Raw genomic sequence first — 230,686 nt, 5'->3', positions numbered from 1 at the left:
CCTTCAGGGGACAAATCACATATCATACCATCTACTCTATCGTTTACTTGACTGGGAGCGGTCGGGTAATTCGTAATAAGAACAGGTTTACCTAATAGCTGTGCCTCTCCTACGGTAACTGCTTTCCCTTCGTACCTTGAAGGTTGAACGTATAATTCAGCCGCTTCCATAAAAGGATACGGGTTAATTTTTTTTCCTAATAAATGAAAATTTTCTTCCAATCCATATTCTTTAATGAGTGTTCTGATCAGACCTTCATCTCCTCCGTATCCCACTACATACCAGGCAATGTCTTTATACCCGCGTTCAATTAATAATTTCATTGCCTGAACAGCTTGATCAATACCTTTAGCATGAGAGAGTCGAGCTACTGTTATGATTTTGAACCTTTCATCATGATTCATAGGGTTCTTTACGTTTTCTTTTGCCTGCTCTCTTACTAATTCAGGAGAAGTTATATTTTCGATAACAGTTACTCTATCATTTAAAGATGGATATTTTCTTATAAAAGCCTGCTTACATTGTTCGGAGACTGCAATAATATGATTAAAATCTTTCCATAAGGCAATATCCATCTCTACGTCTGTATCAACCATCGAATAATCTGTATGGATCCAGGCGATTTTAGTTTTAGCCTTCACTTTTTCTGCAACGAGGTAATGGGGCCAGAGGTAACTGATTGCGACATCATACGTTTTTTCAACTTTCGGTAAGAAAGGTAAAGCATATTTCCACATGTATTGCATTTGCTTATACCCTTTTTCTGTTGATTCTCCATTCCTTGCCCGATATTTAGCATATAATCGGGAGAATCCTATAGGAATTTTCCCTTGTTTTAATACTTGGGAGATCGGCATTCTAAACGTTTTATAGGACATGTTTTCTTTTAGAAGACTTGGTTTTTTCGGAAGTAAACCCATAAATTCTCCCGTATGGCTGCAAAGCATCAAATCAACATCGTACCTAGTGTAATCAAAATGTGTCAGCATACTGATCAGGCTCCGCTCCACTCCGCCTACTTCCATGTCAAAGGAGGTGATTAAAAGTTTTTTCATAATGGCCTCCTTGTTTTCCTCTATAAATGGTTAATAACTTCGTAATTCCTTTATTGATGCTGTAATGATGAAGTTCAAAACTGTTAATAATTTTATTAATATTCTTTTCTTTATATCCCGCTCTCTCTAGAATCTTATCAGCCCAAGCTTCTGGACTCTCGGATAAAGACAGCTTAGTGAACAAATTCATATTCAAGTCGGCTTCCGGCTGAATAGCTTCTGAAACGATACATGGCAGACCGCTTGCCTGAGCTTCCAGTAAGACAAGTCCTAATCCCTCATAAGTAGAAGGGAATACGAAAATATCCATTGAATGAAACATCGTAGCCATATCCTCTCTTACTCCAGCGAAGATTACATTTTCTTTAATGCCTAATTGGGTCGACATGTCTTCCATTTGTTTTTTTGAATCTCCATCGCCTACTAACAGGAGTTTAGCTGCAGGATCTTTTTCGACGATAGCTTTCATAACACTCAGCAGAAACGGATGGTTTTTAGCTTCCATGAATCTTCCCACATGACCGATGACAAGACTGTTCCCTAATCCGTACTTCATTTTGAATTCATTGACTTGTTGGTGGGGCTTTACTAACAACTCAATATAGTCGATGACGTTAGGAAAATACGTATATCTTGTTCGTTTTAAATTAGGTTCTCCATACAAATATCCTCCAGCCTGTTCACTGCAGGATAATAAATCAGTAGAGGCTTTTAAAATCATTTTCCTCATACATGCGATGTAAACCTTTTTGACCCATTGATCACTATCATCCTGTGTAGTATGAGCGTGAGCGATACGCACTTTGACGCCGGCAAGGAAGCCTGCGATATTGGCTATACCGCAATGGAATAATGTATGGGAGTGAATGGCTTGATAAGGTCCGTATTTCTTAATTGCGTTGTAAATTTCTATTATTGAGTTTGTCTTGTTCAATTGAATGATCCTGCCACCCAGTTTTTTAATTTCTCGATCGTAGTGGGATTCCTCTTTGTTGTAGGAAATGAAATCGAACTGGACTTTTTCATGGTCTACGTTGCGATAAATATTCATTAGCATCGTTTCTGTTCCAGCTCGGTTCATTCCTCCAGTAACATGAAGAATTCTAATAGGTGAGGAGCCAATCATCATTCTTCCCTCGATTCTGTATAGTTTCACTTTTTATCCTGTCGATTCTGCCAGTGAATGAACTCAATCAAACGCTTATATTCAGGTAAATCTTCTTTTTTTATCCCTGAATCCTTTAAGTCCTGAATAAATTCGACCCACTCATCTTCGAATAATGGTGCAGGTTCAATTATAGGCTTGTTCGGCTGTATAATTTCATACAGCTCTACGTCCAGTGACTCAGCTATTCTCTCTATTAAATTTATGGATGGATTTATATTTATGTTTCGTTCAATATTACTTAAGTTTGATTTTGACATACCAGCCTTTTTAGCAAGCTCAGATAACGTAATACCTTTACCACGCCGTATTTTATATATATTAGTTCCGATCATTCATGGTACCTCATATCCCTTTTTTATATAATTCCTTCTTTGTTCACCGATTTCTCAAATACATCTTGCACACATGCAATAACTCTATTTTGTTCGAGATCTGTGAGGTTTGAACCAGACGGTAAACATATACCCGTTAAGAAAAGTTTCTTAGATATATCTTCATGCGGCCGATGAGAAAAATACTGGCAGTCTCTAAATAGAGGCTGTAAGTGGAGAGGTTTCCATACAGGGCGTGCCTCTATATTTTGGGAGCTCATTTTCATAATCAGCTGTTCCGGTAAAACGTTTGAGTGTTCTGAATCCAGCGTAAAAACGGTAAGCCATCTATTCGTTGTTGTATCTTGCAATTCGGGCATGAACTGTATGCCTTCTAACATGGTAAGCTTTCTCTTGTACCGTTCATATAATCTTCGCCTCGCCTCTACCCGTTGATCAATTACCTCCAATTGAGCTCTTCCCACACCAGCCAGGATATTGCTCATCCGGTAATTGAATCCGGTTGTGCTATGTTGGTAGTGTAATGCTTTATCGCGGGCTTGCGCAGCTAAGAACTTAGCTCGTTCAAGTGCCTTTAGATTGTCGGAAACGAGCATTCCGCCCCCGGAGGTTGTAATGATTTTGTTTCCATTAAAAGAATAGATTCCAAATTCTCCAAAGGTCCCTGTGTGCTGCCCTTTGTATAATGATCCTAGTGATTCAGCCGCATCTTCTATCAGAGGGACTTTGTAAAGGTCGCAAAGCGCCTGAATTTGATCGATTTTAGCGCTTTGTCCATATAAATGAACAAGGATGACAGCTTTAGGTAATTGAAGTTTTCGATAAGCTTCGGAGAGCGCTTTTTCTAAAGCGATGGGCGACATATTCCAGCTTTCCGGTTCCGAATCAATAAAGACGGGCTCTGCTCCCTGATACACGATTGGATTGGCAGTAGCAACAAATGTCAGGCTGGAACAGAATACTCGATCGCCCCTTTTGACATTCAATAAAGAAAGAGCCAAATGAATCGCTGCAGTCCCTGAACTGACGGCTACGGCTCCTTTGGCTCCTACGTATTCTGCTATTTCTTTTTCAAAGGCATCAATGTTCGGTCCAACGGGTGCGATCCAGTTACTTTTGAACGCCTCTTCTATATAATGCTGTTCATTTCCTGTCATGTGTGGCGGGGAGAGAAAAATTCTTGAGTTTTTCATATGAATCACCCCCTGATCGTTGTAAAAACTTGATTGGCATCGATTTTCTTATGCTTTTCGCTGGCGATCCAGCAACTTTACTATGAGCCGAAACATTGCGGATGACGGTTGATCCAGCCCCTACTATGGACCAGCTGCCTATACTTTTACCAGGTATGACGGCAGACGCAGCGCCCATCTCAACGCCTTCGCCAAGTAATACGTCTCCGGTTAATGTAACGTTAGGGCAGATATGGCAAAAATCACCGATTGTATTATCATGCTCTACAATGGCAGAAGAATTAATAATACAATGATTCCCTACACGTGCTGAAGCGTTAATGACCGCGTAAGGCATAATCACTGTTCCTCTTCCAATTTCAGCAGTCGAACTGACAAAGGCTGTTGGATGAATTAATGTTGAGTATTGTTCCAGGTTGATATTTAACCTTTCCATTATCCTTTTTCTAATTAGATTATTGCCGATAGCTATGACTACTTTAGAATCCTCATTCATGATTTCATGAAGGTGAGCGACTGGTCCGTAATATTTCCCTGCCTTTTCAGTACCTCTCGTATACTTATCATCTAAAACAGCGTAAACTTCATCACCTTTTGCTAAAATAATATCCCGAATAACCCTGCTGTGTCCCCCATCACCAATTAATATAATTTTCATCCTACATCACTTTTCGAGAGCCTGTAAATTTTTCCATTGCTCCACGCCCTTCAGGTGTTATTCCTTCTTTCTTCATCACCTTTCGTATCGTTCTCCATAAGATTTTCGTATCTAACATCAGGCTATGATTTCTGACATACCATGTGTCATACTTAAACTTCTCTTCCCACGAGATACTATTTCTTCCGTTTACCTGGGCCCAGCCTGTAATACCAGGTCTTACTTCATGCCTCATAGCTTGTTCTTTTGTATAAAGCGGCAAATATTCCGTGAGCAGAGGTCTTGGCCCTACTAAACTCATGTCCCCCTTAACGACATTGATCAGCTGCGGGAATTCATCCAGGCTGTACTTTCTTAAAAATTTTCCGGCTTTTGTTACTCTCATCTCATCGGGCACATTCTCTCCATCTTTCATCGTTCTCAGTTTATAAAGATGAAATGGCTTTTCATGTAATCCAGGACGTTCCTGCTTAAACAGTATCGGTGACCCCATTGTCATTTTCACTAACATCCCTGCACAGAATATGAGAGGAGAGCAGATTAATAAAAGAAGTAGTGAAATCGTTATGTCTATAGTCCTTTTCATAGGTTCCATCTCCTGTACCTATCATTCATTTACTAACAGGTATAAAAAAATCCTTTGCCTGTTTCAGCAAAGGTTCTTTTGGTTTCATCAAAGCGTTCAAATTATCATAACCATTCGGATTATTCACTTGCCATCTCCATGTATCCTGGCACATCTTGTCAATCCCATGAACGGCCTCCCATCCTAACTCTTCAAAAGCCTTAGTGGCATTTGCATAACAGACAGCAACATCTCCTGGCCTCCTTTTTAAAATGGTATATGGAATGAGTTTATCTGAGGCCATTTCAAATGCATCGATCATTTCAAACACGCTATAGCCTCTGCCTGTTCCGAGATTGTAAGCTTCCACTCCAGTAGATGACTGCACCTTTTCTATAGCTCTGCAATGTCCTGCTGCCAGATCTACTACATGGATATAATCACGTATGCCTGTACCGTCTTTCGTTGGGTAATTGTCTCCAAATATGTTCAAACGATCTAATTTACCTACAGCTACTTGAGATATATAAGGAAGCAGGTTATTAGGAACTCCATTCGGAGCTTCTCCAATTCTTCCACTTTCATGAGCCCCGATAGGGTTGAAATACCTTAGCAGAGCAATGCTCCACTTTGGATCAGATAAGTAGAGATCTCTTAGGATCTCTTCAATCATCAGCTTTGTCCTTCCATAAGGATTAGTTGCTGATAAGAGAGCATCTTCTTTGATCGGTACTTCATCACTATTACCATAAACCGTTGCAGAGGAGCTGAACACGAGTTTTTTTACATTATGCTTTTTCATGACCTCGCAGAGAATAACCGTGCCAATTACGTTATTTGCATAATACCAGAGCGGTTCATTCACCGATTCTCCAACTGCCTTTAACCCGGCAAAATGAACGACGGCTTCAATATCATTTTCTTCAAATATGTTCTCAAGTTCTTCCTTATCCATAAGATCGAACTCATAGATTTTAAAAGTTTTACCCGTAATTTCAGTTACTCTTCTTAATGATTCATGATGACTGTTTGAAAAGTTATCTACCACTACTATCTCATATCCTTCAATTAGCAGTTCGACACATGTATGACTCCCGATGTATCCCGCTCCGCCCGTTACTAAGATCGCCATTTTTTCTCCCCCTTACCACAATAAATAATGGCTTTCATAAGAAATATTTAATGTTATGACATTTTCATAAAAATAATAAAATAAATAACAAACAAGTATCCCGTAATATACCAGCTTTTCATCCCGATCCCTGAAGAGAAGAACGAGCCATGAAATGAGAATTAATTGATAAAGTCCAAAATAAATAGAAAATCGTGCAAAGATCCAATTTTGAGTGGAAACCACCATGAAAACAAATCCGATTAAGCACATATTGATAATAACGTCGCTGTTTGGCATAACTTCTCTTAATCGATCTCTTCCGAGGTAAGCTACAAACAGTGGTGCCCCTTCGACTGCTACCCTTAAGAAATTTGCTCCGCCTTCCGCAAAATCTTTGTATTCTCCATACTGAGTATCTTCTATTGCTGAAAACAGTATTGAAGAAAATTGATCAAATCCAGCTACTAGAAGAACAGCAAATGCTAACAATGCTAAAGTTGCTTTTGAGAATGCTTTTACTTGAACCATAAAATACACCGGCAGTAAAATAAGCGCGCTCTGATGGAAAAGTGAGGCGATCAAAATGACTGCTGCATATCTTTTAAAGCCGCCTTCCACCAAGAACTTAATTGCTGTAAAGGCAATGGCTGCTGCTAACGTCTGTCGAATACCGTTCATCGTAATTAAAAACAAGCCACCCGTTATATATACGAAAAGACTAAGTTCGAGCATCCTTGAATATTTGTACAATACGATTACAATGAGTGCATTTGTAATAAGAGCAGTGGTCAAAATCAATAATTGCGGATCAGATGATATCGATTGGAGAAGCATTTGCAAAACTCCAAAGCCGATATCCTTTTGCTCTTTGATTAACTCCCATGTAAAAGTATTCACTTCATAAGCGTGCATGTAGAAAAAAGTATCTCCAATATTAGAACGCAACCCCGCTACTGCTACTAACGAGATTAAAGCTACGAAAACAAATAGTTTATTCGGCTTAAATAAAACGGCGGTATTCGTGTGTACTTCAACCGCGAGCACTCTAGCTAGTAATACTAAACAAAAAACGAGGAATAGATTCATCCATAGTAATGTCATATTGATTTCCTTTCCAAGCAGCCCCGCAGCTGCTTAGCTAAGAACGTCCCTTGTTCTACTTGTTACATATAAGAAAAGAAGAAAACCAAAAGGAATGGCAAAAGTCGTTATCCCTTTATTAGGAGATTCCTTCAGGAAGTTTGTATTCTTATTCATCAAGCTGCTCGAAACATAATGGATGGCTTGTCTAAATTTAAAAGAGACACTGGCAAATTGCAGTGTCATCAGCTCCTTCCTATAAAAAGCAAACCCTTTTGGGTTCCTGCGGTATTGCTTCAGCATATTACGAGAAGACCCATCTTCTAAATATTCTACCCGGCACAGCACTTGATTGAGCAGCAGCATTTCGTACTTTTCATCCAGCTTGTAGTATTTATAAGCGAGTCCAACATATTTCTCATTTTCAAAAAGGGGATAAGGAAATTCCTTCGTCAGCTCTGTTCGATAAACAAGCTTTTTGTCTCCTTTGACGCCATGCTTATTATATAAATCAAATAACGTGGACTTTTTTATTCCTTGAGGCAGCAGTGTCCCTATAATCTCCCCGTCAGTGTAAGAGTCGAGTCCAATCAGGCCGCTTACATTGTCGTCACCATGCTCCTTCCAGCATGTTTCGATTTGCTCTACTGCATCTTCTGGCATATAGTCATCTGAATCAATACAAACGTTAAGTTCTGTCTGCATTATTTTATAAGCAGTATTATGAGCTCCGTGCATCCCTTGATTATCCTGATAGATATATGTGATAGAAATTAAAGCTTCTGAAATCCATTGCTCTACTAATTTCTCAGTTTCATCAGTAGAGCCATCATCTACGAGCAGCCATATAAAATTTTGGTTGGTTTGATTTACGAGACTGTGATATAGTTTTTCCAAACAAAATGCTCGATTATAGGTAGGTGTAAAAATCGTTAGCAGCTTCAGCTGACCTCCCTCCCTAATTGAATATAATCGTTTTGAGTTTTCATAGCTGTTTGTTGGATATCATAGCCTTTTTGTGAAAGCCTGTCCGGGTCAATCAACCTGGAGCTTCGTTGAATGGATAAAGCTTTGATCGCTTCCACCCATTCATGATGATGAGTAAGAGGGTATTGCTGGACTAGCCCCAGCCCCATATCGACTTCTTCAGTTATAGTATTTGTAATAAAGCAGGGCAGCCCTGCATTTTGGGCTTCTATTAAGGTAACAGGCAGTCCTTCATGATAAGAAGGAAAAAGGAACATATCAAAAGCTTGGAGCAGCTTATCTACATCTTCCCGGACCCCAAGAAAATTCACATATTCATGAATGCCTAATTCCCTGGATTTCATCTCCATTCTCTTTTTCAGAACCCCATCTCCAGCCAATAACAGGATCGTATTGCCATGTACCATAGAAAATTGCTGAAAGACTTCAAGTAAAAACTCATGATTTTTTTGATGATTGAACCTTCCAACGTGACCGATGACAAATGTATCATCACGTATATTCAACTGGGCTCTGACGTCCCGGCGGTCTTTACTGGAATAAAGAAACTTTCGGTTATCAATACCATTTTTCAATACATACGTTTGATTGGATTGTCTTCCAAACAACCATTCTGCAGCTGACTGAGAACACGCAAATCTATGAGTAGCATCTTTTTTTATATGACTTCCCGCAAAGGATTTGTATAGTTTACTAACAATTCCGCCTTCACTGCGAGTATTGTGGCTGTGAGCAATCCTTACAGGAACCTCCGACCTTTTCGCACACTGCAGCACAATCCCACTCATTTTATCCATGTGAGCATGAACGATCTTATAATCTTGTGACTCAAAAAACTTCACTAAGGCTTTCTTATAACCAAGGTGTCCTATATCAGTCACATAAGGAATGCGATGTATAATACCGCCCATATCTTCTATTTCTGAGTCAAAAACGCCGGGCTTACATGTTAAAAAGTCGAACTGGACTTTTGTTCGGTCAATATTGCGATATAAGTTCATCAATAAAGTTTCTGCTCCGCCCCGGTTCATATTAACAACAACGTGGAGCACTCTTAACGGACGGCCCACTCTCCCACCCCCTCTTCCTTCATATAGGATTGATAGATGACTTTCTTTTGATTTAAAACTTTTGGGACATTATATTTTCCAACGATTGTTCTTCTACCTTCTTTACCTAGCTGCTCTATTAATTCTCGATTATTTGCCAGAACCTGCATTTTCCTCGAAAATTCTATTACTTCGTCCTTCGAAATCAGCCAGCCGTTGACATCATGATCAATTAACTCACGGTGACCTCTGTTTTCAACAGCAATAATGGGTAACTCACAAGCCATCGCTTCCATAATGTTTACTGGAAGCCCTTCACGAAGGCTTGAACCTACACCAACATCACTTATGGATAGAAGCTGTTTCATATCTCTTCTAAATCCTAAAAAATCTACTTTACTTTGTATTTCCATCTGTTTAGCCATCTTTTTACAATTGTCTAATCCAGCACCCTCACCCGCTAGTAACAGCCTTGCATTTGGCATCTTGTTTTTTACTAGATTAAATGCGTGAATCAGAAATTGCTGGTTTTTATTTGCATTGAATTCTGCCGGGTAAATAAATAAAAAGTCATCTGGCCGATAGCCGTATGACTTTCTTAAAGCAATTTTCTCTTTATAGGGTACAGGCTTGAATTCTTCTGAATCTACGCCTACTCCATGTACTAGTTCTATGCTGGCAGCCTTTAATTTTCGTTGCGCGAGATGGTAATCTTCTTCATTGATCGTAATGAGACTATCAGTTAGATGAGCAAGCACCTTCTCAACTGGGTAGTACATCAGCCAATTCATGAGCGGAGCACCTTTGCAAAAATGAAACCCGTGAGCTGTATAAATGACTTTTGCCCCGTGCTTTCTCGCTTTAATTGCTGCTAATCTTGTAAGCGCCCCGCCCATCGGCGTGTGACAGTGGATGATGTTATATTGATTATCATCAATAATCTTTTTAAATTGCCGATAAGCTTGAATATTTTTCTTGTCTATTGGAGAGCGTTGAATAGGAATATTATATTTTTGATCCACATATGGAAGCTCGATTTCACCGCTGGCTGCTACATGAACATCCCACCCTTGTTCTTTAAACCACTTTAAATAGGGAAGATGAAATGCTTTAAAATGATAATCGACGGTGGCGCTGAATAGTATTTTCTGAACCATTGCCCTCACATCCTTACGATTATGTCGTTAGCTCCCTATCTTCTTCTTAATCTATTGGAGTTTAGACTTATCAGCTGCCAGATGCATTTTTTAAGCATTGCTCCTTAAGTCAGCTGATAATCGGCAGCACCGGCTTTTCCTGCTCAGCATGATTGGCCAGCTGTATAAGCCGCTCTCTTAATTCATCACGGCTCCACGTTTCATAGTTGGAAATAATTGCTTCAATCTCTTCGATGTATAACTGCGCTGTTTTCCCTATATAAATTTTTGGATAGACCTGATCCTTATGAATTTCATCTTCTTTAAGAAGCTCTTCAAATAATTTCTCACCAGGCCGGACCCCGCTATACTCAATTCCGATTTCATCAATGGTATGGCCGGAGAGCTTGATCAAATTTTTGGCGAGATCAACGATCTTCACAGGATCTCCCATATCGAGAACGAAAACTTCTCCACCTTCTGTTAAAGCTCCTGCCTGAATCACGAGTCGGGAAGCTTCAGGTATTGTCATAAAGTAACGGATCATTTCTGGATGAGTCACAGTGACGGGGCCGCCTTTTTCAATTTGTTTTCGAAACAGCGGGATTACACTGCCACGGCTTCCCAGCACATTGCCAAAGCGCACGGCTACAAACTTAGTGGAGCTTTGTTGATTCATGCTTTGAACGATCATTTCCGCTAACCGTTTGGACGCCCCCATGACACTCGTCGGATTGACTGCTTTATCGGTTGATACCATGACGAAGGTGCCAACATCGTACCAGCTGGCAGCTTTGGCTACATTCAACGTCCCGATTATATTGTTTTTTACAGCTTCTTCTGGATTTCGTTCCATAAGCGGTACGTGTTTATGGGCCGCGGCATGATAGATGACATCTGGCTGATGAGATTGCATGATCATCACCATTTTCTCCGCGTCCTGCACGTCTGCGATCTCTGTGACAAATTCAATATCAGCATCAGAAAAGTTTGATCTCATTTCCATATCAATTGTGTAAATACTGTTTTCACCATGACCGAGCAATACTATTTTTCTAGGGTTGAATCGAGCCGCCTGTCTTGTGATTTCAGACCCAATTGATCCTCCTGCCCCGGTAATGAGAACCACTTTCCCTTCTACATATTCCGAAATACTTTCTGTGTCCAACACTACAGGTTCTCGTCCTAATAAATCTTCCACTTTAACATCACGAAACTGTTTTACCGACACTTTTCCAGTTACCAGGTCCTCTAACATTGGTAAAATCTGCGTTTTCGCTTCCGTCTTTGCACACTCATTAAAGATCGTATTCAACTCCCTTTTGTTCAAGGAAGGAATGGCTATAACTATATGAGTGATTTCCAGCTCTTTGACCTTAGTCACAATATCATGGACACCCCCAACCACAGGCACACCTAATATATCCAGGTTGCGTTTCCTTATGTCATCATCTATGAAAGCGACCGGTTTGAGCTCTGAATCTTTTTGGAGTTGTCTTGTAACCATGGTACCTGCTGATCCTGCTCCGACAATCAAGGTCCTTATCTGATTTTGACGAACGAGAATAATCGAATCTCGATATACCCGCCATAAAAAACGGGAGCCCCCAATTAAAAGAATATGAATCATCCACGTAAGCACAAGCATTCTCACAAGTACCGTTTGAAAAATAAGGGCCTGCACAAGTGCTGTCAATACAATAGAGTAGGTTACCGTCTTGCCAATGACAATCAACTCGTTTACACTCGCATACTCCCAAGCTTTCCTATAAAGATGCAGGTTGAAGGAAAAATAAATATGACTGATGAATATTACTGCCATGGTCACGATTAATAGAATTCCGGAACCGTACAGCAGTGATTCAACTAACACCCTTATAATTAACAAAGAGGCAATTACAATACATAAATCAATGAGTATGAATAGAGATAGTCTTTGCCGGTAGGTCATCACTTCTCTCCTTTCCTAGTTTCTTAGATTAAAATTCACAGGTAAGCAATTCTTCAAGAATCGTTTACCTGTGAATTTTAATAAGGGCATTTAACCCATCCTCACACCATGCCAATGCAACTCGCGCTAAGGTCTTATTTCAACCCACGACATGGTCGAGTACCTCCGTTGATAACGGCCAGGAGATATCACCGCATTTTTTATAGAAGTTTTATTCGTAATAAAGAACGAAACGTTAAAAAATTTTCCTGCCTTTTTCATTCATGATCGCGCCCACTATATTAGCATGTACGATATCTAATACTTTCTTAGCCTCCATCACTTTGCGCAAGTCCGTATTTCCTCGATTGACTACTAGAACGACACCATCACACATATTAGCTAATACCCGTGCTTCATTTGACTGAAGAACGGATGGGGCATCTATAAGAACGATATCATAGTCCTGGCTTACTTTTGATAAAACTTGAACCATTATATCGCTTCCTAGCAATTCTGAAGGGTTAGCACTTGGTTTTCCAGTGGTTATTATATGTAGACTGCCAAACCCCGCAGGCTGCACTACATTTTTTAAAGTCGACCTTCCAGTCAGCACATCCGTTAAACCCTCATGGTTATCCGTTTTGAATAATTGATGTACGGTAGGGTTTCTCAAATTTGTATCAATAAGCAGAACCTTTTGTTTCTGCTGAGCCATGGATATGGCCAGATTAACGATTGTAGTGGATTTTCCTTCTTTTTTTCCTGGGGAAGTAATTAAAAACAGCCGCTTGTTAAGGTTCTCTGTAAGAAATTGAATATTGGTGCGTAACGTCCGGAATTGCTCCGAGATCAAGGATTCAGGATTGAAATGCGTCACGAGTTTACTTTTCTTATCCGTAGCTTCCTTTACCTTATTTAATTTCAATTGACTCACTCCTCACTTCTGCGTCTTCGGTTTTCTGCTTTTGACCTCTCGTAGTACTGTTCTTCTTATTCATGGGTGATATTGAGCCAATGACAGGAATACCAAGAAAATCTTCAAGTTCTTCCCTGGACTTTACTGTCCCATCCAATGTATCTAGTAAAAATATAATTCCGATTCCTAAAACCAGCCCGGCTATTGCGGCGATTACAATGTTTCTATCTTGGAATTCATTGGTAGGAAAGGGGTTAACCTTCGCTTGAGATAAAATTTGTACTTGCTTAAACTCCAGGATATTGACGATTTCACTTTTATAGACTGCAGCCGTTTTATCAGCGATATCTGCTGCTAATTGAGGATCGTTTGCTGTAACTGCCACTTGAACTACTTCTGAATCGTCAAGCTGACTTACTTCGATTTGATTAGCTAATCCTTCAGCGGATTGAGGAAGATTCAAGTCACCTCTCACTTTCTCCATAATGATAGGATCCTTAATCATTACCATTAACGTGTTCATATTTTCATCTTCCCCGCCAAGAATCATCCGGGTCGAGGATTCATAAACTGGCGTATTGTTCATGTAGCTGTAGCCATAAGCTGCCCCGCCGCCTAGAAACATCATAATAATAAGTATCCAGAAGCGTCCTTTGAAAACATCTAAATAATCCTTAAGATTAATTTCTTTTCCACGACGTTCATCACTGTATGTTACCCGTTTCAAATTACTCATAGCTACCACCTTTAATCATAAAATAGGTTGATTCTTTATAACGAACGTAGTGATTAAAAAAATATAAAAATACCTTTTTTCAACTTTTTATACTTTTCTTTTTAAGATATTAAGTATATTTTAGTTCTATATAAAGAACGTGTCAATGGTTTATTACAAAAAAGAACAAAAGTTGGAAGAAATTCTTGATTCTTCATTGACCGCTGACTGGGTTTCTATCACTAGTCTTATTGTTTGATATCATATCCATAATAAAACTTAATCCTTTTCAAGTATTTGTACCTGTCAACTTTACAAAAAAGTATATTGTCTTTCCACTGAGCTATTGAATAGATAAATCACAAGAAATTTTCTCTCCTAACATTTGAGACCATAAGTAATGCGCTATATTAAAGCGCAAGCTATTGCCTGCATAAGATTCATTCATCCTAATTAGCTTCTCCACAAAAATGCTTCCACGTTTTTCGAGGCCACCGAAAGACTTGATTATGTGATGAAATGTTTAAATACGGAAAGCAAAAAGGTAGAAGACACCTAAATATAGCAGGTGACCTTCTACCTTTTTGCTCTTAGAAGTTTTTTTCAGGAGCTTCACGTTTCTATCTATTCTTTATGTTGTTTACTTTGGTACAACCTCACTTATCTTTCGGAACACACCTATTCCTGCCCGCTCCATTTCCAGACAATATCATACCTAAGACTACAAGAAGAAAAATAAGAATAGCAATCGTCCATGACTGTACTTCGTCAAACAGAAATCCTATGGAAACCGGACCGACAGCAGCGAGAAAGTATCCGAAAGACTGAGCCATGCCAGAAAGGTTGGAAGCTTGCACAGCGGATGGTGCACGCAAACTTATCAAAGTAAGTGCCAAGCTGATCGCTCCTCCTTGCGCTATCCCCATTAACGCTACAGCTAGGACCAACGTTATAAAATCTTCACTGAACAATAGGATGAACAGACCGATGATATAGACACTGCCAATACCCCAAACAATTCCCTGCTGGTTTTTCATTCGTCCTGCTAGGACAGGAGTCAGAAAAGTAATGGGAAGTCCGACAAGTTGAAGCCATGAAAGCATCCATCCTGCCTCTGAAGGGGCCATACCTCTGCTTTGCAAAATTTCTGGAAGCCAGGTAATGAGACAATAAAACATAAATGACTGCAGTCCCATGAATAGAGTGACTTGCCAGGCGATTTTTGAACGGAATAGCGGGCTGTTTTTGATATCGATTTTTGGAATTCTTTCAGGTTTTCTTTTCAACCGTGCTTGCGGCAGCCAAACTATCAGACCTATCAGTGCAAGGACCGCCCAAATTCTAAGCGATCCCTGCCATCCAGCAGCCAATGAATCAGCTAAAGGATAACTCACTCCTGAACCTAGGGCAGCGAAAGCGCTCATGGATATAGAATATAGTCCTGTAAGAAGACCTACTTTAGCGGGGAAATGCTGCTTGACGATAGCAGGCAGTAACACATTGCAAATAGCAACTCCAATACCGATAAGTGCTGTACCCGCAAACAATGCAGTAATCCACTCGACTGATCGAAAAACAATGCCAGTGGTAAGCACCACCAATCCAAGCAAAATGGATCTGCCGTTCCCAATCCGCAGACTTAAGCGTGGGGCTACTGCGGAAAGAATCGCAAAAGCAACAAGGGGGAGTGTGGTAAGTACCCCTGCTGTCCCATTTGAAATCATGAACTCCTCACGTATCGATCCGACCAAAGGACCTACAGCAGTTAAGGAAGGACGCAAGTTGAAAGCTACGAGTATTATTCCTGCCATTAAAACCGCCTGTTTTCGAGAGATAATACATGCCTCCTTTTTACATCAACGCTTCAGACAAGGAGCGGTTAAATGTGTTTTCGTACATAGTTTTAAAAATGTCGATCCCCTCATAAAAGTTTTTGTTATATTGCCCGGATTGTTTATCCACAGTCCATGCTGTTGATAATACCGCATGGCAGAATCCCCATAATAGCAACCGTTCTTTATTCAGAGTCAGCATCTCAGTCAAAATATTTATTCTTTCTCGTATCTTTTCAAATTTTCCATGGTCATGCAATTTGTTCAATAAAAATTGAATCAGGTCGTATTCGGTCTCCCCTATGAGTCCTTTAGGATCGATAGCCACCCACGATTGATCCTCTTTTTTCAGCACATTATAATGGTGAAAATCCCCGTGCAAAATTTTATATTCCTTTATAGTGAGATTCATATAGGTGAAAATATCTAAAGCTTGAATTAGAATATCGCTCGATATAGGTCCCAGACCCTCAGGATTCTGCTCACAAATTTGTTTAAGGCTGTTCTGCCTGTTTTTCGTTGTTGGCAAAGCCGTCTGTTTAGCAGCGGGAACTATCAAACGATCGATAACTTCAGCTGCTACTTTGGTTGCCTGTTGATCATCTTCCAATTCAGCAAGCATTTGACCAGGCTCTACCTTTTCCAAAATCAAAATGCGGTGGACAGGATCCTCATCCACTAATTGGACAATACCTTGTTTACCTAAGGAACGAAGAGCAAGTCGTTCCTCTTGATGCCCCTCTTCAGGCAACCCTAATTTCACAACTACCTTTTCCCCGTTTGTTATGGTGGCTGGAGCTACATAATTGAACGAAAGCTTGTAAGGAGAATGCATCTTGAGATTCCAATTCGTTTCACAATATGTAATCAATTGAGGCAGGTCACTGAGCCATTCTTCACCTTTATCTGGACAGGCCAATATCACTTTTCGAACGAACTCACCTGGTAGTTCCATCTGTTTTTCACATCCTTGACTTACAATTGGGCTCCCCAAATATCTAATCCATGTTTTAATCCGTTACTCCCTTTATTCCTGCTTGTTTTCCACTGTTCAACGTTTTTCTTTGGTAGTTCGGAATCCTCTTTGCCCGCTTTTTCATTAAAAGACCCAACAAGCTTATTTCCGAATTCAGACGTTCGCACTGTTTCCGTTACAAAAATGGTGCTTGCTCCATCCAGTCTATACGCCGCTGAACGAAGCGCCTCCGCTTTTAAAAAAGAGTCGCGCCATTTCCAGGACCTTCTTGCGTTTGTGAGTTAACGGAAACATCTTATACGTTGCTTCTCATGAAAAAATAACTACTGGTAAGTGATAACCATCGAGACTTGAATGCGAGATTGCTTGAAACTACATTAAAGTCCAAGAAGTTTTTAAACTATGAATGCTATAACTAGAGCACTGTAGTTTAATGCGCCTATTATATTAAGAAAGTTCTTATTCAGGTGATTTCTAGAAGCTGGTATATGGTGAGGGCTGCGGGGAATGGGGAGACTCCAGTGGGAAGAGAGTGCTTGGTGAGATCCCACAGGACGGGACGTCCGAGGAAGCTCACCAAGCTCCCACGGAAAGCGAGTCATTCCCCGCAACCCTAATCCACTCTACAATGCCATATTGTTGAATCACAAAAATCACCTACGAAGTTTAACATAGCTATTAAAAAAGCCAGCTCTTATCGAAAGAGCTGACCGCAATATTAGCTGGTTTGCATCGGGTTTTCCCTGACGTCTACGCTCCCTGTTTCTGATAATTCTATCATACTTTGTAAGTGTTTTCGGTATAAATACATGACAAACAGGTGGACTCTAGCTTGAGTATATTTATAGATGAACCAAGGTAGAGAAGGCATGTAATCATGAATGGCCACAATACATTCCTGTGTACCTGGGATTTGTCTGAATTCTAGACGCCCCCGTTCGTTTTTATTCGAATCGAAAAATAATCCCCCTGTAATATAATAAAGAGTACGTTTAGAAGTACTGCGTTCATGTGAATAAGATAGCTTTAATAATGGCTTGTCCGGAAAAGCTAATTTGATTCTATAGTTCATTTTCTCGTCAGTTTCCGATTGGAGAAGAGGATTGAATTTATTTGAAAGCCATTCTACATAATGCTGGGCTGCCCATTCAGCGTCTTTACCTTCGGGAAGCTGTATTCGCTGAACGGAACGAACATCTTGCTGAACTTGTGGGGCCTTGAATTTATTATTGGAAGAGCTTGAGGATTCTTTCTCCTTTTCCAATGACCATTCCGCCGCTTGTTTAAATGTCATCTTCCCATGACTAATCTCCTCGTCCATATTTTCAGAAGAAGCCGTCATCGGATGAACGAGGCTTTCTATCAAGGGATAGACCATTTCTTTTGGAGATTGTGTCGTCAGACTTACCCAGAGGCGGGAAAGTTTCACAGTAATAAAAGGTACATCAAACAACTTCGGTTTTCTCCCCATCGCTTCCGCAGTTTGAACCATCATGTCTTTATAGGTCATAACCTCAGGTCCTCCGACATCAATGGCTTGTCCTTTTAGTCGATTGTTATCTATACTTTTATCCAGTGCTTCCAGCACATCTGGTAACGCGATCGGATGCGTTTTTATACGTGTCCATTTCGGCAATGCCATGACAGGAAGCCGTTTTACAAGTTTTGCAAGGATCGGAAAAGAAGACCCCTTAGGACCTACAATCAGGGCCGCTCTGATGGTCGTCACAGGTACACCATACGCCCCGAGGATGTTTTCAACTTCTAAGCGGCTTCGTAAATGACGGGACAGCTTTTCCGCTTTCGGAATGATACCGCTTAAGTAGACAATTTGTTTCACTCCTTGTTTTTTTGCTGCCTGGGCAAAATTGTCTGCCAGGATGACGTCCATATCCTCAAATGTCCCTTGTGTCAATTTAGCGGACGGAAGCATGGAATGGACAAGGTACACAGCGATATCTGCTCCTTCCAGACCCTTCTCAGCATCGACCATCGAATATAAATCGCAGGATCTCCATGTTACGTGCTCACTATCCTCTTTGTTATCACCATTTCTTGATAAAGCAATAACATCGGCGTATTGTGTCAATTTCTCTAACAAGTTGTTCCCAATATATCCACTCGCCCCTGTCAGTGCAACAACTGGACGTTTTCTCTCTTGTTCCATAAGAAAGCCTCCTTACCTTAGTTAGTGACCTCTTCCCTTTTTATACCAGCAGGTAACATCTGGATATGGTCATAAGAAAAGCTGCCTCTATAATCAAGGCAGCTTTCATGTTATCGTACCATCTTATCTTCACCCTTCCACAATTCTTTGCGTATGACGACCTTCTGAATTTTACCCGATGCTGTTTTAGGCAGTTCCTCAACGAAAGAGTAGCTTTTAGGCACTTTAAAATGAGCGAGTTTGGCGCGGCAATAGTTTTTCAGTTCCTCTTCTGATAAGGAATGATTTTCTCTCACTACGATAACGGCATGCGGCGCTTCTCCCCATTTCTCATGGGGTACAGCAACAACAGCCGCCTCGAGGATAGACGGATGGTCATATAGAGCACCTTCGACTTCTATGGAAGAGATGTTTTCACCTCCGCTGATGATTACATCTTTTTTTCGATCAACAATTTCAATGAATCCACGCTCATCTACAACCGCCATATCTCCTGTATAAAGCCACCCATCACGAATCGTCTCATTAGTTGCTTCCGGGTTTTTGTAGTATCCCTCCATAACATTATTCGATCGGGTAGCGATTTCTCCAATCGACTTCCCATCGGCCGGTACATCTTCACCTAATTCATCGACCACTTTGACCTTGGATCCTACCATGGCGTACCCTGTTTTAGCTTTTAATAAATACTGTTCTTCTTTAGGCAGGTTTTTTTCAGAACCTCTTAAAGCGGAAGTTGTAATGAGCGGACTAATTTCTGTCATGCCATAGACTTGGATAAATTCCCATCCGAGCTCTTCTTCCACTTTTCTTACGAATGCAGGCGGTGGAGCTGATCCGGCGATGACTATTCTCACTTTTTGATCGATATCAATATTCATAACTTCATATTGCTCGAGAATCATATTTAAGACGGTAGGCGCCATGTGCAGAACCGACACCTTATGTTTACTTATTTTATTTAAAATGGCTTCCGGCTCCACTTTACGCAGCATTACCTGGGTTGCTCCATTCATCGTGTAATAAAACGGCGATCCCCATCCATTTACATGAAACATCGGAAGGACGTGGAGCAGTGTGTCCTGGTCTGATACTCGTAAATGATGCATAGCTGACAAAGCATGCAGGTAATTGGAGCGATGGGAAAGGAGTACACCTTTCGGATTTCCAGTTGTGCCACTTGTGTACAATAAGCAGGCGATATCAGATTCATCAAGTTCTTCACGATCGAACGTCTCCGTTGAGAATTGATTTCTCCATTGGTCATACCCTTCGTGTCCTCCGGAAGGTGCACCATGGATGATCACCTTTTCTAATTGAGGTATATCTGAAAGTATAGGTTCAACTAAAGGGTAGAGCTCTTCATCGACGAATAATACTTTACTTTCACTATGAGTGAGTATGAACTTATAATCATCTGGTTTCAGTCTCGTATTCAAAGATGTCATAATGGCACCTACTTGAAAAACTCCATAAAAACCTTCCAGCATTTCAGTGGAATTCGGTGCCAGATATGCAACTTTGTCTCCTTTTTGAATTTGTAAGTCTTTCAATCCTCGGGACAGCTGGTTCACACGATTGTTTAACTGACTATAAGTAAGAATATGGTGGTCATCAATAATAGCGGGTTTCTCTCCATAAAGTTCAACAGCACGATCCAGGAAATCAGTAAGTACTAAAGGTACATGCATGCAGTCATCGCCCTCCTCAATTAAAGCGTTTACATTTTATTCTAATGAATCTCCTGTTATATATCAATAGATATAAAAAGAATAGATATATAACAAAGAAAAAGACACAGCCCTGTTACTGTGTCCTTAACTATATTATCCTCCCGTGATTCCAAGAGCCGTGAGCAATATATAAACCATCATTATAAAAGCGGAGCCGTTTATCAAAAACAACAACCATCTAGCCCACCCTGTTCCTTTAAAAGCGAAGAACGCTCCCGCTAAAGGCAGGAGAACCATGATGAAAAAAGCTATTCTTCCAATTCCCCAGTAAGAGAAACCGCTGACCATCAAAGAAAATAGGAGAAGAAAACTTCCTAATAATATGAGAGAAATGATATTGAATTTTTTCTTCTTGTCCTGTTCATATGAAGTATAGTAAAAACTATTAGCCACAATATCCCCCCTATCGACATAAACATGTTCGCTTTTCTATTATAATCTTCACTGCAATGTTTATTAAGGTCCATATTACTTATAAATGAAATACTCCTTATGTAGTCATACTTATTATGAAATGGAGCAGTATAACTACAATCACGGTCGCAACCAGCACCCTGCTCTACTCTCCAGAAAGCTTTTCTTTCCCTACACCAGTATACCGTCCTAAGAGTTGCCACCTGTTTCTGTACCAAACAAAAATGATGAACAGCAGGCCGATCCCGCCGGCCCAGTGAAAGTGATCTCCCACTCCAAATCCAGCATATAAAAAACTCATTAAAGCTCCACCTGATAGAAGTAAAATACCTTAAGTAGTTTGTAACGTATCCCCCCCTCATCCATAATTTCGTTAATAAACCCCCATTGAGTGAACTTTTACAATTATTGCAAAACCAAACAAGACACTAATCCTCTGAACAAGAAAGTAAGCACACCGCAAAATGGTTAATGCCATGGAGTTTCCTCTCTAACCTCTTACCATACCCTTTCGACCCTTTCACCTGAATATCCTCTTACACACTTTAAAAATTGTTCGCCTTACGAACAGTCGAGCGTCCGCTATTCTTCTCTTCAACTACCGTATTTCTATTACTCGTAAATTACTACAAATTCATACATTTCCCAGGAAATTATATCAACCTATGCATATCTAAATTCATAATCATTTAGATTTATAGATTACTCGTGGTAGGATGAAGATAACTTACATAAAAGGAGAAGATCATATGTTCAAACCACTAGCTACTGATCAAGCACCTGCAGCCATTGGACCATACTCTCAAGCTGCTGATGTTGGTAATCTTATTTTCATTTCAGGTCAAATCCCTCTTAATCCTGAGACTATGGAATTTGTTTCTGAAAAAGTAGAAGAACAGGCACATCAAGTGATGAAAAACCTTGGAGCTATTCTCGAAGAAGCAGGGCTGACTTATAAAAATATCGCAAAAGCAAACATTTATCTTGATTCTATGGATGATTTTGCGATAGTAAATGAAGTATACGCAAGTTATCTTAGCGAACCCTATCCAGCAAGAGCAGCGGTTGAAGTCAGCAAGCTGCCTAAAGGCGCTAAGGTAGAAATCGAAGCGATCGCGGTTAAGTAAAAGCTTTCGGATTTAATGACAGGAAAAAAAACTGTCTACTTCTCACGTTAATCAGCATGGCATATAACACAAAAAAATGCTCAGAGTCCCATTCTATATGGCTCTGAGCATTACTTCTGTATAAGAGTTATTCAATTAAAGCACGCTGGTCGTCTAAGATCGTTTCCTTTGTGTAGAAAAAATGGTAAGGGAATAATTCATTTCAGTGCATTATTAATCTTCATCTTTTATATCAGGATCTTTAGGAATAGGTTCGTTCAAGTATTCTTCGATCATGTCACGATATTTCTGAATCTGATCGAAATAGGAGGCGAATTGATTTTGATTAATTAAATATTGAGCCCCATCGTGGATCGTACGTACTTTTTGTTCTCGAATTAGATTTTCCACATACGCTTCAGGCACATCCAAATACTCAGCTGTTTCTTCCACAGTTAAAAACAAGGCTTTCACCGTCCTTATGAATCAGTTGATGTAACTATATCACAAATACCTATAGAAAAAGATGGATTTACCTCCATTTTACACGAAATTACATACTTTTAATCAACAAAAAAAGCTTTCCCGTATTTCAGGGAAAGCTTTTCGATCTTTGACGCGAATGTACCGACGACCACATTCGTCGTTTAGCCTGATGGCATATACTTCGTCTTACACAAACAGCTCATCGCTTCATTACTATACCACGTATGCTTACAATACACAACGTTATTTTCTTAGCAGCCCCCAGCTGTGCTATAATTAAAAAATTACTACGTTCCTATGGAGGTACCACATGTTAAGTTTTGAAGAAAAAATTGCGGTAATTGAAGAGTTTGAAGAGTTAGAGAAAAAAAACGTCTCACTCGGCAGAGTGAATTTTCATTTTGAAGAAAGTTTGTATGATAAAAAGAATGTTGTCTATCACCTGCACCCTAATGGGAATGGTTTTGTATATGCTGGTGAAATGGAAGGCTATCCCGTCGATGATCGAGGTATGGTCAACATCCGTGATTTTGATGCCAAGGAACTGCACGCCATTGTACGTGAAGCCATTGATTCTTTAGCATCTACTCCAGCTGAAAAGGACCCTGTTCTCGAGGAATGGATGAACGATTATGATCAATTACTCATTCTTATGCGTGAAGAAGACGGCTACAATGTGTATGCTGGTGAAAATTTAGAAGGGACATTCAATTCCTACGAAGAAGCGGCCGACTTTTTAGAACAAGAAGGCTTTAAACAAGACTAACAAGGCTTTTCTTAGAGTGAAAGTATTCACTTTAGGGAAAGTTTTTTTTAGACATTTTTCCCTTTAGAGTTTTGGAACACACTTCCAATTAATCAACAGGCAGGATAGTGTAAGACTTGAATTCGAGATGATCTGGGTTCGTTGCCCTATTAAGAGGCAGGGGTGGTTGGGAAGCCACTCGCTTTCCTGTGGGGGAAGTGGCGAGCTTCCTCGGGCTTGCAGCCCTGTGGGATCTCGCCTACATCCTTCTCCCACCTTTTACACTTAAATTAGTGTAGGGCGTGAATCAGCCCATAAACCATATGGGGCCTATCCAGCTCCAGCGCTTAGCGGCTACTGAGACTTCCTTCACTTCTGTACGATAAGTCAACATCGAATCACTCCGTTCTTCGTGTTTCCTTTATCTCCGCCAGCTCAGTCCAGTCCATACGCCGCTGACCAAAGCGCTTCCGCTTTTACAAAAGGAGTCTCGCAGCTTACCAACAACCCCATTCGAGGAAGGTGAGAAACGAACCCTCATTTTAATTAAGAGCGTCTTCCCTATTCCTGTCCAATGAAAATATTGTATTCTGCCTCTAATTTCTTAATAAAAACCTATGTTAAGACAATCAGTATGCTTTACTACCAATAGCTATGTTATAAGATTTTCCGTTCTTAAATGATTGAAAAAGAGCTCCGGGAAATTGCGAGACTCCTGTGTGAAGTGAGTGCTTGGGGAGACCCCGGAGAGCGAAGCTCGAGGAGGCTCCCTGCGCTCCCACGGAAAGGGAGTGATTTCACGGAGCTCTTCCCGCTGTTAAACATGACGGAAACAACTCTAACATCTTGAAACTGAGTCTTCAACAAAAGGAAGATTATATGAATATCAACACGGAACTTTAACAAAGCCTTTTAAAAAGCCGAGTGCAGCATGTTTGATTTTCGCACTCGGCTCACTTGATTAAAGTTTATCACTAGGCAATTGAATCGTCATCGTCGTCCCATGTCCGATTCGGCTTTCCGCCTTTATTTCGCCATCATGTTCTTCAATAATGCGTTTGGAAATAGGCAGACCGAGTCCGCTGCCTCCTTCTGAAAATTTCTTGGCTTCTTGAGATTGGTAAAACAGTTCAAAAATATGCGGCAGATCATGACTGAGAATCCCCGGTCCGTTATCCGTCACTTCAATTGAAATGACCCCTTTGTTTTCTGTTAAATAAACATCAACCATCTTCAAATCTTTTTCCATATGCTTCAGGCTGTTATTCAGAAGATGGATGATGACTCTTCTCAGCTGCTTTGGATCGGCCTTCGCTTCATATGGCTGGACTTTTTCCGCCTTGAATGTAAAGGCTATCTCTTCCCATTCCATTTGGAACTCCTCCATAATTTCCACAAGGAAAGAACGTAATTCAACTCTTTTGAAGTCAAAGGCGAGGCGGCCCATATCCAATTCAGAATGCTGGAACAGCTCTTCAATTAAGCGGTCTAATACAATAGATTTCACATGAATGGCTCTTATAGAAGTGAGGATGTCATCTTTATTGGCCTTTCCACTCAGAATCCATTCGATTTGTTCTTTAATAAAGGTCACGGGGATTTTTAACTCATTTGACATATTCAGCAACAGTTTTTCCCGGTTCTCCGCATATTTGTCCTGAACTTCATTCGATTCCACTAATTGAAGCCTCATACGTTCAAATGAATCGGCAAGCTTTCCCACTTCATCTTTTCTCATTTGTTCAAAAGGAGCATCTGTCTCTGTCTCCCCCGCACTGATTTCCTCAGCCGCTTTTGTCAATTGCTTCATCGGACGAATGAAGTTCTTCATGGCATAATACAAAAACAACCCGTTCGCTAGTAAAATAAGCAAGAGCATTCCACCTAAATGTATCGAAACGAACGTCAGCTGGTTATTTCCTTCTACGCTAAAATCGAACATATATAAAAGCAGATAAGCTTCAAAGGCTAAAAATAAAATGACAGGAATTAAAACGATGGTGATATTTGATCTTATGAAACGTTTACTAATAGACATGCATACTGCTCCTTTTCTATGTATTGCTTACTTTTAAGCATATACCATCATGAAGCAGAACGTCTACAAAAAGTGGTAATCCACTTTTACCACTTTTATTTTGAGCCCTTCCAATACTAAAAGACACAACCTTATTCTGATGATGAGGGTCTTTCTACAAATGATATGAAGATTAGCCAGCCCACTGCCTAAACTGAATGTTCTGCTTTCTCATGGAATAGATCTTTCTATTAACCGAATACCATCCTTAGGCATACGATGCTCTATATCTATACCGCCGCAGTCGGTCAGTTTAAGAAGGAGGATCCCATGAATCCTTATGATACACGTCCTGTGACTCAGCCCTCTGTCGTTGCATTTGCTCAAGGAGATGTTAATGGAAATGGTGTGTTGGACAACGTTTATTTAACTGGACTAAAACCGAATGGAACCGATAGTCCTTTCACCACAAATATCACTCTAGTCATTCAGACCGGAGGGAGCGAAGATTTTTACAGTATTCCTCTGGAATCAAATGCGGGTTACGACCCTGCTTTATTTTTAGGTGATTTCACCGGGGATCGAATTGATGACATTTTAGTGAGTATAAATTCGGGGGGAAGCGGTGGATTCTATTATTATTATATCTATTCTTTTTTGAATAACCGTCCTAAAGATCTATTTAATTATGAAACGTTCAATTCTCAATATTTGTATGATGTAATGTACCAAAACAACTATAAAGTACTCGTAACGAACCAGACGCTGAATCTCTCCTACATCCTCGACATTAGTAACCGCGGTTCAGAATATTTATCGGAAATTTATAATTCGGACGGCACTTTGAAACTTCCTGTCCAAGGTTGGGTCTCAAGCCTGAATACAGCTTACCCTGTCGATTTTGACGGAGATGGGGTTTATGAGCTGTTTGCTTTTCAAAGGATTGCCGGACGATATAACGCGGATGGAATTGGATTAATTCAATCTCCTCTTAAGTGGGATGGAGAGAAATTTGCGATCACCGACGATTGGCAGTATGCAGCGGTGCTTGGAACGAGTACAGAATGAAAAGAAACAGGTCAGCCCTGAAGGCTGACCTGTTATTTATTTAAGGGAATATGGTTCTCTAAAGCTGAAAATTTTTGTTGGACTTTTTTCACCAGCTGCTCTTTTCCTATATTATCCCATTCATAACTCAGAACTCGGTTTCGCCCCGCATTTTTCGCTTCATATAACGCTTTGTCTGCCGCATTAATTAAGTATTCCATTTCTACATTCAGAGAAGTGGCCACTCCAATTGATACCGTAACCTGAAGCTGCAGTCCGTTGACTAGAAACGTTTCCTCTTCAATAGCTGCTCTGATCCTCTCCATCGCCTTCTCTGCTGCACCATGATCACAATGAGGCAGAAGCACCACAAACTCCTCTCCCCCATAGCGAGCTATAATATCAATACTTCTCAAATTTTCTGTGAACAACTCGCTCATTCGCTGGAGAACCAGATCACCGGTTACATGTCCATGAGTATCGTTCACTTTTTTGAAAAAGTCGATATCAATGATAGAAACAGCCAGCGGTGAACATTTCTCCTTTTCCATTGCGTATTCTTCATAAAATCTCATGAATGCACGACGATTATAAAGTTTAGTCAGTGGATCTCTGCTCGCTTTTTCTAATAAATCTTTCTTCGAAGCTGACTCCTCTGCCAAATCCTTGACCATCCATGATAAAAATAAACTAAGTGTGATACTCATAGGCATCGCTACAGGAATGATCGAACGTAAATAATCTTGCAGAGGGAATACTCCTAGCATCGCGATTACGAAGGAATTCAATACATTCAACCCTATGGAGACGAATATTATTTTTTTTACGAATGACCATTGTGCCAAGTATTTGTTCATCAATAAACCTGCTAAAGAAAGGAGGAGCATATTAATGAAGCCAACTATTGCCGCTTCACTGATTCCAAAAGTGAAACGAAGTACCCCTATGCCTGTCCCGACAACGACTATATGCCAGGGCTTCTTTGCAAACAATGTCGCAATAATGATGGGAATGAAGCGAAGATCGAAAATTACAGCATCTCCTAAGTGAATTCCAAAGAACATCGACGACCATCCCGCTAAAATTGAGAACGTGATGAAAATAAGGACTTTCATCCGGTTATTCAAATTGACAAGAAACTGTTTATGCAAAAAAGCTGACAAATAAATGATTGTAATTAAAATACTGGCATTCAGTATGAATTCCTCAATATTCACCATCATGGATGATCCCTCTTTTCTATACAAAACCTATTTCTTAGAAAATGCATCACTAAGCTCTCACTCTATTATTGAAAAAGGGCATCTCATTGATCGAGGTTTATAGTAAGAGTATTTTCCTAAATGAATCTCTTTCAAACCCTTTAAACCGTTAATGACTGATACTATAGAACTATTGTACGTAACCTCTTACGAAAAAACAAAGGTGAATATGCTTCTTCCAAAAATTTTGCTTTAAAACATTTTAAGCTATTCAACTAAATCTCCTTATTGACTTGGTTGCGAGATATTTTGTAAGTTTCCGTTACTAAAAATAAAGATTGAAGGTCCTACCGAAAATCACTCTCTTTCCATGGGCGTACGGTGACCTTCCTCGAGCTAAGACCGTGTTTTCTCACCATGTACGATCCTTCCATAGCAATTCCCCGGTCCTTCTTGCCGAGTGTGAGAATAACGGAAACATCTAATGATCAAAAAGCTGTAAAAAATCTTTATACCAAAAAAAATGCCTGACAAATTGTTAGACAATTTATCAGGCATTTCAGACTGGATTTTAAGTTTTCGTTAGGATACAGAACCCCATTACAATTACTCTTCTTTTTCAGTTAAGGAAATTCAGTATATCAGATCTATGTCTGTGAAAGAGATTTTTACCTAATTGAACTAATTCATCCATACAGCTTACTTCATCAAACGAAATCTCATTCTCCAGTTCTTCATTGATGCGAAGATACTTCTCGCCTAGCAGCAGCTGAGTGTGATATGACACTGATTCGGAAGAAAGATTCAATGCCAAATCCAGTAGTTTAGGCTTCGCCTTCACAGACGGCAGCTGCAGCGGCATCCAATGCCGAAGTCCCCAATATTTCTCATGATGGGTAAATTGTATTTTTTGTTTGCCTGTTCCGAGCGAAAGAATTTCGATATCCGCTAAACTTTTATTAAAGAAATGTATAGCTTCCGTAACGCACACGAGCGATGGGTTGTTCGCCCATAACCCACCATCAACTGACAGATAGCGGCTGTTCACGTTATTTGGCGGAAAATAAACGGGTGCTGAACATGAAGACAAAACGGCATCCCAAAGTGGAATGCTTCGGTCGTCATGTTCTGATTCAATGTTATGACTACGATGTATATAGGGTTTTCCATGAGTAAGATCCACAGCGGGAATCAAAAGGGGTTTCTTTACATCGGATAAAACTAATTCACCGAAAGCTTCTTTAAGCAACATACGTAAATCTTCATCGCTGTATACACTCTTCATAAGTCCCACTTTAGCCTGCCGCTTAAAAATTTTTTCTCCATAAGTTTCGTAATACCCGAGGATGTCTTCCATGCTTTTATCCAATGCGATAGAAGCCCCGATAATTGAACCCGTACTCGTCCCCGCAATCAAGTCGAACTTCTCTCCGATCATACAACCCGTTTCTTTTTCTAATTCCCTGAGAACGGCAATCGGCAATACGCCTCTGATTCCGCCTCCATCAATACATAACATCCTCATACGCTACCACCTAAAATCACTGTTTACTTCCATTCTATCCATTACAATGCTCACTTAGACCTTGCGCAGATTATAGATGAGAAATACAGTAAATGTATGGTAAAATGAAAGTAGGAAAACTTAAATTATAACTCCAAGGAAGGTGTTTATAATGAAAGAAAACATTTTAGTCGCATATGATGGTTCAGAGTTGAGCAAGAAAGCGGTTCGAGAAGCACTGACGAAAGAATCTGCCAATAGTGAATCACAAGTACACGTTATCTCCGTCATCAAACCGACAGGTCCCTTCACAAACCAAAAGATATCTGAATCAATCGGTACGGAATTAGCTGAGAATTACAGATCCGAACTTGAAGCGATCAAGGAAGAGTTCAAAACCGTTCATCAGCCTATTATAACTGATGTTCTCGTCAGCAATCGCGAGGGTAACCTCGGTCATAAAATTTGTGAGTATGCTGAACAGCATGATATCGATTTGATCATCATTGGAAATCGGGGCTTAGGCAATGTGAAAAAATTCTTTCTTGGAAGCGTCAGTAACAATGTGGCGCAGCATGCTAAATGTCCTATATTAATCGTCAAATAAAAGATGAAGCCTGACCAGATGGGCATCCCCCTTCCTGGTCAGGCTTTTTTAATGACTCGCTGCACCAATTTCTTCTTCGTAGACAGTCAATGCCTCATCAAACATACGTAACCCTTCATCTATTTGTTCTTTAGATACAGTAAGCGGTGGAATCATACGGATGATTTCTGTTTGATTTCCTCCGAAGTAAAAGAGCACTCCATTTTCAAGAGCGGTGTCTAATACCCTGAAAAGCCCCTCACTATTAGGTGCTCCAGTTACCGGATCGATAATTTCTATTCCAATCATCAGCCCAACAGATCTTACTCGCCCGATGACCGGATGCTTCGTTTTCAATTTCTGCAGCTTGTCTGCTGCGTATGCTCCTATTTTTTTCGTATTCGAAAGCAGGTCTTCCTCTTCAATGACATCCAGCACAGCATTTGCTGCGCTGCAGGCGATCGGATTGCCTCCAAAAGTCGTAGCATGGCTTCCGAGAGGCCACTGCTTCATAAGTTCATTGGAAGCTACCGTAGCACTTAATGGCATACCGTTAGCTATCCCTTTAGCAATCGCCATAATGTCAGGTGTGACATCAAAAGTTTGGGAGGCGAACCACTCCCCAGTCCGGCCGAATCCTGTTTGTACTTCATCAAATATAAGCAGAATGTTGTGATCATCACAGAGTTCCCTTATTTTTTTCAACCACGCTTTTGGCGGAACAACATAGCCTCCTTCTCCAAGGACCGGTTCAACGAGAACAGCGGCTACCTCGTCAGGAGTCACCTGGTGAGCAAATAAGCGTTCGAAATCTTTCTCTAATTGCTCTACGACATATTTTTCAGGGTCCACTCCTTCTGGACTTTCGTCAACTTGGGCATAAGGAATCTGGTAAGACCCGCTCGGATTCAAAAATTTACGATATTTACTCTTCGAACTAGTCACGCTCAGTGCTCCCATTGATCGGCCATGAAATCCGCCGATGAATGAAACGATATACGGGCGTTCTGTTACATGCTTCGCGAGCTTGATCGCTCCTTCTATAGCTTCAGCTCCACTATTTCCAAAAAAGAAACAGTCCAGTTCTCCTGGCATGATTTCTGCTAATCGATCAGCCAATTTTAAAATCGACTCATAGATAATCACTCCGGAAGGTCCGTGGCCTAATTGGTCGGCTCCCTCTTTAATCGCCTCGACGACTTTAGGATGCCTGTGCCCAACGTTCGTAGTGGCTATTCCTGAAGTGAAATCCAAATATTGCTTGCCATCCACCCCATAATAGTAACAGCCTTCTTCTTTTACGACAGGTAAATTCGGATGGTCCTTCGCCATGCTGGGCGCTAAGCGGTTGGACATATTTTCTACTAAATGACTCCAATCTTTTCCCATAAAACAACAACCTCCTCCAACACTTCTCGTTCATATTATCATGCGGTTTAAAAGAATAGCAGATGAGCCATAAGTGCAGCGATAGGCAGGGTCACTACAGTACGCTGTAAAAAAATGATGAACAGTTCCAATAAGTTCAATGGAATTTTTGACTTGATCAGTAAAATCCCGATTTCCGACATATACACGAGCTGGGTAAGTGACATTACACCAATAACAAACCGCGTCAGCTCTGATTCAATACCAGCTCCTATAACTGCAGGCAGAAACATATCTGCGAAACCGACGATCATCGCCGGAGCGGCTTCTGCAGCTTCAGGAATCTGCAGCAGGTTCAAAAATGGTATGAATGGATACGATAAAAACGTAAATATAGGAGTAAATTCAGCTATAATCAAAGCGATCGTACCTAAAGCCATGACCAACGGAATCAAACCCAGCCATATATCCGCTACATTGAATATTCCACGACTAATCACATCACGTGCGCTCTTTACTTGATCCGCTTTTCTTACTGCCTGGTCCACTCCCCAGCGAAAAGTTGAAATACCTGCAGGAACGGCTTCATCAATCTGCTTACCTGCTGGTTCATAATAAGAGTTCTTTTTTCTAGAAAGCGGAGGAATCCGCGGGCAAATGACTGCCGCAATGATACCACAGACAGCTACAGTAAAATAGAACTGCACGAACATATCGTCTATTTCTAAGAATCTTGCAATGATAAGACTGAAAGCGATAGAAGCGATTGAAAAGTTAGTAGCGACAACGGCTGCTTCCCTTTTCGTATAATAGCCTCCTTCATACTGCTGGGTTGTAAGTAAAACCCCGACCGTACCGCTTCCCATCCAGGAAGCTAAAGCATCAACAGATGATCGTCCCGGAAGCTTGAATAAAGGCTGCATAATTTTACGGACCACTGAACCGATAAAATCCATCAACCCAAACTCTAAGAGTAAAGGCATGAATAAACTAGCGAATAAAAACCAAACCATCAGAACCGGAATCAAATCAAACAGGACAACTTGTCCAGTTAATTCCGAAGAAATCACTTCCGGTCCCGACCCTGTCAGAGTCAGTGTTGCAAATACGGCTCCGAGTAAACGAAGAACGATCCAAAATAACCCGATATCAAATAAACTAGATAAAAATTTATGATTGCGTATCGCCGGGCTGCTGATCGTTTTAATAAGGAAACTGCCTAAAACCGAAGTCCAAAGCACAATTGTCATGAATAGTGGAATATAATCAGATATAGCTGCTTGAAGCCCATCTGCCATTATTCCTAACCCAATAGTGACCGATCCATTAAAAGATACAGGTACTAAAAAGAGAAGTACCCCAATAATGGAAGGTATTAAAAACTTCATCAGCTGTTTCGATGTATAGCTCCCTGTTCCGTGGTCAGGATCTTGTTTTTCCAATTCCATAATAAACCCTCCGATAATGAATATTTTTTGCATATTTAATAGTTCATTGTGCTCAAAAATGTATGATTCAATTTGTTAATCATACATTTACTTGTATAAAAATTCAATAGTGATATTTAATTTAAGAATATTCAATCTTTTAAGCTTAGAAAGGCTTATATCAAGCTTTCAGAAAGTATAACAGAAAATATGCATAGATGATCTAATATTAAGAATATTCAATACATTATAATTAGAATATATAGAAAATAATAACATTACCTAAATCTATATACCTATCTATTTTGGAATGATTTGGTTCGAATGTATATTTTCTAAGATTATAAATTTAGAATAATACCAAAAATTATGAATATCTTTTTGATCACTTACATTATTTAGTGTGTTGTAAGTCGCAACACTCAATAAAATGATGCTTACTAAAATTTCATAGATTTCTTATCTCGAGAGGTGTAGGGACTGGCCCGTCAATATCTCAGTAACCACTGTTTTAAGCAGTATGGTGCTAAATCCAGCAAGTGTAAAAACTTGAAAGATAAGAAGAAGGATTGTATAACCAAAAGTCTTCTTAAGAAGGCTTTTTTGTTTTTGTGCAGGCACTAAAACACCGCACCATCAGATGATTGGAGGATAACCATGAATTTTAAAGATGCATTACAAGACCGAACTCTAATAGGAGAAGGCGCTTTAGGGACATTACTATATTCTTATGTGAAGTACTGAATCTGTCTCATGAAAGTGAAGTACGTAACGTCCACAAAGCATAAGTAGAGGCTGGAGCTGATGTTTTACAAACCAATACATATGGGGCAACGATAGGCGGCATACGTGCGATCAAAAAGCAGGCTGTAACCTTTGAAGAAATTAATCGGAGTTTCCGGGAGCAATTGTACTGCTTTATTCGAAGAAGTCGATGGTCTGTTATTCGAAACATTCTATTATTTAGAAGAGTTAAAGACCGTCTTACAAATCGTGCGAAAAGAAACGAATCTTCCTATCATAGCTCAAGTATCTATGCATGAACCTGGAGTCTTACAGGACGACACTCCACTCCCTAAGGCTTTGAACATACGTGAGAGATATGGTGCTGACGTCGTCGGAGTGAATTGCCTGCTTGGACCTTATCATATGACCCGGGCGCTGGAAGCTGTTCCTTTGCCAAAGAAAGCTGTGCTCTCCGCTTACCCGAACGCCAGCTTAATAGTATCCTTTCATAACTTTTTCTTTGTAATCACTCCTGCGGGAATGGATGGACTGGCTAGACCCCAAAGATCGTTAGATCAAGGAGGCTGGCCGTCATCCCCTCGGAAAGCGAGTCATTTCCAAGAACCTATTTGTCTAGACAAAAATAACGAACCTATCTTCCAGATAAGGGAGATAAGCGGAAATCATAAGATAAAAATCTGTATTGACGGCTAACTTCTTCTCCCTCACAATAAATCTAACGAAGGGAGCGCTTATTATGGCTGCAATTCCATTAATGCTCGATCTAAAAAATAAAAAAGCAGTCGTCGTTGGAGGCGGGAAGATTGCTGAACGAAGAGTTCGTACTCTTCTAAGCAGCGAAGCTGATATTAAGGTGATCAGTCCTGCGCTTACTTCTTCTCTCACAACCCTTTATCAAGATGGAAAGCTGGACTGGCATGAAAAATCCTTTTCTGCTGAGGATCTACAGAATGCTTTTCTTATCGTTGCTGCTACTAACGATTCGGAGGTAAACCGAGCCATAATCGAGTCAGCTCCTCAAAATGTGCTGCTGAACAGTGTCGAGGATGCAGCAGCAGGGAATATTCAATTTCCTACGCAATTCTCAAGAGGAAAGCTTTCGATCAGTGTGTCAACGAACGGCTCAAGCCCTATATTGGCTGCAAAAATCAAACGTGATTTAGCTGTGCAATATGATGAAAAGTATGAGGATTACTTAGATTTCTTATTTGAAGCGCGTCAGCTGATTAAAAGGTCCTCTCTATCTACTGAAAAGAAGAAACAGTGGCTTCGCCGCCTAGTTGATGAAGATCATTTTCACCCTGAAGACCAGGAATTTGTACTTGAACAACTTAATAACATACAATAAGCCCACCATCTTATAGAAGATGATGGGCTTTTTTTATACAAGAGTCTGCTCTTTATAGTGGTTTGTAAGGCCTACAATCATGGCGCCCATTTTGGGTGTGTCCGGTTCAATCAGATAGCTGACACCATTATGACGGAGTTCATCGGCGGTCACTTGACCTACGGCTACAGGCAGTACGTGGTGATGAAATGGTTCGATCAATTCTTTACCAGCGTATGCGAATAGGTTCTGGACTTGTGTTTTGCTTGTGAATAGTACTGCATCCAGTTTGTGACTCACGATCAATTTTCTCAGGTCTTCCAATACCTCATTGTCTGGGGAAATGTAATGGTAAGGTAAGGATTGATAAAGTTCGATAGGCAGGGCTCGAAGGTTATCAAGCAGCTCCTTTTCATCTTTGTTGTATTGCTGCAGGAAGATTCTATGGCCTTTGATTTCCTCATGTTTCAGTTGCTGAATAAGCTCGTCCATTGTTCCATCATCGGAAAGTAAGTCCGGTTCCAGCCCTTTTTCTTTCAGCCATTTCACGGTTTTGCTTCCGCGAATTGCTAATTTCGTTTGCTGCAGCTTATTAAGATACTGCTGTTGACGGCCAATTCTGATGGAGGCTTCTTCCAGAGCCCGAGCTCCGATGCCAGTCGTTAAAATCACCCATTCGAATGACGAATCGATTAACCGCTGCACATCTACTTCCGCTTCTTTCTCGTGAAGCCACTTTTCTCCCTGGATGGACCTTATAATTGGCGTTCCGTTCTGTTTACGAATAATTTCTTCCATCGCTTCTGAGTTCCGTTCCGCAGCAACTGCAATTTTCTTTCCTGCGAGCGGCTTCACTCCGGTAAATGGAGTGTCAAAAGCCTCATGTACCCGGTCAATCAATGCTTGCTTCATTATTTCATGATCATTCAAATGATGACATAGTGATGCTTGGCCGCCATTTTGATTATAGAACTGGACTTTTTCCTTCATGGACTGAATCAATAATCCGTCGAACCATAAATAAGGGACCACTACTACTGAGGTACTGTTATCCATTTTTTCGATAGCTTCGTTAAACGATGGTTTAGCTGCGGCCAGGTAAGCGATATCCACATCTTCTATTCCAAAGCGCTCCTTCAAACCATCCGCAACAGCTCCGATGTCTCTTTTGGTTGCGGAATCATAGCTGCCTCTGCCCACCAGCAATAGTTTCGTATGGGTGTCGATGGGTTTCTTAACTTCTCTGACCCGCTCTTCTACTGCATCAATGATGCGGTCCTGGACACCTAAGGGTTCACCGTAGGTCAGGGTGAGCTCCGGATATTTTTTTTGGACTTTCTCTAATTCGATAGGTATATCACTAAGGGCATGACCGGCTTTCAGTAGTAAAACCGGTATGACGGCCACAGACGTAGCCCCTTTATTGACGAGTTTGTGAATACCTTCTTCTATATTCGGGGAGATGATTTCCAAGAAACATATTTCTTGCAAGGGGGCTTTGACGCGAGGCTGAATCGATTGTAAAAAGTCCAGAGCCTCCTGTCTCCCTTTATCATACCTTGTTCCGTGACTGACATATAATACTGCCTGCATACCGAATCTCCTTTACTTTAAATAGCTGGTGATACTTCGGGGAGCTGAACCTTTTCAAACCATTGCAGCTGTTCTCTAAGGCGGACCACTTCCCCTATAACGATCATCGATGGATTGGCCACTTCATGTAATTGGTCATGAATTGTCGACAGCGTTCCCGTTATCGTTTTCTGTCCTTGAGTCGTGCCCCAGTGGATGATGGCGACGGGCATATCAGGATCCATTCCATGAGCCTTCAGTTGTTCACAAGTATGTGGGAACTTTTTCACTCCCATATAAATGCATATCGTGCCTTTACTGCGTGACAGACCTGTCCAATATTCAACTGTATCCTGCTTAGGGTTGAAGCCTGAAACAAAAGTAACAGAAGAGCTTAGTTCCCGGTGTGTCAAGGGAATACCAGCGTAAGCAGGTGCAGCTGCACCGGCCGTAATGCCAGGAACAATTTCAAAATCGATGCCATACTCATTCAGGACAGCAGCTTCTTCTCCTCCTCGTCCAAAGATGAATGGGTCCCCGCCTTTTAAGCGGGTCACGATCTTGTTCTGCCTGGCATACTTACACAATAACTCATTGATTTTATCCTGTCGTAACGTATGCTGGTCCGGCTTTTTCCCACAGTATATTAATTGTGTTCCTTTTGAGGCAAACTCAAGCAGTTCTTCATTGACTAATCTGTCGTACAAAATGACATCTGCTTTTTGTATAGCCTTCATTCCTTTTACTGTGATCAAGTCTGGATCCCCGGGACCTGCACCTACTAAATATACCTTTGTCATGGTCGTCTCCCTCCCCTCATTTTTATATCCATCGTTTATCTTTTAATAACTGTATGATGCGATCAGCAGACTCTTCTTCGGATTCCTGGTTCGTATATACTACGATCTCACTATTTGACGGCTCCTCGTACGGAGAATCGATACCTGTAAAGGATGGAATCACTCCATTTCTCACTTTTTTGTATATCCCTTTTGGATCACGATCCTCGCATTCCCCAAGCGGACAGCTTACGAATACTTCGATAAATTCCCCCTCATCTAAACTTTGACGAATTTGATCGCGATCCGATTGGAATGGCGAAATAAATGAGGCAAGAACAATTGTACCGCTGTCGGCAAACAGCTTAGCGACTTCTCCGACACGACGGATATTTTCCTGACGATCGCTGTCATTAAACCCCAAGTCATTGTTTAAACCATGGCGAACGTTATCTCCGTCAAGGACGTAAGATTGAAGACTTTTTTCGTAAAGCTTTTGATTTACAATATTTGCGATGGTCGACTTTCCAGAGCCGGACAGCCCTGTCAGCCAGATCACCCCGCTGGAATGTGCGTTTTTCTTGCGGTAATCCTCTTTTTTAATGGTGGTTTGATGCCATGTTAAATTCGAACTCACGTTTACCGTCTCCTTTACTGACTGACTTTTTGTAACCCTTGAATGAGAATACTCGCGACCTCAGGACGGCTGAACGTTTCTGGAGGATGCTCTCCATTGCGCAGCATCTCACGCACTTTCGTCCCTGATAGGATGACGTGTTGATCACTGTCATGCGGACACGTTTTACTCGAAACCATGGCTTTACAGGTGTGGCAATAGAAGCTGTGTTCAAAAAACAATGGCGTGATGCCGAGTTCATCCTCTGTGAAATTGGAGAAAATTTTCTGAGCATCATACGTTCCGTAATAATCACCCACACCGGCGTGATCTCTGCCTACGATAAAATGAGTGCAGCCGAAATTTTTGCGGACGAGCGCGTGGAATATTGCTTCACGAGGTCCGGCATAGCGCATTGCGGCGTTGAACACACCCAGAAACACGCGGTTTTTCGGGTAATAATTTTCGAGCAGCACGTGATAGCTTCTAAGTCTTACATCACTTGGTACATCATCACTTTTCGTTTCTCCGACTAGGGGATTTAAAAAGAGTCCGTCTACCGTTTCCAGTGCCGTTTTTTGAATATGCTCGTGGGCTCGGTGAACCGGGTTACGCGTTTGAAAGCCAACTACCTTCTTCCATCCCAGCTCAGCAAATTCTTCTCTCGTTTCTTCAGGGTCTAAGTAATACACTTCAGAATGTTTACGAGGTGGTCTTTTCACTAAATGAATAGGCCCCCCTACGTAATAATCAGGACGATCGAACAGTTTTTTGACGCCTGGATGTTCAATCTCAGTCGTCTGGTAAACTTTTTCCGCTTCTGTATCTTTATCAGAAAGATAGATTTCTTCTATTTCTATATAGCCATAGATTTCTCCGTCTTTTGATAGACTTGCCCAGCGGCCCGACTCAAGCTCTTTCGCTTTGACTTCATCAACGGGAAGCGTAATAGGAATACTCCAGGCTGTATCGTCAGACAGCCGCATATTATGTACGACTGACTCGTAGTCTTTTTGCTTTAAAAAGCCGGTAATCGGACTGTACGCTCCATTTGCAATGAGCTCCAGGTCACTTAAAGCGATATCATCCAGCTCAATATCAAAGGATACCTCTGTTTTTGTCCATTTAGATTCCTCAACGATTCGATTAACTAATACTCCTCCGTGCGGCTTGCTTATTGTCATTTTAAAACTCCTCCTTCAGTGTATGGTGTTTACTTTTATTAACAATGGCTCCCCTTCCAAAGTTCGTAAGGATCAAGGTGGCTACTATTCCACTTGCAATGATAACGACTGTATAGAAGTTCGATTGCAGAAGAACTTCTGTCAGACAGAAAGCGATAACCAGCGATATCATCGGAGAGGCTATCCAAACTTTCACGATTTGATGGATGACTTTATTTTCCCAAATGCCTTTCCAATCCTTCACCGCACCTGTACCTACAATGGCTGACGTCGTAACTTGGGTCATAGGAATAGGAATTCCGATGATCGAAGCTCCTAATACAAGTATGCCGGAAGTCCCTGAAATGACGACGCCATCCGAAAGCGATAAGTACGAAATTTTCTTTCCGTTCGTCTCAAGCACCCTGCCTCCCAAAAATACGCTTCCTAACGCCATGAATAATCCACCTGTCAGTAGTCCGGCATTCATGGACAAAACATCAGCGCCGACAAGTGGTCCAATTGCGTTGGCCACATTGTTCATCCCTGCAGCGAAAGCTTCGAGGAACCCAGTGAGCACAAGTAATATAGAAAGGATCTTCGTCATCCTCTTAGATGGAAGAAAACGATACTTGCTTTTGTAATGCTTCAGTAGGATCCCGAATATAAACGTCGTAATAAATGCGGCAGCAGGGATAATGATCCAAAAAGACAGGATCTCCAGTAAATTTCTCAAATAGAGCTGCTGCAGCGAGATGCTGACCCCTACAATTGCACCGACAGTTACTTCACTAGTAGATAGCGGAATACCGATGATATTCGTGAAACAGAGAGTTACGGCAGAAACGAATAGAATGATAGCTGCCGCCTGAATTGTGAGTAAATCGGAGGAAATCAATCCCTTTCCTATAGTCTCAACGACCTCTCCTCCCCATAAAGCCCCAAGCATACAGCCGGCTCCGCTCAGCAGCAGAGCGATTCTTTTCTTCTTCACCACTCCTGTGCCGTATGCAATGCCCATAGTTGCTGCTGACCCACTTGCTCCAACATTGAATGCAAAAAAATGAGCAACAAGCAGACATACAATAATTAACGTCATGTGGCAGACCCATGATCAGACGTGGTGTGCAATCCACACTCCGTCTTTCCGAACCCTTCCCATCTTCCCGAACGACCGTTAGGATCTTCTGATGGAGATGTGCACGGCATGCATCCGATACTCGCATATCCTTTATCATGAAGATCATTATATGGCAGATCATTTTCTTTAATATGATTCCAAACATCTTCCCATGTCCAGTGGATCAGCGGGCAAATTTTAATGGAATGAAACCGCTCATCTTTATTGACAAAATCGGTTTTACTGCGGCTCAGTGACTGCTCCCTGCGCAACCCGGAGACCCAGACTGTTGCTCCTTTCAACGCTTCTTCAAGAGGTTTAATTTTTCTAATATAGCAGCATTTGTCGGGGTTTGAATTCCAAAGCTTATCTCCGTGTTTTTCTGCCTGCTCCCATACCGTCAAATCTGGTTTCTTCATCGTAATATTCAAATCTGGGAACCTTTTTTTCATTCGGTCAATCAAGTCGTACGTTTCTTGAAAATGAACGCCTGTATCCAAAAACACGATGTGGGCATCCTTCTTGACTCTTGAGATCAAGTCGATAAGTACAATTCCTTCCGCCCCAAAGCTGCAAGCATAGACAATGTCATCGTACGTGCTGTAAGCCCACTCTAATATGTTCAAAGCCCCTTTCATCTGGTCGTCAAACTGCTGACCTGAAAAAGGATCGTTTACAAACGAATCATAAGTGATAAAGCTGCTCATCATACAAACCTCCTTTTGTTCTTTCAAAGATCGTTTGAACTTAAAAAACACATGTACTGTAGATTATCCATTAATTAAAAAATCCTCTTCTTATTTAGTCATAAGAAGAGGATGAGGGTACCGGACTCGGTCTCTTCTTATCTATCAAGCGATCAAGCTTGCTGGAAGTAGCACAGTACTTACTAAGTCTGTTGCCGAGGTTTCAAAGGGCCAGTCCCTCCACCTCTCTGGATAAGAATTTAATTTTATGTGATTAAATGGAAATATACAGTATCCTTTTCAAGCTGTCAAAGGGGTTAAATGCCTATCACTATGCGAAAAACTCTTTAAACCCTTTTATTCCTAGTGTTTTAGTCGGTTTTTAAAAAATAAAAAAAATTTTGAGAGGTCAGAAATTTGACCTCTCCTAGTTTATACAATTAGATAAGTTCTTGATACAGCCTTTTGTTTTCTTCGTCAAAACAAACAAAATATACCTCATCTATATGATCATTCTGCCGTAAAAATGCTTTTACCGTTTTAATAGCTGTTTCAGCTGCCCGCTCTTTGGGATAATTATAAATTCCTGTGCTTATATTAGGAAAGGCGATCGTCGTAAATCCTTCATTCACGGCCAGTTGCAATGAATTTTTATAACAAGAAGCCAGCTGCTCCTCTTCCTGCTGGTCTCCCCCATTCCACACAGGACCAACCGTGTGAATGACTTTTTTTGCAGGAAGTTGTCCTGCGGTTGTAATGACCGCTTCACCAGGTTCACATATTCCTATTTTCCGGCATTCTTCCATGATCTCTGGTCCACCTGCTTTATGAATGGCTCCATCCACTCCACCACCTCCCATAAGCTGGCGATTGGCAGCATTGACAATGGCATCTACTTGAAGTTGAGTGATATCTTTCTCTATAATATCGATTAATGAACTCATTTGAAAACCTCCTTCACCTGTCCTCCATTTTTTTATAAATAGGGATACAAATAATAACAAACAACAAAATTAAGCTTGTGGATGCAATTCCGATCCATTTAAAGGTTTCCCATAGGTTCCCGACTGCCGTACTTCCGACAGCGACCCCAATATAGTAGCTGATCAAATAAAAGCCTGAAGCCCCGCTGCGATGGTGGGAGGCTGATTTACTGACTAAAGCTGCAGCCATCGAATGAGCAACAAAAAAACCCATACAAATAAGTCCGAGACCGATCAGAATGAATATTACAGGCTCAACAACTGTTAACCAGACTCCTAAAAGCAACAGACTTAATCCAGCTAACATGACCTTTGGCAATCCGAGATTATTAGAAATTCTCCCGGCCAGCGGCGGGGCAAGAACTCCGAGACCATAGGCCAAATAAGTAAATGATATCCATTTAAGCGACCATTCATAAGGCGCTGACTGCAGGTAAAACGGTAAATAGGTCCATACAGCAGTGAATACAATTTGCAGCAATAACCCCATCAAAAACAATGCAAGCATATTTTTATTCGTTAAATGGATGAGCATTCCTCTTATATCTTCACTTAGAGGAGCGTATTGTTTTTCAAAAAATCGCTCTTTCGGGAGCAATAAAATAAATAGAATTGTAGTGATAATTCCAAATGCTGAAACTGAGAGCAGCATCATCTGCCAATCTAATATATCTGTCAAATAACCTGATACTACACGACCGCCCATTCCTCCTAAAGCGTTGCTCGAAATATACAATGTCATAGCAAGTCCTAAATCTCTTGAAGATACCTCTTCCCCCAAATACCCCATCGCTGCTGCAGGTACTCCCGCCAGAAAGAATCCTTGTAAAAGCCTAAATATCATTAACCATTCAAAAGATGCGGCAAACGGCATCGCTGCCAGCAGCAGAACTGTTCCTGTGAGAGAAAGACGCATCATCAGTATGCGCCCGTAACGATCAGCCAGAAAACCGAGAATAAACAGCCCTATGACCATTGAAAGAACCGAAGCCGACATGAGCACACTTGATTGCGTAGCCGTTACTTTGAATTCATCTACGAATACAGGAAGTAACGGCTGAAAAACATATAACGTAGAAAATACTAGCAAAGAAGCCAGCATCAGAGCGATGGTGACTCGCCAAAATGCCCACTCTTTCGGTGTGTAGGGCTTAGCCGCCTCTTGACTGATCACCATAACGTACACCCTTTATTAATTATTGAATTGTTCAGGGAAAGTGGTTAAATCTATTCCCCATACGAAAGGTAAATAATAGTAAATGGCCAGGGTCACTAATACGATAGCCATAATGTTAAGCAAAAAACCTGCTCTCGCCATATCAGGAATCCGCAGATACCCGGAGCCGAATACAACAGCGTTTGGCGGAGTGGCAACTGGAAGCATAAACGCACAACTTGCCGCTACCCCTGCACCAATCATCAGGCTGTATGGATGAACATTAATAGCTGCTGCTAATGATGCCATAATCGGGAACATCATCGTAGCCGTGGCCGTGTTGGACGTAATTTCTGTCAAAAAGATAACGAGAGCAATGACGATTGCGAGTATTAATATAAAGCTTACTCCTTCCAGGATTGTTAATTGGCTGCCGACCCACTCAGCCAGACCTGATTCCTGGAATCCGGCAGCTATTGCAAGACCTGCACCAAATAACAAGATAATTCCCCAGGGAAGACCTTTCGCCGTATCCCAATCCAAGAGAAATGAGCCTTTGTTATTTTTAGAAGGAATAAGGAAAAGCACAATGGCCGCAATCATCGCTATGATTGTATCATCTAAATTTTCATTAATATAAGGAGCGAGTAAAAAGGAACGAGTAATCCACGCAAAAGCAGTTAAGGAAAAAATAGCCAGTACGACTTTCTCTTCCCAGCTCATTACCCCTAGAGCCTCACGCTCTTCATAGATCACTTGCTTACCTCCTGGAAGCTCCTTCATTTCCATAGGATAAGCTACCTTCACTAAGTAAATCCAGGCAATGGCCATAAAGATAACTGACAACGGCACCCCAAAAGCCATCCACCCCGCAAAGGAAATCTCGATGCCGTACTGATTTTCCACTACACCTCTGAAAATAGTGTTAGGAGGCGTCCCTATCAACGTAGCCAATCCGCCTATAGAAGCGCTGTAGGCAATGCCAAGCATCGTCACTTTGCCAAAATTGAACGAAGAATGATCTACAGAACCATCTCCTTGCTTTTTCAACTGTTCTGAAGCTTGATAAATGACCGCTAAACCAATCGGTACCATCATCATGGCTGTCGCTGTATTAGAGATCCACATCGATAGACCACCAGTAGCGACCATGAACCCCAGCACAATACGTTCTGTGCTCGTCCCTACGTTTGAAATGATAAATAGCGCAATGCGCTTATGTAAATTCCACTTCTGCATGGCGAGCGCAATAAGGAAACCTCCCATAAACAAGAAAATCGTATTATCTCCATAAGAGGAAGCTGTATCGTCACCACCTAAACCACCCGTTAAAGGGAATAAAATCAGCGGGAGCAATGAAGTTGCAGGAATCGGCATGGCTTCTGTAATCCACCAAGTAGCAATCCATAACGTACTAGCTAATATAGCAACCCCGCTTTGAGATAATCCCTCTGCCTCAAAAAACAATAATGTAAGCGCAAACAAAAGAGGACCTAAAAAAAGACCGACTTTCTGTCTGTTGTCAAAAGATGGACCATCACCATTTGGCTTCTCTTCCGTCTTTTTATCATCAGAGTGTTCATCGGACATATCATCAGAATGACCGGTTACTGTAAATTTCATCAAATCCTTCGCCTGGTCATGCATGTCCCAAAGTCGAGCCCAATAACTTTTTAATAATGACAAATAATGCATATTTCTCCTCCCATCGAGTTTGTAAAGTCATATATGTAAGAATATTCAAATATATTATCAAATTTTAGCACACATAAATATTGGAATATATAGGACGATAGGGTGCAATTCTTGAACACAATCCCTGCATAGGCAAAGGGATTGCATTCAAGCGGGATCTGTTTCGAAAGGATTTGCTTTATTGTTGACCTTAAAATTTTCAGGCGCTGTCGAGCGGTACCAGTGAAGACAAAGGATGAACACAATGATCAAGTCTACCCCGTCACCCCCGTAGTACATTAGCATGCCTCCACTCTCAGCTTGACCGACCGGGACACCTGCCGGCGGATTTCCAAAAATATATTTTGATAAAATTCCATGTCCCGCAAGAGCAGCAATCAAAGTAACGGCTCTATACAAATAACTGTTTCTATGAGGAGTTGGGTCGATATAAATCATGGCAACAGTAAACAGATACCCGGCGATGAAAACATGAGCATGAATGAACACATGTAAATAACTGTTTTCATGCATCGTCTGATACAAAGGTGTCGTATAAAGAATCCATAAACCCCCGACGTTAAGTAAAGAAGCAGCGATAGGATCTGTTAATACCCGTGACGGCCATGATTTCAGCAATCGCGACAGCCGCTTTGCCTGCCCTTGAGGAAGTGCACGTAAAAACAGAGTCATTGGGGCAGCTAATGCCATTAGGAGAGGAGCGAGCATTCCTAACAGTAAATGCCCAAGCATGTGCATCGTAAAATCCATATGAGCCAATTGAGCAAGAGGACCAACAACTGCAGCAAGAGCACAAACGATCCCCAGTACCCATAAAACTATCCGGTAAAAGGGCCACGGCCTTTGAAGCTGCCTTGAGAAAAATACTGCTGCGCCATATATTATGAGAGCGAAAATAAAAGGCAGAGCTAAAATAATTTGCGCCCATTCCGAAAGCTCGGCACCTGTGGTGTGACCATGAATGTGAGAAGTACTAATCACGCTGCTCACCCTTATGTTTCTTCATTTTTTTCTTCGTCCGTACTAGAAGAAACGCGCCTGCAAGGATCATGACAACGGCTGTAATATTCCAAACGAGATCATATATAATCAGATTATCCACATAGCGAATCTGATGAATGCGCATGACCTTATGCTGGATTGTTCCATCGTATAATTGAAAAGCCCCCGCCCCAAGTAAAACACCGCTCCACCACCTGGTCAGCCATAATGCGTTCCTTCTCCTCAAATCTGCAAACAGAAATAAACTCCCAATAGTGGCAAACCAGCTGAACGCATGAAATAAACCATCAGATACCAGCCCGGCATCCGTGGTCGACTTATCATAAAAATGATGCCAGTGTAATAGTTGATGAAAAAGAGTTTCATCTAAGAAAGCTGCTAAACCGACACCGAATAGAACACCTGACCACAAATTACGTGTGGAATAAGAAATTTGATTGGAGTGAATAGAATTTTGATAAGTATTTGCCGTCATAGGAACCTCCTCAGATCGTTAAATAACGTACAAATAAAATTCCCCCAATATCTTCCTGTAAACTTCTATTTCCAATAATTCTCTTAAAAATTCTAAACCTCAAGATTTAATCAGTACATAATTTTCGACAATTCCAGATTTCTGGCATTATTTCATTTAAAATAGGGAAAGGGTTCAGGAAGGTCACTAATTGAATAGCTTTGAAACGGAGTATGATTCACAGCTGGCCGATACTTAAGTTTGAACGTCTGTAGATCTAAGACATAATTTTTATTGTTAAAAGGAGGCAATGTGATGGACAAATCAAAAAAGAAGTGGAAATTTATGAACAGGGTATTTTTAATCTCTTTTTCTATCATCTTCTTATTCGCTTTATGGGGTGGTCTGGCACCTGAGACCCTCGCTTCGCAGGCTGAAGGAATTTATGGATTTATCGCAAACACCTTTGGCTGGTTTTATTTAGTCTTTGTGCTATTTTTAATCATCTTTAATTTTTATTTAGCATTTAGTAAATACGGTAAAATTCGCTTAGGCGGGGATGACGTCCGTCCGAAATATCCGCTTTTCACATGGATCGCCATGTTGTTCAGCTGTGGATTCGGTGTAAGTATCGTATTCTGGGGTGTTGCTGAACCGATGACCCATTTCGGCTCCCCTCCTCCATTTGATGCCAGCATTGAAGCTGAAACGCCTGCCGCTGCGCGTGAAGCCATGTGGAACGCATTTTTCAACAACGGGATCCACCAATGGGCTTCCTTTACTTTCGTTGGATTGGCTCTTTCATACTTTATCTACCGTCAGGATGAGCGAAGCTTGATCAGTGATACGATGAATTCCGTCATCGGAAGCACAGGAAAAAAGCCACTGCGTAATACGATCGATATCATTGCTATCATAGCGACAGTTATGGGTGTAGCAACGACTTTAGGGTTAAGTGTATTACAAATAAACAGCGGACTTGGAAGTGTATTCAACGCACCAGGCGGAGCAGTCACTCAAATATCTATCGTTGCCGTCATGTTCATCTTCTTCATGCTTTCCACCCTTTCTGGACTTGACCGCGGTATTAAATACTTAAGTAATACCAACCTTGGGATTGCACTTGTCCTTATGGTTGTCGTCTTATTCATTGGACCGACAGGATTCATATTGGAAACTCTTACGATGGGTGTAGGAGATTATCTGCAGAACTTTTTCCAAGCCAGCCTAAGACTCGATTCTTATACAGATAGTACATGGGTACAGGATTGGCCTGTTTATTACTGGGCATGGACCATTGCATGGGCTCCATTCGTCGGAATGTTCGTAGCCCGCATATCCAAAGGACGTACTGTAAGAGAATTCGTACTTGGTGTCATGGTGGCCCCGCCTGCTATCGGAATTATCTGGATCGGTATATTCGGTGGAACGGCCATCCATCTCGATCTATTCCAGGGAACCGATATCGCAGCCGCAGTGGCAGAAAACGAAGCGACTGCCTTGTTCAGCATGTTGGAAAATCTTCCATTAGGAACGATATTATCTGTACTTTCCATCTGTCTGTTGTTCACTTTCCTTGTGACCTCTGCTGACTCCGCAACATTTGTACTAGGAATGATGAGTTCAAATGGCGATAATAACCCTTCTGTTGTGGTAAAAATAGTTTGGGGTACACTGATTGCTTCACTAGCTACCGTATTAATTATCAGTGCCGGCTTAGAAGGACTGCAGACTGCATCGCTGATTGGAGCACTGCCGTTTTCGATCGTCTTGTTCATCTCATGCGTCTCCCTGTTGAAATCAGTCAGGGAAGATTACAGAGAAGCTCGACTTGAAGAAGAGCGAAAAAGACACCGTCGCATCCAGCAGCAAATTGAAGATTATAATTCAGATGAGTAATAGAGAAATGCTTTTCTGTTCTTCTCGCTTTAAAGCAGACATTTTCAAAAGATAACGAAGCACGGGGCTGCCCATAAAAGTCTATGAAACAGACTTTTATGGGCAGCCCTTTTTTCTATACCATTCTCTGTTAAGCCTCAATCTTTCACATACGATCCCTTATTTTGAAAACTCCGTTTCGAGACTTTGATATGAGGAGACGGTGGCTTTACAAAACAGATCGCTTTTGAGTGGGCATGTGGTGAGCTTCCTCAGGCTTCGACCAATCATGTACATCCCACCTCTTACACCATAATAGGTATTAATATAAACAATTGCATAAACCATAAGGGGCTATATCCAGCTCCAGCGCTTAGCGGCTACTGAGACTTCCTTCACTTCTGTACGATAAGTCAACATCGAATCACTCTGTTCTTCGTGTTTCCTTTATCTCCTCCAGCTCAGTCCAGTCCATACGCCGCGGAACGAAGCGCTTCCGCTTTCAAAGCTAGGAGTCTCACCGTTTTCTAAAGCCACCATACAATTGGAAGGGAAAAATACTATAAACGCGGAACTGGAGTATGAAATATATTTAAAAAGGTTCTTATTCAAGTGATTTCGAGAAGCAGATATATAGTAAGGGGCAGCGGGGAATGGGGAGACTCCTGTGGGAAGAGAGTGTTAGGTGAGATCCCGCAGGACGGGACGTCCGAGGAAGCTCACCGCGCTCCCACGGAAAGCGAGCCATTCCCCGCCGCCCTCATCCACTCACCAAACGACTCGAAATCCAGTCTTCCGGATAACTGCCATTTTATAGTTCGTCCTCTAAAAAAACACACCTGCGATTTCATGTTACGAATATATAGAATTGTTATTTTAATCTCTGCATGATTACAAGATTCGTATGATAAAATAGAAGAATCTTTTACTAGATGATCACAAAAAGCTTAGGAGTGGACGATTGATGGACAAAAAAGACATAGCCGGCATCCGCCGACAGCTTAAAGTGGATAATGACTTACTGAAGATCACTGACATCTTTAACGTATATATCATGAAAGAAACGACCGACATTTACCATCACCAGAGTCAGCCATTTGAAATGCTGGACAAAGATCAGCAGGAGCTGTTCATGGCAAACTTCAAAAAAGTACTGACCGGACAGCTTGATGAAAAATTATTCGAGCTGAAATTCAAGCGTGAAGCAGAAGATCACAGTCAGCTCATCCTGCATAAAGGATTACTGAGCAGTGGAGTTGAAGAATGGAAAGAACAAATGCTGCAGATGACAGAAAAAATGATTAATGACCACCCTTATGAAAAAGATGTGGTCATCACTTTTATTCGCGCTGAATACTTAATGAAGACGAAACGAAGTAGTGAAGGATCCGACGAAAGTGAAAGAGATTCCGTTTACGCGAATCCCTTTATCCTTTGCAGTATCAACAAAACAGAGGAACCTAAGAAAGAGATCCAGTTCGACTATATCGAGAAAGAATTCAAGTATAAGATAGAGGTGGACCCGGTCATTGACCTGAAAAATCCAATGTCCGGGTTCCTCTTCCCTTCCATTACGGAGGGGGCTTCCGATGTGAACCACGTACTCTATTCCTCAGGCAAAGCCAATGAGCCGGACTATCGCTTTATCGAGGACGTACTAAATGGAGAAGAATTCATGACGGCTCAGGAAGACAAAGCAGTGTTTGAGGAAGTCATCAAGGATGTAGTGGGAAATCAACTCAACCCTTCCACCCTGTCCAGCGTTTACGGAGAAATCAATAGAGTCGTGGAAGAAAACGAAGACGACGAACCACCAAAGCTAGATTACAAAGACGTGGAACGCGTGCTGACCCAGAGTGGCGAACAAGTCGATTCTGAAAAGATTAAAACCGCTTTTAAAAGATTTACCGATGACGAAGGCTATGAGCTGAAAGCAAGCAGCATCGTGCCTAAATACAAATCAAAATCTATTAAAATCAACACCAAAATCGCCAACATCTCGATCAGCCCTCAGGACCTGGAGTATGTGAGGCAGGTCAATTATAAAGGGAAACGATGTATTATGATTGAAGTGGAAGAAGATGCGGAGATTGATGGATTTAAGATGCTTCCTGAAGCATTTGGTGAATGACAAAATAAACATAAGCTTTCGTTTTATGAAAACAGATAGAGGGGTTTTTCTCTATCTGTTTTTCTTATATAGGCGGCCTTTAGATTATTGATAGAAATGCCAGAAGTAAGCCCAACATTTTTTTATAAAAAACACCTTAAATTCAAGTGTATGCTGTACATTTCCCGAAGATCTCCTATGCCCCTTTCAGTGCGATAATATCTCTCAACTATTCTTTAAAAACACTAAAATCTACTTTATATTCAGTAAATTTGTTAAAATAGAAAATAAGAGGATTTTAACCCCCACAGTCAGCTTTTTACCCATTCTGCGCCACCCCTGTCATTACAAATTCTTTGCTGCCCAATTGAAAATTATTTTCGATAATCTATGTATCTCGCTTTCAATTTTGATTCTAATTTATTATAATTATAATCTAAGAGTGATTTTAATTGTTTAATTCTAACATAAAGAAAGGGAGTATAACTTATGGACAAGAACGAAATGCATGAAAGTCAAGCTGGTAAGTGCCCTGTATCACACGGTAAAACGGAGGAAGAAAGTGCCGTAACGACCTCAAAAGTTGGTACAACGAATAAAGACTGGTGGCCGAACCAGCTGAATCTCCACATCCTGCATCAGCATGATAAGAAAACGAATCCAATGGGTGAAGACTTTGATTATGCTGAAGAATTTAAAAAGCTGGACTATTACGAACTGAAACAGGACCTTCATCAGTTAATGACAACTAGCCAGGACTGGTGGCCTGCTGACTTTGGACACTATGGTCCACTTTTCATCCGTATGTCATGGCATGCAGCCGGTACGTATCGTACTGGTGACGGACGCGGCGGCGGTGCCACTGGTACACAACGCTTCGCACCTCTAAACAGCTGGCCGGATAACGCGAACCTTGATAAAGCCCGCCGTCTGCTTTGGCCGATCAAACAAAAGTATGGTAACAAAATCTCCTGGGCTGACTTACTCGTTCTGACTGGTAATGTTGCTCTTGAGGACATGGGCTTGAAGACATTTGGATTTGCTGGCGGACGTGAAGACGTTTGGCATCCTGAAGAAGATGTCTACTGGGGTACTGAGAAAGAATGGCTGGAGGACAACCGTTACTCAGGCAACCGCGAGCTTGAAAGTCCACTTGCTGCAGTACAGATGGGGCTCATCTATGTGAACCCTGAAGGACCAAACGGAAACCCGGATCCACTAGCAAGTGCTGTAGACATTCGTGAAACTTTTGGCCGAATGGGAATGAACGATGAAGAGACTGTGGCTTTGATTGCCGGCGGTCACACATTCGGTAAAGCTCACGGAGCTGGCGACCCTGAAAAAGTTGAAGCGGCACCAGAAGCCGCTGATATTGAAGAACAAGGCTTAGGATGGCACAGCACTCACGGAAGTGGTAAAGGCCGCGATACCATCACCAGTGGTGTTGATGGTGCATGGACCGCTAACCCGACAGTTTGGGATAACGGATTCTATGATCTATTATTTGGTTACGAATGGGAGCTTACAAAGAGCGCTGCAGGAGCCAATCAATGGGCACCTGTAAATCCTAAAAAAGAAGATATGGCACCAGATGCTGAAGATCCATCTGTACTCGTTCCTACGTTTATGACAACAGCCGATATGGCGTTACGCATGGATCCTGATTACGAAAAAATTTCACGCCGTTACCATGAAAATCCGGCTGAATTCGCAGATGCCTTCGCACGTGCATGGTTCAAGCTGCTTCACCGTGACATGGGGCCAAAATCAAGATACCTAGGACCTGAAGTTCCAAAAGAAGATTTGATTTGGCAGGATCCGATTCCGGCAGTCGATTATGAATTGTCAGACGCTGAAATAACTGAGCTGAAAGCGAAAATCCTTAATACTGGATTGACGATCAGCGAGCTTACTTCAACAGCATGGGCTTCCGCAAGTACGTACCGCGGATCCGATATGCGCGGTGGCGCGAATGGCGGCCGTATCCGTCTAGCCCCTCAGAAGAATTGGGAAGTAAACGAGCCTGAGAAACTGGAAAAAGTACTTTCCGTTTATGAAGACGTGCAAAGCAAGCTTGATAAAAAAGTCAGCATTGCTGATTTAATCGTTCTAGGAGGCAGTGCAGCCGTAGAAAAAGCTGCAAAAGATGCGGGCGTTAACATCACTGTTCCGTTCGCACCAGGACGCGGCGATGCAACCCAGGAACAAACGGATGTCGAAAGCTTTGAAGTATTAGAGCCGATGGCCGATGGCTTCCGAAACTACGAGAAGAAAGCCTACACACTGAGCCCAGAAGAATTATTAATTGACAAAGCTCAGCTTCTTGGCCTTTCCGCACCGGAAATGACTGCATTAATCGGCGGTATGCGAGTGCTTGGTACAAACTATAAAGGAACAGACCACGGCGTTTTCACAAACCGTGTCGGCACACTTACGAATGACTTCTTCGTGAATCTGCTTGATATGGGTATTGAATGGAAACCGTCAGACTACAACCTTTACGAAGGACGCGACCGTCAAACTGGCGAACTCGTCCGCACAGCTACACGTGTAGACCTCGTATTCGGTTCAAATTCTGTCCTGCGTGCCCTTGCAGAAGTATATGCACAGGATGACAATCACGAAAAATTCGTGCGTGACTTCGCAGCTGCATGGGTGAAGGTCATGAACGCTGACCGCTTCGACCTTACAACGAAGAGCGATTCTATGATGTATCATAATGCATAATTAAAAAGCACCTTACCTGGATGCCTGGAGCGGAATCTTTCGCTTCATGGTCATTCGGTAAGGTGCTTTTTTAGGTTTTACGACGAGGGTATATAAGTGGAGCGAGAAAAAAGGCAGCATCCTCTAAGAGTTAGCTGCCTTCTTTTTTAATAAATAGAGTCCCACACTCCGCATCACTAACGTATTTGCTTTTGTTATCGTTTGCTTTTTCCTTTATCAGGCCTTTCACATGGATCGTTTCCGTTTCCTTTCGCATCACATTTCACAACTACAGTCGTTAGTGGATCTATTGTAATTTCGTTCGCATTTTTACTAAATCCAGTCGGTTCACTTACTTTGTCTACTCCTGCTTCATCGTCATCTACAATCACTTTGCCAGGAGCTAAATTGTAATCTTCCATCGTAAACGTGCGCTCTTCTTCATCCGCATTTACGAACACAAAATATTTACCTGTATCATCTGTAGATTCGGCTTTATAAGCAAGAGCCAAATCATTTTCCTCAATCTCAGGAACCTCAAGCTTTGTCACATTCTCATCCACCTCGTCCATCGTACCTAACCGGAAGGCGTCTGTAGATCGGCGCAGCTCAATTAAACCAGTTGTATATTCACGAGTTAAATTATGGATTGGGTATTCATCAGAATTCGTTGCTTTTTCCCAATCAATCATATTAATAGCATCCGTCGAATCATAAGAATCATGGATGAAATAAGGATAGTTGAAAGGTTCACCCTCTTCGTCTTCCATGTATGTTGATTTGTAAGGCGCTTCATCTGTTTCTGCTCTAAATTGCTTCGTACGGCCAAATTCCTGGCCTGCATGAAGGAAGGCTGTACCTTGAGACATTAACACCATAGAGTTGCCAAGACGAATTCGTTCGTGGATTTCTTCTTCATGCTCGTCAGGGTCCTTTTTAATGGATTGGGCAATCACGTCATGAAGGGTCAAATTATCGTGAGCTGCGATATAAGGAACCACATCTCCAGGATCTGATGCTTCAAAGTTGTGAGGTTTTGCGGTGACGTTATCAAAAATCTGCTGCACGTTCCGTGGACCTCCAGTTAAGAAGCGCGCTTCGCCTTCACTTCCAAATCCAGACTTCAACTCATTACGAAAATCATCAGAGAAAACACCGACACTCTCGGTATCCTTCATCCAGTCCTGGTCAGCCGCCTGCACATTACCGCCATTTTCATCGCCAGCGTAAGTTCTCCAGCCTTCCCCGATCATTAAAATGTTCGGGTTCAATTCTTTTGCTTCATCATAAGCTGTTTGAATGCTTTCTGCATCGTGATCGCCCATCATATCAAATCGGAATCCGTCTACTTTAAATTCATCCACCCAATATTTAATGGAATCTACTAAAACTTTGCGAGACATCTCATGGGTCGTACCTAAGCGGCCGCCGCCAAAGCTTGTTCGTGGTGTGCCGTCTGCATCCATAAAGTGATAGTAGTTAGGAACTAAGTCTTCAAAAATACCAACATCAGCCGTATGGTTGTAGACTACGTCTAATACTACACCCATATCACGCTTGTGAATTTCATCAATTAAATGCTTAAGCTCTTGAATTCTAAGTTCCGCATCATCCGGATCCTCAGAATACATCCCTGTAGGGGAGAAATAGCTCTGAGGATCATAACCCCAGTTATAATTGTTGTCATCAGAATCGTAGTTCAGCATACGCTCTGCGCTAGCCCCTTCATCACCAAAGAAATAACTCATCACGGGAAGCAGTTGAATATGAGTAACTCCTAAATCTTCAATGTAATCAAGCTTATCAATAAAAGCTTCAAACGTTCCAAATTGCGAATCCAGTTCATCTTCAATGCTCGGATCAGAAGTAAAATCACGTACATGAACTTCATAAATAATAGCATCCTCGCGTTTTTCATACCCATCAATTTCAGCATAATCTAATGTTGGCCCAATGGAGGATGGATCGACAATCGCTGCTTTTCCAATAGAGTCATCGCCTTCATTATTCCATTTGGCCATGGATTTAGCGTAAGGGTCTAACCCTGTTTTCGTTTCGCCTTCACGTTCAATTTCTAAGTGATAATAATATCCCGTTAAGTCATCGACCCCGGTATTGCTCTGATCAAGCGTCACGTTCCATACACCGCGATCTTCCAGGTTCATGGCAACCTTCTCTACGACTTCATCTTGATTATCCTTGTTATAAAGTTTTACAGAGACGCGGTCAGCTCCAGGTGACCAAAATTTAAGGTTGGCACTGCCGTCTTCTTGAAGATCCATACCCAGGTCTCCATCATAGCCATATGTATCATCGATGTAGCGCCAGCTGACATTGGCTGTCGTCGATTTTTCGTTAAATGTAATTTTGTAAGGAGCGGCTTCCACATCAAACGTACCGCTGATTTCTACTTTTCCATCTTCCTGGATCGTCACTTTTTCAAATGCAACTTCCTCGCGATTCTGATCCTGGATGGTTAACCCTTCATGAAGTGCTTCCTTTGTTAATCCCTCTGTCGAAGAGAAAAGTACTTCTATGGTATTCTCGTTTATGAGTTCCGCTGAATTAAGACCGATTTCAGGTAAATATTCAGGGTTTGTATAGACCGTGTCATCTCCTTCACGAATATAAAGATCATCATACTCATCGACGCTGCCAGCGATTTTATCATTGCCGTCCTTGTTTTCGTTTTCTGTATTCACGACTACAAATCCAATATCTTCAGCATCCTCCGCTAGTTCTACGTCTATATAAGCTCCACTCTCCCCCATCTGCTCATCTGAAAAATTAGTGGCTCCACTGGGCCATGCACCCACTTGGTCAGAAGGCATAGCAACATCCTCAAACAGCCAAAGCCCCCAATCGTTGTAACTTTGATCCGACCGATCATAATGGATTCGTACTGTATCTTCTCCTTCTTCTGCTTTTAAATCTCCAGAAACAAAAGGAATGAAACTTAAACTGACGGCTGCTGCAATAGCTGAAATGTACTTAGATTTTCTTTTCACGTAATCATCCTTTATTAGTTTTTTATGAAACCGCTTGCATTAATTATATAATTATCGCTCGTAAAAAAACAACTCTATACCCATAATATTGAAAAAATAGATATATAGTTGTGCAACTATGTCTTAAGAAATTGTGCACTCGCTTGCATATAAGGTGTGCCAGGAAGATTAATAGGATTAAACTTCCTTTCACATATTCTTGATGTATTCAAGCTTTAAGGTTTGCATCTCATTCCTCCTAATTGCTGTTTTAGCCACTGTATAACCACATAATTCATTGCTTTTTTAGAAATGAGATTAACTTTAATTTCTTTTTTTAGAAATACTTGTTTTTTCTATTTTAGAAACGTGTTATTATTTTGTTGCAGGTTTAGAAAAGGGTGATTATATGTCCATACAGGACAGAGTTATTCAATGCAGAGAGAGAAAAGGTTGGAGTCAAAGGGAATTGGCCAATCGAGTAAGTATTAATTACAGTGTTTTGAATAGAATTGAGTTAGCCACTAGACCGATTAAAGACCAGGAATTAAACAATTTAGCAAACGTGCTAGATGTATCTGCGGATTACTTGCTAGGACGATCAGACACCCCTAATCTATCCGAGGAACAAAAATTCGAAGTATTTAAGAACAACCCTGAATTAGAACGATGGTATTATGAACTTCCTAGAAGTGACGAAGAAGATCTGGAGCAACTTAGGGAAATGTGGGAAATCATTAAGAGAAGAAAGAAATAAGAATATCATTTTTTTAAATTTTGTTTATCATCAATTTATGATAAAAATATATATTAATTACGGGGGTACATATTATGAAAGGTTTATTAAAAATCGCACTATTTTCAATGCTAATTTTTATCTTAGCAGCATGTGGGTCTGACGATGCTGGGCCTGACGGGGAATCTGAAAGCGAAGGTTCTAACACTGAAACAGAGGAAACAGAAGACGAGGGTTCTAATGAAGATACCGAGGCATCTGAGGGAGAAGAAGAAACTGGAGAGGAAATGTCTGCTGAAGAAAACGAATCAACGGATGCTTCAGTCGGAGATACAGTTTCTAGTGATGCCGGTGAAATGACATTAGTAAGTAGAACTGATGATGTAGGTACATTCGAAAGTGGTCCGATAACAATGGATATTACAAAAGTGAATGGTGTATCAGGGGAATTAAGTCAAGAAATGCAAGATTATATGGAAATGGAGCAGGTAGAATATATTCAGGTAGATATGGAAGTGAGTAATTCGTCTGAAGAAGATATAATTTTCTATGCTTCTCAAGCTACAATGATTACTGATACTGGAGAACAATTAGAATCAGATATGATGCTAAGCGACCACATTGACGGTGAATTTTTGGGTGAAGTTAATAAACAAGGTTCTTCTTTTTACATCCTAGAAAACTCAAAAGCGGAAGACGTCAACTCCGTGACTCTAAGATATGATCCTGCTAGTAATAGTGATTATGAGGATTTAGGTGAAGAACTAGAAATCGAAGTTGAGTTAGAAAGATAAATGAAGACAATATATATTACTCTACTTATACTAGGTGTGTTAGGTATAATGATAAGCATGATGATGTATGGGGACATCGCAATTGCTGGTTTAATTGGATCGCTAACTGCGATGTTATCCGGTGTAGGATTTATAATAATTGAAAAGAGATTAAAGAAAGCCTTACAATAAAGGCTTTTCTTTTTAAAACTAAACCAAACATATGTTCTGCATCAGGAGGGACATGTATAATACCACGCTACGAAACTTAATGTACCCATTGGGAATTGGGACCGGAAGTTTCAAGTAATTGAATGGATCGAAGAAAGATTCATCTTTCTAAATCATAAAACATCTGAACAAGAGAACTGAGAACAATTCGGGCATGAGCTTTGTCATCCCGAGCGCCATGCTGGTAAACAGCCAATGGACTTTATAAAGTATCAGGCAGAAAAAAACATATGAGTGGTCAAAATGTGACCACTCACGTCTTATCTTCTTATAAAACCCTATGATTTAGGGGTTAAATACGTCACACACTCCACATGACTAGTCTGCGGAAACATATCTACAGGCTGAACTTCTTTCGTCTCATAGCCTCCATCTTCAAGAACACGCAAATCACGTGCGAGAGTCGATGGATTACAGGATACATAAACAATACGCTCAGGCTCCATGTCGAGCATCGCCTGCAGCAGTGCTTCATCGCACCCTTTACGTGGGGGATCGACTACGATCACGTCCGGGCGCAGTCCCTGGTTACGCCACCAGGGCATGATTTCCTCGGCTTGTCCTACATAAAATTCTGCATTGTCCATGTTGTTCAGGCGGGCGTTTTTCTTCGCGTCGGTTACGGCTTCAGGAACAATCTCAACGCCATACACTTTCTCAGCTTTCTGGGCTAAAAACAGGGAGATGGTTCCAATGCCGCAATAGGCGTCGATCACTGTTTCTCCGCCGCGTAAGTCGGCATACTGGAGTGCTTGATCATACAGCTTTTTCGTCTGGGTGGGGTTCACTTGATAAAAGGACTTTGGTGAAATCATGAATTTCACGTCGCCGATGGTATCATAAATATACTCGTCGCCCCAGAGTACGTGCGTTTCTTTTCCAAGAATTACGTTCGTCCGTCCGCTGTTAATGTTATGCACTACGGATTTTACGTTTGGGAACGCATCGCGTATTTCATCTATCAGCTTTTCTTGATGTGGAAGCTTCTTCGTTCGTGTGACAAGCACGACCATGATATCTTTCGTTGTCTGGCCGGTCCGCACCATGATATGACGCAGCACTCCACGATGGTTTTCTTCGTCGTAAGCGTGAATGCCAAGCCTGCTTGCTATGCGCCGCACGGTTTCAACCATACGATCATTCATTTCGTCTTGAATGAGACACGTATCCATATCAATGATATTGTGACTCCGTTTTTGGTAAAAACCTGTCATCAGCTCGCCGTCTTCCTTTTGTCCGACAGGGATCTGGACTTTGTTCCGATAGCGCCACGGATCGGCCATACCTATTGTTTCATGGACGGGTACGTGGTCGAGGTGAGCCACTTTCTTCATCGCGTTTTTCACTTGATTGTGTTTCATCTCAAGCTGCATACTGTAACTCATATGCTGCAGCTGGCAGCCTCCACACTGGTAATATACATCACAGGGCGGCTCCACTCGTTCTTCGCTCGCTTCCTCTACGTCCAGCAACTTTCCAAACCCGAAGTTTTTCTTCACTTTGACGACTTTAACTTGTCCTTTTTCACCTGGAAGCCCATAAGGTACAAACAAAGGATATCCGTCTACTTTGCCCACTCCATTGCCTTCGTGTGTCAAATCCTCAAATGTTAGCTCAATCGTCTGATTTTTTTGTACGGGCGGCTTTGGTTTCGCCATATTACATCCGTCCTTTTCGTTTCTTAGCTGTTCACAGCTTATCACAAAAACGCCGCCGTCACTAGGACAGGCAGCGTTTGACTGTTATCATTTATTCGTTAGATCGGGTGAAAATTTATCTTTTGGTACGAAGAATTCGATATGACGATAAAGATTGACGAACTCTCCAGGGAGCATGCCGCCGAACTCTCCATCTATGTTCAACTGCATCTTCTCTTCTGTATGAACCTTCACTCGACTTGCTGTCGTATGAATGAATTTGGGATGGTTCAAGTGGTTCCCCTGGATTGCTAACGTAGCTAGACGCGCAAACTCCGCAATGTTCATTTTCTCAATGATCATCAGATTGAATAAACCATCATCCATTTTCGCTTCAGGCGCAAGCTTCTCAAGACCGCCGACTGAATTGGTATTAGAAACGAGAAACAGCATGACTTCACCTTTATAGATACGACCGTCATGTTCCATTTCAACATATGTCGGCCTTATGGATGGAATCATTTCGATCCCTTTTAAATAGTAAGCAAGTTGTCCAAGCATCGTTTTCAGTTTACTTGGAACTTCATAAGACACTTCGGTAATTTTCCCGCCGCCTGCGATATTCATGAAATAATGACCGTTCACTCTGCCAATATCAAGCGGCATTGAATAATCATCTAAAATGACATCGACAGCTTTATGGATATTACGTGGTACACGAAGTGCACGCGCAAAATCATTCGTCGTCCCTACGGGTATAATGCCGAACTTCGGTCTGAAGTCCTGCTCAGCGATTCCATTAATGACCTCATTAATGGTCCCGTCTCCGCCGGCTGCGACCACGACATCAAATTTCCGTTCCACAGCAATTTTAGCTGCTTTCGTCGCATCACCTTCACACGTCGTCGCGTGGGCAGATGCTTCGTAACCAGCTTGCTCAAAACGCTGTAAAATATCAGGAAGAACCTTTCTGACGATCTCTCTCCCTGAAGTCGGATTATAAATAATACGGGCACGCTGCATAGTATGACCCCCTCATCCATCATGCTCCAAATAACATCATAGCGTTTTTTTCATCATTTGAAAACATTAAAGTGTCTCATTTAAAAAACACACACGAGGAGTGCGTGCTTTTTAATATGGCCGGAGAAGGAGGGTGTCCCTCTCCGATTCATATTATCGCTTATCCATTTCCTCTAAAATGATCTTGTTAACCATTGGTGGATTAGCCTGACCTTTCGTCTGCTTCATGACTTGACCGACAAGGAAACCTAAAGCTTTATCCTTACCATTCCTGTAATCTTCAATCGACTGCTGATTGTTATCAAGAATACCGGAAATGATTTCACGAAGCTGTCCTTCGTCAGAAATCTGAACAAGTCCTTTATCTTTAACGATCTTCTCAGGATCTCCGCCTTTTTCTACTAAATCACCAAATACTTTCTTGGCGATTTTAGAAGATATCGTACCATCTTCAATCAACTTAATCATTTTCGCCAGTCCTTCAGGAGTCAGGGCAATATCGCTGAACTCTTTGTAATGCTTATTCAAATAAGCGGATACTTCGCCCATCAGCCAGTTCGAAGCTTGCTTAACATCCGCGCCCTGTGCAATCGTCTCTTCAAAGAAATCGGACATTTCCTTATTATTCGTTAAGACCATAGCATCATAAGCCGGCAACTGTAATTCTTCGATATAGCGCTTCTTACGGGCATCTGGAAGCTCAGGAATCTGGTTGAAAATACGATCCTTCCACGCTTCATCAATATGAAGTGGAACAAGATCCGGTTCCGGGAAATAACGATAGTCGTCAGATCCCTCTTTCACACGCATCAAGATTGTTTCTTTCGTCTGCTCATCATAACGACGCGTTTCCTGAAGGATTTCTCCACCGGAAAGCAGTACTTTTTCCTGACGAACCTCTTCGAATTCAAGACCCTTTTGTACAAATGAGAAGGAGTTCAAGTTCTTCAGCTCAGTCTTCGTTCCGAACTCTTCCTGTCCAATCGGACGCAGAGAAAGGTTCGCGTCACATCTTAAGGAACCTTCTTCCATCTTACAATCAGAAACACCAGTATATTGAATGATATTTTTCAAAGCTTCTAAATAAGCATACGCTTCTTTTGGTGAACGGATGTCCGGCTCGGACACGATTTCCACCAGTGGCGTACCTTGACGGTTATAGTCCACCAGCGAATACCCATCATCACTGTGCGTAAGCTTCCCAGCATCCTCTTCCATATGAAGACGAGTAATACCGATCCGCTTCTTCACGCCATCCACTTCAATATCAATATACCCATTCTCCCCGATCGGCTGATCGAACTGAGAAATTTGGTAAGCCTTCGGGTTGTCCGGGTAAAAGTAGTTCTTACGGTCAAACTTCGTATCCGTCGCAATCTCACAATTAAGCGCCATCGCTGCTTTCATTGCGAAATTCACAGCTTCCTCATTTAACACCGGAAGCACACCCGGGTACCCAAGGTCGATCGGGTTAACGTTCGTATTAGGAGAATCCCCGAACATATTCGGAGAAGGACTGAAAATTTTCGATTCTGTTTTTAATTCTACGTGGACTTCAAGTCCAATCACTGTTTCAAAATTCATGAGCTCGCACCTCCAAGGGACGGGCGTTGTTTATGGAAGTCTGTCGCCTGTTCAAAAGCATGAGCAGCACGGTAAACGCTATTCTCATCAAAGTGACGGCCGATGATTTGCAGGCCGATCGGTAATCCTTCAGATGAGAAGCCGCACGGAACAGAGATTCCTGGCACGCCAGCTAAGTTGACTGGAATCGTTAGAATGTCATTGGCGTACATCGTCAGTGGATCATCGATTTTCTCGCCGACTTTAAACGCTGGTGTCGGAGTTGTAGGTCCGACAATGACGTCATAGTCCTGCAGTACTTTTTCGAAATCATTTTTAATCAATGTACGGACTTGCTGCGCTTTTTTGTAATAGGCGTCGTAGTAACCAGAGCTAAGCGCAAAGGTACCCAGCATAATACGGCGCTTCACTTCGTCTCCAAAGCCTTCAGAACGAGAACGTTTGAACATATCAAGCATCGTTTCAGCGTTTTCCGTACGCTTTCCGTAACGGACACCGTCAAAACGGGCAAGGTTCGCGGACGCTTCTGAAGAAGAGAGCAAGTAGTACGTCGATACGGCGTACTTGGAGTGTGGCAGGGATACTTCGTCCCAAGTCGCTCCAAGCTCCTCATACTTTTTCAATGCGGCTTGAACGGCCTCTTTCACCTCAGGAGTGACACCTTCACCGAGATACTCTTTCGGCACGGCAATTTTCAACCCTTTTACATCACCTGTGAGGGCTTCTGTGTATTTAGGTACTTCTACGTTCGCAGAAGTAGAGTCCATATTGTCGTAACCGGCTATCGTCTCAAGCAAGTAGGCATTATCTTCAACGGAGCGAGTAATCGGACCAATTTGGTCTAGAGATGAAGCAAATGCGATTAATCCAAAACGTGATACACGGCCATACGTGGGCTTCAATCCAACCACACCACAGAAAGCAGCAGGCTGGCGGATAGAACCGCCTGTATCAGAGCCTAAGGAGAACGGAACTTCGCCAGCTGCCACAGACGCAGCCGATCCACCACTGGATCCCCCTGGTACGTAATCCGTATTCCAAGGATTGCGTGTCGCGTAGTAGCTGGAGTTCTCATTGGAAGAACCCATCGCAAACTCATCCATGTTCAATTTTCCGATGGTTACAGACTTCGCTTCATTCAGCTTGTTAACGACGGTCGCATCATACAATGGATCCTCGAAGTTATCTAAAATCTGGCTGGCCGCTGTTGTGCGCAAACCCTTGGTTACGATGTTATCTTTGACACCGATCGGCAAACCGAATAATTCAGCGGCGTCATTGCCGCGCTGCCCATCCAGTTCAGCTGCCTGTTTCAGTGCAGCTTCTTTATTTAATGTAAGGAAGGCTTGGACCTGGCCGTCGACTTCCTCAATACGGTTGTAGGATTCATTAACTAAATCAGTTACTGTAATCTCTTTACTATGTAGCTTATCTTTCAGCTCGCGTAAAGAATGTTCAAACAAAGACATGTAGGTCCCTCCCTATTCCAAAATAGATGGAACTTTAAATTGTCCATCTTTATGATCCGGTGCATTTTTCAGCACATCTTCTTTCTCAACCCATCGCTTCGGCTCGTCCTTACGCATCACATTGTGCAGATCAAGAACGTGCGTCGTCGGTTCTACACCTTCTGTATCAAGCTCATTTAACTGCTCGGCATACGTAATAATATCGTCCAGCTGTTTCGTGAAAAGATCAGCCTCTTCTTCCTTAATAGAAAGACGGGCCAAGTGCGCCACGTGTTTTACATCTTCTTTACTAATACGGGACATATGGTTTCCTCCATTCGATCTCACATAATATATGATCATACCAAATTTCTATTTTCATACGCAACGTTCAACTATACACCCTACCAATCATAACATAAAGTTCAAGTTCATTCATGGGCGGTCTTGCTATGAATGTTACTTGAACTTATCGGGCGTTTACAGGACGTTTTCCCCTAGTCTCATTTTACTTTTCCTGCCTCATAAAGTTTAGGGGAATTACGGACTGTTAACCTGCGGAAAAGCGAAACTTCATTCAGGGGGTTTTTCCTGAATGTTAGTTGAGCCAATCGGGCGTTTACGGACTGTTCCCCCATTTGCAGACTTCCGCAAGTTAATTGAATCTGATATGGGGGACTACAGACCGTTAACCTGCGATATAGTTCAAGTTCATTCATGGGCGACCTTGCTATGAATGTTACTTGAACTTATCGGGCGTTTACAGGACGTTTTCCCCTAGTCTCATTTTACTTTTCCTGCCTCATAAAGTTTAGGGGAATTACGGACTGTTAACCTGCGGAAAAGCGAAACTTCATTCAGGGGGTTTTTCTAACCACCCACCACAATATACGAATGGCTGTAGTTCTCTAAGATTAACATTATACTTTTGTAAAATATTCTCCTTGTGCGGCGCGTGGGAGATCTTTAGTTCAATTTCCAGGCTCAGTAATACATTTTCTCCTATAATTTGAGTGTCATACTTGCAATTCAGTTCATTGATTTTGAATGGAAGGTAAGCGCTCTGGATTACAGAATGGTTTATTGTGTCAATGAAGGTATATCCTTATGTACTTAAATTATAAGATATCAAAAAAAGATCTCCAGCGGAATGCTGGAGATCTTCTTAATAGTATTATTAACGGCGAGCCGCTTCTTCAAAGTTTGCAACAACTTCTTTAGATGGAGCTGGCCCCATCTTACTAACAATGATAGCAACAACAAAGTTCAAGATGAAACCTGGTACGATTTCATAAAGATCGAAAATACCGCCGCTTAATAGATCAGCCCATATTACAACGGTCACTGCACCAACGATGATACCAGCAAGTGCTCCGTTTCGTGTGATGCCTTTCCAGAATAGAGAAAGGATGATCGTTGGACCGAATGCAGCACCAAAACCTGCCCATGCATAGGATACTAGTCCAAGCACCGTGCTGTCTGGGTTACCAGCAAGCAGCAAGGCGATTAACGCGATGGCTGCAACAGCGAAACGTCCAACCCATACAAGTTCACGTTCAGAAGCATTTTTACGGAAAATCGCTTTATAGAAATCTTCCGCTAATGCTGAAGATGATACAAGCAATTGTGAGTCAATCGTACTCATAATAGCAGAAAGAATCGCTGCCAGCAGGATACCCGCAATCACTGGGTGGAATAAAATCTGTGAAAATACGATGAAGATTTTCTCCCCATCAGCCAGCTGTTGGAAGCCCGCTTCATTTGTCAGCTGTGCGCCTACTGAGCTTAAGCCGCTGACATCTTGTGTTGCGATAAATGCTAAGCCGAATAGACCCGTGAAAATCGCACCGTAAAGGCCAATGATCATCCAACCCATTCCAATTAGACGAGCTTTCGGCACATCTTTAGGAGATCTTAAGGCCATAAAACGCACCAGGATATGGGGCTGACCAAAGTAACCCAATCCCCATGCGAGAGAGGATATGATCGAGATGGCTCCGACACCCTGGACCATCGTTAAGTGATCAGGGTTGATTGAACCTACAGCATCAATGGCAGAGTTCCATCCTCCGAGCTCCTGGATTGCCACAATTGGTACAGCAATCAATGCTAAGAACATTAAGATCCCCTGGATGAAGTCTGTCCAGCTTACTGCCAGGAAACCACCGATAAAGGTATAAGAAATCGTTACAATAGCACCAATCCATAGTGCTTGTGTGTAGGTTACATCAAAGGAGGATTCAAATAATTTAGCTCCACCGACTAAACCTGAAGAAGTGTAAAATGTAAAGAAAACTAAAATAACTAACGCGGAAACAACACGTAAAATATGAGAGCTGTCTTGAAAACGATTTTCTAAATAGTCCGGTAATGTAATGGAATCATTAGCAACTTCTGTAAACACTCGTAAACGACGAGCAACAAATTGCCAGTTTAAGTATGCACCGATAGCAAGACCTACAGCCAGCCATGCCTCTCCTAATCCTGAGACATAAATAGCCCCCGGCAAGCCTAATAGCAGCCAACTACTCATATCGGATGCTCCGGCACTAAGTGCAGCTACTCCCGGCCCTAAACGACGACCACCTAATACATAATCTGATAAATTGCTTGTTAAACGGTATGAGGCAAAACCAATCCCCAGCATACCCACTAAATAAACTATAAACGTAATTAACGTAGCAGTACCCATTTTGTCTTATTCGCTCCTTCCGGTAAATAGTGTGATGATAGATAGTATAATTAATAACGGCATGGGTACAAAAAGCCAAAACCATGCTCCTCCTGAAAGTGAAAAATTGCCTGCAGCGGCTGCTAGTTCAAACACGTTGTCACCCCCATTTTGTAATATACACTTCTATGCATTTTTTTTATAATTCAGAATGCCTGAAACTTTTGCATAGAAGTCGAAAAAGCCAAACATTGGTACAACTATATCATAATATATTAGTTAGAACATTGCAAAAATTATAATATTGACGTTTTCGTGTATAATTATACAAATTAACTTCTGATATGCATGTTTTTTTCCTATATATATGATATCTATTCATAAAATTTTATAAATAAAAATTTAGACATACTGTAATTTTTATTCTCTGCAGGTTCTTTTTTCCTGAGTATAAGGACACGGTAAACCTGACCTTAGTAGTCTTACTCAATTAACGGCAGCCTATTCCTAGATTTACAAATTTCGACGTTTTTTTAATCTTATCAATGATTCATCAAAAAAACCACCTTCGAATGCGCTTCGAAGGCGGCTTTTAAACTTTTTACAGCATTTCTGAAGTGGTTTTCCCCTGCATGTGATGGATCAAGTAATCCGGTCCGCCGGCTTTTGAATCTGTACCGGACATATTGAAACCTCCAAATGGGTGATAACCTACAATCGCTGCCGTGCAGCCACGATTGAAGTACAGGTTTCCGACATGGAAGTCTTCACGTGCTTTTTCCTGATTTTGGCGATTATTAGTGATTACTGCGCCTGTTAAACCGTAGTCCGTGTTGTTGGCAATATCAATCGCTTCTTCAAACGATTTCGCTTTCGTAAAACCAACCACCGGTCCAAAAATTTCTTCCTGCATGATGCGGGAATCCGGTGCAAGGTCGGCAAATACAGTCGGCTCGATGAACCAGCCCTTACTGTCATCCCCTTTTCCTCCAGTGACCAGCTTCCCTTCTTTTTTCCCTATTTCAATATAGCTTAGTATCTTGTCGTATGCTGCTTGATCGATAACGGGACCCATATACGTATCGTGAGCCGCTGGATCACCATAAGATACAGATTCTCTCGTTCTCGCTGCCACCTTATCAAGTAATTTATCATAAATTTCTTCATGAGCAACGACACGGGAACAAGCCGAGCATTTTTGACCTGAAAATCCGAAAGCGGAATACGTAATGGCATCCGCCGCAAGTTCAAGGTCTGATTCTTTATCAACAACGATCGTATCTTTACCGCCCATTTCAATGATTGTGCGCTTCAGCCATTTTTGCCCAGGCTGTACTTTAGATGCACGTTCGAAAATGCGCGTACCTACTTCACGTGAGCCCGTAAAGCTTACAAAACGAGTGCGAGGGTGATCGACAAGATAGTCTCCTACCTCTTTTCCACTCCCAGGAATATAGTTGATGACGCCGGCTGGAAGGCCAGCTTCTTCAAGGACCTCCATCATTTTGTAAGCTATAATAGGGGTGGAACTCGCAGGTTTCAGTAAAACGGTATTCCCCGATACCATAGACGCTACTGTCGTGCCACACATGATGGCAAACAGGAAGTTCCACGGAGAAATGACGACCCCTACCCCAAGAGGAATGTAGTGGAACCTGTTGTTCTCGATTGGACGAGAGTTGATTTCCACTCCTTTATCAATTTCAAGGATTTGACGCCCATAATACTCTAGAAAATCTATCGCTTCCGCCGTATCAGCGTCCGCTTCTTTCCACGGTTTACCGCCTTCTTTTACAAGGTGCGCGGTAAACTCATGCTTCCGTCGTCGAATAATAGCGGCGGCTCGGAATAATATATCTGCACGGAACTGCGCTTTTGTTTTACGCCACCAATTGAATGTTTCATCTGCAATTTGATGAGCTTTTTCCGCCAACTCCTGATTAGCCTTTGATACATAACCTATGACTTCCTTTTTATTAGCTGGGTTGACGACTTTAATCTTCTCATCGGTCATGATTCTCTCCCCGCCGATAATTAAGGGATAGTCTTTTCCAAGGTCCGCTTCTATTTGTTTGATAGAGTCCTCAAGAGCCTTGCGATTCACGTCCAAACTGAAATCTGTAAATGGTTCATGTTTATATGGTACAACCACTATAAACCGCCTCCTCATTTTCGATAGGAATCGACGCTTTTATTAGCAAATTACCACGTTAAGCGTTTCCACTAAATATTTTATCCTAAGTTTCCAATTTCATCAATTTAATCTTTCAGCTATTTTGTAAAGTCGTTTTTAGTTTTTCATAAGAGAGTTATCCAATGATATGTCAGGATAGTAGAAGACTTGAATTCGTAACCTAGGTTTGTTACCGATTTAAGAGCCAGGGGTGAGAAACGAACCCTCACAAAGCTCTGTGTTGATATTCATATAAGCTTTAATGAAAGACTCTGTTTCGAGATGTTAGAGATGTTAGAGCTGTTTCCGTCACAATAATAGTGCTTGAACGTCCGGGAAATCACTCGCTTTCCATGGGCGTACGGTGAGCTTCCTCGGGCTAACGCCCTCCGGGATCTCACCATGTACTGTTCTCCCATAGGAGTCTCGCAATTTCCCGGACCTTCTTGCTTTTGTGAGAATAACGGAAACATCTTATGCGGCTTCACTTAAAAAATAATTGCTTTTAAGTGATAACTAGTGGAACTTCTGTATGGAAGAAGATGCTTGGAACTACCTTAAAGTGATGGACTGGACTGAGCTGCCGGAGATAAAGGAAACACGAAGAACGAAGTGATTCGATGTTGACTTATCGTACAGAAGTGAAGGAAGTCTCAGTAGCCGCTAAGCGCTGGAGCTGGATAGTCCCCACATGAGGTTATGAACGGATTCACGATTTAGACTAATATAAGTGTAAGAGGTGGGAGAAGGAGGTAGGCGAGATCCCACAGGGCTGCAAGCCCGAGGAAGCTCGCCACTTCCCCCACAGGAAAGCGAGTAGCTTCCCAACAAACCCTGGCTCTCAACCAGGCAACGAACCCAGGTTATCTCAAAATCAAGTCTTCCACTATCCTGCCATATTGTTGAATAACTCACTTATCAATATCAACAACCCCTATAACATAGCCATTAATTAAAGAGAGAAGCTGCTTCTTTTTGGTGATGACACAATCTCCAAGCATTCATTTAAAAACACGACCGCCTTTATCCAGGCTGCCGTGTTTTATCATTCGTAAATATGGATGAAAGGTTCATCTTGTCCAGGTTTCTTAACAATCAGACTCTCCTGCTGATCCATACTGTTAATTTTCACTTCTATCGAATAATGGTCTTCAAACATTTCATTAACAAGACTGTAAATATATTGGGTGAATCCGGTCACTTCTGTTTGAGAGTCAAATTGAATCGGAATGTCGATTTTAACATCTTGCAATTCATCATCTACGTAAAAACCATTCGCAATCATACCGACAAAGTTAGGAAAGTAATCCGAAACTTCTGTTCGGAAGTCAGAGAAAATCTCAGAATCGTCAAAATGCTCTTCTTCTGCTTCACTGGAAGGGAATAAAACGTAATCTTCGTTAATTTCATCCCAGCCTCCTACCGAGTTATCAGAGCCCTCAGCATAACCTTTGCTTAAGAAGTTTCCGGGAGTTTCTGAGTTGTCGTCTTCCTCTTCATATATTGCAAAAACTATTGGAATATCTTGTAGTTCTTCTCTCTCCCTGATTCTTTTTAAAATAGTGTCGGCATACTCCTGGCCTCGTGATAACGATTCACTGGTAGGGATATCCTCTGAATAATTTCGTCCTTCAGCTTCGAACTCATAGGCCGACCGCATAGATATTCCAATGGTCATTCCAGACACTTCTACGACATCATCATCTTTACGGACAAGATAATTCTGTTCCACGATATTAGAAATATAACGCGGGCTCTCTCTGAATTCTTCTTCTGAAGCGGACTCTTCATCTAAAGCCGGATTTAATCCTTCAGGATTGCCTGGATCTGTAGTTTCTTCGTCGGTAGTAGTGGGTTCCTCATAACGGCCAAGCCAGCTGTATAGTATACTATCATCGAGATACTGTCCGGGTTGGAAGTAATAGTCTTCCGTACTGAAAAACTCTTTAGAGTGGCGCTGCAGCCCGCCTTCAAACTCAGCAATATCGAGACGATTACCCATCTGGTTCGTTGTCACTCCCCGAGCCGCTGATATTTTCGAGCTTCCCTCTGTTAAAATCATCCGATAGTTATCATCGGTCACATTATAATTTGGAATTATAGCCGACTGTCCATTATCCTCTTCTGTAGTTTCACGGACGACTTCATCTGTATTATCGTATACAGGTGTACACGCGCTGACAATCAGGACCATCGCTAGTAAAAGTGCGTGCAGCTTGCTCATTCATTCCACTCCCCATTATGTTAAAGCATTCGCGAATTCTTCTTCGCTCCAAATCTCCACCCCAAGCTTTTCGGCCTTCGTATATTTTGAACCTGCGTCTTCTCCAGCAATCAATAAGTCTGTCTTTTTACTGACACTGCCTGTAACACTGCCCCCAAGCTCCTGGACTATATTCTTCGCCTCAGAGCGTGTGAAGTTTTCCATCTTACCCGTCAACACAACGGTTTTTCCTTTAAAAGGTGAGTCCTCAGGACCTTCATTCTTACTTGGTCCTTTGTATTCCATATTGATCCCGAGCTGCTTCAACTCTTCCATCAATTCAGCCACCTGAGGTTTTGCAAAATAACGGGCGATAGATTCAGCCATTTTCTCGCCGATTTCTGGAACTTCAATAAACGTTTCCATATCCGTACTTAAAAGATTGTCCATCGTTTCGAATTCCTGGGCGAGTGTGTTCGCTGCTTTCGTACCAACATAACGGATGCCAAGTCCGAACAATAAGCGCTCTAATGAATTTCCCTTAGAAGATTCAATGGCTTTTAACAGGTTGTCCACCGATTTTTCGCCCATTCGTTCTAATTTAAGCAGTTCTTCCCGATCCAGTTTATATAAGTCTGAGATATTGTCGATCAAATTTTCTTTAAAAAGCTGCGCGATCACCTTTTCACCTAGTCCTTCAATATCCATCGCGTTCCTTGACACGAAGTGAATTAATGCTTCACGGAGCTGGGCTTCACAATTGGGGTTGATGCATCTAAGAGCTACTTCTTCCTCTAAGCGGACGAGCTTACTATCACATGCCGGACATTTTTCAGGCATGAAATAGGCTTCTTCCTCACCAGTCCGTTCATCGGTCACAACTCGAACGACTTCAGGAATGATGTCTCCTGCTTTCTTTATGACGACTGTGTCCCCAATCCGGATATCGCGTTCCCGGATCAAATCCTCATTGTGAAGGGAAGCACGCTGGACGGTTGTTCCTGCTACCTTTACAGGTTCTAGAATTGCAGTCGGAGTGACCACTCCTGTTCGACCGACACTTAATTCAATATCCTTCAGCTTCGTTACCGCTTCCTCAGCCGGGAATTTATAAGCGGTAGCCCAGCGCGGACTTTTGGCGGTGAATCCTAAAGCGGTCTGTTGATCGAGTCGGTCGACTTTGATAACAATTCCATCAATTTCATAGTCCAAACCAGGACGCCGTTCCAGCCAGCTGTGAACATAGTCAATCACTTCTTCTATATTGTTACACTTTTTCCACTCCGGATTTGTTTTCAGTCCTAAGCTTTCCATCAGTTCGAGTCGTTGACTATGAGAGGTGGCTGATTCTTCCTGCCATTCTCCCACCCCGTATAGAAAAATATCAAGATTACGCTTCGCCGCTATTTTCGGATCAAGCTGACGCAATGAACCAGCTGCAGCGTTCCTTGGATTGGCGAAAGGTTCTTCTCCCTTTTCTTCACGCGCTTCGTTCATCCTCTGGAACGATCGCTTCGGCATAAATGCTTCCCCGCGAACCTCCAATGTTTCCGGCTTGTTTAATCGTAGTGGAATGCTTTTAATCGTACGGAGATTCGTCGTAATATCCTCACCGGTCGTTCCGTCTCCTCTCGTCGCACCTCGAACGAAGATTCCCTCTTCATATGTAAGGGAAACGGCCAGCCCATCAATTTTCAATTCACAAACGTACGATACTTCTTCCTCCGTACCTTCGCGAGCACGACGATCAAAATCTCTCAGTTCTTGATCATCAAACGAGTTTCCCAGGCTGAGCATAGCAACATTGTGTCTTACTTTCTGAAAAGCGCTAAGAGGCTCACCGCCCACTCGACGGGACGGTGAATCAGGTGTGACAAGACTTGGATGTTCTCCTTCTATATCGAGAAGCTCTTGCATTTTTTTGTCATATTCGTAATCTGAAACACTGGGCGCATCAAGCGTATGGTATTCATAGTTATAGCGGTTGATTTCTTCGCGGAGGGCTTTCAGCCGCTCTCTAGCTTCTGCTTCATTCATTTCATAACACTTCCTTAAGCTTTCGTAATGGGTGCAAACCTTGCCAGCAGGCGTTTAATGCCAGTCGGAGCTGGAAATGCAATATCCAGTTCCATCGCTTCTCCCTCTCCCTGCACTTTCACGACTGTACCTTCTCCCCATTTCTTATGCTTCGCTTTATCCCCAGGCTGCCAAGTGATTTTCTCTCCGCCAGTTGAAGGCTTTTCCTGTTTTTTTGCTGCACGTTTTTTGACTGGTGCAGCTGGAGATTGCCCAAGCGGGGTAGTTTCTCTTTTTTTATTGAAAAATGGCAGTGACTCTTTTTCTTCTTTTCCGTTTAAGAGTTCCTGAGGAATTTCATGGATGAACCGGCTGACTGGATTCATATTCGTCCGGCCATATAACGTACGCATCTTTGCATGGGTAAGGAACAGCTGACGTTCTGCTCTCGTAATTCCTACATAGGCGAGGCGCCGTTCTTCTTCCATTTCATCATCGTCCATCAAAGATCGCGTATGTGGAAAAACGTTCTCTTCCATTCCAATTAAAAATACGACCGGAAATTCCAGTCCTTTCGCTGAATGCAATGTCATTAAAGTAACCGTATCGTCGTTTGAAGGATCATCATTCATTGAATCAATATCTGCAATCAAAGCCAGATCTGTCAAAAAATTGATCAATGTTTTGTCTTCCGCCGTCTCTTCGAAGTTTTTTGTAACGGATTTAAATTCTTCAATGTTCTCAAGTCTGCTTTGGGATTCGAGACTTTTTTCATTCTTAAGCATCTCTTCATAGCCTGTAACTTCAATGACTTCGTTTACCATATCGGTTGCCGATAAAAACTCCTGCTGCTGAGTCCAATTTTTGATCATTTGATAAAAGCTCATAATTGATTTGGCTGCTTTTGCACTAACACCGACGAAGTCAATTTCAGCTGAAGCTTCATAAAGAGAAATGTCGTGAGCGGCAGCATATGCTTGTAGTTTATCCAGGCTCGTTTTTCCTACGCCCCTTTTAGGTTCATTGACGACACGCTGATAGCTGAGGTCATCATTCGGGTTCGCAATTAAGCGTAAATAAGCCAACAGGTCCTTGATCTCTTTTCGATCATAGAACTTCGTGCCTCCGATCATTTGATAAGGAACGCCTGCTTTTACAAACGTTTCCTCTATCGTTCTTGACTGAGCATTCGTACGATATAGTATAGCGGCATCTTTGTATTGAAAACGTCCTGATCTGACAAGATCCTCTATTTGGTCGGTGACATAAAGCGCTTCTTCCCGCTCAGTGCCAGCTTCTTTGTACTGGATCTTTTCGCCGCCGTTGTTATCGGTCCAAAGATTCTTCGCCTTTCTCCCGCTATTGTTGCCGATGACCTTGTTCGCTGCGTTCAGAATTAGTTCCGTTGATCGATAATTCTGTTCGAGAAGTATGGTACGCGCTTTTGGATAATCTTTTTCAAACGATAGAATATTGGTGATGTCAGCCCCTCGCCAGCGGTAAATCGACTGATCCGAATCACCCACAACACACAAGTTCTCAAAACGACTGGCTAAATACTTCACCAGCTGATATTGGGCGTGGTTCGTATCCTGATACTCGTCCACGTGGATATATTGAAAACGTCGCTGATAATATTCAAGAACTTCAGGAAGTCGTTCAAATAACGTAAGTGTCTGCATAATCAAATCGTCAAAATCGAGCGATTGGTTTTTACGCAGCTTCTTTTGATAGGCTTTGTAAATTTGAGCGATTTGTTCTTCATGGATATTGCCCGCATCACGTACGTGCTGCTCTGGAGTAATCAGCTCATTCTTTGCATTACTGATTGCACCGATCATGGCCCTCGGATCCCATTTCTTAGGGTCTAAGTTCAGTTCCTTTAATACTTGCTTGATCACAGACTGCTGATCGCTTGAGTCCAAAATGGAAAAATTACGATCATAGCCGATCCGGTCAATATCTCTTCTTAAAATTCGAACACACATCGAGTGAAAGGTGGACATCCATATCTTATCTGCGTCATTTCCGACCAATGACTCGACCCGCTCCTTCATTTCCCGCGCTGCTTTATTCGTAAAGGTAATCGCTAATACGTTTCTAGGAGAGACTCCTCTTTCCTGCAGTAAGTAAGCGATCCTGTGAGTCAAAACCCGGGTCTTTCCACTTCCGGCACCTGCCATAATGAGAAGAGGCCCTTCTGTATGGGTGACCGCATTTCTTTGCTGTTCGTTCAATCCTTTAACTAATGGGTGTAATGCTTGCGTCATCAAGGACACCTTCCTTTTTAAGTATTATTGCTTACACGCGTTCACCGTTTGTAACGCAGCTTGTACATCTTCATATATAATGTTACCGACGACGATAACGTCTGCATGTTTTTTCATAATCTTCGCCTGCTCAAGAGTTTCAATGCCTCCGCCGTAAAATAAGACCGTCTGTTCCAGCTCAGCGGCAACGTCACGCACTAATTCAGCATCTCCCCACGTACCGCTGTACTCTAAATAGAAAATAGGCAGGTTGAACATGTGCTCCGCCATTTTTGCATAGGCGAGGACATCCTCTTTAGAAGGAAGCTGACATTGTGCTGCTTCAAACACTTTGGCTTGTTCATTCATCACACAATAACCTTCGACCGCCATCTCTCTCCAGTCAATCCAGTCGCCGTACTCTTTGACCGCTTGATGCTGGATGTCCATGACATAGCGCTTTTCACGACTATTCAATACGAGAGGAATGAAATAGCCGTTAAAGCCAGGCATAATGGCTTCCATCGTAGAAACCTCAAGAATACATGTAATATCATATTTCTGAACTCTGTCCTGCAAATCGAACACATTATCAAATGTGATTCCGTCCGTTCCCCCTATGATAATGGCGTCTGTCCCTGATTCACAAAGGTCTTTTAAGTATCTTTCCTCTATTGATTTATTTGGATCCAGCTTGAACACATGGTTCCAATTTTTCACGTTCAACACGTCATATATTCCTCCAGAAGTTCCTTTAGTTCATTCATATATTATAGCAAACTTTAGCTATCTACATGAATCGATACGAGGGATTTTTGCAAAGAAAAAATGAAGGTTTTTGTTAGTAGTTTTTGATTGCGTGTCTCGTTTCATTTGAGGGGATAACGTTCTTCAGTGGTGAATTGTCGCGACTCCTCAGCCCAACCCTCCATCATCATTAAAAAACCGTCCTCACGGAAAGGACGGTTTCTCGTTCTATTCAGTTCTTTTTTCTTGGACACGATCCAATGCCAGAGTATATGCATCGTTCCCATAATTTAAGCACCGCTTAACTCTGGAAATTGTAGCTGTTGATGCTCCCGTTTCTGTTTCAATCTTATGATAAGTAAATCCTTCACGAAGCATCCTTGCGACTTCTAATCGCTGAGCGAGCGACTGGACCTCATTCATCGTCGCTAAATCGTCAAAAAACTCATAGCATTCCTCTACGTCCTTCAAAGATAAGATAGCTTCAAAAAGCTGATCCAATGTCTTTCCTCTTAATTTATCAATTTGCACTTGTTTGCCCTCCCCTTTTAATCCACTGTTACATGTCCTGTATTTTCCGGGATTACGTTCACCCAAATTCGGCCCGGCAGGAAATCAACAGGTTCGTCCTTTTTATACGGTAAAATCCTTCCGCCTACATTCTTCCATTCTACATTAATTTGTTCCCCATTTTGAAGTAAATATCCTTCCCCGCCAGAAGTAAGGTCGATTTCACGCCGACCTTTATCATCAACAACTTCATGGGACGTTTTTATAATAAAGACGTTCGAAAGTGAGATAGGTTCATCGTTTTCCGCGTCTATACTCGGAACCCCATTACTTGACCGCAAATACCGCCCGCGCTCTTCATCATAATCAAATGTCACGGTTTCTCCGGCATGGTAGGTAATGGTCACCTCTCCCGCAGGTTCTCCAGCTAAATGAATTCCTCCACTGAATGGTAAAGGCTCAATGTCTTTTTCACTATCATAGCCCTTATTTTCAAGAAACTGTTCAAAGCCGTCAGTTAATAAGTAAGAATTATGCGGAGCCTGCCGATCCGACGTCCGTCTGAAAAGAATACCATCATTATCGTACTTTGCCCCGTCAGCATAATCAATCCCGCTCGATTGAATGCCCTCATTAATGAAACCAGCAGCTCCGTGGTACGCGAATACAGCGTCGTATCCTCCGGCTATCTCAGCAAAATAGGGACGGGCACTGCGGATTGGGCCGACCTCTTCAGGCAACTCGCTTTGATACAGAGCAAGTAATCTTGTAATTTGACCTTCAGCCAGTATTTCGTAAACAATATCAGCCTTGCTTAAGCCTGATTGAGGACGCGCTTCTCTAGAGTTACTGACCATCACTGAAAACACTCGCTCGTCCACTTCATCCTCGGCAGGAATTCCCGTCAAAGGATAAACAGGGCCGGTCGTAATCCCTGAAGTTTTCTCTTTAGGATGCTCGTCCTCACTAGAACCATCACCGCTGCAAGCAGTCAACAACAAGAAAATCACTGCCGAGAAAATTACAATGAATTGTCTCATACCCCATACACCTTACTCTCTAAAGTTTTCTACTTTAGTCTATCGCATGATGGCGGGGTAGAGAACCTCATTCTTTTTCACATCGACAATACCGACTGGAGTGATCCTTATAAAAGGAAGGTGCATGGAAGATAAGAATAGTAAGGTATATACAGGATCACCATAAGTGTATCCGTATTTTTTAAGTATTTCTTTTAACTCTTTCTCCCTTTCCATAAGCTCTTCCATTGGAATATCTGTCATGACGCCTCCTAAAGATAGAGGAAGTTCATAAATGATTTCCCCATCATCTACCAGAACGATACCTCCGCCGATTTCCTTCAGTCGACGAAAGGCAAGCTTCATATCCGCCCTTGATTTACCAAGCAGAATTAAATCACCCGTGTTGGAATAGGAGCTGATCAACGCTCCCAGGGAATCGGTAAATCCTTTCAGCAGTGTATTGACTTTCCACTCCCCATCACGATCAATGAGCGTCAGAAATGCCTCATCGTTCTCAGCGGGAATCCGATCAACGGATGCATCAAGATCAAGCGCATAAGGTTTCATAATGACTTCATTGACCATTTCCATTCCAACAGGCATCGAGAATTGGAGATCATCATCCGTTATATCAAAAGAAAGAGACAGGGGCTCTAGACCATACGTTTCCCACGGGAAATCTTCATTTTTAGATACCAGCTTATCGTCTTTACGTACCCATTCACCTTTAGCTAAAACTGAGTGCGGATTAGGGTTGTCACGGCTTGATAAAAAGTTCAAGTGAGCGACACGACCTGGTGCCAGGCTCCCGAGGCGATCATCAATACCAAAGTGTCTCGCAGCTTGATAGGAACCCATCATATAAGCATCCACATCGTTGATTCCAGCTTCTAACGCGATTTTGATACACGGATTGATCACTCCTTCACGATAGAACCCAGGCGTAGATCCATCAGTCGTAAACATCACCCGATCATACTGCTGATGATTTTTCTCTATTAAACCTTTAAGGATATTTGGAAGATCTGGACGAATCGAAGAATGACGCAGTCCGGTTTGATATCCATGGGACAAACGCTCAATGACTTCATCAGCTGTCATGGATTCGTGCTCAGAATCTAAGCCGAGAAGCTTCATTTTCACTAAAGTTTTCCACGAGGCTCCGGGTAGATGACCTTCCATCGGTTTACGGGATCGCTTTGTTTCCTGCATCCAGTGAAGCATTTGATCATCACCGCCATAAAGCACATCAGGCCAGGCGGTCAATTCACCGCCTTGAATAACTGCGTCATGCTGCAGCCATGACAGCACCTGTTCCTCAAACTCTTCCTGTTCACCGTCATGAAGAGCAGACTGAGAATCGAAGCGGGCCCACCAGTACATAGAAGCGGACACATTCATAAATTCTTCTAATAAAGAAAAAGCTTTTTCTTTATCGGTTAACAATAACCACATCAAGTTATCGTTGATCAAAGTAGTCGTCCCGGTCCCAGCTGCATATTCAGCGAGACTACGGGGATTATATAACTGAAAAGGATGAGCGTGAGGCTCAATATAGCCTGGAACGATATAGCTCTCGCTGCCATCTATAATTTCTGTCCCTTCCGTTGAAGGCGGCCATTCTGGACCAGAGTAGATAATGCGATCGTTGTAGATCCATATATGACCTTGCATCCATTGCTTGAGATAGACATTTAAATAAGTAGTGTTTTTAATCAGTTTTGTTGGTGCTAGCTTCCCATCTACAACAGCCGTATGTTCCCTAAGCTGTCGATTACGCCAGCGAAAGCGTTGCTCGTTCATGAAGCTGCCTCCCTGATTCATTTTTTCTATCGTAACACACCATGATACCGTTCGCATAAAGAAAAGCGGAGGCGGTCGGTTAGACACGACATGCATAAGCAAAATCCCGTAATCGGGCGATCTTTCCCGGTGAAGGGAGATTGCTTATGTCAAGAGTGTCTGGCCACCGGAGCTGGACATTAGAAAAGCGGAGGCGAGGGGTCAGGACCGTACGCATAAGCAAAACAACGGAGTGAAGCGCTTTTCCTTCACGCAGAATTTACAACGTGATAAAAAAGCCAGAAAATAAAAAAAGGCGGGAAGCCCCGCCTGATCATGTAAAGGATGTTGTATGATATGGATTTTTTGGAATACTTGACTGACGTAGGCTTCGTCATTTCGGTAATTATCGGAACAGTAGCAGCTTTACTCTACGTTTTGATCCGCCGCAATAATAGCTGACTTCCCGATATCGTTCCTGTAAAAGAAGTCTTCCGTTTCGTCAAAAACTTTTAAAGCTTTATTGACACTTTGAAGGGCGCTGGCTAAATCGGGAGCTTTCGTGCCGAACAGTAGAACTCGGCCTCCGTCAGAGACATAACCGTCATTAACCTTTTTCGTACCGGCATGTACAGCAAATAGTCCGCTTTCTTCAGACCATTCAGGTAAAGCTATCCCTTTTTTATAGCTTCCCGGGTAACCGGCTGAAGCGACAACCACGCCTGCACAAGCTTGGTCTGCCCACTGGAGCTGTGGATTTTTACGGTCCAGTACGTCAAGGACGACTTGAACTAAATCATTTTCCAGCAGGGGCAGGACAACCTGTGTTTCCGGGTCTCCAAATCTTGCGTTGAATTCGATGACTTTTGGACCTTTGGCTGTCTGGATAAGTCCTGCATATAGAATACCTGTAAATGTACGCCCCTCCTCTACTAAAGCGGAGGCTGTTTTTTGTAAGATTGATTCTACGGCGAATTGATAGGATTGTTCAGGCAAGTCCGGTGCGGGAGCAAACGCCCCCATGCCTCCTGTATTTGGTCCTTGATCCCCTTCATAAGCACGCTTATGATCTTTGGCTGTCACCATAGGATAGACGTTCTCGCCATTAACGAATGCCATCAGGGAAAATTCGGCACCTTCTAAAAATTCTTCGACGACTATTTCCTGACTGGCTTCTCCGAATTGCCCATCTAACAGCATATCCTCGACGGCTTCTAATGCCTGGTCAATTGTCTCAGCTACCACTACACCTTTACCGGCGGCCAGTCCGTCTGCTTTCACAACAATCGGTGCGCCTTTTGCCCGAATATATTCTTTCGCTTGTTCAGCATCTGTAAACGCTTCGTAATCAGCGGTAGGAATGCTGTATTTTTTCATGATTTGTTTAGCAAAATGTTTGCTTCCTTCAATGAGAGCGGCGGCTTTTGAAGGACCGAATACGAGCAATCCCGCTTCTTGGAAACGATCGACAATCCCATCCAACAAAGGGTTCTCAGGGCCTACAAAGGTCAGGTCCACTTTATTTTCTTTAGCAAAAGTGATGAGCTCGTCATGATTTGTTTCTGGTATCGCTACACATTCCGCCTCTCGTTCCATACCTGCATTACCTGGAGCAGCGTATAGGTTGGTCACTTGAGGACTTTGGGAAAACTTTTGTATGAGGCTATGCTCGCGCCCGCCTCGTCCGATCACTAGAACTTTCATGTCGTTTCACTCCTTCACTTAGTGTTTGAAATGACGCATTTTCGTAAACACCATGGCTATGCCATGCTTGTTGCAAGCATCAATGGAATCCTGGTCACGCTTAGAGCCTCCCGGCTGGATAATGGCTGTGATTCCTGCTTCAGCAGCGGCTTCGACCGTATCCGGCATTGGGAAAAAGGCATCGGAAGCCATGATGGCGCCATTTGCTTGATCGCCTGCTTGTTCAAAAGCGATTTTAGCAGCACCGACTCGATTCATCTGGCCTGCGCCTACACCGACGGTCTGATCGGACTTCGCTGCAACAATTGCGTTCGATTTAACATGTTTCACTACTTTCCATCCAAGCTCTAAATCTTTGAGCTCCTGTTCAGTCGGCTGACGCTCAGTGGCTACTTCAAGTTCTACGTCTTCAAGAGTCCCTTCATCCGTATCTTGAACGAGCATGCCTCCGCTTACTGACGTCAATTTATGAGTCTGGCTTTCGGGCTTCTTCATATCCGCTTTCAGCACACGTAAGTTCTTCTTCTTAGTCAAAATATCGAGCGCTTCTTTGCTGTATGACGGAGCGATAACAATCTCCAGGAAAATTTCCTTGAGCTTGGCTGCGGTTTGTTCATCGACTTCACGATTAAGAGCTACTATTCCACCAAAAATAGATACAGGATCTCCTGCGTAGGCTTTGCCATACGCTTCAGAAATAGTCTCCCCTGTCCCTACTCCGCAAGGATTCATGTGCTTCACAGCTACGGCCGCTGGTTCACTGAACTCTAATACTACATCTAAAGCGGCGTTGGCATCCTGGATATTATTATAAGAAAGCTCTTTACCGTTCAACTGCTCAGCGTTAGCCAACGATGCACCATTGTAATTCGCTTTCTTATAGAAGGCAGCAGTTTGATGAGGGTTTTCTCCATAACGTAGGGATTGAACTTTTTCATATGTAACGGTGTAGGTTTCAGGGTACGCTTCCTCTGTTACGTCAGCGAAGTATTCTGCAATCATAGCGTCATAGTTTGCAGTATGGCGGAACACTTTGGCTGCCAGTTTTTTGCGGGATTCGAAGGATAGGTCACCAGCTTTAAGACTACTGACGACTTCAGGATAGTCTTCTGGATCGACGACAACGGCTACATCCTCAAAGCTTTTTGCTGCAGAGCGAAGCATCGTCGGGCCGCCGATATCAATGTTTTCGATCGCATCTGCTTCTGTCACATCCGGTTTTGCAATCGTTTCTTTAAAAGGGTATAGATTAACTGCGACTAGATCGATAGTTCCGATCTTCAGTTCATCCAGCTGACGCATATGCTCCTCGTTGCTGCGCTTAGCCAGTAATCCACCATGTACAGAGGGGTGAAGTGTTTTAACGCGTCCGTCCATAATTTCAGGAAACTCTGTTATTTCTGAAATAGAAAGTACGGGAAGCCCTGCTTCTTCAATCGCACGTTTGGTGCCTCCAGTAGAGATCAGCTCATAGCCAAGATCGATGAGCCCTTTCGCAAATTCACTTAATCCTTCTTTATTGGATACGCTCAGTAATGCACGTTTCATTTTGCTTCCTCCTTGATAAGTAGAGATTGGATAACTTGAGGATAGAGCTGATGCTCCACGGCTTGAATCTTGCGTCGGACCTCATCCTTTGTATCTTCTTCTGAAATCGATAGCGCTTCCTGCGCGATGATTGGGCCGGTGTCCATGCCGTCATCTACGAAGTGAACGGTTACGCCCGTCACTTTGACCTTTTTATCAATAGCTTGTCCGATCGCATCCTTGCCTGGAAATGCGGGCAGGAGGGATGGGTGGATGTTGATGATGCGCTTGGGGTAAGCTTCAAGCAAGGTAGAACCGATCAGCCTCATGTACCCTGCAAGGATGATCCATTCGACGTCTCTTGCCTGGCAGTCGGCCAGCAGGGCTTTCTCGAATTCTGCTTTGTTTTCGAATGATTTCGGGTTGAAAACGACGGTGTCTACGTTACGTTTCTGGGCTTTTTCGATTACTGCCGCATTAATTTTATCTGAAACGAGTAGTGTGACGTCCGCATTTAAAGTTCCTTTATCGCAGGCTTCCATTATAGCATCGAAATTCGAGCCTGTGCCTGAAGCGAATACGGCTATTTTGTTACTCATGACCATTGAATTCCTTCTTCGGCTGTGACATGTCCTATTCGGACGGCTTCTTCTCCTTGTTCTTTCAAGGATTGAAGGGCTGCTTCCACGTCTGCTTCAGGAACTGCCGCAACCATCCCTATTCCCATGTTGAAGACGCCAAACATATCTTCCGTCGATAATCCGCCTTGCTTCTGCAAAAAGCTGAAAATCTCTGGTGTCGTCCAGCTTTGAGTTTCGATGGCAGCACCTAACCCTTCAGGCAGTGCCCGGGGAATATTTTCGTAAAAGCCTCCGCCTGTAACGTGAGCGAGTCCTTTCACCTCGACAGCAGCTTTCAATGCTTGAATCGCCTTCGTATATATTTTCGTCGGTGTTAAAAGTACCTCTCCTAATGGCCGGGAAAAAGAGCCATACTTTTGGGTAAGATCCAGATGTTCTTCTTCAATTATACGGCGTACAAGGGAAAACCCATTGGAATGCACACCGGTGGAAGGTAAGCCGATTAAAACATCGCCCGGCTTAATTTGTTCTCCAGTGATCAATTTATCTTTATCGGCCATTCCTACGACAAAACCAGCCAGGTCATACTCTTCGGGGTCATACATGCCTGGCATTTCAGCTGTCTCTCCGCCGACAAGCGCACAGTTAGACTGTTCGCACCCATCCGCTATCCCTTTGACGATTTGTTCGATTTTCTCTGGTTCGTTTTTTCCACAAGCGATATAGTCGAGAAAAAGGAGCGGATCGGCGCCCTGAGCCACGATATCGTTCACACACATGGCGACCACGTCGATACCTATTGTATCGTGCTTGTCCATTTCAAAGGCAAGCTTAAGCTTCGTGCCGACTCCGTCCGTTCCTGTAACGAGCACGGGATGCTGATAAGTCATGGAGCTGATGTCAAATAGACCGGCAAAAGATCCTAGTCCGCCAATGACTTCAGGACGCATCGTGCGTGCTACGTGTTTTTTCATGAGATCGACAGCTTGATAACCAGCTTCTACATCGACACCGGCTTTTTTATATGATTGGCTCATTATGGCTCCTCCTTCTCCTACGCTTTTTCATAGGGTGGAATGGTATTCGGATAAATTTCTGTTGGGTAATTACCGGTAAAGCATGCGGCACAGCCTCCGTGATTCAAGGATTCCTCTCCTTGATAAATGGCATCATTTAAGCCATCGACCGTCAGATAGGCTAAGCTGTCCGCTCCTATTTGTTCTTCGATTTCTTCTACTGTATTGTTCGATGCGATCAGCTCGCCGCTGGTTGAAGTATCAATCCCGTAATAACATGGGTTTTGAATCGGGGGTGAAGCGATTCGCACGTGCACTTCAGTGGCGCCGGCTTCTTTTAGTAATTGAACTATTCTGCGGCTCGTCGTTCCACGGACAATCGAATCGTCGACCATGACGACACGCTTTCCTTCAACGATTCCCCTTACGGCGGATAGCTTCATTTTCACACCCTGCTCCCGCAATTCCTGAGAAGGCTGGATAAAGGTTCGACCGACATAACGGTTTTTAATCAATCCAAGCTCATAAGGGATGCCTGACGCTTCTGCATATCCGATGGCTGCAGAAATACTGGAATCAGGTACACCGGTTACAACATCAGCTTCAATTGGGGCTTCAGCTGCTAACGTTTTCCCCATACGCTTCCTTGAAGCATGAACGTTTTTGCCGTCCAGGTTACTGTCCGGACGTGAGAAATAAACATATTCCATTGAGCAAAGAGTACGTTGAATTGGTGCAGAAAACCGCTGGGACTGAATGCCGTTTTTATCAATAATCAGCAGTTCTCCAGGCATGACTTCACGTTCATACGTAGCACCAATCACGTCAAATGCACAGGTTTCTGAGGAGATGCACCAGGCGTCCCCTAAATATCCAATGCTGATTGGACGCAGTCCACGCGGATCATTCGCTACATATATTTTGTTTTCTGTCATCATTAAGAAGGCATAGGCACCTTTAATCATGGACAACGCCTGGCAAATCGCTTCGTCCATCGGCAGGTGACCCGCACGTTTAATTAAGTGAGCCACTACTTCTGTATCTGAGGTAGTCTGCATAATGGACCCTTGAGCCTCAAGCTGACTTTTCAAAGCCTGGGCATTTACAAGGTTTCCGTTATGAGCCAAAGCGAGTCCGCCGGTCTGGGAACGGAACATGAGCGGCTGGATGTTTTCGTAACTACCGTCTCCTGCTGTCGCGTATCGAACGTGCCCGATGGACGAATGGCCGCCTAATTCATTTAAACGATCTTGCGGGAAAACTTCAGAAATCAACCCGTGACCTTTGGCAACTTTCATATGCTCGCCATCACTCGTTACGATTCCAGCACCTTCTTGACCTCGGTGCTGCAGCGCATGAAGTCCATAATACGTAAGCTGGGCAGCATCCTGGTGTCCAAATACGCCGAATATTCCGCATTCTTCGTTTAGTCCTTTGATTTCACCAAGCATGGAATAGCTCCTTTCCATAGTTGTTCCAGAGTTTGTGTTTGCTCTTCCACGACGGTTTCCCCTTCGGACTGGACGTGATACACCCCGTCCCCTGTCACTTTCCCAAGCAGGGTTGCGTCTTCAATCTGTTGTTCGAACGCTTTTTGATTTTCCGGTTTAACTGAGACCAAAAAGCGGGACTGAGTTTCTGAAAATAAAGCTGATGTCCGGTCTCCCTGGATCGTCACTTCACATCCAAGTCCGTTGGCAAATAAGCTCTCAGCTAATGCAACGGCCAGACCGCCCTCGGCTAAATCATGGGCTGATTCAATGATCCCTTGTTGGATCGCTGTCAGTAATTGACTTTGACGAATACCTTCTACTTCCAAATCCAGTTGTGGCGCTTTTCCAAAATGACGATCTTCCAGCATGCCTTGCAGCTCACTGCCGCCGAATTCCGGTTTCGTTTCACCGATGACATAAATAAGGTCATCCGCATTTTTCATGTGAGATTGTGTAATGTGGTCTGTCTTTTCAATGAGACCGACCATTCCGACAACCGGTGTAGGATATATCGCCTGGCCGCCAAACGATTCGTTATAGAGAGAAACATTCCCGCTGATCACTGGAGCGCTCAGCTTACGACACGCTTCGCTCATACCTTCTACACTTTTCTCCATCTGCCAGAAAATTTCCGGATTTTCCGGCGAACCGAAGTTCAAGCCATCCGTAATTCCTAGTGGACGTCCGCCTGAACACACGATATTGCGCGCTGCTTCTGCGACGGCGATTTTACCGCCTGTTTCCGGATCCAAATAGATATATCGGGAATTGCAATCCGTTGTCATCGCAAGTGCTTTTTCGGTTCCGCGCACACGAATGACGGCAGCATCAGAGCCTGGAGTAACGACGGTATTCGTTTGAACCATCGAATCATACTGATCGTATACCCACTCTTTACTAGCTATTGTTGGCTGCTGCAATAGATTTTTCAGAGTCTCTTTATAGTCTGTAATTTCAGGAACGTAATTCTCCATTTCCTGATACTCCTGGAAATAATCCGGTATCTTTGATGGCTGATGATACACTGGCGCATCTTCAGCGAGGGAATCGACGGGAACATCTGCAACGATTTCTCCGTGATGTTCAAGACGGAAGCGCTGGTCATCTGTCACTTCTCCTACAGATACTGCTTCCAAATCATACTTACGGAAGACTTCAGCGATCTCCTCTTCTCTGCCTTTTTCTACGACGAGAAGCATACGTTCTTGCGATTCTGAAAGCATCATTTCGTAAGCTGTCATATTTTTTTCTCGTTGAGGAACTAAGTTCATGTTCATAAGCATGCCAGTACCTGCTTTACTTGCCATTTCACTGGCAGAAGAAGTTAGTCCGGCTGCCCCCATATCCTGGATGCCTACAAGTGCTTCATGATGAATGACTTCAAGACAAGCCTCGATAAGAAGCTTTTCCATAAATGGATCGCCGACTTGAACAGAAGGGCGTTTTTCTGCCGACTCCTCCGTCAGCTCTTCCGAAGCAAATGTAGCTCCGTGGATACCATCACGTCCGGTTTTAGCACCTACATACATGACGGTATTGCCGATTCCTGCTGCGATCCCTTTTTGAATATCCTTATGGTCGATCAATCCAACACACATGGCGTTTACGAGCGGGTTGCCGTTATAAGCATTATCGAATTGAACTTCCCCGCCAACGGTAGGAACGCCGACACAATTTCCATATCCTGCAATTCCATGAACAACCTCTTCAAATAAAAACTTCACCCGTGGCTGTTTCAAAGAGCCGAAACGGAGAGAGTTCAAAATGGCTACTGGACGAGCGCCCATTGAAAAGACGTCCCTCAGAATCCCTCCGACACCGGTAGCTGCACCTTGATACGGTTCCACGGCTGATGGATGGTTGTGACTCTCTACTTTAAAGACGACGGCTTGCTCGTCTCCGATATCTATTATTCCAGCGCCTTCACCGGGACCTTGCAGTACTTGAGGTCCTTCTGTAGGGAATTTTCTCAGTAGAGGTTTTGAATTTTTGTAGCTGCAGTGTTCAGACCACATAACAGAGAAAAGCCCAGTTTCCGTGTAGTTCGGGCGGCGGCCAAGAATTTCTGTAATCGAGCGGAATTCTTCGTCACTTAAGCCCATTTCTTTATATAATTGCTGCTGTTCAATTTGTTCAGGGCTGATCTCAAGCTTTGATGGCATGCTTATCCCTCCAATGAGTAAGAATCGACTGGAATAGACGAAGACCGTCTTTTGTTCCAACAAGTGAATCAACGGCACGTTCCGGGTGCGGCATCATCCCCAGTACATTTCCTTGTTCATTCGTAATGCCGGCAATATCGGCCACCGATCCATTCGGGTTATTTTTATAAGTGAAAGTGATCTGATTGTTAGCTTTCAATTTCTTGAAAGTTGCTTCATCGCAATAATAATTTCCGTCACCGTGGGCGATAGGAATGTCGATTTCTTCTTGATCACTGTAATGGTTTGTAAACATAGTGTCCGAATTTTCTACCGTCAAGGTTTCGTAATGGCACATGAATTTCAAGTGTTTGTTCGGAAGCATCGCTCCTGGCAGCAGCCCCATTTCAAGCAGCACCTGGAATCCGTTACAGACGCCAAGAATCGGCTTGCCTGCTTCAGCCGCTTCACGGATTTGGTCAATCACACCCGAAGTGGAGGCGATTGCGCCTGAACGCAAGTAGTCACCATAAGAGAATCCACCTGGCAGAAGGATGGCATCATAATCGGATAAATCAGCTTCCTGATACCAGACAAGATCTGCCTGTTCACCTAGACCTTCAGTGATTGCATAAAACATATCTCGGTCACAATTGGACCCTGGAAAAACTACAACAGCGAATTTCACTTAAACGGCCTCCTCGATCGTATACGAATAATCTTCAATTACTGGGTTAGCTAATAACTGATCACACATTTTGTCAACTTGCTGTTCGATATTGTCTGAATCCTCAAGCATAACTTCCATATACTTTCCAATACGCACGTCTGCTACGTTGTTATATTCGAGTGAATGTAACGAGTTCTGTACAGCCTTCCCTTGTGGATCGAGTACGCCTTCTTTGAGAGTGATGTAAATCTTTACTTTGCGCATGTGTTCTCCTCCAGTCGTTTTAAAATGTTTTCGTATACTGAGATTAAATCGCCTAACCCTTCACGGAATACGTCTTTATCCATCTTCTCTCCTGTATTTTCATCCCATAAACGGCATGTATCCGGTGAGATTTCGTCAGCGAGTACGATGGTTCCATCGGCTAACCGGCCGAATTCCAATTTGAAATCAACAAGCTGCAGGCCGGACTGCTTGAACAATGTCTGTAAATGTCCGTTCACTTCTAATGCCTTATCCTTAATAGATTTAAGCTCATTTTCTGTTACATCCGTAAGGTGCAGCGCATGCTGGTCATTTAAGATCGGGTCATCTAATTCATCTTTTTTATAAAAAAGTTCGACGAGCGGTGGAGAGAATTCCAGCTTTTCCTCAATACCCAGCCTTCTCGTAATACTTCCAGCTGCAACGTTGCGGACAACGACTTCCAGGGGAATGATCGTCGTCTTTGCGACAAGCTGCTCCGTGTCATTCAACGCTTTTATAAAGTGTGACGAAAGATTCTGCTGCTGCAGATATTCAAAAATTCTTGAGGTGATCAAATTGTTCAGGCGTCCTTTGCCTTCAAATTGATCTTTTTTCTTACCATTGAATGCAGTAGCATCATTTTTATAAGACAAAACCAGCTGTTCCGGCTCGTTATCAACGTGATACACTTTCTTCGCTTTACCTTCATATAAAAGAGAACCCTTCATTAGAAACACCTCGCGTTTGGAATTTTTGTCAGGAAAGACCGATACGATCAAAAATGCGGTCCACTTGCTTTAAGTGGTGCTTGTAATCGAAGCAAGCATCGATTTGTTCTTTAGATAAGGCGCTCGTAATCTTGTCATCTGCTTCGATAAGATCACGGAATGGAACACCGCGCTCCCAAGCTTCCATGGCTTTAGGCTGAACGAGGTCGTACGCTTCCTCACGGACAAACCCTTCATCAATCAGGGTAAGCAGGACACGCTGTGAGAAAATCAGGCCGTACGTTTTTTCCATGTTTTCCTGCATGCGCTCTGGGAAAACCGTTAAGTTCTTCACGATATTTCCGAAACGATTGAGCATATAGTTCAAAGCAATCGTGGCATCCGGTAAAATGACACGCTCTGCTGAAGAGTGGGAAATGTCACGCTCATGCCATAATGGAACATTTTCAAAAGCTGTCAGCATTTCACCGCGCAGCACGCGTGCCATTCCGGTCATATTCTCTGACCCGATCGGATTGCGTTTATGCGGCATGGCTGAAGATCCTTTTTGACCTTTCGCAAAAAATTCTTCGACTTCGCGTGTTTCCGTCTTTTGCAGGCCGCGGATTTCTACAGCGATTTTTTCAACGGAGGATGCGATCAAAGCAAGGGTTGAAACATAATGAGCATGGCGGTCTCTCTGCAGCGTCTGTGTGGAAACCGGCGCAGCTTCCAGCCCAAGCTTTTCACACACGTATTGCTCAACAAATGGATCGATGTTGGCGTATGTACCAACAGCTCCTGACAGCTTTCCAACTTCGATGTGCTTGATTGCAAGATCAAGACGCTCAAGATTACGTTTCATTTCTTCATAATAAAGGGCTAGTTTCAATCCGAAGGTCGTCGGCTCGGCATGAACCCCGTGTGTACGTCCCATCATAACGGTATGCTTATGCTCGCGGGCTTTATCGGCTATAATGTCGATGAAATTCACTAAATCCTTGCGAATGATTTCGTTAGCTTGCTTAAGCTGATAAGAAAGGGCCGTATCTACCACATCAGTCGACGTTAGTCCGTAGTGGACCCATTTACGTTCTTCACCGACCGTTTCAGATACAGCTCTTGTAAAAGCAACGACATCATGACGAGTTTCGGCTTCGATTTCGTGAATACGATCGATATTGAACGAAGCTCCCTTACGCAGCTTAGCCACATCCTCTTTAGGAATAACTCCAAGCTCGCTCCATGCCTCACAGGCTAAGATTTCTACTTCCAGCCACGCCTGGTAACGGTTTTCTTCTGTCCAAATCGCACCCATTTCAGGTCTTGTATAACGTTCAATCATTCCATTTCCTCCTCTAATTCCTACCACATATGAATATTGTTTTTTGATATGATTTCATCGATTTCTTCTAAATCATTACCGACCAGCGTGATGTGACCCATTTTGCGGTTCGGACGTGATTGTTTCTTCCCATAATCGTGAAAATGAAAGCCGTAATAGTCGCCGATTCTGCTGACTAATATATCGTAATGTCTGCCAAGGACATTGACCATTACCGCTGAAGGGAAGCTATGCACCGGCAGAAGCGACAGCCCGCATATCGCTCGGACATGCTGTTCAAACTGTGACACATTGCACGCTTCAATCGTATAGTGTCCTGTGTTATGCGGACGTGGTGCCATTTCATTTATATAGATGTCCTTATTTTTCACGAACATTTCCACAGCGAACGTCCCTACGATATTCATTTTTTCAGCCAGAGCCGTCGCAGCCTCCTGCGCTTTATCTGCTACTTTCTTTGATACCGTGGCGGGAACTCTCGTTTCATGTAATATTTGCTGGCGGTGAACATTCTCTGCAATAGGAAAGAATGTAATATCCCCACCGATGCTTCTGGTGAAAACTTGAGAGATTTCCAAATCGAAAGCTAACCATTCTTCTACGATGTAAGTGCCGCCTTCTTTTAGAAAATCTTTAGCATCTTCCACGTCTTCTTCCATCTCAAGCTTCAACTGCCCCTTCCCGTCATATCCTCCGCTGATTGTTTTGAGAACTACCGGAAATGTCATATCAGGAAGTGCTGCCGCTAATTGGTCATACGATTCGATAATATTGTAGTTCGCCACCGGCAGGCCGGCTTCCACAGCTACCGCTTTTTCTTTCGAACGATTCTGCGTCACTTCTAAAGGGTACGCACCTTGAGGCAGCTTTCCTGCTTCTTCAAAAAGCCGGGCTACTTGTAAGTCGACATTTTCAAATTCATACGTAATCACGTCGCTTGCTTCACTCAATTTTTGAGCAGCTTCTATATCATCATAATTCGCTTCAATGTGTATGTCGGCAATTTGAGCACATGGGCAGTCTTCCGTAGGATCGAGCACGGCAATCCGATACCCCATATGTTTAGCTGCCGTCGCCATCATTCTTCCCAATTGACCGCCGCCTAGAATTCCGATGGTTCCGCCGGGTTTAACGACTTTATTGGTCACGTAGCTCACCTCTCATACCTTCGACTTTATCTTTCATTTCATTTCTATAATTCTGAAGACGCTCGGCTACTTTTTCATCAAAAGCTCCGATCATTTCAGCTGCAAGTATTCCTGCATTTTTTGCTCCTGCTGTACCGATTGCTACAGTCGCTACAGGCACACCGCCCGGCATCTGGACGATAGAATATAAAGAATCAATCCCGTTCAGTGCTTTCGATTGAACAGGCACCCCTATGACAGGAAGGGTCGTTTTCGCTGCCACCATTCCTGGAAGATGGGCGGCTCCTCCAGCTCCGGCAATGATGACTTTAAGTCCTTTGCCGCGAGCCTCCTCAGCGTATTTGAACATATCTTCAGGAGTACGGTGAGCGGAGATGATCTCTTTTTCATAATCCAGTTCTAGTTCATCCAATACTAAACAAGTTTGTTCCATAGTGGTCCAGTCTGAAATACTTCCCATAATAACGCCGATTTGAGCCATCATATCCCTCTTTTTCTCAATTAATCGATTAAAAAAGCCTGCTCATCACCCTCAATATGAGAGGAGATAAACAGGCACACTTGTATCTTGAAAAGTGAATCAGATGCTTGGTCTCCCCTCATAGTCCAGACATTTACGGTGTCCAGGTAGAGACGAATGGGCCTTATTCCCATCTTATATGAGGTCCAATATGCAATTCTGATTCCATCATAGCAATATATCGTTGAATCTGTCAACGCAAATAACGAACATTTAAAAATAACGTATCTTATAATGTTCGGATTTATTGCTTCACTGCATGAAAAACTATCGTTCTCCCTACAGGTTCAAGGGTTTTTTCACCATTTTCAATGACTTCTTTAAAAATCGGTTCCTCGGCCCTGCGAACAGGTGCATATCCATCCTTTTTCATCCGTTCAAGGCACTGGGCAATACTTTCTTGTTCACCGACTTCATAGCGCTTCTTGCTGTTGTTCTTGGGCATCTCGGATCTTTCCTTTCTTCACTTGCTTCACCCAGAAACCGCCATGAATTTGTTTCGGCTCATAAGCAATGATAAAAGCTTTCGGGTCAATGGATTTAATAGTTTCGTACAGCTTCAGTTCATACTTCCTCGGGGTCAGGATCTGCATCGCTAATCGGTCCCCCTCCATACCGTACGCGTACCAGCTCGTCACGCCGTATCCCTGGTCACGAAGCATTCTTGTAAACTCGATACCAGGGTCTGAAGATATGACGTTCACCGTCGTGTAGCCCAGGGCAAGCTTTTCCTCGATCTTCATACCGATGATCACACCTAGTCCGTAACCGACTGCATATGCAATCAAATTCTCAATCTGGTTCAGGTTATCCAGAACCAGACCTAAACCTATGATGTAGATAAGAATCTCAAAGACACTTATCAACGCCGCAAAATACCGCTGTCCTTTTAACGTGAAAATCATCCGCAAGGTAAAAAATGAAACATACACGATGTTGACGACTAAAATGATCGAAACCATCAATAGTGGATTATCCAGCATGGGTATTCCTCCTATGCCTCTTCACCGCCACATGAACAAGCAGGTACATTTAGACGATTCGTTTCGGCTGGAATCCTTCCTGGGCATTCACCTAAACGATCAATCTGCATACACTATATACCATCGGCTACAGCTTACACAATAAGATATTTTCATAGCTTTTGTCGAATCCAGGAGGTGCTTGTTCATGAAACATTTTGATGATTGGAAAAAGAATTTAGACCATTTTTTCGGTCAGGATTTCTGGGGTGAATTTGAAGGCTTGATGAAACCTTCTATACCACAAATGAATATTTACCAGTATGATAACGAGTTGTTATGTATAGCAAACATCCCCGGAATGAACCATCCCAAGAATGTTGATGTGCTCGTCGACCACTCTTCCCTCATTATAAAAGGCTCCGTCGACCTTAACCACCGCGGCGGGCATCAATTGATGTCTGAAATTGCGGTGGGTGCCTTTGAAAGAAGCATCGACCTGCCGTTCCCAGTGCGCAGTGACAAAATGGAAGCAACTTATAAGCATGGCCTGCTGATCATTCAGCTCTATCGGTTAATCTCTGATTCTACTAATCAGAAGCCTATCAAAATACGCCATCTCGAGGATGAATGAGGCCGGCCCTTTCATAAGGGCCCTCCCTCTAATCATCATAGCGTTTAGGCTAAGAATATGAAGTATAGAACAAATATGACAAATAAGAGATACATAATAGGGTGGATTTCTTTTCCTCTTCCTTTTAATAGAAGAGTAACTGGATAAAAGATAAATCCGATTGCAATCCCTGTCGCAATACTATACGTCAGCGGCATCGCAGCAATCGTGAAAAAGGCGGGGACAGCGATTTCGAACTGGTCCCAGTCAATATTCTTCAGTGTGGAGGCCATGAGTACTCCTACGATGATCAGCGCGGGAGCGGTCACTTCTGCGGTGACGACCGAGAGTAATGGCGAGAAGAAAAGCGCTAATAGGAAAAACGCGGCTGTAACGACCGAGGTGAAGCCTGTCCGTCCTCCTGCTCCCACACCTGCGGTTGATTCAATATAAGAAGTTGTCGTCGATGTTCCGGCTACAGCCCCGGCTACAGTCGCAGCAGAATCTGCGAAAAGGGCACGGCCTGCACGCGGAAGTTTGTTATCTTTCATGTAACCTGCTTGTGTCGCTACGGCAACAAGTGTACCAGCTGTATCAAAGAAATCGACGAATAAGAAGGTTAAGATGACAACGAGCATTTGGATCGTAAATATCTCTCCGAAATTGGTCAGTGCGGCTCCAAATGTAGGGGCAATGCTTGGTGCAGGTCCTACGACGTCGGTAATGGCGGTCGGAGGGGCAATCAATCCTGTCACCATTCCAGCTATCGCCGTCAAAACCATTCCATAAAAGATTCCACCTTTGATGCCAAGAGCCAGGAGCATGACAGAAACAACGATACCAAAAACAGCAAGCAGCGTGGTGGACTGGGTAAGATCACCTAAGGCAACCATCGTATCCTCGTTACCGACAACAATGCCGCTATTTTGGAAACCGATGAAAGCAATAAATAGTCCGATACCGGCTCCTACAGCCAGCTTTAAGTTCGGAGGGATGGCATTAATGATTTTCTGGCGCAGCCCGGTTAAGGTTAAAATGATAAAAATAAGTCCTGATGCAAGTACGCCAGCCAATGCTGTTTCCCAAGGAATTCCATAAGTAAGAACGACTGTATAAGCAAAAAAAGCGTTAAGTCCCATACCTGGTGCGAGAGCGATAGGATATTTTGCCAGTACCCCCATCACTAATGTACCGATTGCAGCTGCAATGGCGGTAGCTGTAAATACAGCTCCCTCATCCATGCGTGTTACGCCTTCTGGTAATTCTTCAATCCCAGCTAGCGTCAGCGTAGACGGGTTGACGAACAAAATATATGCCATAGCAAGAAACGTGGTCATCCCTGCTAAAAATTCAGTACGGTAATTCGTACCATGTTCTTCGAAATTGAAAAACTTCTTCATTCTTCTTTCTCCTCCCCTTTGTATAACCATCGTTATTGTCCCATTTGCGAGTTATTGTATAAAAAAACACTCTCAGCCTGATAGTCGGCCAAGAGTGTTCTACACAATCCAATAAGAAAATACCACCACGACACTATACACGTGTGGTATTTTCTGACGTAGGCAGACCATTTACGGCGGTCCGGTAGAAACTCATGGGCCATATCCCCAAAATTATACGACAGTCACTTTTTTATTTATTTTTCTATCATACAAGTGCTTGAACGAACCGTCAACCAAAATTCCGAACATTATCTTAAATAAACGTTTTAATATTCGTTATTCCCACTCGATTGTGGAAGGCGGCTTACTCGTTACGTCATATACGACTCGGTTAATATGATCGACTTCATTGACGATTCGATTAGAAATCCGCTCAAGTACGTCCCACGGAATCCTTGCCCAGTCTGAAGTCATACCATCGATCGAGGTAACAGCGCGAATGCCGATCGTATGGTCGTACGTGCGCTCATCTCCCATTACTCCAACGGATTTGATACCTGGAAGCACCGTGAAATATTGCCAAATATCGCGATCTAACCCAGCATTTTTAATTTCATCTCGTAATACTGCATCCGACTCGCGAACGATTTCCAGTTTTTCTTCTGTAATATCGCCTAAAATACGAATCGCAAGTCCCGGTCCAGGAAACGGCTGGCGCCATACAATGTGATCAGGTACGCCAAGCTCAGTACCAAGTGCACGAACTTCATCTTTGAACAGGGTGTTCAGCGGTTCAATCAGCTGAAACTGCATGTCTTCTGGAAGTCCGCCTACGTTATGGTGAGACTTGATCGTTTGCGCAGTTTCGGTTCCGCTCTCGATAATGTCAGTATACAACGTCCCCTGGGCCAGAAAATCGATATCGCGAAGCTTATCCGCTTCGTCATCAAATACGTAAATGAACTCATTTCCAATAATCTTACGTTTTTCTTCAGGATCAGATACACCAGCAAGCTTGCTGAGGAAACGTTCTTTTGCGTCTACTTTGATGATATTCATGTTAAAACCGTCCCCGAGCGTACGCATGACATCATCCGCTTCATTTTTCCTAAGCAATCCGTGATCGACGAAAATACAAGTGAGCTGATCGCCGATTGCTTTATGAATTAGAGCAGCTACGACAGAAGAGTCTACTCCACCGCTTAACGCACAAAGTACTTTACGATCGCCTACTTCTGCACGGATTTTTTCTACTTCCATATCAACGACGTGTTCCATTGTCCAATCATCCTTCGCATGACATACATCGAATACGAAGCTGCGCAAGATGTCATTTCCAAATTCGGAATGACGGACTTCCGGGTGAAATTGCACGCCATACATACGTTTTTCGTCACTTCCGATTGCGGCTACCGGGCAGGAAGGGCTCGTTGCATCTACTGTGAAGCCTTCTGGTGCTTCAATCACTTTATCACTATGACTCATCCATACTGTCTGCTCTTTCGGCGTTTTACGGAAAAGTACAGGATCTTCATTAACGACGATGTCTGCTTTTCCATATTCTCTCTGATTCGCACGCTCTACTTTGCCTTTAAAGTGGTGAGTCATCAGCTGCATGCCATAACAAATGCCCAGCACAGGAACTCCCAGCTCAAACAGTTCTTCATCACAGCGAAAACTATCTTCCCCGTAAACACTGTTCGGTCCGCCTGAAAGAATGATCCCGCTTGGATTGATTTCTTTAATTTCTTCTGCTGTGATTTTGTGAGAATGAAGCTCACTATAGACACCGAATTCTCTGATCCTTCTAGTAATCAGCTGGTTATACTGACTGCCGAAATCGAGAACGAGGATCATGCCTTGTACTTGTTCCATTGGTGCTCATCTCCTTTAGATCGTATTGGATATATTGCTTAAAAAAAAATAGACTCCTGCCCCGATGTACGGTGAAGGCAGAAGTCCATGTAAATTTAATGCATACATTTGATTCCTGCCTTCATAGTCAGAGCATTTAAGGTGCTCCGGTAGAGACTCTCGATCCGTATTATCGAGGATATATGAAGGATGATCGTTTGATTTCATTCATTCTACCAACCCCAAAGGCGGGAATCAAGACAATGCTTTTTTAATTAAATTTTCCCATAATTCTGTGACCTTGCTCATTTGCTCTAATCCCTGCTCATTACGGTACAGCATACGTTCATAATGATAGGTGAGCTGACGCATGTCGCTGCTTTGATAACGGGCGTCGACCTGGTTTGCAAAATCTCGAAGCGTCTGGTTGGCATGACGTTTCATCTTCCTCTTTTCAAACACTTTCAAAAGAAAGATGTAGGCTCGTTCAAATGTGTCCCGCCCAGGTTTTTTTCTAATTTGACGACGCAAATAAGCTGCCATTAGACGATGTCTTACGAAAAACAGGATAGCTGCGAGGAATATTAGTAAGGCTGAAGTGATCCAGATCGGTGTCCAGTTGTTATCGTCACCTGCACCTGCCGCCGCCTGATCGGATTCTGCTTCTTCCTGCTGCTGTGCCTGATTCGGATTCTCATTGTTATTCTCTTCTGTATCTTCTGTTTCGCTATCCTGCTCAGCCGAAGTTTCCCCATCATCGCTTTGCTCAACTTCTGTGTAGAAGTCGGCGTTGTTGGCGAATCCTTGTGTTGGTTCAAAAGGCACCCATCCTACTTCCGGGAAGTAGACTTCGACCCAGGAGTGCGCGTTTCCACTCGTAACTTCATATACATTCAAGTTCTGATCCTCAACAGAAGCAGTCTCTTGAGTGAGCTCGCCTCCTGTAAAACCTTTTACCCAGCGAGCAGGGATGTCCTGTGATCTCAGAAGTACCACCATGGAAGTTGAAAAGTTATCGCAGTAGCCTAATTGTGTTTCAAAAAGAAATTGATCGACGTAATCTTCGTTTCCTTCAGGCACTTCCACATCTTCTGTCTCGTATTCGAAGTCATTTGCGGCAAAATAAGCTTCTACAGCTTTTGCCCGATCGTATCTGTTATCTTCCCCTTCAACGATCTGACTCCCCAAATTGACTACGCGGTTCGGAAGGTTATCCGGCAATTGGGTATACTGTTCAACAATCTCCTCAGGATCTTCTTCATCGGCTTCACGAAGCTGGCTGTATTCAAACGATGGCATGTTATAATCCACCACGTATTCTTCTAATTGAACAGGGTCACCGGACTCGAACGTATCGATTTCGCCTGTATTGTCATGAAGCTGGAATGATAAGTTCTCGGAGAATTCATCCTGAGAAAACCGGCTGATCGACCCAACACCATATGGATAGATGAGTTTATTAAAATCAGCCTCTCCTGTAAAATCGAGAAACGAGATACGCTCTTCAGTTTCAACATCATCAGTGAACGTTGAAAACTCAAGATCCTGGGAGGTCACATCACTCGTTTCATCATCCAGTGTATCTTCCCATCCCTTACCAGTATAGGCGTCTTTAGATTCCACCCTCCAATATTGTTCATCCTGCGACATGGCTCGAAAAACTGGAGTATCGTCCTGGATAAACCCGCCTCCGAGCCTTGAATCATTTTCTCCGTAGCCTACTTTCTGGACAGGACCATTACCTGGTCCGTCTCCTGAACCTGCCCCTGGGTTGGCACTCGTTAAATAAGGCACAGGATCAGGCCATTGCGGCGTTAATTTCGGTGATGCAAAACCAAGAACAGAAGAAAGGATCACCATACCAACAAGGGGAACAACCCAGCGATACGTAAACTTCAAACTCTTGACAGATATAGACTCCTTCTCCATTTCTTTGTAAAAATGAGCTAGTCCTAAACTTACCATCGCTAAAATAAATGTTCTTATAATCGCCCATTTCCCATCATATACCGTAAAGGTGTCAACCACTGTAACGTATAGGATAGTCAGAACTACAAAAACAAGCATCCGTTTAGCTATGATGAACCAATAAAACAGCAAATAGCTCATAAGCCAAAGCAGTATCAAAAATAACAGACTTCTAAACATCGGGGTCATCTCCCACCATTGCTGGGATTGAATGACTTGGATGTTATAAAGAATCTGATCATAGACGATCGTGAACCAGCCGCTGCTAAAAATTCGTTCCCCAATAAAAAGCCCATCCAGAATAAACAATAAACCGACCAGCTTCAAAGGAACCGAAATCATCCAATTAATTTGTATAAAAGAGATGAAGAAGCAGAAAGCAGCATAAATGTAAAAAATACTTATATTGTTAAACTCTCCAATGACATCAAGCGGCATTAACCACTCCATAAACAACAAAAAACCACAGAGATAAATTGTGATTTGATAAAATGATTGGTAGCGATCACTTGTGAGGTTCATTATGTATTCACCTCAAATTCTCTCTTCGTCAGTTCTTCTTCAGAAAGGACATTTACAACTATTCCTTTATTGTTGAGCTGTTTGACCAGCTTGTGCTGCTTGAAATCCAGATGCTCGTGAGGCTGTACGTAAAAGAAAACTACTCGTTTACTTTTTTGAGCTAATCGTGTGAGGCTTTCCAGCATTTGCGCATCCAAATGGTGACTGACGATCAGTACAACCATCCCCGCTGGCAGCTGAGCCCGCTCTCTTTCTAGTTGTTGAGCAAAAGGAGTTTTCCCTATCGGTTTAATTTCAGCTAAATGACGGCGGATCATATCTCTATGTTTTTGATCATGGTGGAAAGGAAAATATCTTCTTCCATCACCTAGACTTATGAAAGCGACCTGGGATGATTTCGTGTGCAATTCTTCATGTAATGAGGCAGTGAACTCTACAGCCCCTTCAAAGCTTAAAGGAGTAGCGGAATCTTCATGAACAGCATTTAGAATAATCATCATATCAACGCTTTTTTCCTGTTCAAACTCTTTCGTCATCATTTGATTGCTCTTAGCTGTCGTTTTCCAGTCGATCCACGAAAAGCGGTCACCCGGTACATACTCCCTCACACCTGAAACGATGTTTGTATTTTTTTCATTCAATTTAAAGGAAGGACTGGCCCCTTGCTCAAAGCTGTACGCTCGCTCCTTTAAATGAACCGGCCTTTCATAAGGAAAGACGAGAAGATGATTATCCAATTTAAATACGTACTCTTTCTTGATGAAACCAAAAAAATCCCCTGTTTTCACACGCAAAGCACGGAATTGGTGTTCTCCCCTCGGTAACTTTTCTAATTCATAATCATAACTTATATGGCGGTTGAACCATGGAAATGATATTTTCTTCACTTGCCTCGCCTCGTCCAGGTAACCCTTTTCACCCATATGTCGGTATTTTTCAAAGTGGAGGTCTTTCTTCATTAAGGAGGTCGGAAAATACTCCTCGATCACACAATAATAGAGTGGAAAAGGAAACCCTCTATCGATCATAACGTCCACTTTCACAGTTTCCCCGGCTGTTGCCAGTCTCTTCGATAACTTACGACTGACATCCCACTTGTCAATCGGGTAAAACGTAAGGGCGATCATGTAAATAAGAAAAGGCAGAAAGCTGTAAAATAGAAACCAGCTAACAAATCCTCCTTGAAACATCGCATAAGAAAACAACACTATGAATAGAAGGGAAACGATCACGATCCTGGCAGTAAAGTGGAGGGGCTGTTTCATTCACTCACATTCCTCTGTACAGGAACTGAGAGTTTGGACAGAACACCGGCAATAATATCTTCCGCAGAGCTGCCTTCAAATTTCGCCTCAGAAGTCAAAATCATGCGGTGGGAAAGAACAAATGGAGCTAAGTACTTTATATCATCCGGCAATACGTAGTCACGGTCCCTGATAAATGCGTACGCCTTTGCCGCTTTCATCAATGCGATTGAACCTCGGGGACTGACACCTAAATAAACTCCTTCATCATTCCTCGTTCCTCTGACTAAGTCGACGATGTAACGAGTAACAGTAGAATCCACGTAAACTTCTTCAACCTTATCTTGAAGAGCCACGAGCTCTTCTCGACTCAACACAGCTTGTACTTCGTGGATCGGATGGGTCCTTGAGGTACGATTGAGCATCTCCATTTCTTGCTTAGCTGAGGGGTAGCCCATTTTCAATTTCAGCAAAAAGCGGTCCAGCTGTGCTTCAGGAAGAGGATAAGTCCCTTCATATTCAATCGGGTTCTGTGTCGCCATGACGAAAAAAGGCTTCTTTAATGGAACGGCTTCCCCTTCTACTGTAATGCTCGTTTCTTCCATCCCTTCCAATAGAGAGGATTGGGTTTTAGGAGAAGTACGATTGATTTCATCAGCTAACACTATATTCCCTAATATAGGACCTGACCGAAATTCGAACTCTAACGTTTTCGGATTGTATATTGAAACTCCTGTTACATCGGAAGGCAGTAAATCGGGGGTAAATTGAATACGTTTAAAGTCGCAGTCAAGGGACTTCGCTAAAGTGCGGACGAGCATCGTTTTCCCAACTCCAGGGACATCTTCCAATAAAACATGACCTTTCGCCAACAAAGCTACTATACTTAAAAGCGCTTCTTCGTCTTTACCTATAATAACTTTATTAATATTCCTCAAAACTTCTGAAATCTTTGGTTGATATAAAACCGTTTGGCTACTCATTCGTCACACCCCTCATTTCTAAAAAACACTATTTTCTGAAAACTCATACTTACTGATACTATACTATATCTAAAGTATTACGACAAAACATGTGTAAAGAACAGTATGTTTTTTAACATACGGTAAATTATTGTCTATTTATAGGAAATTCGCAATTATTTCCGGGGTAATAATTGGAGTTGCTTCAAATCGCATTTAATTATACAAAATTCCCCTTAGGATTTTATATACGCGTAACCTTTGTAACATACAAGTAACATTCGTAAACTTCTCCCATCAATTTGAAGTCTGTCAAGTCTAGTGATTTGTTAATATTTATCTACCAAAACATGAATCTTCCAATATGTCATGATGTTCTCAACTACAGAAAATTCAGGTAATCCTTTGCAATCCAAGGACTTACCCTGCCCTATACGGAAAAATCACACCCAATTGCCCCTTAATAAGCCGGGATCTCTTCCCTTTCCATTAATATCCACTAATATTACAAAAAACAGATGGTAGGATGAAGTTGTTGAAAAAACAAAAAACTTTTTAGGAGGAATCAAGTCTATGAAGAAAAAGTCATTGATTGTTTCAGGAGCTCTTGCCCTGTCCTTACTAGCAGCTCCAGCTACTTCTTTAGCATCTGCAGGAGATAGCCAAGGGTTTAAGGTTGAGACAAAATCCTTTAATATAGAAGGTGTTTACGATTGGGTCAATCAAAATGAGGAAGCACTAAAATCGAATAACTTCCAAGCCATTGACATTCAGTCTTTGTTTGATCAACTTCAGCAAGGAACTCCACAGCCGGCTGAAGCTGACGAAAAACCTCAAGCTGAGGAACCTGCCGAAGCTCCAGCTGAACAGCCTCAAGCCGAGGAGCATGCTGAAGCTCCAGTAGAAAAGCCTCAAGCTGAAGAACAACCGGCTGAACAGCCAGCCGAAGAGCAGTCTACTCAAGAAGCTGCTCCACAAGAAGAGACTACAGAACAAGCTGATGAAGGATCAGAAGTTTCCGCTTTTGAGCAGCAAGTAGTCGAACTAACTAATGAAGAGCGTGCGAAGCAAGGACTGCAGCCGCTTGAATTAGATACAGAACTTAGTGCAGTAGCTAAAGATAAATCTCTAGACATGCAGCAAAATAATTACTTCTCACACAATAGCCCGACTTATGGATCACCGTTTGATATGATGAATGCATATGGAATTGACTATACAACTGCAGGAGAAAACATTGCTATGGGACAAACTTCTCCAGAGCAGGTTGTTCAAGGATGGATGAACAGCCAAGGTCACCGTGAAAACATCATGAACTCATCCTTTACTCATATTGGTGTAGGTCACGCTGAAGACGGTAACTACTGGACGCAAATGTTCATCGCTAAATAATATAATATTTTTTGACACACCCACCGGGAGCATGATTCCCGGTGGTTTTTTTAAATTAATAGTTATGGTAAACTGCGTTGCTGATTCTTTATAAGAGTATTAGTCAATGATATGGACGGATTGTGGAAGACTTGGTTTCGAAATAACCTGGTTTCGATGCCGTATTAAGAGTCAGGGGTGGTTGAGAAGCTGCTCGCTTTTTTTGTGGGGGAACTGGCGAGCTTCCCCACAGTCGAGATAGAATGAACGGATCCGTTGCATTGAAGTTTGAGTCTTCCTTAGGTGGTACTAAAATAAGGCACCAACTGTATTGTTCTCACTTAAAAGAAGCTCTTCTTCTCGTGAAGCATTCCCATAAGATGTTTCCGTTATTCTTCAATCGGCAAGAGGGTCCGGGAAATTGCGAGACTCCTATGGGAGAACAGTACAGGGTGAGATCCCGAAGGGCGTTAGCCCGAGGAAGCTCACCGTACGCCCATGGAAAGCGAGTGATTTCCCGGACCTTCAAACTCTATTCTTAGTCACGGAAACCTCCTAAAACACCTCTAATCTGCTCAAGAAAAGGGAGCTTATATGAATATTCAAGTTCAAGACTTTTGTATGTCGAAATGGCGGCTTTAGAAAACGAGCCCCTTCCTAAAACTACCTTCTACTCATTACGATGAAGGGGCAGAAGAATTCTTGAAGATTAGTCTTCAACTATCCTGCCGTATCATTCATTAATTCTATTATGAAAAACTAACAACGATTTTTAACATAGTTAATTAAAAAAACTCCCATGAGTTCTAACTAACTCATGGGATTACAAGTCTAACTATAGAGAGTGGAAGTGGAGCCGATCACACTTTACGTGATGACTCTTCGCGTATCGTACGTCTTAAGATCTTCCCTACATTCGTCTTCGGAAGCTCCGTTCGAAATTCAATCTCTTTCGGGACACGGTAGGCAGCCATATTGTGACGGCAATACGAAATCAATTCTTCTTCTGTAGCTTTCCGCCCTTCTTTTAGAACGAGCACAGCTTTTACACTTTCCCCGCGATATTCATCAGGAATGCCAATGACGACAGCTTCCTGGATATCCGGATGTTCATACAGTACTTCCTCGACTTCCCTCGGATAGACGTTGAATCCGCTGGCGATAATGATGTCCTTTTTCCGGTCTACGATATAAAGGTAGCCTTCATCGTCCATCCTTCCGATATCTCCAGTGTACAACCACCCATCTCGCAGGGCGATCTTAGTTTCTTCTTCCATTTGCCAGTAGCCTTTCATTACTTGAGGCCCACGGATAACCACTTCCCCTTGTTCTCCAACAGGCAATTCTTCCGTGCCCGTTTCTACATCGACAATTTTATAATCAGTAGAGGGAACACCTATTCCGACGCTGCCCGGTTTCCTTTCCCCGAATAATGGATTGCAGTGAGTGACTGGTGCTGTTTCCGAGAGCCCATATCCTTCAAAAACACGGGCACCAGTCTTAGCTTCAAAACTTCTCATCAATTCCTGTGGCATTGGCGCACTGCCGCTATTACATACATTGATGCTCTCTATGCCATAATCTTCAGCTTGTGGATGGCTAGTGATCCCGACATACATGGTAGGTACTCCTGGAAACATGGTGGGCTGTTCTTTTTTTATCGTTTCGAGTACTTCTTGTAATTCGAATCGTGGCAGTAAAATACTAGTGGCTCCTGAGAAAATCGACAGGTTCATGCATGATGTCATACCGAACACGTGGAATAAAGGAATGACTGTCAAACATCGTTCCTTTCCCATTTCCATTTCGTCCTTAAAATATTCATAGGTCTGAACGACATTAGCAACGAGGTTTCGATGAGTCAACATCGCCCCTTTAGAACGACCGGTCGTTCCTCCAGTATATTGCAATACGGCTAAATCTTCACCAGGCTCAATTTCAACTGGTTCCGGACTACCGGGAGCTCTTTTTAAGAAGGAAGTGAACTCCGCCACATCCTCTGGAAACTCATTTTCCTCTCCTAACTGCACTACGATTACATTTTTAATCGATGTTTGCTCTTTGATTTTATCTAAAACTGGCAGAAGCGGAGCATATATGACTATTGTTTCGGCACCAGAATCTACTAAAATATGCTGAAGTTCACGATCAACCAGCATAGGATTCACTTGAGTGACAACAGCTCCCGCCTGTAAAGTGCCGTAATAGCTGATTACATAGTGCGGACAATTCGGCAGCATTATGGCCACCCGGTCTCCTTTTTTACCCCCTGCATCCTGTAAAGATGCTGCAAAAGCGGCGGTCTGAACCGCCAGGGTACTATAGCTTGTTTCATTTCCATAAAAAGATAAAGCAGGCTGGTCAGGATACTGCTGAACGGTTTGCTGTAATAAATTAGTAAGAGGGACATTAGGAATTTCAACTTCTGTTCGGATATGGCTTGGGTAATGCTCTTTCCATACTTGGTTCATTTCATGATTCCTCCTTTTATAAATTAAGCATGTTAAATGTTCTTGGAGTTTTTAAAATGTAAGACCTCCCCCGTCTACCATCAACGTTTCGCCTGTTATATAGGAAGATTGATCAGAGGCCAAAAATACTACCGCTTCTGCTACTTCTTCTGGTTTACCGATACGTCCCATGGCGTTGGCAGCCGATATAAGCTCCCATTTTCTTTCATCTTGTTTCCAGCCATCCACTATTGCTGTATCGATGACGCCTGGAGCCACAGCGTTGACACGAACTCCATACCTTCCATACTCTAAAGCGGCATTTTTTGTAAGCGTCACGACCCCGGATTTAGAAGCATTGTATGGTCCTACTCTTTTTTTACCTTTAAAACCAAGCAAACTGGAGGTATTAATGATCGTACCCTTCTTCTGTTCCATCATGAAAGGTACAGCATGCTTCAACCCAAAGAACACGCCCTTTAAATTTATGTCAACGACGTAATCCCATTCTTCTTCAGTCAATTCATGCAGTTTCTTCTCCTCACCTCCAACGCCTGCATTATTGAACAGTACATCAATACTTCCGAGGTTGTGTTCTGCATATGAAATGACTCTTTTAACACTTTCTTCTTTCGCCACATCTACCTCATGAAACAGAGCTTCGCCTCCCCCGGCTTCAATCAATCGCACCGTTTCTTCTCCTTGCTTTTGATTACGGTCACAGACGAGCACGGACGCCCCCTCTTTTGCCATCAATAATGCCGTAGCTCGTCCAATTCCACTCGCTCCTCCCGTTATAATCGCATTCCTTTTATCCAGCCTCATCATATCCCCCCAGGTTTCACGATATATTGATAGCGCTTTCAATAATCGACAAGTGTGTATTTAAAATAAGAAATGTTAAATCTTTCTTCACGAATAGTGCTAGAAGGTCGAGGAAATTTTGAGCCACCCTGATGATGATAATGACGAAACCAGGAAGTATTAGAGCATGTACCCTCCCCTGTCAACGAATCACCATTTATAGAAAGCCATACAAACTTTTTACTTAGCCATACAGAATGGTTCATCAACATACTGACCAGTTAGTATAATTTAAGTAAATAATTAGAATGTTCTAATTATTACTATATATTAACTTTTATGAAAATTAAAGGATTTTCTATATAGTCAAAAAGATATAATTTGTAAAATATAGGTTTATATGGAACATTCAGCGTCAATTAAATTTACACTACGATTAAAGGAGTTTTCTCATGAATAAATGGATACTATTATTTATGTCCCTGGCGCTTTCTTTACTTTTGGCCGCCTGCAACAGTGGGGATGACACTCAATCAGACGCACCGGATACAGGAGATGAAAACACCTCTCAGGAACAACAAGCAAATACTGATGAAGCAGAGGAGTCCGGTTCTAATGATATGGCAGCCGTTGAGCTGAGGACCAGTGAAGGGAATGCTGCAGGTTCAGCGGAATTAATGGAACAGGAAGACGGGGTACTTATCCATTTACAGGCTGAAGGAATTCCTGAAGGAGACCATGGATTTCATATTCACGAAGCTGGTTTGTGTGAAGAGCCAGATTTTGAGTCGGCTGGCAGTCATTTCAACCCGGATGATGTAAGTCACGGCACAGAATCCGAAGATGGTCCTCATGCGGGTGACCTGCCTAATGTTACAGCAGATGAAGATGGGACTGTGGATGAAGAAGTCACAGCAGAAGGCGTCACATTAAACACCGGGGAAGATATGTCCCTGCTAGATGGAGATGGGACTGCCCTTGTTATTCATGAAAAACCTGATGATAATGAATCACAACCATCCGGAGACGCAGGGAGTCGTATAGCCTGTGGAGTTATTGAATAATTTGATGAACGGCCACTGCTTGCAAGCAGTGGCTTTTTGGTGTTGTAAGAAACCGTCAGCGCATCAGGGCAGAACAGGGAATATCCGGATGTTCCCCTTTACACTGCACCCATTGCCACTCTCCTTAACCTTGGAATTTATAATTAATGGATTCTATAAATCCAGGAATGTTTTAATATTTATAACTTCCTTATTACGCATTTCAAATTCGTCTTTTCCATATAATTAAATCAGACTACTTATATAAGAATATTTTCTTACTGTCACAGCTCCAGATGAAACAAAACGGATAAACAACGTCAGCATGATGAATTTGGAGGGGTTAATGATGAAGTCAGATCGCCAGGAATTATTATGTGTAAATGTAGATAAAGTCTACGACTGGATCGTAAACGAAGCATCTTTTGAATTGACTTTAGTTGATGAGGCGCTGCCTGATGGTCTTGAATGTGATGATTTGAACACAGCAGATGTAACTTGTGAAGTATCGCCTATTAGTGTGGATATTTTAGAACGTGAAGATCGAACGTTCATTATATTTTTTTCTATGGATCCGGGGGAGATGTTGTAGGTGGCAGGATCAATGTAGGCAAAAACTGGCTGACCACCAACCTAGAGGACGCAATTGGCACTCGCTGCAAAAGTCATGGAAGTAGTGATGACTTCATCACCTTCCGCAATTCCTGCAGCGAAACATGCCGCATGAAGCGCGGCTGTACCGTTCGAAAAAGCGACGGCATACTGCGCTCCTGTATAAGCAGCGAGTTCTTTTTCAAAGGCTGAAATCATAGGACCTGTCGTTAAAAAGTCGCTCTTCAATACATCTGTTACCGCTTTTACGTCTTCGTCATCTATCCACTGCCTCCCATAAGGAAGATAATGACTGCGCACAGGCTTGCCTCCATGAATCGCTAACTTTTCAATATGAGATTGACTCCTTATTAAATAAGGTTCGTGGACCCGATCCACTCTTCTGTACGCTTCAGTCCGTTCTCTAAGCTGAACTTAGGTTTCCAGCCTAATAGTTTCTCTGCTTTACTGTAATCACAAAGCAATTTGTGAATTTCACTTTGAGGGTGAATGTGTTTGACGTGCTGTATTTTTAAAGGATCGGAGATGATTAGTTCTGCTAAATCGTTGATACTGATATCTCTCCCTAATCCCGCATTCAGAATTTCACCGTTCACCTTATTTGAATATCCCGCTTCCACAACAAAACGGGCACAATCCTCGACATAGAGCAAATCCCTCGTCTGTGTGCCATCTCCATATATCTGAATCGATTTCCCTTTCAGCTTATTTTTTAAGAAAATGGCGACCACGCCGCCTTCGCCTCCAGTTTTTTGAAAAGGACCATAGGTGTTGAAGGGGCGGACAACTAACGCCGGCAGACCATAGGCAAAATAATAAGAAAGCACCATATTTTCCGCTGCGATTTTTGCCCCTGCATAAGGTGAAGACGGTTTAATAGCATCCTTTTCGTTAATTCCTGCAGGCGTCAAAGCACGGTCATACACCATACAAGTACTCATAAACACGATCTTCACTTTATGTTTTTTGCACTCTTCCAATATATTAAACGTCCCTACGGTATCGTTCTCGAAGGTAGTTTTCGGGTCATCAATACTATCTTGCACGTTGATGCTTGCAGCCAAATGATAGCAAATATCAAAATCCTTTAAGAATAAATCAGTCAGCAAAGAAACATCTTTGATGTCCCCTTGAATAAATTTCTTGAAGTTTTTCTCACTCAGCATATCAGTAATGTTTTCGATCCGTCCGTTAGATAAATCATCCAGCACCCATACTTGATGCCCATCATCCAGAAGCTTTCGAACCACCCATCTTCCTATAAATCCTGCACCGCCTGTGACGAGAACTCTCAAATCGAACTCCCCCTCTTCAATCCCTTCAGAGCCATCCTATTTCAATTCAAGATAAAATATTCATAGGATTTACAAAGAGCGAAATCAGATTTAGTTCTTGAGAGGTTTGTGATTTTCAAGTAGTCAACGTATTAATCAGCTGGATCAGTCTTCCAGTGGATGACTGACCCAGCTCAGGATAATACGCTTGTAAGAGTTCCGATTGATCACTTTGAGCTGAGTGAGTGGATTTCAAATAGCTGCGCACCTTGTTCGTTAATGCAAGTGGATTGTGATCAAGGAAATGATCCATCGCACCGAAATATTCTGTAGTACTCTCCGTTTTTATTCCCCAAATAAATACAGTTTCCCCAGCCAAAAGAGCCTCCAACACAACTGTCGAAGGATAGCTCACCACCGCATCAACATGGCGCAGCAGATCATATAAATAAAGATCGTGAGGCGGAACGTATAAATTAGGATATCGTTTTTTAAGGATTTTTGTCTCCTTCGGAATGCCACGGGGTTTTATTATGAGATTTACATCCCCTTTTTTAGACAACTCATGGATAATGGTCCGAGTTGCTGCGGTTTCTTCATGATGACCGACAAGTAAGACAGACTTCTTCGTTTTATCGATGTTTGTTTTCTTAATAAACTGTTTGAGGGACAGTTTATTTCCCTTGCGAATCTCATCAAACTGGGGGTGGCCGATAATCTTAAGCTCTTCCTCACGTCCCCCCTCTGTTTATACCAATACACTTCAAATTCCCCGTACACAGCTTGTGATACAAGAGGCAGGGATTTCATTGATAAGTGCACTTCTGCACTCATACTTCCACCTCATTATTTAACAGACTCTATAACAAAAAGCCGATCGGATAATTTACGGATGGATACTCTATTTTTATTACCTTCGACTTCATTTACCTTATAAAAAAACGTTTGATCTCTTCTTCACGGAAATATGGAAATCTATATTTGATATGTTTGCTTTTCATATCTTTCAAACCGGTTCAGTCCAAGTTATAGCGAGTATTTATAAGTATAAATTCTCCATATTTTTTCGGAAACGCTTTGTTTCATCTTCGTAAAGGATGCGGAATTTAGGTTTCAATAAGTCAAATCGTAAACTTTCTGTGCTCGTGCATTTGGAGTTTATTCGAGGATAAGCTCCGCGTATCAAAACTCTTTGATAATCACCCCAACAGAACTCCTGTGAAACCATCTTTAAAACGTCTTCTTTCATTCGCGTCTTTAAATAATCAATTGAATTATGAAAGATCAACCCTTCCTCATCCATCTCTACAATTTCGTGTCCCAGCTTTTTCGCTTTGCTGATGATCCATTTTCTATGGGAATGGGGGTACCCCTTTGATAAAAAGATACCCTGGGCGAATGAAGATAAAGATTTCTCAACGGCTAATTGTTCCCCGATTATGACACGATAATTTTGTTTGGTTGCATAATATGCTTGTAAAGAGTGTATCATTGCAACTAACTTTTTAGTCATTCAGGAAACCTCATGACTCACGCCTCTTTTATTGAATAGGACTGGAAATATTGAAAGAATTGAATCCTTTTGAAACGTCCTCACTTGTCCTCTTGAATAGCAGAAGGCAAGCAAGTGGTTTTCCCTTTCCTCCACCACTTTGATCATCCGTTGAGATATAGTACCATCACTGGCACAATAAATGATTTCGAGTTTCTCACTGGTCTGAAGAGCACGAGCGATCACCCCATTCATTCCTATCACCTCCTTAACACGAACATTTGTTCTAATTATATCTCTTTACCCAATAAATATTCAACACAAACAAAAAGGTACCAGAGGAAATCTCTGGTACCTTTTTGGTATCAAAATATTATATACGAAAACACCACATAGACAAGACTGACAATCATAGACGGCGCTATATAGCGCCACTGATTACTTATGGCCGGACGCCAAAGCAAATATATCGTCACCAGGGTCATGAATACACCCAATAACCCAATGAAAATGTGTGAGTTCCCTGCCGCTGATAAGATGGCTTGGTCTCGATAAAGAATATCAGTCAAAACTAACAGCTGCATGTTAAATATATTACTTCCAAGTATGGATCCTATCGCCATACCATAATTGGCTACCTTAAAGGCGGCCAGTACGGTTACAAGCTCTGGCAGTGAGGTAGAAGCAGCAATCAAGAAACTTCCGACGAAGCTTGAATCCAATCCCGATACTTGCGCTAGTTGATCGCCTGAAATAGAAAGCGCGCTTCCTGCTCCAAACACAACTAAAGCCATAACGATAAATCCGGTAACTGCCGTTTTCAATTTATAGTTTTTTACAGGAAGGTCTTCATCCGTCGTCTCTTCTTCTCCTTTATTAGAGAAAAACTTGATCATAATGATATATAGTAAGGCAAGGACGAACATTTCGATTCCTACTCCGAACCATTCAATCGATTGTGGGAGGGCTAATGCACCAATGATGATGATCATAAAAACCAGTCCCATAATGGCGGCAGGCTTATGTTCTTGGTAGCCTACCCGCTGAAAAAGGCGTCGACGGCGGTAAATGATATCGACGATAGCTAAGATTAATAGATTAAATACATTACTGCCGATCATGTTCCCCACCGCAATATCAGGGTTATCAATGTAGACAGCCGTCAAACTGGTTGTCAGCTCTGGCAGTGAGGTGGCTCCTGCAATTAAAAACGTACCAACAGCAGCACCGCTTAAGGCGGACTTTCTACTAATGACATCTCCAAACTCATTAAGCTTGATCGCAGCTCCAACGACAACGATAGCTGCGACTAAAAAAATTATATAAACCATAGGTTTTCTCCTCTCGACCAGAACAAAAAAAATCCTGGTACAGAAATTGTACCAAGATCTCGCGTACTAACGTTAATAGCCCTTCGGACCAGGCAACTTACTGCCGAAATGACGATCCGAAAGCCGCTAAAGCGGTCGCTACTCCTCTTGTTAATTCTACTATATTTTATTTCTATAGAACGAGTCAAGCATTTTATTCAGGATTCGTCAAAAACCTCATAGCTATTACTTCAGAATGAATTTTGTGTCTATTATCTCACAGAAAATAGTCACCATTTTATTACGATATACACGTTAAATCCCACATATATCCACTTACAGAAGTCTATTGACTTGTTTGTTATTTAGAATATTGAAATTATTTATGGTATTGCTATGATAGAATCCTATCACTTAAACAACCAATTAGATATCTATGAATATCGTAAGAGAGGCGGACTAAATTATTAATGCAATCAATCTACAAGTAAATAAGAAGTGTTTTTACTCAATTATGGCTTTAGGACTATTAGGAATTCTAATTGTTTTATGGTCCCTTCCTTCCCCAGTTCAAGCGCATGAATCAAATGAATATAGTGTGGATGCAGCAGGTGGTTTGAACGTAAGGAGCGCTCCTGACATCCAATCTACTATTATCGGTTCACTCTCTGACGGCTCTACAATTAATGTGCAGGAGCAAGAGAATGGCTGGTCCAAAATTATTTACAACGGAGTCACCTCATGGGTTTCCTCAGATTTTTTGAATTCTTCAGGTTCTTCCCCCCTGGATGGTATTAACATCACCCTTGACCCTGGCCATGGAGGTTATGATCCGGGAGCAATCAGTGTTGACGGAACATATGAAAAAGACCTTAATTTAAGGACAGCAAAGCATACATATGAAAAGCTTAGGGAAGCAGGCGCTGTCGTAACGATGACAAGGTCGGGGGACCAATATCTGTCATTAGAAGAAAGAGTTGAACATAGTCATTCAACCAATGCAGATGCTTTTATTAGTATTCATTACAATTCAAGCATTACTTCAAGCGCTAATGGAATAAGCAGTTATTACTACAATGATTCTAAAGATCTGCCCTTCGCTCAAGAACTGCAAAGTGAGTTATCTGAGCAAACAGACCCTCAGAATAATGGGGAGTACTATGGGGACTTTCATGTAATGAGAGAAAACAACTCTCCGGCAGCTCTCCTGGAACTCGGTTTTTTATCCAATCCGGAAGAAACGGTCCTTGTTCAAACAGATAGTTACCAGTCTCAGGTATCAAGCGCCATTGTTGATGGAATTATAAATTATTTTGAATAATCATTGAGAAAAGAAGTAAGAAGCCGCCGTTGGAACCAATACGGCGGCTTCTTACTTCTTTTATTCTTTGATGAATTCCTTTGTACTCCTTACTGTATCGATCGGTCGTACTTTTTCTTCAATTTGTTTTCTTTTTGGCTCTAACAATGGAGGAAGCGATAACCTTTCGCCTAATGTTTCATAGGGTTCATCTCCCATGAATCCCGGACCGTCAGTGGCGAATTCGAATAAGATCTGCGGCGCAACTTTCACATATAAAGATTCAAAATAGTGGCGGTTGACATGACCAGACGTTCTGAATCCGAAGGTAGGCATGCGCTCGATCCACTCTTCTAAGGCTTCACGGTCATCTACGCGGAAAGCTGCATGATGAACCGTGCCGAAACCTTGACGAGCCTGTGGAAGAATAGGATTATATTCTACAACAATTTGCGCACCGCTCCCACCTTCTCCTGTTTCAAATAAATGAAAAGCGCCTTCTTCATCAATTTCTTTAAATAACAACACTTTCTCAAGCATCTTTTTGAAATAATCGAAGTTTTCAATACGGACGTAGAGTGGTCCTAAACCAGTTATAGCAAATTCCAGCGGTATAGGTCCTTTCTGCCATGGTATACCTGCTGGAACACCTTCATTCTTTTCATCAGATATCAATTCATAGGATTGATCATCAAAATCAGTAAATGGCAGCACCTTTTTGCCGAAGCGTTCCTCGATACCTTTATGTTTTATATCCATGCGATCAAAGCGTTCTACCCAATACTCCAATGCAGCATCACTGGGAACTCGAAAGGAAGTTTTGGAAATTTCATTTGTCCCATGGGATCCTTTTGGAATGCCTGGAAAATCGAAGAATGTCATATCCGTTCCGGCGCTTCCCTTATCATCCGCAAAGAAAAGGTGGTACGTCTGAATATCATCCTGGTTGACCGTTTTCTTAACTAATCGCATTCCTAGAACATAGGTGAAGAATTCATAATTTTTCTCTGCACTGCTCGTAATAGCTGTGACATGATGCAGTCCTTTTAGTTCGTTCATGAGTAACTCCTCCATCTTTATATTCTTCGTTCATTTTTCTATTAGTTCTGTTAAATCTTAAGTTTATTCTTTCACATAAGCTCTCTTTAGTGGAAGACTCAGTTTCGAGCCATAATGAGAATTTAGGGGCTCCGGGGGGCGGACGCTGCAGGAATGACGTAAGACGCTCCTTATGGGGGGCGTTTCTACACTTCTACGAATGGGGTGGTTGGGAAGCTGCGAGACTCCCGTGGGAGAAGGAGTTGGGCGAGATCCCACAGGGCTGCAAGCCCGAGGAAGCTCGCCAGTTCCCCCACAGGAAAGCGAGTAGCTTCCCAGCCACCCCTGACTCTTTATACGGCAACGAACCCAGTAATCTCGATTTCAAATCTTCCACTATCCTGCTATATTATTTAATAACAATGTTATGAAAAACCACCAACTACCATAGCTTATCCTATATGATTATCTTATAACTATTTTATCTCGATTTCAAGATAAATGTTTTTTATGATTGTGCGAAGGCGCATGATACAATATTAATAGAATGTTACAAGTAAGAAAGGAAGTTTTTCACCATGGGTACCACAGAAAAATTCAAACCGTTAACCCCTTCCTATGACCCCTGGGAAGCTTACATGGATGTAGAAGAATTTGGAGAGATGACACTGTCAAACGTGGAATTCACAACGACATACTTATGCAATATGCGCTGTGCACACTGTGCCGTCGGCTATACACTTCAAAACAAAGACCCTGATGCCTTGCCGATAGATTTAATATTAAAAAGATTAGATGAAATTGAACATTTACGCACGATCAGCATCACAGGAGGAGAGCCGATGCTTTCCAAAAAATCTGTCGAACAGTATGTCGTTCCACTGCTTAAATATGCTCACAACCGCGGGGTCAGAACTCAGATCAATTCGAACCTGACGCTGCCGTATTCGCGCTATGAACCGATCATTCCCTACTTGGATGTACTTCATATTTCTCACAACTGGGGAACAGTCGACGAATTTGCTGAAACCGGTTTTGCTTTGATGGATCGAAAGCCTAATTTTGAAAACCGCGCTAAGTTTTTCGATCGTCTTGTAGAAAACAGTCAGGCTTTATCTAAAGAAGGCGTCATGGTGTCTGCCGAAACTATGCTAAACAAACGTACGTTTCCTCACTTAGAAAAAATCCATGATCACGTTTTGGAAATGGGATGCGCCCGCCATGAGATTCACCCTATGTACCCTGTTGATTTCGCTAGTAATTTGGAAACTTTGACCTTAGAAGAAATGCGTGAAGGGATTAGCAGATTATTAAATCATCGTGATCCAAATATGTGGATGCTGTTCGGAACGCTGCCGTTTTATCCTTGCAATTCGGACCAGAATGATTTGGATATGTTGAAACGCCTTGATCAATCGCCGAATGTTACCGTAAGAAATGACCCGGATGGGCGTTCTAGACTGAACGTCAATATATTTTCCGGGGAGGTGATTGTAACAGACTTTGGTGATGAACCGGGTCTTGGAAACATTAAGAACACTTCCTTACCAGACGCTTTTAACAAATGGATGAAATCCAAGACCGCCCAGTCTTTAAACTGTCATTGTCCTGCAGCTAAATGTCTCGGTCCGAATTTATTAGTTAAAAATACTTATTATGAAGAAGTAGACTTTCAAAGCCAACAAGCCAAAATTGAACTAAATCGTTAAGAGTGGAGCATTGTCATTTTGATGGTGCTCCTTTTTATCTAGTTTTATAGCGGTACTTTAGCGGTATACACCTATATAAGGAAAACTATGTAAACTTACTTCCGAGAGAGTCACAGACTATCCATCAGTTCATAACTAGGAGGAAATCATGTCATGTTGACACTCAGGCAAAAAGAAAAACTGGCCCCTATGAAAGCTGATCCTAAAAAGCTTCAAGCTGTACTTTCTTATGTGCAAGCCACCCAGCGTGCCATTCAGCAGAATGAAAAAGCTTATTATGATCGGGAAGCGGATGATAACGCACGCGAGAGTTATTATGCAGATATTGATTTCAAAAATAAAACCAATGACGAATTGCTCGATATTATGAATGAGAGACTGCAAGCTTCCCATACAAATAAAGTGCGCTATAACCCTACTGAGTATGTATATCCGCTGGTGGATTTACGTCCGGATGGCAAGCTTCAAAATATTTATTCAGGAAAAAGCCGTAAAGCCGAAGATGTGATTAAAGAAGACTACCAAATTACTTTGAATCGTATTCAGAAGAGTAAAAATATTCCGGACCACGATCAAGCTTTAGTCATAAAAAAGCTGCAACACATTACTGAAAAACTAAAATATAACTGCGAACATGCAGTCCCACAGTCATGGTTCACTGAAAAAGAGCCGATGCGTGGAGATCTCCACCATCTGTTCACGTGTGAACCGGCCTGCAATTCACTCCGAAGTAATTATCCCTATCATGACTTCCCTGATTACCAGCCAGATGAATTACTATCCCAGAGAATCAAGGACGATTGTGGAAAGATAGATGGAGAACTGTTTGAGCCAGAATACGGAAAAGGTCCTGCAGCAAGGGCGATGCTATACTTTCTTGTCAGATATCCTGACCAAATCGGCAAAAAATATAGAAGTAAAATTGATAAAAAACTCCTCTTGAAATGGCATGAGGACTATCCCCCTGATTTGTATGAATTTCGTCGTAATTACACGATTCAAAAAATCCAGGGGAACCGTAATCCATTTATAGATTTCCCTGAAAAAATGACAGAAGTATTCTCCTGAATATCAAACAGCCGCAAGCCTTCCCTTGGCAATGCGGCTGTTTTCTAAAAATCATATTCTTCTATAATTTTTTCTGTAATTAAATTATACCCTTTCTCATTAGGGTGAAGAGCGTCACTGAAATATTCAGTAGATTTTTCTGGAAACAGATCGTTTGTAGGAATGAATTTTACATTCGAATAATCCTCCACGATTCGCTGGCTTCTATCATTCCATTGGACGACCTCTTCTTCTATTTGTTCAGAAGAAGGAAAAGGGTTGTACAATCCTAAAAACAAAATAGGTGCGTCCGGATTTTCCTCACGAATGATGTCGAGGATTTCCTTTAGATTGTCCTCATACTCTTCCTTCCCTGCCTCAATCTGGTCTTCATAAATCTTCACTAAGTCACCGCCATTGCTTTCTATTAGATCATTTGTTCCTATGAATAAAGTGAAATAATCGGCTTCGTTCAATCTATTTTTCACATCGGAATGCTGAATCTGCTTCAGCAATCCATCTGTTTGCTGGCCAGGGATTCCTAAATTCCGGACATTTACCGTATCCTCTCGACCTTCATTGAACAATTCTTCAAGGTTCTCAGCGTAACCATCTCCGGATGTGTCACCAACCCCGTGGGTAAGCGAGTCACCTAAAGCATAAATTTGTTTTTCATTACTAGTTAAACCATTCGCCTGTATAATCCAAGTCCCTGCACCTGCAACTAGAACAAGAACCACTGCATAGAATACTATTTTTTTCATAAGCTGCCTCCTAGGACAACTGATTTCCCCTTTTATAAAATTTTCAAACTGTGTCCCAGGTCCTGTGCTGATAGACCTTCAAAAGCATCTCACAAAAAAAGTGCCCCCGCTCGCAGGAAGCACTCCTTCTTCTCATAGTGACTGGTCAAACTTCATAAGCGGCCTTTTCCCAAGCTTTCTTAGATTCCTTGTATACCCTAATATTGTTGGATTTCTCTGTTGCAAGTTTTCCATGATTCCCTTTACATTATGACTTTTATATCCGCCTTCTGCTTCTTCGAGAGCAGATGCCTCTATAAAAATTAAACGGGAAGAGTCAAAAATCATATCAATGAGTTCTTCATATTCATCACAATGGTGAAGGATACTCAATGCTAAAATCACATCAAAATCCTCCTTTTCCGTGAGAACCTTCAAATTATCAACATTTACTTCTTCACGGATCAGTTTAACGTTCTTATTGTTGTTCTGCCTCATAATATTATCGATTTTTTTGTCGGAGGTAAGCATCGTAACTTGTGCATTGAAGTCCTCGGCAATCCTGAAGGAAAAATAACCGGAGTCCGCCCCAATATCAAGAACAGTAAAGGGCTGCTTTATTCGATTAAGTTGTTCTTTAATCTTCTTATACCTTTTCTCACATTCTCTTTTTCCCTTTTTGACTACTTTCCCTTTCACCCAAACATCTTGATACATCCACCCTTCTCCTTTCTGTAATGCTTGTTCAAACTGGCTTTTTGATAGAACAATAATAAGTGATATTACTGCTCGTCCCTTACCTGCTTCTTATATTCCAGCAAACCTATTCTGTTGGCCTTTTACCTTCCATTATTTTCAAAATAATTAGTGAAAATCCTAAGGAGCGTTTCTTGATCACAAGTCTTGTTGCGAACTTGAAACCAGGTATCAACTTCATTTGGATTAATCACTCTGACCCAATGAGGCTGGAGCTTCACTGAAGCAGTTTGATTACCTAATACGCTCAAAGCAGCCAAGGCGGTGCTGCCCTCCCCCTGCGAAAAATCGATAATCCTCTTCCTTTTTTAAGAAACTGTCCTCTTATATAGCCGTCCTCATTTTCTTCAGGCAAGTACCCATCTACCTTTAACTTTTTTATATATACTTACAATTCTTAAAAACACCTTTTCACCGAATTCATCAGAGTTAGGACCAAAGTGCTGGTTCTCTCCTGTCATCCATTTAGTATAAAAACGCCATCGTAAAGGAGACCATGGCGGTCTGAGATGTTTGTAACCCTCTCCATAAAACAAACAATCCATTAATGATTTCGGTTGATATAAGTCATAGTACTTTTTTAAGACAGAAGATTGATAATCAAGGGCTGGATTATTTATAAACTGCTTTAACACCGCAGTTAAATAATGCCAACCTTCTGAGGAATACGAGTAACCTCGGCATTTAGACACATCAACTTTGACTATGGAGGTACTGATGTTGAGAGCTGCTTTTCCTCTAAGGATAGACATATAAGCTTACTCCTTTTTTCCATAGCTGAACTATCGATACTCTATGATCCACCTTTAGGTTCTGTCATTGAGCTTATCAATCTGATTAACCGTTTGGCAGAAGGGGTTCTCACGGGGGAGGCGTACTCTAAAAACTCACAATTTTTGTTTTGGGCTTCACTTCTCATTTTATTATCAATCAAGTAATTTGAGACCTTTTCTGCTAAAATTTTTTACGATGTTTACTTGTTCCTTATCAGGCAACTTTTTGATGAATCCTTCTAATTCCTGTAAATATCGTTCCCCTTTCACTACATTAAGATCGTCTTTTTCTTTGAATCCATCCGTAATTCCTTATTCAAATCCTGCTTATTGATGGCTGGTGCATTCAATTAAAAAAGCATATCTGTTTTTCAGAGCTATCACGTCCCCTCCCAGTGTCGGTCTCATGGCTGGGGATAGAATAGCTGTATACTTGGAGAGGTCGGGAACATCTTTAACCTCGTGATCTACAACACTGTAAATACCCATGTCAACTTGTTTTCCTTTTACCGCAATTAATAGATCTTTTAAACTTTTACTAATTAAATGATCTCCTGAATTCCTCGAGCCTTTGCCGGGGTAAGTGGAAAGAATGAGATATGCCAATATCTCTCCCCCCTTTTCTAAAGATTTATGGTTACTTGTTGAAATACAGGTTCCATTATATGAGCCCTTCTCTCCCCACATGCCCGACCACCTCAAGCCCTTAACATTAGCAATCTCATGGAATCTGATGAAAAAGTATAAAATTTTTCCAGTTTGGCCACAATGTATTAAAAAGTGTCAGGAGGATGTCTATGAGAAAGAACCGTTCGACCAATGCCCCTCCTCCTAATCATACAGACGGCAGCGTGGTCATCTCTAAAGATGTGAAACAGAATATCAATCAAATCAAGCAATCTCTCGGAGAGCCTTTTGACTTTATCAGTAAAATATATTCATTCAAACATACCGCTTTCGCTTTATGTTATATTGACGGACTGATCAGCACGGAAGACATTGAGCTGAACGTGATCCCTCCAATGATGGACTGGTTCAAAGAGAACGACTCTTCTAGAGATTATGTAATTAAGGATTTCAAGCAGCATATCCAAATTCCAAAAAAATTAAAAACGACGACTGAATTTTCGGAAGTGCTTCAAGCACTCCTGAGAGGCCATGTCATTTTGTTTGTTCAAAAAGGGACAGAAGCATTTTTGGTTTCAGATCAGCGGTGGGAAACAAGAGGTATTGAAGAACCAAGTTCCCAAACGATGGTAAGAGGACCCAGGGAAGGGTTTGTAGAAACTCTTTCGATTAATTCAACGTTGATACGAAGAAGAATTACCAATCCAAATTTAAGATTCAAAAGTTTCATCGTAGGTGAAGTTACACAAACGACTGTAATCGTCACTTATATCGAAGGGTTAGTGAATGAAGAGGCTCTGAACATCGCGTTTCAGAGAATTACTGACTGTCAAACGCAAAAGGTATTCGAAACGGGAATGCTGGAGGAGTTGATTGAAGATAAAGGGTATACACCTTTTCCAACCCTGGTCGATACAGAAAGGCCAGATGTCGTTTCTTCTGCGCTTACAGAAGGTAAGTTAGCCATTATGATGGAAGGCACGCCTTTTGCTTTAATCGGACCTGCTACACTTATTTCCTACTTTCAGACCGCAGAGGATTATTACAATCGGTTTGATTTAGCGACTTTTTTACGTCTCATCCGTTTTATCGCTTTTTGGATCGCCTTTGCTTTACCTGCAACTTTTGTTGCGCTCACGACCTTCCATCAGGAATTAATTCCAACGGATCTCTTAATCAGTTTAGCTGCACAGAGAGAAGGGCTGCCGTTTCCAGCCCTAGTAGAAGCACTGATAATGGAGACTGTTTTTGAAATTCTTAGAGAAGCCGGGATACGTATGCCAAGACCAATCGGACCTGCTGTATCGATTGTTGGCGCCATTGTAATCGGAGAAGCTGCCGTTTCTGCGGGACTTGTATCTCCCGCCATCGTCATTGTCGTATCTCTTACAGCAATATCCAGCTTTGCCAACCCTTATTATTCAATTGCAGGTTCCGCCCGTATGCTCCGCTTCATATTGATGCTGTTCGCGGCTTCTGCGGGGATTTTCGGGATATTCATATTTACGATGATTATTTGCATTCACCTCGTTTCGTTAAAATCTTTGGGACAACCTTACATGGCTCCTTTTGCTCCTTTTTCTATCAAAAAGCAGAAGGATACTATTTTACGGTTTCCGTTATGGTGGAGCAAACGTAAACAGAGAAGAAACGGGGAGGTTTTAAAATGAAATTTTTTTCCGCTTTCGTATTAACACTTCTTATTTTGTTAGGAGGATGCAGCGGGCAGGAAGAGCTGAACGAGCTGCTGATTCTGACAGGGATAGGAGTAGATCTCGGAGAAGACGATACAGTGAAAGTCACGTTTCAGGCTACAAACCCTCAGGCACAAGCGGGAGGGGAAGCCGGTGGCGGCGGTGCCAGTCAAGCCAATAGCTATACCTTTGAAAGTGAGGGTGAAGATATGATTGAAGCCGTATTTAACGCCAGGGACATATTATCAAGAAAACTGTTTTTCCCCCATATTTCTTCACTCCTCATTAGTGAAGAATTTGCCAGAGAACGGGGTGTCCATGAAGTTTCGGACTTTCTTGAACGCCATTATGAAATTAGGGATAGTTACTTACTATTCATCACTAAAGATTCATCCGCAGCTACTATATTGAACACATTTACTCCGCTTGATAACTCCTCCACTAAAAATATAGAAAGTTTAACAAAGGTAAGGGGAGGGACGCTCAGCATCAAAGACGGCATCGAGTTGGAGAATTTCATTAGATGGAGGTACGGTGAAGACCGGGACCCCGTCGTAATGGGTGTCGAAAAAGTAAATAAACAGTCAAGTTCGACTAATACAGAAGATTTGAACGAAATCGAAGGGAACAAAAGCGCTTTGCGATTAACAGGATTAGCTTTATTTGATAAGGATTACTTAGTAGACTGGCTTTCGTATAAAGACTCGGTTGCTTGGGCCATTATCACTAAAAAATCAGCTAATATAAAATCTTATACCGTGAAATGCCCTGAAGATGAAGGAACCATTGGCTTCTTACTCAAAGAAATGGAAGTCAAAGCAGAACCGAAGATTGTTAATGAACAACTGAATTATTCCCTCCAATTAGAAGGGCACATTAATTTACAAGGGCTCTCATGCCAAATCAAACTGTCCACCGAGCAAGGAGTTAATGAGCTGCAAACTATAATAAACGAGGATATGGAGAATGAATTACAATCAGCGCTTGCGAATGCCAAGGAATCCCAGCTGGATTACTATGGGATTAAAAATCAACTATCTAAGAAACAACCCGAAGAGTGGAAAAAAGTAAAGGACAACTGGAGTAGTTTATATGAAAATATGTCGATAGAAACAGACGTGAACATATACCTCGAGTCTCCAGGGTCGAGAGTGGATAACAATGAAGGATAATAAACGAAAGCCAAAGGAAAAGCTGATCATCACTGGTGTATGGCTGTTCTCCATCGTCTATATGTTCGGATACCTTTATGATCAGCCGGTCTTCCCTGTAACGGAAGGGCTGAAGGCTGTTTTTGAACCTATTTACTACGGCATGTTCGGAGGTCCATGATGAATATTCAAATTACAAAACTTCAGTTGATTATGGTCGTTATTAACTTCATAATTTTCAGTTCTATTCTCATGGCTCCTGCCATTACCGTAGTTTCAGCCAAACAGGATGGGTGGATTTCAATGCTGCTTGCTTTGATCATAGGGCTGATGTTGAATGTGCTTTACCTTTTCCTTTTTAAAAAATATAATTATCCTTCATTATTCGAACTAATGAATCGTGCAGCCGGGAAATGGTTTGGTAGCGTGATGAATATATTGATTATATTTTATGCTCTTCACCTTGCCGCCATGGTCGTAAGAAATTTAAGTAATTTTATGGTGGCCAGTGTCATTCCCTATTCACACCCATGGACGTATCAAATTCTCATTGTTGCGGTCGTCATTTACTCAGCTGTTTTAGGTGTAAAAAATTTGTTTCTATTGAATGACCTAGTGTTCCCAATCGTCATTTTTCTTACGGTTGTTTCCCTTATTTTAATAACCAGGGAGTTCTCCTTCTTAGAGCTTAGGCCTGTCTTCCATTCAGGACCTTCCGCAATTTTTCAAGGAGCCTATGCCACCCTCGGCTTTCCTTTTATTGAAGTATTACTCATAGGAGCTTTTTTTCAATATGTTAAGAAAAAAGAAAAACTCATGCTTACTTACCTGTCTGGTATCGCTGCAGGAGGCCTCGTATTGGTCATCACGGTTTTTATCATCATTGGGGATGAGGGAACCTATCTAGTGGCCAGAGAAACGTACCCCACGTATTCTGTCATGAGGGATATTGATTTCGTCACTGTTTTTGAAAGAATTGAAATCCTGCTTGCCATCGCCTGGATGATCGGGTTGTTCGTCAAAATATGTGTATGTTTCCTCGTAGTCATGATGGGGCTGAAGCATTTAACAGGCTCCAAAACTTATCGTCCTTACCTTATCCCTATCGGCATTCTGATATGGGCAATGAGCAACCACCTTCATAAGACAGTTATGGACTTTAGTAACTTTGTAACAACAAGCTGGACGATGTACTGGTTTACTCTTTACTGTTTGATCATTCTAGTTTTCCTAATCGGTTTGATAAGAAATAAACAGACAAGCTTAAATTCATAATGCCTGCAGGGTCCACTTAGATCCTGCAGGCATTATGAGCTTATTTATGGAATTCAAGTCCTGAGTGAACGGCTTCGACGTAGCCTGCTCTGATGACGTAGTCACCGAAATGCTCATTCTCTTCTCTTTCTTTAGCATAATTGATAAGAATAGGTTTAAGCTCTTGTAATATGTCTTCTTCCCCAATATTTTCACGAAATAATTTATTGAGTCTGTCCCCTCTGAATCCTGCTCCCAAATACATATTATATTTACCGGGAGCTTTTCCGATAAAGCCGATTTCACCAAGGGCTGGTCGGGAACAGCCGTTAGGGCAGCCTGACATACGGATAATGATTTCTTCGTCTCTTAATCCTGCTTCATCAAGAATGTCTTCTATTTTATCAATTAAAGAAGGAAGATACCTCTCTGATTCAGCCATGGCAAGCCCGCAGGTAGGAAAAGCGACACATGCCATCGAATTTCTGCGCAGTGCAGAGTTCTCTTTGCCGTCTGTCATCCCGTATTTGTTAACTAGCTCGTCGATTAGAGATTTATTTTTGCTCTCAACGTTCGATATAATGAGATTCTGGTTAGGAGTCAGACGGAAATCCCCAGTATGGACTTTAGCGATTTCACGTAAGCCTGTCATCAAAGGATACTCTTCTGTATCTTTGATCCTTCCATTTTGGATAAAAAGAGTCAGATGCCATTTCCCATCGCCCTCGATCCATCCGTAACGATCCCCGTTATGATCGAAGCTGTAGGAACGCTCTTCCTCTAAGCTCCAGCCGAGCCTGTCATTGAGTTCTTTTTTCACCCAGTCAATACCCTTTCGATCGATTGTATACTTGAATCTTGCATTCTTTCTCTCCGAACGGTTCCCATAATCACGCTGGATCGTAAGGATTTTTTCAGCAACGTCCAGGATTTGGTCAGGCTCACAAAAACCGATGACCCGGGAAAGCTGAGGGTAGGTGTCCGTATCTCCGTGGGTCATTCCCATTCCCCCGCCAACTGCAACGTTGAATCCTTGCAGTTGTCCATCTTCTAAAATGGCGATGAAACCAAGATCCTGAGAAAAGACGTCCACATCATTTGATGGCGGTACGGCTACTCCGATTTTAAATTTTCTCGGTAAATAAAGAGGGCCGTAAATCGGCTCGGTCTCTTCTTCCGATTCCCGGCTGTCCGTCACTTTCTCTTCATCAAGCCAAATTTCATGATAGGCTCTTGTTTTTGGCAGCAGATGGTCACTTAAACGATTAGACCAATCGTACACTTCAGAATGTATGTCTGACTGATAAGGGTTTGCGTTACACATGACATTCCGATTCACATCGCCACAAGCCGCAATCGTATCCATAAGCGCGTCATTCATCCCTTGAATACTTTTCTTCATATCCCATTTCAACACACCATGCAGCTGGAAGGTTTGCCGCGTCGTCAGCTTCAATGTTTCATTGCCATACGTATTTGCGAGTTCATCCATTTTCAGCCACTGATCGGGAGTTGCAACGCCGCCCGCTAAACGGACACGGATCATAAACTGATAGTTTGGTTCTAACTTTTGCTGCTTACGTTCATTCCTAACGTCGCGGTCATCCTGCATATAGCTTCCGTGAAACTTCAACAGCTTCGTTTGTTCCTCGGGAATACCAGCCGTGATCCGCTCCTCGAAGCTTTCTACAAGAGTTCCTCTCAGGAAATTACTTTCATCTTTAATCTTTTCCATTTCACTCGGCGGTCCGTGCTGTTCTGGAAATCTATTTTTCGTCATGATTCATCTCCTCCCCTTTTAGTACACATCACGCTGGTAGCGTTTCTCTTTACGCATGTCCGTTAAATACGCTTCGGCTTGTTCGTCGTTCATTCCGCCTTCTTGCTTCAGGATCGTAAGAAGAGCACTTTGAACATCTTTGGCCATATGTTTTTCATCGCCGCAAACATAAACTACAGCACCGGCCTGAAGCCATTCATACAGAGACTGACTATTTTCAAGCATACGATGCTGGACGTACACCTTCTCCGAAGTATCACGAGAGAAGGCCACATCCATTTTTGTCAGGACGCCTTCTTTCAACCATTTCTGCCACTCAATCTGATACAAAAAGTCAGTGACAAAATGTTGATCGCCAAGGAACAACCATGCATCGCTCTCGACATCCATTTCTTCTCTTTCCTCCAAGAAAGCGCGGTACGGCGCTACCCCGGTACCTGCTCCAATCATGATGACGGGAGTCTCCGGGTTCTGCGGCAATTTAAAGTTCTGATTACGCTGCACAAATACAGGTAAAGACCCGCCTGGCTCTGATCGTTCTGCGCATTGGACTGAGCATACTCCTGTACGGTTTCTCCCATGCGAGTCATAACGAACGGCGCCTATAGTCAAATGAACCTCACCCGGATTCGCTTTTCCACTGCTTGCAATCGAATAGAGACGGACAGGTATTTTACGTAAAATAGAAATAAACTCACTTGCCGATACTTTGAAGGGGCCATAATCATTAACTAAATCAATAAGATCACGCCCATAAATATAGTCTTTTAATTTTTCCGAGTGGACAAGTTCTCGCAACTCCTCATGATTTGCAAGCTCTGCTGTCTTCTCAAGCAGAGGCTTCGTTAAGCTCGTAATTTCAAAAGTAGTGCTCAATGCTTCACGCAAAGGTTTTGATTCCCCTTGTTTGTTGATCTGCACAAGTTCCTCTGCATCCCATTCCATCACTTCAATCAACTGTTCAACTAGATTTGGATCATTCTCAGGGAAAATCCCAAGACTATCACCTGGTTCATATTGTAAACCTGAATCTTCCAGATCCAGTTCAAGGTGGCGGGTTTCTTTATTAGATCCGCGGCCATTCAAATTGATATTTTCTAAGATTTCTGCTTGAAAAGGATTGCTTCTTGAGTAAGCAGTTGCGGAAGTCGCTTGATCGACTGGAGCCTCTGATGAGTTTGATGCTTCTGATTCCTGACCTTTATTCAATTGATCCAGAACTCCTTGCATCCACTCTTCTGCAGGTTCTTCAAAATCTAAATCACAATCAATTCGTTTAAATAATCTTTCTGCTCCCAGCTCCTCAAATCGTTTGTCGAAGTCTTTGCCGGTCTGGCAATAGAATTCATACGAGCTGTCACCGAGAGATAGTACGGAGAATCTTACATCCTCAAGCTTAGGCGCCCGCTTACTATAAAGAAAATCATAAAATGGAATCGCATTGTCAGGCGGATCGCCATCCCCGTGCGTACTCGTCAGAATGAGTATATCTTCGGCTTTTTTTAAGGCTTTAGGTTTGTAATCATCCATAGAAGACAACGTTACTTTAAAATCCTGCTGTTTCAGTCGTTGAGCAAAATCTTCCGATAAAGACTGACAATTCCCTGTATGGGAGCCATAAAGAATCGTGACTTCCCTCGTTTTGGCTGGAGCTTCTGTAGGGACTGCCTCTTTTGTTTGGGGAGGATCCTGAACCGCAGCACCAGAAGATGCCGGCCCCGCTAAATACCCACTCAGCCATATCTTTTGATTTTCTGTAAGTGTAGGAAGCAAACGATTCAATTGTTCTGCTTGTTCCTGGTTAAACGGACTATTCTTTTCCTGTAGCTGCAAAAGTACCCACCTCGCATCATTTTATTCCTTTATCTGGCTACATCCATTTCTTTTCATCATAATTATGTAAGCCATTGTATTCATAGTTGTTTAGTCGGGATTATAGCCGCACGTATTTACATTTAAATCAAGAAAAGGAGTTTCTTAACCTCACTTCCCTAAAATAAATAAAAAACCTTTCTTCCCAAATAGACAAGAAGAAAGGTATACGATGACATCATATATCGAACAATCTTCTTATCTTCCAGGCGCCACAATCACCTGCTGGAATTGGCACAGTGTCTAAAAACTAAAGACCCGTTGCCGAGGCTTCGCAGGGCCAGTCCCTCCACCTCTCACAATAAGAAAGTTTCTATGAAATTGTAAGGTAATTAATGGTACATATACTATGCTTATTTTGCTGAATTGTCAATAGATTCTGATAAGATCATTCTTGTAACCTTACTCCTATTCGGTGTTACTTTTCCTTATGTGCTGCCTAACAGCTGGATTATTTACCCTTCTGAATCTTTTTCCATAAACCCGCCGATATGATAAAAAGAATAATTACAACAAAAGCGGCTGCAATGAATTTGATCAACTCGTTTTCTTGATAAAGATAAATAGCTCCATATCCCCACACGAAAACAAAAGGGAAGAGAAGATCCTTTTGAAGAAAGTAAAAGGCTAAAGCAATCAACCCTCCAGTCGTCAGTAAAATTACTGACCAGCCAAGTTCACCGATAGAAAATAATTCTTCTATCCCATTGGCTTTCAACACAACGAAAGCGTCTACAATCGTAGCAATCGATGTCCACCCAAGGTAAATGGAAAATGGAACCCTATACTTTGCAGATGATAGATAAAGTCCTTGAATAATCGTATACACGATACAAAGCGTCAATAAGGAAAGGGAGATGAATAGAATCGCAGGTGTGGTTCCTACAATGACAGAAGTTCCTGAAAGAATCATACTGATAGGAAACCATAGCCCGATCCGGCTGACGAATAAGTCTTCTTCTTCATTGGCAAAAAAGGATTTCATAATCAATAGGAACAGCAGTAAATAAATCAGACTCCATATTGAAAAAGCGAACGGCGCAGGCATGACATACACTTCTGCACTGCCCATTCCACTAGAAAAATCTGCGATAAACACTGAAGCAACAATCATATAGATGAAACTAGCCAGATTGAACAGTTTCAACATTAACAGCTTCATAAAGGTTACTCCTTTCTCTCTTCATAATTGTACATCCCCCGTTTAAGGTATTCTCTAAAACGACTCAATAGCACACGTAAATCACCTTCCCATTTAACCCTCCTCAAAAACAAGTACAAAATGAGCGGTAATCCTAAACAGTAAGAGCCGTCCCATCATAGAATAAACAGAAAAAACATTACCTTTGCTTACGGTTTTGACTATATGAGAAAGAAGAGGAAGATATGCCTAAGTACAACCACAGAAGTTTACGGCCGAGAACTTGTGTACTGCCGGGATATAATTGGTGCGGACCAGGCTGTAATGGGCCGGGACCTCCAGTCAATGCAGTAGACGCTGCATGTAAAGCTCACGACATATGCTATAGAAGGTCTCGTCATTATTGTTCGTGTGACCAAGCATTTATACAGCGGCTCGAACGGCTTCAAAATCCTTATACGGAAGAAGGGCGTCATGCAAGAATGCTTCTTAACTATATGAAAATCCAGAGATTTTTCACTTGCTCATTTTGATATGTGAGAGATTAAAAAAGGAGGCCTCCCTTTGTTTGAGAGGCCTCCTCTTAATGTTTTCAGCAGACCAAGGTTTCGTTATTTTTGCTTGGAGAAATGGGGTCTTGGAAATCTCTTAAGGCTCTAAAGTAATTTTTCTGAAGCAATGTTTCGAGTCAGGCTACAAACATCTGGACACCAAAGGTTTTGTCTTCCCACTTCTTTCTCGGTACGTTCTGCCACGTTCAAAGTAGGTAGTTTTAGTATTGGCTAAGCTGCCAGCGTTGTAAGCGGTAGCGCTTTGTTCAGTCAGCAAGGTATGGACTGGAGTACTAAAGGACGCTTTCTTATCGCGTATAGAAAACTCAACATTTGATTACATGGGTTGGTTCAATCAATTTCGAATGGGGTGGTTGGGACACGACGAGACTCCCGCGGGAGAAAGGTCTAGGCGAGATCCAACAGGGCGAAGCCCGAGGGAGCTTGCCAGATCCCCCGCAGGAAAGCGAGTTGTTTCCCAACCACCCTTAACTTATTACGTTAAAGAACCTATCTAATCTCGATCAATTCTTCAACAATAAGCCATATAACTTAATAACTCACTTATAAAAATCAACAAAGAAATTTACCAAAGCTTATAATTAAAACGTACTGCCGCTAAAGCCTCACGTGGAATAATACTAGATTTTTGGTGTGACTATACTTTTGGGGATAGACCAGTCGAATTGATCGCTTCTCAGCCATTTCGATAGCGCTTCAATATCTTTAGCAAACACACGGTCTTCTGTAATGTTCGGTACAACTTCTCTCCCTTTTTCAAAAAGTTCCTGCACGGAAGTTGAGGCTGAGTTTACCCCTCTATACTCGAGCGCCTGCATCGCACAAATCAGCTCAATGGAGGCGACGTTTTGTGCGTTCAGGATGATTTGATAGGCGTGGCGCGCTCCAATCGTCCCCATACTCACGTGGTCCTCTTGACTGGCAGATGAAGGAATCGAATCGACACTCGCCGGGTGAGCGAGCGTTTTATTTTCTGAAACGAGAGACGCTGCGGCATACTGAAGAATCATCGCTCCGGATTGCAGTCCAGGATTCGGACTTAAGAACCCGGGCAGATTATTAAGCTGCGGATTGACGAGCCGTTCAATTCTTCGTTCAGATATGCTGGCCATTTCTGCTGCAGCAATTTTCAAAAAGTCCATCGCCAGAGCAATCGGCTGACCGTGGAAATTACCACCTGATACGATCAGGGTTCCGTCCTCTAAAATCAAGGGATTATCGGTAGCCGCATTCATTTCAATCTCCAGCTTTTCCTTTACATAAGCAAGACTCTGCCTGGATGCACCATGAACCTGAGGGATACACCTTAAGGAATACGCGTCCTGTACCCTTTTGTCTCCCTGGTGTGTAAGCAGTTTGCTGTCCTGTGTGATAAGACGCACCCGTTCCGCCACTTCCATCTGTTCTTTGTAGCCGCGCGCTTCATGGATAGCAGGGTGAAACGCATCAATAATTCCTTCTAAAGCTTCCAGAGTCATCGATGCAATCCAGTCATTTTGGTGGAATAACCGTTCAGCTTCAATAAAATTGATGACCCCGACCGCTGTCATCGCCTGCGTGCCGTTGATCAAGGCGAGCCCTTCTTTAGCTTTTAAAGTGAGCGGCTGGTAACCATACTTGTGGTACACCTCTGAAGTCTTCTTTATTTTTCCTTCATCATGCACTTCACCTTCTCCAACAAGAACGAGAGCTAGATGGGCCAGAGGAGCCAGATCTCCTGAAGCCCCGAGGGAGCCTTGGCTTGGAACTACTGGAATTATATGATCGTTGGCTAAGTCACATAAACGCTCAACTACACATGGACGGACGCCTGAGTATCCTTTCAACAAGGCATTGAGCCGTAAGATGACCATGGCCTTACTCACTTTTTCCGAAAAAGGATCCCCGACTCCGCACGCATGCGAGCGAATTAAATGAAGCTGCAAGTCATCTACATCGTCATCACGAATTCGTACATCACTGAATTTCCCAAACCCGGTGTTGAGACCATAAACTGTCTTGCCGCTAGTGACCACCTGCTCAACAGCGCCCCTGCTTTTTTTCACTTTTTCCATACTGACCGGATCGATCGTAATCTTTTCACCGTTGTATAGGATTCTCTTCATATTGCTCAGCGTCAAATCCGATCCGTTTAATTGAATCATAGCCATTCTCCTCTCAAAGAACAAAAAAAGAGACGACAATGGCATACGTAATACCATTGCCGCCTCCTCATAACTTATGACTATAGGCAGCCATTATCCTATATGGTTGATACCAAGTCCGAACGTTTCGTGTTCGAGCCCCTTGACCGGCGCACCGATCGTTCCATAAAAAGCGACCGCGAGCCATTCTCCTTCATCAAATTTCTCATAAGGCGAACCACGGACGACCGCAAAGCGTAAACCGACCGTCCGCATCATATCTCCGGCAGCCATCTGCCCCCGCATTACGCCTTCTAACGCTTCTAGAATCGCATGATACAACGCATGAGTTTCGCGGTACAGTTCATCTGATATAATATGATTTCTTTTGGCTGCTGTTTCTACGGCAGAAATCACTTTTTGCATATTCATTGAACCAGATTGACCCTGGCAGTAGTCGACGTCCTTCAAGCGTTCCGTGAAAGGCTCCAACTCTTCAGGAGTCAAAGCTGCAACGAGCATCGCTAACTTTCCTATTGGAATTTTCTGAGTCATAGTCTTCACCTATTTCACAGTATCTAATTAAATTGTAAACGTTTTCTATAGAAAGTTCAATTTCACTTGGAAAAGTTCAGGCTTCTGCATTACTGCAGAACGAAAGAAACAGTATTAATATTTTTACTTTTATATTATATTCAGACGCTTCAAAAGCTGAACTTTCGAACTTTATTTTAACCTATTCTCCATGAGGAGTTTATTAATTCCGACGGACGTCCATGTTACTTCTTATTCTGTCTTAAGCAATACCCCGTCAAAAATGACAGCATGACATGAACGGCGCTCTTGATGCCAAACTCTCCGATATCTTTGCGAGGGTCAAGGCAGACGATGTCCATAGCTTTCACTTTAGGATGAGCCCCAGCTATTTGGACTGATTCAAACAATTCATGAGTGAACATTCCGCCCGGCGTGGCAGCAGGAGCACCCGGATTGTGAGTGATATCAAGAACATCCATATCCACTGTCAGGTAGATGGTGTCGACTTCGCGCCCCAAAATTTCGAGCGAATTACGAATTACGTTTCCGATCCCTTCACTCCTGGCCTGCTTCATCGTTGTATAATGAATCCCTTTTGCATCAGCATAGTCTTTGAGTGCTTTTGCGTTAAAAAATCCATGCAAACCGATTGTATGGACGTGCTCCCCTTTCACATTTCCACTCTCTACAAGGCTGCGGACTGGTGTACCGTTTGCTGGTCCTATGTCCGTGAGATCGCGTAAATCAAAGTGGGTGTCCAGTTGCAGCAATCCGATCGTTTCTTCCGTATGCACCTGTTTCCAACCTTCGAGCAGCTTAGCTGTGATCGAGTGATCGCCGCCTAGTGTGATCGGCAGTGTATGAGGGTGATAGGTCCTTATTGCAGCCATCGCTTCTCTAATCTGCTGCTGCGTCCATTGAATATCTGTGACATGCTCCCGCACATTGCCAAGATCAAGGACTTTTAATGCAGCCAAATCAATATCCTCGTCAAGATTATACGTCCCGAACGATTTCCAGGCCTGACGCATGGCCTCCGGGTTTTCACTGGCTGCCGATGTACTAATAGACGATTTAGAAAGGGGTGCTCCTAAAATCGTTACATCGTACTCTTCCCAATTGATCGGTCCTTCCCCTATATATTCAACCCATTCGTGCACTTTAAGATCACGTAATTGATCGGTTGGCTTCGTCCATATTCTTTCTGGGCGTTCAAGCATAGGATATGGATAGTTTGTCATTGCAGCCGCCCTCCTATTACGACAGGTTTGCCAGATTTTATGACCGTATCCACATGATTCATGCCGTATTGATAAGATAGCGTCAAATAATTAGGCACATTAAAAATTGTCACGTCCGCTTTTTTCCCAATTTCCAGGCTGCCTGCTTCCCTGGCACAGCCAATAGCATGAGCGGCATTGATCGTAGTTGCTGACAAAACTTCTTCAGGTGTCATTCCCATTTTCAAGCATCCTAAATTCATTATGAAAGGCAATGAAATTGTCGGCGAAGATCCTGGATTTGCATCAGTGGATAACGCTATCGGAATTCCCGCTTCGATCATTTTCCGGGCTTCGGCGAATTCAGCCATAAGGAAAAAAGCAGTGCCTGGCAGCAAAACTCCGACTACTCCACCCTCCGCAAGGGCCTTGATTCCCTTCTCAGACGCTTTTAGCAGGTGATCTGCTGAAACGGCTCCAACCGAAGCGGCCAATTCCGCTCCCTCATAAGGTTCGATCTCATCAGCGTGAATCTTCGGCATTAATCCGTGCTGCTTCCCTGCCTCAAGTATCCTGCGTGACTGCTCAGGAGTGAACACACCACGTTCACAGAATACATCGTTAAAAGTGGCCAGCTTCCTTTTCGCTACTTCCGGAATCATTTCATGAATAACACGATCAACAAAAGGATCCGGATCACCTTTTTCAGCCATTGGGATGGCATGGGCACCCATAAACGTTGAAATCAGATCAACCGGATGATCTCGATGCAGCTGGTGCGCGACTTCCAGCTGTTTGATTTCATGTTCCAGAGTCAATCCATAGCCGCTTTTTGCTTCGACTGTCGTAACACCATGCAGCAAAAATTGATCGAGCCGCTTTTTCGACTGCTCATATAACATTTCGTGGCTGGCTTTCTGAGTAGCACGCGTCGTTGCATGGATCCCTCCCCCCGACTCCATAATCTCCATATATGTCTTACCATTCAGCCGCATGGCATACTCGTTCTCTCTCGTCCCCGCATGGACAAGATGTGTATGGGGATCGATCAACCCGGGGGTTACTACTTTTCCGGAGGCATCAATTCGCTGATTTGACGAATAATTAGATGAAATCTCATCTGTAGGACCGACCGCAGCAATTTTTCCATCTTCTATATAGACCGCACCATTTTCGATGATATCAAGCTCAGCCATTTCCCCTTGAATTGCTGGACGGTCACTATGCCCTTTCATCGTGATCACTTGCGCGGCATTCATTATGAGCAGCTTGTCTGTCATTCGGACTCCTCCTTAAGCATCGGGATTTGGATTCCTTGTTTACGAGCTGTCTGTTCAGCGATAGCATAGCCTGCGTCCACGTGACGTATAACGCCCATTCCTGGGTCTGTAGTCAATACTCGCTCCAGCCGCTGTGCTGCCCCTTTTGTGCCGTCAGCTACAATAACCATTCCCGCATGCAGAGAGTAGCCCATCCCGACACCGCCTCCATGATGAACACTGACCCAGCTTGCTCCACCCACGCTGTTGATCATAGCGTTCAAGATCGGCCAGTCGGCAACAGCGTCACTGCCATCTTTCATTGATTCTGTTTCTCTATTTGGAGAAGCGACAGATCCGGAATCTAAATGGTCACGGCCGATAACGATAGGTGCGCTCAGTTCTCCGCTTGCCACCATGTCGTTAATGATTTTCCCGAATCTCGTACGCTCACCATATCCTAACCAGCAAATACGGGCAGGTAACCCTTGGAAACTGATTTTCTCACGAGCCATCCGAATCCAGTTGCACAAGTGTTCGTTATCACTAAACTCACGTAAAATCACTTCATCGGTCTTATAAATATCTTCAGGATCACCAGATAACGCGACCCAGCGGAACGGTCCTTTTCCTTCGCAAAACTGCGGCCGGATGTAAGCGGGGACAAAGCCTGGGAAGTCAAACGCCGCTTCGATCCCTTCATCCTTTGCGACCTGTCGGATGTTGTTTCCATAATCGAACGTTACTGCACCTTTCTTTTGCATATCAAGCATAGCCTGGACATGAACAGCAATGCTTAGTTTGGAACGTTGAATATAAGTTTTAGGCTCTGTTTTACGCAGTTGTTCAGCTTCTTTTAAACTCATGTCAACCGGAACGTATCCATGAAGGGGGTCATGAGCTGAGGTCTGGTCTGTCAGTACGTCAGGAATAAACTCATTTGACAGCATCTTCGGCAGCAGTTCAGCCGCATTTCCGAGCAGTCCGATTGATAGCGCTTTCTTTTGGTCGCGGGCTTCTTTTGCTAACTGAATGGCTTCATCTATATTATCAGTAGAAACATCTAAGTATTTCGTGTCTATTCGACGCTGAATCCGTTGCGGGTCGACTTCAACAGCGATGCAGACCCCTCCGTTCAACGTTACAGCCAAAGGTTGTGCTCCACCCATACCACCTAGTCCGGATGTCAGTGTAATCGTTCCTTTTAAGCTTCCGTTAAAATGTTGTTTTGCACATTCGGCAAAGGTTTCATATGTTCCTTGAACAATCCCCTGACTACCGATATAAATCCAGCTTCCAGCCGTCATTTGTCCATACATCATCAAACCTTTCTGATCAAGCTCATGAAAATGGTCCCAATTCGCCCAGGCTGGTACCAAGTTGGAGTTGGCGATCAAAACTTTAGGAGCATCTTCATGCGAGCGGAACACAGCGACTGGTTTGCCAGATTGAATAAGTAAGGTTTCATCATTTTCAAGGTTTGTAAGAGACTCAACGATCGCTTCGTAACAGTCCCAGTTTCGCGCCGCCTTGCCGATTCCTCCATAAACGACGAGTTCATCAGGGTTCTCAGCAACATCAGGATGAAGATTATTATTCAACATCCTTAAAGCCGCTTCCTGAATCCATCCTTTTGTATGCAATTTCGTCCCTTCGAACTGTTTTACTTTTTTGGATTGATCTTTATCCATCAAACCTGCCCCTCTCTTCATTCATTTCTCTGCCCTTACGTCAAAAAGGGTGCATGACCTACTATATGGGCAATGAAAAGACCTCATGTGTTCCAGTCCCATCATATTCTTTCATCTATAAGCTCATAGTAGCACAAAAAGTATATACACTACCCACTATTTTTTTACATTAACATCAGCAAAAAGATCAGCGAGAACAAAAGAACCCGCCGGATATTTTCCAGCAGGTATTTTCAGCTACTTCCCTTTCTTTTTGAACACTCGGAGCGTGTAATGTTCCAACCCGCCCTCTTCACAGCTCTTTTCCTCCACTTGCCGGAATCCGTATTTCTCAAAAATCTCCTTATAGTTCCTCGGGAAAAAACGCCAGTTGGCAGCCGTTTCGGCTTCAATAGTGATCAAATACTCTCCTGATATTCTTGCGATTTCTTCAAGGATCCAGTCACTGTCCGGGTGAATATGTTCCAATACAACCATTGAGAAGACTAAATCAAAACCATCAGTCGGGAGTGTTTTAATAACATTTTCTACTGGTGAATGAATGGTATTCGCTTTTTTCGCAAGTTGAGGATATGTTTTTTTCATTGCTTTTACTGCTTTCTCACTGATTTCAATCCCCGTCACGTCTTTATATCCGTGACTGAAAAGATGGTTGAGATTACGTCCTACATTACGACCGGCTTCAAGAACTTTTCCTTTCTTGGCAACGTACTTCTTCACATGTTTCGTTAAAAATTCACTTCGTTCCACTCTTTGCGCATATAAGTCAGGTGTGCTCGATTTCACCCAATGTCTTGAAATCAAGTCTTCCACTATACTGCCAGTTAGTTTAAGAACAAACCTTAACAAATTTTACAATTACCTACTTGGTCTATAAATACCATAGACACTAGCACGCTCACCACAGCTTTTATCATTAGGTTACTAGAGTTCCGACTATACTAATACAAGTGACCATACACAACAACCGTTGATATACATACAAAAAACAGCAGACCAAATCATATGCGATTTGGTCTGCTCATGAGTATGTTATTTCGTATGTTTCTCCACAGAAACGGAACTACTTAGATATAAACCAGCCTCTTTTTGTGTTTATGAGGTTTTAGTATATCTTTGATATGTTGTTCATTTCACTTTTTTTGCATTTTCAGATGTTGAGTCAACCTAAGAAATAGACAACTTCATGCCTGGACGTATGAAGCTAGGATTTGAAATGTTGTTGGCAGATGCGATTTTCTGCACAGTCGTTCCGAACCTCAAGGCAATGCTGTAAAGTGTATCTCCTGTTTTAACAGTATACGTTTGAGCAGCTGGCTCAGAGGTCGATCCATTTGGAATCGTAAGCACCTGTCCAACCTGAATTAATGCTGCGTTTCTAATTTGATTCACGGAAGTAATTTCAGACACGGTTGTATTATATTTACGTGCAATGCTATACAGTGTATCCCCTGATTTCACCGTATAGGTTGCTGGGCTGTTCGGCGGCGCGGTTGATTCCCCTGGTATCTTCAGTACTTGTCCGATACGAAGAAAGTTCACATTATCCAGCTGATTCTCTGCCGCGATTTTACTTACCGAAGTGTTGTACTTAAGAGCTAGACTGTAAAGTGTGTCTCCGGCTTTTACCGTATGAGTACCAGTGGAAGATAATTCCCCGCTATTCAATAAGTTAGAGACGGTAACAAATTGATACCCTTGATTTTTCAGATTACTAATAATCCCCGGCAAAGCACCAGGTGTTCCGGATGCACCTGCCCCCGTATGCATCAGTACGATCGACCCAGGTACGATATTGTTAAGTACCCGGTTGCGAATATCAGCGGCTGAATTTCCCTTCCAATCAACCGTATCAATATTCCAATGAATGGTGTGCTTATACCCGGCATTGCCGACTGCTGAGAGAACAGAAGAATTGACAGCACCGAATGGAGCGCGAAAAAGAGGCTTAGTCGAACGACCTGTCGTACTCTTTATAATGTCTTCCGTACGCTCAAGCTCGTCCTTGATTTGAGCAGCCGTAAGTTTGGTGAAGTCTGGATGGCTATAGGAGTGGTTTCCAATTTCATGTCCTTTTGACACGATGTTTTTGATTTTTTGAGGATGATGGTTTGTACCTGAACCAGTAAGGAAAAAAGTGGATTTCACATTGTTGGATGAAAGTGTTTGGAGAATGTTTTCGACATTTGTTCCATCTGCGCCGTCATCGAAGGTTAAAGCAACTACTTTGCTTGAAGTGTTTCCTTTTGTAACAAACTGAGAGCTGGCTCCTTCTACTTGCGGAGAGAAAGGCAGGGTGAAAGCGATCAATAGAATAAAGAGGACACTTAACCGCAGTAATTTCGCATTCATCTCACTCACCTCTTTTTTAGTTATGCTGAGGGGATCAGCATATGTATGGTGGAGTGGTAAATAATCAGAAAATTCTTTCACTTATAAGTTCATTATACTTCTTTTTTAGAAAATGAAAACAAAAACATTTAAATTTCGACCAGATATAACCTTTTTTCTGTATATTTTTGAGGAATTATAACTTCTGCAATAAAGTTTTTAGGAGGTTTTTGTCATAAATTGAGAAATACAAATTCGAATGCTGTCCTATACTTGCTCAAGCTTAGGTTCATATATTAGCAGGTTTACCAAAAAAAGCAGAGGAGGGATTTCATACAGGACAGTAACCTGTATGAATCCCTCCTCTGTTTAAAAGATTCGTTTTATTCAGCTGCCTCTATACACTTGATACCCCCACGGTGACACTAATAAAGGAACGTGATAGTGGGAGTCCGGCTTGCTTATACCGAACCGGACAGGAACAGCATGTAAGAAATTCGGTTCCTCAAGCTCTACCCCTTTCCTCTTAAAATAACTACCGATATGAAACACGATTTCAAACTCTCCTTGGTGAATTTCTAATTCAGTTAATAAAGGAGTATCCAGGCGGCCGTCGAGATTGGTCGTGTCAGTTTTGATATGTTCTTTGTTCTTTCCTTTGATAGTATATAAGTCTATCTCTACATGGTCCGCAGGGGTCCCATGAGTCAAATCAAGTACATGCGTAGTTAATCCTGCCATATTGATCCCTCGCTATAACCTATTATTTTTCAGAGGATACGGTTTGTTTTTCTTTCTCCTTCGCAGCATCCTCCTGAGTGACTGTGAACTCTTGAAAGCCATATGGTGGACGCGGTTCCGTATAAACTTTCCCTTCGGACCCCGGGATGTCTTCAACTACGGTTTCCCACGTGCGGTTCTGCGATTCAAAAGTCACGTCCTTAAGCTGAGGAAATCTCTCTAAAACACGGCAGCCAATATGGTAGATCAATGACTGGATAGATGGAGTTGTTTTTTCATGAAACACGCTTGCGGCTATATCTTTGATTTGAGCAGCGGCCGTATATTGGGACGGCTCTGCACCTGTGGCGTGCTCCTCTTTCTCATATTGCCAATGGAGGTTCAAGTAAATGAATAAAGGACGGTTGCCATCTTCCGGGAGGGTCGTATATTCATCCCGTATATAGCCGACGAACGAATTCCCTTTCACTTTGATCAGCTGTAAATCCAATAAAGAACTTTGTTGGTGCTTCACATGAATCCCGTCACCGCTTCGCACTAGTTCAATCATTGCCTGTGAACGTTCATCGCGGGAATGTTTGAATACTAGGTTACTAGGAACAAGTCCTTCCTTTGTACTGGCACTGGCCGCTTCAAAGGGAATTTCTTCACCGATCATCTGTACACTTTCGAAGTGAGGATACTTTTCCAGAAACGCATGTGCTGCATAAGAGATAAAGCCTTCGGTCGTTGATCCTTCATAGCTGGCTAGATGCCATTGGATGAAATTTTTCATCGAATCGGTCGCTACGACCATCGAGTTGTCACCTTCTGTGAATGAAGGTAAAAATTCTTCCCCTCCAACCCTTACACTAACGTTTAATCCGAACACAATATTTTCATTTCCGCTGTAGTTCGACTCGGGAATTTGTTTTACACCGCGTAGAGGTGTCATATATGTACGATAAGCAAACACGTCTCTTTTTCCATAATACATGGTGCGTTCATTTGATGGAATATCCATTCGATTCTCTCCTTCAAGCCATTAGTTTATCTTGTAGACGGAACCTGGCAATTTTATAAATTTCAGATAAAGCTTTATCAAATTCTTCCGTTTCGGAGTTATCGACTCTCTCTTTCAATGCTTCATGAATATCGTCCTTATACTTGCCCTTCACAGCAAAAATAAAAGGAAAGCCGAATTTCTTTGTATATCGCTCATTCAATGACTGGAAGCTTGCAAACTCCTCCTCTGATAAGTTCTTAAGTCCGGCCCCCTGCTGTTCACGGACGGAGTCCTCACTCATTTGAATATTGTCACCCAGGTTCGGGTGGATGCGGATGAGCTCCAATTTTTCTTCTTCCGGAGCGTTGCTTACAATCTCGACCATTCTTTGATGAAGAGCATCTAATGAAGGATAGGGTCGAAACTGGGCAGCTTTCACCGCCACCCAGGGAGAATCCTCAAAGACTTTGCCGAGACAATTCGCAAAATCCTGATCACTCATTTCGTTGATCTCTCTTATATTCACTACTCTCACCTCCCCCTCACTCCTTCTGCTACAATGTATAATTCCTATCATAGATATTTATCTGAAAATTGTCATTATTCACTTTATACAATTATCTGGTCTGTAAATGAGCATTATGCATAATTCTTTATAAAAAGCTCTGTTAATCCGTGTTGATATTCATAAAAGCTCCCGTTAGTGGAAGACTCAGTTTCGAGATAATCGGGCTGTTTCCGTCGCAATGATAGTAGTTGAAGGTCCGGGAAATCACTCGCTTTCCATGGGCGTACGGTGAGCTTCCTCGGGCTGACGCCCTCCGGGATCTCACCATGTACTATTATCCCATAGGAGTCTCGCATTTCCCGGACCTTCTTGCCCTTGTGAGGATTATGGAAACATTTGAGGCAGTGCTTCACTAAAAAAAACAACTACCTTTGAGTGATAACTGGCGAGACTTCTGTATGCAAGAAAATGCCGGGAATTGCCTTAAAGTGTAGGAAGTTTTTACACTAAAATGCTATAACCAAAGCACTGGAGTTTAATGCCCCCACTATTACTAAGAAGGTGCTTTTCAAGTGATTTAGCGAAGTACATCTTTCGTTCAGTGGCATGGACTGAGCTGATAAAGGCAACACGAGGAACGAAGAAATTCGATGGCCCCTTATCGAACAGAAGAGGAGGAATTCTCTTCTGTTGCTGATTGTTGAGTTGAGCATGGAATAGAATGTCTGAAATTTTCTTATTTGGATTTCGTAAAGCCCATCTATAGTGAGGGGCGGCGGGGAATGGGGAGACTCCTGTGGGAAAAGAGTGCTTGGTGAGATCCCGCAGGACGGGACGTCCGAGGAAGCTCACCGCGCTCCCACGGAAAGCGACTCATTCCCCGCCGCCCTGATCCACTCACACAATGTCTCGAAATCAAGTCTTAAACTATTCTGCCATATTGTTGAATAACTCTCTTATGAACATCAACAACCATCTTTAACATAGCCATAAAAAAAATCATTAAAAACCAAGCATCGTTTTGATTCTTAACGCTAAGCGGATTTGCATCGTCGTCTCCGCATCGCTTAGTTTACCCCCAAGTAATTCTTCACATTTTTCAAGTCGGTAGACGACGGTATTTCGATGGACGAACAGCCGCTTCGCTGTTTCTGAAATCTGCGAATGAGTTTCCAAGTGGACAAAAAGTGTATCCAGGAGTGTTTCATCCTCTCCCGCAAGCCGGTTCAAAGCGTTATCATAGAATTCTTTTAAATCTTCTTCTGGAACAACTCGGAGCAGCTCCATAACATCCTTCGTCCGATAACTCTGAATAAATCCTTCTTCACCTGTACGCAAACCTGTTTGAAGCGCATCTTGTGCCTCCTTATAACCTTTTCTTACATTCAGCAAATTCCTGGACAAGTTACTGATCCCAAAAGAAATGCAGCGACCGAATCGATCCTTTACATTATCCTGGATGAGCTTCAAAGAGGATACAACATAATCATGGTTTTCCTTAGCGCTTCCATCGACTTTGAATAGAAGAATACATTGGTCTCCCCGTGTGAATAAATAAGTAGATAAAGAGAACTTTATAAGTTCTTCTTCAATATGTTCATAGATCTGGTCGGTTTCTATTTGGGTTTGAGTATAGCTGCTAAACCCTTTCGTCACTACCTTACCGATGGCACAAAAATAGGGAGCGTTATTTTCGAGCGAGAATTCTTTTGCCCGATTGATGATTTCTTCCTGTGAAGAAAACATCCCTTCTGTGAAATTTAGAAAAAATTCATTTTTGACTCGCCGCGAATACTGCTTCAACGCATTTTCTTTAATCAACTCAAATGATATGACGTTGGCGGCCTGTTCAATCGTCAATTGTGAGGAATGATCCTCCTTGTGGATTGGCGAGAATACTATAAGAGAGCCCGCTCTTTTTTCGTGAGTAAATACAGGAAATACAGAATATGTACGGCGATCGGGAACCGTGGAAAATGAATAGTACCGACTTGCTTCTGGGACAGTGTTCCCTCCTTTGACATAGATCCCTTTAGCCAAATGATTGAGTGTCAGCTTAGGGTCAGAGGCAGCGATCGGGTTCGCATACTGATCCAGTAACGCTACAGGAACATGCAGCATGTCAGCCAGGCTCTTCAATAATTTGTGCAGCCCTTTTCCACTCATAATATGCTGGGAGAATTGCTTATGAGTATCAATAGCCAAGCGCAGTTCATTGGTCTTCTTATCTAATATGTTGCTAAGCGTCTGATTCACGATATCTCCCAGCGATGTCGACGACGGCAGTTCTATGATGGGAAAACCGAGTTCGTCTGCCAGCTTAATAACTTCTACAGGAATCTTTTGCAAAAAACGCTTCGTCTTAATTCCCAGCGCAGCACAACCTTGTGCGTTCATCGCTTCGACCAGTTCGAGCAGCAGCTCAGGCTGATCTTTGACATGATACGCAGTCGTCACCAGCAGCTCCTGCGGTTTTAAAAATCGTGCAATATCCGGTGCATCCATCATATTGACATGCAGAATTTCACGGTCGATGCCCGTTTCCCCAGCGATTACATGGCACCCTTCCAAGGCAGGCATATGCAAAACTTCCGAAACTTTCATAAACTTCACTCCATCTACTTTTCATTTTTATGTATTTTATCATAATTTTTAGAATTATTATGCAATTTGAACAATAAACCATTGAAATTACTACACTTTTGCCAATGATGTGCCACAGTTCTCTTGGTAAACTTAACCTACTAGCAAAAAGAATCTCATCCTTACATCAGATGAAACGGAGGAGAACTATGGCGATTGAATCAAAATCTACTTTTATCATAAATAACAAAGCCGAAGACATGGTGAAATGGCTGTCATCCTTTGGTCTTTCTCCTGACGGAGGAGTAAATCGATTATTATATTCATCCGCATGGGGTGAAGCTCAGAAAGCTCTTGAACATAAAATGAAAAATGACGGATTAGCTGTCCATTTTGACAGTGTCGGCAACCTGTTCGGGAGGTTGGAAGGCAGCGAAGCCAAGGCGGATACGGTTTTGACAGGTTCACATATAGATACCGTGGCAGATGGAGGAAGATACGACGGGGTATACGGCATTGTAGCAAGCCTGCTGGCTGTTGAAAGACTAAAAGCGACCTACGGGACTCCGAAAAAACCAATCGAAGTCGTATCGCTATGCGAAGAAGAAGGCAGCCGCTTCCCTATGACCTTCTGGGGGTCCAGGAACATCACGGGCCGTTATACCCTCAAGGACGCTAAAAACGTCACAGATGCAAAAGGTGTTCCTTTACTTTCAGCGATGCGTGAGGCCGGTTTTGACCCTGCGTATTATCAATCTCCTATGAGACAGGATATTGATTGTTTCATAGAACTTCATATCGAGCAGGGCATCGTACTTGATCGATCAGGACGCTCACTCGGGCTTGTCAGCCATATAGTAGGTCAGCGCAGGTTCACTATCAACATATCAGGAGAAAGCAACCATGCCGGGACGACTCCTATGCCTTTAAGAAAAGACGCTATGAGTATCGCCTCCCATTTGATTGATTACGTAACGACAGAAGCGAGAAATGATGAGTCTGATCTTGTCGCCACGGTTGGTAAAATCACCGCCCAGCCGAATACACCGAACGTCATTGCCGGCGAAGTAGAATTCACCCTCGACGTTCGTCATCATGAAGAGAAACACCTGAAACAATTTTGCGACAGGTTCCATGATTATATTCAATTGACAGCTTCAGAAAATCAAGTAAGCATTTCTTCTTCCCAGTGGCTGAACGCTTCTCCGGTGCAAATGGATGCTTCGTTAATGGACCTGTCCAAAGCCACTGCGCAGGATAACAACATCCCTTTTCAGCCATTAATAAGCGGTGCCGGGCACGATGCTCAAGTTTTCGGCACCCACTGCCCGACCGCACTCCTATTTGTACCAAGTCAGCAAGGGATCAGCCACTCACCGAAAGAATTCACGAAAGCCGAAGATCTTGAAAATGGCGTAGACCTGTTAACCGACCTTTTATATAAACTGGCCTATTAATCTGTTACACATCTTTGTTGATTTTTCATAAATAGTTATTCAACAATAAGGCAGGATTTTGAAAGACTATATTCCGAGACATTTTGAGAGTGGATCAGGGCGGCGGGGAATGGCTCGCTTTCCGTGGGAGCGCGGTGAGCCTCCTCGGACGTCCCGTCCTGCGGGGTCTCACTTAGCACTCTCTTCCCACAGGAGTCTCCCCATTCCCCGCCGCCCCTCACTATAGATGTGCTTCTCGAAATCGTTTGAAAAAGAATCTTCTTAGAAACAGTGAGAGCATTAAACTCCAGTGCTATGCTTATAGCATTTTAGTTTTAAAACTTCCTGAACTTTATAAGGTAGTTTCAAGCATCCTCGCATACAAAAGTTTCGCTTGTTATCACTCATAAGCAGTTATTTTTATAAGAAGCACCACTTAAGATATTTCCGTGATCCTAACAAACTCAAGAAGGTCCGGGAAATTGCGAGACTCCTATGGGATGACAGTACAGGGTGAGATCCCGCAGGGCGTTAGCCCGAGGAAGATCACCGTACGCCCATGGAAAGCGAGTGATTTCCCGGACCTTCAACCTCTATTCGTAGTAACGAGAATTCCCTAAATACCTTGAAACTAAGTCTTCAAGAATAGGTAGCTTATGTGAATATCAACAGTGAAATTTAACTGAGCTAATCAATAAAAAAGGAGAATGACTGATGACGTATACAGAATTGAACACTCCGCTCCGCACCATTATGACTCCCGGGCCTGTAGAAGTGGATCCGAGAGTTCTCCGGGCATTGAGTACCCCTGTCTTAGGTCAGTTCGACCCGGCCTTCACTTCGATCATGAATGAGGTGATGGAGATGCTGCGAAAACTATTCAAAACAAAAAATGAATGGGCATTTCCTGTCGATGGCACTTCGCGATCCGGAATCGAAGCTATGCTGTGCAGTATTATAGAACCGGGAGACAAAGTGCTCGTGCCAATCTTTGGAAGGTTCGGTCATTTGCTGACCGAAATCTGCGAAAGATACGGAGCAGACGTCTATACGATGGAATGTCCATGGGGAGAAGTTTTTGACCAACAAGCCATCATTGATGAAATTCATAAGGTGAAACCGAAAATCACCGCAATGGTTCACGGAGAGACCTCAACAGGACGGATGCAGCCCTTACATAAAATCGGGGGGTACTGCCGAAAGAACGACGTATTATTGGTCGTTGATGCTGTTGCCTCTGTTGCCGGTACGGATATCAGGGTAGATGAATGGTTTATTGATGGCTTGATAGCAGGCACTCAGAAATGCTTGTCTGTTCCCTCGGGTATGGCTCCGATCACCTATAATGATCGTATAGAAAAGGTGATCGCCTCTAGAAAAAAGGTAGAAAGAGGAATATCAACTGCGGCTGATAAAGCAGAGGAAATCGGAAGAGGACGACCGATGATCAAGAGTAATTACCTGGACTTGAGTATGCTTCAAGATTATTGGGGGCCGCGGAGACTTAATCATCACACCGAAGCTACGTCGATGCTGTACGGACTAAGAGAAGGATTACGTCTCGTTCTTGACGAGGGGCTTGAGACAAGGTTCGAACGTCATCGACTTCATGAACAGGCCCTGGTGGCAGGCTTGCAAGCGATGGGGTTGGAATTATTCGGAAACCCTGAATGCAAATTGCCGACTGTCACTTGCGTTAAAGTCCCTGAAAGAACGGATGCTGAATCGGTACGATCTATGATGCTTGATGAATTCGGAATTGAAATCGCCAGTTCTTTCGGCGAGTTACAGGGAAAGATTTGGCGCATCGGCACGATGGGCTACAGCTGCCGAAAGGAAAATATCCTGTTTACCCTGGGCGCGCTTGAAGCCGTACTTATTCGTCATCACGTCACCGTCGCACCTGGCAAAGCTCTGCAGGCCGCTCTGGACACTTACAGTACTGCAGTCAAAGAAACCATCAAACTATAAAGCTGAGGAGGAAAACAGTTTGCCACAGCTCGACACGATTATCAAAAATGGTCACGTCGTTTTACCGAATGGTGTGATGAAAAAAGACATTGGAATAAAAGACGGAAAAATTTCGGTTATAGCCGCTGATATAATTGATAATGCAAAACATGTCGTGCGCGCTGACAGACAGCACATTTTTCCAGGAATGGTCGATGTACACGTCCACTTCAATGAACCGGGACGTGAAGATTGGGAAGGCTTCACCACTGGCTCCTCGATGATGGCAGCTGGCGGAGCTACCACATATTTTGATATGCCATTAAACGGCGTCCCCTCTACAACCAATCAAGCTGCTTTACTGGAAAAAGCCAAAATAGGGGAGCAGAAATCCTATGTTGATTTCGGCTTATGGGGAGGATTAGTCCCTGGCAACCTCTCAGATTTAGCCGATCTTGCTCAATCAGGGGCGATTGGCTTTAAAGCCTTCCTCTCAGAAACGGGGAATGAAGAATTCAAATCTGTGGACGACGAGACTCTACTTAAAGGAATGGAGGAAATTTCACGGCTCAATAAAGTGTTAGCCCTGCATTCCGAAAGCGGTCCAATCACCGGGTACTTATCTAAGAAAAAAAAGAATAATCAGCAAACGACAGCTGGTGATTATGCGGAGACTCGTCCTATTATTGCGGAGGTAGAAGCTGTAGAACGAGCGATTCACTATGCTGAGATTACCGGATGCTCCCTCCATTTTGTACATATCAGCAGCAAGGATGCAGTTGATAAGATCCAGTCAGCAAAAAAGAAAGGATTGGATATTACGCTTGAGACATGCGCTCACTACCTGTTGTTCAATCATACCCATCTCATAGAACGGGGAGCTGTCGCCAAGTGCGCCCCTCCGCTGCGCGAACCTGAAGAACAGGAAAAGCTCGTTCAATTATTACTTGATGATCAATTCGATATGATTACCTCTGATCATTCACCATGCCCTTTTTCACTAAAAGACCCGGACCAATACAATCTCCTGGATGCTTGGGGCGGAATCAGCGGCGGGCAGTTCACCTTATTATCAGTCATTGAACTAGCCCTCAAACATACTATTCCATTAGAAAAAGCAGCCGGATGGACAGCTGCCCGACCAGCGAAACGGTTCGGTTTATCAACGATTGGAGAAATTAACGAAGGAATGGAAGCGAACTTGACTATCGTCGATCTTGAACGGCCTTTCCGGGTCCGGACAGAGGATCTGCACTCCAGGCATAAGCACAGCCTCTTCTTAGACCATGAATTTCCTTGCACGATAACATCTACGTACCTTCGAGGGCAGGCTGTTTATACAGAAGAAGGCCACCACTCCCCTCCTCAAGGAACATGGGTTAAAAATGTTCCATCCCAATAAGTAAATTCAGTCTGGCGAGAAAGTCTCGGCAACTTTTTTCTTTCACTCTCAACAGAACATTAGAAGATCCAGTTTGAAATATAAAAGAGATTCTTACGGGAAGGGCGTGGATTAGGAGACTTCTAATGGGCGATCCGCCCCCCTGCAGCGCAGTTTTAGCGAAGCGATTTGTACGCGTAAAGCGTGTGATACAACACACGCCCGTCCGTACAAAACGCCTTGTAGAAAACATAAGCTACAATTACAAAACGAGTATTCCACATTGGAATACTCGTTTTGTGTTCAAATCTATTATAAAATCATGGTGTTTTTTAAAGCTGCGATCAAATGCTCAAAATCTTCATTCACTTGCTCCAGCATTTCAGGTTCTTTATAATTTTCATCCTGCGTCCGTGACATTTGCGGTTCGATTTCTAATACACGTCCGCCCATAAGCGCAATTTCAATTTTTCTAGGCGCCGTATTATCTGACAGGCTGTAGTCTTCAAAATATTCCTTCATAGAAATGATTCTTTCCGTAAACAGAGTTTCCTTTGTCACGTTCATTTTTGAATCAATACTAAGGATCGTCAGTGTGCGGTCATTCCTGTTCACGATAAATAGTTGATGTTGTTTCGCAGTCAACACCTCTAAAGACTGGATATTGGCAGACTCAAACACCTCTTCCGTGAACTCCAGTACAGCAGCCGTACGCAAATTTTCCAAATTGGAATTTTTTAATCTTTCACTGACCATCATACTCATTATTTTGAAAGCCTCCTCTTATATTTATTACATTCTCCAGATTCCCCCTGACAGGGCGATAAAACCTAATTAATGGAAGATGAATATAAGGGGCTAGCTTCAATTTCAAACGGCTATTACCAAAGATAGACAATCGTTTTTTCTCGACATTTTTATGTAAATCCAAGTGACCAGAACACTAAAATGAACACAATAACCGCTCGTAGGAAGAATCATGATTCTTCCTACGAGCGGAGGTTTCACCCTTTCATATGGAGCGATGATATTTTTTCTTGAAACTTAACTGCCCACGCTAATAGATTGAGATCTTTATGCTGATTCGCAACGATAGACACCCCAGCAGGCTTTCCATCTACTTTGCCTAAGGGTATAGTCAACTGAGGTAATCCAGCTAAGCCTGCAATACACAACAATTCCATTGTTTTTGCCCGCCGCTCCTCCAGCTCTTCAGGAGGTAAACCCTGTTTAGGAGCTGCTCCGGGCACTGTAGGAATGATAAGTAAACCATCATCTCCAAGAAGCTGCTTCATATGCTTTTGTATTTCTTCTCTTCTTTTGAATTCATGAAGATGCTCTTCTTTTTTCAACGTCTGCGTCCACTGGAACCTTTCTGCAATGCCCGGTCCGAATGTTGGATTCTCTTTTTGGATCCAGGCCCCATGTTCCTGGCCGATCTCTAAGCCCTGCAATATTTTGAATACCCCGAACCATTCGTCCAGCCCTTCTTTAGAAATTTCGACATCTTCAAAACTACCGCTCATTTGTTCAAAGTAGGTCATGAATAAAGCTAAGCTTTCTTTAGCTTCTGGATCCATCAGCCCCCAAGCATCCTTACCTTTCAGCACTCGATCAAGCTTGAACTTTTGATCCGGCAACTCGGGCAGAAGTACTCGGCCGACCTCATAAAGCAATTGAGGGTCTCTTGCCATCCAGCCGACCGTATCAAAGCTTTCGGCCAGTGGAATCACTTCACTTATATCTACAGCTCCGTGTGTTGGACGAAACCCATATATCCCACAATAAGATGAAGGGACCCGTACAGACCCCCCTGTGTCAGTACCTAAGGCAAAGTCTACGTTACCCGCAGCTATGGCAACTGCCGAACCGCTGGAGGATCCTCCCGGAATGTGTCCTTTTGCCTCTGGATTCTCAGGCGTTCCATAATGATAGTTTTCTCCGTTGAGACTATACATCAATTCATCTGTGTGCGTTGTCCCTTTAAGTCGGGCGCCATTTTTCAATAGTTTCGTAATTACCGGAGCGGTTATTTCTGCCGGCTTATGTGTGCGCAGCCAATCAGGATTCCCGGCATGATTGGTATACCCTTCGATCGAATAGACATCTTTTGCAGAAAACGTAAGATCATTCAGCTTGCCTGAGCCTGAAGGCTTCCTCTCAATCTCTGTATCTACATACGCGTTATAATGATCTTGCATGTCGGTCCCTCCTTTTGCTTAGTTAAAAAGGTACGTGCCACGTCGTCATTTTCGGCTGAGTCGATGAAACTAGCTTTCCATTTTTAAAAACGTATCGGCAGCTGGGCTGATGACTGATCAGCTCAGTTAATGTAGCAGCCGGTAATGTTATGAAACTTGCAGGCTTTCTTATTTCCAATCCATATTGCTCTTCCACCATAAAGCCTTTGGCGGGATGAGCGGTGATCATTTCAAGGCCAGCTTTCAATTCAGATGTGCCCGTCATATGAGCTAAGTGCATTCCTAAATGGGCAGCCTGTAGAATATTTCCGCTTCCTAAAGGATAAAAAGGTGTTTGTACATCGTCATGAGCGATACAAACATTCACTCCTTCTTCATATAATGACTTCACCCTTGTAATACCCCTTCCTTTAGGGAACGCATCGAACCTTCCTTGCATGGAGCTGTTGACGAGAGGACAAGAAACGATCGTGAGCTGAGCTTGCTTGACAAGCTGAATGACTTGTTGAGCATAATCATCATCATAGTAAGCCAGCGCTATGGCATGGGAAGCGGACACTTTCCCTTCCATTCCCTGGCTGATCGTAAGTTCAGCCAGGGATTCTAAAAATCTCGAATTCGGATCGTCCACTTCGTCACAAAACACATGAATGAATTTCTCATATTTTCTCGCAATCTTAAAGCAGAAGTCGAGCGAATCGATCCCTGCTTTGTTTGTCTTTTCAAGGTGCGGCACAGCACTTACTCCGTCCGCTCCCATGCGGACAGCGCATTCCATTTTTTCCTGATTTTCCTTTGACTCCAGTCCTTCTTGAGGGAAAGCAACAATTTGTAAATCTATGATACTACTGAACGTTTCCTTCACCTTCAAAACCGCTTGTAAAGCCCTCAAATCCGGGTCTGAAATATCAACGGCAGCCCTTATAAACAAAACTCCCTGGGATATGAGCAGTTTCAGGGCTTCAGCTGCACGGCGGCTGACATCTTCTATATCGAGCCGGCTTTTAGCTTCCGTCCAGATTTCAATCGCTTCGGCCAGGGTTCCTGTTTGGTTAGAGACCGGTTTTCCTGCGGTAAGGACCGTGTCGAGATGAGTGTGCAATTCTACAAATGGCGGAAGTACAAGATCCCCGTACCCCTCCCACGAGTTCTTTCCATGGATCTCATCTTTTGTGATCGCGTCAATCTTCCCCTTTGTGATTCCGATATTGAACGCTCCTTCCCGATCGATCAATCGAACGTTCGTAACTACAGTTTCGTACATAGACAGCACCTCACTCTTAAACTTCACTCACATCATACGCATGGCTTTCCTTAAAAAACTGATGGAGCTCAGCATCCTGAAAAGTCAGCTCAGATGACCGGCTGCTGATCCACTTGCCTTTCGAAAACACATGACGACTCGGCGATAAAGAAGCAAACAGCTCATGAAGATCTGTCGCTTCTGCTAGCACAAACTCTGCCGGAGCTTTTCCTTTTATTTCATGAGCTTTCAAACCATACATCTCGGCCGGTATGGAAGTGATCATTTTCAAGACTTGAGTCAAATCCTTTTCTCCTGCTAAATGAGCTGTATAGGCTGTCAATAACCCGACTTGGAGCATATCCCCCCGTCCAAATGGATGGAACGGATCGTTGACATTATCCGAAGCTGCCGCAATAAGGACACCTTCATTTATTAATTCTTTTACTCTCGTAATTCCACGCCTGACGACTCCCTGATCGTTACGTCCCTGCAAAAATAGATTGGCTCCAGGTAGGGTGACGGCATGAATATTCACATCCGCCATTCTCTCCATAATACGCTGAGCTTTAAGCTGATCCATGCCAGCTAACGAGCATAAGTGTCCGGCTGTCACCCTCCCTTGCAGTCGATATGTTTCTGCTGCTTCTATCAAATGTTGAATGGTACAAATCGATGGGTCATCATTTTCATCCACGTGTAAATCTATGAACTTGTCATGCTTTATCGCAAGCTGCGTCAAAGCCTCGATCGCTTTTTCTGCATCTTCATCCAGGTGAGGCGCGCCTCCGATGCCATCGACTCCAAGGTTGATAGCCGCTTCAATTATCCGCAGCTCCTCCGTTGTTCTTTGATGGATTCTTGAAAACATGGGCACGACCTGGATGGACAGATGATCCTTTAACGCCTCTCTCGCTCGAAGAACAGCGCGTAAATGTTCCAACGCTACGTCCCTGCTGACATCCAGTTCGAAATTCACATGTGTCCGAATATGTGTCGTCCCATAAGATAACGAATGAAGCGCCGCTTTCATGACACGCCGTTCGATTTCTTCACTGGAAAAAAGATGAGCCTTTTCACTATAATTGGAAATTGCTTCCTGCAAAGTGCCGGTTGGATTAGGCACCGCCTTTAATGAAAAAGCTTTATCTAAATGGGTATGGATATCAACAAATGACGGAAATAACAGCCTTCCCTCTACATCAATCTCTTGAAAAAGAGCAAGCTGCCCCTCCGCTTGAGTGAAGGGAACAGCTTGGAGAGGAGCAGCTTCTGTTTGCTTAACAATATGTTCATACCGGCCATCTTTGATTGTCAGCTGGTAAAGTGCATCTTCCTCAAATAAAGGCAGGCGGACATTCTTCAAAATCAACTCATTCAATTTTTACTCCTCCAGAGACAAAAATTCAGTCGTATAGTAATTGCTTGGATCTTCCTCATTTGTGATGATTTCAAGTTCAAGCATCTGTTCCTGAAGAGTGGACCATCTCTCCTCTGACATATAACCGAATCCGTGCTCTTCGGCCTCGCCTCCAAAGATCAGCTCCTCTTGTGCCTCAGCTCCATATGTCATAAGCTCTTCAGTCAAATCAGGATTATACTCTTGTAAAAAGGACTGGACATCTTCAGAGTTTTCTCTATAATACTCCCACCCACTATGAGTGGCGTCCATAAACGCTTGGACTTTCTCCGGGTTCTCTTCAATCATTTTTTCCGTAGTGAAAATGACATTGGAATACGGCTGGAAGCCAGAATCGTGGATAGGCAGAGCATTTGTTTCCACCCCTTCTTTCTCTAAAACATGGGGTTCAGATGTCACGTAGCCTTGTGTCACTGCATCTGGATTGTCAATAAACTTAGACAATTCTCCTGTATAGGATATTTCTTTTACCCCTTCTAGATCATAATCTTCTTTAATGTATTCCCAGTACCCGACGCCAGGTGCCGTAATTACTGTTTTCCCACTCAAATCTTCAAAATCTTCCACGCCCGCATCAGCGTGTGAGATGAATACGTAAGGACTTTCCTGAAAAATCGCCCCGATGGCTACTAATGGAATCCCCTTGTTTCTCGCATTGAGAATATCTTCTCCCTGGGTGTACCCAAAATCAGCTTCGCCGGCAGCGACCATTTGGGTTGTCGATACTTGTGGCCCGCCTGGTTCAATTTCCATATCGAGTCCTTCGTCTTCATACATCCCTTGCTCTAAAGCTGCGTAATTCCCTCCATGCTCAGGTTGAGCGAACCAGTTCGTGATGAGCTTAGATTCCTGAAGCTCGCCCCCATCCTCATCTGATGATCCTTCGTCTCCCTCACTTGAGCTTGCATCTGCACAAGCAGCTAAAACTAAAAGTAAAAACGCAACAGAAAGCAGCCGTTTATATAACAAAGAATTTTTCATAATAGAACCCCTTTTTTAATTTTCTACATTCATTTCCGATTCATGCCATGATCCTAAAAGTACTTTCGACAATAAGCTGACGAGTAGAAAAAATGCAATTCCTAAAAATGAAGCTGCAATCCCGCAGGCAAATAAATAGGGGATTTCCATCGTAGTCGATGCCACAGTAATCGCATATCCGAGCCCTCCGGCTCCCCCGCCGATTCCAGCGATGTATTCTCCGACAATTGCCCCGATAATCGCCAGCGTACAGGATATTTTCAAACCAGCGATGATATAAGGAAGTGCGGCAGGAAGACGGACTTTCCACATGATTTCCCACTTCGACGCTTTATAGAGCTGCATGAGATTAATCATTCCTCGATCTGTCGCATTCAATCCGATCAGGGTATTAGAAAGCATCGGGAAAAAACCGATTGTAAACGCGATGATGACGATCGCGTTCATTCCTGAGCCGAACCAAATGACGATGATTGGGGCAATAGCCACAATCGGGATCGTTTGCAATAAAATAGCATATGGATACAGGCTTCGCTCCAAAATTTTTGAGCTGGCCATGATCACTGCTGCTCCGACGCCGATGACGACGCTGAACACGAAGCCGATGACAGATTCCAGAATCGTAGTAGTGGCAGAGGCCAGCAGTCTGTCTGAATTTTGTATGGAAGCCGCTATAATATCAGTAGGTGTCGGCAGTATGTAAGCAGGAATTTGAAACCATTGCGTTCCGAACTGCCACAGAGATAGAAATACCACAAAAGTGATCATAGGCGGCACCCAATTATTCATAATGTTCCTTCTTCTCTTCGCAGCAGCTTCTCGCTCTTTCGAATGATCTTCCAGTCTCTCTTTTACGTGAAGATTGTCAGATGTATGCTCCATTTTCACGCCTCCCTTAGTCATTTAATTCGCCTGGCCTGCTATAGTAGGGATCTTGCCTTGATTCAACAGATTATATGGGTCGTTGACTTTCTTCTTCTTCTCGATTTCTTCCATCCTTAAATTGTAACCGCCGAATCCTAACAGATACGTGTGCGGATCATTGATGACAACACCGATGCTTTCACAGTAGTCGATGATTTCATACAACCTTTCCTTCGATTTATAAAGGACGACAGGCAGGGACGCAGGGGTGATGACTCCGTCGATTTTAATAAACTCGAAATGGAACTGGATCTCAAGACCGAACTTCGAACGAATCGCGTCCATCTGTTCAAAAATGCGTTCTGTTTCAAAACGTGCTTGTAGATAGGTCATATTCTCACCGTGTTTTTGAGCCCATAATGTCGCATGGTTCCACGTGTAATCTGAAACCTTCATCCCTTTTTGGTACTTGCTTGAAGGAATCGTAAACCCTAAATCCCCTCCATAAGCTTCTGCCCATTCCCGGAGTTCATCATCGAATGATTCGTCTACTTCCAGCATGACCATCGATTTACCTTCCCGCACGACTTTTTTCAAAGAATGGAAATGCTCAGGAATCGGCCACTCACATACCGATAACAGCCTTTTTACGATACGTTCTTCAGTGGCCAGCTTTTCACTGAATCGCACGGCATCTTTGAAATCGTCAAAGAAAGCAATGTGCTGGGACCATTCGGTTTTTGCCTCAATCGGAAGCACAGCCTCGACAAGGATGCCCGAGGTTCCGTAATTATGGATGTAGTCGACCACTTTCTCGCCTTTAAAAGTCAACAGTTTTGGACTTTCTTCCACGGTCATAATCGTAACTGCAAGTACGTTTCCATCCCATAAATTCCCCCAGCGAATGGAACCGATTCCTCCAGAACCTCCGCACAGGAAACCACCGACTGTCGATGTCAGAAAGGTGCTGGGATAAATATGAAGCTCTTTTCCTTCTTTCCTCAATGTTTTCTCTAATTTCCCTATTCTTGCGCCGGCCTGGACCGAGACCTCATTGGCACTGATTCCATTGATTTGGTTCAGCTTCGTCAAATCAAGGATGATCCCTCCGTTTAACGGAACTCCCTGACCATAATTCCCAGTCCCTGCTCCCCTTGGAGTCAAAGGGATCCGATGTTTGACAGCAATCGCAACGATCGTCCTTAATTGCTCAATCGTTTCAGGAAGTACGGCGCAATCTGCGACTTTATCCTTCAGCTCCTCATAAAGAACGGGAGAGAACCAGTAGCAATCCTTCGATAAACGAGCGACGTCACTCTCTTTGAAAATGACCTTTCCTTCGCCTAATACATCTTCTAATTCCTGTTTCCACATCTTCACCACTCCTGTCAAAATTTTAAATTCTGGGAGACTTTACCGACGATGTCGCTGAATTGGTGAGAAGTCCTCACCTTATCTGTACGGGGAAAGGGCATCGGTATATCTACGGACGACGCGATCTTACCAGGGCCAGGGGTCATAACTGCTACCCTCGTTGATAAATACACAGCTTCGAACACATTATGGGTAATGAATAGTACCGTCATTTTCTGGGACTCCCATATTCTGAGCAGCTCACTTTGTAAACTTTGCCTAGTAATTTCATCAAGAGCGCCAAACGGTTCGTCCATCAATAGCAGCTTTGGCTTAGCAACGAGCGCCCGGGCAATGGATACCCTCATCCTCATCCCGCCGGATAACTGACGCGGCAGTGCTTCCGCATAATCCTTCAACCCAACCAGTTCGAGCACTTCCTCAGCCTGCTCTTTCATTTCCGCCTTCGATAGATTCTGAAATTCGAGAGGCAGCATGACATTTTTTATTACCGAACGCCACGGTAATAAAGTGGAATCCTGAAATACGAACCCAACATCATTACTCTGCTGTTGCTGATCACTCCCGGATTCCCCTAATATTTCCAACTCTCCTTCAGAAGGAGAGATCAAACCGGAAATCATTTTAAAAATCGTCGACTTTCCACAGCCGGACGGTCCGACAAAGGATACGAACTCACCTTCTTTTATTGACGTGTTGACATTCTCTACAGCTGTGTACCCATTTGGAAACACCTTACCGACTTGATGCATGGAAACAATCGGCGTCTTCTCCATTTCTTCCGGCTGTCTTTCTTGCACTAACGATTGAGCTGTTTTCATATGTTCACTCCTCATCTCACCGCTTGTTTTTTTAGGTCCTCGATTTCAAAACGGCTCATTTCTTGAAAAACTTCTGCAAGAAACTCACTTGTTCTGGCATTGATTTTTACTCCTTTTTCCCTAGTGGCCTTAGTCGCGTCTCCAGCCATCCCAGTATAAGAAATATCATCCATGACCCAGGCGAAATAACAGCCTCCTTTTAAATACAAGTGTTGATTATCTTCGGGAAGTTCAACAAAATCAATCGGACTCCGCTTCATATCTACCCAGCCGGGCTTAAAATCGAGTACCATCGAAGTTTCTACTTCCCCGCCATGAATTCCGAATTTCTGTTCTTTTTCAGATACGATGCCATCTAATCCATGACCCTCTGAAGAATTCAGTCGAAACACCATTAGCCCTGTCTGGATCCTGATTTCACGTGATACCATATTCAACAAGTCGTGATTGCCTCCGTGAGAGTTAAAAAGGACAAGGCGGCGAAACCCGCTTTCTTTGACACTCTCAGCAATATCACTGACAACGGCCTGTAAAGTAGAAGCTGACAACGTCATTGTCCCTGCCATACCGAGGTGCTCTGTACTCTTTCCATAAGGCAGCGGGGGGAGCATCCAAATATTGTGCTCATTGGTGAAATGTTCGAATGTCTGAGCCAGCAGCCCTTCCCCGATAAGCGCATCTGTATACACCGGCATGTGAGGTCCATGCTGCTCTATAGCGCCAATGGGCAGTACAACGAGTGCATCTTCCTTGTCCATCTCTTTCACTTGTTTGGACGTGAGCCGAGCTAAGAACTTTTCATTGAAAGCTTTTCCAGAGTACCTTTCATTGATCATTTCATTTCCCTCCTTAACTTTTTTTCAAAATATTCAGTCTTTTGGTGATATACGTTTGCTTTAATTCGACGAAAATTAGTGCAATGTCAGCTTATAAAAGGTATACGCAGGAGAATCGTCGCGCCCCAGCGCCCTGTCATTTCCGATGAAAAATTAACAAAAAAGATGAGTCTTACTAACGTACCTCACTGTTTTCTGCTGCCATTCTCTGAACAGCACGGATGATGCCGCCATACCCGGTACATCGACAAAGATTTCCGGATAACGCCATTTTGATGTCCTCTTCTGTTGGGACAGGCACTTCTTCTAATAGAACTTTCACCGCCATGACCATGCCTGGCGTACAATATCCACATTGGAATCCTCCCTCTTCCAAAAATGCTTTTTGAATCGGATCAATCTCCTGGTCCCTGCTGACTCCTTCGATCGTCGTAATTGACGTTTGATCTGCCTGGTAAGCCATCGTGAGGCACGCGTTGACAAGCTGTCCATCAATCATGACGGAGCATGCGCCGCAGCGGCCGATTCCACAGGAAATTTTAGTACCTGTCAGCTGCAATTCATCCCTCAGGATATCGACTAACCTCGCAGTCGGCTCCACCTGCAATTTCACCGGATTTTCATTGATTGTAAGATTCAGGTCGATGACCGGTACATTTTCTGTTTGCACATTTACTGCATCGCTTTTGTCCATGGATTGACCCTCCTCTTACTTACTTCCGCTAAAACCTCCTCTGAAGATACGGGAAGACTGCGTACCCAGTAACCGACAGCTTCTTGAATCGCTTTGGCTATAGCTGGCGCTACTGCTACACTGCCGATTTCCCCGACACCGCGAGGACCATAAGAATCGTCTTCTTGCAATGTTTCGATTGCCTCTACTTTCATAGTAAAAGGAACGTCACCGATGCCGGGGATCAGATAAGCATCTAAGTTCTGGGTCATATACTCTCCTTCTGACATCAAAGCATCTTCCAGCAGTGTATAACCGAGAGACATGACGCCTCCCCCTTCAATTTGACCCTTGTACCCGAGGTAGTTGACAACTGGTCCCGCTGCAATCGCTTGATCAAGATCGATCACTTTTACCTTTCCAGTTAACAGATCGACTTCCACCTGAGCCAGAACCGCTCCAAACGTATATAAAAAGTGACCAGAATCAATTGGATCGGGGGTGGTGGGAAAATCAAAGTTCGTGGATATGGTCATCTCTTCTTCTGTGCTTTGCTGAGCTAATTCTTCATAGGTGATGATGGGAATTTCTTCTCCATCATCAGCCGTTACAAAGAGACCGATTTTACCTGTCTGCAATCGATGGGCTTCTACACCCGTTAAAGCTTCTCCTTTTTCTATCAGCAGCTTACGAAAAGGTTTATTCATCTTCTGCAGAGCATGCCAGACCATGCTCGTTCCTCGTGAAGCCGTCGTCGATCCTGAAGAAGGCACAAGGGACGTGTCACCGATCACAACCGATAGATCTGATACTGAACATCCCAGCTCTTCAGTTACAATCGTCTCAATCACTCCTAAAATTCCCTGGCCGGCTTCTTCAAATCCGAAAGCCGCTTCGATTTTCCCATTTTCTTTTAAACAGAGTCTTCCTCCTGCAGGGTCTAAACGTCCATATCCGAGCCCTCCGCCATGCATCGTGATAGCTGTACCAATTCCACGCACCTTCCACTTGTCCGGCATCTCATTTTCCTCTTTTATTTTCAACTGTCGGTGATCTTTAATGGATTGAAGTACTTGATACGCTCCATCTGTAGGGGCTATCCGTTGTCCAATCGGTCCGATTTCGTCTCTTTTCCGAAGGTTAAGCCTGCGAAATTCAAGCGGATCAACGTCTAATCTATCCGCCAGCCGATCCATTTGTCCTTCTAAAGCAAAAGTGACTTGATTACCGCCGAACCCGCGGAACTCTCCGGCTACCCCATTATTCGTAAAAACAGACACACCCTCCGTTTTCACATTCGGGATGACGTAAGGCCCTGTCGAGTGTTCCACTGCAAATTCAAGAATGGCCGGACCAAGCGTAGAATAAGCACCTGTATCTGCAAGTATGTCGACCCTATGAGCAATAATCTTCCCATCAGCGGCTACTCCCGTTTTCATCGTAATGCGCATCGGATGGCGCTTCAGTCCAGAAATCACAGATTCCTGTCTAGTCTGATGGATTTTTACCGGCCGCCCTGAAGCAAGGGCTAACAATGCTCCATATGGCTGAATGTTCAATTCATCTTTTCCACCGAAAGAGCCGCCCATGGGACTAGAGACGATACGAATCTTCTCCTCCTGCAAGTTCAAGATTCTCGATAATTGGAAACGGTCTTTGTAACCGTGCTGCGTCCCTACATAAACAGTAAGCGTACCATCAGGTTCCGGCACAATCACACCACCTTCTGTTTCCATATAGGTGTGCATCTGCCGTGGAACTTGATACGTTTCTTCTATTATTTCTGTACATTTATAAAAGGCATCATCAACATCCCCTTTATAAAAGTGTGCCTTATGAAGAAGATTACCATCGGGATGAAGCTGTGGTGTTCCAGCATCTAGTGCTTTAGCCGGATCATCTACTACCGGCAGGGGGTCGTACTCTACTGCAATCAAGGAGCAAGCATGCTCCGCAATTTCTTTCGTATCAGCGGCAACAGCAGCGACAGCATCTCCCACGTAGCGGACGGTGTCTTCACAAAGTACCGGCTGATCAGGAGTCACGATGCCAAAAGCATTCAGACCCGGAACATCTTTAAAAGTGACTACCGCACGAACTCCAGGTAGTTGTTCCGCTTCTTCCGTATAAATAGAGAGGATTCTGGCATGCGGATAAGCGCTCCGTTTTATTTTTCCATAGAGCATATTCGGGAAATGAAGATCGGTTAAGTAATTCAACCGGCCTGTAACTTTATCTGGCCCATCCGGCCGCTTCCTGTTTCTTTTCTCAGATGCTTTCATCTGCTGCACGATACATTCTCCCTTCTTTTATAAAGGCGGTAATCTGCACCTTCATTGGATAAGCTTCTCAAACTCGGAGACAATCACGTTCGCCGCTACAGTTTTACGATAATCAGCTGTGGTGAATGGGTCGCTTGCTGGAACGTACTCCTGCAGAACCATTTCATATAAGCGTCCAAGATCCTCTTCGATTAACACTTTATTTTGTACGAAACGTTCACACTCGTATAGACGTTTGGGAGAAGCGGTCCCTCCTCCGGCAGCTAATCGAATATATTCCACTTCCCCCGACTCATTGATACATCCTTGACAAGCCACTGTTACTATTGAAGGGATAAAAGCTTCCCTGCGCCCCACCTTTTTAAAAAAAGAGAGGACTTGTGCAGATACAGGCGGTTCAGGTAAAGATATGGACGCGAGAATCGGATGATCCTCCCCGTTTATTAATTGTATGTACGTTGCTATATCATTGCTGAGATAAGTAGTGCCATCAAATGAAACTGCTTCCGCTTCCAAAACCATTAACGCTGGTATAACATCCCCTACTTGATAACAGACATTGCCTCCAATTGTTGCTCGATTCCTAACAGCTGGAGAAGCGACATGCCTGATTGCCTCTGCCAGAATCGGCCAATATTCTTCAATGAATACATTACGGTGACAGTCGGACAAAGTGGTTAAAGCTCCTATCCGCAGCTTGAATTGTCCTTCATCCTCTAAATGATCAAAACCTTCCAATACATTGATTTTATCTAAACTGATTAAATGCTTAGCCAGCGGCGTTCCTTGCTCCCTTTGAAGTTGAATCAAAGTCCCACCTGTTATATAACGGGCCTCAGTGCCATACTGCCTTTTTACCTCCCAGGCTTCTGACAGATCGGAGGGCCGCCAAACTTTCGTAGGAACAGGTAAAGTTGGAGGTTTCCCACTCATGAGCGGCTCATGTTCGTTAACCATTCATAATCCTCCTCAGTATCGATATCATAGAAGCAGCTCCCTTCTTTGAAATCCACCGTTATCCCATTGGTTATCGATTGATTGCGTAACACGCTTCTTGCTCCTTCATCTCCTTCTAACTTTTGAAGCATTGGATATAAGTCTGAAGAAAATAGGATAGGCGGCTGGATGCGCCCCTCATATGTAGAAGCTGCATAGGGGGGGTGAGAAGCAATCCGGAAACGTTCGAGTAATGAATTTATCATTTCCACCTTTATTAAAGGCTGGTCCCCCAGCATAACTAGCATCCCTAATGCGTTCATTTTACGTGCCGATTCGACTCCGCACCTTAAGGAATAAGCCTGGCCGAGATGAGCCTCTCTGCATTTCACTTGTGACCATTTAGATGACCGAAGAATCTTATCAGTAAGCCATTCCAACTCATCATCTTCCTTCGTCACAAGAAATACGTGATCCAAACGTGAGTCAAGAGCCGTCTGCAGCGTATGGCCGCCAATCGTCGTTCTTTCAAAGGGTAAGGTAAGCTTATTCCTGCCCATTCTACTACTTTTTCCCGCCGCTAAAACTACTCCACAGATTTCATGAGGTTTCACGGGCAGGCCGCCTTTTGAACGTCGAAGAGTTTTTGAGATGAATCAACTCGGCCACGACGCTGATCGCAATCTCTTCCGGCCCCTTCGCATTGATGGAAAGCCCGATAGGAGAAGTAATGCGGGAGGGAACCTCTCGAGTGCCAAGCAGCCTCTTCGTCCGTTTTCCAGAACCTAAAATCCCTAAATAACGAAGCTCCTTATCGATAAGGTAAGAGATGATTTCTCTATCCTTTTGAAAATTATGAGTCAGAACCACGACATAATCGTCAGGTGTCACATTCATGTCCGGCATTACTTCGTTCGGAAAGCCTTGAAGAATACGGTCAGCGTCAGGAAAATTTGCCTTACCGCAAAGAGCAGGCCTCCAATCCGAAACTGTAACAGAGAAGCCCGATTTCCCAGCGAAGCTGACGAGAGGCATAGCGTCCTTACCAGCACCGAATACAAATAAGCGAGGTTTTGGTTCATAGGTCTGCACGAACACATCGTCACTATGGGTCAAAGTCTGTTTTCCAGGATTAACTTTCTTTACTAAAGGCAGGAGGTGCGGGAGATCTTCGGCCACACCGCCGAATACTTCCTGGTCTTCAGTTATGAAACAATCACGTTCGTTACTGGATGAGTTTAAAAACTTTACACTGGTGACAAATTGCCTTTTATCTAAGCAGATTTTTACTTGCTGCAATTTTTGGATCAGCTCCACAGTCACCGGTTCCACCAAAACGTGGATCACTCCATTACATCCTGACCCTTCTCCCCATGATAGTTCGTTATAACTTCTCATATCATAGATGAGCGTTTCCGTTTTTTCCCCTAAATGATTATGCTCGATTCGCGCAGCTAAATCTTCCTCTAAACAGCCTGCGCTCAACATCCCCACTTGAGTACCGTCCTTTTTAAAAACCATCGATGCGCCTTCCTTTTTATAGGCAGAACCTTCGACCTCGATGATTGTAGCCAGAACACCATCAACACCAGCTTCCGTCATTTCTTTAAGTATCACGTGGATATCTTCCATGGAGCGCTTCTCCTTTATTAAATAGTTTCATTCCCGAAATCATTCATGTTATATTCCCTGACATATTATACTACTTTTTATTTTAATGTCATTAAAGTTAACATTTATTGTTATATATAATCGTAAGACAAATTATATATTTTGTCATTAGTTAACTTGTATGAATTATCAGAATATTTTTAGCTGTTCTATACAATACGTATTGAACCTTTATTTCGTCAGTTTCTGAAGCAGCACAAAAAGCCGCCAGGACTGAGGTGTTCATCAGACCTGGCGGCTTGGAGGTTATTCTTATTATTAAGAGTGAAACACTCCACCACTTATTCTTTCAAATTTATGCAACAAATAACGCAGACTACCGATGACAATAACTACAATAAGGATAAAAAGCGGCATCCTCAACCAACCTGAGGCAATCTGGCCAATCAGCCAATTCCCTCCATAATAAATGGATACAAACCCAATTAAAGCTGTAAGAAGAAAAGAAAATCCAACCCTTATTCCCTGTCGTATATTGAGCGTTCAACTCCTATACATCTTAGAGAAATAACTTGCAAAGGATAGATGCACTCATTGTTTGACATACGGAAAACTATATAATCTTTAGATTGGAGAATATAGAACAAAAGCTAAAACAGTAAATACTATGACTAGAATCCCCCGGCTTATGTAACGTTCCTTATTTTGAATTCCTACTTTCTTTTCCAAATAATCTTGATAAATGATCACTAATAAGAATCCAGCGAAAGCCAGTCCGTAACCTGTAGAATCCCCAAGCAGACTTGTTAATCTCATCGCAGCTAAACCTATCAGCAGATTACCTAAGTTCCCAATACCCATAAGCAAATAATTAGTTTTCTTTTCTTTTTCCATTATTAACCTCCTTATTGCCGGCCATTACGCTGCAGCAGGCGTCAGGTACTTAGTAAAATAAGCACCCGCAAATAGTAGAATTATCGTAAGTATCCAGTTGAAAATCCCTAAAAAACCAAACCAGTAAGCTGCAAGATTAGTTACAGCAATTAAGTAAAAACAAATGGACGTCAGAGTACTTTTCATACCCGTCACGCCAGCTTTTTTCCTTTTCCGAATCAAAACGATAACGGAAGTGATAAGTGATATAATCAATATAATTGAAAGAACCTCTTCCATTAATGTTTCCCTCATTCCTCTTAGTCAGCTATGTTAAAGAAATACGTCAGTTGTGTAGCGGAAATTTTTTCCGAGAGAGCTCACTTACCTTAGAGTCCACTGGTACGCAGCTTATTGATTAAAAGTATCTCCTGACTGTAAGTTCAATGTTCGATTGTTTATCGTAATCGTATGCTCATCCTCCCACTCTACGTCTGCATGCCCCGCTCTGTCATTGAAATACACCCTCTTTTTGAACCAAAGCGGTCCTTCCCATTCCCCTTTTACAGAAAAGGAAGTCGCAGCTCCTCCATTCATAAGGTATACATTCACCTCATATTTATTGTCCGGAGAATGAGAGGACTCAATGAGCTGTTCAGCCTTAGAAAAAGGGATTAAAGCGGGCAGAATAAGAAGCAAGGATAAGCAGCCTGAAATTATAACCGTTATCCAGCTTCTTACTCTTGTTAACCAATTAAGATGGTATGCAAAACCTTTTATCCCAAAAATGAACGCCGTGAAAGAAATGAACCATAGAATGTACATCGGCGGACGAATTGACCAATCATTATAGAAGCCTGAGTATAGGTCTTCGAACAGAAAAACCAAACAAGCTATTGTTAGATAAAATGCCCATAAATGAAATCTCTTTTTCAAATAATCCCTCCCTGTAAAGTTTTTCGAACTGTCCCGCTGATCCCACAGGAGAGTCTCACCGTTTCCTGCCGTCCCACTGCCTAATAAGTATGTCGAAACCGCTTTAAGGAAATGCAAACATATGCTGATTCTCATAATAAGTGTCCCATGGTAAACAATTTTCTATAGAGATTTATATAGGATGATTGGAAAGCGAGTAGCTTCCCAACCCCGGGTTATCTCTGAGTGAAGTCTTCTACAATCTTGTCCTATTATTGAATAACTATGTTTCGAAACAACTATCAACCACGTTTAACAAAGCTAATCAAAAATAAAGAAACACGTTATAAGAGAAACGATTAGGACGGTTACTCGATAACCAGAGTTGACGCTTCTATTTCTAATCCCCAACACTCTTCTTATCCATTTCTCAATAAATTTCAGCAAGAACACAACTCCAATAAATAACGCAAAGGACAAGATGACCTTTGCAATCAACGGTTCAATGTAAAGAGATTCTAAAACAAAAAAGACAGAAAAAAAAAGCCACAGGAGGAATAATCAGACCTGAAATATCGTCTTTAGGCTTCTCTTTTGTGGTGGAGTCTTTCATGGTTTCCTCCCTCGCTTTTCGTTTGAGCGTGTTCCTTTTTGAACTATGCATTCGTCTATTATTTACGAATGAAAGAGCGTCTGGTTTCACATGTGGCTACATCCATTACATTTAAAATATGATGAGCTTCATAACTATAAGAAAAATTGATGAACAAAAAGGACTCCATGAAGAGCCCCTATTCCTGTCGCTACAAATTCTCTCTTTTAGATAAAGGAGCCCATTTCTCCAACCTCGGATGAGCTTATCGGTAATCTGTAAGGCGGTATCCATTTGGCCGAGCCGTGGATACCTTCTGAAATTTTCACTAGACTTTAAAATGGCTACATTCATCGGCTCATTATTTATTGACTAGGAAATTATATCATGAATGAGTCAGAGTTATCTAAAAACCCTGCGGAGTTCACTGTTTTCTGCTATAAAGCCAAGTTACTATATACTTTACCATTTTATGATAATAGCGTTCTTTTCATAGACTAGGAGAACCCCAACTAAAGTCTCTCGTGCTTCGGAAGGTTTAGTAAGTTCTTCTCATACAAAAATCGGGTAAAAATGATTATTTTTCTTAATTTTCAACAAATTTACATTATTATGTTGTTCTGTTAACAAAACACTCTTACTATTAAAGATGAATCATCCATTACATACCAGAAGGGAGAACGATTATGATCAAGAAATCTGCTGCACTGTTAGTATGTTCGACCATTTTGTTTGCCGGAGGTAGTTTAGGCGGCGTCCAAGAAGTAAACGCCAGCGGGAGTGACGGAGACACTAGTGAAGTTAAAAATGTGATCTACATGATTCCTGACGGTTATTCTGCTGGTTATGCAACAAATTACCGCTGGTTTAAAGGAGAAGATTCAGTGTTCGATCCTCATCTTAAAGGGATGATGAAAACTTATTCAAATGATACAGAAGTGACAGACTCCGCAGCTGCTGGTACAGCAATGGCAACTGGCGAGAAAACAAACAATGGAATGGTTGGTGTTACCCCTGATGGGGAGGAGTTAGACAGTATTCTAAGCGCATCTGAAAATGCGGGCAAATCCTCTGGACTTGTGGCCACCTCTACAATTACTCACGCCACACCTGCCGTATTCGCTTCTCACGTAGCTGATCGTGATAATGAAGCATCAATTGCACCTCAGCTTCTTGAACATGATGTAGACGTGCTTCTTGGTGGCGGAAAAGAAATCTTTCTCCCTGAATCTGAAGGCGGCCAGCAGGAAGAGAACCTTTTACAGCAAGCACAAGATGATGGCTATTCTTTTGTAGAAAATAAAGATCAATTAATGGATTTGGAAAATGAAGAGAAAATACTCGGTTTATTTGCTGACGGGCCTCTCAGCTCGGAATTAGGAAGGGAACAGACGGAAGAACCGAGCCTTTCCGAAATGACGTCGACAGCGATCGACTCTCTATCCCAAGATGAAGATGGGTTCTTTTTAATGGTCGAAGGCAGTCAAATCGATTGGGCGGGGCATGCTCACGATGCAGCCTGGGCTATGAATGATGTGGCTGCGTTTGAAAAAGCTGTTGAAGAGGCATTGGAATATGCGAAACAGGATAAAGAAACACTTGTCGTTATTGCCGGAGACCATGAAACTGGCGGAATGACAGTCGGATCAAACGGAGAATATGACGTGAAGCAGGATATCGTTCAAGGTATCAGCGCGACAGGTGAACAAATGGCTGAACAACTAAATGAAGATGCATCCAACATAGAACAGGTTGTACAAGAACACACTGGACTTGAGCTTACCGAAGAAGAAGTGGAAGAGATCCGATCTGCTGAGGAAACGGCCAATGTCATTAATGATATCGTCAGCGATCGTGCTCTTGTCGGATGGACCAGCTCCGCTCACACAGGAGTGGATGTACCGATTTACGCTTACGGACCTTCCTCTGATGAGTTTTCCGGATTAGTCAACAACACGGATCTTCCGAAAAAGATGGCTGAATCTATGGGCGTCGAATTGACAGGCGCTTCAAACGGGGACGATTCATGGAAAGACCAGAACGGAATAAGTTATGCCGTACCCATGCAAGGCTGGAACGAATGGAGTGTAGTTGATTACTTGAAATCCAATGGTTATCCATCCAGTCTTACATTCCGCGGTGAAATTGCAGATAGCTATGAAATGGAAGGTTATAATGGCTCCGCTCCTCAGAACTTGTACATGCTCGATGAATTAAAACAGGATATTGGAAAATAATGAAGTAAATTAAAAAACAGGCAGCCAACCAGGCTTCCTGTTTTTTAATTATTGATACAAAAAGATTCTACTTGACTCTTGCTTAACTCATCACGGCTTGCAGGTTCATCCGTACCAATGGTTGATTCTGCAGGAAACGTGACGGGACACTGAAACGGCGGAATTAAAGGTGTACACTCGCCTGTCACAACCTGCTCGCGAGGCAAACAGAAAGGTGCTTCCAATCTGACATTGACACTAGCTTCCACCTTCACATCCTGACAAAGCAAAATTGAAACTTCACAGGTCGTTTCACAGATCGAGCATCGAAAATCCGTGATCTGACTGTCTATAATTTTACTCGGAGGAGCACACAAGAAATATCTTTCACAAACACTGAATTCCCCAGAAGCCAGCGTTCCATCCGCAAGGAAAACCACTTTTTGTGACTGCTATTCATTATTTATATGTATTACATCTAATTTTGGAGTGAGCTCTTAAGAAAATTAGGCAATATCACTCTAAAGTCAATCAACCAACTAATCCAAACATGAAAAAGTGAGTACTCACTTTACAAAAGGAGAAAGTAGAAGTACTATATAAGTGAGTAATCACTCACTTAGGAGGAGAGAAAAATGGAAAAGGTGATCAGTTTAAACCACATTGCTCATTCATTTGGAGTTGAAACAGTTATAAAAGGTATAAATATTGAGATTGATAAAGGAGTGATTTTCGGTTTACTCGGCCCTTCAGGATCAGGAAAGACAACACTCGTTAAAATTATAACCGGGATTTTGTACCCTACTGAAGGCTCTTCTGTCGTTCAAGAAACCCAAATGCCTTCTCTGAAGAAAATGAAAAACATCGGATTTATGGCTCAATCAGATGCACTTTATACGGAATTAACAGCCTATGAGAACATCGATTACTTCGCTTCTATTTATGGGCTTTCCCGATCCGAAAGAAAACAACGAATTAAAAAAGTGCTGGAAATCGTCGACCTTGTAAAGCATATGAAAAAACCTGTTCGCACGTTTTCAGGTGGAATGAAACGAAGACTTTCTCTTGCCATTTCCATAGTGCATGAACCTGAGATTCTAATTCTTGATGAGCCCACAGTCGGGATTGATCCTCTGCTCAGACAGTCGATCTGGCAAGAATTCAATAAATTAAAAAATGAAGGGACCACAATCATTGTAACCACCCACGTAATGGATGAAGCTGAGAAATGCGATGAGCTTGCACTCTTGCACGATGGTTATGTCATAGCACAAGGATCACCGAAAGATCTGAAGCAATCCATTCATGTAGATACGATGGAACAGGCCTTTCTTCATTATGGAGGTGGAAAATCGTGAATTCTATTTCAATCATCGTCCGCATCCTACGTCAGTTTCGACGCGATAAAAGAAGTCTCGCGCTAATGTTTGCCGCTCCATTACTCGTCCTTACTTTAATGTGGCTTGTACTCGACAGCGGGGATTATGTGCCCGAAATTGCGGCAATCGATTTGCCTGACCGTTTCGTGAAAATATTAGAAAATGAAGCAGAGGTCATGTCTATGGATAGACATGAAGCTGAAGACGCTCTGAAGAACCAGGAAATTGACGCAGTCCTCGAATGGGAAGAAAATAAACCTGCATTAACACTTGAAGGCAGCGATCCGACCGCCAGCGGGGCTGTGAACATGGCGTTACAGCAGACCCTGAATCAGATGAACCCGCAACAGGAACGGATGGAGCCGGAAATACATTACTATCACGGGTCCGAAGAAATTAAGCTTTTTGATAATGTCGGCCCTGTTCTAATTGGCTTTTTTATCTTCTTTTTCGTATTTATCGTAGGTGGTGTTTCATTTATACGGGAACGGACGCAAGGAACACTGGAGAGAAGTCTGGCCACACCGTTGAAAAGGTGGGAAATCGTCATTGGCTATTTAGGAGGGTTTGGTCTATTTACGATTATCCAATCCATCATTATTGCCGCTTACTCCATCTATGCACTGGACGTGTTCATGGCTGGAAACTTCTTATATGTCCTTCTGGTCACTTTCTTGCTCGCTCTTTCAGCTCTTAGTCTTGGAACGTTACTCTCGGCATTTGCAAATAATGAATTTCAGATGATTCAATTCATTCCACTGGTCATCGTCCCCCAAGTTTTCTTTTCAGGAATGTTTAATTTGGAAACGCTGGATCCTTGGCTGCGCGCTATAGGAAACATTATGCCGCTTACGTATGGAGCTGAAGCACTTCGTGATATTATGATTCGAGGCAGTGGATTTGAATCGTTTGCTGTTGAGGTTTTTGTTCTTTTTGGGTTTACTCTTTTATTCACATTGCTAAACATAGTAGCATTAAAGAGGCACAGAAAGTTATAATAAAAAGAAAAAATGGGGGATCTTTATCGTGGATAAACAAGATTACTTGCAGCACCTGATCAACGCAGGCGAAGAGGACGTTCAATTGACCCCCAAACAAGCAAAAATACTCGAAGCGGCTATTGAGATTTTTGCTGAAAAAGGATATGCAGCAACTTCTACAAGTGAAATTGCAAAGAAGGCCGGAGTAGCTGAGGGCACCATTTTCCGGCATTACAAAACTAAAAAAGAACTATTAATATCTATTGTGACTCCTGGGATTATAAAATTGACCGTCCCTTTTTTCGCGGATCAATTTGTCAGCGAAGTGTTTAAAGAAAGATCCGAAAGTTATGAACAGCTGCTGCGAAAAATTATCCGCAACCGGTTTGAATTTGTACAAAAGAACGTTCCTCTTTTGAAAATCATTATACAGGAGATGGCGTTTCATGAGGAATTGAAACAGTCTTTTCAAAGCATATTCATCAAAAAAATATTTCCGAAATTCGATGAAGCGGTCACCCAATTTAAAAAGGATGGTTTAATTGTCGACTATCCTTCTTCATCCATTATCCGTTTCACAATGACTACCATTATAGGGTTCATCATCACCCGTTTTTTAATTCTTCCAGAAGCGGAGTGGGATGATGATGAAGAAATCGACCGCACCATCCGAATGCTGATGCATGGCATACAGCCTGATAGTTAAAAAAAGCGTGATCTTCCTTTTAAAAGGAAAAGATCACGCTTTTTCTAACCTCAAACTATCGTACACACTTTGTTTCTTCCCGTTGTTTTGGCTTTATACAACGCATTATCAGCTCGCTTGAATATATCATCCCGAGATGACACAGCTTCATTAAGGTTGCTTGCCCCTATAGAGACACAAGCGTTAATTTCTCTCCCATCAGGCAGCAAAAACGTATGCCCCTCTACCGCTCGCCTGATTCTTTCGGCAATGTTGAGCGCTGTGTTGAGTGAGCAGTCAGGAAGGATAAGAGAGAATTCTTCTCCTCCATTTCTAGACACTTTATCAGTTGGGCGCGCATTTCTTTGTAGAAGCTCACTCAACTGCTTCAGCACGGAATCACCTGCATCATGCCCAAATGTGTCGTTCACATTTTTAAAATGGTCAATATCAATCAATAAAAGAGAAACATCCTGCTTCCCCCTATTTGATGATGAAATTAATTCATTTAACGTATTGTCAAACTGTCGGACGTTTGCCAGTCCAGTTAAAAAGTCGGTCTTGGCATCGTTTTTGAATTTGATGAACATTTTTTTGGAATTCTGTATATCACGGAAAAAGGCTGTAGCTAACAGAGCTGTAGGAATAGCGATCAGCCAGAAGAAAACGATGATTTCCCTAAAATTCTCTATATCAGGAAGCAGCACGTACAAATTGCCAGTAATGATAGACATGCTGATGATGTTCATGAGCAGAATGGTTCGGTACCTCCCCTTTCTAAAATACCGGCCAATCACACTCATAATGACTCCAAGAGAGAGCATGAATCCGAAAGCCATAATCGCCGATTCATTAATTCCAAATAGAAACCTTGATAAAGCAATGAGAACAGAAGATGTTATGGCCGGGATGAATCCGCCATAGTAAGCTAAAATCATCACAGGTACGTGTCGCAAATCGATCATGACGTGATCAGTGACTTGAATGGAAAAGAGCATGAGTAATAAGCCAATGGCCGCAGTCAAATATCCCACTCTAAACTTCTCTCTTACATTAGAGTGAATGCTGATCGGATCATTTGTCATTTTTCCAAGCACATAAAACCCAGCCATCATGACAGCCGCATTTCCTATTAAATCCTTAAGTATCATAAACATGTAAAACCCTCGCATTTTATGTATTCTCTATGTAAATCTATAGACTCAGGTATTTCTTCCTCTTCTTCTATATTAATGGAAATCAGTAACATTTTCGATAATATATTAAATTTTAGTGATTCCTTATTTACTATTTTTGTAACCCAATTTAATATGGTCAAAAAGAAATAAACGTACTGGACATGGCTTGTAGGAATTAGAGCAGAGAGCCTGCAAGGTCTTCGATATAGATAAGGCGCAGATTTTGACAAAAACAAAAGAACTTCCTTCACTAGTATAGAAGAAAGCTCCTTTATTTTATAAATTTCACCGGCCAAATCAGCGCTCTGAGAGATGGTGAAAATTTGAAGAACGGTTTTCGGCCAAATTCCTTCACAAACGAGAACGGGGCCATATGATCTACTTGAATCTCAACTTCGGCATTTTGAAGCTTCCATGGTCTGTGATAGATGCCAACTTCAATGAACATCTTTCCAAAGGCAGACCAGCAGTAATATCTTTCCACGAGAAAATGGTCAAGACTTCCCTGCTTAGGAACGTACAACTCCCCTACCGGACGATATTCTCCCTGAAATTCGGCCAGAGACTTCCCCTTTCGTTTGCTGAAAAAGGAAATTGTATTTCCTACCCGCTCCATTTTCATATTCGCATAATAATAAGGCAGCGTAGTAAGTCGCGCCCCTATTACTGCTAACTTCTTATCTGCATCTAAACTGAAAAAGTAAACCCCCGGGACACCGTCACGTTTAACGTATGTGCGTACATTTAACTCTAAAAAAGAACGCAATCCGGGAACGGAAGGAAGGTTTCTTATTCTCATGTCAGTGACTTCAAAAGGTATGATGGAGAGCCAAGCTTCTCCTTCATGTACATCTAACTCTAAACCGTCAGGGATATAACTTTTCAAAATCTCTTCTCTAACAGGAATGTGTATGAATAAAAGGTTTTCCCATTTCTGAGTCATCACCCAGTTCCCTGTCGTCATTAGTGTACCCTTTCGTTTTGTATCATCTGCAAGATGCACATGCATTATGTCGTCCTTCTTTCTTAAAATCGACGCTATCCTATACTTTTATTCAAAAGTAGTTGTTGATCTTGGAAAGTGAATTATTCCCAAGACCCTATTTCTCCAACAAAAAACAACGAAACGGATCATCACAATTAGGTAATATCACAAAGCCTAAGAAAAAGGACATTTCCCTTATAATGATGTCCACGTGTACTGACTTCCCCAGCTTTCTTTCGCCAGCGTTTCTACTTTTTCGACAAGTTGTTCATCAACTGCATACGCATCACCTTGTTCATATTGGTTATAGTGGAAAGCGTATAAGCGAGCAACAAATTGATGGAAAGGCAGCGAAGATTCCCCGTGTATTTCATTGAAACCTGTAACACTTGGCTGTATGCCTTGCCCCCAGTCTTGAGAGCTGTCATTATTCGGATTATAAAAATAAATACGGACGTCTCCATTTTGATGTTGAGCTACTCTCTGAATCGACACCGCATGGAGCCCCAAAAATCCACCAAACGAATCTGTAATGAATATTCCTACTGGGTTTGGATAGATGAGTTCGTATCCTTCATTATAATCAGGGTGATGAGTGGCATAAAACAATCGGACAAAACCGCGGTAATCTGAAACAGCACCTGATAAAGGATCAATGACACTACTGAACCCTCTAGGTACCCAGTTACCATAATAAACAGGGTTGACCCATTTATGCACATCCTCTCCTCTAAAATTGGAGCGGCGCACAAGTTCAGAATAAATTCGGTCTAAATGGGGAACTAAAATTAACGAAACAGGATCTAATTCCACGTGCAAATCGTCTACTAATCCTTCACGTAAATCTTTGGAATGAATGGTTTGTCCTTCAAACGTTATATCAATATCTTCATCCCTTGCCGCCCTGGCTATTAAATCAAGAAGATGACCAGGCGCATGCAGCGACCAAAGGCTTATTCCACGGGCGGTCTGGCAGGTGGGATTCATCCCTTGCCCAATCCCAAGCGGCTGACCAAGCACACTGATCGTTCCGGCAACTAATATATTATTTGCTGTAATCCCTTCATTTCCATTAACCAAGTTCAACAAACTTTTGCGGGTAGTTGGCTGAATGTCTAATTCGATAATTCTGCGAATTCCCGGAATAACAGGATTCGAAGAAAGAACCCCTCGATCCAATAACAAAGTTAAACCATACAAGGACTGTTTTAATGGCAAATGGATGCCTACCGTAATAAGATTTTGCACGAAGGACAAATGCTCTTCTAAATTAGCTTGACCTTTATTTGATAAAGCTAAAGCTTCTGATAGCAATTTAGGATGGTGCTTGTTAAGATAGCGGACTAAAACGATATGATAAGGAGCTACAAGTCCAGTTTCATGCATTGATTGAGAAAAAGTCCGCGCTTCCTTTTTCAATTCTGCTTCATCTAAATGTTTAAGTTGATCCCTATATTCCTTCACGTCACATCTATCACACAATGCTGTCCTGCCATTGATGGCATCCAAATATTTTTGTATGGCTTCTCTGTCCACAGCGTCTATTTCTGTCTCTAATAATTGTTCAGCATGCTTTACCATTTTTACTGTCCGTTTAACCATAATAGGGCGCTGCGCCACTAATTCATCAATTTCTTTAACGAGTTGACTAGATATAGAAGCTAAGGAAAGTTTGTCGGATAAGAATTGAAACAAGTTTTCCATACGGTCCTTGTCTTTCCCTTTCCCTTCGATTCGTGCTGCTTCTGTTTCTTCTGGAAAAAGAATATCCACATTCAAAGCCATAACTTCATTTAAAAAAGAGTGTGCCTGCTCTTTGGATACCCCTTCGCGGTCATACTTACCTTCAGCAATAGCAACCATTCGCACTTCACTGAGCAACTCAGATATAGTAGTCATCCCGCCAGATCTCAGAGATCCTTTGACAAGGTTTGCTTGCAGCTTGGATGGATCTTCCCACGGCCCGTCTTGAAAAAGCCCAGCTTGTTCAAACCTTTCAGCTTTCTCGTATAGAATCGAGAAACCATCTGGCTCACCCATTAATTTCGCTGCAGTCTGCAGGACTTCACTTTGATACATGGACTTAGCAAATGAGTAAGCGCCCTCCAATTGGTCAAGAGCCTCGTCAAATGCTTCTTCTTTATTCATTTCCACCTTTACTGACATAACCCTGTTTCCTCCTAAACATAAAAATCATAGTCCACGTAATCCGTTAACAATTGAGAGATTTCTCCACTGTCTTCTCCGTGAAAAAAAACGGTTCCCAAGTGATTGCCATACCCCTCGTCTGTATCTTGAAATTTAGCAGTTGTTGGTTTGTAAAGCGTGTGTCTTTCAAAGCTTGGGTGCTCCTCTAAATCTCTGGGAACCTGAACACGAGTCGCATTTTTCTTCCGAGGGTAGACTAAAAAGCTGCCCGCATGTCCATTGGGTTTAACCTCTTTAGGCAAAAATTTCTCTAATTCCTCTAAAGTGGTATGTGGATCACAGCAAAGAATATGTGCGCCGAAGGGATTAAAACCGTAAACCTTCTGAATCAATTCAAAAATATGTCCTCCAGGAATACGATAAGCTACTTCACCAAAGTATATTTCTTCTGTATCCGTTATAAAAAATTCAGGATGGATCATACCAAATTGGATATCAAACGCTTGAATTAACTTTTCGACTTCTTTATGAATGTATGGCCTATAATGTTCAATTGCTTCCGAAGGCGGGACCATACTTGAATAACCGAGCTTCACATATTCTGTCATATTCAAGAAGAGAATTTCACCTTTATAAATAAATACCTCACACGATATTTCCATCCCTGACAGATGACTCTCCACTAAACCAGGAAAGCTTTGCTCCGCAAGCTTGTTTTCAATATCTTCCTCCGAGAAAATCATACGATGACCAGCAGCTCCAGCTTTATTTAACGCTTTAAAATGGATCGGGTCCGCGTCCTCGTTTTGATGATTTTTCAATAAAGAATAGTTCACCCGTTTAAAAAATCTGCGAACCTCTTCTTTGTTTTCAACTTCTTCAAAAACTCCAACTTTTAATCCACCTAAATGAGCCCTGCGTTTCATCATGGCTTTGTCTCTAAAAAGAATAGAGTGGTCAAATACAGCAGGATCCTCTCGAAGACGTGCATTCAAGGCACCAGCCCATTCGACCAATTCCTCAAATACAGAAATCGTGTGACCTACGTCGATACTCACCAATTGATCGAATAATTCCGCTGAGCGTTCATACACCTCTTGATAATGATTAGGTTTCCCAAAGTCCCAGGAAAGAAAGGGAATTTCGTGTTGTTCAGCATATTCCTTATAACCTTCGTGGCTTATGACAATGTATGGTCTTTTAATTTGCTGGATCGCTTCAATTGTAGGAATACTCCAGCCGATCAGAGCAACCTTGGCACCTTTTTGCGGGCGTTCATGATTAATTTGGAGAGGCCCGAGCTTCCTGCTGTTCACACGTTCGCGATCGTTTTGATTATTTAATTTAAAATTTGCTTCACGATTACTTACTGGCATTAATCTTCACCTGCTCCTAAAATGTTTGCAACACTTAGTTAGAATCTCCATTTGGTTCGTATTTATGCCCATCCAAGATATTTCTTCACAGTAAAAACAGGACAGCCGCTGAGTGCCGTCCTGTTGTTCATCAACCAAGGGATTTATACCAAATATTCATATCTTCTAAGCCAGAGCCAATCATACTGTTCTTAATCATGCAGCCTCCATATGTAAATCCTTGACGAGCTGCTACGATATTCATCCCCATCGATTTAGCTCTTGTATAAGAGAACATCGTTCGAATACGGAGCTCTCTCATTTTTTCTTCGAGCTTTATATACTGATAAGAGAGAAGACCTTTACCTCTGTGTGGGGGCAGCGTTGCACAATCCGTAAACTCAGCCGCTTCAAATTTTGAAAAAATATCCACCGAACAAGCACTTACTAATTGCTCGTCTTTATAAATAAGTGAGAAGTAAGTATCTTCCCTTAAAAGCTTTTCTAAATAGTGAGGATCGTGAATAGGAGTAGGGTATTTCGAAAAAACTTTACGATAAAGGTTTGCTAATTCATTCGAATTCTTTTCCTCAGCCCACTTCATCTTATACCCTAAAGCAAGTTGTTCCCCCTTAGCTTGAGGTTTAATGTTCATTTCTTTCACATGAGCGATTACATTCGCTGGATCCGGCTCATTCCTGGACGGGTGTAGGAAATCAGCATATATTTTTGTATCGCTTCCTCGAAAAAAACCTTCAATTTCCCCTTCATATTGATAGTACAATTTTTTTACAGCCGCTTCTTCTTTACTGTATGGTCTTACGTAAATAATAATTTTATCGCAATTTTTCCTCGCCGCTAACTTAGTAAGTTTTCGGATAAACGTATGAACATCTTCCGGCAGCCTAAATACCTTAATCCTCCTACTTTCAGGTTCCACATAAAAATATCCTCTTTTTTGCAAAGACGAGACCGTTTGAATATGAGCAGATTCCATCAATCACAATCCTTCCTTAATTAGTACATTGGCTATTGTATTCAACGAAAAAAGGTTTCATGATTGCGCAACCTGCGTTATCTTAATTTCAAGAGAAAGAACTCCGCTTAAATCAAATCACCCTGATTGATGATCAATAAAAGAAGCTCTAAATATACTGCCCGAATAAAATTGCGGCTACCTTACATGGAAATCTCACTCTTCCTGCATCCGTTCATAAATTTTGCGTGTAGTATTTACATTCCGTATCGTCATCCGTTTATAAAGGGACGACCCCGCTAACCTTTTCATTCCGCTTTTATTTATGTTTTTTCTATTGATGGACCATAGAACAGCGCCCGAAACATATATCACGTGATCGATTCCTTCCTTAATGTCCAACTCCTCAAGTATGGAATCAGCATCGATGTCGTCCCATAAAAAAAGAACATCACTTTTCATCTCCTGATCATTTTTCCATGAATCCGGCAAGTTCTCCATAAGCCTTTGAAAGTCCTCCATACTGCGAACTACCACTTTAATCTCAAGCCCGAAGTCAGTCTCGATCGCTTTTTCTATACTGTGGGTCAGCTCTGTACGAGAGTGCTCATCGTCATCGAATATGATATTCCCTGTATTGATATAAGATACGACAGATGTCATTCCTGCTTTTTCAAATGTCTGTCTAAGCAGCTTCATGTCCATCTTATTTTTCCCGCCTACATTGATTCCTCGTAGAAGTGCAGCATACTTCATGGTTCGTTCCGCCTTTCTATTACGGTTTACGTAGTATGTAGTTATTCGACAGTAAGAGTGGTTTACCTCCCTGCAGAATTTGATAACCAAGAATATGTCTAAATAGCTTCAGTGGTCTAATAATAAATAGAACGTTAGAAAGCCACATCCGAATAAAAACAAAGGTTGTTGCGGCTCACAACAACCTTTGTTTTAACTTGCTGATCTTCTATCATTTTCGGTCTTTATTACTCCCTCCATCAATCAATTTAAATCTACTTGCTTTTCTTTCATTAGGCTGGAACTCAAAAGAAGTGATCGTCGCACCCGCTCCTATCTTCAAGGAGCCATCTGACTCTACTAAAAATAAAGTGCCTAATTGATTCACTTTAATTGCTTGAACGTTATGTTTCGCGAACACCTGCTGCAAGTCATGAATCAGCTCCATTTTACCGAATGTGAAAGCCATCCTTTCATCTCCCTACTTTTTTAAATTTATACTAGTAGGATATGTAGTTGCACGTGCAAACATGCTTTTCATCAAGCAAGAAAGTTATGAACGCCCCCATCAGGTGAGATAGAACACGCTACCAAAAACTAGGAGCGTTAATATAGTAAGGGCGAAGGCCCCCTGGAATCAGTCAACTACACATATAGTGGAACAGTTTTGTCTTAACCTTGTATATACCTGCGGCACTCTCGTAAGTTCTCTAGGAACTGGACATTTTTCCTTTGGGTATTTTTCTTTTTCTTTCTTTGGTATCTTCGGACATACCTTCTCCAATTTCACATATACAGATGGTTCTCTTTCGAATATTTGTTTTTTACAACAACGTCTTCCCGTGCTTCTTCCCCCTTCCCTCAAATACATTGGGAGTACTCTATATTATATTAACGATATATAGAGTATTGAAGGCGGAAGGAATGGTTCTCTAACGAAAAAATACGTTCATCGATAAGAACGATCCTGATGGTTAAACGGCTGTTTTTTCTTCACGATATAATTTCCTCTTATAGCTCCTGTATAAAAGTGTGGTAAGTACAAAAAGCGCGACACACATCAAAAGGGGGATTAACCATAAGTATTTAATCGAAAGTGTAAGTGATAAAACAAAGATCAAGACCGACACCACAGGTGAAAAAAAAGAATACGCTTTTGCATCATACAGCCAACCATACGGAAACAGGTGGGCAGCTGTAATAATGGCAAAAACTGCTGCCATATCGACTGCAGATTTAGCAAAAACCAAAAAGATGATAGGAAAATACATCAGCTGCGCCAAATTTAAATATAACCCTAAATCACTGAGGGGAAGATTTTCTGCTTTCCAATCCACATCAAATAGTTTAGATAAAATGATTGCCAGCGGGAAAGTTAATCCTGAAGCGAAAAGCATAAACACATTCTTCTGATTAATTTCAATAGGCAGCAAAAAAACCACAGTAATGAGCAGCCATACGACTACTGCTGATGTCAAAAAAGAAATTCCATGTTTACTTTTGATCGCCAATTCGCTCTTCATTTCAGATATATTCATATACGCACCTCTGTATTTTATTTCATATGATGAAGCGGTTCTATATTTATTATATCGGCATCGCTTCATGGTTATCACAATATTATTATAGCAAGGATATCTGCCCTCCACCTAATTCTTAGAGCAACAGACCAGACCATCAAGCTCATTTCCCAACACAATTAAAAAAGCAAGCACTCGTAATGAATGCTTGCTTCTTTACTCTTTTATCTTAGAAATACATGATTGCCGATGACTGTGGTAACTTCCTGTTTGCTCAAATAGCTGCTCTGTGCTTTATCCGGGTTATAGAAGAAGATGGATCCATTGTCGAAGCCTTGGTATGCAAGAGCTTCATCGACAGCATCTTTAGATTCCTGACTTGCTGGCTCATTGATACTTCCATTCAGTACCGGCGAGAACTGATACCCATCATAAATGACACCATGAATGGAATCCGGGAAACGGTCGGTTTCTACTCGGTTCAAAACAACCGTAGCAACAGCGACTTTCCCTGCGTAGCTTTCTCCTTCAGCTTCAGCTTCAACAAGACGAGCGAGCAGGTCTTTTTCGTAGTCATTGGCAGTGACTGGCAATTTCAGCTGTTCACCAGGAAAGATTTGAGCATACGGTTTATTGTTCATCGCTTGGATCTGCTGTGCAGAAACCCCGTAATTTGCAGCGATTTTATAAATGGATTCGCCCCTTTGGACGGTGTGTGCATTCTCATCGGCAGAGATCTGTGTCGGAAATGAAAAAGCTAGAAGGCATAAAGCTGCCGTTCCGACCGTCAACATTTTCTTTAACACTTTGAAACTACCTCCCTGATTTTTGATCTATTATAAAGTAACATAGTAGGAGTTTTTGATTAACTATTAATTATTTCCTACGTTTCCAGTGATCAGATCAATGACAGCAGTTGACAGAGGAAGGTGCTCTTCCGAAATCCGTTATTTAAGTGTTTTTGATAAGCTTTTATAATTTCACAGTATTTTTTCATCAAAAAATCTATTAATAACAAAGCACTTGAAAAAAAGCGAATAAAAACCAAAAAACACCAGCACACTATGTAGAGGTGATTAAAAATGTGGTTCAATATCATTGCGGGGTTCATCATTCCCTGGATTTTTGGTATATACATGTATAGAAAAGCTCCAGAGATTTTTTTCACGACAGCTCCAATCACGGCACTGATCGCTGTTACTTGTAACCAGGCAGGGATTCATCTTGGTTTGTGGGAAGTGCACCATATGCCTAAAGTGACGCTTGCAGATTCCATATTCCTCGACTTAGGAATTTTTACAATCGCAGGATCCTCATTCACCTACTTCCTGGCGTATAAAAAAAAGAATCGATATCTATTATTGACCTTGTTCACATTAGGAATGACAAGCTTAGAATACTTATCAATCGTTATGGAAATTGTAAGCTACAGTGACAAATGGAATATCTTTTATACATTTCTTATGTACGCAGCAGGTTTCCTTACACTTTATTTTATATCTAAAAAATTAGTAAAGCTTGGCGTGTATCCATAATTCAGCATAAAAAAATCCTTCCCCGGCCGGGAAAGGATTTTTTTATTAATAACTATTATTTTTGAACGTTAGCAGCCTGTGGCCCACGGTTACCTTCAACGACTTCGAAAGAAACAGTTTCGTTTTCTTCTAACGTTTTGAAACCTTCGCCTTGGATTGCAGAAAAGTGAACGAATACATCGTCTTGTCCTTCTACTTCAATAAAACCGAAACCTTTTTCTGCGTTAAACCATTTCACATTACCTTGTAACATAAATTGTTACCTCCTGCGTGGAACTACTTCCACAATGTATTACTATTAATGCTCTGCAAATCCAATCCAGACGAAAGTTACTTTAAAGTTACTTTTGCTTTCATTCGTAAACGAACATGAATAATTAACTTTTATCTTAACAATTATAAATCAAGATGTCAACCTCACACTAATTCATAATCTTATTACGCAGACACAATGATCAAAAAAGACTCTCACCGTTCCTATGAAGATGAAGCACAAGCAAAATAGTAATCATGAATCTCAGAGGGCTGTCTAGACAGCCCTCTGAGATCTTATCATCCCTGATAAATCATGGTAAGATACATTCTATATCGGAGAAGTGGAATGGAATCTTCGTTATGAAGCACAATCACGGACTGATATTTTACTTTCGAAGTGCTTCGCATTCCTGTCGCAAAATTACTTAAATACTGGAAGGACGGTCTTACCACTAAATCCGATAAATAGGCGGACTGAAAAGCCCCGGGGCGTCTCGTTGAATTAAGAGCTTGGATCATCTGTTCTGCCGTCATAATTCCTATTCCATGTCCAAAGTAAAGACCACCTCCGAGCACCACAGCATTTTCCCCCCTCCAATGAGGCGTACGCGGATCAAAGTCAGGATTCTCAAAATAGACAACATCACCCGTAAGAAAATTCATTGTGCGCGTGGGATGGATACCAAGATCGCTGTCCGCATGCCAGCTATAAATGAATATATCCGGAAATAACTGATTAAACGTCCTTTCCCCCAGCACTCGAAGAACAGCGTCATAATAAATGATGAGCATAGCGCCTGCACACTCGAAACCATAATAAGAACCGTTGGTAAAGATGTCACGGATCGCATCAGATGGTCTGACCCCTGGTTTTATACGGAAACCTCCGAATTCTGTCATATTCCAATACTGAGAATTGACACGTGTTGTTTCAAATGTTGCAAATGAGGCAGCGCTTTGGTGCATTGCTTTTGCGCTTTCAACTATGCTATTGCGTAACGTCATTTCAAAATTTAATTCACCCGGGTAGCGATACGAATATGGAAGCGAAGATTCATTCATCAACCGGTAAATTTCAGCTTCCGTACTGTTTTTAGACCAACCGCCGCTTTCCTGAAAGGGTGTCCCCGATAAAATATTCATCTTACACCTCTTTCTGCTTTTCAGTGGATATTCCTCTTATCTACAGCTTATTCCATACTAAAGATATACTTGTTAAAAATATGAAAGAAGCCCTAAAAAAGTAACTGGTTCCGTGCTATTGCAGGGATTCCAACATCCATATCGATTTGCATGTGAAATTGTATAATAAATTCAATCAAAAATTTATAAGGGTTATTTCGCATTAAAATAAGAAAAGACTCAGTCATCTTTTGACCGAGCCTTTTAACATATTTAAATTAAGTTGTTCAACTAAAGCTCCCTTTAGTGGAAGACTCAAATTCGAGTTATTCGGGCTGGTTCCGTTATGAGTGACAGCGTTTAGAGCTCCGGGAAATCACTCGCTTTCCGTGGGAGCGCAGTGAGCCTCCTCGAGCTAACGCTCTCCGGGGTCTCACCAAGCACTCTTTTCCCACAGGAGTCTCGCGATTTCCCGGAGCTCTTTACGATGATTAGGTGGTACGGAAACACCGATTTCAGGATGTCAGATGCTTCGCTACAGTTATGATAAAAACTTGATATTGTGTGGTTTATCCCTATAAACAAACGCTCACCAAAAAACGAACATGGATAAAGAAGACGCACCTTCTTGCAAAAAGGGTTCATTTCTAGCTTACTTTCACAGAATTGAAAACCCTATTGGATAGTTAGTTTTTCTAAAACAACCGGTTTAATTATTCTGCAAACGTTGGTACAAGAGAGTTTCTGCTTCTCATTTCATAGTTCCGTCCCGTAATATAAGTTAGGGGCTTTAGGAATGTGCGAGGCTCCTACCCTTGAAAGCGGAAGCACTTCGTTCAGCGGCGTATGGACTGGACTGAGATGGTGGAGATAAAAATAATTCAAAGAACAGTATAAGGGGGTTCGTTCATCTCCTATCGATTGGTGTGGTTGGGAAGCTGCGAGACTCCCGTGGGAGAAGGATGTAGGTGAGATCCCACAGGGCTGCAAGCCCGAGGAAGCTCGCCACTTCCCCCACAGGAAAGCGAGTAGCTTCCCAACCACACCAGACTCTCATTGCAGCCACGAACCCTGGTTATCTCGAAACTGAGTCTTAAAGTATCCTGCCAGTTTGTATAATAACTTCTGACAGATCCTTACTTAAAAGAGAAGTTTTTCAATCACTTTTACATTCAGTTTTCCACGCTTAAGACTGTCGGCTGAACGGGTGGACGATCTTGCTCAGAATTTTTAATGCATTTATATTTTTATTTGTGATAAGTTCTTCAACCAATTTGTTATCTAGAGCTTTAGTGATACGATCGAGTTGTTTATTATCGAATTTCTCCATCATCCTGCGAAGTGTAAGAGAATCATGGTAAGACTGATAAAGTGGTTGAACAAGCTTCTCATAGTTTCCTATTCCAACGATATCATGAGCGGCGTAAATCCCTGTCAATATCGATTCAAATTGCCCGAAGCCGAATACAGGAGTAATTGACCCCCAGCAGTTACCAACAAAAAACGTATTTCCAATCCTCGGAGTTTCCGTTTTTCCTATTCGGTAATCCTCAAGAGAATATTCGTTCACTAATGTAAATTCTTGATCTAATCTTTTAGTGCAATCCGCCAAAAACTTTTGCCACAATTGTTCTTTATCGAGATCTTTATTTTCTGAGTATTGAGGATAGACGAGTACGATGCTCGCTTCACGATCAGAATGAGAAAGTATGTACCCCATCCCTTTAGGGGCATATTCGTAGTTAAAAAATGAATGGGCTTCTGTCTGGTTAAAATCCCCTTTAACTACTGCACCTTTAAAAGAAGCTTTGAACGCTGTGTCATACGTCTGCAGTTTTTTTGTATCTAACGCATCTCCGGTACTCATAACCACATGAGTGTATTCTTTAGAAATTTCATCGTAGGTTACTTCTTGATTAAACTTTATATTTCCTTTGAGTTGTACGGCCATCTGCTTCTCAAAGGATTCCGAGTGTTTGCCTCTCATATTAACAAATCCCAAATGGCCTTCGACATAAGATGTCTCTTTCTCGGAATGTACGTATATTTTTTGAATATTACTAGAAGGTTTCAAGTGAATATCGTGGGTTTCAGACAGAAATTTAATTGCATCATCATAAGGAGTATGAAACATAGAAAACATCGCTTCCGCAATGACAAAACGATCACCTACCATCCCGCGCCTTTCAAAAATATCAGCTTCATATCCGTACTTTTCCAGAGTCAAAGCACAGGCCAGTCCCGATAATCCAGCACCCATAATCGCAATATTCATTTCCATTCCTCCCATTTTTCTGATTAGGCGGTCTTATTGTGCGTTTCGGCTCTGGATTCTATGCAGGACGCAAGGAAATTAAGCAGTCGCATCAGGTGGATTTTTCAAGGAGGGCTTTTCAAGCAATTGTGAAATATTTTATTTACTTCAATTTTTTTACAATCTGACAATTATTTAAAACCTTTGAAAGATTCAGTCTTAAAGTATAGGTGCTGACTACTAAAACAGCAGGTACAGAAATTTCACGGCAACAAAAAAAGCGTTCAGAGGTACTATTCTGAACGCTTTTCCATAATTATAAGACATCTTCGCTGCCATCCAAAGAATCATAATATCCCAGTACTGCATCTACATAGTAAATATCACCGTAACAAGCATCATATTGGACGGCTTCTGAACGGAGACAGCTGTAATCGCCTGTGTGCTCTAATTCCTCGTACTTCATCGCGGAGAATTCTATCGCTAATTCCTGCGTATATTCCCCACCGTTTTCCATGACGAAATCGATGAAACCAGAACCGAAGTTATATGACTGTAATGCTAACTTCACGTCCTGATCAGCTTGATCCATGGTTTGAGCAAAATGAGAAACACCTTGCTCTATCGATCGTTCAGGATCATCGATACATCCTACAGAACCACAAAGAGATTCAGAAGCCTGCATAGGATCATCGCCTTTTCCGCCGGATTCCTGCATCATGATGGCCAATAGGATATCAACGTGCTCTTCAATCCCTTCTTCTTTTGCGTACTTGTCCACAGTTTCTTCATATTGAAGCACATCCTGGGACAAATTATCTGTACGGCCACTGGTAAGATTATCTGATATTCCATCGCCTATGGTGCTATTAGAAAGTGTATGAACGACACCGGCCAGTAACATGATCGGGAGAATATACTTAAAAAAAGCACCTAGTAAAGCTCGTTTGAATTTTGGTTCACTCTTTTTTTTCGGCATATTCTCCCCCCTTTTCGCGATGTTTATTTAGTTTATTTTAACATGCGTTTCATAGTTTTACCTCTTTGAACTACTAGACTGCTAGTCTTAATAAAAGAAAAAACCATTCGTCAGTTTTTAGAACTAACGAGTGGTTCATTTACTAATCTCAATCTTCTCTTACATTATATTTCCAAGCTTTATCCTGATCGATCATCCGTTTGGCAGCATAGATCAACAGGAATTGAATAATGATAATCGGAAGTCCCATCAGACCTGAAATCACTTCTAACGGAGCAAGACCACCAATACGCATGAGAACGAGAGCAAGCGCTGTAATGACGCCAGCAATAACTATGCGCAATATTTTAGGAGGCTCATACTTACTCATATCTCTCGTACTTGTATACGCAGCGACCGTATACGTTGTCGAATCCAGGGTAGTCGTCAAGAATACGAGCGCGACGATCATAAAGATGACAATCGCAAGTCCTCCAAGAGGCAGAGTAGATAAGATTTCGGGAATTGCGGCCATCGACTCGCCTTCCTTGACTAGATCTAGCACCGCAAGCTCACCTGACAAGTATCTGTGTACCCCTAATCCTCCCAGGACACCTGTCGCAATCCAGGAAATCAAGGTAGGCGCAAGGAAATACGTAAGAATCATTTCTTTGATCGTTCTTCCTCTCGAAATTTTTGCAGCAAATACACTATGAAGCATCGCCCACGTCGCACTATAAGCAAACCAGAACACCGTATTACTTTGAATATGTGTCGTTTCTGATGGTGTCACTGCTGCAGTGTTCAATGATATATCGAGATAATTAGAGAGCAAGAAAGAAACACTCTCAGTGAAATAGTCCAAAATGAATACGCCTGGTCCGGCCAGGACGATAAAAATCGCAAAAAGACCAGCCAAATACATATTAAATGTACTTAACCGTTTGATTCCTTTTTCAACTCCTAAGTATGCACTAATGGAAAACATAAATACCCAGATGATGGTAACAATCAATGTCAGTCCGAATGTTACTTCGATTCCAAACAGAGATGATAGGTTGTGCGTAATAATCGGAGCTCCGAGACCAAGGGTCACAGCTGCCCCTGCCAATATACTGATAAGGAAAATGATATCTAACAGTTTTCCGCCGAGTCCATCCGTAAATTTATCACCGAATAAGACTCGGGAAGCTTCTGAGATCCTCATCAAAGGTCTTTTTCGCACATGGAGAATGTATCCCATGGCCGGTGCAATCATAACGAAAATCGCAAAAACCTGAAACCCCCATAGGAACATGCTATATGCATTTCCCCACAATAGAGCTTCCGGGGAACCAGCTTCGACCCCAACCGGAGGGTCGTTTGCTACGGACGTCCATTCAAGCATCCCTGTCCGCATGATGGTGGATCCTACCCCCATCGCTATCAGAATCGAGGCATACTCGAACAATGAAAATCGAGGTTTTTCTTTCGGATCACCTAAAACGACTTGACCATATTTGGAGAATGATAAAAACAGACCTGCCGCCACCAGGATCAATCCGTACCATAAATAGCCCCAACTGAACACTTCGACGATGTAATCAAAAGTCGAGTTCAGGACCTCTAATGATTCTGCTTCATACATGGCAAAAGGTATACTGATCGCAATAATGATCAATAAAGATGGTATAAAAATACTATAATCGATTAAGTTTTTCTTTTTCATTAAAGTTCCTCCCCTCTATTTTTCTATATTGATAAAATAATTCATTCCCAACACAATCTCCTAAATAAACTTTAATTAAACATATTCAGGGAATTTTTCATGAGATTTTTTCTCAAAGCTGAACAAATTCGCATTGGAAAACATGGGTGAAAATTTGTCCACGGTGCCTCTGCACGTGCCTTTGGTAAAGTTACAAAAATAATTCATAGTAGCCAAGCTCCTTAGGCAGCATTTTTATTCTCTTCTTTTCTGAAAAACATCTCTCCCATTTTTCACAACGGTAAGTATGAGTGAAAGGAGCGGTGAGAATTCCGGCTTCGTGGGTTTCCCCCGTCCGATTCTATCCAGCTGCTGACTGTACCACGTCAATTCCAACAAGGCTTTATCATCAATTAGACCAACTCCAGTTTTGATAGGTGAAATTGAAATAGCCCCAGCACGACCCTGAAACAATCGATTCGGGTAATCAGTGTATACCGCCGTCGGCCTTGCCAGCCCAATACAATCGGTCGCGCCATCCCTCAAGGCCCGGTTCATGCCGGATCGTGTCCTGAATCCTCCGGTCAAAACAAGAGGGACATCTGTTTTCTGTTTTAGCTGTTCGGCGTACTCCAGGAAGTAAGCCTCACGTTCTAACGTGGAAGGCTTTACGTTTTTTCCAGTCATATTCGGCTTTTCATAAGTCCCTCCCGAAATTTCGATAAGGTCCACACCGATTCGATCTAATTCCTGGATTACAAATTGGGACTCTTCTTCGCTGAATCCTGCTTTCATAAAATCAGAACTGTTGATCTTCACTCCTATCGGAAAATCCTCTCCTACTTCCGTGCGAATCGCCTGGTAAATTTCCCTTAAAAACTTGAACCGATTGGCTATAGATCCTCCCCACTCATCATCCCTCTGATTATGACGAGGTGAAAGGAACTGACTGATTAAATATCCATGAGCAGCGTGAATTTGCACCCCTGTAAAACCAGCGCGCTGGGCAAGCTTAGCGGTCGTGGCAAACCGATCAATGATCTCTTTAATTTCATTTTGTGTAAGAGCTCTGCTTTTCGGAAAAAAACGCTGCAGCTTAGGGTCAAAATTCACGGCAGACGGAGCTACAGCTTCTTTGGCGACCCCTTTGATCACCTGTTTGCCCGGATGATTGATTTGCATCCACAAATGCGTATCATTTTGCGTCCCTGCTTCCGCCCACCTTTTAAAGGAATCCAAATGTTCACCATCTTCTAATACTACATTGCGCGGTTCTCCAAGCGCTCTTCTATCCACCATTACATTCCCTGTAATGACCAAACCCGCTCCGCCCTTTGCCCAGGCTTCATACAACCGGAATATAGATATATCTGGAAGATGATTCTTTGCAGCTAGTCCCTCACTCATCGCAGATTTAACAATCCTGTTTTTTAATGTCGTTCTTTTATTTTTCAATTGGAATGGTTGTGAGATTGTACATTCATCCATTAGAAGTGCCTCCTCTAATTTTTGTTAGATGCATCAGTGTAATCTTCTTTCTCCTTCTTTCCTTTACATTAAACGTAAAGGAAACTGAACGTTTGGAAAAAATCTCTTCCCACCGTCTTTCATGCAGCATCCAATCATACATTAAGAGCAATTGGCCAATGATAAGAGAAAACCGTGTGAAACTTTAGCAGGGCGTTAAAATGATTGCGAGTTTAGGAAACTTCGTGCAAACTAGGGAAGCTTGTAAAAAATCAGTTTTAAGAAGGAAAAGGTGAGTAGGGGATGAATAAAGAAAAAACATGGGTACACTTGCGAGATAGTTTTTGGTTTCTTCCAGTCATATATAGTCTATTCGCTATCCTCAGCGTTTCACTGGTCACGATGATAGACTTATGGATGACACCATCAATTAAAGAAAATATTCCGGCAATCTTTTTAATGGGTAATAGTTCAGCACAGGCGATGTACGGAGCTTTGATAACAGGAATTTTGACAATGACGACCATCAGTTTCTCAACAATCATGGTCGTATTGACAACGTATACGACCCAATTCTCTCCACGCACACTGCAGGATTTTATGAGAAGCCGGGTGACACAGCACGTATTGGGCGTTTATTCTTTTGGGATTGTGTATGTATTAATTACGCTGCTTCTCTTGGGGGAAGAAAAGAATAAAGCGTTGCTCAGCCCTTTTATAACCGCTGTCGTAGCCATCATATGTTTAGGTTTTTTCGTGTTATTCATTCACCACTCGTCCCGCTTCGTGCAGGTGAATAACTTGATTGGACAAATCCGCTCAAGTACTTCCAAAGTCATCCACAAAACCTATCGCGAAAAAGATTACGTTGAGAGAACTGAATGGGACGAAGAAGATATTAACCATCGAAAAAGATATGAAAAACGTGCCATCTACGCTCAACGTTCAGGATATACGCAAGGGGTCATGATGCAGCCTTTGATTAAGTGGGCTAAACAGCATAACGTGTTATTAGAAGCTAATTTTTTTGTCGGGTCTTATATTCAAAAAGGGATGCCGCTTTTCTACTATTGGTCTGAAGAAGAGACAAAAATCAAGGAAGAATGGGGAGAAGGATATGTATGGCTCGGAAACGAACGGACGGATCTGCAGGATATCGAGTTCTCCCTGCAAAAACTGGTAGAAATCTCCGTAAAGGCTATTTCTCCAAGTATCAATGATCCTCATACAGCTATTAATTGCATCAACCGTATTGGATCCTTGCTTGCTGAGTTAGGAGAAGTGTATGAGCCGATCCGTTATTATGCCGATGACGACAATGAACTCCGTATCATATTAGAGCCGTTATCTTACAGAGAATATTTATATAAAAGCTTTTACCAGATGAGAATTTATGGAAAACATGATATTTCTGTCATGACTGGTATATTAGAAGCTTTGTATAAAATTGCGCTCGTTAATCGCGAAGCCATCAAGAAAGACGTTTGGGAATTTAGCGAATATATTATGAGATCTGTCGATGATGATAAACTTGAAAGATTGGACCGGGAATACTATGATGATCAGGTTGCGAAATTGAAACAGGCGTGCAGCTGATTAATGGTTATGGGCAGCTGAAAGTTAATTGCAATCTCTTTTTCATTGATCTACCTAAAATCTGCGGAAGCCGTATGATCAACTAAAGGTTTATCCACCAAATTAAACATCATTGGCCTGCTCTTATTCATATAGAAAAACCAGCTCTCCTGCTTAGGAGAGCTGGTTTTAGTTTTATGCTGAATTTCTTTTTTGTTCTTGCTGGAGGTGACGATCGAACTTAGCCGGCTGTCTCATGATGACAATTAAAGAGAGAATACTTAGTATCCCTAAGAACAAGGCCGGAAACCCACCTAAGTATGATAACGTCATAATACCGTTGATGCCGAGTGTGGAAATGAAAATCAAAGCTACGGCTCCGACGATGACACCCCAGGTGATTTTGATGAATATTGGCGCCTCTTGAGCACCCTCAGTAATTCCAGTGGCACTGATACTAGCCATCGCGTTCGTTGTCGAGTCAGTCGCTGTAACAAAAGAAATCATAACAGCTAGTAAATAAAGAACGATAAGAACACCCGCGAATGGTATTTCACTTAAGACGGCATAGCCGGCTGCTCCTGTTCCTTGTTCCTCGATAATTGCCGCAATGTCAACTTTTCCTGTCATTTGGAAGTTGATCGCTGTACCACCTAACACAGTCATCCAAATGACACTGAAAAATCCAGGGATGACAAAGTTCATCATAATAACTTCTTTAACTGTGTATCCATAAGCGATTCTGGCTAGGAAGACGGCTGTTACAGGTGCCCAAGCCATCCAGTTGGACCAGTAGAAGGTCGTCCAACCGCTTGCCCAGGTGTCCTCTGCTGTTCCCCCTGTAAATAATGCTTTCTCAAAGAAGTTGGACAAGAAGCCGCCGAAGCTTTCTGTCCCCATGCTGAACATGAATACGGTCGGACCTAAAATAATCAGCGCAGCAATAATAATATAATACAAATAAATATTAAAGTCAGCTAGAACTCGAATACCTTTCATCAGTCCAGTACTGGAAGAGATAATAAAAGCTATTGTACCAATAATCGTAATGACGATCCACAATGAGCGATCGTTATCAATTCCGGTTAGTGAATTGATGCCTCCTCCCATGTTCATAACGGAAGTTCCAAAAGAAGAGGATATAGCGGCAGCTACTGCAAAGAGAATGACTGCATCAACGACGCCGTTAATTTTATCCTGGTTATAGTTTCTAAGAGCCGGTGATATTTGTGCGCCTACACTAAATGAACGTCTCATATTATAGTAAGCAAACGCAAATACGATGGTCGGGACAGAATAGAAGGCATATGGGATGAATGTCCAGTGCAGATACAGCGTCTCCATAGCGAAAATCGCAGCCTCCGCCGACATAGGTTCAATTCCCAGGGATTCAGGAGGGGCAGTTAAGTGAGATATAGGCTCTGCAGTTCCCCAAAATAAAATACCTGCGGCAATCGTTGTTGTTAATGTAATCGCGAACCAAGTTTTCTTTTTAAGTAAAGGTTTCGCTTCCTTTCCCCCGATTTTCACATTCCCTAAAGGTGAAAAGTAAGCAAAAATAATTAGAATTACACAACCTACTCCAGCCAGACTGAAGACCCAGCCTACCTCTTGTGTCATAAAATTTTGAGCAGTTGTCGTTACCCGTAGAAACCAGTCGTAACTCACAAAGTTCAATATAATGGTAATTAAGAGTAAGATAAAAGCTGGAAAGAAAACCAGCGGACGAATTCTGTTTGATTTTAAATTCTTCACATTTTTCCTCCTTGATGATGTAAATTAGATGTGAACGTGCAATTCAAAGGACTTTGCAGGCACGTGTCTATATAAAAACGTTTTCATTATAGGAGACCACCTTTTTGGAAAAAGGTTCTCCTTCTCCTCTACCAGGAAACAATTATACAGGGTGCTGCAGAGACAGGGGTGTGAGCCCTGCACTCGACAGCATGCTGTATTTTTTCAATCATCTCTATTCATCTTCTTTAGGAAAAATCGTTCCTTTATTCATAATTCCGTTCGGGTCAAAAGCTTTTTTCAACGTTTCTAAAATATAATAAGAAGATCCGTACTCGTCTTTGATCCAAGGCGTACGGTGTTTCCCGACTCCGTGGTGGTGTACCATGGATCCACCCGCCGCAATCGTCTCTTCAACGATAATCTTATTGATCGGATAGTGGTACTTCGTAATTTCTTCCTCAGGCTTAATATCAACGAGATCATAGTAATAGACGAAGTACATATTCGTACCGTTCATGTAACTGTGGGAAGAGTGACCGCCAAGCATCGTAATATGAGGAATTTCCTCACGGACACGCTTGATGCAGCGCTCATAAATATCGTTAATGACCCCCCATGAACCAGACACTTCAGTCGTAAACCCGATGTTGTTCGTTTCCTTGATTTCTTGTCTTTCTTCGCTGACTTTCGAAGGATCCCAGTTCAAGTTTTCGAACCAATTCTGGATTAAACTGCTTTCCACACGCTCACTCTCTGCAAATTCAGCAACGATATCTTCTATCGCTTTTCCTGTCGCTTCAGCGATGGACTTTGGTCCTTCCGCCATGAATATCAATACACACTTCCCTTTAGCAAAATCAAAGTGGTCCGCTGCGTCCTCAGGGTCGTACAGCCGAGCCACGGATGGGCGATAACCTTGCACCATTACTTCACGAAGAATCTCAAATCCAGATTTCATATCGTCTAAAAGATAGCCGTAATACTGATTGTTCTCAGGCTTGTATTGGAAAACTTTCACGGTCACTTCCGTGATATAACAAAGCGCACCTTCATTCCCGATAATGACGTGGCGAATATCCGGTCCAGCTGCACGTCTAGGGATATTTTTGATTTTCGTTATTTCTCCGTTAGGGAACACCGCTTCAACACCAATCACCATATCTTCAATGCCGCCGTATAACGTAGACAGCTGCCCGATGCTTCGTGTAGCTACAAGCCCTCCCATTTGTGCAAGCGGCTTCGATTGCGGAGAGTGTCCCGTTGTTAACCCTTGTTCACGCAATTTGTCTTCAAGTTCTTCTAGAGGCACGCCGCACTTCACTGTCGCAAGCATGTCATACTCGTCGATGCTTACAATTTCATTCATAGCTGATCCATCAATGACTAGAGAGTTCTCAACTACTGTCTCAAGGCCGCCTTCAGTAGCAGACCCGCCTGTTCTCGGCACGGCATTGATGTTGTTTTCATTCATATATTTCAGAAGATCAGATACCTCTTGTTCGCTTTTCACCTTTACCACAGCTGCAGGAAGCGGCTGGGTGTACACGCCGTGAATGGTTTCATATTTACGGAAACGGTCCACGCTGTTCTCTTTTAAGACTTGTTCATCTGTAATGATTTGATCCTCTGATACGATCGCTTTCAATTCGCTAATGATTTGTTCTTTCGTTAATCCCATTTATAAAACTCCTTTACCTATTAATTTTTAAATTTAAGTAGACATCTCTCATTGTTCATTAAAGAAAGCATGAGCTTTTTTCAAAAGACCATCGGTATGGGCTGTAACTTGTTGATACACTTCTTTGCTAAATCGAGTATAGAAGTCATGCTTATCTTTTTCAGGGGTGAACGTATCACTCACCTCCACCATCTGATCGACGGCTTCTCCGTAAGTGTTGTACACTTCAAGAGCCACTGCGGTGTTAATCGCAGCCCCGAGACTCGCTGAACCGTTAACCGAATTCCGCTTTGCCTCTATACCAAATACATTGGCAAAAATCTGCATAATCAGGTCACCATTCGATCCTCCTCCGGTAATGACGATGTTATCGAGTTTTATATCGAGTTCCTCGCACATAGCATCGAAATTCGTCTTCATCGTTAAAGCGATGCCTTCCAGAATAGAGTGATACATATGGGCTCTACTGTGACGGCCGTCAAAGCCGATCATCATTCCTTTTTTAAAAGGCTCATCGGCTGTAGAAAGCCAATCGAGTACTGTTATCAACCCATCACTGCCAGCCGGTACAGTTTCTGCAGCTTCATTATTTAGAAATTCTTCGGGTGATACCTTCAATGCTTCTGCCTGTTTCGTCAACTCTTCTCCGAGTAACTCTTTAAACCAGCTAACCGTCCACATGCCCCTTCGAATTCCATTGCTTTCATATAAATATTCATGTGGAACTGCAGCAAAATTCGGAAAAAAATGAGTAGTATCTCTAGGATTCTCGTGCCCATGAACCATACCCGCTATATATGTCCCTAAAGAGATGAGCCCGGATTGATCGGATAGCATGCCAGCTCCTAATGCTTCGACCGCTTTATCATTAGCAGTAGCAATTACAGGAATGTCACCAGGAATACCTGTTGCTTCTGCTGCTTCTTTTGTCACACAGCCGAGGACAGTACCAGGGTTTTGAAGATCAAACAGCATGTGGCGTGGGATGTTATATTTCTTGAAGACTTCATCATCTTCGCTCCAATCCCACGTATCTGTATTAATCGGCCACAAACCTTGATAATTTCCTGATGAATCCTTAAATTCACCTGTCAGCCTGTGCGTAATGTATCCCGAAGACGTCGTAACGTAAGCTGTATCGTGGTTCGTATGTTCATAAGGCTTTGAGACTCGCTCGTCCATCCAGCTCATCGCCGGGGCGGACAGCGTTCCATCTTCTTTCAGCAGGCATCGTACGAAGCGAATGGTACAAAGTCCAAGACCGATAATATCTTCCTTTTCACCAGGGAAGCGGTTCATAGCTTCCTGACTGGCATCCACTAAAGACTCCCATAAGTCGTCATCCGGATGCTCAACAAGTCCAGGCTTCGGTAAACTCATAGGCTGCAGTTCTTTCCTGCCTTCGCTTACGACCTTGCCTGCGAGATCATAAATCACCACTTTTGTACTTTGGGAGCCGCCATCGACTCCAATAATATATTTCATGCAGTTCTCACCTTCCTTTCACTAAAAGCAAAGATAAATTCCTACCGGACGAGATAGCCGCCATCTACGGATAAAATGTGACCGTTAACGTAATCGGAAGCTCCACTAGCCAGAAATACAACGGCTCCCATTAAATCCACAGGTTCTCCCCAGCGATTGGCAGGCGTGTGGTCCAGCACTTTTTGGTTTGTCTTCGGATCATTTCTCGTTTCTTTGGTTAATTCTGTCGCATAGTAGCCTGGTGCGATGCCATTCACTTGAATGTTATAAGAAGCAAGGTCATCACAATAAGCTTTCGTTAATCCAGCCACCCCATGCTTACTCGCTGCATAAGCCGGCGAACCTTGCCCTCCCTGAAAAGAAAACACCGAACAAACGTTGATGATCTTCCCGCGGCGCTTAGGTATCATGGTCTTTGCAGCTTCATGACTCATTTCAAACGAAGCAGTCAAATTCACTTGAATCATCGGGTCCCATTTGTTTCTGTCGAATTCCTCAAAATCCGCTACTTTATTAAGACCTGCACTATTAACGACAATATCAAGCCCACCCATCGTTTCAATGCATGTCTCAACGACACGCTTAGCCGCTCCGTCTTCCGTAATATCCACCTGCATGAATTCCATCCGGCATCCTTCTTTTTCTATCAGCTTTTTCGTCGTGCCGTCATCATCGGTCAGACTCGGAATAAAAACGTCCGCACCTGCTTTAGCTAAAGCCAGTGAAAAAGCGCGTCCCAGTCCTGAGTTTCCTCCAGTGACGAGAGCAGTCTGGCCTTTGAGAGAAAAGAAATCCATCGTGAAGTCTGTTATATTCATTTTCTGTATTCCCTCCCATTCCTTACAATTAAGAGCAAAAAAAAGAGAGAAAAGCATACTTCCCCCAGGGGAAGTTACTTTTCTCTCGGCTCTAGTAACTTTAACTGTTAATAGTATATGGTTACCTTCTCAAACTGTCAACCGCCCCTGTTCTATTATTCTGCCTTTTTCGACAGTTTACCTATTGAACCCGTTAAATTTTCCAACCTCTTTCATCTCCTATATAATAGGTTATGGAAATACTAAAAATAGGATAAGGAGATTATTATGAGAGAACAAGTGGAAGACGTCCTAGCAGAAAATCCGGTCATTGCTGCAGTCAAAGATAAAAAAGGGTTAGAAGAAGCCATCCAGACAGACTGCACCATCATCTTCATCTTAAATAGTGATATTATCAATGTCGGTAACATCGTAGACCAAGTGAAAGCTCATAATAAGCTGGCTTTTGTCCATATCGACCTTCTTGAAGGCACCTCCAATAAAGAAGTCGCCCTGCAATTCCTTAAAGAAAGTACGGATGCGGACGGCATCATCAGTACGAAAGCTCAAATGGTTCACGCCGCAAGAAGCTACGGTTTTTATACAGTCCATCGTTTTTTCTTAGTCGATTCCATGTCATTTCGAAGCATGGATAAACAAATCGCAAACTCCAACCCTCACTTTATTGAAATACTTCCAGGTATGATGCCGAAAGCGATCGACTGGGTCAAAGACAAGATTGATACCCCGATTATAGCCAGTGGATTAGTCTGTGAGAAAGAAGATGTCGTCACAGCACTACAAGCTGGCGCTGTTGCTATTTCGTCCACAAACAATGAAGTTTGGTATATGTAGCAGCAACGTTCTCCTCGATCGTGGCCCGACCATATAAAAAGTCTTCTCGCCTCATCAAAGGGTGAGAAGACTTATTTTATGTTTATAGCTTTATGAAAGGTAACTTTTATTCTATTGAATACTTAACTATATTACTTATAATAAGTACGCATCAGTAGATCTGCAGCGTAAACCAAGCGACGAGTACCCCTAGAAAACCAAGCACCAGACTGTGCGGAAGATTTTTCATAACGATTTTGTATGGATTCATCCGTAAACTGATAGACGTCAAAGTGACAATTAGTCCATAAGGAGCAGACGGCACAGTAGCTATCGCCGTGCTTGCAAGCAGGATCGTAAGCGTCACCGGAGGCAAAGCTCCCATCAATAATTCACTAATTCCTCCAAAGATACCCATAGTTGCCAAAGGGTGTACGCCTAGTAGTGTCATTACTAGAAACGCAGCTTGAATGAACAGCATGATCAACAATGGATGACCTTCTAGAGCGATGATTGGATTCTGCAAATATTCTAGATATGGAGAAACGTTAAGGGATTCGGTCAAAAATGACAGAGCTAATAAAAGAACGATAAAATTGCTAAGGTGATTCGTCTGTTTTTTCCATGTAGGCCAACCGATCGTAAGAAAACTTCTTTTCCGTTTCAAGAGAACGGCCCACAGAAAAGCAAATGGAAAAATGGCAATAGTAACGGCAAATAAGAAATCAAACTGAATGACATTCACCAGAAAGACAACGACGACCAGAAATAAAACGAGTGCAAGTAGAAATCCGCCCAGTTTCTTTTTATGATCGCTGAGCCTCTTTAAGACAGAGGTCTGTTCTTCCAATTCATAGTTACTAAAAAGCCATTTGCCAATTCCTGCGTCTATCGTGATTCCAAGCAGAGCGATGAGCAGCATCCACGGCAAGACGACTAAATAATTCGCACCTGTGATGAAGATCGAAGTCGCTAACAAAATCTCAAGAGGACTCCAAAGTAAAGCGAGAGAATACCCTCGGAGTGTGGTCATAGCGACAAAGCTGTTTCTGACTTTCGTTTTCACATGCTTCAGTTGATTGATCAATAAGTCCTGAGAAATCGTGGCGGAGGACAAATTAAGAAAAGCGGCCAACGATACCATCGTTGCTTCACTGCGCACATATAAAGGTCCGAGAGAACGATTGCCGTTCCCCTGAAGCAGGGCGTGAAGCAGCTTATTATACCGACCTGCCTTAACGACACTGTTCATCCAGGGAAGCATCGACAGTAGGAATAACAACCCAACGTTTCCCGCAAAAAAAGCTGGAATTTTTCCAGCCGATACTCCACTGGAAATAAAAAAGAAACTTCCAGCCGCAAGAAGAATTCCTCCAAGTATTTTGAACACACGATCAGCTCGCGGAACACTTATGACCATCATGACCATTCCTGCCACACCTATGACCGTATAAAGAACAGGGTTTGGCCAAAAGACGTGAATGACATTCAATAAAAAAACCAGTGAGTAAAATATGTATAAATGTTGTAAGAAGCGGTTCCGCATATTCATCCTCCTATTCCAGACAGGCGAACGGAAGATCATTGTCTTGAGTCTCTTGAGTTCGTCTAAAGTTCGTCTATTTCTATCTAATTCATGATATCTCCTAATGCTACCGATAATTGGATAGATTTTCAATCAAGAACACGAATCCCACTATTATTTTCCACAACTAACCGCTCCGTTTTGCGTGGTTTTGTTAGACTATTATAAATGAGTTGGCTGAAATGACATGTTCTTCAGATTTGAAATAGGAACTCCCGTTTCTATGTAACTTCTAATCAATCTCCACCCGTGATTATCGGTAAATTTGAATGTTTGAAAAAATAAGCTAACGGTTTCTGAACGATCTCCCTCCATCACTAAATCAGCTGAAACAATCGCCATGACTTCATTTTCTTTTACAGGAATTACTGCGATTTCTCTGAGATCCCAAGCACAAGGTTGATTTTCAGCAAATTGAAAACCTTGTTTCCAACCGTCTAATGCCTCCTCATACCCAAAGTCTACGACATCTCCGCCAGCAATCTCTCTGGCTTTATAACTTTCAGAAAGAATCTCTTGTAACCTGGTAAAAGATGATTGCCTCCACACTTCTAAATATTCATTTAAAAACTCACGAAATAAATAGTTATTCTTCACAATACTCTCCTCCATCTTAGTAGTTTTTAAAGAATCCATCCTTCTCTTTTACATAAAAACAGCGTTTCACCTCATATATTATTCTATCGACTAACAACCTCCTTTTTTTTCCAATATACATAATTATATCGTATCACATTCCGCCTTAAAGGCATTCTATCAATAAAAGTTATCGCTAAATTCCTCCTGATCTCGCTATCAATGTATGTTCAGATAAAATAAAAACGCCCCTCCATTCCTCAGCTCACGGCTGATACTGGAAGGGCAGTACTTTAGATTGGCTATGTTAAAGGTTACTGTTGACGTTTATAAGAGAGTTATTCAACAATATGGCAGGATAGCGGTAGACTTGAATTCGAGGTAGTCTTGGTTCGTTGCCGTAATGAGAGTCAGGGGTGGTTGGGAAGCTACTCGCTTTCCTGTGGGGGAAGTGGCGAGTTTCCTCGGGCTTTTCAGCCCTGTGGGATCTCGCCTACATCCTTCTCCCACGGGAGTCTCCTAGCTTCCCAACCACCCCATGCAAAATGGAATGAACGAACCCCTGGCACTCGAAAAGACTTAATCTCTCATCTAAGCTGCGTATTCCGGCTATAGTGCTTAACGACTATCGATACTGGCAAGTCAACATCGAGTCATTTTGTTCTAGTTTCCTTAATCTCCCACAGCTCAGCTCAGTCCAGTCCATATACATTTTTCCAAACGGTTTACAATTAATTTTATCCAAGAAGACAAAAAGCGATTAAGCGCCTGTGCCATAGCCTATTAAACAATAAACATACAGCCTGAAAAGATCAATTTATTATAATGGGGTATTGGAAATGGTGCTACTTGGCGTTGGCACTCGAAAAGAGCTGTACTTCACTCAGAGCACTGTCTCAGATGTTTCCGTGAACCTGACAAACGCAATGAGCTCCGGGAAATCGCGAGACTCCTTTTGTAAAAGCGGAAGCGCTTCGTTCAGCGGCGTATGGACTGGACTGAGCTGACGGAGATAAAGGAAACACGAAGAACGGAGTGATTCGATGTTGACTTATCGTACAGAAGTGAAGGAAGTCTTAATAGCCGCTAAGCGCTGGAGCTCGATAGTCCCCCATAAGATTTATGGACTGATTTAAGGCTCTAGACTAATTTACGTGTAAGAGATGGGAAAAGAGTGCTTGGTGAGACCCCGGAGAGCGTTAGCTCGAGGAGGCTCACTGCGCTCCCACGGAAAGCGAGTGATTTCCCGGAGCTCTAAACGCTGTCACTCATAACGGAAACAGCCCGAATATCTCGAATCTGAGTCTTCCACTAAAGGGAGCATATATGATTAATTTTACCTGAGCCTATCTTTTAAGAAATATGCTGAGCTATGAAGATCGTCAATGGAAGCATCAGCAAACTGATGATCGTTGTGACAATGATAGCCACAATGCCCAACTGTCTGGAAGCACCTCGTACATAACGCTCAAACAACACGGTAGCAAGAGTGAATGTCGGCATGGAAGCCTGGACAATAATGATTTTTCCAAGCAGCTCTGGGAATGGAAGCAGCCATACTGCAAGGCAAGCGACACCCGGCACCAAGAGAACCTTAATTACAACAGCAGCCCCTATGAACCGCTTATACCCTTCTTTCACCATTTTCCAATTAGATGAAGTGATCGTCGGAATAAGCAGACCGATCAGAATCATGGCCAAAGGAGCAGCCAGCCCGGAAAGCATGTCAGCCGTTTCTAAAAGCATTACCGGCAAAACAATGCCGATCGCTGCCAATGTAACGGACGCAGCCAATGTAATAAAAGGCGTATTCAAAATAGCTGATAGCTGTTTAAATGAAAAACGGCCAGGCTTCAACAATAGAATACCTATCGTGAACACACTGGTCATCGTTCCTGCGTCATATACGGCAGCATATGAGCCCGCTTCTGAACCGAACAAAATGGACACAAGAGGAATACCTAGAAACCCTGTGTTTCCGCAACCTGCAACAATGGCAAGTTGTCGAGCTTCGATATCTTTATAACCGAAGGCCCGACCCATCGTATATCCGGTTAACATCCCGATGAACGTTAATACCAGAGAACATATGTAAATCGTTCCAAACGCAATCCAGGTTTCACTGTTAAACTCCAATTGAAAGATGCTGTAGGCTACTACAGCCGGCAAAGCAAAATTTATCGCGATAAAAGAAATAAAGCGTCGGGTTTCTGGTGTGACGTCAATCATTTTCGACGTGACAAGCCCCACACCTACCATGGCCACCATCATAAAGACAGGTGTCATAATATTGATGATCGACATATCAATCTCGCCTCAGTTCTTTGAATTTTATTCATGTTTTCCATCTTAATACAAATGGAAGATGAATAAAAATAAATGCTCTTAAGCTAGCAGAGCCAAGGATAAGAACCAAGGAGCTCATTGTTATGCGTCACACACTAGTTGAAAACTAAACTGTTCCTTTTTAAGAACCGCTCATTGAACGTGATTGGTACCCCTTCTCCATCTCTCTCCGCATGAATATGCAGGTGAGGCTCTGTCGTATTCCCGGTATTTCCTACTTCGCCAAGTACATCTCCGGTATCTACGTCCTGTCCTTCTTGAACTTCGACTGTACGAGGTTTGAAGTGAGCGATGTGGATTCCAGTATTTTCACATGAAAGAATAACATGGTTGCCTGCAGGTTCTTCGGGTTCTATATCCGATTGCAATGGAGGAATATCCTCATATTTATCAACAGCTGAAATTACATTTCCAGCACATGGACTGTAAAGCTGCGCTCCATAAATCTCATATTGTTCAAGTTCCGATGGAGTAATCACCTCAGCCCTGAGCCCCCATCCATTCAGTTGCAGAATATCATAAGAATATCGCTGATTCGGATGGGAAGCATGATAATTAAATTTCGTCGTAGAGCCCCCATGGCCCACGGCAAACACTCCGTCTTTTAAAGGAAAATCGAGTGCAATCTCCCCGCCGCTTTTCTGAACATATCCCGATAAGCCGACGATCATGATAAAACCGAAGTAAACAGCAAGAACGGCACTGATTCCAATAGAAAACTTATAACTCTTATCGTGTTTGGGCCCTTTTCTAGGGATCATTTTAATCTTCTTAAACGAAACAATCGATACAACTATAAAAATAAGAAGCCATATGTATCGGAAGTAGTAAAAGAATATGTGCCATGGACCGACGACAAACAGGAACCCTATGAAAGCAGCGGTCGACAACCATTCTATAAACCATAGTCTTTGACTCGTATAGTCATTTTTAACTACCCTATATAATAAAAATAAGGGCAGCAGTAAATAAATGAATGCCTGGAACCACATCATGAGATGCATTCTAGGCCCTCCTTCAAATTACCTAATCATTTCACGGTATTACGCAGTACACCGATTCCATCCACTTCAGCCTCCACTACATCTCCAGGAGAGAGAGGACCTACACCAGACGGCGTTCCGGTATAAATAACATCCCCTGGATTTAATGTCATTACCTCCGTCACCTTCGCGACAAGCTCTGAAATGTCATGAATCAAATCGTTTGTATTGGACTGCTGTTTTACTTCTCCATTTAATGTAAGCTTAATCGCAGCCTCGTTCGGATTCAATTCTGTTTCAATTACTGGGCCGAGCGGTTTGAACGTCGGGAATGATTTTGCGCGTGTAAACTGTCCGTCTTTTTTCTGAAGGTGCCGATCAGATACATCATTTCCAACCGTGTAGCCGAAGATATAAGAGAACGCTTCTTCTTTTTCCACATGCTTCGCTTCTTTTCCTATGACAATCACGAGTTCTGCCTCATAATCGATGCGGTGCTCTGATGTTGGAAGCACAATATCAGTATGGTGAGCCGTGACGGCACTTGGTGATGCCATGAACATCATCGGTTCTTCGGGAATCTTCTTACCTGTTTCTTCAGCATGCAGCTCATAATTCAAGCCGATGCCGATGACCTGCCCCGGTACGACCGGCGTCAGCACTTCTACTTCCTCCAAAGAAAATTCTGTTGCTAGCGGGCGTGTTTCTCCCTTTATGTAATCCCCCTCAAGCTGAGTGATGGAATGTCCTTTTACCACGCCAAAATAAGTTTCGCCGTCTTTTTTAAAACGCATGTATTTCATGATGAAATCCTCCTTCTTCTACTTAACAACTATTTCGATATCTACTGTTAAATTCCTTTTTTTCGACGATTTGCTCGTAACTGTTGAATGATTCCTGGTGCCACGGATAAACAAAAGTCAACCTCACCAACTGAGATTTCTTCTGCATCGAGCGCTCTTGTCGTAATCCTATGAATTTCGTTGAGGCCCTGACTTTCAGGAAATCCGATCACTTCATTTCTCACTAGTACATCTGCAGCCTTTGGAATCCCGATAAATTTGGCTGATTCACCTATATGTTCCCTAGCTGTAGATTTTAATTCCTTCCCTAGCTCGTACCTTACTTCAAATAACCGGATCAGCGACTCTTCGAGACTTTCAATCGGTTGATGCTGGGCCGTGAAATTTTTGGGAGATTCAGCTAGTATCGACTTTTCCAACTGTTTCAATTGACCTTCAGGTAATCCACTCGAAAAGTACAGGTTATTACTATTGGTAGTGTTGAGAATCAATTTGATTTCATTCAACGCTTCAGTCATTTCCTCCTGCACCTCTTCCAGTTCTTTTTTAAAAGAAAGCCCGAACAGACTCATTTCTGCGAAAAAAGGAATGAACGCCAGAACGATAAATAAACAAAAAATCAAATAATCGAAAGTCTGGGCATCAGCCGATGTCAAATAGTCATACCTTGACATGAGAATCAAAGCGGAAAAGATCAAAAGAAACACCCACCAAATGACTTTAAACTGGTTACTGATATTCATAAGGTCTCCTCCAATTTTCATGCTTTACGCTACTCTATTCACTATTTCGATAACGGTCGGTGGATGTCCTCTTTTTAAAAAAACAGACGCTGCAGGCTATACTGCTAGATGTACAAGAAATTTAAAAAACGCCAGCCCATATACGGGTGGCGTTGATCATCGCTAATTCCAACATCTAAAATTAAGCAGGGACCAGCTTTTTCTACCAAGCTGGTCCCTATCTTGTTTACATTACTTTCCATCTGCAGTTGAAATATATTCTTTCACGACTTCATACACATATTCCTGGTTCGCTTCCGCTGTGTCAGGGTCGTATTCGCCGCCATTAACTTTATTGTTAGATAATATGCGAATGCCTAAGTAAGGCACTTCATATGCATCCGCAATTTGGGCTCCAGCAGCCCCTTCCATTTCTTCTACAGAGGTTTCATACTTTTCGTGGAACCACTGGATACGATCAACTTCATTATTCCAAAGGTCAGCTGAACCGATTGTTCCTTCTACTACCTTACCTTCCTCATGGGTGTCTTTTACTTGCTGAGCAGCTGTAAGTAGATCTTGATCACCATCGTAGTAGCGGATATTCTCAGCGTCAGGATCCTCCCCCGCACTTCCTTCTGAGGCCATTAAATCCATAGGAATCCAATTTGTCGGCTCAATGCCTTCTCCTTCATCCCTGTCCCCTGTTTTTAAAGCCCCGATGTTTGTCGTTCTTTCCCCTAAAACAATATCGTATACTTCTAAATTTGGATCGTGCCCTCCAGATGTACCTTGATTTATAATGGCTGCCGGGTCATATTTTTCAATAGCCAAAGCGGTTGCTGCTGCAGTATTTTCCATACCTTTCCCCGTTTTAGCCACAATAACCGGATAATCATCTACGGTCCCTTTGTAAAATACAAAAGTTCCAGACTTCTCTTCTTTTACATCATCCAGACGATCAGCGAATTGTTCAGCTTCAATCGGCATAGGACCTTGAACTAAGATCGGCTGCTTTTCCTCTTTTTGTTCGGCTTCCCCTTCTGTAGACGCGCTGCACCCTGCAAAAACAATTAATAACAGTACAGCAATCATGGTTCTTGATGCTTTTGACATTCTTTTTCCCCCTTGATGTTGGATACCTTCGATAATTGGACCATAGAAAAAGGCCCAGAATGGCAGAATGTCTCTACCCTCTAGACCTGAGAAAGTCAAAGCATGGAAAATCAAGCAAAACCCGAACAATCACCTGATATACTAAAAAAGCAGCACCGCACTTCAACTCGTAGTCTAGTTCATTCAGTGGGAACCAGGTAGAAACGTTCGGACCATATTACCGAAAATATACGAGTTACTATTTATAATAATTACTGTGCTACTATAGCAGACTTATTCATGAGCTTCAATATAAAACACGAACTTTTAATGATAAAATTATAAAAATATTCGCTTTATCTTCTTCTGAATTACTTTTTTGATATTCAAATAAGCTAGCTTATATTGAAATACTGAAAACTCATCTTCGAGATGGTTTCCGTTCCTGAGCTCCCACGGAAAGCGAGCTATTCACCGCCGCCCCGATCCACTTACCAAATTTCTCTTAATCATATCTTCCAAGTAACTGCTTTATTAATTCATTACTTTGTTATTAAATACTCAACAACTACTTTTATATTAAAATAGTAACAATCTGTAAATACGCCTGAACAAAGGCATAAAAAACAACTGCATACAGAATATTGAATTGGAAGCCATTCTTAAAAATGCTCAATCCGTTTTCACTGCTCAACACAATCGCCGGCAGAATAAACGGGGACAGCAATGCGGAAATGACGCTCCCTGATGTGATCGAAAGCACCAGCAGTTCCGGCGGATATGGCAGTGATACATTTTGCAGCACCCCTCCCACAAGAACTAATACAGGTAAGGGACCGATTCCAAAGAAGCTCAGAATCATCGGGACAAAAGGTAAGATGCTTAAAATGTTCAGAAAAGGTATAGTACCTTCGACTGTCAATATCCCATCAATTATCGTTTTGCCCCAGCCTGAAAGGTTCAAAGAGGCAATCACAAGTCCAACGGATAAAAGAATACTAAACTGCTGGGATTTAGACTTCAGGTAGCCTGTAAAATAATGTTTGATATTTTTATTTAAACTATTGAACCTTCGTTTCTTAAAGAAATAAATCAGCGTATAGCTCAAAATTACAGGAGGAATGATAATCAGGATTTCCAGCCCGAACACGCCGTGAAGGAAAAAAATCGTTCCGAAAATCAACACGAATAAGCTGGCAAATTCGAGCACTTCACGGCTGACCTTCCCTCTTTCCTGGGAACCGATCGCTTTTTCAATTTCTTCTCTAAGAGCAGAATTGATATCGATGTTATAGTGCTTTTCTTCATAATAAGAAAAAATAACAGCTAATAGGATAGCGCAAAATGAAATGAAAGCCCCCTGCAGCATGGAAATCCATAGAGAAGCATCCAGAAAGTTCACGATGAACACAAAACTCGGAATACTGATGACCCACAGCGTACACAACGAAAAAGCACGCAATAATGCGGTGCCCTTGAAATTCTCCCATCCTTCCCCTTTCCGGTCACCTAACAACTGCTGGATCAATTGGTACACTGTCTGAATTGACCCGAACAATAAAAAGAACGAGAGAATTTGGGTAATCAGCATGATGCCGAAATAAAATTTGCGACTCGTATTTAAAAAATTCCCCGCCAATGCCATGATTTTTTCAATATAAGGTTCCTCATCTAAAATCCAACTGATAATAGGCACAATCAATAATATCGCAATCAAGCTTGTCATCTGGCGAAACCCTTGAAGCATACCCTCTGCCAATGACGTGTCGGACAATATTAAAATGAGAAATGCAAATATAATCAAAGCTACCGGAAGAACTCGTTTGCGCCCTGATAAATAAAGAAGAGAAAACAAAAGGGAAAAGACACCGAGCACAGATAAAATCGTCAGCAGATTATCGTGCTGCACTGTCCGGGTGAAATAAAATAGAACAATATAAAGATTTATGATAGCTGCGTATACATACAAAGTAACTTTCTCCATTAATATAACTCCTGACTCTAGTGAATGTTTCTATTATATGACTCGCTCGGTACGTAGTCTAATGTTACAACCTTACCCATTCTGCATCATAGAAGTTCACACACAAAAAGACCAGCCCTTTTTATGGTAAGAGGGACTGATCCTGTGAGGCCAACCGGGCAAGCCAAGCTCCAGTATAAATATGAACCATGCTTGCATTATTTAATGGAAAAAATAACTTTAATTGAACAATCAGAAGTTCGAGCAGAGAATTAAATGAAGTATTAGCAGAACTATAAATGAACTCCCCTCGCCAGGAGAACACCGCTGATGAAGGGGAGTTGTTTATTCATTCAATAAACATCATCCTTTAAATAATCTCTACAAATCACTGTAATTCATCTGGATGAACTGGATAACAGTCCCTAACGTCCGTCCCTTAAATTCATCAGACACAGATTCACCTTCAGGATTTTCATAATAATAAGCTTCTACCTGTTCGTTATATTCAAAGCCAAGCTGAATTAATTCATCGCGAAGGTCTGCCGGCAGTTCACTCAGGCCGGATTGTTGGGTGAAATAAGCTGTAGGGTAAATCCATACATCAACATCCGTTAACCCAGTATGTACGACGAATAAATCGCCATCGTATCGGGAAATCCACTGGTCTTTGGAATAAAGCGACACCCGCGACCCTTCAAGCGATGAAATTCCATCTAAATTGATACCGAAAATTTGATTGATAATCCTTCGAATTTCCTGCCCATCAATTTTCTTCCCATAAGACTTCAAATAAAAATCCATCACTTCTACTTTTGATAATGATGATATAGCCGCATCAGGAGAGGCCGATTTCACACCTTCAATGATTTCTTCCGGATAAATTTCGTCTTTACCTGCCCCCAGCTCGGATACCCGATTCAAATCAATCTCATAGATTTGTTCCACGATTCGCCGGATTTCCTCTGACTCTATTTTTTTACCATAAGCATCAAGGTAACTGTCCATCACCTCGACTTTTTTCAGTCTCTCAATAATCTCGAGAGCCTCTTCGTAGTAAAGAGGTCCTTTCGTTTCTTTTTTCAGCGTTTTCATGACCTTACTGGTTATTTCTTCTGGATACTTTAACTCTTCCTGTTCTGCTTGATTGAGTTCATGTTTAAAACTTTTTGCTTCAACAGGAACGGTAGGAACTGATATAGATGTCCCGGCGAGTATGACAATCCCTGTAACCACGATGAAATTTTTCAACGCTTGTGCAATCGACGGCATGCCTCCACCTCCATATTAATTTATGAGCTTTTTCGTTAGCCTCCACCCTATTATCGGCTTTAAGATAAGGAAGGTGAATAGCAATAGAACAGCTAATTTTCTAGATATTGATTGAATGAGAATAAAATTAAACTATACTGAAGGGTAGAAGGATTAGAAAGGATAGTGGTTATAGAAATGCTGTACGTTTGGGATGTAGAAAAAATCATTAGAGATACCTTAAGCGAGCATAGCCTCGATATAAATATTGAAATCAATAATAATTTACGGGCGCCGATGAGCTACAATGTGTCCACCAATACGTTGAATTTCAATTATTTAGAAATCAATGGGTATATGAGTAAAGTAAAAATGAAAGAATCAGAGGAAAATTTCGCTCGAATTATCGTCTACCATGAGATCGGGTATTATTTGACGTTCAAGAAACACAAGCATGATCTAAGGACACTGAAATACGGAGAAGATGAAGAAATTGAAGCGCTCAAATCTGAGATTGAAAGAAATGCATGGGATTACGGACGCACTTTGGTCCCTGAACATTTAATTGAATCCTATGATAAAGTACGAGAACAAGACGGAATGCTCATTAAAGGGCTGTAAATTATATAAACGAACTCCCGCACAGAAAAAGCCGGGAGTTCGTTTCATTTATTTTTCCTCAATAACCTCATCAATTTGTTCCCCTAAATGCCGTCCTGGCTTGTCCATTAGGCCGAGTACTTTGTGGCCGGTTTTTAGCTGAAGCAAAGGGATTTCGCCTTCACTTTCCTCCACAAGATACACACTGGTGGATTGCTGTAACGTGGCTGAAATAGTCCTCCCCCCAATTTCACCTTCCACCCTAACAAATGGACGCTTTTCCGTTTTTACTCGCCCGATAGAAATATCTCTTTCTATTTTCTCATCGGTAAGTGTCAGTTTCTCTCCCGGGGTAAGTTCATGAAGATAGTACGTTTTTGTTTTTTGGTATAAGTATTGGTGGAATGCTCCACAATTGATCCGAAACGGACGAGGGGGATATCCATCCGATTCGCGGTTTTCGGCCAGTACTTTAATGTAGCCGTGACCTGTGTTGCCTACATATAAGCCGTCTGAAGGGCTCAGGTTATCTATGAAATCTACACATACTCTCATTCCTTCGCCGACTTCTTCGATTTTAGTGATTTCTACAAATTCTTTCTCCTCATTGCTCATACATTTACACCTATCCTCTCTTCCATTCTCCTCCTTATATTTTCCTGCTTAGTTGTATGTTTTGTCCACTAATAACTAAATGAGGTCACACGGCGATATTATTTTTTCATATGCGAGGTATACGAAAATTATTAATGCGGATGGCTTAAGACTCAGCATTAAGACATCTTTATGATGAGTAGAATTTAGGAATGGACTCGCTTTCCGCGGGAGTGCGGTGGGCTTCCCACAGGAGTCTTGCCCATTTATAATTGTTCAGAGAGAGACATGTCCCCTGTCCATATAGGGGAGTCACGCAAAAGTTACTGAATTAATAGAAAAACTCTAATGCCTTCATAGAGCCTTTTCTATTAATTCATGATCATCAAATAACGGTTCCGTTCCTCCCATGATGGCAATGGGATCTTGGAAATGGAGAGACTCCTGCGGGAATGGATGGACTGGCTAGACCCTGGAGAGCGTTAGCTCGAGGAGGCTGGCCGTCATCCCTGCGGAAAGCGAGCCATTTCCTAGATTCCATTTCTTTAAACATAAATAACGAAACCAATCTTCCAGATAAGAAAGTTAAAATGAAACTCAACACTGATAATTAACAAAGTCAACACAAACAGGAGCTGTTCTCATTGGTGAACAGCTCCTGTTTCTATGTTCTATTTGGAAGTAGCAAGATAGGTATAGACATCCTGCAATTTTGTGAATTCTTTTTGCTGGATATCCCGGATACTTTCCACCCACAACCTGGCCGTGGCTTTAGCATCGTACAAGGCGTGGTGCCGTTGTTCGATACCGATTCCATAATACTCACAGCAGTCGTCCAGGCTTATCATACTTTGATCCTGATGGACAATTTTCGTTAAAAAGGAGGTATCCACGATACGGTGCTGGAAGTTTTTTCTCAAAGCCAGCCACGTTGCGTGACTCATGAATTGTTTTTCATGATTGGCATGGTGGGCCACTAATACATCACCTTTGACAAACGAGTAAAAATCTTTTAGAACATCCCGAAGAGATGCAGCTGACTGGAGCATTTCCTTTGTAATACCGGTCAACTCCTCAATCTCTTTCGAGGGCCCCGTATCATGATATACGAGAGAATAGAACGTCTCTTCTTCTTTGACGTGCGTCCCTTCGACCTTCACCGCCCCTATAGATAGGATGTGATCGCCTTTATAAGGATAAAAGCCCGTGGTTTCTAAATCAAAGACGACGACGTTCAAGTCATCAAAAGGGATGTCCAGAACATCTTTATTTTTCATTTGTCGTTCCAAATTCCTAACGTAAGCTACTTTGGCAGGATCATTCTGGTTTAAAGAAGAAAATCCATTTCCGAGCCGGTCTGACAAACCCTTCACAAATTGAGAGAATGGATTCATAGTTTCAGCTCTTTTCTAACGATGGATTTGGATTTAGCAAAAAGCTGTTTCCCACGTTTAATCAAATATTTCAGCTCCAGCTTTTCCTCTTTAGATAAATGATCGATCGGAAGCAGATGAACTTTTTCATAATTCTCCGCTCCCTGTCTAAAGCGAAGTCGGAAGTCGAGAAGGTGCCTGAAGTCTTTTTCATATTCTACGATGAATGGATACGTATCCTTCAGGGCTTCGAACCTTGAAATTGTCGGGGCCGCAGTCGTTCCACTTCGTAAAGCTAGAATACGTAAAGCATTCACATACGGAAAGTAAGCCGTTTCTTTCAAATGGATATCACCCTTCATTCCTTGCCGCTGATCAGGCAGCAGCTGGCCAAATACGCCGACCCCTTTTTTTATGAACTCAAAATTGTCCACTAGTCGTGCATACAAAGAAGGATGTTTCTCTAATCGGGAAAAAGCTTCGTGCTTCACCCTTTCTAATAACTCTTCCTTGCCATACAATACACGGGAATCAAAAAGAATCGAAAAGTTACGGAGCGACTGCCAGCTGGCTTCATCCAGCCAATCAGAATTTTGAGCTTGAAAAGAAACGGTCGATCGGCACCACATCGGATTCGAAGCCATCACCTGGCCTTCACACCATTCATAGCCGACAACCGCCAAGCCCCGGCTGACCTCCTCACCCAGATTCAAAAAATAATGCTGTACGTTTTCGTTACCATCAAATACAATTCCATGATCCTGATCACTCCAAACCGACTGCTCAAACCGGCCGGCGCTCCCCATTACAAAAAACGCAAAAGGAGCAGGTGGATTCCCCTGCTCTCTTTCGATTTTATCCATTGCGATCGTTACCGTCTGATACATCAATTGATCGTGGAAGGCATTTAATTGAAAATGGTCATCCGCAACAGACCTGATGGTATCTTTCCGCCATTGTTTCAATCCCTCATACGTATTGAACATAAGAATCCATTCCTTTATTCGTGATTATGCTCCTGATTTGGATTCTGGACGAGTCAAGTTTTCAGGGTATCCATACCCACCGTGTTCACTGATATCAAGACCCATGATTTCCTCTTCTTCAGTAACACGTAAACCTCCCATGGCTTTATCCATTACCTTCAGAATAATCCACGAAACGATGAAAGCATATAGACCACAAGCCACAACACCTAGAAGCTGTACGCCAAGCTGTTCAAATCCGCCGCCGTAAAACAATCCTGGACGACCTACTGTCGCAAGTTCAGGCGTTGCAAACAGTCCATTGGACAGCGTACCCCAGATTCCGACTGTTCCGTGTACAGAAAGAGCAAAGATGGGATCGTCGATTTTTCTTTTATCAAAGAATCTCATACTGAAGAATACGAAAGCTCCACCTACAAGACCAATAATCACAGCGGCCCATGGCTCAACAAAAGCACAAGAGGCAGTGATGGCAACAAGACCGGCTAAAGCACCATTCAACGTCGTAGGCACATCCGCTTTTCCGGTAACTGCCCAAACCATCAGCATCGCACCAATAGCACCAGCACCAGCCGCCAATTGAGTGTTCAATGCAACGTAGCCGAAGAACGCATCTTCTACTCCAAACGTACTCCCTGCGTTAAAACCGAACCAGCCTACCCATAGAAGTAAAACACCTAATGCCGTGAACACCTGGTTGTGACCAGCTATTTCATTGGAAGATCCGTCTTTATTATACTTCCCGATACGCGGCTTCAAGATCATTGTAGCAGCTAAAGCCGCTGCCGCTCCGGTTAAGTGAACGACCGTGGAACCGGCAAAGTCCTGTTTACCGTGTTCACCCAACCAGCCGCCGCCCCAGATCCAGTGTGCAATGACTGGGTAAATGACAATAGAAAATAAAATAGCAAAAATTACGTAACCAATCAATTTTGCACGCTCAGCGAACCCACCGAATGCAATCGTCATTGCGATTGCTGCAAACGCAAGCTGGAACATGAAATCAACAGAACCCGCGAGTCCCTCTCCCATAGTCGTTGCATCACCATAAAAGAAATTAGAAAAGCCGATAAATGCGTTTCCTTCACCATAAATCAATCCATATCCAACTGCCCAGAATACGAGAGAAACAATACCGACGGTGAAAACAGTTTTTCCGGCAATATGCCCGGCATTCTTCATTCTCGTGGATCCGGCCTCAAGTAAAATAAATCCACCCTGCATCAGCAGAACAAGCACCGTACACACGACAATCCATAAGTTGTTCATCAAAAAAGTTGCATCCATTTGAAGCTATCCCCTTTATGTTATATTTTCTAACACGTTATGTTATACAATATACTATCAAAAACTGAAAATTTACACAAATGTTTTTTAAAAGTTTATTCGCTTCGTAGTTTTTCATTTCTATGAAGCTATACAAGACGTGATTATTCAGAGGATGCTATTTAGTTTTCTCAGGTGTAATTTGATTCACATACAAGTGAATTCGACCGTTAAATCACACTTTTCTTTTATAATGGCTAAAGGTGGTGGTTGATATTGATAAGTGAGTTATTCAACAATATGGCAGGATAGCTGAAGAATTGCTATCGAGATATTCAGGGTTCGTTGCCCTATTAAGAGTTAGGGGTTGTTGGGAAGCTACTCGCTTTCCTGTGGGGGAAGTGGCAAGCTTCCTCGGGCTTTTCAGCCCTGTGGGATCTCGCCTACATCCTTCTCCCACGGGAGTCTCGCAGCTTCCCAACAACCCCATTTGATGAAGGTGAGAAACGAACCCTCACATAAAAATGAGCATCTTCCCGATTCCAGCGAAATGAAGATATTGCGTTCCACCTCAAGTTTTTTATCAAGAGACCTTTGTTACGCCCCTCAGTATTTAACCTCAATGTTCGCATTTTCATGCAAAGCTTGCGCCGTAAACATCTGGAGCATTCGTGGTAATCAATTGCTACGTTTAGGTTTATTAATTAAGGAGAGAAGCTGCTTCTATTTGGGTATGACACTTACATGAATGGAGGGGGTTTATGTCTACCGCCAGCCATGTTCTGAGTGAAAAACTTCATAAGGGTTCTATGGTGCTGAAGTCCTGTCATAAGAGTTTCCGTTCTACTAACGACTGGCAAAGAGCTCCGGGAAATTGCGAGACTCCTGTGGGAAGAGAGTGCTTGGTGAGACCCCGGAGAGCGAAGCTCGAGGAGGCTCACTGCGCTCCCACGGAAAGGGAGTGATTTCCCGGAGCTCTTCCCGCTGTTAAACATAACGGAAACAGTGCAAACATCTCGAACCTGAGTCTTCCAATAAAGGGAGCATATATGAATACCAACACTGAACTTTAACAAAGCCTTTATAATATGCAATTGACATCTAAGCTTTTCCCTGCTAACATGACACTTAATTAAATGAACGTAGTATTCTTATCCAGAGAGGTGGAGGGACTGGCCCTGTGAAACCCGGCAACCGCTATTTTAAATAGCAAGGTGCCAAATCCTACTGAGCACTGCTCAGGAAGATAAGAGAATTTTTAATCTCTTACCCTCTCTATTCAAGAAATAGAGAGGGTTTTTTATTTTTTCAACTGAATAATTTGTTCTTATCCAGAGAGGCAGAGGGACTGGCCCAGTGACGCCCGGCAACCATCAAGTAATACCTTGATAAGGTGCTAATTCCTGCAGGAGAAATCCTGAACGATAAGAAGAGTCTAAAGCTCTCTTCTTATTGTGAAGAGAGCTTTTTTCTTTAAGTATCTATTAAACTGAATCCCTTAACCTTATATGAGAAATCAACAAAAGATATAAAACAACTAACCCGTTACCTTGCTAAATGAAAGGAGATTTATCAATGACTATATCCATTACCCCTTCCCACTCCTCTCGTGTATGGGAACCTTCTAAGGAAAGAATTGAACACTCTCACTTAAAAGCCTTTGCGGATTTCGCAGAACAGCCGCTTTTTCCATATGAACGTTTGCACCGCTGGTCAATTTCCCATTTGGAGGAATTCTGGTCGAAGGTGTGGGATTACGCAGGGATCATCGGTCACAAAGGGGATCGAGCTTATGTTCCCTCTCCTTCTATGCCGGATGCCGAATGGTTTCCACATGCGCGGTTAAATTTTACGGAGAATCTACTTCGAGGTTCATCGGATCGTATTGTTGCGTATGAAGCAAGCGAATCAGGAGTTCATCGCAGCGTGACATTGAAAGAACTGAAAAAAGAGGTGGCTCAAGCGCAGCAAGGGTTGAAAAACTTAGGTGTACAAAAAGGTGACTGTGTGGCGGGAATCACAACAAACGATATACAGGGTCTTGCCGCCTTACTTGCCACTGCTTCATTAGGTGCAATTTGGACGTCCTGCTCCCCTGATTTTGGCGCCAAAGGAATTATTGACCGAATCGGTCAGGTGAAACCAAAAGTATTAATCACCACCCTGGCTTATCAATATAAAGAAAAAGCTTTTAATATCGAGGAAAAAATCATAGAAACAACAAAAAGCCTCTATGACTTATCCGCCGTCATTACATTAAATGGGCAAACCAAAATTCCAGAAACGAACACTCTTTCCTGGGAGGAGCTGTGTGCAAATGACGCAGAAGAACCTGCCTTTACACCGACAGCTTTTAACGATCCGTTATATATCCTATATACATCAGGAACGACCGGCCTTCCTAAAGCGATTGTCCATTCAGTGGGAGGCACCCTTCTGCAGCACGTAAAAGAACATCAATTCCATTGCGACCTTCACAAAGATGATGTTTTATTCTGGTATACCAATACAGCGTGGATGATGTATCCCTGGCTTGTTTCCGGTCTAGCTAGTGAAGCCGCCCTGCTTTTGTATGATGGATCTCCTGTTAAACGTGATAATCTCCTTCACCTTTGGGATCTGGCTGATGAAGTAGGAGTGACCCATTTTGGCACGAGCCCTAAATATTTAGATACGCTGGCCAAAGCAAATACTCGATTAAAAGACACCCACTCGCTTACCTCTCTAAAAAGCGTACTTTCCTGCGGGGCCCCTCTCGCTCCAGCACAGTATGACTGGGTGTATCAGACGTTAAAAGAAGACATTCTGCTTGCATCGATTTCAGGTGGAACAGAAATCATCGGCTGCTTCGTGATGGGGTCACCCGTCCACCCTGTTTACCGGGGGGAGATTCCCTGCAAAGCTTTAGGAATGGCTGTTGATGTTTTAGATGAACGAGGAGCTTCTGTATATGAAGAAAAAGCTGATTTAGTTTGCACCCAGCCTTTCCCTAGCATGCCGATCACCTTTTTCGGTGAAGGAGGGGAGGAACGTTACAGGAATAGTTATTTCTCAAAGCGTCCAGACATCTGGACACATGGAGACCTCGCTGAACAGACGATAAATGAATCTTTCATTATTTATGGGCGGGCCGATACAACGTTGAATCCAGGAGGAGTCCGCATCGGTACAGCGGAAATTTATCGAGTGGTCGAACTTATCGAAGGTATCGAAGATGCGTTAGTGTTCGGCTTACCTAAAGATAATGATGAAGAAATCGTACTTTGTGTCGTTACAGATCAACTGGATGAGGATTACGCAAACCATATTCGCCAGAAAATTCGTTCCAAGGCTTCTCCTAGACACGTTCCTAAACGAATTTATCAAGTCGACGATATTCCTCATACCATCAATGGAAAGAAAGTGGAAGGGGCTGCGAAAACAGCCGCATTAGGAAAAGTTGTCACTAATGAAGCCTCCTTAAGAAATCCTTCCAGCTTACAGTCTTTCCGACAGCTTACAAAAAAGGAGTTCTTATAATGACCCGCAGACCTAAAGGTTCGATTATCGGAATAGGAGAACTGAAGCCTGTCCGTTATTCAACAGGAAAAACAACGTTAAGCTTAATTGCAGAGTCTGTCCGGCTGGCGATTCAAGATGCAGGCATTTCTAAAGATGAAGTGGACGGCCTGCTAGTCGGACCACAAGTAGGAGAGACACCACAGCACGTTCCAGCCACGGTTTCAGAATATTTAGGGATCGATCCAGCGATGTCCAACACCGTAGACCTCGGCGGGGCGACTGGCCCGGGTATGATTTGGAGAGCAGCAGCAGCCATTGAAGCAGGAATGTGTGAAACGGTCGTATGTGTGCTCGCCAATAAAAACGAAAAAGGAGAAACCCTGCGCTCCCCTAACCGTAATCCAATACGTGAATTCGATGTCCCGTTTGGAGCTTCAGGAGCGAATACCTCCTACGCCCTGCTAAAACGTCAGCACATGGAGGAGTACGGGTCAACGCAAGAAGAGTTTGCACACATTGCTTACTGGGCAAGAAACAACGCTCAAAAGAACCCGGACGCCATTTTCTACGGAAAGCCTGCAGAGGTGGAAGATATCTTAGCATCTCCTCTCATTTCCGAACCGCTTCATTTATTAGAAATCGTCATGCCGGTTGCTGGAGGGGCAGCCGTTGTCGTCACTTCCGAAGAAAATGCCAATCGCGGCCGGCACAAGCCAGTTTATTTAAAGGGAGCTGGTGAGAAAATCACCCACCGAGCTGTGAGTCAAGCTCCCGCTACCAACCAACTGCCGTTCAGCTATTCCATTCCAAAAGCACTTGAACAGGCACAAATCAACGTTACAGACATCGACTTATTCTCCCTTTATGACTGTTACACAAGCGTTGTCGCCGTCACACTTGAAAGCGCTGGATTATGTAAGCCTGGGGAATTCGGATCGTTTGTGAAAAATCACACCTTTGGTCATGACGGAGACTTCCCATTAAATACACACGGCGGCCAGCTAGGTTTTGGACAAGCGGACCTCGCCGGCGGGATGTCTCATGTCATAGAAGCCGTTCATCAGCTTCGCGGCGAAGCAGATCAGCGTCAAATCAAAGACGCTAACCTCTCCCTTGTTACAGGGAACGGAGCCACTTTAAGCGAAACGACAGCTCTTGTGTTAGGAGGAGAAAAATGAACCCAAAAACAAACATATCCCTGCCGCGTCCCACCATTACGCCTGTTAGTCAGCCATTCTGGGACAGTATTAAGCAAGGGAAATTGACACTCCAACAATGCGATAAATGTCTTGATTGGGTTTTCTATCCTCGTGAGCACTGCCCCCATTGCTTTCACGATCAATTGACGTGGCAGGAGGCCTCGGGGTACGGACAGTTAACTACCTGGAGTGTCATTTATCGAGCAGGCCACCCAGCCTGGCAGGAACTCACTCCGTATATAGTTGGTATTGTGAAACTGGCAGAAGGACCTTCATTATTGACCCACTTACTTATAGAAGAAAAGGATGTATTTCACCTCATGGAAGTGGAGATGGATATTCAGGAAATCGGGCCCCATCCCCTGCCATTTTTCAAAAAGAAAAAGGAGGAAAATTAATGATTACCACCTATTTTATATCTATCGCTTTGTTTTGGGCAGGCGGACTGACCCTATGGAAAATTTCGTATGGAAAAAAGAAAGGGGAACAATAACTCATGCTTACAGAATCCAGTGTCTTATTATGGACCGTTATTATTTTACTGACCGCATACTTTGCCGCTGTAACGTGGGTGGGTAAAAAAGGGCGTGCACACAGTCAATCGATGGCAGGCTTCGCCACTGCTCGAGGTAAAGTCAGCCCATGGCTCGTCGGGGCAAGTTTTGCAACATCCTACGCCAGTGCCAACCTCTTTATTGGTGTCCCCGGTTTAGCTTATGAGCACGGAATGGCAGTTCTTTGGTACACCCTCGGATGCTTTGGTGTTTCCTGGATCGGACTGCTCCTTTTCGCAAAAACATTTTGGCGCTACGGAAAAAAATTCGGTCGTGTTTCCACCATTCCCGAATGGCTTGGAAAAAGATATAACTCTAAATCTCTACAAGTCCTGGTATCATTATTAATTTTATTCAATGTGTATTATATCGTCGGACAAAATGTCGGACTCGCCACCATTTTTGAAACGGTCATCGGCATTCCCTATTTCTGGGGAATCATCATCGGTGTAGCCATTACCATTGTGTATATCGGTCTTGGCGGAGCTTTTGCACAGATGATCACGGACGGCATTCAAGGGATTTTAATGGCCATTACCTCTATATTGATCGTCGTTTCCTTCTTATGGACGGTTGGAGGCGGATTGAATGTCTTCGGTGTGTTGACTGACCGCTTACACGCCATTGATCCAAACTTGACGGCAGCTGTAGCAGATGGAGGCCCCTACAACAGCGCGCTAGCCATTATGGCCGTCCAATTCATGCTGTTCAGCTTCATTTTAATGCCACACCTATTAAATAAGGTATTATCTCTTGAAAATGAAGAAGATCTCGCACCGTTCACTTTGTCAGCAGGGCTCGTTCTTTGTGTCATTTCTACCTTAATGGTACTCGGCGGACTGGCAGCACGTGTACTCTTTCCATCATTACAAAGTGCCGATTCTGCGATTCCAATGTATGTCATTGAAGCCTTCCCTAGTTTTATTGCAGCCATTATGATTGTAGGAATCATTTCTGCAATTCTATCCAGTACCGACAGTTTGTATCTAGGTGTAACCACTAGTATCGGTAACGACTTATATCGTGTAGTCGCTCCCATAGTGTCCTCTAAAAATATTAGTGAAAAAGATTTAGACAACCAGTCTCTGAAAGTGGCAAAAGGATCATTAATTATCATCGGGCTGCTCTCTCTTTATCTATCTTTAGAGCGACCAGAATCTTTGGCCTTCCTGATCCAATTCAGTTATTCGGCTATTATTTCCGGAATTATTGCTCCGATCACCCTCGGGTACTTGTGGAATAAAGCAAATAGCTATGGGGCTATTGCGGCTCTTATTACTGGAGCCACCTTATATGTACTATTCACTACCCAAAGTCTCATCGGTAATATTTTCATCGCGATGTTCATCAGTTCGACAGCTGCCTTTATCGTCATGGGAATCGTAAGTGGACTCACATCGCAAACGACTGAACAAGAACTGACATTAAAAAAATCCAGCTAAAAACCAGGGCTGCCCAGAAGTTTATGGGCTTGCCCTGGTTTTTTCTATAATAGCGCCTTTTAAGTTTCCCTTCTTGAACTCAACTTCATATGGTTTCGGTTCCTTAGAATGGAGCTTGAAGGTCCGTGAAAATATTCACATTCCACGGGCGTACATTGAGCTTCCTTGGGATAAAGCCCTGAGGGATATCAACATGTATTCTGATCCTATAGGATATTTCATAAAGTAACAAACTTCCATTACTTTACGTTTATAAAGGCTTCCAGGAGGGCTAAGTGTTTTACTCAGGAAACAACTTAATTAGAAGGCTTAAACAACGATTTCAGAAAACCTTTGAAGCCGCCCTCCGGCTCACTCTCTTCCTTAGGAGGTGCTTTCGTTTCAATATAAATATCTTCTTTTTCGATGGCATAATCCACGGTTAAGATCGCCCCAACATCCGTTTCTGTTTCTTGATTAGAGACCGTTGTCGTATGAATATTATTTTTATTAGCCAATTGCCGATATGGCCTGCGAAAATCATACGTAACTTCACCGTTCAATAATAAGCTGGCATCCTTATGCACTTTCATTTGTTTTTCTAATTCATCCAGCCCATCTTGCTGCATGACTTGAGATTTACTCAGCAAGAGTATGATACGTTCCCGAAGCGTTCCCAGGTACATTTTCCGCTCGCCAGGTTTCGTTTGCCGGCTACCGTAAATCCCTTCCTGGAGATAGTCGTCCACATTTTCTTTTGTCATAAGTACACCTCACTTTAAGTTACTATTATGTACATTATATCCTTCAGTAGTCATGTACTCAAAGTGAAAAGCATCACAAACCAGCATAAGGTCAAAGCAGAAATTTAACCCAATCCCTAGCGCTTTCCATGTCCCTGAACACCATTTCCATACTTTTAATATTATCCGTACACTCCGTTTCAGCACTCCGATCTTTTTTAAGGCGCGCAAACATTTCATCTAGGCATACAAAATGAATTCCGAGAAAAAATTTGCATGAATAGACCATAGCTATCAGATCACTTGCTTGGATAATAATTGATTAAACGAAAGGGATGGTGATATCAAGAACGAGGATAACCTAATCGGTTTGCTCGAGAGCGGATCATAGTTCGGAAAAAGCAGGAACCTCTAACCCTCGACTTAAAGCTAAAAATTTTGCCGTCTCAATATTAACGCCAACGCCACCGACAATATCTGCGGTCTTCCGGCTGGCCAGATAGACTAGCCACGTATATGACATGTTCACACAACCTGCAAAGATGATATGACGATGTGTCATGAAAACCTCCATTAATACAGTAAGAGTCATCTAGTCTTCTCTCAAAAAAACAGGTCAACTTCATCGTCCACGTTGACCTGTTCCATATTAAATATAATTATTCTAATACTAGATTCTTTTTCCTACTCCGCTGAAAATGTCAAAATGGTTCGAAATTAATATTTCCCGGGAAATGAATAGATTATTTTGTAATAAATTGTTATTTTAAAAATGCCGAGATTCAGTGACCTTCGTCTCTTAGCAGAAATATTATTAATCAGCTACGCGTGTTTCATAAAAATATCATTAAGCTGGAAGTTGAGGTTCTTTGACTCAATTATCTGTATTGAGCTTATGCTGATCGAGCAATTGAACTTTAAACGTACTTGTATACTCCAGCTCCATAATCACTAATTCATTATCCTTTTCCTTCAATAAAGGACCTGGCAGATACAACCTCTTCTGCGGACCAGCTGTGTTCCAGTATCTCCCTAAATTGAATCCATTTATGAAGATACTTCCTTTAGTGAAGCCCTCACTATCTATGAAGGTATCATGTAAGCCACCCGCATCAAACGTGCCTCGAAAAAATTTCGGATACCTCTTCTCATCATGTTTACTATAGTTTATAGGCAGGTCATTCAACTCAATGGCGTACATTTCCCAGTTAAAAAAGTATTGGCTCCCGAGCCATAGATTACGAGTAATCCCCTTTTTGTCAGCTAGATGTTCACCATAGTTAGCTCTTCCCATATTTTCTACTAATAGTTCCAACGTGTTGCTTTCGCTCGGGAAGTTCAGTGTGATCTCCCGCTGCTTATCATTTTTATAAATGGTAGATTCATAGCTCCCATTTATATACACATAGGCGCGGTCATGAATATCATCAACCCCCATACTTAAATTCCCTTGCCTATTCACAACCGTTCTGTAAAGCGTATACCCATACGATTGATCAATCGCTTCCATCGGCAGCGGGGTAAGATTCTCTACCCGTCTGCTTATTTCATTAAGAGTATCGAATATACTGACAGATTCCTTCATCGTTACGGTTCCGTATTTTTTTGCGCTATTGCTGCTTACATAGTCTTCAGGAACATCTATATACTCCCTGAGAGTTTGTTTCACAGCACGATATTTCTCTGTAATTGCGCCATTTTCCGACAGCAAACTATCATAGTCATAGCTTGTAATCGTCGGATAATAGATGTCATAGTGATTAGCTCCATTCATGAATCCGAAGTTTGTACCGCCATGGAACATATAAAAATTCACAGAGCTTTTCTTCTCCATCAATTCTTTAAAAACTCGTGCCGCGTCTGACGCATCACGTGTATGATGTTCACCTGTCCAGTAATCAAACCATCCAATCCAGAATTCAGCGACCATTTTAGGAGAATTCGGCTTCATTTTTTCCAACTGCTGAAAAGCATTCTCCACCTTTGAACCGAAATTTAATGTCGTTGTTATGTCAGGTAGCGATCCTTGCTCAATAAATTCAGGGCCGTCTGAAGTGAATAGAAAGGTATCGATAGCATGTTTCTTATACTGCTCTTTGAAAAACTCCAAATAAGAGTGATCATTTCCGTACGCCCCGTATTCGTTTTCGATTTGCATAGCGACGATGGGGCCGCCGTTATGATACAAGTAAGGAAGGAATTTAGGAAGTAGTACATTATAATATTCTTCTATATGTTTTAAAAAACTAGGATCACTGCTGCGGAGCGCCATTTGATCTTCCTTGAGCAGCCAGGACGGAAGCCCTCCCATTTCCCACTCAGCACAAATGTAAGGGGACGGGCGGATAATCACATACAACCCCAATTCATGGGCCAGTTGGATAAATTGTTCCACATCCGCTAGTCCAGAAAAATGAAATTGGTTTTTTTTAGGTTCGTGCACATTCCATGCAATATACGTTTCCACTGTATTTAAGCCTAACGCTTTTAACTTTTGAAGTCTGTCCTCCCAATGCTCAGGTACAGTGCGAAAGTAATGCATGGCACCGGAGAGAATTTGAAAAGGCTCTTTATCCAAATAAAATTGTCCGTTCTTAGTCTGTAACATCGTCATCCCCCTTTTTATCTCTTTTTAAAATGGAAAGTCCAAAAGGTGACAGCTCTATATCCCCATAAATAGGTGTATTATCGACCAAATGGGAATACTTACTCTTCGGGAGTTCGATTGTCTGTTTTTCCTCTCCAAAATTCATTAGGAAAATGTAGTCATGCTCTCCATCGGTACGACGTTGAGCTGACACTCCTTCCGGAAGCTTGCTGTCGATAGACTTCTTAACCCCTGACTCTTCTATTAGTTTAGAATAAAAGTTGTTTTGAAACGGCTGTTTATTGCGAGAGGCGATATAATAAGCACGACCTTGTCCGAATTGATTAACTGTTAGAGCTGGACGTCCGGCGTAAAAGTCATTCTCATAATAAGCTAAGGCTTCTGCCCCTTCTAAATGAATTAAATCGCATAATTCATAGGCTGTATATTCACCGATAAATCCTAACTCATTTTTATTTACCTTAACTCGATTGGTCTGACCCTCATATAACCCATCAATTTCTTCCGACCAGATGCCAAGTGTTTGCCTAAGTGGACCAGGAAAGCCACCAAGAAAAGTTAAGTCATTCTCGTTCACAATCCCTGACCAATAAGTCGTCACTAGTGTACCACCCTGTTTTACGAATTCCTGAATCTTTTCACCCACCCCTGGTCTTACCATATACAGCATTGGTGCAACTACCAGTTTGTATTTGGATAAATCCCTATCCATGTCGATCACGTCGATCGGTACTCCTTTATTCCAAAATGCCTGATAATGATCTGCAACTGTCTTTTCATATTCCACTCCCTGGTTGCGCGGACCTTGAGCGTCTTTTACTGCCCATCGATTTTCTGTATCAAAGATGATTGCAACTTCTGAATCAACAGCCGTTCCGACAATCGAATCCAATTGATCAAGCGTATCGCCAACTGCTGTTACGTCTTTAAAAACTCGGGTATACTCATTTCCGACATGATCGACTACCGCACCATGGAACTTCTCACTTGATCCCCTGCTTTTTCTCCACTGAAAATACTGGACTGAGTCCGATCCGTGAGCAACCGCCTGCATGGATGACAACAAATGCATGCCCGGTCGTTTCAGCTTACTGATAGGCTGCCAGTTAGTTAGGCTTGGCGTACTTTCCATTAACAAAAATGGCTGCCCGTCCTTGATGGAACGGAACATATCGTGGTTCATAGCCACCCAGGACGCTTGATGAATATCCCCTTCCTGATCATGCCAGGTCGGATAGGAATCCCAAGAGATGAAGTCCAGTACATCCGCAAACTTCGCATAATTCAACCCTTCAAACGCCTCCATAAAATTAGTGGTCACAGGCAAGTCCGGGTTTTTGGCTTTAAGAGGATGAATTTCATGTTTATAAAAGTCGAGCGTTTGATCTGTTACGAAGCGTTTCCAATCTAAATTCATTCCATGAACCATGGTCTCTCCATGGGGTGAAGGTGATTCAATTTGAGACCAGGCCGTGTAAGTATGACTCCAGAATTTCGCCCACCAGCTGTGGTTTAAGTTATCAAGCGTCTGATATTTTGCTTTCAGCCATTCCCGGAAGGCCTTCTGACAATAGTCACAATGACACTCTCCTCCGTACTCATTCGAAATATGCCAGCCTATGACGGCTGGGTGCTGGGAATACCTCTCGGCCAGTTTATTGTTCACAATAGAGACTTTTTCACGATAAACTGGAGAAGTATAACAATGGTTATGTCTTAATCCATGTAAATTTCTGATCCTGTTTGCCCCAACTCGTAGTACTTCCTCGTACTTTTCAGACATCCACGCAGGTCGGGCGCCGCTAGGTGTAGCTAAAAACGCATAAATATCATGTTCAGCTAACTTATCGAGTACTTGGTCCAGCCAATCAAAGTTAAATACTCCTTCCTCAGGTTCAATTTTTGCCCAAGAAAAAACCCCAACAGACATCACGTTACATTTTGCTTTTTTCATTAAGCGAAGATCTTCTTCTATGATGCCAGGATACTGTTCCCATTGTTCAGGATTATAATCAGCGCCGTGTAGCATTTTATTAATTTTTGTACTGACAGGATTGTATTTCTTCGACATTGGATCACCTTTCTTCCTCATAAAATTGAAAGCGAAAATTACCCATTAGTCCTTAGCCGACATATCAAAAGGGAATTTTCGATTACCGTTTTTTTCAATTTTTTCTTAGATGAAATACGGGGTCATTTCAAAACCAAACTCGAATCTGCAGCTCTGCAACTGGTATTGCTCTAGAACGTCCGGTCCGCAGCTCGAAGAGCCAAGCCCATGCTGCTTATGATCTATAAGAACCGTTAAGAAATCTTGTTTAACTAAGTCATACGTATGCCGAGCTCTTTCCAGATTTTCAAGCGTATAGTACTGGGCGTTAAAATCAAATTTCGGCTTCCCTTCGAACTTCAACCCGATCCCGGCCTCATTCTTTAACTCTGCCCAGAGAACTTCATGCCTGCTGCCATTCTCCTGCGGATAAACATATGGAGTATAAAACTCTTTCACTTTTTTCTTCCATAGACCAAAGCGATTAGCCAGTTTACTATCGACATAGGCTTCCCCGGGTCCACGCCCGTACCATATTACACGATCCATGAAAGATGGAACTTCCATTTTCACACCGATGCGTGGAAAGGTTTTTGGAAGTACACCATACGGTTCACCTTTCACATCAATACCGACCTTTCCGTCAGCCTCGATTCGATACGTATATGTTGTTGTAATTCCCCAACCTAAAATGGGCGGGGCCATACGAGCTTCCACAACGACCTCCACCTGATGGTCACCTAGTATTTTATAGCGGACTGAATCAATGCGCTGCTGTAGATTATGAAGGCCATATTTCTTCCATTCGGCTGCGGACGGCTTATTCTTCCATTGGGCTTGAGCCCATAAGTCATTATCAATAGGAGCCCGCCATAAATTAAGGACTGGTCCTGTTTTAATTAAATCGATGCCCTGGTATTTCCATTCACGCAGATTTCCGAATACCCTATCAAAGTGAACGATAAAACCCTCACCTCGGATGACTAGGGAATGTCTGGATTCTTCTACCTGCAAAGGCCAATTGGCGAAGCTTACCACCTCTTCTGGTGTTTCCTTTTCTACAGGCAATTCGAACTGTTCCCAGGCAATCTGATGTCCCGTTTTAGCCCAGCGCGTATCATTAGCAAGATAAAATTCAAGAGTTAACCAGTAGTCATCTTCAGAGCCATGATAACGATCTAGTTCATATGGTATACCGATCATTTTATTTTCACTGGCGGCAATGCCACTAACTGAAAAGGTTCCGCTCGCAACAACTTCCTTACAGGTTTGAATTGACCAAGCAGCTTGCAAGTGATCAAGTGAGAGGAAATCATAGCGATTAGTCAATTTCACTTCACCCTTTTTCAAATTCACGGACTCGACCAAAACCGGCTCAATGACTTTTTTGTATTCAGCAAGCGCCGGCGAAGGGGTACGATCAGCCATTACAAGTCCGTCAATTACAAAGTTGGAATCGTGAGGGACTTCACCGAAATCTCCACCATACGCAAAATATGTCTGACCATCTTCAGTCATCTGACGAATGCCATGATCCAGCCACTCCCAGACAAAACCACCTTCAAGTCGGTCATATTTGTAAAAGGTTTCCCAGTATTCCTTCAGTCCCCCTGGACCGTTCCCCATGGCATGTGCATACTCACACAAAATGTGCGGCTTTAATAAATCAGTCCGCTTCCCTAAAGCATCCATCACTTCAACAGCTGTGTACATTGTAGTAAACACATCCGAGGCTTCCGGTTCCCTTAGGGGGGAGTAAGCGCTCTCAGATCTAGTAATAGCCCGGCTTTCTCCTTCATAATGAATGAGCCTTGTTTCATCATAATTTTTAGCCCAAACGGCCATAGCCTCATGATTTCTGCCAAACCCTGATTCATTCCCCAGCGACCACATGATCACCGAAGGATGGTTTTTATCCCGTGCGACCATTCTCTTCATCCGATCAAGATAAGCGTCTTCCCAATCAGGGTCATCACTGAGCTGATCCCAGTTTCCGATCACATCAAATCCGTGGGTTTCCAGATCCGCCTCATCGATCACATAAAGACCATAACGGTCACATAAATCATAAAAACGGGGATCGTTCGGGTAGTGGGCTGTCCTTACAGCATTAATATTATGCTTTTTCATCAGCTTGACATCTTCTTCCATCCAATCTAAAGGAACGGAGCGGCCCAGTTCTGGATGGTGGTCGTGTCGATTAACACCTTTAAGTTTGATTGCTGCCCCATTTACTAAAAACAGACCATCCTTCAACTCTACTGTACGGAAGCCGACGTTCGTTGGAACCACTTCTTTTACATTGGCGTCGTATTCTTTCAAGGAAAGCAGTAGTCGATACAAATGCGGTTCTTCCGCCGACCACTTCATTGGACGATCAATTAAAAAGGATTGAACGACAGTTTCTTTGCTGCCAGCCGCAATTGAAACTGCCCAACTGCCTTGATCGTTAACTACTTCTTGACCGGTCTCATCCAGCAACCGATACCCTATCCGGTAGTCAGTAACATCATCGGGGCTGCTGTTCTCAACAACTGTTTCGACTTCCAGCGTTGCATGGTTATAATTTTCGTCAAAAGTCGTTTTAACAAAATAATCCTCAATATGTACCTTAGGAACTCCCAGCAAATAGACATCCCGAAAAATTCCGCTCAGCCACCACATGTCCTGGTCCTCAATATACGTACCATCCGACCATTGATACACTTGGACAGCCAAATAATTTTTCCCTTCTTTTATAAAAGAAGTAATGTCGAACTCGGAAGGAATACGACTTCCCTGGCTGTAGCCGACCTGCCTGCCGTTGACCCAGACGTAAAAAGCACTGTCCACTCCTTCAAATCTCAAAGACACTTGTCTATTCAACCACTCCGTTGTAATCCAGAAATCCCTAACGTAAGAGCCTGTCGGATTCTCACTAGGAACGAAAGGGGGATCAACCGGAAATGGATAGACCACATTCGTATAAGACGGTTTGCCATAGCCGTGCATTTGCCACGAGGAAGGAACATATAAATCATCCCAACCCCATGCTTTAAACTCTTCCTTATAGAAATCTTCTTCAGCAAGGTGGGGACTCTCCGAATATTGAAACTTCCATAATCCATTTAATAACTTAAAAGAAAAGGACTTCTTCCTCTCGAACGTCAATGCACTGTTCTCATCTGCAAATGGAACAAAGTGCGCCCGTTCCTTTTTGCGATTTCGGTGCAGTATTTTTATATTTTCCCAATCATGTGCTCTCAATTTCTTACCCCCCTATCAACTGATGCTTAAATTGAAAAAGTCACCCTTTGACTGACCCCATCATGCCAGCCACGAAGTGTTTCTGCATAATGAAGAACACGATCGCTGTTGGTAATGTTGCAATTACAATCGCAGTCATAATGACACCGAAGTCTGGCGTGTAGCCGGCCCCGAGATTCGAAATAAGTAAAGGGATAGTTTGATTTTCAGGGGATTGTAAAACAACCAATGGCCATAAATAATTATTCCAGCTATTCATAAATGCAATGATTGCTGCGGCCGCATACGTCGTTTTCATCGTCGGTAAATAAATCCTGAAAAAGATTCCAAGCTCACTCAATCCATCAATCCTTCCCGCTTCTACCAAATCCTTCGCAAACATCTTCGTGTTCTGTCTGAAGAAAAAGATGAAAAAGGCGGTGATGACCGTTGGCAAAATCGCCGCAGCTAATGTATCGATACCGAGGAATGACACTGTGGAAGAAACACCACCGAACAACCGATACAATGGAATCATAATAGCTGCGAACGGAATCATCATCGATAATAAAAGAAGGTTGAAAACTCTATCTTTCCCCGGCGTCCGGTAGATTTCAAAACCATAACCGGCAAGAGATCCGATCAACAACGTGAAAAAAGTCGTGATGACAGCGATGATGGTTGAATTGACTAAGGCTGTCACCATATTGACAGATTCAAATAGCACCCTCAGATTTTCAAAAAGATGAGTTCCTGGAAGCAGACGCCCCTGCGTTACATCCACTGATCGATTTGTCATGCTGACGAGCATCCATAGAAATGGAAAAATAGACACAATTGCCGCTGCACTTAAAAATGTGTACGTTGCTATTCTTTTAAATTTATTCATTTATCATCACCTGCCACTTTGAATTGGATTAGAGATAAGACGACCACCAGAATTACAATTACATAGGATACCGTAGCGGCATAACCGAAATCAGGGCTGTATTCAAACGAAAGATTATAAATGTACATGGAAATAGAAAGGGTCGCATTCCCAGGCCCGCCATTAGTAATATTCATAATTTCATCAAAGATTTGCAGCGTTCCGATGGTGGAAATAATCGAAGTGAATAAGATTATCGGCTTTAGCATAGGAACAGTAATGTAGAAAAATTGCTGAAAGCTTGTGGCCCCGTCAATTTTTGCCGCTTCATACATCGACTTATCTACGTTTTGAAGTGCCGATAAATAAAAGATCATATTGTACCCTGTCCACCTCCAAGTAATGGCAATGATAATCGTAATTTTAGCCAGGACCGGATCGGCCAGCCAATTGAGAGGCTGCGAAATCAGAGACAGGTCAAGAAGGAACTGATTAATCAATCCATCTACACCAAATAAGTATTTAAAAATAACAGCGTAAGCGACAAGTGAGGTGACACAAGGTAAAAAGATAGCAGTACGGAAGAACCCTTTGAATTTCAATGTGGCATCGTTTAAAAGTACGGAAAAGAATAATGCCAAAATAATCATGACGGGAACTTGTATGAGCAAATAAATAAATGTGTTCGTCAATGCTGCAATAAACGTTGGGTCACTGAATAAACGAATATAGTTATCTAAACCGACATACTCCAGATTTGAACCCATTCCAGACTGAAAAGAAAGTAGTAATGCTCGAATCATCGGATAAAAATAAAATAAAGAGATGCCCACGACAGCGATCAGGATGAATAACCACCCAATATAATTCTTTTTGTACCAATTACCGATTGATTTCTTATGACCTTTATAAGATGAACTTGAACTCTCCATAACTTTACTCATTCTACTCCTCCTTACGCGTAAGACAAAAACGGCTTTTTTAAAGAAAGGGATTCTTTGAAAGTACAAGCAGCTTTCTCAGAATCCCTTATAGTATGAAACTATCGTTTTGCCAGCAGGCATTTCTCTCAGAAAAGAGCATATTTCAAGCGAAGGGTCTTAATTAACGCTTCCGTATGGCACTCTCTTCCTTTCCCATCTACTACATCTGTGTTATTTTAACTGGGCTTCTGCCTGTCCTTGCGCATCTGCTAAAGCATCATCCAAACTTTTTCCTTTTAGATAGTTTTGCATTTCAGCAGCTAAAATATCTTCAATCGCATAGGTGTGCATGCCGTAATTCACACTTGGAATGTCTTCCACCCATGTAGAGAAATCAGAAATAAGAGACTGGTCTCCGAAAAACTCATTTTCTTTTTGGTAGGCTTCTCCATCTGAAGCTGGTGTGTAGGTTCCTAAAGCACCGACCTCATTGACAAGTTCTTGATAAAATTCTTCGTCTGCACCAAACGTATCGCCAAGAAATTCTGCCGCTTGTTCTTTCCCAGGAATGTCCAGAACGTAGAAGGAGCTTCCTCCCAGGTTGGACGCGTTTACAGCACCATCCATATCTAATCTAGGAATAGGAGCAACACCCCAATTACCAGACTGTTCTTCTTCAGCTTCTATGCTCGCGCCGATCCAGTTACCACTAGGAACGGTCGCTACATCCCCACCGTTGAACGCAGCGAGGTATTGGCTCCAATCGGAGTTGGCTTTGATAAAGTCTGCTTCCATCATCGCTTTATAATTTTCAAACGCTTTTCTTAA

192 protein-coding genes, 3 pseudogenes and 9 riboswitches (2 of these 204 cut by a window edge) are annotated in these 230,686 nt (G+C 42.5%); of the genes and pseudogenes, 41 read left to right on the top strand and 154 right to left on the bottom strand.

From position 1 onward, the window contains the following. The 20 genes from O2Q26_RS06345 to O2Q26_RS06250 form a co-directional block, all read right to left on the bottom strand. A protein-coding gene (locus O2Q26_RS06345; RefSeq protein WP_289215088.1) for a glycosyltransferase crosses the window boundary here: on the bottom strand, positions 1-1,055 show its 5' portion. It extends 124 nt beyond the left edge of the window; only the first 1,055 of its 1,179 coding nucleotides appear in the window; it begins with the start codon at positions 1,053-1,055; its stop codon lies off the left edge, out of view. Further along, positions 1,027-2,211 carry a glycosyltransferase family 1 protein gene (locus O2Q26_RS06340; RefSeq protein ID WP_289215087.1) on the bottom strand — a complete coding sequence of 395 codons (1,185 nt, stop codon included), beginning with the start codon at positions 2,209-2,211 and terminating at the stop codon, positions 1,027-1,029. Before O2Q26_RS06340 ends, O2Q26_RS06345 begins: the two co-directional genes overlap by 29 nt. After that, on the bottom strand, positions 2,208-2,555 hold the full coding sequence (locus O2Q26_RS06335; protein ID WP_289215086.1) for a helix-turn-helix domain-containing protein: 348 nt from the start codon (positions 2,553-2,555) through the stop codon (positions 2,208-2,210). The genes O2Q26_RS06340 and O2Q26_RS06335 overlap by 4 nt, the downstream gene beginning before the upstream one ends. 23 nt (positions 2,556-2,578) lie before the next feature. Beyond that, positions 2,579-3,748, bottom strand: coding sequence for an aminotransferase class I/II-fold pyridoxal phosphate-dependent enzyme (locus O2Q26_RS06330; RefSeq protein WP_289215085.1), 1,170 nt, complete (start codon positions 3,746-3,748; stop codon positions 2,579-2,581). Beyond that, positions 3,699-4,406, bottom strand: a complete 708-nt coding sequence (locus O2Q26_RS06325) for an acetyltransferase (protein WP_289215084.1) — start codon at positions 4,404-4,406, stop codon at positions 3,699-3,701. The genes O2Q26_RS06330 and O2Q26_RS06325 overlap by 50 nt, the downstream gene beginning before the upstream one ends. A gap of 1 nt (position 4,407) precedes the next feature. Next, entirely contained in the window at positions 4,408-4,992 is a 585-nt protein-coding gene (locus O2Q26_RS06320) for a sugar transferase (protein WP_289215083.1), read from the bottom strand. Positions 4,993-5,017: 25 nt separating this feature from the next. Further along, positions 5,018-6,103 (bottom strand): UDP-glucose 4-epimerase GalE, encoded by a 1,086-nt coding sequence (gene galE / locus O2Q26_RS06315; RefSeq protein ID WP_289215082.1) that lies wholly within the window; start codon positions 6,101-6,103, stop codon positions 5,018-5,020. Between the two features lie 12 nt (positions 6,104-6,115). Next, on the bottom strand, positions 6,116-7,186 hold the full coding sequence (locus tag O2Q26_RS06310) for an EpsG family protein (protein ID WP_289215081.1): 1,071 nt from the start codon (positions 7,184-7,186) through the stop codon (positions 6,116-6,118). Positions 7,187-7,219: 33 nt separating this feature from the next. Further along, positions 7,220-8,110, bottom strand: a complete 891-nt coding sequence (locus tag O2Q26_RS06305) for a glycosyltransferase family 2 protein (protein ID WP_289215320.1) — start codon at positions 8,108-8,110, stop codon at positions 7,220-7,222. Beyond that, positions 8,107-9,222, bottom strand: coding sequence for a glycosyltransferase family 1 protein (locus O2Q26_RS06300; protein WP_289215080.1), 1,116 nt, complete (start codon positions 9,220-9,222; stop codon positions 8,107-8,109). Before O2Q26_RS06300 ends, O2Q26_RS06305 begins: the two co-directional genes overlap by 4 nt. Then, on the bottom strand, positions 9,207-10,358 hold the full coding sequence (locus O2Q26_RS06295; RefSeq protein ID WP_289215079.1) for a glycosyltransferase family 4 protein: 1,152 nt from the start codon (positions 10,356-10,358) through the stop codon (positions 9,207-9,209). Before O2Q26_RS06295 ends, O2Q26_RS06300 begins: the two co-directional genes overlap by 16 nt. Before the next feature lie 109 nt (positions 10,359-10,467). Further along, the gene (locus tag O2Q26_RS06290; protein WP_289215078.1) at positions 10,468-12,288 is read right to left on the bottom strand and encodes a polysaccharide biosynthesis protein; all 1,821 of its coding nucleotides are present in this window, start codon (positions 12,286-12,288) and stop codon (positions 10,468-10,470) included. A gap of 235 nt (positions 12,289-12,523) precedes the next feature. Next, positions 12,524-13,195, bottom strand: a complete 672-nt coding sequence (locus tag O2Q26_RS06285) for a CpsD/CapB family tyrosine-protein kinase (RefSeq protein ID WP_289215077.1) — start codon at positions 13,193-13,195, stop codon at positions 12,524-12,526. After that, positions 13,182-13,922 carry a YveK family protein gene (locus tag O2Q26_RS06280; RefSeq protein WP_289215076.1) on the bottom strand — a complete coding sequence of 247 codons (741 nt, stop codon included), beginning with the start codon at positions 13,920-13,922 and terminating at the stop codon, positions 13,182-13,184. Before O2Q26_RS06280 ends, O2Q26_RS06285 begins: the two co-directional genes overlap by 14 nt. A gap of 635 nt (positions 13,923-14,557) precedes the next feature. After that, complete coding sequence (locus O2Q26_RS06275) at positions 14,558-15,712, bottom strand: CynX/NimT family MFS transporter (protein ID WP_289215075.1); 1,155 nt, start codon at positions 15,710-15,712, stop codon at positions 14,558-14,560. Between the two features lie 40 nt (positions 15,713-15,752). Beyond that, positions 15,753-16,688 (bottom strand): aminoglycoside phosphotransferase family protein, encoded by a 936-nt coding sequence (locus O2Q26_RS06270; protein ID WP_289215074.1) that lies wholly within the window; start codon positions 16,686-16,688, stop codon positions 15,753-15,755. Positions 16,689-17,427: 739 nt separating this feature from the next. After that, positions 17,428-18,876: an NAD(P)H-binding protein gene (locus tag O2Q26_RS06265; protein WP_289215073.1), complete on the bottom strand. Its 1,449-nt coding sequence runs from the start codon at positions 18,874-18,876 to the stop codon at positions 17,428-17,430. A gap of 110 nt (positions 18,877-18,986) precedes the next feature. Then, the gene (locus O2Q26_RS06260; RefSeq protein WP_289215072.1) at positions 18,987-20,567 is read right to left on the bottom strand and encodes a long-chain-fatty-acid--CoA ligase; all 1,581 of its coding nucleotides are present in this window, start codon (positions 20,565-20,567) and stop codon (positions 18,987-18,989) included. 135 nt (positions 20,568-20,702) lie between these two features. Next, complete coding sequence (locus O2Q26_RS06255) at positions 20,703-21,002, bottom strand: hypothetical protein (RefSeq protein ID WP_289215071.1); 300 nt, start codon at positions 21,000-21,002, stop codon at positions 20,703-20,705. Between the two features lie 166 nt (positions 21,003-21,168). Then, on the bottom strand, positions 21,169-21,324 hold the full coding sequence (locus tag O2Q26_RS06250; RefSeq protein WP_289215070.1) for a hypothetical protein: 156 nt from the start codon (positions 21,322-21,324) through the stop codon (positions 21,169-21,171). A 448-nt stretch (positions 21,325-21,772) separates the two neighbouring features. On the opposite strand from O2Q26_RS06250, the gene O2Q26_RS06245 reads away from it, so the two are divergent. Continuing rightward, positions 21,773-22,150: a RidA family protein gene (locus O2Q26_RS06245; protein WP_289215069.1), complete on the top strand. Its 378-nt coding sequence runs from the start codon at positions 21,773-21,775 to the stop codon at positions 22,148-22,150. A 213-nt stretch (positions 22,151-22,363) separates the two neighbouring features. Here the strand turns inward: O2Q26_RS06245 and O2Q26_RS06240 are convergent, their stop codons facing one another. Beyond that, positions 22,364-22,594 carry a helix-turn-helix domain-containing protein gene (locus tag O2Q26_RS06240; protein WP_253934010.1) on the bottom strand — a complete coding sequence of 77 codons (231 nt, stop codon included), beginning with the start codon at positions 22,592-22,594 and terminating at the stop codon, positions 22,364-22,366. A 331-nt stretch (positions 22,595-22,925) separates the two neighbouring features. On the opposite strand from O2Q26_RS06240, the gene O2Q26_RS06235 reads away from it, so the two are divergent. Next, on the top strand, positions 22,926-23,381 hold the full coding sequence (locus tag O2Q26_RS06235) for a hypothetical protein (RefSeq protein WP_289215068.1): 456 nt from the start codon (positions 22,926-22,928) through the stop codon (positions 23,379-23,381). Positions 23,382-24,321: 940 nt separating this feature from the next. On the opposite strand, the gene O2Q26_RS06230 is transcribed toward O2Q26_RS06235, so the two are convergent. Beyond that, the gene (locus O2Q26_RS06230; protein ID WP_289215067.1) at positions 24,322-25,398 is read right to left on the bottom strand and encodes a HAMP domain-containing sensor histidine kinase; all 1,077 of its coding nucleotides are present in this window, start codon (positions 25,396-25,398) and stop codon (positions 24,322-24,324) included. Positions 25,399-25,707: 309 nt separating this feature from the next. Here O2Q26_RS06230 and O2Q26_RS06225 point away from each other — a divergent pair, with 309 nt between their 5' ends. After that, positions 25,708-26,445, top strand: a complete 738-nt coding sequence (locus tag O2Q26_RS06225) for a YybI family spore inner coat protein (protein ID WP_289215066.1) — start codon at positions 25,708-25,710, stop codon at positions 26,443-26,445. A 32-nt stretch (positions 26,446-26,477) separates the two neighbouring features. Here the strand turns inward: O2Q26_RS06225 and O2Q26_RS06220 are convergent, their stop codons facing one another. Then, the gene (locus O2Q26_RS06220) at positions 26,478-27,647 is read right to left on the bottom strand and encodes a diguanylate cyclase (protein ID WP_289215065.1); all 1,170 of its coding nucleotides are present in this window, start codon (positions 27,645-27,647) and stop codon (positions 26,478-26,480) included. 598 nt (positions 27,648-28,245) lie between these two features. Further along, positions 28,246-29,151, bottom strand: a complete 906-nt coding sequence (locus O2Q26_RS06215; protein ID WP_289215064.1) for a CBASS cGAMP-activated phospholipase — start codon at positions 29,149-29,151, stop codon at positions 28,246-28,248. Positions 29,152-29,302: 151 nt separating this feature from the next. Between O2Q26_RS06215 and O2Q26_RS06210 the strand changes: the two genes are divergently transcribed. Next, positions 29,303-29,737 carry a universal stress protein gene (locus O2Q26_RS06210; RefSeq protein WP_289215063.1) on the top strand — a complete coding sequence of 145 codons (435 nt, stop codon included), beginning with the start codon at positions 29,303-29,305 and terminating at the stop codon, positions 29,735-29,737. A gap of 48 nt (positions 29,738-29,785) precedes the next feature. Here the strand turns inward: O2Q26_RS06210 and O2Q26_RS06205 are convergent, their stop codons facing one another. Together O2Q26_RS06205 and O2Q26_RS06200 are read right to left on the bottom strand one after the other, a co-directional pair. Continuing rightward, the gene (locus tag O2Q26_RS06205; protein WP_289215062.1) at positions 29,786-31,105 is read right to left on the bottom strand and encodes an aspartate aminotransferase family protein; all 1,320 of its coding nucleotides are present in this window, start codon (positions 31,103-31,105) and stop codon (positions 29,786-29,788) included. Positions 31,106-31,152: 47 nt separating this feature from the next. Next, entirely contained in the window at positions 31,153-32,532 is a 1,380-nt protein-coding gene (locus O2Q26_RS06200; protein ID WP_289215061.1) for a YjiH family protein, read from the bottom strand. Between the two features lie 435 nt (positions 32,533-32,967). Next, positions 32,968-33,074, top strand: a riboswitch (SAM riboswitch). A gap of 94 nt (positions 33,075-33,168) precedes the next feature. On the opposite strand from O2Q26_RS06200, the pseudogene O2Q26_RS06195 reads away from it, so the two are divergent. Both O2Q26_RS06195 and O2Q26_RS06190 read left to right on the top strand, forming a co-directional pair. Continuing rightward, a pseudogene (locus O2Q26_RS06195) lies at positions 33,169-33,732 on the top strand (homocysteine S-methyltransferase family protein); the annotation flags it as partial. 262 nt (positions 33,733-33,994) lie between these two features. Further along, positions 33,995-34,606, top strand: a complete 612-nt coding sequence (locus O2Q26_RS06190) for an NAD(P)-binding protein (RefSeq protein WP_289215060.1) — start codon at positions 33,995-33,997, stop codon at positions 34,604-34,606. Positions 34,607-34,639: 33 nt separating this feature from the next. On the opposite strand, the gene O2Q26_RS06185 is transcribed toward O2Q26_RS06190, so the two are convergent. The 11 genes from O2Q26_RS06185 to O2Q26_RS06135 form a co-directional block, all read right to left on the bottom strand. Beyond that, positions 34,640-36,178, bottom strand: a complete 1,539-nt coding sequence (locus O2Q26_RS06185) for a uroporphyrinogen-III synthase (protein ID WP_289215059.1) — start codon at positions 36,176-36,178, stop codon at positions 34,640-34,642. Between the two features lie 17 nt (positions 36,179-36,195). After that, positions 36,196-36,957, bottom strand: coding sequence for a uroporphyrinogen-III C-methyltransferase (gene cobA / locus O2Q26_RS06180; protein ID WP_289215058.1), 762 nt, complete (start codon positions 36,955-36,957; stop codon positions 36,196-36,198). A gap of 22 nt (positions 36,958-36,979) precedes the next feature. Next, positions 36,980-37,573: an adenylyl-sulfate kinase gene (gene cysC, locus O2Q26_RS06175; RefSeq protein ID WP_289215057.1), complete on the bottom strand. Its 594-nt coding sequence runs from the start codon at positions 37,571-37,573 to the stop codon at positions 36,980-36,982. Positions 37,574-37,587: 14 nt separating this feature from the next. Further along, entirely contained in the window at positions 37,588-38,736 is a 1,149-nt protein-coding gene (sat, locus tag O2Q26_RS06170) for a sulfate adenylyltransferase (protein ID WP_289215056.1), read from the bottom strand. 1 nt (position 38,737) lies between these two features. Further along, complete coding sequence (cysP, locus tag O2Q26_RS06165) at positions 38,738-39,814, bottom strand: sulfate permease (protein WP_289215055.1); 1,077 nt, start codon at positions 39,812-39,814, stop codon at positions 38,738-38,740. Next, positions 39,811-40,545 carry a phosphoadenylyl-sulfate reductase gene (locus O2Q26_RS06160; protein ID WP_289215054.1) on the bottom strand — a complete coding sequence of 245 codons (735 nt, stop codon included), beginning with the start codon at positions 40,543-40,545 and terminating at the stop codon, positions 39,811-39,813. Before O2Q26_RS06160 ends, cysP begins: the two co-directional genes overlap by 4 nt. A gap of 131 nt (positions 40,546-40,676) precedes the next feature. Then, positions 40,677-40,780, bottom strand: a riboswitch (SAM riboswitch). A 181-nt stretch (positions 40,781-40,961) separates the two neighbouring features. Next, on the bottom strand, positions 40,962-41,465 hold the full coding sequence (locus O2Q26_RS06155) for an O-acetyl-ADP-ribose deacetylase (RefSeq protein WP_289215053.1): 504 nt from the start codon (positions 41,463-41,465) through the stop codon (positions 40,962-40,964). 13 nt (positions 41,466-41,478) lie between these two features. After that, entirely contained in the window at positions 41,479-42,681 is a 1,203-nt protein-coding gene (locus O2Q26_RS06150; protein WP_289215052.1) for an MFS transporter, read from the bottom strand. Between the two features lie 15 nt (positions 42,682-42,696). Beyond that, positions 42,697-44,355 carry an SLC13 family permease gene (locus O2Q26_RS06145; protein ID WP_289215051.1) on the bottom strand — a complete coding sequence of 553 codons (1,659 nt, stop codon included), beginning with the start codon at positions 44,353-44,355 and terminating at the stop codon, positions 42,697-42,699. A gap of 147 nt (positions 44,356-44,502) precedes the next feature. Continuing rightward, a complete protein-coding gene (locus tag O2Q26_RS06140) occupies positions 44,503-45,333 on the bottom strand; it encodes a cytochrome c oxidase assembly protein (RefSeq protein WP_289215319.1) in 831 nt (276 codons plus the stop codon). Beyond that, positions 45,329-45,832, bottom strand: a complete 504-nt coding sequence (locus O2Q26_RS06135; protein WP_289215050.1) for a DUF2243 domain-containing protein — start codon at positions 45,830-45,832, stop codon at positions 45,329-45,331. The genes O2Q26_RS06140 and O2Q26_RS06135 overlap by 5 nt, the downstream gene beginning before the upstream one ends. A gap of 294 nt (positions 45,833-46,126) precedes the next feature. Here O2Q26_RS06135 and O2Q26_RS06130 point away from each other — a divergent pair, with 294 nt between their 5' ends. From O2Q26_RS06130 to katG, 3 genes are all read left to right on the top strand, one after another. Further along, positions 46,127-47,710 (top strand): BCCT family transporter, encoded by a 1,584-nt coding sequence (locus tag O2Q26_RS06130; protein ID WP_289215049.1) that lies wholly within the window; start codon positions 46,127-46,129, stop codon positions 47,708-47,710. A 943-nt stretch (positions 47,711-48,653) separates the two neighbouring features. Further along, positions 48,654-49,820: a DUF4317 domain-containing protein gene (locus tag O2Q26_RS06125; protein ID WP_289215048.1), complete on the top strand. Its 1,167-nt coding sequence runs from the start codon at positions 48,654-48,656 to the stop codon at positions 49,818-49,820. Positions 49,821-50,288: 468 nt separating this feature from the next. After that, positions 50,289-52,526, top strand: coding sequence for a catalase/peroxidase HPI (katG, locus tag O2Q26_RS06120; RefSeq protein WP_289215047.1), 2,238 nt, complete (start codon positions 50,289-50,291; stop codon positions 52,524-52,526). A gap of 194 nt (positions 52,527-52,720) precedes the next feature. On the opposite strand, the gene O2Q26_RS06115 is transcribed toward katG, so the two are convergent. Further along, a complete protein-coding gene (locus O2Q26_RS06115; protein ID WP_289215046.1) occupies positions 52,721-55,513 on the bottom strand; it encodes a pullulanase in 2,793 nt (930 codons plus the stop codon). A 388-nt stretch (positions 55,514-55,901) separates the two neighbouring features. On the opposite strand from O2Q26_RS06115, the gene O2Q26_RS06110 reads away from it, so the two are divergent. From O2Q26_RS06110 to O2Q26_RS06100, 3 genes are all read left to right on the top strand, one after another. Further along, positions 55,902-56,249, top strand: coding sequence for a helix-turn-helix domain-containing protein (locus O2Q26_RS06110; RefSeq protein ID WP_289215045.1), 348 nt, complete (start codon positions 55,902-55,904; stop codon positions 56,247-56,249). A gap of 74 nt (positions 56,250-56,323) precedes the next feature. Next, positions 56,324-57,022 carry a hypothetical protein gene (locus tag O2Q26_RS06105; protein ID WP_289215044.1) on the top strand — a complete coding sequence of 233 codons (699 nt, stop codon included), beginning with the start codon at positions 56,324-56,326 and terminating at the stop codon, positions 57,020-57,022. A 48-nt stretch (positions 57,023-57,070) separates the two neighbouring features. Continuing rightward, positions 57,071-57,193, top strand: a complete 123-nt coding sequence (locus tag O2Q26_RS06100; RefSeq protein WP_289215043.1) for a hypothetical protein — start codon at positions 57,071-57,073, stop codon at positions 57,191-57,193. A gap of 317 nt (positions 57,194-57,510) precedes the next feature. Here O2Q26_RS06100 and rlmD read toward each other — a convergent pair whose 3' ends face one another. The 14 genes from rlmD to O2Q26_RS06030 form a co-directional block, all read right to left on the bottom strand. Further along, entirely contained in the window at positions 57,511-58,890 is a 1,380-nt protein-coding gene (gene rlmD / locus O2Q26_RS06095; protein WP_289215042.1) for a 23S rRNA (uracil(1939)-C(5))-methyltransferase RlmD, read from the bottom strand. Positions 58,891-58,977: 87 nt separating this feature from the next. Next, positions 58,978-59,892 (bottom strand): diacylglycerol kinase, encoded by a 915-nt coding sequence (locus O2Q26_RS06090; RefSeq protein ID WP_289215041.1) that lies wholly within the window; start codon positions 59,890-59,892, stop codon positions 58,978-58,980. A gap of 153 nt (positions 59,893-60,045) precedes the next feature. Continuing rightward, positions 60,046-61,476, bottom strand: coding sequence for an Asp-tRNA(Asn)/Glu-tRNA(Gln) amidotransferase subunit GatB (gene gatB, locus O2Q26_RS06085; protein ID WP_289215040.1), 1,431 nt, complete (start codon positions 61,474-61,476; stop codon positions 60,046-60,048). Next, positions 61,473-62,945, bottom strand: a complete 1,473-nt coding sequence (gatA, locus tag O2Q26_RS06080; protein WP_289215039.1) for an Asp-tRNA(Asn)/Glu-tRNA(Gln) amidotransferase subunit GatA — start codon at positions 62,943-62,945, stop codon at positions 61,473-61,475. The genes gatB and gatA overlap by 4 nt, the downstream gene beginning before the upstream one ends. Before the next feature lie 12 nt (positions 62,946-62,957). Beyond that, positions 62,958-63,248, bottom strand: coding sequence for an Asp-tRNA(Asn)/Glu-tRNA(Gln) amidotransferase subunit GatC (gatC, locus tag O2Q26_RS06075; protein WP_253933977.1), 291 nt, complete (start codon positions 63,246-63,248; stop codon positions 62,958-62,960). 853 nt (positions 63,249-64,101) lie between these two features. After that, complete coding sequence (putP, locus tag O2Q26_RS06070) at positions 64,102-65,616, bottom strand: sodium/proline symporter PutP (RefSeq protein WP_289215038.1); 1,515 nt, start codon at positions 65,614-65,616, stop codon at positions 64,102-64,104. 580 nt (positions 65,617-66,196) lie between these two features. After that, positions 66,197-67,747 (bottom strand): L-glutamate gamma-semialdehyde dehydrogenase, encoded by a 1,551-nt coding sequence (pruA, locus tag O2Q26_RS06065; protein WP_289215037.1) that lies wholly within the window; start codon positions 67,745-67,747, stop codon positions 66,197-66,199. Between the two features lie 1,066 nt (positions 67,748-68,813). Continuing rightward, a complete protein-coding gene (locus O2Q26_RS06060) occupies positions 68,814-69,992 on the bottom strand; it encodes a CamS family sex pheromone protein (protein WP_289215036.1) in 1,179 nt (392 codons plus the stop codon). A gap of 15 nt (positions 69,993-70,007) precedes the next feature. Further along, on the bottom strand, positions 70,008-72,008 hold the full coding sequence (gene ligA / locus O2Q26_RS06055; protein ID WP_289215035.1) for an NAD-dependent DNA ligase LigA: 2,001 nt from the start codon (positions 72,006-72,008) through the stop codon (positions 70,008-70,010). Between the two features lie 14 nt (positions 72,009-72,022). Beyond that, positions 72,023-74,257: a DNA helicase PcrA gene (pcrA, locus tag O2Q26_RS06050; RefSeq protein ID WP_289215034.1), complete on the bottom strand. Its 2,235-nt coding sequence runs from the start codon at positions 74,255-74,257 to the stop codon at positions 72,023-72,025. 24 nt (positions 74,258-74,281) lie between these two features. Then, complete coding sequence (gene pcrB, locus O2Q26_RS06045) at positions 74,282-74,965, bottom strand: heptaprenylglyceryl phosphate synthase (RefSeq protein WP_289215033.1); 684 nt, start codon at positions 74,963-74,965, stop codon at positions 74,282-74,284. Between the two features lie 246 nt (positions 74,966-75,211). Next, the gene (locus O2Q26_RS06040) at positions 75,212-75,514 is read right to left on the bottom strand and encodes a YerC/YecD family TrpR-related protein (protein ID WP_101845825.1); all 303 of its coding nucleotides are present in this window, start codon (positions 75,512-75,514) and stop codon (positions 75,212-75,214) included. A 17-nt stretch (positions 75,515-75,531) separates the two neighbouring features. Beyond that, positions 75,532-76,533 carry a DUF3048 domain-containing protein gene (locus tag O2Q26_RS06035; RefSeq protein WP_289215032.1) on the bottom strand — a complete coding sequence of 334 codons (1,002 nt, stop codon included), beginning with the start codon at positions 76,531-76,533 and terminating at the stop codon, positions 75,532-75,534. 39 nt (positions 76,534-76,572) lie between these two features. Next, on the bottom strand, positions 76,573-78,318 hold the full coding sequence (locus O2Q26_RS06030; protein WP_289215031.1) for an adenine deaminase C-terminal domain-containing protein: 1,746 nt from the start codon (positions 78,316-78,318) through the stop codon (positions 76,573-76,575). Positions 78,319-78,642: 324 nt separating this feature from the next. Between O2Q26_RS06030 and O2Q26_RS19040 the strand changes: the two genes are divergently transcribed. Further along, entirely contained in the window at positions 78,643-78,759 is a 117-nt protein-coding gene (locus O2Q26_RS19040) for an EYxxD motif small membrane protein (RefSeq protein WP_352232216.1), read from the top strand. Here the strand turns inward: O2Q26_RS19040 and purD are convergent. The 14 genes from purD to O2Q26_RS05960 form a co-directional block, all read right to left on the bottom strand. Next, entirely contained in the window at positions 78,724-80,001 is a 1,278-nt protein-coding gene (gene purD / locus O2Q26_RS06025; RefSeq protein WP_289215030.1) for a phosphoribosylamine--glycine ligase, read from the bottom strand. The two genes, O2Q26_RS19040 and purD, sit on opposite strands and share 36 nt — an antisense overlap. An 18-nt stretch (positions 80,002-80,019) precedes the next feature. Further along, on the bottom strand, positions 80,020-81,549 hold the full coding sequence (gene purH / locus O2Q26_RS06020) for a bifunctional phosphoribosylaminoimidazolecarboxamide formyltransferase/IMP cyclohydrolase (RefSeq protein ID WP_289215029.1): 1,530 nt from the start codon (positions 81,547-81,549) through the stop codon (positions 80,020-80,022). Then, positions 81,546-82,127, bottom strand: coding sequence for a phosphoribosylglycinamide formyltransferase (purN, locus tag O2Q26_RS06015; protein WP_289215028.1), 582 nt, complete (start codon positions 82,125-82,127; stop codon positions 81,546-81,548). The genes purH and purN overlap by 4 nt, the downstream gene beginning before the upstream one ends. After that, positions 82,124-83,146, bottom strand: coding sequence for a phosphoribosylformylglycinamidine cyclo-ligase (purM, locus tag O2Q26_RS06010; protein ID WP_289215027.1), 1,023 nt, complete (start codon positions 83,144-83,146; stop codon positions 82,124-82,126). The genes purN and purM overlap by 4 nt, the downstream gene beginning before the upstream one ends. 17 nt (positions 83,147-83,163) lie before the next feature. Continuing rightward, positions 83,164-84,576 carry an amidophosphoribosyltransferase gene (gene purF, locus O2Q26_RS06005; protein ID WP_289215026.1) on the bottom strand — a complete coding sequence of 471 codons (1,413 nt, stop codon included), beginning with the start codon at positions 84,574-84,576 and terminating at the stop codon, positions 83,164-83,166. Continuing rightward, positions 84,552-86,780: a phosphoribosylformylglycinamidine synthase subunit PurL gene (gene purL / locus O2Q26_RS06000; RefSeq protein WP_289215025.1), complete on the bottom strand. Its 2,229-nt coding sequence runs from the start codon at positions 86,778-86,780 to the stop codon at positions 84,552-84,554. The genes purF and purL overlap by 25 nt, the downstream gene beginning before the upstream one ends. Next, the gene (gene purQ, locus O2Q26_RS05995; protein WP_289215024.1) at positions 86,764-87,447 is read right to left on the bottom strand and encodes a phosphoribosylformylglycinamidine synthase subunit PurQ; all 684 of its coding nucleotides are present in this window, start codon (positions 87,445-87,447) and stop codon (positions 86,764-86,766) included. Before purQ ends, purL begins: the two co-directional genes overlap by 17 nt. Continuing rightward, positions 87,448-87,693, bottom strand: coding sequence for a phosphoribosylformylglycinamidine synthase subunit PurS (purS, locus tag O2Q26_RS05990; RefSeq protein WP_253933961.1), 246 nt, complete (start codon positions 87,691-87,693; stop codon positions 87,448-87,450). After that, complete coding sequence (gene purC / locus O2Q26_RS05985) at positions 87,681-88,403, bottom strand: phosphoribosylaminoimidazolesuccinocarboxamide synthase (protein WP_289215023.1); 723 nt, start codon at positions 88,401-88,403, stop codon at positions 87,681-87,683. Before purC ends, purS begins: the two co-directional genes overlap by 13 nt. A 28-nt stretch (positions 88,404-88,431) precedes the next feature. Then, complete coding sequence (purB, locus tag O2Q26_RS05980) at positions 88,432-89,727, bottom strand: adenylosuccinate lyase (protein ID WP_289215022.1); 1,296 nt, start codon at positions 89,725-89,727, stop codon at positions 88,432-88,434. 20 nt (positions 89,728-89,747) lie between these two features. Continuing rightward, on the bottom strand, positions 89,748-90,875 hold the full coding sequence (gene purK / locus O2Q26_RS05975) for a 5-(carboxyamino)imidazole ribonucleotide synthase (RefSeq protein WP_289215021.1): 1,128 nt from the start codon (positions 90,873-90,875) through the stop codon (positions 89,748-89,750). Then, the gene (gene purE / locus O2Q26_RS05970) at positions 90,865-91,356 is read right to left on the bottom strand and encodes a 5-(carboxyamino)imidazole ribonucleotide mutase (protein ID WP_289215020.1); all 492 of its coding nucleotides are present in this window, start codon (positions 91,354-91,356) and stop codon (positions 90,865-90,867) included. The genes purK and purE overlap by 11 nt, the downstream gene beginning before the upstream one ends. A 101-nt stretch (positions 91,357-91,457) precedes the next feature. Beyond that, a riboswitch (purine riboswitch) is annotated at positions 91,458-91,558 on the bottom strand. Positions 91,559-91,639: 81 nt separating this feature from the next. Then, on the bottom strand, positions 91,640-91,840 hold the full coding sequence (locus tag O2Q26_RS05965) for an NETI motif-containing protein (protein ID WP_289215019.1): 201 nt from the start codon (positions 91,838-91,840) through the stop codon (positions 91,640-91,642). Then, positions 91,809-92,378 (bottom strand): DUF2179 domain-containing protein, encoded by a 570-nt coding sequence (locus O2Q26_RS05960; protein ID WP_289215018.1) that lies wholly within the window; start codon positions 92,376-92,378, stop codon positions 91,809-91,811. Before O2Q26_RS05960 ends, O2Q26_RS05965 begins: the two co-directional genes overlap by 32 nt. Positions 92,379-92,565: 187 nt before the next feature. Here O2Q26_RS05960 and O2Q26_RS05955 point away from each other — a divergent pair, with 187 nt between their 5' ends. Next, positions 92,566-92,991, top strand: coding sequence for an Hsp20/alpha crystallin family protein (locus O2Q26_RS05955; RefSeq protein ID WP_289215017.1), 426 nt, complete (start codon positions 92,566-92,568; stop codon positions 92,989-92,991). Positions 92,992-93,035: 44 nt separating this feature from the next. Here O2Q26_RS05955 and O2Q26_RS05950 read toward each other — a convergent pair whose 3' ends face one another. The 5 genes from O2Q26_RS05950 to O2Q26_RS05930 form a co-directional block, all read right to left on the bottom strand. Next, positions 93,036-94,370, bottom strand: a complete 1,335-nt coding sequence (locus O2Q26_RS05950; protein WP_289215016.1) for an NCS2 family permease — start codon at positions 94,368-94,370, stop codon at positions 93,036-93,038. A gap of 139 nt (positions 94,371-94,509) precedes the next feature. After that, positions 94,510-94,611, bottom strand: a riboswitch (purine riboswitch). 77 nt (positions 94,612-94,688) lie between these two features. Further along, entirely contained in the window at positions 94,689-96,227 is a 1,539-nt protein-coding gene (guaA, locus tag O2Q26_RS05945; protein WP_289215015.1) for a glutamine-hydrolyzing GMP synthase, read from the bottom strand. Between the two features lie 104 nt (positions 96,228-96,331). Next, positions 96,332-96,433, bottom strand: a riboswitch (purine riboswitch). 28 nt (positions 96,434-96,461) lie between these two features. Next, positions 96,462-98,696, bottom strand: coding sequence for a transglutaminase TgpA family protein (locus tag O2Q26_RS05940; RefSeq protein WP_289215014.1), 2,235 nt, complete (start codon positions 98,694-98,696; stop codon positions 96,462-96,464). Next, on the bottom strand, positions 98,696-99,961 hold the full coding sequence (locus tag O2Q26_RS05935; protein ID WP_289215013.1) for a DUF58 domain-containing protein: 1,266 nt from the start codon (positions 99,959-99,961) through the stop codon (positions 98,696-98,698). The genes O2Q26_RS05940 and O2Q26_RS05935 overlap by 1 nt, the downstream gene beginning before the upstream one ends. Further along, on the bottom strand, positions 99,958-100,923 hold the full coding sequence (locus O2Q26_RS05930) for an AAA family ATPase (protein ID WP_289215012.1): 966 nt from the start codon (positions 100,921-100,923) through the stop codon (positions 99,958-99,960). The genes O2Q26_RS05935 and O2Q26_RS05930 overlap by 4 nt, the downstream gene beginning before the upstream one ends. 552 nt (positions 100,924-101,475) lie before the next feature. Here O2Q26_RS05930 and O2Q26_RS05925 point away from each other — a divergent pair. After that, complete coding sequence (locus O2Q26_RS05925) at positions 101,476-102,294, top strand: CAP domain-containing protein (RefSeq protein WP_289215011.1); 819 nt, start codon at positions 101,476-101,478, stop codon at positions 102,292-102,294. An 839-nt stretch (positions 102,295-103,133) separates the two neighbouring features. Here the strand turns inward: O2Q26_RS05925 and O2Q26_RS05920 are convergent. Both O2Q26_RS05920 and O2Q26_RS05915 read right to left on the bottom strand, forming a co-directional pair. Beyond that, a complete protein-coding gene (locus O2Q26_RS05920) occupies positions 103,134-104,744 on the bottom strand; it encodes a long-chain-fatty-acid--CoA ligase (RefSeq protein ID WP_289215010.1) in 1,611 nt (536 codons plus the stop codon). A 51-nt stretch (positions 104,745-104,795) separates the two neighbouring features. Next, entirely contained in the window at positions 104,796-105,548 is a 753-nt protein-coding gene (locus O2Q26_RS05915; protein WP_289215009.1) for an SDR family NAD(P)-dependent oxidoreductase, read from the bottom strand. 431 nt (positions 105,549-105,979) lie between these two features. Between O2Q26_RS05915 and O2Q26_RS05910 the strand changes: the two genes are divergently transcribed. Beyond that, on the top strand, positions 105,980-106,591 hold the full coding sequence (locus tag O2Q26_RS05910) for a superoxide dismutase family protein (RefSeq protein ID WP_289215008.1): 612 nt from the start codon (positions 105,980-105,982) through the stop codon (positions 106,589-106,591). Positions 106,592-106,916: 325 nt separating this feature from the next. Next, on the top strand, positions 106,917-107,162 hold the full coding sequence (locus O2Q26_RS05905; RefSeq protein WP_289215334.1) for a hypothetical protein: 246 nt from the start codon (positions 106,917-106,919) through the stop codon (positions 107,160-107,162). On the opposite strand, the pseudogene O2Q26_RS05900 reads toward O2Q26_RS05905, so the two are convergent. The 6 genes and pseudogenes from O2Q26_RS05900 to O2Q26_RS05875 form a co-directional block, all read right to left on the bottom strand. Beyond that, positions 107,120-107,515, bottom strand: a pseudogene (locus tag O2Q26_RS05900) (aminotransferase class I/II-fold pyridoxal phosphate-dependent enzyme); the annotation flags it as partial. The gene O2Q26_RS05905 and the pseudogene O2Q26_RS05900 overlap by 43 nt on opposite strands. Before the next feature lie 17 nt (positions 107,516-107,532). Further along, a complete protein-coding gene (locus O2Q26_RS05895) occupies positions 107,533-108,477 on the bottom strand; it encodes a dTDP-glucose 4,6-dehydratase (protein ID WP_289215007.1) in 945 nt (314 codons plus the stop codon). 115 nt (positions 108,478-108,592) lie between these two features. Next, entirely contained in the window at positions 108,593-108,835 is a 243-nt protein-coding gene (locus O2Q26_RS05890) for a hypothetical protein (RefSeq protein ID WP_289215006.1), read from the bottom strand. A 660-nt stretch (positions 108,836-109,495) separates the two neighbouring features. Beyond that, entirely contained in the window at positions 109,496-109,969 is a 474-nt protein-coding gene (locus O2Q26_RS05885) for a glycosyltransferase family protein (RefSeq protein ID WP_289215005.1), read from the bottom strand. Then, on the bottom strand, positions 109,970-110,203 hold the full coding sequence (locus O2Q26_RS05880; RefSeq protein WP_289215004.1) for a WYL domain-containing protein: 234 nt from the start codon (positions 110,201-110,203) through the stop codon (positions 109,970-109,972). It lies immediately after the preceding gene. Positions 110,204-110,313: 110 nt separating this feature from the next. Continuing rightward, entirely contained in the window at positions 110,314-111,279 is a 966-nt protein-coding gene (locus O2Q26_RS05875; RefSeq protein ID WP_289215003.1) for a sodium:calcium antiporter, read from the bottom strand. A gap of 493 nt (positions 111,280-111,772) precedes the next feature. Here O2Q26_RS05875 and O2Q26_RS05870 point away from each other — a divergent pair, with 493 nt between their 5' ends. Further along, positions 111,773-112,579: an N-acetylmuramoyl-L-alanine amidase family protein gene (locus O2Q26_RS05870; RefSeq protein ID WP_289215002.1), complete on the top strand. Its 807-nt coding sequence runs from the start codon at positions 111,773-111,775 to the stop codon at positions 112,577-112,579. A 60-nt stretch (positions 112,580-112,639) separates the two neighbouring features. Here O2Q26_RS05870 and O2Q26_RS05865 read toward each other — a convergent pair whose 3' ends face one another. Then, complete coding sequence (locus O2Q26_RS05865; protein WP_390216818.1) at positions 112,640-113,617, bottom strand: ring-cleaving dioxygenase; 978 nt, start codon at positions 113,615-113,617, stop codon at positions 112,640-112,642. Between the two features lie 557 nt (positions 113,618-114,174). On the opposite strand from O2Q26_RS05865, the gene yfkAB reads away from it, so the two are divergent. Next, positions 114,175-115,305 (top strand): radical SAM/CxCxxxxC motif protein YfkAB, encoded by a 1,131-nt coding sequence (gene yfkAB, locus O2Q26_RS05860; RefSeq protein ID WP_289215000.1) that lies wholly within the window; start codon positions 114,175-114,177, stop codon positions 115,303-115,305. 153 nt (positions 115,306-115,458) lie between these two features. Next, positions 115,459-116,373, top strand: coding sequence for an endonuclease I family protein (locus O2Q26_RS05855; RefSeq protein WP_289214999.1), 915 nt, complete (start codon positions 115,459-115,461; stop codon positions 116,371-116,373). A gap of 44 nt (positions 116,374-116,417) precedes the next feature. Here O2Q26_RS05855 and O2Q26_RS05850 read toward each other — a convergent pair whose 3' ends face one another. The 4 genes from O2Q26_RS05850 to O2Q26_RS05835 form a co-directional block, all read right to left on the bottom strand. After that, positions 116,418-117,116: a DUF459 domain-containing protein gene (locus tag O2Q26_RS05850; protein WP_289214998.1), complete on the bottom strand. Its 699-nt coding sequence runs from the start codon at positions 117,114-117,116 to the stop codon at positions 116,418-116,420. 132 nt (positions 117,117-117,248) lie between these two features. Then, a complete protein-coding gene (locus O2Q26_RS05845) occupies positions 117,249-117,812 on the bottom strand; it encodes a class I SAM-dependent methyltransferase (RefSeq protein WP_289214997.1) in 564 nt (187 codons plus the stop codon). Between the two features lie 386 nt (positions 117,813-118,198). Continuing rightward, positions 118,199-118,603 carry a hypothetical protein gene (locus O2Q26_RS05840; RefSeq protein ID WP_289214996.1) on the bottom strand — a complete coding sequence of 135 codons (405 nt, stop codon included), beginning with the start codon at positions 118,601-118,603 and terminating at the stop codon, positions 118,199-118,201. 348 nt (positions 118,604-118,951) lie between these two features. After that, positions 118,952-119,311, bottom strand: a complete 360-nt coding sequence (locus O2Q26_RS05835) for a hypothetical protein (protein WP_289214995.1) — start codon at positions 119,309-119,311, stop codon at positions 118,952-118,954. Positions 119,312-119,421: 110 nt separating this feature from the next. Between O2Q26_RS05835 and O2Q26_RS05830 the strand changes: the two genes are divergently transcribed. Genes O2Q26_RS05830 through O2Q26_RS05815 form a run of 4 tightly spaced genes read left to right on the top strand, consistent with a single transcriptional unit; the run spans position 119,422 to position 123,371 of the window. Further along, positions 119,422-120,921, top strand: coding sequence for a spore germination protein (locus tag O2Q26_RS05830; RefSeq protein ID WP_289214994.1), 1,500 nt, complete (start codon positions 119,422-119,424; stop codon positions 120,919-120,921). Beyond that, on the top strand, positions 120,918-122,117 hold the full coding sequence (locus O2Q26_RS05825; RefSeq protein ID WP_289214993.1) for a Ger(x)C family spore germination protein: 1,200 nt from the start codon (positions 120,918-120,920) through the stop codon (positions 122,115-122,117). The genes O2Q26_RS05830 and O2Q26_RS05825 overlap by 4 nt, the downstream gene beginning before the upstream one ends. Continuing rightward, positions 122,107-122,277, top strand: coding sequence for a hypothetical protein (locus O2Q26_RS05820; RefSeq protein WP_289214992.1), 171 nt, complete (start codon positions 122,107-122,109; stop codon positions 122,275-122,277). Before O2Q26_RS05825 ends, O2Q26_RS05820 begins: the two co-directional genes overlap by 11 nt. Further along, a complete protein-coding gene (locus O2Q26_RS05815) occupies positions 122,277-123,371 on the top strand; it encodes a GerAB/ArcD/ProY family transporter (RefSeq protein WP_289214991.1) in 1,095 nt (364 codons plus the stop codon). Before O2Q26_RS05820 ends, O2Q26_RS05815 begins: the two co-directional genes overlap by 1 nt. Before the next feature lie 40 nt (positions 123,372-123,411). On the opposite strand, the gene cysI is transcribed toward O2Q26_RS05815, so the two are convergent. The 3 genes from cysI to O2Q26_RS05800 all read right to left on the bottom strand — a co-directional run bounded on the left by cysI (position 123,412) and on the right by O2Q26_RS05800 (position 128,164). Then, positions 123,412-125,130, bottom strand: coding sequence for an assimilatory sulfite reductase (NADPH) hemoprotein subunit (gene cysI / locus O2Q26_RS05810; RefSeq protein ID WP_289214990.1), 1,719 nt, complete (start codon positions 125,128-125,130; stop codon positions 123,412-123,414). A gap of 18 nt (positions 125,131-125,148) precedes the next feature. Beyond that, positions 125,149-126,963 (bottom strand): assimilatory sulfite reductase (NADPH) flavoprotein subunit, encoded by a 1,815-nt coding sequence (locus tag O2Q26_RS05805; protein ID WP_289214989.1) that lies wholly within the window; start codon positions 126,961-126,963, stop codon positions 125,149-125,151. Between the two features lie 234 nt (positions 126,964-127,197). Then, positions 127,198-127,310: riboswitch (SAM riboswitch) on the bottom strand. 143 nt (positions 127,311-127,453) lie between these two features. After that, complete coding sequence (locus O2Q26_RS05800) at positions 127,454-128,164, bottom strand: TspO-related membrane protein (RefSeq protein WP_289214988.1); 711 nt, start codon at positions 128,162-128,164, stop codon at positions 127,454-127,456. A gap of 224 nt (positions 128,165-128,388) precedes the next feature. Here O2Q26_RS05800 and O2Q26_RS05795 point away from each other — a divergent pair, with 224 nt between their 5' ends. After that, positions 128,389-128,676, top strand: coding sequence for a phospholipase (locus tag O2Q26_RS05795; protein ID WP_289214987.1), 288 nt, complete (start codon positions 128,389-128,391; stop codon positions 128,674-128,676). Positions 128,677-129,335: 659 nt separating this feature from the next. On the opposite strand, the gene hutH is transcribed toward O2Q26_RS05795, so the two are convergent. From hutH to O2Q26_RS05740, 10 genes and pseudogenes are all read right to left on the bottom strand, one after another. Continuing rightward, the gene (hutH, locus tag O2Q26_RS05790; protein ID WP_289214986.1) at positions 129,336-130,859 is read right to left on the bottom strand and encodes a histidine ammonia-lyase; all 1,524 of its coding nucleotides are present in this window, start codon (positions 130,857-130,859) and stop codon (positions 129,336-129,338) included. A gap of 93 nt (positions 130,860-130,952) precedes the next feature. Beyond that, a complete protein-coding gene (hutP, locus tag O2Q26_RS05785; RefSeq protein WP_253933915.1) occupies positions 130,953-131,393 on the bottom strand; it encodes a histidine utilization transcription antiterminator HutP in 441 nt (146 codons plus the stop codon). A 224-nt stretch (positions 131,394-131,617) separates the two neighbouring features. After that, complete coding sequence (locus O2Q26_RS05780; RefSeq protein ID WP_289214985.1) at positions 131,618-132,616, bottom strand: agmatinase family protein; 999 nt, start codon at positions 132,614-132,616, stop codon at positions 131,618-131,620. Further along, positions 132,613-133,875, bottom strand: coding sequence for an imidazolonepropionase (hutI, locus tag O2Q26_RS05775; RefSeq protein WP_289214984.1), 1,263 nt, complete (start codon positions 133,873-133,875; stop codon positions 132,613-132,615). The genes O2Q26_RS05780 and hutI overlap by 4 nt, the downstream gene beginning before the upstream one ends. Continuing rightward, positions 133,872-135,545 carry a urocanate hydratase gene (hutU, locus tag O2Q26_RS05770; RefSeq protein WP_289214983.1) on the bottom strand — a complete coding sequence of 558 codons (1,674 nt, stop codon included), beginning with the start codon at positions 135,543-135,545 and terminating at the stop codon, positions 133,872-133,874. The genes hutI and hutU overlap by 4 nt, the downstream gene beginning before the upstream one ends. A 237-nt stretch (positions 135,546-135,782) precedes the next feature. Then, on the bottom strand, positions 135,783-136,394 hold the full coding sequence (locus O2Q26_RS05765) for a class I SAM-dependent methyltransferase (RefSeq protein ID WP_289214982.1): 612 nt from the start codon (positions 136,392-136,394) through the stop codon (positions 135,783-135,785). 318 nt (positions 136,395-136,712) lie between these two features. Then, positions 136,713-137,897, bottom strand: coding sequence for a LysM peptidoglycan-binding domain-containing protein (locus tag O2Q26_RS05760; RefSeq protein ID WP_289214981.1), 1,185 nt, complete (start codon positions 137,895-137,897; stop codon positions 136,713-136,715). Positions 137,898-138,263: 366 nt separating this feature from the next. Then, the gene (gene uraH / locus O2Q26_RS05755; RefSeq protein WP_289214980.1) at positions 138,264-138,617 is read right to left on the bottom strand and encodes a hydroxyisourate hydrolase; all 354 of its coding nucleotides are present in this window, start codon (positions 138,615-138,617) and stop codon (positions 138,264-138,266) included. Between the two features lie 22 nt (positions 138,618-138,639). After that, positions 138,640-140,104, bottom strand: a pseudogene (pucL, locus tag O2Q26_RS05750) (factor-independent urate hydroxylase). A 1,008-nt stretch (positions 140,105-141,112) separates the two neighbouring features. Next, the gene (locus O2Q26_RS05740) at positions 141,113-142,714 is read right to left on the bottom strand and encodes a PucR family transcriptional regulator (RefSeq protein WP_289214977.1); all 1,602 of its coding nucleotides are present in this window, start codon (positions 142,712-142,714) and stop codon (positions 141,113-141,115) included. A 188-nt stretch (positions 142,715-142,902) separates the two neighbouring features. On the opposite strand from O2Q26_RS05740, the gene allC reads away from it, so the two are divergent. From allC to O2Q26_RS05725, 3 genes are all read left to right on the top strand, one after another. Further along, positions 142,903-144,150, top strand: a complete 1,248-nt coding sequence (gene allC, locus O2Q26_RS05735) for an allantoate deiminase (protein ID WP_289214976.1) — start codon at positions 142,903-142,905, stop codon at positions 144,148-144,150. Between the two features lie 693 nt (positions 144,151-144,843). Further along, positions 144,844-146,100 carry a pyridoxal-phosphate-dependent aminotransferase family protein gene (locus O2Q26_RS05730; RefSeq protein WP_289214975.1) on the top strand — a complete coding sequence of 419 codons (1,257 nt, stop codon included), beginning with the start codon at positions 144,844-144,846 and terminating at the stop codon, positions 146,098-146,100. Positions 146,101-146,119: 19 nt separating this feature from the next. Further along, positions 146,120-147,481 (top strand): allantoinase, encoded by a 1,362-nt coding sequence (locus tag O2Q26_RS05725; RefSeq protein WP_289214974.1) that lies wholly within the window; start codon positions 146,120-146,122, stop codon positions 147,479-147,481. Between the two features lie 291 nt (positions 147,482-147,772). On the opposite strand, the gene O2Q26_RS05720 is transcribed toward O2Q26_RS05725, so the two are convergent. The 17 genes from O2Q26_RS05720 to O2Q26_RS05640 form a co-directional block, all read right to left on the bottom strand. After that, the gene (locus tag O2Q26_RS05720; RefSeq protein ID WP_289214973.1) at positions 147,773-148,225 is read right to left on the bottom strand and encodes a hypothetical protein; all 453 of its coding nucleotides are present in this window, start codon (positions 148,223-148,225) and stop codon (positions 147,773-147,775) included. Between the two features lie 239 nt (positions 148,226-148,464). Further along, a complete protein-coding gene (locus O2Q26_RS05715; RefSeq protein ID WP_289214972.1) occupies positions 148,465-149,661 on the bottom strand; it encodes an amidase in 1,197 nt (398 codons plus the stop codon). Positions 149,662-149,683: 22 nt separating this feature from the next. Next, on the bottom strand, positions 149,684-150,925 hold the full coding sequence (locus O2Q26_RS05710) for an amidohydrolase family protein (protein ID WP_289214971.1): 1,242 nt from the start codon (positions 150,923-150,925) through the stop codon (positions 149,684-149,686). Positions 150,926-150,941: 16 nt separating this feature from the next. Beyond that, positions 150,942-152,285: an amidohydrolase family protein gene (locus O2Q26_RS05705; RefSeq protein WP_289214970.1), complete on the bottom strand. Its 1,344-nt coding sequence runs from the start codon at positions 152,283-152,285 to the stop codon at positions 150,942-150,944. A gap of 3 nt (positions 152,286-152,288) precedes the next feature. Continuing rightward, positions 152,289-153,305 (bottom strand): ABC transporter substrate-binding protein, encoded by a 1,017-nt coding sequence (locus O2Q26_RS05700; protein ID WP_289214969.1) that lies wholly within the window; start codon positions 153,303-153,305, stop codon positions 152,289-152,291. A 15-nt stretch (positions 153,306-153,320) separates the two neighbouring features. Continuing rightward, positions 153,321-154,187 carry an ABC transporter permease gene (locus O2Q26_RS05695; RefSeq protein ID WP_289214968.1) on the bottom strand — a complete coding sequence of 289 codons (867 nt, stop codon included), beginning with the start codon at positions 154,185-154,187 and terminating at the stop codon, positions 153,321-153,323. 21 nt (positions 154,188-154,208) lie between these two features. Continuing rightward, the gene (locus O2Q26_RS05690) at positions 154,209-155,543 is read right to left on the bottom strand and encodes an FAD-binding oxidoreductase (RefSeq protein ID WP_289214967.1); all 1,335 of its coding nucleotides are present in this window, start codon (positions 155,541-155,543) and stop codon (positions 154,209-154,211) included. A 14-nt stretch (positions 155,544-155,557) separates the two neighbouring features. Beyond that, the gene (locus O2Q26_RS05685; protein WP_289214966.1) at positions 155,558-156,364 is read right to left on the bottom strand and encodes an ABC transporter ATP-binding protein; all 807 of its coding nucleotides are present in this window, start codon (positions 156,362-156,364) and stop codon (positions 155,558-155,560) included. Between the two features lie 11 nt (positions 156,365-156,375). Continuing rightward, positions 156,376-157,200, bottom strand: a complete 825-nt coding sequence (locus O2Q26_RS05680; RefSeq protein WP_289214965.1) for a creatininase family protein — start codon at positions 157,198-157,200, stop codon at positions 156,376-156,378. Between the two features lie 175 nt (positions 157,201-157,375). Then, positions 157,376-157,894, bottom strand: a complete 519-nt coding sequence (locus O2Q26_RS05675; protein ID WP_289214964.1) for a (2Fe-2S)-binding protein — start codon at positions 157,892-157,894, stop codon at positions 157,376-157,378. Continuing rightward, positions 157,873-160,155 carry a xanthine dehydrogenase subunit D gene (gene pucD / locus O2Q26_RS05670; protein WP_289215318.1) on the bottom strand — a complete coding sequence of 761 codons (2,283 nt, stop codon included), beginning with the start codon at positions 160,153-160,155 and terminating at the stop codon, positions 157,873-157,875. Before pucD ends, O2Q26_RS05675 begins: the two co-directional genes overlap by 22 nt. Before the next feature lie 51 nt (positions 160,156-160,206). Then, positions 160,207-161,112: an FAD binding domain-containing protein gene (locus tag O2Q26_RS05665; protein ID WP_289214963.1), complete on the bottom strand. Its 906-nt coding sequence runs from the start codon at positions 161,110-161,112 to the stop codon at positions 160,207-160,209. Then, on the bottom strand, positions 161,085-161,705 hold the full coding sequence (locus O2Q26_RS05660; protein ID WP_289214962.1) for a nucleotidyltransferase family protein: 621 nt from the start codon (positions 161,703-161,705) through the stop codon (positions 161,085-161,087). Before O2Q26_RS05660 ends, O2Q26_RS05665 begins: the two co-directional genes overlap by 28 nt. Further along, the gene (locus O2Q26_RS05655) at positions 161,692-162,723 is read right to left on the bottom strand and encodes an XdhC family protein (RefSeq protein ID WP_289214961.1); all 1,032 of its coding nucleotides are present in this window, start codon (positions 162,721-162,723) and stop codon (positions 161,692-161,694) included. The genes O2Q26_RS05660 and O2Q26_RS05655 overlap by 14 nt, the downstream gene beginning before the upstream one ends. 603 nt (positions 162,724-163,326) lie before the next feature. Then, positions 163,327-163,596 carry a hypothetical protein gene (locus O2Q26_RS05650; RefSeq protein WP_289214960.1) on the bottom strand — a complete coding sequence of 90 codons (270 nt, stop codon included), beginning with the start codon at positions 163,594-163,596 and terminating at the stop codon, positions 163,327-163,329. A 24-nt stretch (positions 163,597-163,620) separates the two neighbouring features. After that, positions 163,621-163,890, bottom strand: a complete 270-nt coding sequence (locus O2Q26_RS05645; protein WP_289214959.1) for a hypothetical protein — start codon at positions 163,888-163,890, stop codon at positions 163,621-163,623. A gap of 96 nt (positions 163,891-163,986) precedes the next feature. Continuing rightward, positions 163,987-164,187, bottom strand: a complete 201-nt coding sequence (locus tag O2Q26_RS05640; RefSeq protein ID WP_289215317.1) for a DUF5412 family protein — start codon at positions 164,185-164,187, stop codon at positions 163,987-163,989. Positions 164,188-164,221: 34 nt separating this feature from the next. On the opposite strand from O2Q26_RS05640, the gene O2Q26_RS05635 reads away from it, so the two are divergent. The 5 genes from O2Q26_RS05635 (at position 164,222) to O2Q26_RS05615 (ending at position 170,363) form a co-directional block, all read left to right on the top strand. Then, positions 164,222-164,428 (top strand): hypothetical protein, encoded by a 207-nt coding sequence (locus O2Q26_RS05635; RefSeq protein ID WP_289215333.1) that lies wholly within the window; start codon positions 164,222-164,224, stop codon positions 164,426-164,428. A gap of 1,340 nt (positions 164,429-165,768) precedes the next feature. Beyond that, positions 165,769-167,319 (top strand): alkaline phosphatase, encoded by a 1,551-nt coding sequence (locus O2Q26_RS05630; protein WP_352232215.1) that lies wholly within the window; start codon positions 165,769-165,771, stop codon positions 167,317-167,319. 614 nt (positions 167,320-167,933) lie between these two features. Further along, positions 167,934-168,656 (top strand): ABC transporter ATP-binding protein, encoded by a 723-nt coding sequence (locus O2Q26_RS05625; protein ID WP_289214958.1) that lies wholly within the window; start codon positions 167,934-167,936, stop codon positions 168,654-168,656. After that, positions 168,653-169,675, top strand: coding sequence for an ABC transporter permease (locus tag O2Q26_RS05620; protein ID WP_289214957.1), 1,023 nt, complete (start codon positions 168,653-168,655; stop codon positions 169,673-169,675). Before O2Q26_RS05625 ends, O2Q26_RS05620 begins: the two co-directional genes overlap by 4 nt. A 28-nt stretch (positions 169,676-169,703) precedes the next feature. Further along, positions 169,704-170,363 (top strand): TetR/AcrR family transcriptional regulator, encoded by a 660-nt coding sequence (locus tag O2Q26_RS05615; RefSeq protein WP_289214956.1) that lies wholly within the window; start codon positions 169,704-169,706, stop codon positions 170,361-170,363. A 50-nt stretch (positions 170,364-170,413) separates the two neighbouring features. Here O2Q26_RS05615 and O2Q26_RS05610 read toward each other — a convergent pair whose 3' ends face one another. The 9 genes from O2Q26_RS05610 to O2Q26_RS05570 form a co-directional block, all read right to left on the bottom strand. Further along, the gene (locus tag O2Q26_RS05610) at positions 170,414-171,499 is read right to left on the bottom strand and encodes a GGDEF domain-containing protein (RefSeq protein WP_289214955.1); all 1,086 of its coding nucleotides are present in this window, start codon (positions 171,497-171,499) and stop codon (positions 170,414-170,416) included. Between the two features lie 292 nt (positions 171,500-171,791). Continuing rightward, positions 171,792-172,529 carry a YqjF family protein gene (locus tag O2Q26_RS05605; protein WP_289214954.1) on the bottom strand — a complete coding sequence of 246 codons (738 nt, stop codon included), beginning with the start codon at positions 172,527-172,529 and terminating at the stop codon, positions 171,792-171,794. A 171-nt stretch (positions 172,530-172,700) separates the two neighbouring features. Then, positions 172,701-174,671 carry a hypothetical protein gene (locus O2Q26_RS05600; protein WP_289214953.1) on the bottom strand — a complete coding sequence of 657 codons (1,971 nt, stop codon included), beginning with the start codon at positions 174,669-174,671 and terminating at the stop codon, positions 172,701-172,703. Positions 174,672-174,685: 14 nt separating this feature from the next. Continuing rightward, positions 174,686-176,029, bottom strand: coding sequence for an ATP-grasp domain-containing protein (locus O2Q26_RS05595; protein ID WP_289214952.1), 1,344 nt, complete (start codon positions 176,027-176,029; stop codon positions 174,686-174,688). A gap of 130 nt (positions 176,030-176,159) precedes the next feature. Next, positions 176,160-177,005, bottom strand: coding sequence for a putative beta-lysine N-acetyltransferase (gene ablB, locus O2Q26_RS05590; RefSeq protein WP_289214951.1), 846 nt, complete (start codon positions 177,003-177,005; stop codon positions 176,160-176,162). A gap of 195 nt (positions 177,006-177,200) precedes the next feature. After that, the gene (locus O2Q26_RS05585; RefSeq protein WP_289214950.1) at positions 177,201-177,740 is read right to left on the bottom strand and encodes a DUF1697 domain-containing protein; all 540 of its coding nucleotides are present in this window, start codon (positions 177,738-177,740) and stop codon (positions 177,201-177,203) included. Positions 177,741-177,951: 211 nt separating this feature from the next. Then, a complete protein-coding gene (locus tag O2Q26_RS05580; RefSeq protein WP_289214949.1) occupies positions 177,952-178,188 on the bottom strand; it encodes a hypothetical protein in 237 nt (78 codons plus the stop codon). Between the two features lie 505 nt (positions 178,189-178,693). After that, on the bottom strand, positions 178,694-179,257 hold the full coding sequence (locus tag O2Q26_RS05575) for a DUF7010 family protein (protein ID WP_289214948.1): 564 nt from the start codon (positions 179,255-179,257) through the stop codon (positions 178,694-178,696). Between the two features lie 206 nt (positions 179,258-179,463). Continuing rightward, positions 179,464-180,045: a cell wall hydrolase gene (locus tag O2Q26_RS05570; protein ID WP_289214947.1), complete on the bottom strand. Its 582-nt coding sequence runs from the start codon at positions 180,043-180,045 to the stop codon at positions 179,464-179,466. Between the two features lie 276 nt (positions 180,046-180,321). Between O2Q26_RS05570 and O2Q26_RS05565 the strand changes: the two genes are divergently transcribed. Further along, complete coding sequence (locus O2Q26_RS05565) at positions 180,322-180,774, top strand: hypothetical protein (RefSeq protein ID WP_289214946.1); 453 nt, start codon at positions 180,322-180,324, stop codon at positions 180,772-180,774. A 55-nt stretch (positions 180,775-180,829) separates the two neighbouring features. Here the strand turns inward: O2Q26_RS05565 and O2Q26_RS05560 are convergent, their stop codons facing one another. From O2Q26_RS05560 to O2Q26_RS05535, 6 genes are all read right to left on the bottom strand, one after another. Further along, positions 180,830-181,027, bottom strand: coding sequence for a cold-shock protein (locus tag O2Q26_RS05560; protein WP_253933871.1), 198 nt, complete (start codon positions 181,025-181,027; stop codon positions 180,830-180,832). A 299-nt stretch (positions 181,028-181,326) separates the two neighbouring features. Further along, entirely contained in the window at positions 181,327-182,172 is an 846-nt protein-coding gene (locus O2Q26_RS05555; protein ID WP_289214945.1) for a protein-glutamine gamma-glutamyltransferase, read from the bottom strand. Between the two features lie 1,165 nt (positions 182,173-183,337). Further along, entirely contained in the window at positions 183,338-184,426 is a 1,089-nt protein-coding gene (locus O2Q26_RS05550; protein WP_289214944.1) for an NAD(P)-binding protein, read from the bottom strand. Between the two features lie 295 nt (positions 184,427-184,721). Continuing rightward, the gene (locus tag O2Q26_RS05545; RefSeq protein WP_289214943.1) at positions 184,722-185,384 is read right to left on the bottom strand and encodes a lysozyme family protein; all 663 of its coding nucleotides are present in this window, start codon (positions 185,382-185,384) and stop codon (positions 184,722-184,724) included. A 148-nt stretch (positions 185,385-185,532) separates the two neighbouring features. Continuing rightward, positions 185,533-187,071 (bottom strand): BCCT family transporter, encoded by a 1,539-nt coding sequence (locus tag O2Q26_RS05540; RefSeq protein ID WP_289214942.1) that lies wholly within the window; start codon positions 187,069-187,071, stop codon positions 185,533-185,535. Positions 187,072-187,305: 234 nt separating this feature from the next. Continuing rightward, the gene (locus O2Q26_RS05535) at positions 187,306-188,538 is read right to left on the bottom strand and encodes an NADH:flavin oxidoreductase/NADH oxidase family protein (protein WP_289214941.1); all 1,233 of its coding nucleotides are present in this window, start codon (positions 188,536-188,538) and stop codon (positions 187,306-187,308) included. Positions 188,539-188,820: 282 nt separating this feature from the next. Between O2Q26_RS05535 and O2Q26_RS05530 the strand changes: the two genes are divergently transcribed. Next, positions 188,821-190,113 carry a DUF2254 domain-containing protein gene (locus O2Q26_RS05530; RefSeq protein ID WP_289214940.1) on the top strand — a complete coding sequence of 431 codons (1,293 nt, stop codon included), beginning with the start codon at positions 188,821-188,823 and terminating at the stop codon, positions 190,111-190,113. Between the two features lie 174 nt (positions 190,114-190,287). Here O2Q26_RS05530 and O2Q26_RS05525 read toward each other — a convergent pair whose 3' ends face one another. From O2Q26_RS05525 to O2Q26_RS05510, 4 genes are all read right to left on the bottom strand, one after another. Then, a complete protein-coding gene (locus O2Q26_RS05525) occupies positions 190,288-191,847 on the bottom strand; it encodes a BCCT family transporter (protein WP_289214939.1) in 1,560 nt (519 codons plus the stop codon). A gap of 214 nt (positions 191,848-192,061) precedes the next feature. Next, positions 192,062-193,507, bottom strand: a complete 1,446-nt coding sequence (locus tag O2Q26_RS05520) for an FAD-binding oxidoreductase (protein WP_289214938.1) — start codon at positions 193,505-193,507, stop codon at positions 192,062-192,064. Between the two features lie 48 nt (positions 193,508-193,555). Further along, entirely contained in the window at positions 193,556-194,992 is a 1,437-nt protein-coding gene (locus O2Q26_RS05515; RefSeq protein ID WP_289214937.1) for an FGGY-family carbohydrate kinase, read from the bottom strand. Between the two features lie 41 nt (positions 194,993-195,033). Beyond that, a complete protein-coding gene (locus O2Q26_RS05510) occupies positions 195,034-195,810 on the bottom strand; it encodes an SDR family NAD(P)-dependent oxidoreductase (RefSeq protein WP_289214936.1) in 777 nt (258 codons plus the stop codon). A gap of 267 nt (positions 195,811-196,077) precedes the next feature. On the opposite strand from O2Q26_RS05510, the gene O2Q26_RS05505 reads away from it, so the two are divergent. Then, the gene (locus tag O2Q26_RS05505) at positions 196,078-196,644 is read left to right on the top strand and encodes a glycerol-3-phosphate responsive antiterminator (protein ID WP_289214935.1); all 567 of its coding nucleotides are present in this window, start codon (positions 196,078-196,080) and stop codon (positions 196,642-196,644) included. Positions 196,645-196,795: 151 nt separating this feature from the next. Here the strand turns inward: O2Q26_RS05505 and O2Q26_RS05500 are convergent, their stop codons facing one another. The 9 genes from O2Q26_RS05500 to O2Q26_RS05460 form a co-directional block, all read right to left on the bottom strand. Then, on the bottom strand, positions 196,796-198,169 hold the full coding sequence (locus tag O2Q26_RS05500) for a hypothetical protein (protein ID WP_289214934.1): 1,374 nt from the start codon (positions 198,167-198,169) through the stop codon (positions 196,796-196,798). Between the two features lie 201 nt (positions 198,170-198,370). Continuing rightward, entirely contained in the window at positions 198,371-198,805 is a 435-nt protein-coding gene (locus O2Q26_RS05495) for a flavoprotein (protein ID WP_289214933.1), read from the bottom strand. Positions 198,806-200,137: 1,332 nt separating this feature from the next. Next, positions 200,138-201,088, bottom strand: coding sequence for an AEC family transporter (locus O2Q26_RS05490; RefSeq protein ID WP_289214932.1), 951 nt, complete (start codon positions 201,086-201,088; stop codon positions 200,138-200,140). Positions 201,089-201,225: 137 nt separating this feature from the next. Next, positions 201,226-202,134 (bottom strand): M23 family metallopeptidase, encoded by a 909-nt coding sequence (locus tag O2Q26_RS05485; RefSeq protein WP_289214931.1) that lies wholly within the window; start codon positions 202,132-202,134, stop codon positions 201,226-201,228. A 26-nt stretch (positions 202,135-202,160) separates the two neighbouring features. Beyond that, positions 202,161-202,916, bottom strand: a complete 756-nt coding sequence (locus O2Q26_RS05480; RefSeq protein ID WP_289214930.1) for a fumarylacetoacetate hydrolase family protein — start codon at positions 202,914-202,916, stop codon at positions 202,161-202,163. A 47-nt stretch (positions 202,917-202,963) separates the two neighbouring features. After that, the gene (locus O2Q26_RS05475; RefSeq protein WP_289214929.1) at positions 202,964-203,659 is read right to left on the bottom strand and encodes a hypothetical protein; all 696 of its coding nucleotides are present in this window, start codon (positions 203,657-203,659) and stop codon (positions 202,964-202,966) included. 231 nt (positions 203,660-203,890) lie between these two features. Next, positions 203,891-204,754, bottom strand: a complete 864-nt coding sequence (locus O2Q26_RS05470) for a 5'-methylthioadenosine/S-adenosylhomocysteine nucleosidase (protein ID WP_289214928.1) — start codon at positions 204,752-204,754, stop codon at positions 203,891-203,893. 150 nt (positions 204,755-204,904) lie between these two features. After that, positions 204,905-205,008: riboswitch (purine riboswitch) on the bottom strand. A 299-nt stretch (positions 205,009-205,307) separates the two neighbouring features. After that, positions 205,308-206,717 carry a hypothetical protein gene (locus O2Q26_RS05465; RefSeq protein WP_289214927.1) on the bottom strand — a complete coding sequence of 470 codons (1,410 nt, stop codon included), beginning with the start codon at positions 206,715-206,717 and terminating at the stop codon, positions 205,308-205,310. Between the two features lie 360 nt (positions 206,718-207,077). Beyond that, entirely contained in the window at positions 207,078-207,968 is an 891-nt protein-coding gene (locus O2Q26_RS05460; protein ID WP_289214926.1) for a hypothetical protein, read from the bottom strand. A 177-nt stretch (positions 207,969-208,145) separates the two neighbouring features. Here O2Q26_RS05460 and O2Q26_RS05455 point away from each other — a divergent pair, with 177 nt between their 5' ends. Next, entirely contained in the window at positions 208,146-208,568 is a 423-nt protein-coding gene (locus O2Q26_RS05455) for a hypothetical protein (protein ID WP_289214925.1), read from the top strand. Between the two features lie 48 nt (positions 208,569-208,616). Here O2Q26_RS05455 and O2Q26_RS05450 read toward each other — a convergent pair whose 3' ends face one another. The 4 genes from O2Q26_RS05450 to O2Q26_RS05435 form a co-directional block, all read right to left on the bottom strand. Continuing rightward, positions 208,617-209,162, bottom strand: coding sequence for a 3-dehydroquinate synthase II domain-containing protein (locus tag O2Q26_RS05450; protein ID WP_289214924.1), 546 nt, complete (start codon positions 209,160-209,162; stop codon positions 208,617-208,619). 650 nt (positions 209,163-209,812) lie between these two features. Beyond that, a complete protein-coding gene (locus O2Q26_RS05445) occupies positions 209,813-210,535 on the bottom strand; it encodes an exonuclease domain-containing protein (protein ID WP_289214923.1) in 723 nt (240 codons plus the stop codon). After that, a complete protein-coding gene (locus O2Q26_RS05440; protein WP_289214922.1) occupies positions 210,532-211,500 on the bottom strand; it encodes a DUF294 nucleotidyltransferase-like domain-containing protein in 969 nt (322 codons plus the stop codon). Before O2Q26_RS05440 ends, O2Q26_RS05445 begins: the two co-directional genes overlap by 4 nt. A gap of 24 nt (positions 211,501-211,524) precedes the next feature. Continuing rightward, a complete protein-coding gene (locus O2Q26_RS05435; RefSeq protein ID WP_289214921.1) occupies positions 211,525-212,787 on the bottom strand; it encodes an ammonium transporter in 1,263 nt (420 codons plus the stop codon). Between the two features lie 1,127 nt (positions 212,788-213,914). After that, a riboswitch (SAM riboswitch) is annotated at positions 213,915-214,019 on the top strand. A 71-nt stretch (positions 214,020-214,090) separates the two neighbouring features. Beyond that, positions 214,091-214,197, top strand: a riboswitch (SAM riboswitch). A gap of 144 nt (positions 214,198-214,341) precedes the next feature. Between O2Q26_RS05435 and O2Q26_RS05430 the strand changes: the two genes are divergently transcribed. From O2Q26_RS05430 to O2Q26_RS05415, 4 genes are all read left to right on the top strand, one after another. Further along, a complete protein-coding gene (locus tag O2Q26_RS05430; RefSeq protein WP_289214920.1) occupies positions 214,342-216,285 on the top strand; it encodes an acetoacetate--CoA ligase in 1,944 nt (647 codons plus the stop codon). Then, positions 216,285-217,445 carry a thiolase family protein gene (locus O2Q26_RS05425; protein ID WP_289214919.1) on the top strand — a complete coding sequence of 387 codons (1,161 nt, stop codon included), beginning with the start codon at positions 216,285-216,287 and terminating at the stop codon, positions 217,443-217,445. The genes O2Q26_RS05430 and O2Q26_RS05425 overlap by 1 nt, the downstream gene beginning before the upstream one ends. Beyond that, on the top strand, positions 217,442-217,864 hold the full coding sequence (locus O2Q26_RS05420) for a Zn-ribbon domain-containing OB-fold protein (RefSeq protein WP_289214918.1): 423 nt from the start codon (positions 217,442-217,444) through the stop codon (positions 217,862-217,864). The genes O2Q26_RS05425 and O2Q26_RS05420 overlap by 4 nt, the downstream gene beginning before the upstream one ends. Before the next feature lie 98 nt (positions 217,865-217,962). Continuing rightward, the gene (locus O2Q26_RS05415; RefSeq protein ID WP_289214917.1) at positions 217,963-219,462 is read left to right on the top strand and encodes a sodium:solute symporter family protein; all 1,500 of its coding nucleotides are present in this window, start codon (positions 217,963-217,965) and stop codon (positions 219,460-219,462) included. 296 nt (positions 219,463-219,758) lie between these two features. Here the strand turns inward: O2Q26_RS05415 and O2Q26_RS05410 are convergent, their stop codons facing one another. The 8 genes from O2Q26_RS05410 to O2Q26_RS05375 form a co-directional block, all read right to left on the bottom strand. Continuing rightward, a complete protein-coding gene (locus tag O2Q26_RS05410) occupies positions 219,759-220,205 on the bottom strand; it encodes a YueI family protein (protein WP_289214916.1) in 447 nt (148 codons plus the stop codon). A 364-nt stretch (positions 220,206-220,569) separates the two neighbouring features. After that, positions 220,570-220,707, bottom strand: a complete 138-nt coding sequence (locus O2Q26_RS05405; RefSeq protein ID WP_289214915.1) for a hypothetical protein — start codon at positions 220,705-220,707, stop codon at positions 220,570-220,572. 351 nt (positions 220,708-221,058) lie between these two features. After that, entirely contained in the window at positions 221,059-222,792 is a 1,734-nt protein-coding gene (locus O2Q26_RS05400) for a glycoside hydrolase family 35 protein (RefSeq protein WP_289214914.1), read from the bottom strand. Beyond that, positions 222,779-224,863: a beta-galactosidase gene (locus tag O2Q26_RS05395; RefSeq protein WP_289214913.1), complete on the bottom strand. Its 2,085-nt coding sequence runs from the start codon at positions 224,861-224,863 to the stop codon at positions 222,779-222,781. Before O2Q26_RS05395 ends, O2Q26_RS05400 begins: the two co-directional genes overlap by 14 nt. A gap of 105 nt (positions 224,864-224,968) precedes the next feature. Then, on the bottom strand, positions 224,969-228,088 hold the full coding sequence (lacZ, locus tag O2Q26_RS05390; RefSeq protein WP_289214912.1) for a beta-galactosidase, LacZ type: 3,120 nt from the start codon (positions 228,086-228,088) through the stop codon (positions 224,969-224,971). Positions 228,089-228,128: 40 nt separating this feature from the next. Further along, entirely contained in the window at positions 228,129-228,956 is an 828-nt protein-coding gene (locus tag O2Q26_RS05385; RefSeq protein WP_289214911.1) for a carbohydrate ABC transporter permease, read from the bottom strand. Further along, positions 228,953-229,867 (bottom strand): carbohydrate ABC transporter permease, encoded by a 915-nt coding sequence (locus O2Q26_RS05380; RefSeq protein WP_390216839.1) that lies wholly within the window; start codon positions 229,865-229,867, stop codon positions 228,953-228,955. Before O2Q26_RS05380 ends, O2Q26_RS05385 begins: the two co-directional genes overlap by 4 nt. 222 nt (positions 229,868-230,089) lie before the next feature. Continuing rightward, positions 230,090-230,686, bottom strand: partial view of an ABC transporter substrate-binding protein gene (locus O2Q26_RS05375; RefSeq protein WP_289214909.1) — the end only. The gene runs 702 nt beyond the window's last position; 597 of the gene's 1,299 nt are visible here — the last part of the coding sequence; its start codon lies beyond the right edge, outside the window; it ends in the stop codon at positions 230,090-230,092.

The organism is Halobacillus campisalis (assembly GCF_030345335.1).
GTDB lineage: Bacteria > Bacillota > Bacilli > Bacillales > Halobacillaceae > Halobacillus_A > Halobacillus_A campisalis.
The sequence above is the reverse complement of the archived record's forward strand: the minus strand, read 5'-3'. Positions and strand labels throughout refer to the sequence as shown.

Excerpts from the sequence above, each read along its gene's own strand:
- O2Q26_RS06335 (WP_289215086.1), bottom strand. The coding sequence starts at position 2,555 with ATGATCGGAACTAATATATATAAAATACGGCGTGGTAAAGGTATTACG.
- O2Q26_RS06330 (WP_289215085.1), bottom strand. The coding sequence starts at position 3,748 with ATGAAAAACTCAAGAATTTTTCTCTCCCCGCCACACATGACAGGAAAT.
- O2Q26_RS06325 (WP_289215084.1), bottom strand. The coding sequence starts at position 4,406 with ATGAAAATTATATTAATTGGTGATGGGGGACACAGCAGGGTTATTCGG.
- O2Q26_RS06320 (WP_289215083.1), bottom strand. The coding sequence starts at position 4,992 with ATGAAAAGGACTATAGACATAACGATTTCACTACTTCTTTTATTAATC.
- galE (WP_289215082.1), bottom strand. The coding sequence starts at position 6,103 with ATGGCGATCTTAGTAACGGGCGGAGCGGGATACATCGGGAGTCATACA.
- O2Q26_RS06310 (WP_289215081.1), bottom strand. The coding sequence starts at position 7,186 with ATGACATTACTATGGATGAATCTATTCCTCGTTTTTTGTTTAGTATTA.
- O2Q26_RS06295 (WP_289215079.1), bottom strand. The coding sequence starts at position 10,358 with ATGGTTCAGAAAATACTATTCAGCGCCACCGTCGATTATCATTTTAAA.
- O2Q26_RS06290 (WP_289215078.1), bottom strand. The coding sequence starts at position 12,288 with ATGACCTACCGGCAAAGACTATCTCTATTCATACTCATTGATTTATGT.
- O2Q26_RS06280 (WP_289215076.1), bottom strand. The coding sequence starts at position 13,922 with ATGAGTAATTTGAAACGGGTAACATACAGTGATGAACGTCGTGGAAAA.
- O2Q26_RS06275 (WP_289215075.1), bottom strand. The coding sequence starts at position 15,712 with ATGGCAGGAATAATACTCGTAGCTTTCAACTTGCGTCCTTCCTTAACT.
- O2Q26_RS06270 (WP_289215074.1), bottom strand. The coding sequence starts at position 16,688 with ATGGAACTACCAGGTGAGTTCGTTCGAAAAGTGATATTGGCCTGTCCA.
- O2Q26_RS06265 (WP_289215073.1), bottom strand. The coding sequence starts at position 18,876 with ATGGAACAAGAGAGAAAACGTCCAGTTGTTGCACTGACAGGGGCGAGT.
- O2Q26_RS06260 (WP_289215072.1), bottom strand. The coding sequence starts at position 20,567 with ATGCATGTACCTTTAGTACTTACTGATTTCCTGGATCGTGCTGTTGAA.
- O2Q26_RS06250 (WP_289215070.1), bottom strand. The coding sequence starts at position 21,324 with ATGAGTTTTTTATATGCTGGATTTGGAGTGGGAGATCACTTTCACTGG.
- O2Q26_RS06245 (WP_289215069.1), top strand. The coding sequence starts at position 21,773 with ATGTTCAAACCACTAGCTACTGATCAAGCACCTGCAGCCATTGGACCA.
- O2Q26_RS06235 (WP_289215068.1), top strand. The coding sequence starts at position 22,926 with ATGTTAAGTTTTGAAGAAAAAATTGCGGTAATTGAAGAGTTTGAAGAG.
- O2Q26_RS06230 (WP_289215067.1), bottom strand. The coding sequence starts at position 25,398 with ATGTCTATTAGTAAACGTTTCATAAGATCAAATATCACCATCGTTTTA.
- O2Q26_RS06225 (WP_289215066.1), top strand. The coding sequence starts at position 25,708 with ATGAATCCTTATGATACACGTCCTGTGACTCAGCCCTCTGTCGTTGCA.
- O2Q26_RS06220 (WP_289215065.1), bottom strand. The coding sequence starts at position 27,647 with ATGATGGTGAATATTGAGGAATTCATACTGAATGCCAGTATTTTAATT.
- O2Q26_RS06215 (WP_289215064.1), bottom strand. The coding sequence starts at position 29,151 with ATGAGGATGTTATGTATTGATGGAGGCGGAATCAGAGGCGTATTGCCG.
- O2Q26_RS06210 (WP_289215063.1), top strand. The coding sequence starts at position 29,303 with ATGAAAGAAAACATTTTAGTCGCATATGATGGTTCAGAGTTGAGCAAG.
- O2Q26_RS06205 (WP_289215062.1), bottom strand. The coding sequence starts at position 31,105 with ATGGGAAAAGATTGGAGTCATTTAGTAGAAAATATGTCCAACCGCTTA.
- O2Q26_RS06200 (WP_289215061.1), bottom strand. The coding sequence starts at position 32,532 with ATGGAATTGGAAAAACAAGATCCTGACCACGGAACAGGGAGCTATACA.
- O2Q26_RS06190 (WP_289215060.1), top strand. The coding sequence starts at position 33,995 with ATGGCTGCAATTCCATTAATGCTCGATCTAAAAAATAAAAAAGCAGTC.
- O2Q26_RS06185 (WP_289215059.1), bottom strand. The coding sequence starts at position 36,178 with ATGCAGGCAGTATTATATGTCAGTCACGGAACAAGGTATGATAAAGGG.
- cobA (WP_289215058.1), bottom strand. The coding sequence starts at position 36,957 with ATGACAAAGGTATATTTAGTAGGTGCAGGTCCCGGGGATCCAGACTTG.
- sat (WP_289215056.1), bottom strand. The coding sequence starts at position 38,736 with ATGACAATAAGCAAGCCGCACGGAGGAGTATTAGTTAATCGAATCGTT.
- cysP (WP_289215055.1), bottom strand. The coding sequence starts at position 39,814 with ATGACGTTAATTATTGTATGTCTGCTTGTTGCTCATTTTTTTGCATTC.
- O2Q26_RS06160 (WP_289215054.1), bottom strand. The coding sequence starts at position 40,545 with ATGATGAGCAGCTTTATCACTTATGATTCGTTTGTAAACGATCCTTTT.
- O2Q26_RS06155 (WP_289215053.1), bottom strand. The coding sequence starts at position 41,465 with ATGAGTTCATTAATCGATATTATAGAGAAAGATATCACTCAACTTCAA.
- O2Q26_RS06150 (WP_289215052.1), bottom strand. The coding sequence starts at position 42,681 with ATGGTGATCAGTCAAGAGGCGGCTAAGCCCTACACACCGAAAGAGTGG.
- O2Q26_RS06145 (WP_289215051.1), bottom strand. The coding sequence starts at position 44,355 with ATGCATTATTTGTCATTATTAAAAAGTTATTGGGCTCGACTTTGGGAC.
- O2Q26_RS06135 (WP_289215050.1), bottom strand. The coding sequence starts at position 45,832 with ATGACGGCAAATACTTATCAAAATTCTATTCACTCCAATCAAATTTCT.
- O2Q26_RS06130 (WP_289215049.1), top strand. The coding sequence starts at position 46,127 with ATGGACAAATCAAAAAAGAAGTGGAAATTTATGAACAGGGTATTTTTA.
- O2Q26_RS06125 (WP_289215048.1), top strand. The coding sequence starts at position 48,654 with ATGGACAAAAAAGACATAGCCGGCATCCGCCGACAGCTTAAAGTGGAT.
- katG (WP_289215047.1), top strand. The coding sequence starts at position 50,289 with ATGGACAAGAACGAAATGCATGAAAGTCAAGCTGGTAAGTGCCCTGTA.
- O2Q26_RS06110 (WP_289215045.1), top strand. The coding sequence starts at position 55,902 with ATGTCCATACAGGACAGAGTTATTCAATGCAGAGAGAGAAAAGGTTGG.
- O2Q26_RS06105 (WP_289215044.1), top strand. The coding sequence starts at position 56,324 with ATGAAAGGTTTATTAAAAATCGCACTATTTTCAATGCTAATTTTTATC.
- O2Q26_RS06100 (WP_289215043.1), top strand. The coding sequence starts at position 57,071 with ATGATAAGCATGATGATGTATGGGGACATCGCAATTGCTGGTTTAATT.
- rlmD (WP_289215042.1), bottom strand. The coding sequence starts at position 58,890 with ATGGCGAAACCAAAGCCGCCCGTACAAAAAAATCAGACGATTGAGCTA.
- O2Q26_RS06090 (WP_289215041.1), bottom strand. The coding sequence starts at position 59,892 with ATGCAGCGTGCCCGTATTATTTATAATCCGACTTCAGGGAGAGAGATC.
- gatB (WP_289215040.1), bottom strand. The coding sequence starts at position 61,476 with ATGAATTTTGAAACAGTGATTGGACTTGAAGTCCACGTAGAATTAAAA.
- gatA (WP_289215039.1), bottom strand. The coding sequence starts at position 62,945 with ATGTCTTTGTTTGAACATTCTTTACGCGAGCTGAAAGATAAGCTACAT.
- gatC (WP_253933977.1), bottom strand. The coding sequence starts at position 63,248 with ATGTCCCGTATTAGTAAAGAAGATGTAAAACACGTGGCGCACTTGGCC.
- putP (WP_289215038.1), bottom strand. The coding sequence starts at position 65,616 with ATGGGTACTGCTACGTTAATTACGTTTATAGTTTATTTAGTGGGTATG.
- O2Q26_RS06060 (WP_289215036.1), bottom strand. The coding sequence starts at position 69,992 with ATGAGCAAGCTGCACGCACTTTTACTAGCGATGGTCCTGATTGTCAGC.
- ligA (WP_289215035.1), bottom strand. The coding sequence starts at position 72,008 with ATGAATGAAGCAGAAGCTAGAGAGCGGCTGAAAGCCCTCCGCGAAGAA.
- pcrA (WP_289215034.1), bottom strand. The coding sequence starts at position 74,257 with ATGACGCAAGCATTACACCCATTAGTTAAAGGATTGAACGAACAGCAA.
- O2Q26_RS06035 (WP_289215032.1), bottom strand. The coding sequence starts at position 76,533 with ATGAGACAATTCATTGTAATTTTCTCGGCAGTGATTTTCTTGTTGTTG.
- O2Q26_RS06030 (WP_289215031.1), bottom strand. The coding sequence starts at position 78,318 with ATGAACGAGCAACGCTTTCGCTGGCGTAATCGACAGCTTAGGGAACAT.
- O2Q26_RS19040 (WP_352232216.1), top strand. The coding sequence starts at position 78,643 with ATGTTGTATGATATGGATTTTTTGGAATACTTGACTGACGTAGGCTTC.
- purD (WP_289215030.1), bottom strand. The coding sequence starts at position 80,001 with ATGAAAGTTCTAGTGATCGGACGAGGCGGGCGCGAGCATAGCCTCATA.
- purH (WP_289215029.1), bottom strand. The coding sequence starts at position 81,549 with ATGAAACGTGCATTACTGAGCGTATCCAATAAAGAAGGATTAAGTGAA.
- purN (WP_289215028.1), bottom strand. The coding sequence starts at position 82,127 with ATGAGTAACAAAATAGCCGTATTCGCTTCAGGCACAGGCTCGAATTTC.
- purM (WP_289215027.1), bottom strand. The coding sequence starts at position 83,146 with ATGAGCCAATCATATAAAAAAGCCGGTGTCGATGTAGAAGCTGGTTAT.
- purF (WP_289215026.1), bottom strand. The coding sequence starts at position 84,576 with ATGCTTGGTGAAATCAAAGGACTAAACGAAGAATGCGGAATATTCGGC.
- purL (WP_289215025.1), bottom strand. The coding sequence starts at position 86,780 with ATGCCATCAAAGCTTGAGATCAGCCCTGAACAAATTGAACAGCAGCAA.
- purS (WP_253933961.1), bottom strand. The coding sequence starts at position 87,693 with ATGCGCAAAGTAAAGATTTACATCACTCTCAAAGAAGGCGTACTCGAT.
- purC (WP_289215023.1), bottom strand. The coding sequence starts at position 88,403 with ATGAAGGGTTCTCTTTTATATGAAGGTAAAGCGAAGAAAGTGTATCAC.
- purB (WP_289215022.1), bottom strand. The coding sequence starts at position 89,727 with ATGATTGAACGTTATACAAGACCTGAAATGGGTGCGATTTGGACAGAA.
- purE (WP_289215020.1), bottom strand. The coding sequence starts at position 91,356 with ATGGCTCAAATCGGCGTTATTATGGGAAGTATTTCAGACTGGACCACT.
- O2Q26_RS05965 (WP_289215019.1), bottom strand. The coding sequence starts at position 91,840 with ATGCCCAAGAACAACAGCAAGAAGCGCTATGAAGTCGGTGAACAAGAA.
- O2Q26_RS05960 (WP_289215018.1), bottom strand. The coding sequence starts at position 92,378 with ATGCTGGATAATCCACTATTGATGGTTTCGATCATTTTAGTCGTCAAC.
- O2Q26_RS05955 (WP_289215017.1), top strand. The coding sequence starts at position 92,566 with ATGAAACATTTTGATGATTGGAAAAAGAATTTAGACCATTTTTTCGGT.
- O2Q26_RS05950 (WP_289215016.1), bottom strand. The coding sequence starts at position 94,370 with ATGAAGAAGTTTTTCAATTTCGAAGAACATGGTACGAATTACCGTACT.
- guaA (WP_289215015.1), bottom strand. The coding sequence starts at position 96,227 with ATGGAACAAGTACAAGGCATGATCCTCGTTCTCGATTTCGGCAGTCAG.
- O2Q26_RS05940 (WP_289215014.1), bottom strand. The coding sequence starts at position 98,696 with ATGAACCTCACAAGTGATCGCTACCAATCATTTTATCAAATCACAATT.
- O2Q26_RS05935 (WP_289215013.1), bottom strand. The coding sequence starts at position 99,961 with ATGAAACAGCCCCTCCACTTTACTGCCAGGATCGTGATCGTTTCCCTT.
- O2Q26_RS05930 (WP_289215012.1), bottom strand. The coding sequence starts at position 100,923 with ATGAGTAGCCAAACGGTTTTATATCAACCAAAGATTTCAGAAGTTTTG.
- O2Q26_RS05925 (WP_289215011.1), top strand. The coding sequence starts at position 101,476 with ATGAAGAAAAAGTCATTGATTGTTTCAGGAGCTCTTGCCCTGTCCTTA.
- O2Q26_RS05920 (WP_289215010.1), bottom strand. The coding sequence starts at position 104,744 with ATGAACCAAGTATGGAAAGAGCATTACCCAAGCCATATCCGAACAGAA.
- O2Q26_RS05915 (WP_289215009.1), bottom strand. The coding sequence starts at position 105,548 with ATGAGGCTGGATAAAAGGAATGCGATTATAACGGGAGGAGCGAGTGGA.
- O2Q26_RS05910 (WP_289215008.1), top strand. The coding sequence starts at position 105,980 with ATGAATAAATGGATACTATTATTTATGTCCCTGGCGCTTTCTTTACTT.
- O2Q26_RS05905 (WP_289215334.1), top strand. The coding sequence starts at position 106,917 with ATGATGAAGTCAGATCGCCAGGAATTATTATGTGTAAATGTAGATAAA.
- O2Q26_RS05885 (WP_289215005.1), bottom strand. The coding sequence starts at position 109,969 with ATGACTAAAAAGTTAGTTGCAATGATACACTCTTTACAAGCATATTAT.
- O2Q26_RS05880 (WP_289215004.1), bottom strand. The coding sequence starts at position 110,203 with ATGAATGGGGTGATCGCTCGTGCTCTTCAGACCAGTGAGAAACTCGAA.
- O2Q26_RS05875 (WP_289215003.1), bottom strand. The coding sequence starts at position 111,279 with ATGGTTTATATAATTTTTTTAGTCGCAGCTATCGTTGTCGTTGGAGCT.
- O2Q26_RS05870 (WP_289215002.1), top strand. The coding sequence starts at position 111,773 with ATGGCTTTAGGACTATTAGGAATTCTAATTGTTTTATGGTCCCTTCCT.
- O2Q26_RS05865 (WP_390216818.1), bottom strand. The coding sequence starts at position 113,617 with ATGAACGAACTAAAAGGACTGCATCATGTCACAGCTATTACGAGCAGT.
- yfkAB (WP_289215000.1), top strand. The coding sequence starts at position 114,175 with ATGGGTACCACAGAAAAATTCAAACCGTTAACCCCTTCCTATGACCCC.
- O2Q26_RS05855 (WP_289214999.1), top strand. The coding sequence starts at position 115,459 with ATGTTGACACTCAGGCAAAAAGAAAAACTGGCCCCTATGAAAGCTGAT.
- O2Q26_RS05850 (WP_289214998.1), bottom strand. The coding sequence starts at position 117,116 with ATGAAAAAAATAGTATTCTATGCAGTGGTTCTTGTTCTAGTTGCAGGT.
- O2Q26_RS05845 (WP_289214997.1), bottom strand. The coding sequence starts at position 117,812 with ATGTATCAAGATGTTTGGGTGAAAGGGAAAGTAGTCAAAAAGGGAAAA.
- O2Q26_RS05840 (WP_289214996.1), bottom strand. The coding sequence starts at position 118,603 with ATGTCTATCCTTAGAGGAAAAGCAGCTCTCAACATCAGTACCTCCATA.
- O2Q26_RS05835 (WP_289214995.1), bottom strand. The coding sequence starts at position 119,311 with ATGTGGGGAGAGAAGGGCTCATATAATGGAACCTGTATTTCAACAAGT.
- O2Q26_RS05830 (WP_289214994.1), top strand. The coding sequence starts at position 119,422 with ATGAGAAAGAACCGTTCGACCAATGCCCCTCCTCCTAATCATACAGAC.
- O2Q26_RS05825 (WP_289214993.1), top strand. The coding sequence starts at position 120,918 with ATGAAATTTTTTTCCGCTTTCGTATTAACACTTCTTATTTTGTTAGGA.
- O2Q26_RS05820 (WP_289214992.1), top strand. The coding sequence starts at position 122,107 with ATGAAGGATAATAAACGAAAGCCAAAGGAAAAGCTGATCATCACTGGT.
- O2Q26_RS05815 (WP_289214991.1), top strand. The coding sequence starts at position 122,277 with ATGAATATTCAAATTACAAAACTTCAGTTGATTATGGTCGTTATTAAC.
- cysI (WP_289214990.1), bottom strand. The coding sequence starts at position 125,130 with ATGACGAAAAATAGATTTCCAGAACAGCACGGACCGCCGAGTGAAATG.
- O2Q26_RS05800 (WP_289214988.1), bottom strand. The coding sequence starts at position 128,164 with ATGAAGCTGTTAATGTTGAAACTGTTCAATCTGGCTAGTTTCATCTAT.
- O2Q26_RS05795 (WP_289214987.1), top strand. The coding sequence starts at position 128,389 with ATGCCTAAGTACAACCACAGAAGTTTACGGCCGAGAACTTGTGTACTG.
- hutH (WP_289214986.1), bottom strand. The coding sequence starts at position 130,859 with ATGATTCAATTAAACGGATCGGATTTGACGCTGAGCAATATGAAGAGA.
- hutP (WP_253933915.1), bottom strand. The coding sequence starts at position 131,393 with ATGACTCAGAAAATTCCAATAGGAAAGTTAGCGATGCTCGTTGCAGCT.
- O2Q26_RS05780 (WP_289214985.1), bottom strand. The coding sequence starts at position 132,616 with ATGACAAACTATCCATATCCTATGCTTGAACGCCCAGAAAGAATATGG.
- hutI (WP_289214984.1), bottom strand. The coding sequence starts at position 133,875 with ATGACAGACAAGCTGCTCATAATGAATGCCGCGCAAGTGATCACGATG.
- hutU (WP_289214983.1), bottom strand. The coding sequence starts at position 135,545 with ATGGATAAAGATCAATCCAAAAAAGTAAAACAGTTCGAAGGGACGAAA.
- O2Q26_RS05760 (WP_289214981.1), bottom strand. The coding sequence starts at position 137,897 with ATGAATGCGAAATTACTGCGGTTAAGTGTCCTCTTTATTCTATTGATC.
- uraH (WP_289214980.1), bottom strand. The coding sequence starts at position 138,617 with ATGGCAGGATTAACTACGCATGTACTTGATTTGACTCATGGGACCCCT.
- O2Q26_RS05740 (WP_289214977.1), bottom strand. The coding sequence starts at position 142,714 with ATGAAAGTTTCGGAAGTTTTGCATATGCCTGCCTTGGAAGGGTGCCAT.
- allC (WP_289214976.1), top strand. The coding sequence starts at position 142,903 with ATGGCGATTGAATCAAAATCTACTTTTATCATAAATAACAAAGCCGAA.
- O2Q26_RS05730 (WP_289214975.1), top strand. The coding sequence starts at position 144,844 with ATGACGTATACAGAATTGAACACTCCGCTCCGCACCATTATGACTCCC.
- O2Q26_RS05720 (WP_289214973.1), bottom strand. The coding sequence starts at position 148,225 with ATGAGTATGATGGTCAGTGAAAGATTAAAAAATTCCAATTTGGAAAAT.
- O2Q26_RS05715 (WP_289214972.1), bottom strand. The coding sequence starts at position 149,661 with ATGCAAGATCATTATAACGCGTATGTAGATACAGAGATTGAGAGGAAG.
- O2Q26_RS05710 (WP_289214971.1), bottom strand. The coding sequence starts at position 150,925 with ATGTACGAAACTGTAGTTACGAACGTTCGATTGATCGATCGGGAAGGA.
- O2Q26_RS05700 (WP_289214969.1), bottom strand. The coding sequence starts at position 153,305 with ATGAAAAATTCTTTGTTATATAAACGGCTGCTTTCTGTTGCGTTTTTA.
- O2Q26_RS05695 (WP_289214968.1), bottom strand. The coding sequence starts at position 154,187 with ATGGAGCATACATCTGACAATCTTCACGTAAAAGAGAGACTGGAAGAT.
- O2Q26_RS05690 (WP_289214967.1), bottom strand. The coding sequence starts at position 155,543 with ATGTGGAAACAGGAATTAGAAGATGTATTAGGCGAAGGAAAGGTCATT.
- O2Q26_RS05685 (WP_289214966.1), bottom strand. The coding sequence starts at position 156,364 with ATGAAAACAGCTCAATCGTTAGTGCAAGAAAGACAGCCGGAAGAAATG.
- O2Q26_RS05680 (WP_289214965.1), bottom strand. The coding sequence starts at position 157,200 with ATGATCAATGAAAGGTACTCTGGAAAAGCTTTCAATGAAAAGTTCTTA.
- O2Q26_RS05675 (WP_289214964.1), bottom strand. The coding sequence starts at position 157,894 with ATGGACAAAAGCGATGCAGTAAATGTGCAAACAGAAAATGTACCGGTC.
- pucD (WP_289215318.1), bottom strand. The coding sequence starts at position 160,155 with ATGAAAGCATCTGAGAAAAGAAACAGGAAGCGGCCGGATGGGCCAGAT.
- O2Q26_RS05665 (WP_289214963.1), bottom strand. The coding sequence starts at position 161,112 with ATGGTTAACGAACATGAGCCGCTCATGAGTGGGAAACCTCCAACTTTA.
- O2Q26_RS05655 (WP_289214961.1), bottom strand. The coding sequence starts at position 162,723 with ATGGAAGATATCCACGTGATACTTAAAGAAATGACGGAAGCTGGTGTT.
- O2Q26_RS05650 (WP_289214960.1), bottom strand. The coding sequence starts at position 163,596 with ATGGAAAAAGAAAAGAAAACTAATTATTTGCTTATGGGTATTGGGAAC.
- O2Q26_RS05645 (WP_289214959.1), bottom strand. The coding sequence starts at position 163,890 with ATGAGGGAAACATTAATGGAAGAGGTTCTTTCAATTATATTGATTATA.
- O2Q26_RS05635 (WP_289215333.1), top strand. The coding sequence starts at position 164,222 with ATGAGCTGTTCAGCCTTAGAAAAAGGGATTAAAGCGGGCAGAATAAGA.
- O2Q26_RS05630 (WP_352232215.1), top strand. The coding sequence starts at position 165,769 with ATGATCAAGAAATCTGCTGCACTGTTAGTATGTTCGACCATTTTGTTT.
- O2Q26_RS05625 (WP_289214958.1), top strand. The coding sequence starts at position 167,934 with ATGGAAAAGGTGATCAGTTTAAACCACATTGCTCATTCATTTGGAGTT.
- O2Q26_RS05610 (WP_289214955.1), bottom strand. The coding sequence starts at position 171,499 with ATGTTTATGATACTTAAGGATTTAATAGGAAATGCGGCTGTCATGATG.
- O2Q26_RS05605 (WP_289214954.1), bottom strand. The coding sequence starts at position 172,529 with ATGCATGTGCATCTTGCAGATGATACAAAACGAAAGGGTACACTAATG.
- O2Q26_RS05600 (WP_289214953.1), bottom strand. The coding sequence starts at position 174,671 with ATGTCAGTAAAGGTGGAAATGAATAAAGAAGAAGCATTTGACGAGGCT.
- O2Q26_RS05595 (WP_289214952.1), bottom strand. The coding sequence starts at position 176,029 with ATGCCAGTAAGTAATCGTGAAGCAAATTTTAAATTAAATAATCAAAAC.
- ablB (WP_289214951.1), bottom strand. The coding sequence starts at position 177,005 with ATGGAATCTGCTCATATTCAAACGGTCTCGTCTTTGCAAAAAAGAGGA.
- O2Q26_RS05585 (WP_289214950.1), bottom strand. The coding sequence starts at position 177,740 with ATGAAGTATGCTGCACTTCTACGAGGAATCAATGTAGGCGGGAAAAAT.
- O2Q26_RS05580 (WP_289214949.1), bottom strand. The coding sequence starts at position 178,188 with ATGGCTTTCACATTCGGTAAAATGGAGCTGATTCATGACTTGCAGCAG.
- O2Q26_RS05575 (WP_289214948.1), bottom strand. The coding sequence starts at position 179,257 with ATGAATATATCTGAAATGAAGAGCGAATTGGCGATCAAAAGTAAACAT.
- O2Q26_RS05565 (WP_289214946.1), top strand. The coding sequence starts at position 180,322 with ATGTGGTTCAATATCATTGCGGGGTTCATCATTCCCTGGATTTTTGGT.
- O2Q26_RS05560 (WP_253933871.1), bottom strand. The coding sequence starts at position 181,027 with ATGTTACAAGGTAATGTGAAATGGTTTAACGCAGAAAAAGGTTTCGGT.
- O2Q26_RS05555 (WP_289214945.1), bottom strand. The coding sequence starts at position 182,172 with ATGAATATTTTATCGGGGACACCCTTTCAGGAAAGCGGCGGTTGGTCT.
- O2Q26_RS05550 (WP_289214944.1), bottom strand. The coding sequence starts at position 184,426 with ATGAATATTGCGATTATGGGTGCTGGATTATCGGGACTGGCCTGTGCT.
- O2Q26_RS05545 (WP_289214943.1), bottom strand. The coding sequence starts at position 185,384 with ATGCCGAAAAAAAAGAGTGAACCAAAATTCAAACGAGCTTTACTAGGT.
- O2Q26_RS05540 (WP_289214942.1), bottom strand. The coding sequence starts at position 187,071 with ATGAAAAAGAAAAACTTAATCGATTATAGTATTTTTATACCATCTTTA.
- O2Q26_RS05535 (WP_289214941.1), bottom strand. The coding sequence starts at position 188,538 with ATGGATGAATGTACAATCTCACAACCATTCCAATTGAAAAATAAAAGA.
- O2Q26_RS05530 (WP_289214940.1), top strand. The coding sequence starts at position 188,821 with ATGAATAAAGAAAAAACATGGGTACACTTGCGAGATAGTTTTTGGTTT.
- O2Q26_RS05520 (WP_289214938.1), bottom strand. The coding sequence starts at position 193,507 with ATGGGATTAACGAAAGAACAAATCATTAGCGAATTGAAAGCGATCGTA.
- O2Q26_RS05515 (WP_289214937.1), bottom strand. The coding sequence starts at position 194,992 with ATGAAATATATTATTGGAGTCGATGGCGGCTCCCAAAGTACAAAAGTG.
- O2Q26_RS05510 (WP_289214936.1), bottom strand. The coding sequence starts at position 195,810 with ATGAATATAACAGACTTCACGATGGATTTCTTTTCTCTCAAAGGCCAG.
- O2Q26_RS05505 (WP_289214935.1), top strand. The coding sequence starts at position 196,078 with ATGAGAGAACAAGTGGAAGACGTCCTAGCAGAAAATCCGGTCATTGCT.
- O2Q26_RS05500 (WP_289214934.1), bottom strand. The coding sequence starts at position 198,169 with ATGCGGAACCGCTTCTTACAACATTTATACATATTTTACTCACTGGTT.
- O2Q26_RS05490 (WP_289214932.1), bottom strand. The coding sequence starts at position 201,088 with ATGTCGATCATCAATATTATGACACCTGTCTTTATGATGGTGGCCATG.
- O2Q26_RS05485 (WP_289214931.1), bottom strand. The coding sequence starts at position 202,134 with ATGCATCTCATGATGTGGTTCCAGGCATTCATTTATTTACTGCTGCCC.
- O2Q26_RS05480 (WP_289214930.1), bottom strand. The coding sequence starts at position 202,916 with ATGAAATACATGCGTTTTAAAAAAGACGGCGAAACTTATTTTGGCGTG.
- O2Q26_RS05475 (WP_289214929.1), bottom strand. The coding sequence starts at position 203,659 with ATGAATATCAGTAACCAGTTTAAAGTCATTTGGTGGGTGTTTCTTTTG.
- O2Q26_RS05470 (WP_289214928.1), bottom strand. The coding sequence starts at position 204,754 with ATGTCAAAAGCATCAAGAACCATGATTGCTGTACTGTTATTAATTGTT.
- O2Q26_RS05465 (WP_289214927.1), bottom strand. The coding sequence starts at position 206,717 with ATGGAGAAAGTTACTTTGTATGTATACGCAGCTATCATAAATCTTTAT.
- O2Q26_RS05460 (WP_289214926.1), bottom strand. The coding sequence starts at position 207,968 with ATGCCGTCGATTGCACAAGCGTTGAAAAATTTCATCGTGGTTACAGGG.
- O2Q26_RS05455 (WP_289214925.1), top strand. The coding sequence starts at position 208,146 with ATGCTGTACGTTTGGGATGTAGAAAAAATCATTAGAGATACCTTAAGC.
- O2Q26_RS05450 (WP_289214924.1), bottom strand. The coding sequence starts at position 209,162 with ATGAGCAATGAGGAGAAAGAATTTGTAGAAATCACTAAAATCGAAGAA.
- O2Q26_RS05445 (WP_289214923.1), bottom strand. The coding sequence starts at position 210,535 with ATGAATCCATTCTCTCAATTTGTGAAGGGTTTGTCAGACCGGCTCGGA.
- O2Q26_RS05440 (WP_289214922.1), bottom strand. The coding sequence starts at position 211,500 with ATGTTCAATACGTATGAGGGATTGAAACAATGGCGGAAAGATACCATC.
- O2Q26_RS05435 (WP_289214921.1), bottom strand. The coding sequence starts at position 212,787 with ATGGATGCAACTTTTTTGATGAACAACTTATGGATTGTCGTGTGTACG.
- O2Q26_RS05430 (WP_289214920.1), top strand. The coding sequence starts at position 214,342 with ATGACTATATCCATTACCCCTTCCCACTCCTCTCGTGTATGGGAACCT.
- O2Q26_RS05425 (WP_289214919.1), top strand. The coding sequence starts at position 216,285 with ATGACCCGCAGACCTAAAGGTTCGATTATCGGAATAGGAGAACTGAAG.
- O2Q26_RS05420 (WP_289214918.1), top strand. The coding sequence starts at position 217,442 with ATGAACCCAAAAACAAACATATCCCTGCCGCGTCCCACCATTACGCCT.
- O2Q26_RS05415 (WP_289214917.1), top strand. The coding sequence starts at position 217,963 with ATGCTTACAGAATCCAGTGTCTTATTATGGACCGTTATTATTTTACTG.
- O2Q26_RS05410 (WP_289214916.1), bottom strand. The coding sequence starts at position 220,205 with ATGACAAAAGAAAATGTGGACGACTATCTCCAGGAAGGGATTTACGGT.
- O2Q26_RS05405 (WP_289214915.1), bottom strand. The coding sequence starts at position 220,707 with ATGTCATATACGTGGCTAGTCTATCTGGCCAGCCGGAAGACCGCAGAT.
- O2Q26_RS05400 (WP_289214914.1), bottom strand. The coding sequence starts at position 222,792 with ATGTTACAGACTAAGAACGGACAATTTTATTTGGATAAAGAGCCTTTT.
- O2Q26_RS05395 (WP_289214913.1), bottom strand. The coding sequence starts at position 224,863 with ATGTCGAAGAAATACAATCCTGTCAGTACAAAAATTAATAAAATGCTA.
- O2Q26_RS05385 (WP_289214911.1), bottom strand. The coding sequence starts at position 228,956 with ATGAATAAATTTAAAAGAATAGCAACGTACACATTTTTAAGTGCAGCG.
- O2Q26_RS05380 (WP_390216839.1), bottom strand. The coding sequence starts at position 229,867 with ATGGAGAGTTCAAGTTCATCTTATAAAGGTCATAAGAAATCAATCGGT.